The organism is Streptomyces sp. R11, from assembly GCF_041051905.1.
Lineage (GTDB): Bacteria > Actinomycetota > Actinomycetes > Streptomycetales > Streptomycetaceae > Streptomyces.
Map to the genome: position 1 here is coordinate 7337588 of NZ_CP163432.1, position 226403 is coordinate 7563990.

General features: G+C 70.8%; 206 protein-coding genes, 10 pseudogenes and 2 riboswitches (2 of these 218 running past the window's edge). Of the genes and pseudogenes, 121 read left to right on the top strand and 95 right to left on the bottom strand.

Going from position 1 to position 226403, the window contains the following annotated elements; all coding sequences use genetic code 11:
* From AB5J55_RS33805 to AB5J55_RS33820, 4 genes are all read right to left on the bottom strand, one after another.
* Positions 1-137, bottom strand: partial view of a LysE family translocator gene (locus AB5J55_RS33805; protein WP_369274241.1) — the 5' end (the start) only. 514 nt of this gene lie to the left of the window's left edge; the window shows 137 of its 651 coding nt (coding positions 1-137); the start codon lies at positions 135-137; the stop codon falls past the left edge of the window.
* A 172-nt stretch (positions 138-309) separates the two neighbouring features.
* Positions 310-1095 (bottom strand): trypsin-like serine protease, encoded by a 786-nt coding sequence (locus AB5J55_RS33810; RefSeq protein WP_369274242.1) that lies wholly within the window; start codon positions 1093-1095, stop codon positions 310-312.
* A gap of 315 nt (positions 1096-1410) precedes the next feature.
* Positions 1411-4230: an AAA family ATPase gene (locus AB5J55_RS33815; protein WP_369274243.1), complete on the bottom strand. Its 2820-nt coding sequence runs from the start codon at positions 4228-4230 to the stop codon at positions 1411-1413.
* 251 nt (positions 4231-4481) lie between these two features.
* Positions 4482-5333: a response regulator transcription factor gene (locus AB5J55_RS33820; RefSeq protein WP_369274244.1), complete on the bottom strand. Its 852-nt coding sequence runs from the start codon at positions 5331-5333 to the stop codon at positions 4482-4484.
* Positions 5334-5455: 122 nt separating this feature from the next.
* On the opposite strand from AB5J55_RS33820, the gene AB5J55_RS33825 reads away from it, so the two are divergent.
* Together AB5J55_RS33825 and AB5J55_RS33830 are read left to right on the top strand one after the other, a co-directional pair.
* Positions 5456-7126, top strand: coding sequence for an AMP-binding protein (locus AB5J55_RS33825; protein ID WP_369274245.1), 1671 nt, complete (start codon positions 5456-5458; stop codon positions 7124-7126).
* Positions 7123-8721 carry an AMP-binding protein gene (locus AB5J55_RS33830; RefSeq protein ID WP_369274246.1) on the top strand — a complete coding sequence of 533 codons (1599 nt, stop codon included), beginning with the start codon at positions 7123-7125 and terminating at the stop codon, positions 8719-8721. Before AB5J55_RS33825 ends, AB5J55_RS33830 begins: the two co-directional genes overlap by 4 nt.
* Positions 8722-8743: 22 nt before the next feature.
* Here AB5J55_RS33830 and AB5J55_RS33835 read toward each other — a convergent pair whose 3' ends face one another.
* Together AB5J55_RS33835 and AB5J55_RS33840 are read right to left on the bottom strand one after the other, a co-directional pair.
* The gene (locus tag AB5J55_RS33835) at positions 8744-9259 is read right to left on the bottom strand and encodes a GNAT family N-acetyltransferase (RefSeq protein WP_369274247.1); all 516 of its coding nucleotides are present in this window, start codon (positions 9257-9259) and stop codon (positions 8744-8746) included.
* Positions 9260-9300: 41 nt separating this feature from the next.
* Positions 9301-9990, bottom strand: coding sequence for a hypothetical protein (locus AB5J55_RS33840; RefSeq protein WP_369274248.1), 690 nt, complete (start codon positions 9988-9990; stop codon positions 9301-9303).
* Between the two features lie 246 nt (positions 9991-10236).
* Here AB5J55_RS33840 and gcl point away from each other — a divergent pair, with 246 nt between their 5' ends.
* Positions 10237-12021 carry a glyoxylate carboligase gene (gene gcl, locus AB5J55_RS33845; RefSeq protein WP_369274249.1) on the top strand — a complete coding sequence of 595 codons (1785 nt, stop codon included), beginning with the start codon at positions 10237-10239 and terminating at the stop codon, positions 12019-12021.
* Between the two features lie 211 nt (positions 12022-12232).
* On the opposite strand, the gene AB5J55_RS33850 is transcribed toward gcl, so the two are convergent.
* The 4 genes from AB5J55_RS33850 to AB5J55_RS33865 all read right to left on the bottom strand — a co-directional run bounded on the left by AB5J55_RS33850 (position 12233) and on the right by AB5J55_RS33865 (position 16396).
* Positions 12233-12472, bottom strand: coding sequence for a hypothetical protein (locus AB5J55_RS33850; RefSeq protein ID WP_369274250.1), 240 nt, complete (start codon positions 12470-12472; stop codon positions 12233-12235).
* A 400-nt stretch (positions 12473-12872) separates the two neighbouring features.
* A complete protein-coding gene (locus AB5J55_RS33855; protein WP_369274251.1) occupies positions 12873-14330 on the bottom strand; it encodes a catalase in 1458 nt (485 codons plus the stop codon).
* A gap of 196 nt (positions 14331-14526) precedes the next feature.
* Entirely contained in the window at positions 14527-15417 is an 891-nt protein-coding gene (locus AB5J55_RS33860; RefSeq protein ID WP_369274252.1) for a 2-hydroxy-3-oxopropionate reductase, read from the bottom strand.
* 139 nt (positions 15418-15556) lie between these two features.
* Positions 15557-16396: a TIM barrel protein gene (locus tag AB5J55_RS33865; RefSeq protein ID WP_369274253.1), complete on the bottom strand. Its 840-nt coding sequence runs from the start codon at positions 16394-16396 to the stop codon at positions 15557-15559.
* A gap of 137 nt (positions 16397-16533) precedes the next feature.
* Between AB5J55_RS33865 and AB5J55_RS33870 the strand changes: the two genes are divergently transcribed.
* The 7 genes from AB5J55_RS33870 (at position 16534) to AB5J55_RS33900 (ending at position 22347) form a co-directional block, all read left to right on the top strand.
* A complete protein-coding gene (locus AB5J55_RS33870) occupies positions 16534-16785 on the top strand; it encodes a hypothetical protein (RefSeq protein ID WP_328421642.1) in 252 nt (83 codons plus the stop codon).
* A complete protein-coding gene (locus AB5J55_RS33875) occupies positions 16782-17150 on the top strand; it encodes a helix-turn-helix domain-containing protein (RefSeq protein ID WP_328421640.1) in 369 nt (122 codons plus the stop codon). The genes AB5J55_RS33870 and AB5J55_RS33875 overlap by 4 nt, the downstream gene beginning before the upstream one ends.
* Before the next feature lie 152 nt (positions 17151-17302).
* On the top strand, positions 17303-17812 hold the full coding sequence (gene uraD, locus AB5J55_RS33880; protein ID WP_369274254.1) for a 2-oxo-4-hydroxy-4-carboxy-5-ureidoimidazoline decarboxylase: 510 nt from the start codon (positions 17303-17305) through the stop codon (positions 17810-17812).
* A gap of 32 nt (positions 17813-17844) precedes the next feature.
* A complete protein-coding gene (uraH, locus tag AB5J55_RS33885; protein WP_328878320.1) occupies positions 17845-18237 on the top strand; it encodes a hydroxyisourate hydrolase in 393 nt (130 codons plus the stop codon).
* A gap of 5 nt (positions 18238-18242) precedes the next feature.
* Entirely contained in the window at positions 18243-19166 is a 924-nt protein-coding gene (pucL, locus tag AB5J55_RS33890) for a factor-independent urate hydroxylase (RefSeq protein WP_369274255.1), read from the top strand.
* Positions 19167-19297: 131 nt separating this feature from the next.
* Positions 19298-20674, top strand: a complete 1377-nt coding sequence (locus tag AB5J55_RS33895; protein WP_328878318.1) for an 8-oxoguanine deaminase — start codon at positions 19298-19300, stop codon at positions 20672-20674.
* Positions 20675-20952: 278 nt separating this feature from the next.
* Complete coding sequence (locus tag AB5J55_RS33900; protein ID WP_369274256.1) at positions 20953-22347, top strand: nucleobase:cation symporter-2 family protein; 1395 nt, start codon at positions 20953-20955, stop codon at positions 22345-22347.
* Here the strand turns inward: AB5J55_RS33900 and AB5J55_RS33905 are convergent.
* From AB5J55_RS33905 to AB5J55_RS33915, 3 genes are all read right to left on the bottom strand, one after another.
* Positions 22313-22915, bottom strand: a complete 603-nt coding sequence (locus tag AB5J55_RS33905; protein WP_369274257.1) for a 3'-5' exoribonuclease — start codon at positions 22913-22915, stop codon at positions 22313-22315. The genes AB5J55_RS33900 and AB5J55_RS33905 overlap by 35 nt on opposite strands.
* A 367-nt stretch (positions 22916-23282) precedes the next feature.
* Positions 23283-23732, bottom strand: coding sequence for a spore-associated protein (locus AB5J55_RS33910; protein WP_369274258.1), 450 nt, complete (start codon positions 23730-23732; stop codon positions 23283-23285).
* Between the two features lie 73 nt (positions 23733-23805).
* Positions 23806-25233: an MFS transporter gene (locus tag AB5J55_RS33915; protein ID WP_369274259.1), complete on the bottom strand. Its 1428-nt coding sequence runs from the start codon at positions 25231-25233 to the stop codon at positions 23806-23808.
* A 93-nt stretch (positions 25234-25326) separates the two neighbouring features.
* On the opposite strand from AB5J55_RS33915, the gene AB5J55_RS33920 reads away from it, so the two are divergent.
* Positions 25327-25722, top strand: a complete 396-nt coding sequence (locus tag AB5J55_RS33920) for a winged helix-turn-helix transcriptional regulator (protein ID WP_369274260.1) — start codon at positions 25327-25329, stop codon at positions 25720-25722.
* 19 nt (positions 25723-25741) lie between these two features.
* On the opposite strand, the gene AB5J55_RS33925 is transcribed toward AB5J55_RS33920, so the two are convergent.
* From AB5J55_RS33925 to AB5J55_RS33945, 5 genes are all read right to left on the bottom strand, one after another.
* Positions 25742-26164, bottom strand: coding sequence for an acyl-CoA thioesterase (locus tag AB5J55_RS33925; RefSeq protein WP_369274261.1), 423 nt, complete (start codon positions 26162-26164; stop codon positions 25742-25744).
* 51 nt (positions 26165-26215) lie between these two features.
* Positions 26216-26854 carry a hypothetical protein gene (locus tag AB5J55_RS33930; RefSeq protein ID WP_369274262.1) on the bottom strand — a complete coding sequence of 213 codons (639 nt, stop codon included), beginning with the start codon at positions 26852-26854 and terminating at the stop codon, positions 26216-26218.
* A gap of 95 nt (positions 26855-26949) precedes the next feature.
* Positions 26950-27549: a histidine phosphatase family protein gene (locus tag AB5J55_RS33935; RefSeq protein WP_369274263.1), complete on the bottom strand. Its 600-nt coding sequence runs from the start codon at positions 27547-27549 to the stop codon at positions 26950-26952.
* On the bottom strand, positions 27546-28085 hold the full coding sequence (locus AB5J55_RS33940; protein WP_369274264.1) for an HAD domain-containing protein: 540 nt from the start codon (positions 28083-28085) through the stop codon (positions 27546-27548). Before AB5J55_RS33940 ends, AB5J55_RS33935 begins: the two co-directional genes overlap by 4 nt.
* Positions 28086-28110: 25 nt before the next feature.
* Positions 28111-29322 carry a pyridoxal phosphate-dependent aminotransferase gene (locus AB5J55_RS33945; protein ID WP_369274265.1) on the bottom strand — a complete coding sequence of 404 codons (1212 nt, stop codon included), beginning with the start codon at positions 29320-29322 and terminating at the stop codon, positions 28111-28113.
* 87 nt (positions 29323-29409) lie between these two features.
* On the opposite strand from AB5J55_RS33945, the gene AB5J55_RS33950 reads away from it, so the two are divergent.
* Positions 29410-30036: a winged helix-turn-helix transcriptional regulator gene (locus AB5J55_RS33950; RefSeq protein ID WP_369274266.1), complete on the top strand. Its 627-nt coding sequence runs from the start codon at positions 29410-29412 to the stop codon at positions 30034-30036.
* Positions 30037-30098: 62 nt separating this feature from the next.
* Here the strand turns inward: AB5J55_RS33950 and AB5J55_RS33955 are convergent, their stop codons facing one another.
* Genes AB5J55_RS33955 through AB5J55_RS33965 form a run of 3 tightly spaced genes read right to left on the bottom strand, consistent with a single transcriptional unit; the run spans position 30099 to position 33725 of the window.
* Positions 30099-30902, bottom strand: a complete 804-nt coding sequence (locus AB5J55_RS33955; protein ID WP_369274267.1) for a hypothetical protein — start codon at positions 30900-30902, stop codon at positions 30099-30101.
* A complete protein-coding gene (locus AB5J55_RS33960; protein ID WP_369274268.1) occupies positions 30902-32167 on the bottom strand; it encodes a VWA domain-containing protein in 1266 nt (421 codons plus the stop codon). The genes AB5J55_RS33955 and AB5J55_RS33960 overlap by 1 nt, the downstream gene beginning before the upstream one ends.
* Positions 32168-32210: 43 nt before the next feature.
* A complete protein-coding gene (locus AB5J55_RS33965) occupies positions 32211-33725 on the bottom strand; it encodes an IucA/IucC family protein (RefSeq protein WP_369274269.1) in 1515 nt (504 codons plus the stop codon).
* A gap of 149 nt (positions 33726-33874) precedes the next feature.
* Here AB5J55_RS33965 and AB5J55_RS33970 point away from each other — a divergent pair, with 149 nt between their 5' ends.
* From AB5J55_RS33970 to AB5J55_RS33980, 3 genes are read left to right on the top strand one after another with little or no spacing between them, the layout of a single operon-like run.
* Positions 33875-35332 (top strand): IucA/IucC family siderophore biosynthesis protein, encoded by a 1458-nt coding sequence (locus AB5J55_RS33970; protein ID WP_369274270.1) that lies wholly within the window; start codon positions 33875-33877, stop codon positions 35330-35332.
* A 22-nt stretch (positions 35333-35354) separates the two neighbouring features.
* Positions 35355-36269, top strand: coding sequence for a HipA family kinase (locus tag AB5J55_RS33975; protein WP_369274271.1), 915 nt, complete (start codon positions 35355-35357; stop codon positions 36267-36269).
* Positions 36266-36544, top strand: coding sequence for a SelT/SelW/SelH family protein (locus AB5J55_RS33980; protein WP_369274272.1), 279 nt, complete (start codon positions 36266-36268; stop codon positions 36542-36544). Before AB5J55_RS33975 ends, AB5J55_RS33980 begins: the two co-directional genes overlap by 4 nt.
* 4 nt (positions 36545-36548) lie before the next feature.
* Here AB5J55_RS33980 and aceB read toward each other — a convergent pair whose 3' ends face one another.
* Together aceB and AB5J55_RS33990 are read right to left on the bottom strand one after the other, a co-directional pair.
* Positions 36549-38171, bottom strand: coding sequence for a malate synthase A (gene aceB, locus AB5J55_RS33985; protein WP_369274273.1), 1623 nt, complete (start codon positions 38169-38171; stop codon positions 36549-36551).
* 209 nt (positions 38172-38380) lie between these two features.
* Positions 38381-38983 carry an NTP transferase domain-containing protein gene (locus tag AB5J55_RS33990; protein WP_369274274.1) on the bottom strand — a complete coding sequence of 201 codons (603 nt, stop codon included), beginning with the start codon at positions 38981-38983 and terminating at the stop codon, positions 38381-38383.
* A 211-nt stretch (positions 38984-39194) separates the two neighbouring features.
* Between AB5J55_RS33990 and AB5J55_RS33995 the strand changes: the two genes are divergently transcribed.
* Positions 39195-39482: a DUF5955 family protein gene (locus AB5J55_RS33995; protein ID WP_328421593.1), complete on the top strand. Its 288-nt coding sequence runs from the start codon at positions 39195-39197 to the stop codon at positions 39480-39482.
* Between the two features lie 14 nt (positions 39483-39496).
* Here AB5J55_RS33995 and AB5J55_RS34000 read toward each other — a convergent pair whose 3' ends face one another.
* Positions 39497-40297 (bottom strand): IclR family transcriptional regulator, encoded by an 801-nt coding sequence (locus AB5J55_RS34000; RefSeq protein WP_369274275.1) that lies wholly within the window; start codon positions 40295-40297, stop codon positions 39497-39499.
* Positions 40298-40544: 247 nt separating this feature from the next.
* Between AB5J55_RS34000 and allB the strand changes: the two genes are divergently transcribed.
* Both allB and alc read left to right on the top strand, forming a co-directional pair.
* Positions 40545-41885, top strand: a complete 1341-nt coding sequence (gene allB / locus AB5J55_RS34005) for an allantoinase AllB (RefSeq protein WP_369274276.1) — start codon at positions 40545-40547, stop codon at positions 41883-41885.
* Between the two features lie 38 nt (positions 41886-41923).
* On the top strand, positions 41924-43039 hold the full coding sequence (gene alc / locus AB5J55_RS34010; RefSeq protein ID WP_369276368.1) for an allantoicase: 1116 nt from the start codon (positions 41924-41926) through the stop codon (positions 43037-43039).
* Between the two features lie 143 nt (positions 43040-43182).
* Here alc and AB5J55_RS34015 read toward each other — a convergent pair whose 3' ends face one another.
* Positions 43183-43950 carry a 3-oxoacyl-ACP reductase family protein gene (locus AB5J55_RS34015; protein ID WP_369274277.1) on the bottom strand — a complete coding sequence of 256 codons (768 nt, stop codon included), beginning with the start codon at positions 43948-43950 and terminating at the stop codon, positions 43183-43185.
* Positions 43951-44124: 174 nt separating this feature from the next.
* Between AB5J55_RS34015 and AB5J55_RS34020 the strand changes: the two genes are divergently transcribed.
* Together AB5J55_RS34020 and AB5J55_RS34025 are read left to right on the top strand one after the other, a co-directional pair.
* A complete protein-coding gene (locus AB5J55_RS34020; RefSeq protein ID WP_369274278.1) occupies positions 44125-44751 on the top strand; it encodes a dihydrofolate reductase family protein in 627 nt (208 codons plus the stop codon).
* Positions 44752-44906: 155 nt separating this feature from the next.
* On the top strand, positions 44907-45293 hold the full coding sequence (locus AB5J55_RS34025; protein ID WP_369274279.1) for a ribonuclease domain-containing protein: 387 nt from the start codon (positions 44907-44909) through the stop codon (positions 45291-45293).
* 61 nt (positions 45294-45354) lie between these two features.
* Here AB5J55_RS34025 and AB5J55_RS34030 read toward each other — a convergent pair whose 3' ends face one another.
* A complete protein-coding gene (locus tag AB5J55_RS34030) occupies positions 45355-45555 on the bottom strand; it encodes a hypothetical protein (protein ID WP_369274280.1) in 201 nt (66 codons plus the stop codon).
* Between the two features lie 178 nt (positions 45556-45733).
* Here AB5J55_RS34030 and AB5J55_RS34035 point away from each other — a divergent pair, with 178 nt between their 5' ends.
* The 3 genes from AB5J55_RS34035 (at position 45734) to AB5J55_RS34045 (ending at position 49065) form a co-directional block, all read left to right on the top strand.
* Positions 45734-46978, top strand: a complete 1245-nt coding sequence (locus AB5J55_RS34035) for a sensor histidine kinase (protein WP_369274281.1) — start codon at positions 45734-45736, stop codon at positions 46976-46978.
* Between the two features lie 184 nt (positions 46979-47162).
* Positions 47163-47843, top strand: a complete 681-nt coding sequence (locus tag AB5J55_RS34040) for a response regulator (protein ID WP_369274282.1) — start codon at positions 47163-47165, stop codon at positions 47841-47843.
* A gap of 43 nt (positions 47844-47886) precedes the next feature.
* Positions 47887-49065, top strand: coding sequence for a cytochrome P450 (locus AB5J55_RS34045; protein WP_369274283.1), 1179 nt, complete (start codon positions 47887-47889; stop codon positions 49063-49065).
* A 38-nt stretch (positions 49066-49103) separates the two neighbouring features.
* Here AB5J55_RS34045 and AB5J55_RS34050 read toward each other — a convergent pair whose 3' ends face one another.
* Positions 49104-50126 (bottom strand): Gfo/Idh/MocA family oxidoreductase, encoded by a 1023-nt coding sequence (locus tag AB5J55_RS34050; RefSeq protein ID WP_369274284.1) that lies wholly within the window; start codon positions 50124-50126, stop codon positions 49104-49106.
* A gap of 129 nt (positions 50127-50255) precedes the next feature.
* On the opposite strand from AB5J55_RS34050, the gene AB5J55_RS34055 reads away from it, so the two are divergent.
* The 6 genes and pseudogenes from AB5J55_RS34055 to AB5J55_RS34080 all read left to right on the top strand — a co-directional run.
* A complete protein-coding gene (locus tag AB5J55_RS34055; protein ID WP_362381993.1) occupies positions 50256-50993 on the top strand; it encodes a GntR family transcriptional regulator in 738 nt (245 codons plus the stop codon).
* 140 nt (positions 50994-51133) lie between these two features.
* Positions 51134-52282 carry an ROK family glucokinase gene (locus AB5J55_RS34060; RefSeq protein WP_369274285.1) on the top strand — a complete coding sequence of 383 codons (1149 nt, stop codon included), beginning with the start codon at positions 51134-51136 and terminating at the stop codon, positions 52280-52282.
* Positions 52279-52857: a sugar kinase gene (locus AB5J55_RS34065; protein ID WP_369274286.1), complete on the top strand. Its 579-nt coding sequence runs from the start codon at positions 52279-52281 to the stop codon at positions 52855-52857. Before AB5J55_RS34060 ends, AB5J55_RS34065 begins: the two co-directional genes overlap by 4 nt.
* 134 nt (positions 52858-52991) lie before the next feature.
* A complete protein-coding gene (locus AB5J55_RS34070; protein ID WP_369274287.1) occupies positions 52992-55832 on the top strand; it encodes an SNF2-related protein in 2841 nt (946 codons plus the stop codon).
* Positions 55829-57976 (top strand): SWIM zinc finger family protein, encoded by a 2148-nt coding sequence (locus AB5J55_RS34075; RefSeq protein WP_369274288.1) that lies wholly within the window; start codon positions 55829-55831, stop codon positions 57974-57976. The genes AB5J55_RS34070 and AB5J55_RS34075 overlap by 4 nt, the downstream gene beginning before the upstream one ends.
* A 39-nt stretch (positions 57977-58015) precedes the next feature.
* Positions 58016-58171, top strand: a pseudogene (locus AB5J55_RS34080) (DUF418 domain-containing protein); the annotation flags it as partial.
* A 439-nt stretch (positions 58172-58610) separates the two neighbouring features.
* Here AB5J55_RS34080 and AB5J55_RS34085 read toward each other — a convergent pair.
* Both AB5J55_RS34085 and AB5J55_RS34090 read right to left on the bottom strand, forming a co-directional pair.
* Positions 58611-58876: pseudogene (locus tag AB5J55_RS34085) on the bottom strand (spermidine synthase); the annotation flags it as partial.
* 184 nt (positions 58877-59060) lie between these two features.
* Positions 59061-60746, bottom strand: a complete 1686-nt coding sequence (locus AB5J55_RS34090; RefSeq protein ID WP_369274289.1) for a ribonuclease J — start codon at positions 60744-60746, stop codon at positions 59061-59063.
* Between the two features lie 29 nt (positions 60747-60775).
* Between AB5J55_RS34090 and AB5J55_RS34095 the strand changes: the two genes are divergently transcribed.
* Positions 60776-60943 (top strand): hypothetical protein, encoded by a 168-nt coding sequence (locus AB5J55_RS34095; RefSeq protein ID WP_369274290.1) that lies wholly within the window; start codon positions 60776-60778, stop codon positions 60941-60943.
* A 253-nt stretch (positions 60944-61196) separates the two neighbouring features.
* A pseudogene (locus AB5J55_RS34100) lies at positions 61197-61514 on the top strand (transposase); the annotation flags it as partial.
* A 472-nt stretch (positions 61515-61986) separates the two neighbouring features.
* Here the strand turns inward: AB5J55_RS34100 and AB5J55_RS34105 are convergent.
* Positions 61987-62433 carry an ATP-binding protein gene (locus AB5J55_RS34105; RefSeq protein WP_369274291.1) on the bottom strand — a complete coding sequence of 149 codons (447 nt, stop codon included), beginning with the start codon at positions 62431-62433 and terminating at the stop codon, positions 61987-61989.
* 342 nt (positions 62434-62775) lie between these two features.
* On the opposite strand from AB5J55_RS34105, the pseudogene AB5J55_RS34110 reads away from it, so the two are divergent.
* The 6 genes and pseudogenes from AB5J55_RS34110 to AB5J55_RS34135 form a co-directional block, all read left to right on the top strand.
* A pseudogene (locus tag AB5J55_RS34110) lies at positions 62776-62978 on the top strand (ATP-binding protein); the annotation flags it as partial.
* Between the two features lie 110 nt (positions 62979-63088).
* Positions 63089-63190, top strand: a pseudogene (locus tag AB5J55_RS34115) (IS5/IS1182 family transposase); the annotation flags it as partial.
* 444 nt (positions 63191-63634) lie between these two features.
* The gene (locus AB5J55_RS34120; RefSeq protein ID WP_003973099.1) at positions 63635-63838 is read left to right on the top strand and encodes a cold-shock protein; all 204 of its coding nucleotides are present in this window, start codon (positions 63635-63637) and stop codon (positions 63836-63838) included.
* Positions 63839-64181: 343 nt separating this feature from the next.
* On the top strand, positions 64182-65675 hold the full coding sequence (locus tag AB5J55_RS34125; protein ID WP_369274292.1) for a DEAD/DEAH box helicase: 1494 nt from the start codon (positions 64182-64184) through the stop codon (positions 65673-65675).
* A gap of 46 nt (positions 65676-65721) precedes the next feature.
* On the top strand, positions 65722-66126 hold the full coding sequence (locus AB5J55_RS34130) for a CBS domain-containing protein (protein ID WP_369274293.1): 405 nt from the start codon (positions 65722-65724) through the stop codon (positions 66124-66126).
* Positions 66127-66179: 53 nt separating this feature from the next.
* Positions 66180-66488 (top strand): SCO5918 family protein, encoded by a 309-nt coding sequence (locus AB5J55_RS34135; protein ID WP_369274294.1) that lies wholly within the window; start codon positions 66180-66182, stop codon positions 66486-66488.
* Positions 66489-66589: 101 nt separating this feature from the next.
* On the opposite strand, the pseudogene AB5J55_RS34140 reads toward AB5J55_RS34135, so the two are convergent.
* From AB5J55_RS34140 to AB5J55_RS34150, 3 genes and pseudogenes are all read right to left on the bottom strand, one after another.
* Positions 66590-66946 (bottom strand): annotated as a pseudogene (locus tag AB5J55_RS34140) (hypothetical protein).
* A gap of 46 nt (positions 66947-66992) precedes the next feature.
* A pseudogene (locus tag AB5J55_RS34145) lies at positions 66993-67226 on the bottom strand (ATP-binding protein); the annotation flags it as partial.
* 415 nt (positions 67227-67641) lie between these two features.
* A complete protein-coding gene (locus AB5J55_RS34150) occupies positions 67642-68871 on the bottom strand; it encodes a flavin-containing monooxygenase (RefSeq protein WP_369274295.1) in 1230 nt (409 codons plus the stop codon).
* A 319-nt stretch (positions 68872-69190) separates the two neighbouring features.
* Between AB5J55_RS34150 and AB5J55_RS34155 the strand changes: the two genes are divergently transcribed.
* From AB5J55_RS34155 to AB5J55_RS34175, 5 genes and pseudogenes are all read left to right on the top strand, one after another.
* A complete protein-coding gene (locus AB5J55_RS34155; RefSeq protein WP_369274296.1) occupies positions 69191-69826 on the top strand; it encodes an ABC transporter ATP-binding protein in 636 nt (211 codons plus the stop codon).
* Entirely contained in the window at positions 69823-70614 is a 792-nt protein-coding gene (locus tag AB5J55_RS34160) for a hypothetical protein (RefSeq protein ID WP_369274297.1), read from the top strand. Before AB5J55_RS34155 ends, AB5J55_RS34160 begins: the two co-directional genes overlap by 4 nt.
* A gap of 117 nt (positions 70615-70731) precedes the next feature.
* Positions 70732-70965: pseudogene (locus tag AB5J55_RS34165) on the top strand (ISL3 family transposase); the annotation flags it as partial.
* Between the two features lie 11 nt (positions 70966-70976).
* Entirely contained in the window at positions 70977-71294 is a 318-nt protein-coding gene (locus AB5J55_RS34170; RefSeq protein WP_369276496.1) for a hypothetical protein, read from the top strand.
* Between the two features lie 577 nt (positions 71295-71871).
* Positions 71872-73095, top strand: coding sequence for a hypothetical protein (locus tag AB5J55_RS34175; protein WP_369274298.1), 1224 nt, complete (start codon positions 71872-71874; stop codon positions 73093-73095).
* A 139-nt stretch (positions 73096-73234) separates the two neighbouring features.
* On the opposite strand, the gene AB5J55_RS34180 is transcribed toward AB5J55_RS34175, so the two are convergent.
* The 6 genes from AB5J55_RS34180 to AB5J55_RS34205 all read right to left on the bottom strand — a co-directional run bounded on the left by AB5J55_RS34180 (position 73235) and on the right by AB5J55_RS34205 (position 80365).
* Complete coding sequence (locus AB5J55_RS34180) at positions 73235-74293, bottom strand: carbohydrate kinase (RefSeq protein WP_369274299.1); 1059 nt, start codon at positions 74291-74293, stop codon at positions 73235-73237.
* Between the two features lie 159 nt (positions 74294-74452).
* Positions 74453-75877, bottom strand: coding sequence for a glycoside hydrolase family 32 protein (locus AB5J55_RS34185; RefSeq protein WP_369274300.1), 1425 nt, complete (start codon positions 75875-75877; stop codon positions 74453-74455).
* A 116-nt stretch (positions 75878-75993) separates the two neighbouring features.
* A complete protein-coding gene (locus AB5J55_RS34190) occupies positions 75994-76866 on the bottom strand; it encodes a carbohydrate ABC transporter permease (RefSeq protein ID WP_184567858.1) in 873 nt (290 codons plus the stop codon).
* Between the two features lies 1 nt (position 76867).
* On the bottom strand, positions 76868-77794 hold the full coding sequence (locus tag AB5J55_RS34195; protein WP_369274301.1) for a carbohydrate ABC transporter permease: 927 nt from the start codon (positions 77792-77794) through the stop codon (positions 76868-76870).
* A gap of 87 nt (positions 77795-77881) precedes the next feature.
* On the bottom strand, positions 77882-79183 hold the full coding sequence (locus AB5J55_RS34200; RefSeq protein ID WP_369274302.1) for a sugar ABC transporter substrate-binding protein: 1302 nt from the start codon (positions 79181-79183) through the stop codon (positions 77882-77884).
* Between the two features lie 147 nt (positions 79184-79330).
* On the bottom strand, positions 79331-80365 hold the full coding sequence (locus tag AB5J55_RS34205) for a LacI family DNA-binding transcriptional regulator (RefSeq protein WP_369274303.1): 1035 nt from the start codon (positions 80363-80365) through the stop codon (positions 79331-79333).
* A gap of 265 nt (positions 80366-80630) precedes the next feature.
* Between AB5J55_RS34205 and AB5J55_RS34210 the strand changes: the two genes are divergently transcribed.
* Together AB5J55_RS34210 and AB5J55_RS34215 are read left to right on the top strand one after the other, a co-directional pair.
* Positions 80631-83564 carry a GH32 C-terminal domain-containing protein gene (locus AB5J55_RS34210; RefSeq protein WP_369274304.1) on the top strand — a complete coding sequence of 978 codons (2934 nt, stop codon included), beginning with the start codon at positions 80631-80633 and terminating at the stop codon, positions 83562-83564.
* Between the two features lie 198 nt (positions 83565-83762).
* Entirely contained in the window at positions 83763-86567 is a 2805-nt protein-coding gene (locus AB5J55_RS34215; RefSeq protein WP_369274305.1) for a GH32 C-terminal domain-containing protein, read from the top strand.
* Between the two features lie 138 nt (positions 86568-86705).
* On the opposite strand, the gene AB5J55_RS34220 is transcribed toward AB5J55_RS34215, so the two are convergent.
* The gene (locus tag AB5J55_RS34220; RefSeq protein WP_369274306.1) at positions 86706-86918 is read right to left on the bottom strand and encodes a GH32 C-terminal domain-containing protein; all 213 of its coding nucleotides are present in this window, start codon (positions 86916-86918) and stop codon (positions 86706-86708) included.
* Positions 86919-87202: 284 nt separating this feature from the next.
* Here AB5J55_RS34220 and pcaC point away from each other — a divergent pair, with 284 nt between their 5' ends.
* The 3 genes from pcaC to AB5J55_RS34235 all read left to right on the top strand — a co-directional run bounded on the left by pcaC (position 87203) and on the right by AB5J55_RS34235 (position 90038).
* Positions 87203-88501 carry a 4-carboxymuconolactone decarboxylase gene (pcaC, locus tag AB5J55_RS34225; RefSeq protein ID WP_369274307.1) on the top strand — a complete coding sequence of 433 codons (1299 nt, stop codon included), beginning with the start codon at positions 87203-87205 and terminating at the stop codon, positions 88499-88501.
* Positions 88502-88566: 65 nt separating this feature from the next.
* The gene (locus AB5J55_RS34230) at positions 88567-89202 is read left to right on the top strand and encodes an MBL fold metallo-hydrolase (RefSeq protein ID WP_369274308.1); all 636 of its coding nucleotides are present in this window, start codon (positions 88567-88569) and stop codon (positions 89200-89202) included.
* A gap of 56 nt (positions 89203-89258) precedes the next feature.
* Positions 89259-90038, top strand: coding sequence for an exodeoxyribonuclease III (locus AB5J55_RS34235; RefSeq protein WP_369274309.1), 780 nt, complete (start codon positions 89259-89261; stop codon positions 90036-90038).
* 106 nt (positions 90039-90144) lie between these two features.
* Here AB5J55_RS34235 and AB5J55_RS34240 read toward each other — a convergent pair whose 3' ends face one another.
* Entirely contained in the window at positions 90145-91911 is a 1767-nt protein-coding gene (locus AB5J55_RS34240; RefSeq protein ID WP_369274310.1) for an SGNH/GDSL hydrolase family protein, read from the bottom strand.
* 256 nt (positions 91912-92167) lie between these two features.
* Here AB5J55_RS34240 and AB5J55_RS34245 point away from each other — a divergent pair, with 256 nt between their 5' ends.
* Together AB5J55_RS34245 and AB5J55_RS34250 are read left to right on the top strand one after the other, a co-directional pair.
* Positions 92168-92575 carry a DUF6278 family protein gene (locus tag AB5J55_RS34245; protein WP_369274311.1) on the top strand — a complete coding sequence of 136 codons (408 nt, stop codon included), beginning with the start codon at positions 92168-92170 and terminating at the stop codon, positions 92573-92575.
* 137 nt (positions 92576-92712) lie between these two features.
* A complete protein-coding gene (locus AB5J55_RS34250; protein ID WP_369274312.1) occupies positions 92713-93456 on the top strand; it encodes an amino acid ABC transporter ATP-binding protein in 744 nt (247 codons plus the stop codon).
* Positions 93457-93686: 230 nt separating this feature from the next.
* On the opposite strand, the gene AB5J55_RS34255 is transcribed toward AB5J55_RS34250, so the two are convergent.
* Both AB5J55_RS34255 and AB5J55_RS34260 read right to left on the bottom strand, forming a co-directional pair.
* Complete coding sequence (locus tag AB5J55_RS34255) at positions 93687-95255, bottom strand: CocE/NonD family hydrolase (RefSeq protein WP_369274313.1); 1569 nt, start codon at positions 95253-95255, stop codon at positions 93687-93689.
* 116 nt (positions 95256-95371) lie between these two features.
* Positions 95372-96130 (bottom strand): hypothetical protein, encoded by a 759-nt coding sequence (locus AB5J55_RS34260; RefSeq protein WP_369274314.1) that lies wholly within the window; start codon positions 96128-96130, stop codon positions 95372-95374.
* 117 nt (positions 96131-96247) lie between these two features.
* Between AB5J55_RS34260 and ggt the strand changes: the two genes are divergently transcribed.
* Entirely contained in the window at positions 96248-98041 is a 1794-nt protein-coding gene (gene ggt / locus AB5J55_RS34265; protein ID WP_369274315.1) for a gamma-glutamyltransferase, read from the top strand.
* A 15-nt stretch (positions 98042-98056) separates the two neighbouring features.
* Here ggt and AB5J55_RS34270 read toward each other — a convergent pair whose 3' ends face one another.
* Together AB5J55_RS34270 and map are read right to left on the bottom strand one after the other, a co-directional pair.
* Positions 98057-100618, bottom strand: coding sequence for an ATP-dependent Clp protease ATP-binding subunit (locus AB5J55_RS34270; RefSeq protein WP_369274316.1), 2562 nt, complete (start codon positions 100616-100618; stop codon positions 98057-98059).
* A gap of 178 nt (positions 100619-100796) precedes the next feature.
* On the bottom strand, positions 100797-101564 hold the full coding sequence (gene map, locus AB5J55_RS34275; RefSeq protein ID WP_369274317.1) for a type I methionyl aminopeptidase: 768 nt from the start codon (positions 101562-101564) through the stop codon (positions 100797-100799).
* 32 nt (positions 101565-101596) lie between these two features.
* Here map and AB5J55_RS34280 point away from each other — a divergent pair, with 32 nt between their 5' ends.
* The 9 genes from AB5J55_RS34280 (at position 101597) to AB5J55_RS34320 (ending at position 113034) form a co-directional block, all read left to right on the top strand.
* A complete protein-coding gene (locus AB5J55_RS34280; protein WP_369274318.1) occupies positions 101597-101857 on the top strand; it encodes a helix-turn-helix domain-containing protein in 261 nt (86 codons plus the stop codon).
* A gap of 156 nt (positions 101858-102013) precedes the next feature.
* Positions 102014-103789: a hypothetical protein gene (locus tag AB5J55_RS34285; protein WP_369274319.1), complete on the top strand. Its 1776-nt coding sequence runs from the start codon at positions 102014-102016 to the stop codon at positions 103787-103789.
* Between the two features lie 203 nt (positions 103790-103992).
* Positions 103993-104835, top strand: coding sequence for a nitrilase-related carbon-nitrogen hydrolase (locus AB5J55_RS34290; protein ID WP_369274320.1), 843 nt, complete (start codon positions 103993-103995; stop codon positions 104833-104835).
* Positions 104832-106139 carry an aspartate aminotransferase family protein gene (locus AB5J55_RS34295; RefSeq protein ID WP_369274321.1) on the top strand — a complete coding sequence of 436 codons (1308 nt, stop codon included), beginning with the start codon at positions 104832-104834 and terminating at the stop codon, positions 106137-106139. The genes AB5J55_RS34290 and AB5J55_RS34295 overlap by 4 nt, the downstream gene beginning before the upstream one ends.
* A gap of 25 nt (positions 106140-106164) precedes the next feature.
* Positions 106165-107757 (top strand): PucR family transcriptional regulator, encoded by a 1593-nt coding sequence (locus AB5J55_RS34300; RefSeq protein WP_369274322.1) that lies wholly within the window; start codon positions 106165-106167, stop codon positions 107755-107757.
* A 155-nt stretch (positions 107758-107912) separates the two neighbouring features.
* Positions 107913-108755: a nitrilase-related carbon-nitrogen hydrolase gene (locus AB5J55_RS34305; protein ID WP_328421519.1), complete on the top strand. Its 843-nt coding sequence runs from the start codon at positions 107913-107915 to the stop codon at positions 108753-108755.
* 40 nt (positions 108756-108795) lie between these two features.
* Positions 108796-110199, top strand: a complete 1404-nt coding sequence (gene hydA, locus AB5J55_RS34310; protein ID WP_369274323.1) for a dihydropyrimidinase — start codon at positions 108796-108798, stop codon at positions 110197-110199.
* A gap of 11 nt (positions 110200-110210) precedes the next feature.
* Positions 110211-111233: a TIGR03842 family LLM class F420-dependent oxidoreductase gene (locus AB5J55_RS34315; protein WP_369274324.1), complete on the top strand. Its 1023-nt coding sequence runs from the start codon at positions 110211-110213 to the stop codon at positions 111231-111233.
* A 223-nt stretch (positions 111234-111456) separates the two neighbouring features.
* The gene (locus tag AB5J55_RS34320; protein ID WP_369274325.1) at positions 111457-113034 is read left to right on the top strand and encodes an NCS1 family nucleobase:cation symporter-1; all 1578 of its coding nucleotides are present in this window, start codon (positions 111457-111459) and stop codon (positions 113032-113034) included.
* 28 nt (positions 113035-113062) lie between these two features.
* Here the strand turns inward: AB5J55_RS34320 and AB5J55_RS34325 are convergent, their stop codons facing one another.
* Both AB5J55_RS34325 and AB5J55_RS34330 read right to left on the bottom strand, forming a co-directional pair.
* Positions 113063-113725 (bottom strand): hypothetical protein, encoded by a 663-nt coding sequence (locus AB5J55_RS34325; protein ID WP_369274326.1) that lies wholly within the window; start codon positions 113723-113725, stop codon positions 113063-113065.
* Between the two features lie 140 nt (positions 113726-113865).
* Positions 113866-114894, bottom strand: coding sequence for a carboxymuconolactone decarboxylase family protein (locus tag AB5J55_RS34330; RefSeq protein ID WP_369274327.1), 1029 nt, complete (start codon positions 114892-114894; stop codon positions 113866-113868).
* Between the two features lie 167 nt (positions 114895-115061).
* Here AB5J55_RS34330 and AB5J55_RS34335 point away from each other — a divergent pair, with 167 nt between their 5' ends.
* Positions 115062-116165 (top strand): sensor histidine kinase, encoded by a 1104-nt coding sequence (locus tag AB5J55_RS34335; RefSeq protein ID WP_369274328.1) that lies wholly within the window; start codon positions 115062-115064, stop codon positions 116163-116165.
* Entirely contained in the window at positions 116162-116851 is a 690-nt protein-coding gene (locus tag AB5J55_RS34340; RefSeq protein WP_369274329.1) for a response regulator, read from the top strand. Before AB5J55_RS34335 ends, AB5J55_RS34340 begins: the two co-directional genes overlap by 4 nt.
* On the opposite strand, the gene meaB is transcribed toward AB5J55_RS34340, so the two are convergent.
* Genes meaB through AB5J55_RS34355 form a run of 3 tightly spaced genes read right to left on the bottom strand, consistent with a single transcriptional unit; the run spans position 116800 to position 121828 of the window.
* A complete protein-coding gene (gene meaB, locus AB5J55_RS34345) occupies positions 116800-117855 on the bottom strand; it encodes a methylmalonyl Co-A mutase-associated GTPase MeaB (RefSeq protein WP_369274330.1) in 1056 nt (351 codons plus the stop codon). The genes AB5J55_RS34340 and meaB overlap by 52 nt on opposite strands.
* Positions 117852-120026, bottom strand: coding sequence for a methylmalonyl-CoA mutase (gene scpA, locus AB5J55_RS34350; protein WP_369274331.1), 2175 nt, complete (start codon positions 120024-120026; stop codon positions 117852-117854). Before scpA ends, meaB begins: the two co-directional genes overlap by 4 nt.
* A complete protein-coding gene (locus tag AB5J55_RS34355) occupies positions 120026-121828 on the bottom strand; it encodes a methylmalonyl-CoA mutase family protein (protein WP_369274332.1) in 1803 nt (600 codons plus the stop codon). The genes scpA and AB5J55_RS34355 overlap by 1 nt, the downstream gene beginning before the upstream one ends.
* 141 nt (positions 121829-121969) lie before the next feature.
* Positions 121970-122151: riboswitch (cobalamin riboswitch) on the top strand.
* 59 nt (positions 122152-122210) lie between these two features.
* Between AB5J55_RS34355 and AB5J55_RS34360 the strand changes: the two are divergent.
* The 13 genes and pseudogenes from AB5J55_RS34360 to AB5J55_RS34420 form a co-directional block, all read left to right on the top strand.
* A pseudogene (locus tag AB5J55_RS34360) lies at positions 122211-122615 on the top strand (ABC transporter substrate-binding protein); the annotation flags it as partial.
* A gap of 127 nt (positions 122616-122742) precedes the next feature.
* Entirely contained in the window at positions 122743-123102 is a 360-nt protein-coding gene (locus AB5J55_RS34365; RefSeq protein WP_369274333.1) for a (2Fe-2S) ferredoxin domain-containing protein, read from the top strand.
* Between the two features lie 136 nt (positions 123103-123238).
* On the top strand, positions 123239-125065 hold the full coding sequence (locus tag AB5J55_RS34370) for a gamma-glutamyltransferase family protein (protein WP_369274334.1): 1827 nt from the start codon (positions 123239-123241) through the stop codon (positions 125063-125065).
* Positions 125066-125200: 135 nt separating this feature from the next.
* On the top strand, positions 125201-126046 hold the full coding sequence (locus AB5J55_RS34375; protein WP_369274335.1) for an inositol monophosphatase: 846 nt from the start codon (positions 125201-125203) through the stop codon (positions 126044-126046).
* Positions 126047-126187: 141 nt separating this feature from the next.
* Positions 126188-127600 (top strand): phytoene desaturase family protein, encoded by a 1413-nt coding sequence (locus tag AB5J55_RS34380; protein ID WP_369276369.1) that lies wholly within the window; start codon positions 126188-126190, stop codon positions 127598-127600.
* 137 nt (positions 127601-127737) lie between these two features.
* Positions 127738-128802 carry an SCO3242 family prenyltransferase gene (locus AB5J55_RS34385; RefSeq protein ID WP_369274336.1) on the top strand — a complete coding sequence of 355 codons (1065 nt, stop codon included), beginning with the start codon at positions 127738-127740 and terminating at the stop codon, positions 128800-128802.
* A 32-nt stretch (positions 128803-128834) separates the two neighbouring features.
* Complete coding sequence (locus AB5J55_RS34390; protein WP_369274337.1) at positions 128835-129707, top strand: sugar phosphate isomerase/epimerase family protein; 873 nt, start codon at positions 128835-128837, stop codon at positions 129705-129707.
* Positions 129708-129767: 60 nt separating this feature from the next.
* Positions 129768-130442, top strand: a complete 675-nt coding sequence (locus AB5J55_RS34395) for an EboA domain-containing protein (protein WP_369274338.1) — start codon at positions 129768-129770, stop codon at positions 130440-130442.
* Between the two features lie 2 nt (positions 130443-130444).
* Complete coding sequence (locus tag AB5J55_RS34400) at positions 130445-131299, top strand: TatD family hydrolase (RefSeq protein WP_369274339.1); 855 nt, start codon at positions 130445-130447, stop codon at positions 131297-131299.
* A gap of 7 nt (positions 131300-131306) precedes the next feature.
* Positions 131307-132464, top strand: a complete 1158-nt coding sequence (eboE, locus tag AB5J55_RS34405; RefSeq protein WP_369274340.1) for a metabolite traffic protein EboE — start codon at positions 131307-131309, stop codon at positions 132462-132464.
* Positions 132461-133861, top strand: a complete 1401-nt coding sequence (locus AB5J55_RS34410; protein WP_369274341.1) for an alkaline phosphatase family protein — start codon at positions 132461-132463, stop codon at positions 133859-133861. The genes eboE and AB5J55_RS34410 overlap by 4 nt, the downstream gene beginning before the upstream one ends.
* Positions 133858-135045 (top strand): cytochrome P450, encoded by a 1188-nt coding sequence (locus tag AB5J55_RS34415; RefSeq protein WP_369274342.1) that lies wholly within the window; start codon positions 133858-133860, stop codon positions 135043-135045. The genes AB5J55_RS34410 and AB5J55_RS34415 overlap by 4 nt, the downstream gene beginning before the upstream one ends.
* Positions 135046-135082: 37 nt before the next feature.
* Entirely contained in the window at positions 135083-135592 is a 510-nt protein-coding gene (locus AB5J55_RS34420) for an O-acetyl-ADP-ribose deacetylase (protein WP_369274343.1), read from the top strand.
* Positions 135593-135605: 13 nt separating this feature from the next.
* Here the strand turns inward: AB5J55_RS34420 and AB5J55_RS34425 are convergent, their stop codons facing one another.
* Complete coding sequence (locus tag AB5J55_RS34425) at positions 135606-136937, bottom strand: Gfo/Idh/MocA family protein (RefSeq protein ID WP_369274344.1); 1332 nt, start codon at positions 136935-136937, stop codon at positions 135606-135608.
* Positions 136938-137057: 120 nt separating this feature from the next.
* On the opposite strand from AB5J55_RS34425, the gene AB5J55_RS34430 reads away from it, so the two are divergent.
* Together AB5J55_RS34430 and AB5J55_RS34435 are read left to right on the top strand one after the other, a co-directional pair.
* A complete protein-coding gene (locus AB5J55_RS34430) occupies positions 137058-138587 on the top strand; it encodes an FAD-dependent monooxygenase (RefSeq protein ID WP_369274345.1) in 1530 nt (509 codons plus the stop codon).
* Positions 138588-138666: 79 nt separating this feature from the next.
* A complete protein-coding gene (locus AB5J55_RS34435; protein WP_369274346.1) occupies positions 138667-139131 on the top strand; it encodes a hypothetical protein in 465 nt (154 codons plus the stop codon).
* Positions 139132-139173: 42 nt separating this feature from the next.
* Here AB5J55_RS34435 and AB5J55_RS34440 read toward each other — a convergent pair whose 3' ends face one another.
* Positions 139174-139536: a metalloregulator ArsR/SmtB family transcription factor gene (locus AB5J55_RS34440; RefSeq protein ID WP_126396275.1), complete on the bottom strand. Its 363-nt coding sequence runs from the start codon at positions 139534-139536 to the stop codon at positions 139174-139176.
* A 159-nt stretch (positions 139537-139695) separates the two neighbouring features.
* Between AB5J55_RS34440 and AB5J55_RS34445 the strand changes: the two genes are divergently transcribed.
* Entirely contained in the window at positions 139696-141207 is a 1512-nt protein-coding gene (locus tag AB5J55_RS34445; protein ID WP_369274347.1) for an AlkA N-terminal domain-containing protein, read from the top strand.
* A 20-nt stretch (positions 141208-141227) separates the two neighbouring features.
* Positions 141228-141719 carry a methylated-DNA--[protein]-cysteine S-methyltransferase gene (locus tag AB5J55_RS34450; protein WP_369274348.1) on the top strand — a complete coding sequence of 164 codons (492 nt, stop codon included), beginning with the start codon at positions 141228-141230 and terminating at the stop codon, positions 141717-141719.
* A 183-nt stretch (positions 141720-141902) separates the two neighbouring features.
* On the opposite strand, the gene AB5J55_RS34455 is transcribed toward AB5J55_RS34450, so the two are convergent.
* The 4 genes from AB5J55_RS34455 to AB5J55_RS34470 form a co-directional block, all read right to left on the bottom strand.
* Positions 141903-142286 carry a VOC family protein gene (locus AB5J55_RS34455; protein ID WP_369274349.1) on the bottom strand — a complete coding sequence of 128 codons (384 nt, stop codon included), beginning with the start codon at positions 142284-142286 and terminating at the stop codon, positions 141903-141905.
* Positions 142287-142300: 14 nt separating this feature from the next.
* Positions 142301-143026, bottom strand: coding sequence for an NAD-dependent deacetylase (locus AB5J55_RS34460; RefSeq protein ID WP_369274350.1), 726 nt, complete (start codon positions 143024-143026; stop codon positions 142301-142303).
* A 97-nt stretch (positions 143027-143123) separates the two neighbouring features.
* Positions 143124-143618 (bottom strand): NUDIX domain-containing protein, encoded by a 495-nt coding sequence (locus AB5J55_RS34465; RefSeq protein WP_369274351.1) that lies wholly within the window; start codon positions 143616-143618, stop codon positions 143124-143126.
* A 52-nt stretch (positions 143619-143670) separates the two neighbouring features.
* Positions 143671-144744: an ADP-ribosylglycohydrolase family protein gene (locus AB5J55_RS34470; protein WP_369274352.1), complete on the bottom strand. Its 1074-nt coding sequence runs from the start codon at positions 144742-144744 to the stop codon at positions 143671-143673.
* A 180-nt stretch (positions 144745-144924) separates the two neighbouring features.
* Here AB5J55_RS34470 and AB5J55_RS34475 point away from each other — a divergent pair, with 180 nt between their 5' ends.
* A complete protein-coding gene (locus tag AB5J55_RS34475) occupies positions 144925-146055 on the top strand; it encodes a glycerate kinase (RefSeq protein WP_369274353.1) in 1131 nt (376 codons plus the stop codon).
* A 194-nt stretch (positions 146056-146249) separates the two neighbouring features.
* Here the strand turns inward: AB5J55_RS34475 and pssA are convergent, their stop codons facing one another.
* The 11 genes from pssA to AB5J55_RS34530 form a co-directional block, all read right to left on the bottom strand.
* Positions 146250-147101 (bottom strand): CDP-diacylglycerol--serine O-phosphatidyltransferase, encoded by an 852-nt coding sequence (gene pssA / locus AB5J55_RS34480; protein WP_369274354.1) that lies wholly within the window; start codon positions 147099-147101, stop codon positions 146250-146252.
* Positions 147088-147744 carry a phosphatidylserine decarboxylase gene (locus tag AB5J55_RS34485; protein ID WP_048579466.1) on the bottom strand — a complete coding sequence of 219 codons (657 nt, stop codon included), beginning with the start codon at positions 147742-147744 and terminating at the stop codon, positions 147088-147090. The genes pssA and AB5J55_RS34485 overlap by 14 nt, the downstream gene beginning before the upstream one ends.
* Before the next feature lie 170 nt (positions 147745-147914).
* Entirely contained in the window at positions 147915-149120 is a 1206-nt protein-coding gene (locus AB5J55_RS34490; protein WP_147995852.1) for an acyl-CoA dehydrogenase family protein, read from the bottom strand.
* 2 nt (positions 149121-149122) lie between these two features.
* Positions 149123-149635, bottom strand: coding sequence for a MaoC family dehydratase (locus tag AB5J55_RS34495; RefSeq protein ID WP_031136470.1), 513 nt, complete (start codon positions 149633-149635; stop codon positions 149123-149125).
* 5 nt (positions 149636-149640) lie between these two features.
* Positions 149641-150600, bottom strand: a complete 960-nt coding sequence (locus tag AB5J55_RS34500; protein WP_062716550.1) for a CoA ester lyase — start codon at positions 150598-150600, stop codon at positions 149641-149643.
* Positions 150597-152645, bottom strand: coding sequence for a protein meaA (locus AB5J55_RS34505; RefSeq protein WP_369274355.1), 2049 nt, complete (start codon positions 152643-152645; stop codon positions 150597-150599). Before AB5J55_RS34505 ends, AB5J55_RS34500 begins: the two co-directional genes overlap by 4 nt.
* A 17-nt stretch (positions 152646-152662) precedes the next feature.
* On the bottom strand, positions 152663-154000 hold the full coding sequence (gene ccrA / locus AB5J55_RS34510) for a crotonyl-CoA carboxylase/reductase (RefSeq protein ID WP_369276370.1): 1338 nt from the start codon (positions 153998-154000) through the stop codon (positions 152663-152665).
* Between the two features lie 363 nt (positions 154001-154363).
* The gene (locus tag AB5J55_RS34515) at positions 154364-154603 is read right to left on the bottom strand and encodes a hypothetical protein (protein WP_369274356.1); all 240 of its coding nucleotides are present in this window, start codon (positions 154601-154603) and stop codon (positions 154364-154366) included.
* 802 nt (positions 154604-155405) lie between these two features.
* Positions 155406-155624, bottom strand: coding sequence for a hypothetical protein (locus AB5J55_RS34520; protein ID WP_369274357.1), 219 nt, complete (start codon positions 155622-155624; stop codon positions 155406-155408).
* 119 nt (positions 155625-155743) lie between these two features.
* Positions 155744-156556 carry a TetR family transcriptional regulator gene (locus tag AB5J55_RS34525; RefSeq protein ID WP_369274358.1) on the bottom strand — a complete coding sequence of 271 codons (813 nt, stop codon included), beginning with the start codon at positions 156554-156556 and terminating at the stop codon, positions 155744-155746.
* Positions 156557-156740: 184 nt separating this feature from the next.
* Positions 156741-158546 carry a 3-hydroxyacyl-CoA dehydrogenase family protein gene (locus tag AB5J55_RS34530; protein ID WP_369274359.1) on the bottom strand — a complete coding sequence of 602 codons (1806 nt, stop codon included), beginning with the start codon at positions 158544-158546 and terminating at the stop codon, positions 156741-156743.
* Between the two features lie 402 nt (positions 158547-158948).
* Here AB5J55_RS34530 and AB5J55_RS34535 point away from each other — a divergent pair, with 402 nt between their 5' ends.
* Positions 158949-159524, top strand: a complete 576-nt coding sequence (locus AB5J55_RS34535) for an adenylosuccinate lyase (protein ID WP_369274360.1) — start codon at positions 158949-158951, stop codon at positions 159522-159524.
* Between the two features lie 63 nt (positions 159525-159587).
* Here AB5J55_RS34535 and AB5J55_RS34540 read toward each other — a convergent pair whose 3' ends face one another.
* The 4 genes from AB5J55_RS34540 to AB5J55_RS34555 all read right to left on the bottom strand — a co-directional run bounded on the left by AB5J55_RS34540 (position 159588) and on the right by AB5J55_RS34555 (position 163414).
* Positions 159588-160121: an N-acetyltransferase family protein gene (locus AB5J55_RS34540; RefSeq protein WP_369274361.1), complete on the bottom strand. Its 534-nt coding sequence runs from the start codon at positions 160119-160121 to the stop codon at positions 159588-159590.
* 39 nt (positions 160122-160160) lie between these two features.
* Positions 160161-160559, bottom strand: a complete 399-nt coding sequence (locus tag AB5J55_RS34545) for a RidA family protein (protein WP_369274362.1) — start codon at positions 160557-160559, stop codon at positions 160161-160163.
* A gap of 88 nt (positions 160560-160647) precedes the next feature.
* Positions 160648-162225: an alpha/beta hydrolase gene (locus AB5J55_RS34550; protein ID WP_369274363.1), complete on the bottom strand. Its 1578-nt coding sequence runs from the start codon at positions 162223-162225 to the stop codon at positions 160648-160650.
* Positions 162226-162370: 145 nt separating this feature from the next.
* Positions 162371-163414, bottom strand: a complete 1044-nt coding sequence (locus AB5J55_RS34555; RefSeq protein ID WP_369274364.1) for an Rv2578c family radical SAM protein — start codon at positions 163412-163414, stop codon at positions 162371-162373.
* Positions 163415-163606: 192 nt separating this feature from the next.
* On the opposite strand from AB5J55_RS34555, the gene AB5J55_RS34560 reads away from it, so the two are divergent.
* The 4 genes from AB5J55_RS34560 to AB5J55_RS34575 all read left to right on the top strand — a co-directional run bounded on the left by AB5J55_RS34560 (position 163607) and on the right by AB5J55_RS34575 (position 170148).
* Entirely contained in the window at positions 163607-164050 is a 444-nt protein-coding gene (locus tag AB5J55_RS34560; protein ID WP_369274365.1) for an SRPBCC family protein, read from the top strand.
* A 146-nt stretch (positions 164051-164196) separates the two neighbouring features.
* Positions 164197-166581: an MFS transporter gene (locus AB5J55_RS34565; protein ID WP_369274366.1), complete on the top strand. Its 2385-nt coding sequence runs from the start codon at positions 164197-164199 to the stop codon at positions 166579-166581.
* Between the two features lie 186 nt (positions 166582-166767).
* On the top strand, positions 166768-169245 hold the full coding sequence (locus tag AB5J55_RS34570; RefSeq protein ID WP_369274367.1) for a SpoIIE family protein phosphatase: 2478 nt from the start codon (positions 166768-166770) through the stop codon (positions 169243-169245).
* 177 nt (positions 169246-169422) lie between these two features.
* A complete protein-coding gene (locus AB5J55_RS34575; RefSeq protein ID WP_369274368.1) occupies positions 169423-170148 on the top strand; it encodes a class I SAM-dependent methyltransferase in 726 nt (241 codons plus the stop codon).
* Positions 170149-170195: 47 nt separating this feature from the next.
* Here the strand turns inward: AB5J55_RS34575 and AB5J55_RS34580 are convergent, their stop codons facing one another.
* Positions 170196-170744 carry a hypothetical protein gene (locus AB5J55_RS34580; protein WP_369274369.1) on the bottom strand — a complete coding sequence of 183 codons (549 nt, stop codon included), beginning with the start codon at positions 170742-170744 and terminating at the stop codon, positions 170196-170198.
* A gap of 413 nt (positions 170745-171157) precedes the next feature.
* Here AB5J55_RS34580 and AB5J55_RS34585 point away from each other — a divergent pair, with 413 nt between their 5' ends.
* Positions 171158-172951: an FAD-binding dehydrogenase gene (locus AB5J55_RS34585; protein WP_369274370.1), complete on the top strand. Its 1794-nt coding sequence runs from the start codon at positions 171158-171160 to the stop codon at positions 172949-172951.
* A 10-nt stretch (positions 172952-172961) separates the two neighbouring features.
* Here the strand turns inward: AB5J55_RS34585 and AB5J55_RS34590 are convergent, their stop codons facing one another.
* The 6 genes from AB5J55_RS34590 to AB5J55_RS34615 form a co-directional block, all read right to left on the bottom strand.
* Complete coding sequence (locus AB5J55_RS34590; RefSeq protein ID WP_369274371.1) at positions 172962-173378, bottom strand: universal stress protein; 417 nt, start codon at positions 173376-173378, stop codon at positions 172962-172964.
* 2 nt (positions 173379-173380) lie between these two features.
* On the bottom strand, positions 173381-174883 hold the full coding sequence (locus AB5J55_RS34595; protein WP_369274372.1) for an APC family permease: 1503 nt from the start codon (positions 174881-174883) through the stop codon (positions 173381-173383).
* 102 nt (positions 174884-174985) lie between these two features.
* On the bottom strand, positions 174986-175828 hold the full coding sequence (locus AB5J55_RS34600) for an ATP-binding cassette domain-containing protein (protein WP_369274373.1): 843 nt from the start codon (positions 175826-175828) through the stop codon (positions 174986-174988).
* Positions 175825-176574, bottom strand: a complete 750-nt coding sequence (cbiQ, locus tag AB5J55_RS34605; RefSeq protein ID WP_369274374.1) for a cobalt ECF transporter T component CbiQ — start codon at positions 176572-176574, stop codon at positions 175825-175827. The genes AB5J55_RS34600 and cbiQ overlap by 4 nt, the downstream gene beginning before the upstream one ends.
* A 6-nt stretch (positions 176575-176580) precedes the next feature.
* Positions 176581-176961 carry an energy-coupling factor ABC transporter substrate-binding protein gene (locus AB5J55_RS34610; RefSeq protein WP_369274375.1) on the bottom strand — a complete coding sequence of 127 codons (381 nt, stop codon included), beginning with the start codon at positions 176959-176961 and terminating at the stop codon, positions 176581-176583.
* Between the two features lie 11 nt (positions 176962-176972).
* Positions 176973-177680 carry an energy-coupling factor ABC transporter permease gene (locus AB5J55_RS34615; RefSeq protein WP_369274376.1) on the bottom strand — a complete coding sequence of 236 codons (708 nt, stop codon included), beginning with the start codon at positions 177678-177680 and terminating at the stop codon, positions 176973-176975.
* 29 nt (positions 177681-177709) lie between these two features.
* Positions 177710-177896: riboswitch (cobalamin riboswitch) on the bottom strand.
* Between the two features lie 185 nt (positions 177897-178081).
* On the opposite strand from AB5J55_RS34615, the gene AB5J55_RS34620 reads away from it, so the two are divergent.
* The 7 genes from AB5J55_RS34620 to AB5J55_RS34650 are packed head-to-tail and all read left to right on the top strand — an operon-like array spanning position 178082 to position 187764.
* Positions 178082-180604 (top strand): Pls/PosA family non-ribosomal peptide synthetase, encoded by a 2523-nt coding sequence (locus AB5J55_RS34620; protein ID WP_369274377.1) that lies wholly within the window; start codon positions 178082-178084, stop codon positions 180602-180604.
* Positions 180601-183192 carry an amino acid adenylation domain-containing protein gene (locus tag AB5J55_RS34625; protein ID WP_369274378.1) on the top strand — a complete coding sequence of 864 codons (2592 nt, stop codon included), beginning with the start codon at positions 180601-180603 and terminating at the stop codon, positions 183190-183192. Before AB5J55_RS34620 ends, AB5J55_RS34625 begins: the two co-directional genes overlap by 4 nt.
* 23 nt (positions 183193-183215) lie before the next feature.
* Positions 183216-184220 (top strand): TauD/TfdA family dioxygenase, encoded by a 1005-nt coding sequence (locus tag AB5J55_RS34630; RefSeq protein ID WP_369274379.1) that lies wholly within the window; start codon positions 183216-183218, stop codon positions 184218-184220.
* A complete protein-coding gene (gene sbnB, locus AB5J55_RS34635; RefSeq protein ID WP_369274380.1) occupies positions 184217-185287 on the top strand; it encodes a 2,3-diaminopropionate biosynthesis protein SbnB in 1071 nt (356 codons plus the stop codon). Before AB5J55_RS34630 ends, sbnB begins: the two co-directional genes overlap by 4 nt.
* Before the next feature lie 43 nt (positions 185288-185330).
* Complete coding sequence (sbnA, locus tag AB5J55_RS34640) at positions 185331-186368, top strand: 2,3-diaminopropionate biosynthesis protein SbnA (RefSeq protein ID WP_369274381.1); 1038 nt, start codon at positions 185331-185333, stop codon at positions 186366-186368.
* A gap of 59 nt (positions 186369-186427) precedes the next feature.
* On the top strand, positions 186428-187012 hold the full coding sequence (sigK, locus tag AB5J55_RS34645; RefSeq protein ID WP_369274382.1) for an ECF RNA polymerase sigma factor SigK: 585 nt from the start codon (positions 186428-186430) through the stop codon (positions 187010-187012).
* Positions 187012-187764, top strand: coding sequence for an anti-sigma factor (locus AB5J55_RS34650; RefSeq protein WP_369274383.1), 753 nt, complete (start codon positions 187012-187014; stop codon positions 187762-187764). The genes sigK and AB5J55_RS34650 overlap by 1 nt, the downstream gene beginning before the upstream one ends.
* A gap of 102 nt (positions 187765-187866) precedes the next feature.
* On the opposite strand, the gene AB5J55_RS34655 is transcribed toward AB5J55_RS34650, so the two are convergent.
* The 4 genes from AB5J55_RS34655 to AB5J55_RS34670 form a co-directional block, all read right to left on the bottom strand.
* Complete coding sequence (locus AB5J55_RS34655; RefSeq protein ID WP_369276371.1) at positions 187867-188484, bottom strand: malonic semialdehyde reductase; 618 nt, start codon at positions 188482-188484, stop codon at positions 187867-187869.
* Between the two features lie 152 nt (positions 188485-188636).
* Positions 188637-190271 (bottom strand): bifunctional 3-(3-hydroxy-phenyl)propionate/3-hydroxycinnamic acid hydroxylase, encoded by a 1635-nt coding sequence (locus AB5J55_RS34660; RefSeq protein ID WP_369274384.1) that lies wholly within the window; start codon positions 190269-190271, stop codon positions 188637-188639.
* The gene (locus tag AB5J55_RS34665; RefSeq protein WP_369274385.1) at positions 190268-191206 is read right to left on the bottom strand and encodes a fumarylacetoacetate hydrolase family protein; all 939 of its coding nucleotides are present in this window, start codon (positions 191204-191206) and stop codon (positions 190268-190270) included. Before AB5J55_RS34665 ends, AB5J55_RS34660 begins: the two co-directional genes overlap by 4 nt.
* Positions 191203-192348, bottom strand: a complete 1146-nt coding sequence (locus AB5J55_RS34670; protein WP_369274386.1) for a VOC family protein — start codon at positions 192346-192348, stop codon at positions 191203-191205. The genes AB5J55_RS34665 and AB5J55_RS34670 overlap by 4 nt, the downstream gene beginning before the upstream one ends.
* A 137-nt stretch (positions 192349-192485) precedes the next feature.
* Between AB5J55_RS34670 and AB5J55_RS34675 the strand changes: the two genes are divergently transcribed.
* From AB5J55_RS34675 to AB5J55_RS34715, 9 genes are all read left to right on the top strand, one after another.
* On the top strand, positions 192486-193121 hold the full coding sequence (locus tag AB5J55_RS34675; protein ID WP_369274387.1) for a TetR/AcrR family transcriptional regulator: 636 nt from the start codon (positions 192486-192488) through the stop codon (positions 193119-193121).
* Between the two features lie 152 nt (positions 193122-193273).
* A complete protein-coding gene (locus tag AB5J55_RS34680) occupies positions 193274-193675 on the top strand; it encodes a hypothetical protein (RefSeq protein ID WP_369274388.1) in 402 nt (133 codons plus the stop codon).
* Between the two features lie 158 nt (positions 193676-193833).
* On the top strand, positions 193834-194667 hold the full coding sequence (locus AB5J55_RS34685; protein WP_369274389.1) for a M55 family metallopeptidase: 834 nt from the start codon (positions 193834-193836) through the stop codon (positions 194665-194667).
* Entirely contained in the window at positions 194660-195964 is a 1305-nt protein-coding gene (locus tag AB5J55_RS34690) for a M20/M25/M40 family metallo-hydrolase (protein ID WP_369274390.1), read from the top strand. Before AB5J55_RS34685 ends, AB5J55_RS34690 begins: the two co-directional genes overlap by 8 nt.
* Before the next feature lie 5 nt (positions 195965-195969).
* The gene (locus tag AB5J55_RS34695; RefSeq protein ID WP_369274391.1) at positions 195970-197934 is read left to right on the top strand and encodes an LpqB family beta-propeller domain-containing protein; all 1965 of its coding nucleotides are present in this window, start codon (positions 195970-195972) and stop codon (positions 197932-197934) included.
* Positions 197931-198854, top strand: a complete 924-nt coding sequence (locus AB5J55_RS34700; protein WP_369274392.1) for an LD-carboxypeptidase — start codon at positions 197931-197933, stop codon at positions 198852-198854. The genes AB5J55_RS34695 and AB5J55_RS34700 overlap by 4 nt, the downstream gene beginning before the upstream one ends.
* 142 nt (positions 198855-198996) lie before the next feature.
* A complete protein-coding gene (locus AB5J55_RS34705; RefSeq protein WP_369274393.1) occupies positions 198997-200772 on the top strand; it encodes a CocE/NonD family hydrolase in 1776 nt (591 codons plus the stop codon).
* A 57-nt stretch (positions 200773-200829) separates the two neighbouring features.
* Positions 200830-201084, top strand: coding sequence for a DUF1049 domain-containing protein (locus AB5J55_RS34710; protein WP_369274394.1), 255 nt, complete (start codon positions 200830-200832; stop codon positions 201082-201084).
* A gap of 19 nt (positions 201085-201103) precedes the next feature.
* Positions 201104-201652: a GNAT family N-acetyltransferase gene (locus tag AB5J55_RS34715; RefSeq protein WP_369274395.1), complete on the top strand. Its 549-nt coding sequence runs from the start codon at positions 201104-201106 to the stop codon at positions 201650-201652.
* Here AB5J55_RS34715 and AB5J55_RS34720 read toward each other — a convergent pair.
* Entirely contained in the window at positions 201630-201977 is a 348-nt protein-coding gene (locus AB5J55_RS34720) for a DUF6204 family protein (RefSeq protein WP_369274396.1), read from the bottom strand. The two genes, AB5J55_RS34715 and AB5J55_RS34720, sit on opposite strands and share 23 nt — an antisense overlap.
* 67 nt (positions 201978-202044) lie before the next feature.
* On the opposite strand from AB5J55_RS34720, the gene AB5J55_RS34725 reads away from it, so the two are divergent.
* Positions 202045-202944 (top strand): arginase family protein, encoded by a 900-nt coding sequence (locus AB5J55_RS34725; protein ID WP_369274397.1) that lies wholly within the window; start codon positions 202045-202047, stop codon positions 202942-202944.
* On the opposite strand, the gene AB5J55_RS34730 is transcribed toward AB5J55_RS34725, so the two are convergent.
* Positions 202935-203282, bottom strand: a complete 348-nt coding sequence (locus tag AB5J55_RS34730) for a VOC family protein (protein WP_369274398.1) — start codon at positions 203280-203282, stop codon at positions 202935-202937. The genes AB5J55_RS34725 and AB5J55_RS34730 overlap by 10 nt on opposite strands.
* A gap of 112 nt (positions 203283-203394) precedes the next feature.
* Here AB5J55_RS34730 and AB5J55_RS34735 point away from each other — a divergent pair, with 112 nt between their 5' ends.
* Positions 203395-203913: a phage holin family protein gene (locus AB5J55_RS34735; RefSeq protein WP_369274399.1), complete on the top strand. Its 519-nt coding sequence runs from the start codon at positions 203395-203397 to the stop codon at positions 203911-203913.
* Between the two features lie 11 nt (positions 203914-203924).
* Positions 203925-204176 (top strand): annotated as a pseudogene (locus tag AB5J55_RS34740) (hypothetical protein); the annotation flags it as partial.
* 155 nt (positions 204177-204331) lie between these two features.
* On the opposite strand, the gene AB5J55_RS34745 reads toward AB5J55_RS34740, so the two are convergent.
* Together AB5J55_RS34745 and AB5J55_RS34750 are read right to left on the bottom strand one after the other, a co-directional pair.
* A complete protein-coding gene (locus AB5J55_RS34745) occupies positions 204332-205423 on the bottom strand; it encodes an enolase C-terminal domain-like protein (RefSeq protein ID WP_369274400.1) in 1092 nt (363 codons plus the stop codon).
* Positions 205424-205439: 16 nt separating this feature from the next.
* Positions 205440-206396, bottom strand: a complete 957-nt coding sequence (locus AB5J55_RS34750; RefSeq protein ID WP_369274401.1) for an LLM class F420-dependent oxidoreductase — start codon at positions 206394-206396, stop codon at positions 205440-205442.
* 233 nt (positions 206397-206629) lie between these two features.
* Here AB5J55_RS34750 and AB5J55_RS34755 point away from each other — a divergent pair, with 233 nt between their 5' ends.
* Genes AB5J55_RS34755 through AB5J55_RS34815 form a run of 13 tightly spaced genes read left to right on the top strand, consistent with a single transcriptional unit; the run spans position 206630 to position 216328 of the window.
* Positions 206630-208297 (top strand): FAD-dependent oxidoreductase, encoded by a 1668-nt coding sequence (locus tag AB5J55_RS34755; RefSeq protein WP_369274402.1) that lies wholly within the window; start codon positions 206630-206632, stop codon positions 208295-208297.
* Positions 208294-210141, top strand: coding sequence for a transketolase (locus AB5J55_RS34760; protein ID WP_369274403.1), 1848 nt, complete (start codon positions 208294-208296; stop codon positions 210139-210141). Before AB5J55_RS34755 ends, AB5J55_RS34760 begins: the two co-directional genes overlap by 4 nt.
* Positions 210138-211067, top strand: a complete 930-nt coding sequence (gene ligD, locus AB5J55_RS34765; protein WP_369274404.1) for a non-homologous end-joining DNA ligase — start codon at positions 210138-210140, stop codon at positions 211065-211067. The genes AB5J55_RS34760 and ligD overlap by 4 nt, the downstream gene beginning before the upstream one ends.
* Before the next feature lie 60 nt (positions 211068-211127).
* Positions 211128-211469: a gas vesicle protein gene (locus AB5J55_RS34770; protein ID WP_369274405.1), complete on the top strand. Its 342-nt coding sequence runs from the start codon at positions 211128-211130 to the stop codon at positions 211467-211469.
* 58 nt (positions 211470-211527) lie between these two features.
* Positions 211528-211962, top strand: a complete 435-nt coding sequence (locus AB5J55_RS34775; protein WP_369274406.1) for a gas vesicle structural protein GvpA — start codon at positions 211528-211530, stop codon at positions 211960-211962.
* A complete protein-coding gene (locus AB5J55_RS34780) occupies positions 211959-212729 on the top strand; it encodes a GvpL/GvpF family gas vesicle protein (protein ID WP_369274407.1) in 771 nt (256 codons plus the stop codon). Before AB5J55_RS34775 ends, AB5J55_RS34780 begins: the two co-directional genes overlap by 4 nt.
* Positions 212730-212733: 4 nt before the next feature.
* Positions 212734-212982, top strand: coding sequence for a gas vesicle protein GvpG (locus AB5J55_RS34785; RefSeq protein WP_369274408.1), 249 nt, complete (start codon positions 212734-212736; stop codon positions 212980-212982).
* A gap of 12 nt (positions 212983-212994) precedes the next feature.
* Positions 212995-213636: a DNA primase gene (locus AB5J55_RS34790; RefSeq protein ID WP_369274409.1), complete on the top strand. Its 642-nt coding sequence runs from the start codon at positions 212995-212997 to the stop codon at positions 213634-213636.
* Positions 213633-214748, top strand: a complete 1116-nt coding sequence (locus AB5J55_RS34795; protein WP_369274410.1) for an SRPBCC family protein — start codon at positions 213633-213635, stop codon at positions 214746-214748. Before AB5J55_RS34790 ends, AB5J55_RS34795 begins: the two co-directional genes overlap by 4 nt.
* Positions 214745-215071: a gas vesicle protein gene (locus tag AB5J55_RS34800; RefSeq protein ID WP_369274411.1), complete on the top strand. Its 327-nt coding sequence runs from the start codon at positions 214745-214747 to the stop codon at positions 215069-215071. Before AB5J55_RS34795 ends, AB5J55_RS34800 begins: the two co-directional genes overlap by 4 nt.
* Positions 215068-215862 (top strand): GvpL/GvpF family gas vesicle protein, encoded by a 795-nt coding sequence (locus tag AB5J55_RS34805; RefSeq protein WP_369274412.1) that lies wholly within the window; start codon positions 215068-215070, stop codon positions 215860-215862. The genes AB5J55_RS34800 and AB5J55_RS34805 overlap by 4 nt, the downstream gene beginning before the upstream one ends.
* On the top strand, positions 215859-216047 hold the full coding sequence (locus tag AB5J55_RS34810; RefSeq protein WP_031475810.1) for a gas vesicle protein: 189 nt from the start codon (positions 215859-215861) through the stop codon (positions 216045-216047). The genes AB5J55_RS34805 and AB5J55_RS34810 overlap by 4 nt, the downstream gene beginning before the upstream one ends.
* Entirely contained in the window at positions 216044-216328 is a 285-nt protein-coding gene (locus tag AB5J55_RS34815) for a gas vesicle protein K (RefSeq protein ID WP_328421329.1), read from the top strand. Before AB5J55_RS34810 ends, AB5J55_RS34815 begins: the two co-directional genes overlap by 4 nt.
* A 44-nt stretch (positions 216329-216372) precedes the next feature.
* On the opposite strand, the gene AB5J55_RS34820 is transcribed toward AB5J55_RS34815, so the two are convergent.
* The 3 genes from AB5J55_RS34820 to AB5J55_RS34830 all read right to left on the bottom strand — a co-directional run bounded on the left by AB5J55_RS34820 (position 216373) and on the right by AB5J55_RS34830 (position 219049).
* Positions 216373-216543 carry a hypothetical protein gene (locus AB5J55_RS34820; RefSeq protein ID WP_062716500.1) on the bottom strand — a complete coding sequence of 57 codons (171 nt, stop codon included), beginning with the start codon at positions 216541-216543 and terminating at the stop codon, positions 216373-216375.
* Between the two features lie 41 nt (positions 216544-216584).
* The gene (locus AB5J55_RS34825) at positions 216585-217418 is read right to left on the bottom strand and encodes a methyltransferase domain-containing protein (protein WP_369274413.1); all 834 of its coding nucleotides are present in this window, start codon (positions 217416-217418) and stop codon (positions 216585-216587) included.
* 137 nt (positions 217419-217555) lie between these two features.
* Positions 217556-219049 carry a bifunctional phosphatase PAP2/diacylglycerol kinase family protein gene (locus AB5J55_RS34830; protein WP_369274414.1) on the bottom strand — a complete coding sequence of 498 codons (1494 nt, stop codon included), beginning with the start codon at positions 219047-219049 and terminating at the stop codon, positions 217556-217558.
* A 72-nt stretch (positions 219050-219121) separates the two neighbouring features.
* On the opposite strand from AB5J55_RS34830, the gene AB5J55_RS34835 reads away from it, so the two are divergent.
* Both AB5J55_RS34835 and AB5J55_RS34840 read left to right on the top strand, forming a co-directional pair.
* Positions 219122-219781 (top strand): histidine phosphatase family protein, encoded by a 660-nt coding sequence (locus AB5J55_RS34835; protein ID WP_369274415.1) that lies wholly within the window; start codon positions 219122-219124, stop codon positions 219779-219781.
* A 78-nt stretch (positions 219782-219859) separates the two neighbouring features.
* The gene (locus AB5J55_RS34840) at positions 219860-221479 is read left to right on the top strand and encodes an ABC-F family ATP-binding cassette domain-containing protein (protein ID WP_369274416.1); all 1620 of its coding nucleotides are present in this window, start codon (positions 219860-219862) and stop codon (positions 221477-221479) included.
* Positions 221480-221491: 12 nt separating this feature from the next.
* Here the strand turns inward: AB5J55_RS34840 and AB5J55_RS34845 are convergent, their stop codons facing one another.
* Positions 221492-222598, bottom strand: a complete 1107-nt coding sequence (locus AB5J55_RS34845) for a Vms1/Ankzf1 family peptidyl-tRNA hydrolase (protein ID WP_369274417.1) — start codon at positions 222596-222598, stop codon at positions 221492-221494.
* Positions 222599-222657: 59 nt separating this feature from the next.
* Here AB5J55_RS34845 and AB5J55_RS34850 point away from each other — a divergent pair, with 59 nt between their 5' ends.
* Positions 222658-222915: a DUF6158 family protein gene (locus AB5J55_RS34850; protein ID WP_369274418.1), complete on the top strand. Its 258-nt coding sequence runs from the start codon at positions 222658-222660 to the stop codon at positions 222913-222915.
* Positions 222916-222947: 32 nt separating this feature from the next.
* On the opposite strand, the gene AB5J55_RS34855 is transcribed toward AB5J55_RS34850, so the two are convergent.
* The 4 genes from AB5J55_RS34855 to AB5J55_RS34870 form a co-directional block, all read right to left on the bottom strand.
* Positions 222948-223502, bottom strand: coding sequence for a type 1 glutamine amidotransferase domain-containing protein (locus AB5J55_RS34855; RefSeq protein WP_369274419.1), 555 nt, complete (start codon positions 223500-223502; stop codon positions 222948-222950).
* Between the two features lie 88 nt (positions 223503-223590).
* A complete protein-coding gene (locus AB5J55_RS34860; RefSeq protein WP_369274420.1) occupies positions 223591-223905 on the bottom strand; it encodes a hypothetical protein in 315 nt (104 codons plus the stop codon).
* Positions 223906-224063: 158 nt separating this feature from the next.
* A complete protein-coding gene (locus AB5J55_RS34865; protein WP_369274421.1) occupies positions 224064-224483 on the bottom strand; it encodes a CBS domain-containing protein in 420 nt (139 codons plus the stop codon).
* A gap of 86 nt (positions 224484-224569) precedes the next feature.
* Positions 224570-224971 (bottom strand): DUF2795 domain-containing protein, encoded by a 402-nt coding sequence (locus AB5J55_RS34870; protein WP_369274422.1) that lies wholly within the window; start codon positions 224969-224971, stop codon positions 224570-224572.
* A 133-nt stretch (positions 224972-225104) separates the two neighbouring features.
* On the opposite strand from AB5J55_RS34870, the gene AB5J55_RS34875 reads away from it, so the two are divergent.
* The gene (locus AB5J55_RS34875) at positions 225105-225236 is read left to right on the top strand and encodes a hypothetical protein (RefSeq protein ID WP_369274423.1); all 132 of its coding nucleotides are present in this window, start codon (positions 225105-225107) and stop codon (positions 225234-225236) included.
* Positions 225237-225301: 65 nt separating this feature from the next.
* Here the strand turns inward: AB5J55_RS34875 and AB5J55_RS34880 are convergent, their stop codons facing one another.
* On the bottom strand, positions 225302-226403 hold the 3' portion of the coding sequence (locus tag AB5J55_RS34880) for a thiamine pyrophosphate-requiring protein (protein ID WP_369274424.1). Its footprint extends 701 nt past the window's final position; 1102 of the gene's 1803 nt are visible here — the last part of the coding sequence; the start codon falls outside the window, past its right edge; its stop codon occupies positions 225302-225304.

Sequence of the window (226403 nt, forward strand, 5' to 3'; positions counted from 1 at the left end):
CCCAGCGCGGTCGCCACGGCGGTGCGGCGGCCGTGCGCCAGTGCGCGGCCGATGACGAACAGGACACTCGGCCCCGGAATCACGATCACCAGCAACGACATCGCCGCGAAGGCCAGCACACGATCTGTGGACACCATGCCCATCACCCCCATCCGTAGCCCATTCAAACAGGCACCACTGACAACGGCACAGGACCGTGGACATGAATGTGGAGGTGGATGCAGATGTGGATGCGGACATGGATAGGGGGCGTTGCGGGCCGCTCGTGGAGGCCCGCAACGCCCCCTGGTCTTTCACCTGAGGTGGTGCTCAGGAGACCTGTTCGGTGACCTCGTCCGAGAACGTGGTCAGCCGGGTGTAGATGCCCGGGTACCCGGCTTGGGCACAGCCCTCGCCCCAGGAAGTGATGCCTGCCAGGACGCCCCCGATGAGCAGGGGACCGCCGCTGTCGCCCTGGCAGGTGTCGACGCCGCCGGAGGTGTATCCGGCGCAGACCATGTCGGACGAGATGAAGTCCGAACCGTAGGAGCTCGCGCAGCTGGAGTTGGACACGATCGGCACGGTCGCCGTGCGCAGCTGGTTGGAGGAGCTGCCGCCCGAGGAGGTGGTGCCCCAGCCGAGGATGCGGGCGGTGGCGCCGGTCGCGTACACGCCGGTGTCCGAGGAGTCGACGTACGAGGCCGGCGTGTACGGCATCGACGTGGACAGGGTCAGCACGGCCACGTCGTTGCCCTCGGTGACGTCCGAGTAGTCCGGGTGGATCCATATGTCGCTGACTCGGCTGACGGTGCCGTTCGTGCCGTTGAGGTAGGTGCGGCCGCCCACGACCCGGACGCTGCTGTTGCTCTCGCCGACCATGCAGTGGGCCGCGGTGACCACCTTGGTCGCGGAGACCAGCGTGCCGCCGCAGAACTGGTTCTGCGAGGCGTCCGTGATCTGCATGATGAAGGGATACGAGGTCGTCGTGGTCGTCGTACCGCCCACGATGCGGGAGGACGCCGCCTCAGCGGTGGGGGCGCTGAGCAGTGCGGCCGCGGCGGCGGCAGCGGCCGCCGCGACGGCGGCGGTCTTTCTGGCACGGGTGAGCCCGAACATGAGACTCCTCATTGGGGGGTTGCCGGTGGGGGGTCGCGCGGGTGTGGGGGGTGTGCACGGGGGTCGCGGGACCGATCCCCGTGTGCCCGAGCGAGCGGCACGAACTCAAGGTAGGTCCCGCAAGTTTCCCTTCCCAATGAGGGAACCCCCTAAGGGAGTTGGGCAGGGAAAACCCTCGGTCCGCATCGATAAACCCACGCGGACCGACAAAGACGGGTGAACTCACCTCGTACGGCGCTCAGATCCCACGTCGCGACGGCGCTCACTTCCCACGTCGCGACAGCGGCGAGATCTCACGTCGTACGGCGCCCGACCTCAGGTCTTGCGGCGCCCCGCCGCCAGTCTGACGATGTCGACCCGCGATCGGATCCCGAGCTTGCGATAAACGCGGGTAAGCGTCGCTTCGACCGTTTTGACGCTGATGAAGAGGCGCGCGGCGATCTCCCGGTTGGTCGCGCCCTCCATGACGAGCGCGGCGACCTGACGCTCCATCGAGGCGAGCCCGTCCAGGCCGTCGAGCCCGTCCGGGGCGGAGGCTGGGGTGGAGGGTGCCACCGCGGGCCGCGCGGCTGCCGCCACCTCGACCTGCCGCAGCCAGGGCAGTGCCCGGCAGCGGCGGAACAACCGGGCCGCCTCGTCGTACGACGTCGGGCCCGCGGTGTCGGAGCGCAGTTGCGCCAGGGCGAAGGCGGCGCGGGCCTCCTCGAGGCTGTAGCCCAGCTTGCCGAGCCGGTCCTGGGCCGACGTCAGTTGGGCGGTGGCGGCGTCGTGTTCGCCCCGTACCGCGCGGATCAGCGCCTCGGCCCGGTCCAGTACGGCCAGTACGCCCTCGCGGTCCAGCCGCAGCGCGATCTCGCGCGTGCCGTCGATGACCTCCTGTGCCTCCGCGATCTCACCGCTGCGCACCAGGGCCTCGGCCAGGTCTCCGTGCCAGCGGCCGCGCGCCGGGTCGGTGATGCCGAGGCCCTGCTCCACCTCCCGCACCCGGCGCAGCGAACGCGCCGCCGCAGCCACGTCCCCGGCCACCAACTGGGCGTGCCCGAGGGCGGCCAGGGCGCGCGACACGTACATCTGGTCGCCGTCCTCCTCGGCGTGCGCCACCGCTTCCCGCGCCAGTTCCAGCGCCCGGTCCACCTCCCCGCCCGCGGCCTCCGCGAGCGAGGTCAGCACGGCGGAGGCCACCTCGCCGATCCCGGTGTCCCGGGCCATCCGCAGGCTCTCGCGGGCCAGGTCGAGGGCGCGTCCGCAGTGCCCGGAGTGCAGTTCGGTCTCGGCCACCCCGCGCAGGAAGTGCACCTCGCTCTCGACCGACCCGCGCCGCCGCACCTCCCGCAGCAGAGCGGTGACCGTGGCGCGCGCCTCGGCCAGCTGGTCGCTCATGATCAGCCAGCGGAACCGGGAGTAGCCGGCGCCGTTGTGATGGCACGCCACCCTCGGGTCCTGGGGCTCCTCGAGCGCCCGCCTGATGGTCGCGGGGGCGTCCGGGTGGCCCATGAGGGTCTCGATCTGGGCCTGGAAGGCGAGCGCCATCAGCTCGGTGTACCGGTCGCCGGCCCGCGCCGCCAGCTCCGCCGAGTACGCAGCCTCGCCGCGGGCCTCGTCGAAGTCGCCCTCCACGAGCAGCGCGCGCCAGGTGAGCTGGTAGTGGACCAGGGCGAGCAGCCGCGGATCGTCGCCGGCGTCGGCCAGGGCCTGCGGGAAGATCGCGTCGACCTCCGTCATGGCGTGGCCCGCCGTGTCGATCACGATGATCCACGCTCGCACCCGGTCCTCGGGCACGGTCGCGCGGCTGAGCACCTCACGTGCGATGTCCCGGGCGAGGTCCAGTTCCCCGGCAGTGATCGCGTCCTCGGCGGCGGCCAGGCGCATCACTTCCGGGCTCGGGGTGCCGTCCGCCGGGGTGTGCCGGGCGGCGAGCAGCCCCAACTGCGCGGCCACCGACGGCGCTCCGCGGTCCCGGGCCAGAGCGGCGGCCTCGGCGAGCCGGGCGGCGACCTCCGGGTCGGTGCCATGGGTCGCCAGGGCCAGGTGCCGGGCGCGCTCGATGGGGTCGGACGCGGCCGTGGACAGCGCCGCGTGCGCGGCCCGGCGGTCCTGCGCGGGCGCCTCCGCGTACAGCGCGGCCGAGATCATCGGGTGCGCGAACCGTACGGCGGGACCCTCGGGTTCGGTCGCCAGCAGCCCGAGTTCGGCGGCCTGGGCGGTCTCGGCCTCGGCGTTGCCACGGCCGGCCGCATGCAGCAGGGCCAGCGTGGGGCGGGCGCCCGCGCTCGCCACGAGCAGGGTGCGGCGGGCTTCCTCCGACAGCATCTCCAGGCGGTTCAGCACCAGGGCGCGCAGCGAGGTGGGCACCGGCAGGGGCTCGCCGGGGCGGGGCGGCGTGGGGTTCTCGGCCAGGGCGCGGCCCAGTTCGAGGGCGAACAGGGCGTTGCCGCCGCTGGTGCGGTGGATGTCGCGCACCGTGGAGCGGGGCAGGCCGGTGTAACCGCGGTGGTCCAGCAGGGCGGACAGCTGGGCTCGGGAGAGCGGGCCCAGCCGGACGGCGAGGGTGTCCGGCGGAGACGCGCGTAGATGGCGGTCGTACTCCTCGCCCTCGGTCCGCACCGCGCACAGCATCCGCACCGGGGTGTCGCCGAGGCGCCGGGCGGCGAAACCGAGGAGTTCGGCACTGGCCGGGTCCAGCCACTGGAGGTCGTCGGCGACCACGAGGACGGGCCCGGTGTCGGCGAGGGCGCGCAGGGCGGACAGCACGGCCAGGCGCAGAGCGAGGCCGTCGCGCTGGAGGGTGGACTCGCCGCGGCCGGTGAGGGCCGACTCCAGGGCGGTGCGCTGCGCGGCGGGCAGCCGCTCGGACACCTCGTCCAGGACCAGGCCGAGGAGGTCGGCCAGGGCGAGGAAGGGAAGATGGGATTCCGACTCCGTGGGCGAGCAGCGCAACACGGTGCGTGCCGCGCCGCCGTATTCCCCGGCCAAAGCCCGCAGGACCGTCGACTTCCCAATTCCGGCAGGTCCGTGAAGCAGCACGCTGCCGCCCCGCCCGAGCTGCTCACGCGCCGCCGTGAACAGCTCCTCCCTGCCGATGACCTGGTCGGGGCGGCAGCCGGCAGGCTCCTTGAAGTCCCGTCGCACGGTCACCGCTCCCCTCCGTGTGTCGTGTTCGGGCCAATATTAGGCAACAGGTCTTTGAATTTCGGACCGACGACATGGTGAGGCAAATAACAGCGACGGGCATAGGGAAATTCAAAGCGCGGATGAATGAATGGAGGGTCGTCGGGGTGGACCGGCCAACGACGGGCACCCGCGCGGCACCCGCGCCCCAGGACAGGCCATCCGCGGGCCCGTGACAGGCAGCCTGCAGGCTCATCGCAGGCAGGCAGTCCGCAGGCTTACGGCAGCAACCCCGCCCGGCGTGCCGCGACCACCGCCTCCCCGCGCGTGTGGGTGCCCAGCTTCCGCATGGCCGACCGCAGATAGCTCCTGACCGTCTCCACCCGCAGCCCCAGCCGCTCGCCGGTGACCGCGTTCGTCGAGCCGGCGGCCACGCACGCCAGCACGTCCAGTTCGCGCGGGGCCAGCCGCACGCCGCTCGGCGCACGCGCCGGGTCCTCCGCCAGCAGGCCGCAGGCGTCCAGCAGTTCCGCGCGCAGGGCGGGGTCGCCGATGCGCGGGGCCAAGGCGCGCAGCGCCGTGTGGGCATCGCGGACCCGCTCCCAGTCGGCGCCCCGGTCGACCGGCGGCGTCTCCACCGGCGCCGTCTCCACCCGCGCCGCTTCCAGCAGCCCCCGCACCTCGTCCCGCACCACCAGCGCCTGCTCGACGTCCCGTGCCGCCTCCACGGCCGCCGTCAGCGTGCGGTCGCCCAGGGGCTGGGCCGTGCGCAGGGCGCCGTACAGGACACCGCGCACCCGGCGTCGTACGACGACCGGGACCGCCAGCACCGAACGCAGTCCCTCAACGGCGACGGCCGCGTCGTACTCGTGGGTGATCTGCCGCGAGGCGGAGTAGTCCGTGACCGCGCACGGACGGGCCAGGGCCACCGCCTTGCCGCCCAGGCCGTTGCCGGCGGTCACCGCGAGTCTGCTCAGGGACTCGGTGGCCGTGCCGTTCAGTTCGCTGATGCGCACGCGCGGACGCCCGGGCTCCACCAGGCCGCCGAAGGCGACCGGCAGCCCGGTCGAGCGGCGCAGGCGCAGCAGGGCGCCCCTTATCTCCACCGATGCGGCCGCGTCCACTGCCACCTGCTCGCCCTTTCCTGCGACTTTCCCGAGCGCACACCCCCGTTCGGGGGTAGTGAGACCCACGTCACGGATTACACGATGGCAGAGAGCCGCCCGGCAAGGTCCGGTAACCAGGAGGACAGATGACGACGGGGACGGAGCTGTTCCGCAGTGCGCGGGACTTCCTGCTCGAGCACCGCGAGGACTACACGACCGCCTACGAGGGCTTCACCTGGCCCCGGCCCGAGCGGTTCAACTGGGCGCTCGACTGGTTCGACGTCATCGCGGACGGAAACGACCGCACCGCGCTGCACATCGTCGAGGAGGACGGCAGCGAGGTCCGCCTGTCCTTCGCCGAGATGGCTGAGCGCTCCGACCGCGTCGCGGGCTGGCTGCGGGCGCGCGGCGTCCGTGCCGAGGACCGCGTCCTCGTGATGCTCGGCAACCAGGCCGAGCTGTGGGAGACCGCCCTCGCCGCCATGAAGCTGCGCGCAGTCGTCATCCCGGCCACCCCACTGCTGGGCCCCGCCGACCTGCGCGACCGGGTGGAGCGCGGACGCGTCCGGCATGTGCTCGTGCGGGCCGAGGACACCGCCAAGTTCGACGAGGTGCCCGGCCGCTACACGCGTATCAGTGTCGGCGGCGCGCGCGAGGGCTGGCAGACGTACGAGGACGCGTACGCCGCCCCGGCCGACTTCACCCCCGACGGGCCGACGGCGGCCGACGATCCGCTGATGCTCTACTTCACCTCCGGCACCACCGCCCGCCCCAAGCTGGTCGAGCACACCCACACCTCGTATCCGATCGGGCACCTGGCCACCATGTACTGGATCGGCCTCAAGCCCGGCGACGTGCACCTGAACATCTCCTCACCCGGCTGGGCCAAGCACGCCTGGTCCAACCTCTTCGCGCCGTGGAACGCGGAGGCGACCGTCTTCATCCACAACTACGCGCGCTTCGACCCGGCCCGTCTGATGGCCGAGATGGACCGCGCCGGCGTCACCACCTTCTGCGCCCCGCCGACCGTCTGGCGCATGCTCATCCAGGCCGACCTGAGCGTCCTGCGCACCCGCCCGCGCGAGGTCGTCGCCGCCGGTGAGCCACTCAACCCCGAGGTCATCGAGCGGGTCCGCGAGGCGTGGGGCGTGACCATCCGGGACGGGTTCGGGCAGACCGAGACCGCGGTCCAGGTCTCCAACAGCCCCGGCCAGCCCCTGAAGACAGGCTCCATGGGCCGCCCCAGCCCCGGCTTCCGCGTGGAACTCCTCGACCCGGTCTCCGGCGCGCCCGGCGCCGACGAGGGCGAGATCGCGCTCGACCTGTCCGCCCGCCCCGTCGGCGTGATGACCGGCTACCACGGCGACGCGGACCGCACCTCGGAGGCGATGGCCGGCGGCTACTACCGCACCGGCGACATCGGCTCCCGTGACGCCGACGGCTACATCACCTACGTCGGCCGCGCGGACGACGTCTTCAAGGCCTCGGACTACAAGATCAGTCCCTTCGAGCTGGAGAGCGCCCTGCTGGAGCACGAGGCGGTGGCCGAGGCGGCCGTCGTGCCCGCGCCGGACGAGCTGCGGCTCGCCGTGCCGAAGGCGTACGTCGTCCTCGCGGAGGGCTGGGAGCCCGGCCCCGACACGGCCAAGGTGCTCTTCGAGCACTCACGGGAGGCACTGGCGCCGTACAAGCGCATCCGCCGCCTGGAGTTCGCGCCCCTGCCCAAGACCGTCTCCGGCAAGATCCGCCGCATCGAGCTGCGCGAGGCCACCGCGGCCGGGTCCGACGCCGAGTACCGCGAGGAGGACTTCCGGTGAGCTCAGAGCTGTCCTACACCCACGGGACGAGCGACACCGTCCTGCTGGGCGACACGATCGCGGCCAACTTGGACCGGGCGGTCGCCGCGTGGCCGGACCGGGAGGCGCTGGTCGACGTGCCGTCCGGGCGGCGCTGGACTTACGCCCGGTTCGCCGCCGACGTCGACGAGTTGGCGTACGCGCTGCTCGCGAGCGGTGTCGCCAAGGGCGACCGGGTGGGCATCTGGGCGATCAACTGTCCCGAATGGGTCCTGGTCCAGTACGCCACGGCCCGCATCGGCGCGATCATGGTGAACATCAACCCCGCCTACCGCACCCACGAGGTCGAGTACGTCCTCAACCAGGCGGGAATCTCGCTCCTCTTCGCCTCCCTGAGCCACAGGACGAGCGACTACCGGGCGATGGTCGAGCAGGTGCGCGGGAAGTGCCCGCAGCTGCGGGAGACCGTCTACATCGGGGACCCGAGCTGGGAGGCTCTGATCGCGCGGGGTACGCCGGCCCCGTTCGAGGAACTGTCCTGCGACGACCCGATCAACATCCAGTACACGTCGGGCACGACAGGATTCCCCAAGGGGGCCACCCTCTCCCACCACAACATCCTCAACAACGGCTATTTCGTTGGGGAGCTGATCGCCTACACCGAGCAGGACCGGATCTGCATCCCGGTGCCCTTCTACCACTGCTTCGGCATGGTCATGGGCAACCTGGCGGCCACGTCGCACGGCGCCTGCATGGTGATCCCGGCCGCGTCCTTCGACCCGAAGGCCACGCTGGAGGCCGTCCAGCAGGAGCGCTGCACGTCCCTGTACGGCGTCCCGACCATGTTCATCGCGGAGCTGAACCTCCCCGACTTCGCGTCGTACGACCTCTCCTCCCTGCGCACCGGCATCATGGCGGGCTCGCCCTGCCCGGTGGAGGTGATGAAGCGGGTCGTCGCCGAGATGCACATGGAGGAGGTCTCCATCTGCTACGGCATGACCGAGACGTCCCCGGTCTCCCTCCAGACGCGGCGGGACGACGACCTGGAACACCGCACGGCCACGGTCGGCCGTGGCCTGCCGCACGTCGAGGTGAAGATCGTCGACCCGGCGACCGGTGTGACCCAGCCGCGCGGTACGTCGGGCGAGCTGTGCACCCGCGGTTACAGCGTGATGCTCGGCTACTGGAACGAGCCCGAGAAGACCGCCGAGACGGTCGACGCGGGCCGCTGGATGCACACCGGCGACCTCGCGACGATGCGCGAGAACGGCTACGTCGAGATCGTCGGCCGCATCAAGGACATGATCATCCGGGGCGGCGAGAACATCTACCCGCGCGAGATCGAGGAGTTCCTCTACGCCCACCCCAAGATCGCCGACGTCCAGGTCGTCGGAGTGCCCCACGAACGGTACGGCGAGGAGGTACTGGCCTGCGTCATCCCGCGCGACACGGCCGATCCGCTGACGCTGGAGGAGCTGCGGGCCTTCTGCGACGGGCAGTTGGCGCACTACAAGATCCCCAGCCGGTTGCGGATCCTCGAGTCGTTCCCGATGACGGTGTCCGGGAAGGTGCGGAAGGTGGAGTTGCGGGAGACCTACGCGGACAGCAGCGGCTGATCGCGTCGAACAGGCGGTCGTTCTACCGGCCGTCCAGGGCGCGCCGCATGCTGACGCGGGGCCAGCGGTCGAGGCCGAGCTCCGCCTCGTGGGCGCGGATCTTCCGTAGCCCCGGGGTGAGCTCGGCCTCGTCCAGTGCCTTGAAGCCCAGGCGGGCGTAGTACGGCGCGTTCCACGGGACCTCGGTGAACGTGGTCAGGGTGAGGGCGGTGAGGTCCTGCTCGTGTGCGCGGTCGGCGGCGTGTGCGAGGAGGGTGCGGCCCACGCCGCGGCGGGCGACGACCGGGTGGACCGAGACCTGCTCGATGTGCAGGGCGCCGTCGACGGGCTCGCAGATCAGATAGCCGACCGGGTGGTCACCCGCCTCGCAGGCAACCCAGGCACGGCCCGCCCTGCGGTAGTGCTCCAGGACATCCAGGGTGGGCGGCTCGTCGTCGGCGATCGCCGCCATGTCGAGGTCGCGGAAGGCGGCTCCTGCCGCGCGCTCGATGTCCTGCAGGACGGGGAGGTCGTCGGACGTCGCCGGGCGGATGTGCATGGGCCGAGTCTCCGTCGTCGGCGGCGTCGGGCGCGAGCGGATTACCGGGCGCCCGTCGCGTCCAGCTCGTCGGCGAGGCGGTTGACCGGCTGGGGCGTGCCCGTGAGGTCCAGGACGAACAGGGGGACGCCCAGGGAGTCGGCGCGAACGCGGGCGACGGGGGCGTACCCGGCGAGGGAGAAGTAGACGCAGGCCGCGGACTCGGACATGGCGGTCAGCCACAGGCACTCCACGTCACGCAGCGAGGCCGGACTGACCGTCGGGTCGACCTGCGCGAGCAGCCCGTGAGCGGCGATGCCGACCCCCGACGTGGGCCGCTGGTCGGCACGGCGGATGTCCCGGTAGCCGAGCCACCGCAGATAGACGGCGGCCGCGGTGACCGCGTCACGGGCGGTGCGGATCGTGACGGGCTGAAAGGCACGGCGTGCCGCGGGCGGCGTCTCCCGCCGCGCCGCCCCCGTGTCGACCCCCGCCTGCGCCACCGGCACCCGCACCATCGTCCCGCAGGGGCACCCCACCTCCGGACGCGGCCAATGGCTCTCCCGGCCGCACGCACCGCAGCGCACACCGATCCATTCGTCGTCCCAGGCCCGATGGGTGACGGCCGTCGAGGTCCCGTGCGGATCGAGCTCCGGCGCGACGGGCGCGCCGCACGCGCACGGATAGGCGGGTGCCTCGTAGAGATGCTCGCGCCGGCAGGCCGGGCAGCGCACCGACACGCTCTCGGACATGGCCCACTCCAGGACGACCTCGCATCGGGACAGCGCTCCCATCGTCCTCCACGTGGTGCCCGGTTGTCCGCCCGTTGACGGTCTTCGCCTCTTGACGCTCCTCAGCTACCCGCTTACATTGCTTCCAGATAGTAGAAAATAGTTTCCGCGATGTGGAAAACGCAGGCGGAATCGACATCGTCACGGAATTGCTCACCGCGGGGCGCGACGGGAGTGCGAATCCGACAGCCGAAGCAGGAGTACTCAATGGCTCGTATGACCGCTGCCCGAGCGGCAGTCGAGATCCTCAAGCGCGAGGGCGTCAGCAACGCGTTCGGCGTGCCGGGCGCGGCGATCAACCCCTTCTATGCGGCGCTCAAGGCCTCCGGCGGGATCAACCACACCCTTGCCCGCCATGTGGAGGGCGCCTCGCACATGGCGGAGGGCTACACCCGTACGCACGCCGGCAACATCGGCGTCTGCATCGGCACGTCCGGCCCCGCCGGCACCGACATGATCACCGGCCTGTACTCCGCGATCGGCGACTCCATCCCGATCCTGTGCATCACGGGCCAGGCGCCGACCGCCGTGATCCACAAAGAGGACTTCCAGGCCGTCGACATCGCCTCGATCGCCAAGCCGGTCACGAAAATGGCGGTGACCGTCCTGGAGGCCGCCCAGGTTCCCGGCGTCTTCCAGCAGGCCTTCCACCTGATGCGCTCCGGCCGTCCCGGCCCGGTCCTGATCGACCTGCCGATCGACGTCCAGCTGACGGAGATCGAGTTCGACCCGGAGACCTACGAGCCCCTCCCGGTCTACAAGCCGGCCGCGACCCGCGCCCAGATCGAGAAGGCGATCGGGCTGCTGAACGCAGCCGAGCGGCCGCTGATCGTCGCGGGCGGCGGGGTCATCAACGCCGATGCCGCCGAACTCTTCGTCGAGTTCGCCGAGCTGACGGGTACGCCGGTCGTTCCGACCCTGATGGGCTGGGGCCTGCTGCCCGACGACCACGAGCTGAACGCCGGCATGGTGGGCCTGCAGACCTCGCACCGCTACGGCAACGCGACCTTCCTGGAGTCCGACTTCATCCTCGGCATCGGCAACCGCTGGGCCAACCGCCACACCGGCAAACTGGACGTCTACACGGCCGGGCGCAAGTTCGTCCACGTCGACGTCGAGCCCACCCAGATCGGCAAGATCTTCGCGCCGGACTACGGCATCGCGTCGGACGCGAAGGCCGCGCTGGAGCTGTTCGTCGAGGTGGCCAAGGAGCTGAAGGCCGCCGGCAAGCTGCCGGACCGCTCCGACTGGGCCGCGTCGGCGCAGGAGAAGAAGGCGACCCTCCAGCGCCGTACGCACTTCGACAACATCCCGATCAAGCCGCAGCGCGTCTACGAGGAGATGAACAAGGCCTTCGGGCCTGAGACCCGGTACGTCTCCACCATCGGCCTCTCGCAGATCGCGGGCGCCCAGATGCTGCACGTCTTCAAGCCGCGGCACTGGATCAACTGCGGTCAGGCGGGCCCGCTGGGCTGGACGATCCCGGCGGCGCTGGGCGTGGCGAAGGCCGACCCCGAGGCGCAGGTCGTCGCCCTGTCCGGCGACTACGACTTCCAGTTCATGATCGAGGAGCTGGCGGTCGGGGCGCAGCACAAGATCCCGTACGTCCATGTCCTGGTGAACAACTCCTACCTGGGCCTGATCCGTCAGGCGCAGCGGGCGTTCGAGATCGACTTCCAGGTCAACCTGGAGTTCGAGAACATCAACTCGCCCGAACTGGGCGTCTACGGCGTCGACCACGTCAAGGTCGCCGAGGGCCTCGGCTGCAAGGCGATCCGCGTGACCGACCCGAGCGAACTGGGCGCCGCCCTCGAGCAGGCCAAGAAGCTCGCGCAGGAGTACCAGGTCCCGGTGGTCGTCGAGGCGATCCTGGAACGCGTCACCAACATCTCCATGTCGACCACGAACGACATCAGCAACGTCGTCGAGTTCGAGGAGATCGCGACGGAGCCGGGTCACTCGCCGACGTCGATCAGGACGCTGAAGGTCTGACGCACCGGAAGTCGCCGAAGGGCGGTCCATCCAAGGGATGGGCCGCCCCTTTCGCGTTCCCCCGCAGAAGGCCCGCCGCCCCCGTGCCGGCGGGCCCTCGTGTGAGGAGAATGTGCCCGCGGCAGGGGGCGGTTGAAGCCTCCCGGCGTCTGTTCAGAGGTTGATCTGAGGGTTCCGTAGCCGACGTACGTCCGATGGCGTACGTGGCGGCCTACTCCTCGTGGTGCTCCGACAGTCCCGGCCAGTCGTCGGGGCCGCCGCCCTGCCACTCGATGAAGTCGCTCTGCGAGATGTCCGTGACGTACAGGTCGGCGAGCCGCAGGATCTCGCTGACGTCGTCGACGTGTGTGGCGATGCCCAGGGTCGCGTCGCCCTCGGTGACCCGCCTGGAGCCGTCCAGCGCAGGCGCGTGCACGACGACGTGCGGATGCTCGGTCGGATGTGCTGCCATGCCTTCAGGCTCCTCCGAAAGCGCCGGATCCGCATGCCGGAGGACACCGAAGAGCGCCTGGTACGGGACCGTCCGTACCAGGCGCTCTTCAGCCGGTGAGATATCCGGTTGTGGCCGTCCGACGGTGCGAGGCTGGGCGCGACAGGACGTTCGCGCCGCCGGACGGGGTCTGGAGGGGGTTCGGGACCGCGGCGGTTGCGACGGAACCGGGTGCTCCTTCCCTCAGGTCGAAGAAGGAGACCGGGACCTTTACCACCGCACTGGCTCGCACGCCGCCGCGGTCCTCGTGTTGCCCGCGCCCGAGCCGAGCGACCACCCCTCATCCGGGTCGCTCGGCGCCGATGCGGGCGATGCGTCCGTCTCATGACCTCCCGTCAGGAGACGGACGCAGCCTTGGGGTTCAGTCCTCGCGCAGGGCGCGGACCGCCTCCTCCACGCGCTTGCCGTACTCCGGGTCGGCGGCGTGGAAGTGGGCCAGGTTCTTCTCGATCACGTCGTCGCGGGAGACCTGGGACAGGCCACCGGCGATGTTCGCGATCAGGCGGGACTTCTCCTCGGCGGACATCAGGCGGTAGAGCTCGCCGGCCTGGAAGAAGTGGTCGTCCTTGGTGTGCAGAGGCGCCTCGTGGGTGCCCGTGTGGCCGGTCAGCGCGAGCGGGGCCGACAGCGGGCGGCCGGTCTCTACCGGGCCGTCGTAGGAGTTCGGCTCGTAGTTCTTCGCCCCGCGGCCCTGGGAGTTGGTCGCCATGAGGCCGTCGCGGCCGTAGTTCTGCGCGGTCGTCGCCTTCGGGGCGTTCACGGCCAGCAGGGTGTGGTTGACGCCCAGGCGGTAGCGGTGGGCGTCCGCGTAGGCGAACAGGCGGCCCTGGAGCATCTTGTCGGGGGAGGGGCCGATGCCCGGGACGAAGTTGTTCGGGGAGAACGCGGCCTGCTCGACCTCGGCGAAGACGTTGTCCGGGTTGCGGTCGAGGACCAGCCGGCCCACGCGCTGCAGCGGGTAGTCCTTGTGCGGCCACACCTTGGTGAGGTCGAACGGGTTGAAGCGGTAGTCGGCCGCCTCGGCCGCCGGCATGAGCTGGACGTAGAGGGTCCACGACGGGTGCACGCCCCGCTCGATCGCCTGCAGCAGGTCCGTCTGGTGCGAGTTGGCGTCCTTGCCCGCGAGCTCGGCGCCCTGCTCGGAGGACAGGCAGCGGATGCCCTGGTTCGTCTTGAAGTGGTACTTGACGAAGAAGGCCTCGCCCTCGGCGTTCGTCCACTGGTAGGTGTGCGAGCCGTAGCCGTTCATGTGGCGGTACGACGCCGGGATGCCGCGGTCGCCCATCAGCCAGGTCACCTGGTGCGTGGCCTCGGGGGCGTGCGCCCAGAAGTCCCAGACGTTGTCCGGCTCCTGGCGGCCGGTGAACGGATCGCGCTTCTGCGAGTGGATGAAGTCGGGGAACTTGATCGGGTCCTTGATGAAGAACACCGGGGTGTTGTTCCCGACGAGGTCGTAATTGCCCTCGGCCGTGTAGAACTTGACCGCGAAACCGCGCGGGTCGCGCACAGCGTCCGCCCCGCCGAGGCTGTCGGCCACGGTCGAGAAGCGCACGAACACCTCAGTCCGCTTGCCCACCGCGCTCAGGAAGTCGGCGTGGGTGAAGCCGGTGACGTCGTCGGTGACCTCGAAGTGGCCGTACGCGCCGGAGCCGCGGGCGTGCACCACGCGCTCCGGAATGCGCTCGCGGTTGAAGCGCGCCAGCTTCTCCAGCAGGTGCTGGTCCTGGAGCAGGAGCGGGCCGCCGACGCCGGCGGAGGCTGAGTTCTGGTTGTCGGCGACCGGGGCGCCGGACTCGGTGGTGAGCACGCGCTTCGACATCGTGGACCTTCCGTGCGGGTGTCAGCGGAAAACTGTTTCCGCTTTGTGGAGCCTAGAAGTGGGGCGAACGGGCGTCAACAGTTTGTTGAACAGAATCAACGGTTTGTTGAAGGTGATTCCGGACCGCGGCGACGCCTGGGCGCGACAGGACAGGTGTCAGCGGCGCCGCGGCCCGGAAGTGTGGGGCGGGCCCGGATCAGACCTGGGCGCCGGACAGGCGCTCCACGGCCCGCAGCAGGGCCGAGTGGTCCAGCCCGCCGTCGCCCTGTGCACGCAGGGACGCGACCAGCTGCGCGACCACGGCACCGACCGGAAGGGCGGCGCCGACGTTGCGCGCGGCGTCCGTCACGATGCCCATGTCCTTGTGGTGCAGATCGATACGGAAGCCGGGCTTGAAGTCCCGGTTCAGGAAGTTGTCCTTCTTCCGCGTCAGCACGGTCGAGCCCGCGAGGCCGCCGTTGAGGACGTCCAGCGCCGCCTGCAGGTCCACGCCGGACTTCTCCAGGAAGACCACCGCCTCGGCGCACGCCTGGATGTTCACGGCGACGATCAGCTGGTTGGCGGCCTTCACGGTCTGGCCCGAGCCGTGCGGACCGCACAGCACGATGGTCTTGCCGAGGGCGTCGAAGATCGGCTTCGCCTGGGCGAAGTCGGCCTGCTCGCCACCGACCATGATCGACAGCACGGCCTCGATGGCGCCGGCCTCACCGCCGGACACGGGGGCGTCCAGAACGCGGATGCCCTTGTCCTTGGCCGCCTTCGCCAGGTCGACCGAGGTCTGCGGGGTGATCGAGGACATGTCGATCAGCAGCGCGCCGGACCTCGCGTTCTCCAGGATGCCGTCGGGGCCGTAGGAGATGGCCTCGACCTGCGGGGAGGCCGGGACCATCGTGATGACGACGTCGGCGTCCTTCACGGCCTCGGCGATCGAACCGGCGGCGCTGCCGCCCGCCGCGGTGAGCCGGTCCAGCTTGTCCTGCTCCAGGGTGAAGCCGGTGACGTCGTAGCCCGCCTTGATCAGGTTCTCGGACATGGGGGAGCCCATGATGCCGAGGCCGATCCAGGCGATCTTGGGGAGGTTGCTCATGATTGGGGGTACCTCTCTGAACTGCTGTTGTGCGTCTGCGAATTGGCGCCGGTCAGCAACGATCAGCCCGTCCGGCGTTTGAGGGCGAGGCCCGTTCAGGGCCGAAGCGGGGGTCTGGGGGCGGCAGCCCTCAGGGCGTTCAGTGGGCCGCGCGCTGTTCTGCAGGCAGCCACTCGAAGGCCTCCGCGCTGGGCCTGTCGCCCGGCTTGTACTCCAAGCCGATCCAGCCCTCGTAACCCGCCTTCGTCAGCTGGTCCAGGAGCTCCTCCAGCGGCAGCGTCCCCGTGCCCGGCGCGCCGCGGCCCGGGTTGTCGGCGATCTGCACATGGCCGGTCTTCGAGGCGTACTGCTCGATCACCGACGGCAGGTCCTCGCCGTTCATGGACAGGTGGTAGAGGTCCATGAGGAACTTGGCGTTGCCGAGACCGGTCGCCTCGTTGACCCGGTCGACGACGCCGACCCCGGCCGGTGCGGTCACCAGCGGGTACAGCGGCGACTCCGGCTTGTTGAGGGTCTCGATGAGCAGGATCGCGCCGATCCGGTCGGCTGCCCGCGCCGCGAGGACCAGGTTCTCCAGCGCGAGCGCGTCCTGCTCGGCAGGGTCCACGCCCTCGACGCGGTTGCCGTACAGGGCGTTGAGCGCCCGGCAGCCGAGGGAGGCGGCGAGGTCCGCCGCCACGTCGATGTTCGCGCGGAACCTCTCCGACTCCTCGCCCGGGACCGACAGGGCGCCACGGTCGGGGCCGGGCAGCTGACCGGCGTAGAAGTTCAGTCCGGTGAGCTGGACGCCCGCGTCCTCGATCGCCTTCTTCAGGGCGTCGAGCTCGGACCGCTCGGGGGTGGGGGAGTCGACCCAGGGCCACCACAGCTCGACCGCGGTGAAGCCGGCCGCGGCGGCGGCCGCGGGGCGCTCCAGGAGCGGGAGTTCCGTGAAGAGGATCGACAGGTTGACGTTGAAGCGCTGCTCTGCGAATCCCATGTCGCCGGCGCTCCCTTCCGTTTGTCGAGATTCCGTATTACGGAAGATGTTTTCTGCTTACTGGAAGATTGCCGTCGTGTGTCGAAGCTTGTCAAGAGGGGTCGGCGGAAAGCGTCACCGCGCGTTAGGTTGACCGCGTGCGATTGAGAGTGGAGTTCACGACCGAGCCCTTCGACCTCGACGAGGCGCCCGCGCATGCGCTGGCGGCCCGCGAGGTCATCGAGGCGGCCGAGCTCGACGAGGTGGACGTCGGCCCGTTCGGGAACACGGCGGAGGGCGGTGCCGACACCGTTCTCACCGCCGTGGACGCCCTGCTGCGCAAGAGCCTGGAGGCCGGCGCCACCCGGATCTCGCTCCAGGTCAATGTGGTCGGGGAGGGCGACGCGTGACCGGCACCGGCGACGAGCCCTTCATCGCGGCCGTGAAGCCGCTGGTCGACGCCATGGGCGGCGAGATTCTCCCGCCGGACGAGGCGGGCCCCGAGGATGTCGTGCTCTCCTGGGAGGGTGCCGACGTCGTCGCCGTGCGCCTGCCCCAGCTGGCCGACTCGCTGGATCACATCCTGGTCGCCATGGAGCGCAGGAAGGGCAAGCCGCTGGCCGACCTGGACCGCAAGGCCAAGCAGGAGGTCGTACGGATACTCGAGGCGCGCGGCGCCTTCTCCGTGCGGCATGGTGTGGAGACCGTGGCGAGCGCGCTCGGAGTGAGTCGCTTCACCGTCTACAACTACCTGAACCGGGAGAAGAACCCCTGAGCGGCCCGAACCGGGAGAAGTGCCCCTGAGGCGGCCCGCACGGTTTCGTTACCGCGAATTTTCAACAAAGTGTTGACGTCTCGTCGTCGTAGGGCGTTAGCTAACGGCACGCCCGTTCAGTACGAAGGCCCTTCGCGGCCACGGAGGCTCCCGTGACGTCGAATTCCACGCCCCCGGGCCTGGCCCGGTTCAACGCCCTGGAGGAGCACGCGGCCCACGCCGCTCTCCACGAGGCGTGCGCCTCCACGGCCTGGGCGAACCGGCTCCTGGTCGCCCGCCCCTATGCCACCGCCGACGATCTCTACGCCGCCAGTGACGCCGCCATGGCCGAGCTGAGTGCGCAGGACCTGGCCGAGGCGATGGCCGGGCACCCGCCCATCGGCCGCCCCAAGCCGGGCGACCCGACCTCGTCCCGGGAGCAGCGCGGCATGGCCGGCGCCTCCGAGGAACTCAAGGCGGAGATGCTGGAACTGAACCTCGCCTACCAGGAGAAGTTCGGCCACGTCTTCCTGATCTGCGCCACCGGCCGGACCGGCGAGCAGATGCGCGACGCGGTCAAGGAACGGATCGGCAACTCGCCGGAGCAGGAGCGGGAGATCGTCCGCACCGAGCTGGGCAAGATCAACCGCATCCGGCTCGCCCGGCTCGTCGACGAAGACTGATCTTCGAGGAAGACCGAAGAGGACGCCTGACCATGAGCACCAGCACCACCGCCTCCGTGTCCACCCACATTCTGGACACCAGCATCGGCCGCCCCGCCGAGGCCGTCGCCGTCCAGCTCGCGGCCCGCACCGGCCGCGGCGCGGACTGGCAGACGCTCGGCGGCTCCGCGACCGACGCGGACGGGCGGTGCAAGGACCTGCCGGCGCTGCCGGAGGGCACCACACACGTACGGCTCGACTTCGCGGTGGAGCCGTATTTCGAGAAGAAGCAAGCCGATGCGCAGCAGGACGCCCCCGCGAATCGGGACAGCGGTGCCGTGTTCTTCCCCGAGGTGGCGATCACCTTCGCCGTGAACCCCGGGGAGCATTACCACGTGCCGCTGCTGCTCAACCCGTTCGGCTACTCCGTTTACCGAGGGAGCTAGCAGACATGCCCACGATCCTGGGACAGAACCAGTACGGCAAGGCCGAGAACCGAGTCGTAAAGATCACGCGGGACGGCGCCACCCATCACATCAAGGACCTGAACGTCTCCGTCGCGCTCTCCGGCGACATGGACGAGGTCCACTACTCCGGCTCCAACGCCAACGTCCTGCCGACCGACACCACCAAGAACACGGTGTACGCGTTCGCCAAGGAGTACGGCATCGAGTCGGCCGAGCAGTTCGGCATCCACCTCGCCCGCCACTTCGTCACCTCGCAGGAGCCGATCCAGCAGGCCCGGATCCGTATCGAGGAGTACGCGTGGGAGCGGATCGAGGCCTCCGACGCCAACTCGCAGTTCATCGGCTCCGACGAGGTCAAGCACTCCTTCGTCCGCAAGGGCCAGGAGACGCGGGTCACGCAGATCACCTACGACGGTGAGAAGTGGGAGGTCGTCTCCGGCCTCAAGGACCTCGTCGTGATGAACTCGACCAACTCCGAGTTCTGGGGCTACGTCAAGGACAAGTACACGACGCTCAAGGAGGCCTACGACCGCATCCTGGCCACCCAGGTCTCCGGTCGCTGGCGGTTCAACTGGACCGACGACGAGCAGCGGATGCCCAACTGGGAGAAGTCCTACGAGCAGACCAAGAAGCACATGCTCCAGGCCTTCGCCGAGACCTACTCGCTCTCGCTGCAGCAGACCCTGTACCAAATGGGTTCGCGGATCATCAACAACCGCAGCGAGATCGACGAGGTCCGTTTCTCCCTCCCGAACAAGCACCACTTCCTGGTTGACCTGGAGCCGTTCGGGCTGAAGAACGACAACGAGGTGTACTTCGCCGCCGACCGCCCCTACGGCCTGATCGAGGCCACCATCCTGCGGGACGGCTGCGAGCCGAAGATCCCGGTGGACCTCACCAACCTGTAAGCCAGCAACTCCATTTCGGCACCCGCGGCCGGAGGAGCGAGCCTGTGAGGCTCCCCGGCCGCGGTACTCAAATCCCCCAGGGTCCTGCCGTGCCCTCCGCTTCAGCACACCTCGTCGAAAAGGGACGAATCATGGCAGCAGCCCAGCGCATCGTCATCGAGAACTGTTCGATCGCGACGGTGGACGCGAACGACACCGAGTACGCCACGGGCCACCTCGTCATCGCGGACAACCGCATCGAGTCGCTCGGCGCGGGCAAGGCCCCCGAGGGCCTGGAGAACGTCGTACGCCGCATCGACGCCACCGGGCACCTGGTCACTCCCGGCCTGGTCAACACCCACCACCACTTCTACCAGTGGATCACGCGGGGCCTGGCCACGGACCACAACCTCTTCAACTGGCTCGTCGCCCTCTACCCGACATGGGCGCGCATCGACGAGCAGATGGTGCGCTCCGCCGCGCAGGGCTCGCTGGCGATGATGGCCCGCGGTGGCGTGACCACCGCCATGGACCACCACTACGTCTACCCGCAGGGCTCCGGCGACCTCTCCGGCGCGATCATCGGCGCCGCCCGCGACATGGGTGTCCGATTCACCCTCGCCCGCGGCTCCATGGACCGCAGCGAGAAGGACGGCGGGCTGCCGCCGGACTTCGCCGTAGAGACCCTCGAAGGCGCGCTGGCCGCGACCGAGGAGACCGTCAAGCAGCACCACGACTCCTCCTTCGACGCGATGACCCAGGTCGCCGTCGCCCCCTGCTCCCCGTTCTCCATCTCCACCGAGCTGCTCAAGCAGGGCGGCGAGCTGGCCCGCCGCCTCGGCGTGCGCATGCACACCCACGGCTCGGAGACCGTGGAGGAGGAGAAGTTCTGCCACGAGCTGTTCGGCATGGGCCCGACCGACTACTTCGAGTCCACCGGCTGGCTCGGCGAGGACGTGTGGATGGCGCACTGCGTTCACATGAACGACTCCGACATCGCCGCCTTCGCCCGGACGAAGACCGGTGTCGCCCACTGCCCGTCCTCCAACGCCCGCCTCGCCGCCGGTATCGCCCGCGTCCCCGACATGCTGGCGGCCGGTGTCCCGGTCGGCCTCGGCGTCGACGGCACCGCCTCCAACGAGTCCGGCGAGCTGCACACCGAACTGCGCAACGCCCTGCTCATCAACCGTCTCGGCGCTCACCGCGAGGCCGCCCTGAACGCCCGGCAGGCCCTGCGGCTCGGCACCTACGGCGGTGCCCAGGTCCTCGGCCGCGCCGCCGAGATCGGCTCGCTGGAGCCGGGCAAGCTGGCCGACCTCGTGCTGTGGAAGCTGGACACGCTCGCCCACGCCTCCATCGCCGACCCGGTGACCGCGCTGGTCTTCGGCGCGGCGGCCCCGGTGACGGCGTCGTTCGTGAACGGCCGCCAGATCGTGGAGGACGGACGCCTGAGCACGGCCGACGAGGACGCGATCGCCCGCTCGACCCGCGAAGAGGCACAGCGCCTGGCGAGGATCGCCGCGCAGTAACTCCATATCGCCGCGCAACCAACTCCGTATCACCGCGGAGTGTTCCGTATCGCCGATACGGCACCTGAACACCGGCCGGGAGGGACGGCTCCCGGCCGGCAGCCGTGGACCCGAGCGGGGTCCATGGCGGCCGTCTCCGGGGCGCGCGCCCATGCGTGCGCCCCGGAACGGTCACCGTTTCCCCCGGAACGGGCCCGTCCCCGGTCCCGCACGACCGCGCACCACCTCCCTGAAACCCACGTCAGAGCCGCCGTGTAACCGACCGGAGGAGAGCCGCAGTGTCCGCCAAGTCCGTTCATCCAGTCGACGAGAAACTCCCCGCCCTGAAAATGGCGACCACCGGCCTGCAGCATGTGGCCGCCATGTACGCCGGAGTGGTCGCCCCACCACTGATCGTCGGCGCGGCCATAGGCCTCTCCGCGACCGATCTGACCTTCCTCACCGGCGCCTGCCTGTTCACCGCGGGCCTCGCCACCTTCCTCCAGACCCTCGGGATATGGAAGATCGGCGCCCGGCTGCCGTTCGTCAACGGCGTCACCTTCGCCGGCGTCGCCCCCATGACCGCGATCGTCGCCTCCACCGAGGACAAGTCCGACGCCCTGCCGATCATCTTCGGCGCGGTGATCGTGGCCGGCCTCCTCGGCTTCCTCGCCGCCCCCTTCTTCAGCAAGGCGGTGCGCTTCTTCCCGCCGGTCGTCACGGGGACGGTCATCACCCTGATCGGCATCTCCCTGCTCCCCGTCGCCTTCGGCTGGGCACAGGGCCCCAACCCGGCCGCCGGCGACTACGGTTCGGCGACGAACCTGGGCCTGGCGGGCGGGACCCTGCTGATCGTCCTGCTGCTGCGCCGCTTCACCACGGGTTTCGTCAAGCAGATCGCGGTCCTGCTCGGCCTGGTGGCGGGCACGCTGATCGCGATCCCGTTCGGCGTCACCGACTTCGGCCCCGTCGCGGACGCGGCCGTCATCGGCTTCCCGACCCCGTTCCACTTCGGTGCCCCGCAGTTCCAGCTCGCCGCGATCATCTCGCTGTGCGTGGTGATGGTGGTGTCGATGACCGAATCGACCGCCGACATGCTGGCGTTGGGTGAGATCGTCGACCGCCCGGCCGACGAGAAGACCATCGCGGCGGGCCTGCGCGCCGACACCCTCGGCTCGGCGATCAGCCCGCTCTTCAACGGCTTCATGTGCAGCGCCTTCGCCCAGAACATCGGCCTGGTCGCGATGACGAGGATCCGCAGCCGGTACGTCGTCGCCGCGGGCGGCGGCTTCCTGGTCCTGATGGGCCTGTGCCCGATGGCCGCGTCGCTCATCGCGGTCGTACCGCGCCCGGTGCTCGGCGGCGCGGGCGTGGTCCTGTTCGGCTCGGTGGCGGCCAGCGGCATCCAGACCCTGGTCCGGGCCGGCCTGGACCGGGACAACAACGTCCTGATCGTCGCCGTCTCACTGGCCGTCGGCATCGTCCCGATCACGGCGCCGGAGTTCTACCACGCCTTCCCGGAGACGGCGCGGATCGTCCTCGACTCCGGCATCTCGACGGGCTGTGTGGCGGCGGTGGCGCTCAACCTCGTCTTCAACCACCTCGGCAGGGGCCGCGACGCGCAGGACGTCACCCACCCCATGGAGGCAGGGGAGGAGATCACCGGGGCGACCCGGGCCCCGGCCACGCCATGAGGTTGGCGAACAACTCGGCCTGCTCGACGGCGTCGTCCAGCGCATGGTGCGTGTGACGGCGCCGCGACAGCAGTTCGCGCGGCATGGTGCCCTTGGCCACCGCCCGCAGCGGCAGCCCGGCCTTGGTCGCGTACAGCGTCTTCATGTCCAGGCAGCCCGAGTGCCCGAAGGGGCTCGCTCCGGTGAAGCGGATCAAGTACCAGTACAGGAACGTCCAGTCGTACGACGCCGGGTAGCCGCACATCACCGGCTGGGCGTCGCCGCTGACCTCACGCACCCAGCGCGTGAACTGCGCGAGCGCGAGGCCGGGGTCGAGACCCTCCTTGCGCAGGCGCTCCCGATCGAGCCCGCTCACGGCCAGCGCCTCGGGCACGAACTCCTCGCTGACCGGCCGTAGTTCACGGTAGAAGGTGTCCCTCTCCGGGTCGGCAGCCGTGAATCCGTCGGCGTCCTGCACCCCGGCGACGGCGGCGCCGAGGCTCAGCATGGAGTACGGACCCGGGATGGGACCGTCGGCTTCGATGTCGACGGAGATGTAGAGGCTGGGTTTGATGCGTCGTGCGGCCATGGAGTGGGAGCTTCCCAGGTGGCCGTGGCCTTCCGCATCCGAATTCCGCTTAGGCTTCTGCCTCGGTCAACTCATGATTGACCGGGGGTTCGGGGGTTGAGGGGATGAGGGGGAAGCGGGCCGATGAGCAACGCGACTGAGGTGTTCCAGCCACTCCAGGCGGACGATCCGGCCGTCGTGGCCGGATACCGCCTCTCGCGCTGCTCGTGATCCAGACCAAGTCGACGGCGCTGCCGGAACTCGCCTCGCTGAGCCTGGACATGACGGTCTGGAAGGACGCGGCCTAGCCCCCCGGCGATGACATGCGCTCGCCCCGGCAGAACTCCGGGAGCCCTGCCGGGGCGAGTGGTGTCCCTGTGGGGCCGGATCAGCGGGTGAAGGTCACCCGGTTCTCCTTCAGGGAACCGCAGTTGGAGCCGGTCACCTGCACGTAAACGTTCTTGATGTGCCCGCCCCAGTCGACGCAGTGGCCCTTGCCGGTGACGTACGTCGGTCCGGCGTACGACGTGAAGCTTCCGTTGTCCTCGTGGAACTCCTCGGTGTCGGGGACGTAGATCCACGCGGACATGTCCTGGGCGGTGCCCGGGTTCTTGCGGATGGTCACGACGCAGTTCTCGCCGTTGGAGGCGTTGTACGTCAGGTAGACGGTGCCCAGCGAGCCGACGGGTGCCGAGTTCACGGTCTTGTAGGCGCTGCCGCAGACCTTCTGCGGGGTGGTGTTGGGTGCCGCGGAGGCGGGCGCGGCCAGGGCGGCCGTGCTCCCCACCGCCAGGGCCGCCACCGCGGCGCCGGACAGGACGGAACGGGTGAATCGCATATTTCCCCCTGGTAACCATTGGAGTGGGTTGCTCCTGCATGATGTGACCCGCGGGGTATACGAATGGTTGTGCTCAGTTCTGCCGCGATCGCAGCACCGCCGCCGCGAGCACCAGCGCGCCCACCGCGATCAACGTCCCTACCTGGAAGGCCAGTTGATAGCCTGCTGCGGTGGCGGCCACCAGTTCCGTACCGCGCTCGCGCAGGCCCTCGGTGCGGCTCGCGGCCAGGACCGAGAGCACCGCCAGGCCCAGCGAACCGCCCACCACCTGCGTGGTGTTGAAGAGTCCGGACGCCAGCCCCGCGTCCTCCTCGCGGGCCCCCGACATCGCGAGCCCGGTCAGCGCCGGCATCGCCGCGGCGAAGCCGGTGGCGAGCAGAAGCAGCGGCGGGAGTACGTCGGTGAGGTACGAGCCGTCGACCGGCGCGCGGCTCAGCAGTGCCATGCCCGCGACGATGAGGACCAGCCCCGCCAGCAGGACCCGGTACGCCCCGTACCGGCCGACGGTCCGCGCCGACAGGCCCAGCATCAGCACGCCGATGGCGATCGGCGCCGGCAGGAACGCCGTGCCGGTGAGCAACTCGCCATAGCCCAGGACGCGTTGGAGGTACAGCGCGCCGATGAACTGGAAGCCGTACATCGTCGCGATCATCAGGATCTGCACGGCGTTCGCGCCGCTCAGCAGCCGGGAGCCGAACAGGCGCAGCCGCAGCAGCGGACGCGCCGCCCGTGCCTGGCGGAGCGTGAACGCCACGAACAGGGCGAGGGCCAGGGCGGCCAGCAGCAGGGTGGCGGTGAGGTCGCGGTCGCCGGCGCCGACGACGACGTACACCGTGAGCATCAGCGCGCCGGTGATCAGCGCCGCGCCCGGGTAGTCGGCGCCCTTGCCGAGCCCGGCACCGCGGTCCGGCTCCAGCACCCGGAGTGCCGCGAGCCACGCCACGATCCCGATCGGCAGATTGATCAGGAAGATCCAGTGCCAGTTCAGGGCCTCGGTCAGCGCCCCGCCGAGGAATGTGCCGAGCGCCCCGCCCGCCGCGCCGACCGCGCTGAACACCGCGATGGCGCGGGCCTGTTCGCGCGGCTCGGGGAACAGCGCCACCAGCATGCCGAGCACCACGGCAGAGGTCATCGCCCCGCCCACGCCCTGCAGGGCGCGCGCCGCGATCAGCACGCCCTGCCCGGTCGCCACCCCGCACAGCACGGAGGCCGCGGTGAACACGGCGAGCCCCGTGGTGAACATCCGCTTGCGGCCGACCAGGTCGCCGAGCCGGCCCACCAGCAGCAGCAACCCGCCGAAGGGGATCAGATAGGCGTTGACGACCCAGGCGAGGCCCGGCCCCGAGAAGCCGAGGTCGCTCTGGATGGCGGGCATGGCGACCGTGACGATGTTGCCGTCCAGGATCGTCATCAGCGTCCCCGCGCACAGGACGACGAGGGACGCCCAGCGGGAGTACGTTCGGTGTGGTGTGCGCGTCGGGGACTCGACGATGGCCGTCATGGCGGTCCTGCCTCCGGATTCTCCAATGGTGCACGACTTGTAACGGGGTACATCGTGAGTGACCATGGGAGAGCGGCATAAGGAGGCAGTTCGATGTCCCAGAGGAACACCGGTGTAACCGTCCAGGCAGTGAACGCGCACGCGTGCCCGGTCCGCGAAGTTCTTGACAGGGTCTCCGGGAAGTGGAGCGTCCAGATCCTCGTCGCCGCCGCGCACGGGCCCATTCGCTTCACCGAGTTGGAGCGCAGCATCGAGGGCATCAGCCGCCGGATGCTGACCCTCACCCTGCGCAATCTGGAGCGCGACGGCCTCGTCACCCGCACCGTCCATCCGACGGTGCCGCCGAAGGTGGAATACGAACTGACGCCGGTGGCGCGGGAGTTGCACGAGACTTTGCAGCGCCTGACCGACTGGGCCGAGCGGAACAGGGTCTACATCGCCGAGTCGCGTGCCGCCTATGACGAGGAGCACGCGCCGGAGCTGGTGTGACCGGAGCCCGAAGGCGTGACTAGAGCCCGAACAGGCTCGGGTCCGACGCCAGCTCCTTGAAGACCTCGTCGGGACGCGCGACCAGCCTGCGCTCCTGGAGGTTCAGGATTCCGCCCACCGCCGTGATCTCGGCCGCGACCGTGCCGTCGGTCTTGCGGATGGTCTGCTCGATGGTGAACGTCTTGCCGCCGCCCCAGGTGAAGGCGCACGTCACCTCGACCTCGTCGCCCGCGAGCAGCTCGTTCTTGTAGCGGATGGTCGTCTCCAGGGCCACCGGCCCCACGCCCTTGGAGGTGAGGCCGGTCTGGCTGATCCCGGCCGAATGCAGCAGCGCCCAGCGGGCGTGTTCCGCATAGTTCAGGTACACCGCCTGGTTGAGGTGTCCCTGCACATCCGTCTCGTACCCTCGGACGGTCACCGGAACGGAAAACGGCTCGGTCACGACTTCCCTTTCGCCTGCGGTTCTGATCGTTCCGATCCTGGCATGTGCCCTCTACATCCGTCTTGGGGATGCCAGTAGATATCGCGCTCTTGTGCGAGGCTCGGTGTACTCGCCGACCTGCCAACCCGCCTTCTCCAGTGTGGCCGCGCACTCCCGCAGACGCGCGGCGTCCGGCTCGCGCACGGCGATCGCCTCGGGCTGCGGGGTGGCCCGCACCCGGTACCCCTCCTCGGAGTCCTGCTCGGCCGGACGGTGCCCGGCGGCCTCCAGGGCGAGCGCGGCGGCCTGCACCAGATGCGTACGCTCCCACGCGCACGGCCGGTCCGTCGCCCCGTCCGGATTGGTCATCCGGCGCAGCTCCAGCAGGCCCTGCCAGGCGCCCCGCACCTCACGCAGCCGCGCCGACCCCGTCCTCAGGGCGTCCTCCTCGCCGCCGATCCGCGCCGCGAACACACCGCCGGCCGCGGCAGCCGCGGGCTCCGCGGGAGCCGCCGGCTCGGAGGGCTCGGCCTCCCGTATGCGATGCCCCGCCGGCGTCAGAAAGTGATCGTGCGGCGGCCGCGGGTGCCGGAAGGCGAGCCCCCGCTTCACCAGCGCCGCGAGCTGGGCCTCCGTGCCCCTCAGCCGCCCGGTGACGGGGTCGGCGGCATCGATGACACGCCGCTGGGCGGCGGTCGGCGGTCGAGTCACGGCGTGCTCCTTCCCGGGCGCTGGGGCGCCGGCCCGATCGCCGGGCACGGCGTCGGCCCCACCCCCAGGCAGGACCGGCCCATCCGCTGGGAAGGTTACGACCCGGGTCTGACATTCCACCCGGCGATCACGGGCCGACCGTGCTCCGTACCCAGCCGGCACAGCGTCCCCGTCGCCAGCTGGAACAGTGCCCCGTCTGCAGCCGGCAGTCCGAGCCGCCGCGCCGTGAGCACCCGCAGGAAGTGACCGTGCGCCACGAGCACCACGCACCCCTCGGTGTTGGCGAAGGCGGCGTCCACCTTGGCCAGCATCCGGTCGGCACGCTCCCCGACCTGCTCCGGACTCTCCCCGGGATGGTCGGGCGGCCCCGGCGCGACCCCGTCCGAGAACAGGAACCACCCCGGCCGCTCACGCTGGATCTCGACGGTCGTGATGCCTTCGTAGCCGCCGTAGTCCCACTCCCGCAGATCGGCGTCGACCCGCACGTCGTGCAGCCCGATCAGCTCGGCGGTCTCCCGCGCCCGTTGCGAAGGGCTGACAAACGCCGCCCCGATCCGGTGCGAGCGGATCATCGGCACCAGCCGCCGCGCCTCCTCCCGCCCGTGCTCGGTGAGCGGTACGTCCGTCCAGCCCGTGTGCCGCCCGGACCGCGACCAAGCGGTCTCGCCGTGCCGGACGAGAAAGAGATCACTCATGTCTCCAGGCTAAGAGCCCAGCGCTCCAACTCCGCGAAGTCCCGCTCGCGCAGCCCCTTGCGCGCGTCGACCGGCACGAGCAGCGCGGCCGCGTCATGGTGGGCCGCGACATGCCGTACGTCCAGGTCGGTGATCATGTCGTCGACCCAGACGAAGGGCCGCCCCGCCGCCCACGCGACCACGTGCCGGGTCTTCCAGTACAGCCCGTCCGGATCCGTCCCGAACAGCTCGGGCCACTCGACGACCGGCAGATCACCCGGCAGTCCGATCACCGGCCCGATCATCTCGTTGGCCTGGTGCTGCCAGGTGGTGGCCCACGCCAGCTCGTACGGCAGCGCCAGCAGCCGCTCGCCGTGCCCCGGATGCAGGCGCACCTTCAAGCCCCGGCGCAGCCGCCGGGACCCCGGCCGCTGCCGGGCGGACCAGTTGGCGGGGTGCAGCCGGCACGTCACGTAGCCGCGATGGCGGAGGTACGGGGCGCGGAACGGGTTGAGAGGGCCGTCCACGTCGAGGAGCAGCAGAGGGCGGGTACTCATGCCCGGGTTCTACCCACCCCGGAGCTCAGGTCTGCCGATACCCGCTCAGGAACCGCCCGATCCGCCCGATCGCCGCCTCCAGGTCGTCCGCGTACGGCAGGGTCAGGATCCGGAAGTGATCGGGGGTCGGCCAGTTGAAGCCGGTGCCCTGCACGACCTGGATCTTCTCCCGCAGCAGCAGGTCCAGGACGAACTTCTCGTCGTCGTGGATCTTGTAGACCTCGGGGTCGAGGCGCGGGAACGCGTACAGCGAGCCCTTCGGCTTCACACACGACACACCGGGGATCTCGTTGAGCTTCTCCCAGGCCACGTTGCGCTGTTCGTACAGCCGCCCGCCCGGCACGGTCAGCTCGCGAATGGACTGGCGGCCCCCGAGCGCGGCCTGGATGGCGTACTGGGCGGGTGCGTTGGCGCACAGCCGCATGGAGGCCAGCATCGTCAGGCCCTCCAGATAGTCCTTCGCGTGCTGCCTCGGGCCGGTGACGACGAGCCAGCCGGAGCGGAATCCCGCCACCCGGTACGTCTTCGACAGGCCGCAGAAGGTGAGGACCACCAGGTCGGGGGCGAGGGCCGCGACCGAGTGGTGCACGGCGTCGTCGTAGAGGATCTGGTCGTAGATCTCGTCGGCGAAGACCATCAGGCCGTGGCGCCGGGCGAGGTCGAGGATGCCCTCCAGGATCTCCTTGGGGTACACCGCGCCGGTCGGGTTGTTCGGGTTGATGATGACCACGGCGCGGGTGCGGTCCGTGATCTTCGACGCCATGTCGTCCAGGTCCGGGTACCAGTCGGCCTGCTCGTCGCACAGGTAGTGGACCGCCTTGCCGCCGGCGAGGGTGGTCACCGCCGTCCAGAGGGGGAAGTCCGGGGCGGGGATGAGGATCTCGTCGCCGTCCTCGACCAGTGCCTGTACGGCCATGGAGACCAGCTCCGACACGCCGTTGCCGAGGAAGACGTCGTCGACGCCGACCTCCAGACCGAGCGTCTGGTAGCGCTGGGCCACGGCCCGGCGGGCGGAGAGGATGCCGCGCGAGTCGGTGTAGCCGTGCGCCTGGGGGAGCATCCGGATCATGTCCTGGAGGATCTCCTCCGGCGCCTCGAAGCCGAAGAGCGCGGGGTTGCCGGTGTTCAGGCGCAGCACGCTGTGGCCCGCCTCCTCCAGCGCGTTCGCGTGCTCGATCACCGGACCGCGGATCTCGTAACAGACCTCGCTCAGCTTGCTCGACTGCCGGAACTCCATGCGCGCTCGCCCCTCCGGTTTCGTGTGTTGCTTGGTTTTACCAAGTTCGAGCTTGGAAAGTCCAACAACATGTCTAGACTGCGTCGCATGTCACCTCGCCGAAGCTACGACCAGTACTGTTCCGCCGCCCGCGCGCTCGACGTCGTCGGCGACCGCTGGACCCTGCTGATCGTCCGGGAGCTGCTGGCCGGCCCGCGGCGCTACACCGACCTGCACGCCGATCTGCCGGGCGTCAGCACGGACGTACTCGCCTCACGGCTGAAGGACATGGAACGGGACGGCATCAGCACACGGCGCAAGCTGCCCCCGCCGGGAGCGGCGTACGTGTACGAACTCACCTCACGGGGGCGTGAGTTGCTGCCTGTCCTCCAGGCGCTGGGGGAGTGGGGGCGGCCCGAGCTCGGCGAGCGACGGCCCACCGACGCCGTGCGCGCGCACTGGTTCGCGCTGCCTCTGCTGCGCTCGCTGGAGGGCGAAGGGCTCGTCGAAGTCCGGCTGGAGGAGGGGGACTTCCACCTGTACGTCGGCGCCGAGGACGGGCCGGTCTACGGGGACGGACCCGCTCCGGGTGAACCGGATGCGCGGCTGGTGCTGGACTCCGGGGCGTGCGAGGCGGTCGCGCGGGGGGAGTTGAGCGTGGCTGACGCCGTTCGGGGCGGCCGTATCGAGGTGAGCGGGGACGGGACCCTGGCCAAGGCGCTGCTCGACGTCTGACCAGCGCAAGGCCCGCCGTACGCATGTGTACGGCGGGCCTTGCCGGTCGGCGTGACGAGCCGTCAGGCGCCCCGCGGCACCCGCGACGGCCGTCCCGGCCCGCGCGTCAGCGCGTACCCGGCGACACCCGCGAGCGCGGCCAGCGCGCCGCCGATCGCCGTCCACACCCAGCGGTCGGACCACCAGCCGGAGGCCCAGCCGTCCTCGGGCTCGATGCTGGACAGCACGGCCGAGGCCGACGAACTCTCCTCGTCCTCCCGCGACTTCACGGCCACGCCCGGCACGAGCGGCTGCGCCAGCGATCCGTCCACCGCAGCCGAACCGCCGACGTCCTTGGAGTCGACCCGGACCTCGGCGCCGACCGGCAGACCGAGGTCGGAGGTGGGCACGTCCACGACCGTCAGACGGATGTAGTACGTGCCCGGCAGCGGGTCATTGGCCCAGGGCTCCGACCAGCCGCGGACGGTGCGCAGGACGCAGGTCAGCTCGAGCGTGCCCGCGTTCGCCGCCGCGGTGCGCGTCTGTGCTCCGTACTGGCAGGCCTGACGGCGGCGCAGACCGTCGTACACGTCGATCTGCCAGGTCTCGGCGGCGTGTGTGTCGGGCAGCTTCACCGTGGCCTCGACGGTGGGGCGCAGGCCGGCGTCCGCGGGGAATGACCAGTACAGGTAGTCGCCCGTGGAGGCGCTCGCGCTGGCAGTCCGGCCCTGCTCGATCTCGGTCGCCGTCCGGAAGGAGGTGCCCGCCCGGGTCGGCGCGCCACCGTCCTCCGAAGCGCCGGGGGAGGGAGAGGTGTCGGCCACCGCAGGGGCGACCGCCAGCCCGAGCATGAGCAGCGTGCCGCTCAACACACGTGTGATCCGCATCAGTTGGTCCTCCAGACCGCGACGCGCCAGCGCGACAGCCAGCCCCAGACGAGACCGGCGAGGAAGCCGGTGAGGATCAGCGCGCCGAGCAGCCACCAGCCGCGCCCGAGGCCGAAGGAGGCCACGTCGCTCGACTGCGACGGCCCGTCCACGACGTCGATGGTCAGCTCCAGCGGCAGTCCGGGCGTGGTCTGCACGCCGGAGCCGGCCGAGAAGGAGTGGGTGGGCTGGAGGCATACGGTCTCAGCGGTCGCGGTGTCCTCGTCCTCGGCCTCGGCCTTCGGAAGGCGCAGCCCGGTCGACATGACATCCGTACGGCCGTTGCCCGCCGCCTCGCCGCGTACGATCTCCCGCCCGCGCTCGGTCACCGCCCGCAGCAGCACTCCGTACGAGGGGTTCACCGCCCGGTCGGCCGACACGCTCACCGAGGCGCGCAGCTCCTGGCCGGGCTCGACGTCCACCCGGTACCAGCGCTGCTGCCCGAACTCCGCGCGGTCGGTGTACAGGCCGGACTTCAGCGTCGGCGCCTTGGCGCACCGGTCCGCGCCCGTCGTCGCGACCGGCGTCACCACCGGATCGGCCGCCCGGTCCACCAACTGGTTGACCTTGTCGGTGAGTTCCTCGGTGTGCTCGACCGAGGTGAACGTCCCGCCGGTCGCCTCCGCGATACAGCTGAGCTGCTGCCGCATCTTGGTGTTCGGGACCAGGCCGAGCGTGTCGATGGTCAGGCCGATGCCCTTGGCGGCGATCTCCCGGGCCACCTCGCACGGGTCGAGCGGGGCGCAGGTGTCCTCGCCGTCGCTGATCAGCACGATCCGCTTGGAGCCCTCGCCGCCGTCGAGGTCGTCGGCCGCCTTGAGCAGCGCGGGACCGATGGGTGTCCAGCCGGTCGGCGTGAGGGTCGCCACCGCCGTCTTGGCCTCGGTGCGGTCCAGCGGGCCGACCGGGTAGAGCTGCGCGGTGTCCTTGCAGCCCGTCCTGCGGTCGTCGCCCGGGTAGTTGGCGCCGAGCGTGCGGATGCCGAGCTGGACCTCTTCGGGCGTCGCGTCCAGCACCTCGTTGAAAGCCTGCTTCGCGGCGGCCATCCGGGACTGGCCGTCGATGTCCCTGGCCCGCATCGAGCCGCTCACGTCGAGGACGAGGTCGACCTTGGGCGCCAACGCGCTGGTCTCATCGGCAACCGCCCCGGCCGGGAACGCCGTCCCGGCCGCGAGCGCGGCGAGCAGGGCGCAAACCCCGGTCGCCAGCCGTGTTCTTGTGATCATCGGCGGATCTTATTGATCAGAGGTGTCCCGCTTCAAAACGAGGTCAGAACACCTCGGTGACCAGCGGATTGGGCAACTCCGCCCACTGGTCCCCGGGCGTCCCGGGCGACAGCCGCATCAGCGTCAACGCCTTCGTCGGCAGCGGCTCCTGGCGCAGCGCGGCGAGGTCCCCGGTGGCCGGCAGATCGCGTACGACCGCCTCCAGCGCCCCGCGCAACGCCGCCCCCGAGCCCGCCGTGCCCGCCAGCGCCCCGGCCACCAGCGAGCCGAACAGCTTGCGGCGCAGGGTTGGCACGTCGTCCGTGACGATCCGGCCGGTCAGCTCGGGCAGCGGGATGCCGTGCCGGGCCAGCCGGGCCGGGCTGACGCGGATGTCGGCGAGGTCGCGGTAGACCAGCCGCACCGGGGCGCCGCTCGCGGACAGCACCACCAGCAGGTTCTGGCCGTGCGCCTCCAGCGCGACCCCCAGCTCCAGCAGCCGCAGCCCCACGGTGAGGGCGAGACGCGTGAACTCGGCCAGCCACGTGGGCGATCGGGGCAGCTCGGTGCCGGCCAGCGCGGCCACCGGTACGACCCGCTCGCCGGATCCCGCGTACTCCTGCGGCGACTCCCGCAACACCGCCGCCAGATCGGGGGAGTTGGCCGTGACGGCCCCCAGCGTGCGGGTGACGTGGAGCAGCCCGTCCATGCGTGCCGCCGGCTGCGCCGCGAAGTCCGACAGCGTGGCCGACATGCCGATGGAGTACACCGAGATGTCCCGCACCGAGGACGTCAGGCGTGCGCTGAGCGCGGTCTTCACGTGCGGTCCGCCGGGGAGGGCGAGGGTGCGCAGGGACATCAGCGGGTGCGCGGCGATCCCGTCGCCGTAGGGGTCGTAGGGGCGCTTGAGCACATGCTCGGCCTGCCACGGATGCACCGGGATCAGCAGCCGCTCCCCGTCCCGCATCCCCTCCGGCCACCGACCCGTCGCCAGGCACTCCGACGCCCGCACCGGCACCAGCCCCAGCGTCACCACCGGCCGGTGCTCGGGCCCGTACGCCAGCTGCTCCGCGACCGAGAAGCCGGGCCGGGAACGGCAGTTGGGATGGAACGGATGCCCGTCTACCACCCGCTGCTCCCACTCCCAGTCGGACACCGGCCAATCCTTCGGGTGACCGTCCTGCCCGGCCCGCGCCAGCGCCAACGAGGCAACGCTGTGGCCGAGTTCGGCGGCGAAGGACGTGCCGTGCGGTACGGAGAGGTCGGTCAGCAGCCGGGCCGGATCGTCGTACGACCTCTCGCCGAGCCGTACGGCGGTGACGTAGGCGGCGGTGCCGTACGGGTCCGCACGCGGGCCGTGCAGCCGCCGCCCGTCCGAAAGGCACAGGGTGAGGCCCTCCTGTCCCGCCTCGCGGCGGGCGACCCAGGGCAGGGGCTCGTGCGCGAGGGCGCGCCACAGCCGGGTCAGCACGGCCGCCCGGGCCCCGGGGAGCTCGGCGGCGTACCGCGACGCGAGTTCGGGGCGTACGTCGGCCAGATCGGCGCCGACCTCGGCCTCGGCGCTGGGGAGACGGTGCACGGGCGGGCTCCTCGGGTACGAGTAGGACGTCGGACCAGGCGCCGACGACAGACATACTGATCGTCTTCCCACCGGAACGGACCGTGGAGACAGACCAGAACGGGCCGTGGATTGCGTCCTGAACGGACCGTAGAGAACGAGTGGAGCGCGTGCACCTCAACCCCCTGTCCGCCGCCGACGCCCACGCGGTCGCGCCCTTGCTGAACTGCTTCCTCCGGGAGGTGGCCGAGCCCGTACCCGGGCCGGGCGAGCGGCGCGTGTACCGGCTGCACGGCACGGGCCGCCTGCTGCGGGTGCTCGGTGAACGGCGGCCCGCCGAGCCCGAGGTGCGTGCGGACGGGACCTGGCAGCGCATCGGGCACACCGAGCTCGTCAAGCTCGTCGCCGACGAGCTGCGCCGCCACACCGGCCTGTCCAACCACGAACTGCCCGCCGAGATCATCGACAGCCGGGACACGGTGGCCGCGCTGCTCACCGCACGCGCGCGTGCGACGCCGCCGGCGGATCCCTACCTCCGCTCCGAGCAGTGCCTCCTCACCGGCCACCCCTACCACCCCGCCCCCAAAGCGCGTGGCGGCGGACCGGCCGCGGCCTGGCTGCCGTACGCCCCCGAGGCGCACGCCCGCTTCCCGCTGACGCTGCTCGGCCTGCGCGAGGACACCGTCGTCGAGGAGGGCGACACCTCCGCCCTGGACGCCTTCGGCGAGGCACCGCCCGGATACCTGCTGCTGCCCGCGCACCCGTGGCAGCTGGACCTGGTCGGCCCGGAACTCGCGGACGCCTTCGCCGACGGCCGGCTGATCCGGCTCGGCACGACCGGCTTCGAGGCGTGGCCGACGGCCGCGATCCGCACGCTGTACGTCCCCGGCTGCGACCTCTTCCTCAAGTTCAGCCTGGACGTCCGCATCACCAATGACATCCGTCGGCTGTGGCGCCACGACCTGCTGAAACTCCGCAGGACCGATGCGGCGGCGTCCCGCGCGTTCGCGACGAGCCCCGCGGCCTGGCTCTCCGACCGCGGCTACCGCACCGCCGACTTCGCCTACGAGGAACTGGCGGTCCTCGTGCGCGACGGCTTCCAGGGCCACCTGCTGCCCGGTGCCACTCCGATTCTCGCCGCCGGCCTGGTGGAGGGCTTCGAAGGCGGCACGCTCGGCGACACGGCCTGGTGGGAGGCGTACCTGCGTGCGGTCGTACCGCCCGCCCTCGCGGCCTTCGCCGACCACGGCGTCGTACTGGAGGCCCACCTGCAGAACACGCTCGTCGCCGTCGACCGCGACGGCATCCCGGTGCAGGCCCTCTTCCGGGACGCCGAGGGCGTGAAGGTGCTGCCGGACGTGTCCCGTGAGGCCGGCTGGGAGCGGCTCGTGTACACACTCGTCGTGAACCACCTGTGCGAGGTCGCTGCGGCCCTCGCCGAGCGCCACCCGGGCTTCGACCCCTGGCCCGCCGTACACCGCGAACTGGCCCGCCACGACCTTCCCGAGATCGCCGACCTGCTCACCGCACCCACGCTCCCCGGCAAGACCAACCTGCTGCTGCGCTGGACGGGCGCGGACGGCGCCGACGCCCGCTATCTGCCCCTCCCGAACCCGCTGGCCGGGTGAGCGCTGACTTACCCTGGCGGGTGTGCTGCGCGACGTGACTGCTGTTCGATACGTGACCCCGCTGCGGTCCGGCGGCTCCGTGCCCGGAGTCGTCGAGGCCGACGACCTGGGCACGTACGTCGTGAAGTTCACCGGTTCCGCGCAGGGGCGCAAGGCGCTGGTCGCCGAGGTGATCGTCGGCGAGCTGGCCCGTGCCCTGGGGCTGCGCTTCCCCGAGCTGGTCCTGGTCCACTTCGACCCCGCCGTCGCGGACAGCGAGCCGCACCAGGAGGTGCGGGAGCTGCACGCCGCCAGCGCGGGGGTCAACCTCGGCATGGACTTTCTGCCGGGCGCCCGGGACTTCACCCCGGAGGTCGCGAAGACCTTCCCCGTCGACCCGCTGGAGGCGGGCCGGATCGTCTGGCTGGACGCCCTGACCACGAACGTCGACCGCACGGTGCACAGCTCGAACCTGATGATCTGGCCCACCTTCGGCACGGTCCCGCCGCGCCTGTGGCTGATCGACCACGGAGCGGCGCTCGTCTTCCACCACCGCTGGGACGGCTCGGACCCGGCGAAGTCCTACGACTTCCGCCATCACGCCCTCGGCCACTACGCCCCCGACGTGCGTGCCGCGGACGCGGAGCTGGCGCCCAGGGTGAGCGAGGAACTGCTGCGCGGGATCGTGGCCGAGGTGCCGGACGCCTGGCTGGCGGACGAGCCCGGCTTCGAGACGCCCGACGCGCTCCGCGAGGCCTACGTCGGCCACCTCCACGCACGCGTGCGGGCATCCTCGGCCTGGCTCCCCACCGACTTCCCCACCCGGGAGGAACTCGCCGCCGAGCAGGCCCTGCGGGCGGCGAAGTCACAGGAAGGCCGGCCGAAGTGGCTGAAGCAGGTGCCCGACCTGCACGGCAAGCCGGCCGCGGAACAGGATTGGTCGGTGCACCTCGGATGAGTGGCCGTGTCGAGATCGAGTACTGCACCCAGTGCAGGTGGCTGCCCCGGGCGGCCTGGCTGGCGCAGGAACTGCTCACCACCTTCGAGGCGGAGCTGGACGAACTGGCGCTGAAGCCGGGCAAGGGCGGGATCTTCGTCGTCCGCGTCGACGGCGAAGTGGTCTGGGACCGCCGCGAGCAGGGCTTCCCCGAGCCGACGGCGGTCAAGCAGGCCGTACGCGACCGAGTGGCCCCGGGAAAATCCCTGGGCCACTCGGACAAACCGGCTTCCTGAGGGCTCAGCCCTTCAGCTGCTCGTACGCCGGCAGCGTCAGGAAGTCGGCGTAGTTCTCGTCGAGGGAGACCTCCAGGAGCAGGTCGTGGGCCTGCTGCCAGTGGCCGGCCGCGAAGGCCTCCTCGCCGATCTCCGCGCGGATGTTCGCCAGTTCCTCGGCGGCGACCTTGCGGGCCAGCTCGGGGGTGGCGTGCTCGCCGTTCTCGAACTCGACGCCCGCGTTGATCCACTGCCAGATCTGGGAGCGGGAGATCTCCGCGGTGGCCGCGTCCTCCATGAGGTTGAAGATGGCGACCGCGCCGAGGCCGCGCAGCCACGCCTCGATGTAGCGGATGCCGACCTGGACGGCGTTGACCAGCCCCGGGTACGTCGGCTTGGCGTCCAGGGAGTCGATGGCGATCAGGTCGCCCGCCTGGACGGAGACGTCCTCGCGCAGCCGGTCCTTCTGGTTGGGCTTGTCGCCGAGGACCTTGTCGAAGGACTCCATGGCGATCGGGACCAGGTCGGGGTGGGCGACCCAGGAGCCGTCGAAGCCGTCGCCGGCCTCGCGGTCCTTGTCGGCGCGGACCTTCTCGAAGGCCACCTTGTTGACCTCGGCGTCCCGGCGGGACGGGATGAAGGCCGCCATGCCGCCGATCGCGTGCGCACCGCGCTTGTGGCAGGTGCGGACGAGGAGTTCGGTGTACGCGCGCATGAACGGGGCCGTCATCGTGACCGCGTTGCGGTCCGGCAGGACGAACTTGGCACCGCCGTCACGGAAGTTCTTGACGATGGAGAACAGATAGTCCCAGCGCCCGGCGTTCAACCCGGAGGCGTGGTCGCGGAGTTCGTAGAGGATCTCCTCCATCTCGTACGCCGCCGTGATCGTCTCGATCAGGACGGTCGCGCGGACGGTGCCCTGCGGGATGCCGACGTAGTCCTGCGCGAAGACGAAGACCTCGTTCCAGAGGCGGGCCTCCAGGTGCGACTCCGTCTTCGGGAGGTAGAAGTACGGGCCCTTGCCGAGGTCGAGCAGGCGCTGGGCGTTGTGGAAGAAGTACAGGCCGAAGTCGACGAGGGCGCCGGGGACCGGCTCGCCGTCGATCTGGAGGTGACGCTCGTTCAGGTGCCAGCCGCGCGGGCGCATGACGACGGTCGCGAGCTCGTCGTTCGCGCGCAAGGCGTACGACTTGCCGGACTTCGGGTCGGTGAAGTCGATGTTCCGGGTGTACGCGTCGATCAGGTTGACCTGGCCGAGGACGACGTTCTCCCAGGTCGGTGCGGAGGCGTCCTCGAAGTCGGCCAGCCAGACCCGGGCACCCGAGTTGAGGGCGTTGATGGTCATCTTGCGGTCGGTGGGGCCGGTGATCTCGACTCGGCGGTCCTGCAGCGCGGGCGGGCACGGGCCCACCCTCCAGGAGTCGTCCGCGCGGATGGCGGCGGTCTCCGGGAGGAAGTCGAGTGTGGAGGTGCGGGCGATCTCGGCGCGGCGCTCCGCACGGCGGGCGAGGAGTTCGTCACGCCGGGGCGTGAACCGGCGGTGCAGCTCGGCCACGAAGGCGAGGGCCGCTTCCGTGAGGACCTCCTCCTGCCGGGGCAGGGGCTCGGCGTCGACGATGGCCAGCGGGGACGGCGCTGGTGCGGACATGAGCTGTCACTTCCTTCAGCGAACTACGGAGACGAGCGGTCGAGCTTTGGCACCGGGTGCCAGTCTTCCCGGATACGGCTGGGCGCGCCCGTGGAGCAGTCGGGCGCTTCTGAACAGTGGATACTAGTTTCCTCATGGTGGAAGTTCAATGGTTTGTTGATGTCGAGATTCTCTGAGTCGAGGCAAGGTGGCTCTGGGTGCCACCGCCTTCACTCAAGGTGGGTGAGATCGTCCTCCGTGTCGATGTCGTACGGCCGGGCCACGTCCGCGCACTCGACGAGCCCGATCGCGGCCTCGTGCGCCTTCAGATAGGCGCGTGCCCCTCGATCACCGGTCGCAGTCGCCGCGATGCCCGCCCAGTGGGCGGCGCCGAAGAGCACGGGATGCCCGCGTACGCCGCCGTAGGCGGCCGAGACGAGCGATGCCTCGTCCTCGTAGGCGGCGAGCACGCGCGCGACCGCCTCCGGGCCGATGCCGGGCTGGTCGACGAGCGACACCAGTGCCGCCCGCGCGCCCGTGCCCGCGAGCGAGTCGAGCCCGGCGCGCAGGGAGGAGCCCATCCCGTCGGCCCAGTCCGGGTTCTCCACCAGGACGCAGTCACCGAGTTCCGCCTGCTCCCGTACGGTGGCGGCCTGGGCGCCCAGCACCACGTGCACGCGGGCACAGCCGGCCGCGCGCAGTACCCCGACCGCGTACTCGACGAGCGGTCGGCCACGGTGTCGCAGCAGGGCCTTGGGGTGTCCGCCGAGCCGTCGTCCGCCCCCGGCGGCGAGCAGTAGACCCGCGACCAGGGGGGCTTCTTTCTCAGTCATGCGTCCTGCATACCCGACGTCCGCCGGCGCGGCCGGTGCCGTTGGGCTGAATTTCGGTCCGCACGGTGGCGCGCCCGGCAGCGGTGGCGTTTACTGACCCGCGTCCCCGGCGCCCGACCACCGTCCGGGGCGCTCGACGGGGGATGCGTGACTACTGGCGCACAACGGCGTGCGAGGGGGAGCTTTGTTGCGGAGCTTGGGGCAGAGGTCGGTGACGGGCAGCGACGAGGACCTGAGGGTGGCGGGACTGCGGACGGCCGTGTCCCGTCTGCGCCGCGAACTCGCCGCGCATCCCGGCGAGTTCCCCGACCGGGGAATCGCCGAGGACGAACTTGCCGCGCTGGCCGCGATGACGATCGAGGGTGCCCCCGAAATCCCGCGCCTGCGCCGGTCGTTGCTGCTGATCGCGGGCGCGATCGGCTCGGTGAGCGCCTTGTCCCGGGGGCTGTCGGCCGTACGGGACGCGGTGGAGTTGTTCGGGGACCCGCCGCGTCGTTGAGTCCCCGGACCTGATCAGGCCGTCGGCGCCGAGCTGGCCAGGGCCTCCGACAGCTCGACGGCCACCTGCTGGAGCATCGGCACGATCTTGTCCGTCGCCGCCTCGGTCACCCGTCCTGCCGGGCCGGAGATCGAGATGGCCGCCGCGGTGGGGGAGTCGGGGACGGGGACGGCGAGGCAGCGGACGCCGACCTCCTGCTCGTTGTCGTCGATCGCGTAGCCGTTGCGCCGCACCTCCTCCAGGGCCGCGAGGAAGCCGTCCGGCGTGGTGATCGTCTTCTCCGTGGCGGCCGGCATGCCGGTGCGGGACAGCAGTGCCCGCACCTCCTCCGGCGGGAAGGAGGCGAGCAGCGCCTTGCCGACACCCGTGGAGTGCGGCAGCACGCGCCGGCCGACCTCGGTGAACATGCGCATCGAGTGCTTGGACGGCACCTGGGCGACGTACACGATCTCATCGCCGTCGAGCAGCGCCATGTTCGCCGTCTCGCCGGTCTCCTCGACCAGCCGGGCGAGGTACGGGCGGGCCCAGGTGCCCAGCAGCCGGGACGCGGACTCGCCGAGGCGGATCAGGCGCGGGCCGAGGGCGTAGCGGCGGTTGGGCTGCTGGCGTACGTACCCGCACGCCACGAGCGTCCGCATGAGGCGGTGGATGGTGGGCAGCGGCAGCCCGCTGCTCGCGGACAGCTCGCTCAGGCCGACCTCGCCGCCCGCGTCCGCCATCCGTTCCAGCAGGTCGAAGGCGCGCTCGAGGGACTGGACGCCACCATTGGAGCTTGACCTGGCGGAGTCGGTGGTGCTGGCGCTGGACGTCGGCACGGCGTTCCTTTCGGGACCGGTGGGAGCTCAGAAGCCTACCCGTCGGTCGGTTGACTCCCTGCTTGTACGTAGCTACGTTCTGCTTCCCGGAATTGTAATTCCGCTTTGTGGAAACGTCCAGAGAGTGGCGGGCGGGTGCACTGTGGAGAAGTGTGCCCTTGACGGCGCGGGAACGGGAGCGGAGACTCCTTCAACAGAAAGTTGAATTCCGTTACGCGGAAGTAAACGGCGGCAGAGAGGGGTCCGGGTGTCCGACGCTGAACTGGTGCTGCGCTCGACGCGCGTCATCACCCCGGAGGGGACACGGGCCGCCTCGGTTCTGGTCTCCGCCGGCAAGATCACGGCCGTACTCGGGTACGACGCCGAAGTCCCGTCCGGCGCCCGCCTGGAGGACCTCGGCGACGACGTCCTGCTGCCCGGCCTGGTTGACACGCACGTGCACGTCAACGACCCGGGCCGCACCGAGTGGGAGGGCTTCTGGACCGCCACGCGTGCCGCGGCGGCCGGCGGTATCACCACCCTCGTCGACATGCCGCTCAACTCCATCCCGCCGACCACGACGGTCGACAACCTCCGCGTCAAGCAGCGGGTCGCCGCCGACAAGGCGCATGTCGACGTCGGCTTCTGGGGCGGCGCCCTGCCTGACAACGTCAAGGATCTGCGACCGCTGCACGAGGCCGGCGTCTTCGGATTCAAGGCCTTCCTGTCGCCGTCCGGCGTGGACGAGTTCCCGCACCTCGAGCGGGACCCGCTGGCCCGTTCCATGGCCGAGATCGCCGCGTTCGACGGCCTGCTCATCGTGCACGCCGAGGACCCGCACCTGCTCGCCTCCGCCCCGCAGCAGCCGGGACCGAAGTACACCGACTTCCTGGCCTCCCGCCCCCGGGACGCCGAGGACACGGCCATCGCCCAGCTCATCCGCGAGGCGAAGGCCCTGCGCGCACGCGTGCACGTGCTGCACCTGTCGTCCAGCGACGCCCTGCCGCTGATCGCCGAGGCGAAGGCGGACGGCGTCCGGGTCACCGTCGAGACCTGCCCGCACTACCTGACCCTCACCGCCGAGGAAGTCCCGGACGGCGCCAGCGAGTTCAAGTGCTGCCCGCCGATCCGCGAGTCCGCCAACCAGGACCTGCTGTGGCAGGCGCTGGCCGACGGCACGATCGACTGCATCGTCACCGACCACTCCCCGTCCACGGCCGACCTGAAGACCGACGACTTCGCGACGGCCTGGGGCGGCATCTCCGGACTCCAGCTGAGCCTGGCGGCCGTATGGACCGAGGCCCGTAAGCGCGGGCACGGCCTGGAGGACGTGGTCCGCTGGATGTCCGCGCGGACGGCGGAGCTCGTCGGACTCGACGACCGCAAGGGCGCCATCGAGGCGGGCCGTGACGCCGACTTCGCCGTCCTCGCGCCCGACGAGACGTTCACCGTCGACCCGGCCGCCCTCCAGCACCGCAACCGCGTGACGGCGTACGCGGGCAAGACCCTGTACGGCGTCGTGAAGTCCACCTGGCTGCGCGGCGAACGCATCGTCGCGGACGGCGAGTTCACCGACCCGAAGGGGCGACTGCTCACCCGGACCAACTGAATCCCACCCATCGAATGCGAAAGGCAGACCTGATCACCGTGACGGCGATACCCAGCTTCACCGGCGACGCGAACCCCTACGGCGGCGGCGACCCCTACGCCGACCACCGCACCGCCGACTTCCCGTTCACCCAGTACGCCAACCTCGCCGACCGCGGGCTGGGCGCCGGTGTCATCGCCGCCAACGACGAGTTCTTCGCCCAGCGCGAGAACCTCCTGCTGCCCGAGCGGGCCGAGTTCGACCCCGAGCACTTCGGGCACAAGGGCAAGATCATGGACGGCTGGGAGACCCGGCGGCGGCGCGGTGCCTCCGCCGAGCACCCGTGGCCGACGGCCGAGGACCACGACTGGGCGCTGGTCCGCCTCGGCGCGCCCGGCGTGATCCGCGGGATCGTCGTCGACACGGCCCACTTCCGCGGCAACTATCCGCAGGCGGTGTCCATCGAGGCCACGTCGGTGCCGGGTTCGCCGTCGCCGCAGGAGCTGCTGGCGGACGACGTGAAGTGGACGACGCTGGTGCCGCGCACGCCGGTGGGCGGGCATGCGGAGAATGGTTTCGCCATCGACGTCGAGCAGCGCTTCACCCACCTGCGCGTCAACCAGCACCCCGACGGCGGCATCGCGCGCCTGCGCGTGTACGGCGAGGTGGCGCCGGATCCGCAGTGGCTGGAGGTGCTCGGCACCTTCGACGTCGTCGCCCTGGAGAACGGCGGCCAGGTCGAGGACGCCTCCAACCTCTTCTACTCGCCCGCCACGAACACCATCCAGCCGGGCCGCTCCCGCAAGATGGACGACGGCTGGGAGACGCGCCGACGCCGCGACCAGGGCAACGACTGGATCCGCTACCGCCTCGTCGCCCAGTCCCAGATCCGGGCGATCGAGATCGACACGGCCTACCTGAAGGGCAACAGCGCCGGCTGGGCCGCCGTCTCGGTGAAGGACGGCGAGGACGGTGAGTGGACGGAGATCCTGCCGCGCACCCGCCTCCAGCCCGACACGAACCACCGCTTCGTCCTGCCGAACCCCGCCGTGGGCACGCACGCGCGCGTGGACATCTTCCCGGACGGCGGCATCTCCCGCCTGCGGCTGCACGGCTCGCTGACGGAGCAGGGAACGGCAGGCCTGGCGGCGCGGCACCAGGAGCTGGGCGGCTGACGCCGGTGGCGCACCGGAACTCCAACACCGGTGCGCCAAGGCCGAAACGGGGTCGTGGGTCCGGCCCCAGGGGAGACCGGACCCACCGCAGGCGCTAGGTGTGCTGACCGGTCGCCTGTCACCAACGTTCCCGAACAGCACAGCTAGGCCGCGTGGCCGCCGTCCACCGCGAACTCCGCACCCGTCACGTAGGCCGCCCCGGCCAGGTACGCGACCATCGACGCCACCTCGTCGGCCGTGCCGAAGCGGCCCAGTGCGGTCAGTGCCGACTGGTCGGCCGCGTAGGGGCCGTCGGCCGGGTTCATGTCGGTGTCGATGGGGCCGGGGTGGATGACGTTCGCCGTGATGCCGCGCTGACCCAGCTCACGTGCCAGGGCCTTCGTCAGGCCGATCAGGGCCGACTTGCTGGTCGCGTAGAGAGTTCCGCCGGGGCCCGGCACCCGCTGGACCATGCAGGAGCCGATCGTGATGATCCGGCCCCCGGCACTCATCCGGGCGGCCGCCGCCTGGGAGGTCAGGAAGACGCCCCGGACGTTCACCGCGAGGACCCGGTCCACGTCCGCGAGCGACAGGCCCGCCAGCGGTCCCAGGACGCCGACGCCGGCGTTGTTCACCAGCACGTCCAGGCCGCCGAGCTCCTCGACGGTGCGCTCCACGGCGCCGGACGCCTCGTCCGCGTCCGCCGAGTCCGCCCGCAGGGCCACGGCCCGCCGCCCCAACTCCTCGACGGCCCGTACGACCTCCTCGGCGGCCTCCTTGCCGTTCACGTAGGTCACGGCGACGTCCGCGCCGTCCCGGGCGAGCCGCAGCGCCGTGGCGGCGCCGATGCCTCGGCCGGCGCCGGTGACCAGGGCGACCTTGCCGTGCAGGGGTCCGTAAGTGGTTGTCAGGGGTGCGTGCGTTGTAGTCATGGGTCCATCCCAGCGCCGCCGGGGCCGAAGTGCTGGCGGCGAACGGACACCGAGGTGCCGGGGAAGGCTCGGCGGAACACGGCCCGGCGATGAGTTGCGGGTGTCGGCGGGGTCTGAGGTGATGACAGCAGATCTCGCCCCGGAAAACCGGAAACCGGAAAAGAGGCACTCCTCATGGGCAAGCTCGTTTCCACCCTCTTCGTCACGCTCGACAACGTCTACCAGGCGCCGGGTGGCCCGGAGGAGGACACCCGCGGCGGCTTCGAGCACGGCGGCTGGAGCTTTCCGTACGCCGACGACGACTTCGGCGAGTTCATGAACGGGGTCTTCACCCGCCCGGCCGCCTTCCTCCTCGGACGCCGTACGTACGACATCTTCGCCGCGTTCTGGCCGAAGGTGACCGACCCGGCCGACCCGGTCTCGTCCAAGCTGAACGCCCTGCCGAAGTACGTCCCGTCCGCCACGCTGACCGACCCCGGGTGGGCCGGCACCACCGTGCTGAGCGGCGACCTCGCCAAGGAGGTCACCGCCCTCAAGGAGCGCGTCGACGGCGAGCTCCAGGTCCACGGCAGCGGCGCCCTCGTCAGGTCGCTGCTGGCCCTCGGCCTCGTCGACACCCTCCACCTGCTGACCTTCCCGGTCGTGCTCGGCACGGGCCACCGCCTGTTCACGGAGGGCGCCGTGCCCACCGCGTTCAAGCACAGCGGCGGCAGCGTCACGAGCACCGGTGTCGCCATCAACTCGTACGACCTGGCAGGTCGCCCCGAGTACGGCACCTTCGGACTCCCCGAGGACGCCTGATCAGCCGCCTCCCGGCGTGCTCGCTCGACCTCTTCATGGAGATCGGGTGAGGACGCCGGGGCGCACGTTAACTTCCCGAAAACTCATCGGACTTGCCGGGAAAATCTCCGCCTTGACATTGACATGCCACTGTCTACGCGCGTCATCATGAAGCCATGAGATTCCCCCCACGAATCACTCGCATCGGCGCCGCAGCCGCCGTCCTGTCCGCCCTTCTCGTCGGCGGCACCGTCACTGCCACGCCGGCGGCCGCGGCGGTCGGCAGCATCTGCTACAACGACCTGCCGTCGCAGGCGCACGACACGCTCGACCTGATCGAGCAGGGTGGCCCCTTCCCGTACGAGCAGGACGGCACCGTCTTCCAGAACCGGGAAGGCATCCTGCCGAGCCAGTCGACGGGCTACTACCACGAGTACACGGTCATCACGCCCGGGTCCTCCAACCGCGGAGCTCGCCGGATCGTCACCGGTGAGGAGAACCGGGAGGACTACTACACGGCCGACCACTACGAGTCGTTCGACCTGATCAACTACGGCTGCTGACCCCCCACGGTCACAGCCGGCACTGAGGAACGGTGCTGCCGGCCGGAGGTCCGGTCCGCGTTCATCCGGACTTCCGGCTCTCGGCGGCCGCGAACAGCGCGACCGCCAGCACGAGCAGGGCGACGCTCGCGTAGATCTCGAAGCCGTCGAGGAAGTCGAGCCCCTGGACGAGACCCCAGTCCCAGTCGGTGAACTCGTTCAGCAGGCCCATGACGCCCTGCGCCAGGGCGATGACTCCCAGGAACTCCAGCAACTGCTTCATGCCATGACTCTCGCCCCGCGGACCCCCCACGCCAATCGGCCGCGGGGCGAGCCATGGCCGACGGAAGTCCTCGTTCCGGGTGGACTGGCGCAACCAAGGTCGTCGATGCCGCGACTTTGGTCGTCGCTCCCGCCCACAAGGGCGCCCCGGGACCCGGCACTGCGTAGATTTGTCGACCGTGAGTGGTGACAAGCAGGTGCCCGCACCCCAGGCATTCGCGGGGCGGCGCTGGCTGCTGCCCTCGGCCCTGATCAAGGAGTTCGACCCCGACCCCGAGCGCCCCGGGCGGCCCCGGCGCACCGCGCGGGACTGGTTGGTCGACTTCTCCTGCTTCCTGCTTGCCGTGATCATCGGTCTGCTGGCCGCGGACACGATGAAGGACGAGGACCTGCCCGCCGGATACGCCGTCTTCGACCAGTTGGTCGGCGCGCTCTCCTGCGCCGCGGTGTGGCTGCGCCGCCGCTGGCCGGTCGGGCTCGCCGCAGTGATGGCCCCGGTCGCCCTCGTCTCCAGCACCGCGGGCGGCGCGAGCATGGTCGCCCTGTTCACCCTCGCCGTGCACCGGCCCTTCCGGTACGTGGCCTGGGTCGCCGGGACATACGTGGTACTGAACCCGGTGTACTTCCTGTTCCGCCCCGAGCCCGACCTGTCGTACCCCTGGTCGGTCGCTCTGGCGTCGTTGCTGACCGGCGCGGTGGTCGGCTGGGGCATGCTCGCACGGTCCAAGCGCCAGCTCCTGCTGAGCCTGCGCGACCGGGCCCGGCGCGCCGAGAACGAGGCGCGGCTGCGGGCCGAACAGGCGCAGCGGCTCGCGCGTGAGGCCATCGCCCGGGAGATGCACGACGTCCTCGCGCACCGGCTGACGCTGCTCAGCGTGCACGCGGGCGCGCTGGAGTTCCGGCCCGACGCACCCCGCGAGGAGATCGCGCGGGCGGCGGGCGTCATCCGGGAGAGCGCCCACGAGGCCCTCCAGGACCTGCGGGAGATCATCGGCGTGCTGCGGGCCGCCGAGCCCGACGACTCCGGACGGCCGCAGCCGACCCTCGCGGCGCTGGAGGCGCTGGCCACCGAGTCCCGCGAGGCCGGCATGAAGGTCACCCTCGACCAGCGCGTCACCGACCCCGCCGCCGTCCCCGCCTCCGTCGGCCGCACCGCCTACCGCATCGCCCAGGAGGGCCTGACCAACGCCCGCAAACACGCTCCCGGCACGGAGGTCACGGTGACGGTGACCGGTGCGCCGGGCGAGGGCCTTTCCGTATCGGTGCGCAACCCGGCACCCGAGGGCGAGGTGCCGCACGTACCCGGCTCCGGACAGGGCCTGATCGGACTGACGGAACGGGCCACGCTGACGGGTGGCCGACTCGAGCACGGGCCCACCGCGGACGGCGGGTTCGAGGTGCGGGCCCGGCTGCCGTGGGGGTGAGGGCCGTCGGTACCGGAGCGGGGTGCCCAACGGCCGCCCCGGTTTGCCCCGTTGTGAACGGAGCAGCCAGGGGCGCACGCGTGCCAGAGGTGCCCCGCGCGTCACGCAGGTGTGCCGTGTTCCTGGCGGGAACTGCACGCCCTCCGGCCCATCCACGCCGTACAACCGTGATTACGTAAGGCACATGACTGCGATCAGACTCCTCCTCGTCGACGACGACCCGTTGGTCAGGGCCGGGCTGTCCTTCATGCTGGGCGGCGCCGACGACATCGAGATCGTCGGTGAGGCGGCCGACGGCTCCGAGGTCGAGGCACTGGTCGACCGCTCCCGGCCGGACGTGGTCCTGATGGACATCCGGATGCCGTCGGTCGACGGGCTCACCGCCACGGAGCGGCTGCGCAGCAGGAAGGACGCGCCGCAGGTCGTGCTGCTGACCACGTTCCACGCGGACGATCAGGTGCTGCGCGCCCTGCGTGCGGGCGCCGCCGGCTTCGTGCTCAAGGACACGCCGCCCGCCGAGATCGTCGACGCGGTGCGCCGGGTCGCGGCCGGCGATCCGGTCCTGTCGCCCACCGTCACACGCCAGTTGATGGCCCACGCGGCCGGCACCGCCGCCGACACCCGCCGCTCACGCGCGCGTGAGCGGCTCACCGCCCTGAACGACCGCGAGCGCGAGGTCGCCGTCGCGGTGGGCCGGGGGCTGTCCAACGCCGACATCGCCGCGGAGCTCTTCATGAGCGTCGCCACCGTCAAGACCCATGTCTCCCGCGTCCTGGCCAAGCTGGACCTCAACAACCGTGTGCAGATCGCCCTGTTGGCCTACGACGCGGGACTTCTGGAGGAAGTCGAGGACGACGGGCACTAGAGCGGGCCCCCACGCGTTGGCGAAGTGTGGGAGGGGGAGCGGCATGGTGGGAGTGATCGATCTGGGGGAGTTCGGACCGGGGTTTCGCGAGAACCCGCATCCGGTGTACGCCCGCCTGCGTGAGCGGGGCCCGGTCCACCGGGTCCGGCTGCCCGACTGGCAGTCCGAGGTGTGGCTCGTGGTCGGACACAAGGAGGCGCGTGCGGCGCTCGCCGACGAGCGGCTGTCCAAGGACGGCGCCAAGATCGGCATGAAGTCGCTCGACGAGGAGAAGATCGGGAAGAACCTGCTGGACGCCGATCCGCCCCAGCACACCAGGCTGCGCAGCCTCATCTCGCGCGCGTTCACCATGCGCCGCGTGGAGGAGCTGCGGCCGAGGATCCAGCAGATCACCGACGGCCTGCTCGACGCCATGCTGCCCTTGGGCCGCGCCGACCTCGTGGAGTCCCTCGCCTACCCTTTGCCGCTGACCGTGATCTGCGAACTGCTCGGCGTGCCCGAGATGGACCGCGTTGCCTTCCGCGAGATGTCGACGGAGTCGGTCGCGCCCACCAGCCCCGGCAAGGAGGTCGAGGCCTTCGTCCGCCTCGGCGAGTATTTCACCGACCTGATCGAGGACAAGAGGTGCGCCGGCCCCAGCGGTGACCTGCTGAGCGACCTGATCCGCACCACGGCCGAGGACGGCGACCGGCTCTCCCCGGACGAACTGCGGGGGATGGCCTTCATCCTGCTGATCGCCGGCCACGAGACGACGGTCAACCTCATCACCAGCGGCGTGCACGCGCTGCTCACCCACCCCGGTCAACTCGCCGCCCTGCGCGCCGACATGACCCTCCTCGACGGTGCGGTGGAGGAGATGCTGCGCCACGAGGGCCCGGTGGAGACGGCGACGTTCCGGTATGCCACCGAGCCGCTGGAGATCGCCGGCATCCACATCGAGAAGGGCGAGCCGGTGATGGTCGGCCTGACCGCGGCCAACCGGGACGCGGGCCGCTATGCCACTCCCGACACCTTCGACATCCGCCGCGACGCCCGCGGCCACGTCGCCTTCGGCCACGGCATCCACTACTGCCTGGGCGCCCCCCTGGCCCGCCTGGAGGCCCGCACGGCGATCCGGTCCCTGCTGGAGCGCGCTCCCGGCCTGGCACTCGACGGCCCGCCTGGGGAGTGGCTGCCGGGGATGCTGATGCGGGGGATGCGCAGTCTGCCGGTGCGCTGGTAGGTGGGGCGGTCGGCGAGGGGCTTGCGAACCCGGGCCCGTCACATGGCCGTCGCCGGGGCCCCGCCCGCAATCTCCCCGAGCGCGACCGGTCTTCGCTCCCGTCTCGACAGCTCGCACGCCTCGGCGATCCGCAGCGCCTGCAAGGCCTCCCGCCCGTCGCAGGGGTTGGCCCGCTCCCCGCGCACCACCTCCACGAACGCGTTCAGCTCCGCCTCGTACGCGGGTCCGAACCGCTCCAGGAACCCCGACCACGGCTTGTCCGCGGCGGGCGGCCCGGTCGGCTCGGTGGACGCGATCGGCGTACGGTCGTCCAGGCCCACCACGATTTGGTCCAGCTCCCCGGCCAGCTCCATGCGCACGTCGTACCCGGCGCCGTTCAGCCGCGTCGCCGTGGCGGTGGCGAGCGTGCCGTCGTCGAGCGTGAGCACCACCGCGGCCGTGTCGACGTCGCCGGCCTCACGGAACATCACCGGCCCGGCGTCCGAGCCGGCCGCGTACACGTCGGCGATCTCGCGCCCGGTCACCCAGCGCAGTACGTCGAAGTCGTGGATCAGCGTGTCCCGGTACAGCCCACCGGACAGCGGCAGCCATGCGACCGGCGGCGGCGCCTGGTCGCTGGTCAGCGCCCGTACGGTGTGCAGTCGCCCGAGCCGCCCGGACCGTACCGCTTCGCGTGCGCCCGCGTACCCCGCGTCGAAGCGGCGCTGGAAGCCCATGTGTAGAACCGTCCCGGCCGTCTCCACCTCCTCGATCGCGGTCAAGGTGCCAGGCAGATCGAGCGCGATGGGCTTCTCGCAGAAGACCGGAAGGCCCGCCCGCGCTGCCCGACCGATCAGTTCGGCGTGGGCCGAGGTCGCGGTGGTGATCACGACCGCGTCCACGCCCCACCTGAAGATCTCGTCCACGCCCGGCGCCGCCGTCTCGCCGAGCCGGCGCGCCAGCTCCTGCGCCCGCGCGCCGTCCGCGTCCGTGAGGATCAGGGAGCCGACGTCGCGGTGACGACTGAGTGTGTTGGCGTGAATGGTGCCGATGCGGCCCGTACCGATGACCCCGATGCGCATGGAAACAAAGTGGGGGTTCGGTGCGTAGGCTGTCAATGCGTATGTCCGGACAATCGAACTACACGACTTCCCGTCAACAACGCGTAGAGCTACGCTCGGCCCGTGCCGAAACCAGAAGTGGACCCGACCGTGGAACTCGAGCTCAGTGTGGACCGGAGCAGTCCGGTGCCTTTGTACTTCCAGCTGTCCCAGCAGCTCGAGGCCGCGATCGAGCACGGAGCGCTCACGCCCGGCAGCCTGCTGGGCAACGAGATCGAACTCGCCGCACGCCTCGGCCTGTCCCGGCCGACCGTCCGCCAGGCCATCCAGTCGCTGGTCGACAAGGGTCTGCTGGTACGCCGCCGGGGCGTCGGCACACAGGTCGTGCACAGTCAGGTCAAGCGCCCGCTGGAGCTCAGCAGCCTCTATGACGACCTGGAGTCGGCCGGCCAGCGCCCGGCGACCAAGGTGATCGTCAACACCGTCGTCCCGGCGTCCGCCGAGGTCGCGGCCGCGCTCGGGGTGGCCGAGGACAGCGACGTGCACCGGATCGAGCGGCTGCGGCTGGCGCACGGTGAGCCGATGGCCTACCTGTGCAACTTCCTGCCGCCCGCCCTGATCGACCTGGACACCGCGCAGCTGGAGTCCACCGGCCTGTACCGGCTGATGAGGGCCGCCGGCATCACCCTGCACAGCGCCCGCCAGACCATCGGCGCGCGCGCCGCCACCGGTGCCGAAGCCGAACGGCTCGCCGAGGAGGAGGGCGCCCCGCTGCTCACCATGCAGCGCGTGACCTTCGACGACACCGGCCGAGCGGTCGAGTACGGCACCCACACCTACCGCCCGAGCCGGTACTCCTTCGAGTTCCAGCTGCTCGTCCGGCCGTGAGCGCCGCGGTCGTACGGTCCTGAACGAGGGGCGCGGCGAGACCGAGCTGGTCGCAATGTCCGGACAATTTACTGTGACCCGCGCCCCCCTTTGTCGCCCCGTTCGGCACCCAGCGTGAGCGTGCGGCAGAATCGGGCCTGATGAGCACCTACCGCGACTTCACCGCCCCCATCGGCTCCCGCCGGGCCCCCGTGCTCCGCACGGTCGGCCCGCGGGAGCGCCGTTCGCACCTGACCGCACCCCGCGTGCCCACTGTCGGGATCGACATCGGCGGCACCAAGGTGATGGCGGGCGTCGTGGACGCCGACGGGAACATCCTGGAGAAGCTCCGCGCGGAGACCCCGGACAAGTCCAAGAGCCCCAAGGTCGTCGAGGACACCATCGTCGAACTGGTCCTGGACCTGTCCGACCGGCACGACGTGCACGCCGTCGGCATCGGCGCGGCCGGCTGGGTCGACGCCGACCGCAACCGCGTCCTGTTCGCACCCCACCTGTCCTGGCGCAACGAGCCCCTCAGGGACCGCCTAGCCGGGCGGCTCGCGGTGCCCGTGCTGGTCGACAACGACGCCAACTCCGCCGCCTGGGCCGAGTGGCGCTTCGGCGCCGGCCGAGGCGAGGACCACCTCGTCATGATCACGCTGGGCACCGGCATCGGCGGCGCGATCCTGGAGGACGGTCAGGTCAAGCGCGGCAAGTACGGCGTCGCCGGCGAGTTCGGCCATATGCAGGTCGTGCCCGGCGGCCACCGCTGCCCGTGCGGCAACCGCGGCTGCTGGGAGCAGTACAGCTCCGGCAACGCGCTGGTCAGGGAGGCGCGCGAGCTGGCCGCCGCCGACTCGCCGGTGGCGTACGGGATCATCGAGCACGTCAAGGGCAACATCGGCGACATCACCGGCCCGATGATCACCGAGCTGGCCCGCGACGGCGACGCCATGTGCATCGAGCTGCTGCAGGACATCGGGCAGTGGCTCGGCGTCGGCATCGCCAACCTCGCGGCCGCCCTGGACCCCTCCTGCTTCGTGATCGGCGGCGGTGTGTCGGCCGCGGACGACCTGCTGATCGGCCCCGCGCGGGACGCCTTCAAGCGCCACCTCACCGGCCGCGGCTACCGCCCCGAGGCCCGGATCACCCGCGCCCAGCTCGGCCCCGAGGCCGGCATGGTCGGCGCCGCCGACCTGGCCCGCCTGGTCGCCCGCCGCTTCCGGCGCGCCAACCGGCGCCGGGTCGAGCGGTACGAGCGTTACGCGCGGTTCGCCGAGGCCCGCCGAGCGTCGCAGGGGTCGGCGTGACCATGTCCGTACCCCGCCAGGCCGACTCCCCGGACGAGCAGCAGCCGACCGAGGACCGCCGCCACAAGATCCGGCGCAGGGCACTCACCCTGCTCATCATCGTGCTGCTCATCGGCGTGCCGGCCGGCTACCTCGTGATCTCCGCCAACCAGAGCCGCGACAGCGGCAAGGACAAGGAGAAGAAGTACTCGGCGACCGGCCTGACCGAGGGATGGCCGTCGAAGGTCCAGCGCCGGCTCTACCAGATCCCGGTCCCGGACCCGTCGGGCAAGGTCGCCTACTACGAGACGAACAACTGGCGGACCAGCCGCCTCTACGTCCAGTTCCAGACGCCCGACTGGAACCTGGACTGGTTCCTGAAGACCGTGGGCGTCAGCCGGGGTGACCTCAAGCCGGACGCCATCACCATCAGCGCCCGCGACCAGAAGGTCACCGGGTGGGACTTCAAGCGTCCCGGCCCCTGGTACGGCCTCGTCCACAAGCAGAAGAACCCGGCACCGACCCAGGACGTCGTCGTGAACATGTCCGACCCGGACAATCCGTTCGTGTACGTCGTCTCCCGTACCACCCCCTGATGATCCCGTCGACGACTCCGTGAAGTCGCGGCCCGGACCGGTCGCCCGGACCGGTCTCCGGGGCCGATTGTCAGACCCCGCCCGTAGAGTCGGAGACGGTTGATCCGACTCATGGGCGGGAGGTGACAGGACGTATGAGCGACAGGCTTGCGCACGGCGGCGACACCGCGGTGGCCGAGAGGCCGGGCGGCGCCGTCCCCCTCCGCCTCGCGGCCGTCTTCCTGCCCGCCTCCCTGCCGCGCGAGGGGCGGATCGCCTTCTGGGATCCGGACGGCGGCCCGCTGCCCGCTGAGGACACCGAGCTCACCGTCGTACGACGCCATGGCAGCGGAATCCGCCGCAGGACCACCCCCGCCCTGTCCTTGCCGCTGGACGAGGCGCTGCCGCTGCTCGTGCGGGCCCGGCGCGACCCGGCCGCCCATCCCGCCACGGCCTGCTGGGGCGCGGCCGCGCTGCACGCGCTGCGGCTCACCGCGCGCGGCCGGCTGCTGCCGGGCCTGACGCCCACCGGCCACGACGCCTGGCGGGCCGGCCCTCTCGACCCGGACGACATCGCCCACCTGCGAGCGGTCGCCGCCGCCCTGCCCTCCGAAGGCCATGCGGTCCCGCTGCCCGGCCCGGGTCCGCTGCGGCTGCCCGAGCCCGAGGCGCTGCTGCGCTCCTTCCTGGACGCCGTCGCGGACACCCTGCCCCGCACCCCCGCCGCGCCGCACGCCTCGGGCAAGCCCTTCGCCGCGCGCGAGGCCCAGCGCCTGCCCGCCGCACACGACTGGGCGGCCGAGGTCGCCGCCGGCATGGACGCGGGCGTGCGGGTCTCGCTGCGGCTGGACCTCTCGGCGTACGACCTCTTCGACGACCGGGACGGCGGCGTGCGCAGCGCGGGTGCGGCGATCGTCCAGGTGCACAGCCTCGCCGACCCCACCCTGGTGGCCGACGCGGCCGCCCTGTGGTCGGGGGAGGCGGACGCTGCCTTCGGGCCACGAGCGCGTGTGGACGCGGCGCTGGCGGTGCGGCGGGCGGCCCGGGTGTGGGCCCCGCTCGACCGGCTGTCCGAGCAGGACGTGCCCGACGTGCTGGCCCTGTCCGACGAGGAGTTGGGCGACCTGCTCGGCGTGGCGACGACCCGCCTCGCGGCGGCCGGAGTGGCGGTGCACTGGCCCCGGGACCTGGCCCAGGACCTGAGCGCCGCCGCGGTCGTACGACCCGCGCCGGGCTCGGCGACCGACGGCACCGGCTTCTTCGAGAGTGAGGAACTCCTCCAGTTCCGCTGGCAGTTGGCGATCGGCGGCGACCCGCTCAGCGAGGCCGAGATGGACGCGCTCGCCGAGGCGCACCGCCCGGTCGTCCGGCTGCGGGACAGCTGGGTGCTGGTCGACCCGGCCCTCGTCCGCAAGGCCCGCAAGCGCGAACTGGGCCTGCTCGACCCGGTCGACGCGCTGTCCGTCGCCCTCACCGGCAGCGCGGAGGTCGACGGCGAGACGGTCGAGGCGGTACCGGTCGGCGCCCTGGCCGCCCTGCGCGACCGACTGACGTCGGGGGTGCGCCCGGCCGAACCGCCGCCGGGACTGCGGGCGACGCTAAGGGACTACCAACTCCGGGGCCTGGCATGGTTGGACCTCATGACGTCCCTCGGGCTCGGCGGCTGCCTGGCCGACGACATGGGACTGGGCAAGACGATCACGGTCATCGCCCTGCACCTGAAACGCGCCCGGACGACCCCGACCCTCGTCGTCTGCCCGGCCTCACTGCTCGGCAACTGGCAACGGGAGATCACCCGTTTCGCGCCCGGCGTCCCCGTGCGCCGCTTCCACGGCCCGGACCGCACCCTGGAGGACATGGACGGCGGCTTCGTCCTCACGACGTACGGCACGATGCGGTCGGCGGCGCCGACGCTGGCCCAGCACACCTGGGGAATGGTCGTCGCCGACGAGGCGCAGCATGTGAAGAACCCCTACTCGGCCACGGCGAAGGCCCTGCGCACCATCCCGACACCCGCGCGCGTGGCGTTGACCGGCACGCCGGTCGAGAACAACCTCTCCGAGCTCTGGGCCCTGCTCGACTGGACGACCCCCGGCCTGCTCGGTCCTCTGAAGTCCTTCCGCGCCCGGCACGCCCGCGCGGTGGAGAACGGCGAGGACGAGGAGGCGGTGGACCGGCTGGCCCGCCTGGTCCGGCCCTTCCTGCTGCGCCGCAAGAAGTCCGACCCCGGGATCGTCCCGGAGCTGCCGCCCAAGACGGAGACCGACCATCCGGTCCCGCTCACCCGTGAACAGGCGGCGCTGTACGAGGCGGTGGTGCGTGAGTCGATGTACGTCATCGAGACGGCGGAGGGCATGGCGCGCAAGGGCCTGGTCCTGAAGCTGCTGACGTCCCTGAAGCAGATCTGCGACCACCCGGCCCTGTACCTCAAGGAGGCCGAGGCGGCGGGGTCGGACCGCTTGGCCGCCCGCTCCGGCAAGCTGACGTTGCTGGACGAACTGCTGGACACCCTGCTGGCGGAGGACGGCTCGGCGTTGGTGTTCACGCAGTACGTGGGGATGGCCCGCCTGATCGCCTCCCACCTCGCGGCCCGGGCCGTCCCGGTGGACCTGCTCCACGGCGGCACACCGGTCCCGGAACGCGAACGCATGGTGGACCGCTTCCAGAGCGGCGAGACGCCGGTCCTGGTCCTCTCCCTGAAGGCGGCGGGCACCGGCTTGAACCTGACCCGTGCGGGCCATGTCGTCCATTTCGACCGCTGGTGGAACCCGGCCGTCGAGGAACAGGCCACCGACCGCGCCTACCGCATCGGCCAGACCCAGCCCGTCCAGGTCCACCGCCTCATCACCGAGGGCACGGTCGAGGACCGCATCGCCGAGATGCTCGAATCCAAGCGCGCCCTGGCCGACGCGATCCTCGGCACCGGCGAATCGGCCCTCACGGAACTGACGGCCCGCGAGCTGTCCGACCTCGTGTCCTTGCGGAGGGAGTCATGACGGGGGTGGGGAGCGGGGGCGACGAGACGGTCCGACAGGACGAGTTGAGCCGTCGGGCGAAGCCGAGTCGAGCGGATGAGCCGCCTCGCGACGAGGAGGCCGTGCCCCGCCCGGCCGACCTTGCACGCCGAGCGTTGCGGGCCGCGCGGGAACGGCGGGAGGGGGCGTCAGGGGGGAACACGAGCCAGGCGGGGGCCTCTTCCGACGGCCCGGACGCGTCGGACGCCTCCGTGGACGCACCTGATGCGTCGGACGGTGACGGGCCCGAGGCGCGATCTGCCGCGCCCGTCGCCGCCGGTGAGGACGGGGACCGCTCGCGCACCGCCTCGGAGTCCGCCTCGCGCGTGCTCGGCATCGAGACCGGGCCAGGAGGGTCGCGTCCCGCGGATGCCGCCCGGAAAGCGCTGCGCGCCGCGCTGGGGGAGCGGCGGCGGGCCCAGTCGGAGGAAGCCGACCGGGCAGCCCAGGGCGCGCATCGATCGCGACGAACCGCACCCACCGGCGCCGAGGGCCGACGGAGCCCGGTCGGCGGGACCGAGAATCAGCGTGCCCGTGAGGTACGGCGCTGGCTCGCGGGTGCCTTCCAGATGCCGCCCTCGGACTCACCCGACGAGGACGACTCGGGCGCCGGTGCGATGCCGGATCCGGCTGCACAGCGACGGGACAGGCATGCGAACCCCGTCTCGGCCTCCCCTACGACCCCGTCAAGCCCCGATCACACGGAGGGGAACTCACCCGAACCGCCCGTGGCCCGCTCCGGCAGCGATCCCTCACCGGCCGATCCCGCCGATACCGACACCGAGCCCGGCACCGACACCGGCATCGCACCCGGCGCCGCCACCCCGGTCACCCCCGCCACCCCTCAAGTCCCCCGCTCCATGGCCGCCCCCGGCCGGGACGGTGAACTCCGGCGAACCTTCCCCGCCTTCGCGCCCCGCCCGGCCGAGGACGCCCGCTTTGCCGAGACATGGTGGGGCAACGCCTGGGTGACCGCCCTGGAAGAAGGCGCGCTCGATACCAAGCGGCTGGCCCGCGGACGCGGTTACGCGCAGGAGGGCCACGTCGATGCCATCACCGTCACGCCGGGGCTCGTGCTGGCGTATGTGCGAGGCAGCCGTCCGCGGCCGTACCGCGTGCAGGTGAGGCTGCGGACGCTGGAGGACGCCGACTGGGCACGGTTCCTGGACGCCGTGGCCGAACGGCCGGGGCACATCGCGGCGTTGCTGGACAAGGAGATGCCCCAGTCCCTCGCCGACTGCGGGGTGCCGCTGTTGCCGGGGCCCGGTGACCTCGACCCCCGTTGCAGCTGCCCCGACCGCGGCCACCCCTGCAAACACGCCGCCGCCCTGTGCTACCAGACCGCACGCCTGCTGGACGCCGACCCCTTCGTACTGCTCCTGCTGCGCGGCCGAGGAGAACGCGCCCTGCTGGATGCCCTGTCCCGCCGCAACGCCGCCCGCGCGGCCCGCGCCGCACAGGAAGAGGAACCGGCCCCACCGGCGGGCGTACGGGCCACCGATGCCCTGACCCCGGACCGCCAACTTCCTCCGCTGCCCGCGCCGTTGCCCGTGCCCCCGCACCCCGAGCAACCGCCCGTGTATCCGGCGGCCCCCGGCGGCCCGGACCCGTTCGCGCTGGACCAGCTGGCGACCGACGCGGCCGCCCGGGCGCACGCCCTCCTCAGCACCGGCCGCGATCCGGTGGCCGAACTGACGCTGTGGCAGGACGCGGTCCGGCTCGCCGCCGCACGTCCCGGTTCCGGCCTCACCGCCGGTACCCGCGCCCTGTACTCCTCCCTGTCCGCCGCCGTCGACCGCACCCCGGCCGAGCTGGCCCGCGCGGTCGCGGCCTGGCGGCAGGGCGGCCTCGAAGGGCTCGCCGTGCTCGAAGAACCCTGGGATCCGCCGGCCGGCCGTTTCGACCGTGCCCGCCCGCTCCTGCTCGCCGCCGACCTCCCCGCCTTCCGCCCGTGGCGTAATCACCTCACCCATCCCCGCGGCCATGTCCAGCTCCGCCTCGGCCGGGACGGCCTGTGGTACCCGTACGAATCGGAGCCGGGCCACGACGACTGGTGGCCCCGTGGCACCCCCGACCTCGACCCGGTCGGCGCCCTGACGGGTCTCGGCGCCTCGCCGGGAGGCTGACCCGTCTTGTACCGGCATCGCGTGAAGGCCGTGTGAGTGCCCAGCGGGACCAGCACCCAGCAGTCCTGGGTACCGCTGCTCATGTTCGTCCTCGGGGCGATCGTGTTCGCCGCGATCTGGTCCCGCTTCTTCCGCCGCGGACCCCTGGAGTACCTGCTCAACGCCGCCACCAAGCCGGCCAAGCACATCCGATGAGGCCCGGCCGGGGTGGCTCGCCTCCACGCCCCACTCCGGCCTGGACCGCTCACGGATCCGGCAAGCGGCTCAGCCCTTGCGGCGGTGGGTGCGGAACGCCCCGCCGCACCTGCGTCCCCGGCGGTCGGCATGGATGCCGTCACGTCCCTCAGATGCATCGGACCGTACCCGTCACCAGCGCTGTGCCCGCCGGCATGCGCGTCCCACACCGACTCCTGGTAGGCCACCGCCGGCAAAACCCGCTCCGGGACATCGAATTGCGCCGCCGCAGCCGAGATCCTCTTGCCGCACCACCCCGCCGGGGGACTTCCCCACGGGTCTGTCCCGCCGCCGGAACGGCTGCAGTCCCGGCCACCGCCAGCAACGCCACTGCCATCACAAGCGGCCGGCGCTGCGAGGCATCCCGTCGGCGCACTCTCTCGTAGTACGTCGGCGCAGTCTCGATGACTTCGGCGAGCGTTTCGATCCCCGTCAGCGAGCGCACTCGGTGGTCGTCCAGCACAGCCTCGGCGGTGTCCCGAGTCCGAGTCCGCCGACGGCGACATCCAGTTCGGTGCAGGGCAGTTTCGCCAGTCCGAGTTCCGCAAGCGCGATCTCGCCGGTGGTGCAGAGACTGGACATCAAGAACTCGTCGCCGAGCTTCACCTCGTACACATCGGTGTCCGATGCAGGGTCGCGTCGGCGCCGCAGGCTGATGTCGCCCATCGCTGTCGGGCGTCAGTCGATCTCCTCGAAACGCGCGCTCATCCGAGTTCCTTTCTGACGCACCGTCGGTGCCCGAAGTCGGTGCCTGGAACGCCGCTCTGCGCAGGTGTGGACGCAGGCGCGAAAGCGCCCCTGCCCTGCCGGCAGGGCAGGGCAGGGCAGGAGAGGGGAAGGGGGCCTCCGGTCAGGCGTCGATGATGACGGGGATGATGAGAGGCCTGCGGCGGTGGGTACGGAAGGCCCAGTTCGCCACGGCGCGGGCGATGAGCTGTTCCAGCTGGTGTGCGTCGCCGACGCCTTCCTGGGCTGCGGCCGCCAGAGTCTTCTCGATGACGGGGATGACCGGTTCGAAGGTGGCGTCGTCGTGGACGAACCCGCGGGCCAGGAAGTCGGGGGTCTCGGCAAGGGCGCCCGTGTCGGCATCGACGATCGCCACCACGGTGACCACGCCTTCCTCCGCGAGGGTGACGCGGTCCTTCAGGGACGCCTCGGTGGCGCCGCCGACCTCCATGCCGTCCACGTAGACGTTGCCCGCGGGCACCTTGCCGGTGATCGACGCACGCCCCTCCACGAGGTCGACGACGACGCCGTCCTCGGCGATGACCACCCGCTCGGGATCGACCCCCGTACGGATGGCCAGGTCGGCGTTGGCCCGCAGGTGGCGCCACTCGCCGTGCACGGGCATGACATTGCGAGGCTTGACGATGTTGTAGCAGTACACCAGTTCACCGGCGCTGGCGTGCCCGGAGACGTGTACCTTGGCGTTGCCCTTGTGGACGACATGGGCGCCCCACCGGGTCAGCCCGTTGATCACCCGGTAGATGGCGTTCTCGTTGCCGGGGATCAGGGAGCTGGCGAGCAGGACGGTGTCGCCTTTGCCGATGCGGATCACATGGTCGCGGTTGGCCATCCGGGACAGAGCCGCCATCGGCTCGCCCTGGGATCCGGTGCACACCAGGGTGATCTTGTGGTCGGGGAGCTTCTCCAGTTCCTTGGTACTGACGACCAGGCCGCTGGGAACCTTCAGGTAACCGAGGTCGCGGGCGATGCCCATGTTGCGGACCATGGAGCGGCCCACGAAGGCGACCTTGCGGCCGTGCTGGTGCGCGGCGTCCAGGACCTGCTGGATGCGGTGCACATGGCTGGCGAAACTGGAGACGATCACCCGTCGGGGGGCGGTACGCATCACCTGCTCGATCGCCGGGTTCAGCTCGCGCTCGGAGGTGGTGAAACCAGGGACCTCGGCGTTGGTGGAGTCGGTGAGGAAGAGGTCGACGCCTTCCTCGCCGAGGCGGGCGAAGGCGCGCAGGTCGGTGATGCGGTCGTCCAGCGGGAACTGGTCCATCTTGAAGTCACCCGTGTGCAGCACCAGCCCGGCCCCGGTGCGGATCGCGACGGCGAGACTGTCCGGGATGGAGTGGTTGACCGCGACGAACTCGCAGTCGAAGGGTCCGAAGCTGCGCCGGTCGCCCTCACGTACCCGCACCGTGCGCGGCCGGATGCCGTGTTCTTTGAGCTTGGCTTCCAGGAATGCCAGCGTCAGCTTCGAGCCCACGACAGGGATGTCGGAGCGCTCTCGCAGCAGATACGGCACGCCACCGATGTGGTCCTCGTGGCCGTGGGTGATCACCACGGCCACGATGTCGTCCAGGCGATCACGGATCGAGGTGAAGTCCGGCAGGATCACGTCCACGCCGGGCTGGGTCTCCTCGGGGAACAGCACGCCGCAGTCGACGATGAGCAGCTTGCCGGCATGCTCGAACACGGTCATATTGCGGCCGATCTCACCCAGTCCGCCCAGGGCGACGACCCTCAGCCCTCCTTCAGACAGGGGAGGGGCGGCTTTCAGTTCGGGATGCGGATGACTCATATTCTGACGTTACCGGAGAGTCCGCCGAGGTGATCCACTGGCTGCCCGACCAGCCGGTTCAACACGGCGCGGCTGCGGCGGTCAGCGGGTGGAGCGGGACTGCGCCCGGCGTCGGCAGCGACGACGAACTCGCCGTGCTGGATGCCGTCATCGCCGTCACCAAAGACCTGTCCGGTCAAGCTGACGCCGGCCGTTGACCCGAGGCCCCGCCGACTGGGGGCTCATCCGTGGCACCTGACGGCAGCCCTGGTGTTGCCGCGCCGGCGGCGGTCGGTCCGGTCGGGCCGGCTCAAAGCCGTCCTCATCACTGCCGACCCCACAGGCCACTCGCATCACCCTGTGTCTGCCGGCCCACCGAATCGGGCAGCTCACCGAGCAGATCCAGCACTTGGAAGGCCGCCTGGACCGGCTCGTGGAACGCCACGCCCACAGCCGCTGACCGTGGTGGGCATCGGTCCGGACCCGGCCGTCACTTTGCTGATCACGATGGGGGACGACCCGGAACGCCTGGGCAGTGCGTAGCCCTTCGCCGCGCTGTGCGGGGTCAGCCCTGTCGAGCGTTCCTCGGGCAGTCGGCAGTACCGTCGCCTCAATCGTGGCGGCGACCGGCAGGCCAACGCCGCCCTGCACCGGATCGTGCAGACTCGCCTGCGCTTCGACCCGCGCACCCAGGACTGCTGCGAACGACGCATCAAGGAGGGCGAGACCCGACGCGAAAACGTCCGATGCCTCAAACGCTACGCTGCCCGGGAGGTCTTCCAGCTGATCAGGGTCATACAGTCATGCCCCGTCATAGGGGCAGTGACACGTGAGGACCCCCGTCGGCTTGCTCCGGCGGGGGTCTTGCGTAGACGAGGACCGCGTCCGCACGCCGATGGCAGCCGAGGCACGGGCATGCGCGCAGAGTGATCGTGCAGACCGCGGTAGTAGGACTGCTGGTCCAGCTCGGACACACCGTCACCGACACGCCTGATGGCGGTGGCGTGGTGGTACTTGCCGAAGCGGCCCTGCCACGACGCGACACGGGCAGCCAGGCACCGGCCCGCCCGACGTACTGGGCGTCGGCGGTGTGCGTGTGCGGGCGAAGTCGGCGTCGTTCGCGACGCTGTTCAGCCGGCGCCGCCACCCCGCACGCCGGCACCGGGCCCACCCCGGTCGCTCCCGCCTAATTCGCGCCTGCACGCCTCGCTTCACGGCAGATCGTCAGGGAGGGCGGTGAGGCCGACGGGAGCGCAGGCTGTTACTGGGGGCGGCGTCCGGTGATGTCCCCGCCGGGGTCGTCGGGTAGGGCTATGCGGGCGGTGATGCGTTTGCCGACCGGTTCCCGCTGGGCCTCGAAGCCCTGGGCGACGGCCATGACGATCTCCAGGCCGTGCTGTCCGACTCTGTCCGCATCGGCGGCCCGCGCCACTGGCAGGACGGGATCGCTGTCCCACACGACCACTTCCACGACGGCGCCAATGACGCGCAGTTCCATCAGAACGGGGCCAGGGGCGTACTTGCGGGCGTTGGTGACGAGCTCGCTGACCACCAGTTGGGTCAGGTCCATCGCGCGAGCGGACACCGGCAGGCCGTGCTCCGCCTGGACACGGGTGAGGAAGTCCACCGCCCGGTGGCGTGCCTCAGCGATCACGTGCCCGTCACCGTCCAGCGCGACGGTGTCCTGTATCTGAGGGGCGTCCGGCATCACGCTGCCCTCACCCTCGGGGACTGATTCAGCCGGGTCCACCCTCGTTCCCCCTTCACACGTCCTGCGCGTACCCGGCACTCTGCCTCACATGTCCCGTGGGAACCGCATAACGGGCCGCACACGTGTCCGCCGTAGCATCCCTGCAGGAGCCCTTGGACGACGACCTGGCACTTATGGTGACCCAGTGCGCCAACCTCCCGAAGATGCCACTACCACCTGGGAGCTGGCCGGCGACCCCAGCATCGTCGCAGGGATACGCCGTCAAGTCGCCGACCAGCCGACCTCCTGGGGCTAAGACATCTGGTGTCCACCACAGAGCTGATCGTCAGCGAGCTGGGCCTGCGGCTGATTCGGGATCAACGTCTGATCTGCGAGGTCTCCGATCCCAGCCAGACGCAGCCGCATCTGCGACGGGCCCGGTGGACGGATGAAGGCGGCCGCGGTCTGTTCCTGGTGGCGACATGACCCATCGCTGGGGCAGCCGGTGCACCGTTGCGGGCAGAACCATCTGGACCGAACAACTGCTGGAGGAAGTGCCCTGACCTATCGGCCCGGTTGTCTCATGTGATGCGGGCGCTTCAGCCGACGGTCATCGGCACACGTCGCACCGGCAGCATGCCTGGCACTCTGTCGGAGTAGTCGCTCGAAGACGTCCCGTGGGCATGCGCCGGAGTACGAACGGCTCATCCAGCACTCCGAGAGCCTGATCACCCGGGCCGCCATCACCCTCATGACCAGGCGCCTCACCCGCACTGAAGGGGTGGGCTCGCTCATCCGGGACCGGGAACGGCAGCCGCTGCCGCGTGGTCATCCCGCAGTCTCGCAACTGCGTTTCCTGGGCGGCAGCGGCTTTTCCCCCGCCGTCGCGCAGCGTGCCGGTGGGCAACTCTTCCTGAGACGTTAAACTCCGGGCGAATCAATATCTGTTCCCGGGGGATCAGATTTTGGGGGGCCGTGCAGCGGGAGTTTTTGCCGCGAAGAGCAGAGTGGAATTCTCCAACCACACGGACCGCTCCGGCGTGCTACTGTCTTATCTCAGTTGCAGTTGTGGTTCCCAAAACTTCAAGTGCCCCCGCCAGGCTTCTGCCGGATGGGAGCGCTTTTGTATTTCCGGTCATTTCCGGGCGGGGTAATCATCGCGGCGACACGGCGCCCGCGTGGTGCGGACGCCGATGCACTGCCCCAAAGGAGATATGACATGGCTGCTGGTACCGTGAAGTGGTTCAACGCGGAAAAGGGCTTCGGCTTCATCGAGCAGGACGGTGGCGGCGCCGACGTGTTCGCCCACTACTCGAACATTGCCGCGCAGGGCTTCCGTGAGCTGCTCGAGGGCCAGAAGGTGAACTTCGACATCGCGCAGGGCCAGAAGGGCCCGACGGCCGAGAACATCGTTCCGGCCTGACGATCACGCGCAATCCGTAGCTGGGGCCCGCATCCTTCGGGGTGCGGGCCCCAGCTGCATGCGTATCCCGCAGCTGCTTTCACCCTGGTCGCCCCGGAGGAATCCGCAGTACCACCACAAGCGGTTCCTGCCCAAGGACGCAGACGCATCTTGAAGCGCTGCACCGCAGCCGGCGCCCGGATCGCAAGGTCCCCATCGCGTCACCCATTTCAGCACCTGTGCCCACGGATGTTTTCGCCGGCCAGATCTGCTTTCTTTTGCCACCGGTCCATACTTGTAATTCTCCGTGCCATTCATCGCAGCGGGAATTCCTTGATATGTGCCACATCGAGGAAGGTTCCGCATGAACCGCACGTACACGAACGACCGCCCCGTCCGCACCCGTGACGGCCGTGCCGACGCCGGAAGGGGCGGCAGCGGCTACGGCTCGCAGGCACCGCGCCGTACCGGCGGGCCCGTCCGCTCCGGCGGTTACGGCCGTCGGCCCGCCGCAGTGCAAGGTGAGTTCGCGCTGCCCAGGACGATCACCCCCGTGCTGCCCGCCGCCGACGGCTTCGCCGATCTCGACATGCCCGAGCAGCTGCTGGCCGAACTCGGCAGGCAGGGTGTGACCGCACCGTTCCCGATCCAGGGCGCGACGCTGCCGAACTCCCTGGCGGGCCGTGACGTCCTGGGCCGCGGCCGCACCGGTTCCGGCAAGACCCTCGCCTTCGGCCTCGCCCTGCTCGCCCGCACCGCCGGACAGCGTGCCGAGCCCCGCCAGCCGCTGGGGCTGATCCTCGTACCCACGCGTGAGCTGGCACAGCAGGTGACCGACGCGCTGACCCCGTACGCCCGCTCCGTGCGGCTGCGGCTGGCCACGGTGGTGGGCGGCATGTCGATCGGGAAGCAGGCCAGCGCGCTGCGCGGCGGAGCCGAGGTCGTCGTCGCGACGCCGGGGCGGCTCAAGGACCTCATCGACCGCGGCGAATGCCGGCTGAACCACGTCGGCATCACCGTGCTGGACGAGGCCGACCAGATGGCCGACATGGGCTTCATGCCCCAGGTCACCGCGCTGCTCGACCAGGTGCGTCCGGAGGGGCAGCGGATGCTGTTCTCCGCCACCTTGGACCGTAACGTCGACCTGCTGGTGCGCCGCTATCTGACCGACCCCGTCGTGCATTCGGTCGACCCGTCGGCCGGTGCGGTCACGACGATGGAGCACCACGTCCTGCACGTCCACGGCGCCGACAAGCACGCCGCGACGACCGAGATCGCCGCCCGCGACGGCCGCGTGATCATGTTCCTGGACACCAAGCACGCCGTCGACCGGCTGACCCAGGACCTGCTCAACAGCGGGGTGCGGGCCGCGGCGCTGCACGGCGGCAAGTCGCAGCCGCAGCGCACCCGCACGCTGGCGCAGTTCAAGACGGGGCACGTCACCGTGCTGGTGGCGACCAACGTCGCGGCGCGCGGCATCCACGTCGACAACCTCGACCTGGTCGTCAACGTCGATCCGCCGACCGACCACAAGGACTACCTCCACCGCGGTGGCCGTACCGCCCGCGCCGGCGAGTCCGGCAGCGTCGTCACCCTGGTCACGCCGAACCAGCGCCGCGGCATGGTCCGTCTGATGTCGGACGCCGGCATCCGGCCGCAGACCACCCAGATCCGCTCGGGCGACGAGGCCCTGAGCCGGATCACCGGCGCCCAGGCCCCGTCCGGCATCCCGGTCGTCATCACCGCACCGGTGGTCGAACGCCCCAAGCGCAGCGCCTCCTCCCGGGGCCGACGCCGCCCCTCCTCGGCGACCCGGCGCGCCCCCGTACGCCAGTCCGCCCTCGACGCGGTGGCCTAGAACATTCGTGATCAGGAAGTTGACCCATCTCTGCAGGAGGCACCTTTTGACGCTGGTTCAGATGCAACCCCGCTCGGCGGACGCCAACCCCGTGCACAGGACGGCGGTGGAGGTCATGGACGCGGCCGGACCGCAGGTCTGCGACGACATGAGCGTCGAGGTGGCGCTGGCCGTCATGGCCGCCGCCCGCACGGGCCGGCTGGTCGTCTGCGACCAGGACGGCCAGTGCACCGGCCTGGTCACCTGGACCGAACTCGCCGCCGTCCGTGACAGCTCCGACTACACGGACCGTGTCCGCCTGCGCGACATCCTCGGCGACCACGGTTCGTTCGCCTCACCAGTGACCACGATCGCCGAAGCCGAGCACGCGATGCGCACCCGTCGGCTCGGTGTCCTGCCGGTGGTCGACGAGCAAGGCAGCGCCCTGGGCATACTCGCCCTCTCCCGCTGAAAAAACACCTCGCCCCTGGTCGGACCGTTCTCTCCTTCTCTCTGTGAGGCCACATGCGCTGCGTCATCGCCCGCTTCCCCTTCGAGCTCACCAAGGGCGGCGTGCTGGAATCGATGAAGGGCGTCAAGCCCGAACCGGTCACCGGCGAATCGGTGATCATCGGCCGCCGCCACTACCCCGCCAAGCAGGTCGGCCAGGTCATTACCCGCCAGGATCGCCGTGACTTCAGCGCCGCCGAAGTCCTGCGGGCCATGGCTCAGCTCGGCTTCACCTGCCGCGCCGTTCCCAAGGCAGCGCCCCTGGGCATTCTCAGCCCGATGCAGCACGCCTCCGCGATGCTCGGCACCCCCGTCACGGTCTGACCGGGTAAACAGACACGAGCCGACACCTGACCAGCAGTGTGGGCCCGACCGGTACGCCGGTCGGGCCCACACTGCGTGCAGCCGGTTCCCGTCGGCGTCGCTCAGTGGTCGCAATAGCTGAAGTCGCCCACGGTCCAGGCGCTGACGTCCTCGATCACAACCCGGTACCTCCACCCGTCTCAGGACCCCCGGGGTGCCCTGCGGGGATCTGGGCGACCTGGACGTGCAGACGCGTGGGCGGCCCGTCCTTCTTCGCGGGGGAGTCGAAGACGGCGGCGAACTCGTCCAAGTGGGCGGAATCCGTCAGCACATCCGACACCCTCTGCCTTCACGTGGCTGCGAGAGCCAATCGACCGGTGATGACAGCGCCATTGGTGACCACGGTCAGGGACTCCGATTGCTCGGTCGGACTCCACCGGGGCGCCAACGTCAGCGAGCAACTCGTCAGGTTGCGACATGAGGCGGACCATGCTCGCCGGCCATCCGGCTGCTTGAGCGGTGACGCTACCGCGCAAGGAAGGCGCTCACGGTCTTGCCGCCGGAGGCCCGGCGGGTGACCGCCGTGGCGTGCGCGAGGCGGGTGACCATGGGCCGGCCGAAGCCCCCGGTGCCGCCGTTCAGGTCAGGGGTGCGCATGCGCGGCACATGCCGGCTGGGATCGTGAACGGCGACCTCGACGGTGTCGGAGTGCGCAGTCAGATCCAGTGTGCAGCGGCCCCCGCCGTGGCGCAGGGCATTGGCCGTGAGCCCGTGTCTCAGCAGCCCGCGGTCTGCTCGTGTCAGGGGCTGGCGGCGATCGCGGCCGAGAGGGGCACACAGCTGCTGACATTGCAGCCCCGAAGGATGCCCGTTACTGCAGGACGGGCAGCAGGTGGTCTGGGGCGCCACCGCCCTGCCGTGAGAGGAATGGCTCCCACCACGAATGCGAGGACGGGTACCAGCTGCCCCTGCCTCTGCCCCAGCGACGTCCCCCGCCTCACCCCGCCGCCACGCTGACTCGGCAGGAGCCGGGCGGCCCCGACCGACGTGGCCACCTCATCCATGCCCGCTCAATGCGCTCCGCCGAAGCGTCCACGTCTGCCTCCAACCGCCACCGCGGCATCCACTCGCCCTGCGGGGTACGCCGCTGAAGGGCCAAGCTTCCGAGGCTCCGTCAGCTCGAAGCGTGCCCTCTCTGGTGTGTGTCGGCTGTGCGGTCGCCAACGCGGGGGGAGGGGAGGGGGACCCGCACCGTCTCGCGTCGTAACGCGTGGGCGATGGCACGCGCCTCGATGCCTGCCTGACGAAGGACACCCGTGAGTGGATTGGTGTATCCGGCGAAGTAGAGGCGCGCGGCTTCGGGATGGGTCTGTGCCCCTGCGGCGAGGGGTTGCCCGTCCTCGTCGAGCACGCCCAGGGGCCCGACCAGGTCGTGCAGGTTGGGCCGGTACCCGGTGGCGGCGATGACCGTGTCGGGTCGCAGTCGGGCGCCGTCGGCCAGTAATACGTCGGGGCCGTCGAACGCCTGGACGGCCGCGACCGGCTCGACCCGCCCGGACCGGACGGCGTCCACGAAACCGTGGTCGAGAACGGGGTTGACCCCTTCACGGGCATTGCGGGTGTACAGGCCTGTGCGGGGCCGGGGCAGTCCCCGTGAGGTCAGGTCGGGCACCGCGAGACGTTGCGTGAGCAGGGAGGTGCGGTCGCGCCACGCGAGCGGGAGGACCTCCGTCAGCCGGCCGACTGCATGCCATCGTGCGCTGGAGCGGGGCAGGATGTTGGGTGGGGTACGGACTGCGATCCATACCCGTTCGGCTCCGGCCCCGGCCAGGACGCTCGCGATCTCGGTACCGCTGTTACCGGCGCCGACAACCAGGACGTGCTGCCCGCGGTAGGGGACCGCAGAGCGGTAATGAGCCGAGTGCAGCAGCGTGCCAGTGAAGGTCGAACGCCCAGGCCAGTGGGGGAGGTTCGGGATATGGCAGCGGCCGGTGGCCACCACGACCGCACCCGTGGGCACCGGGCCGTCGGGGGTGTGGACCAGCCACTGTGCTCCCGAACCGGGCTCGGCCCGTTCAATGCGCCGCACCGGGGTGCGCACCCGGACGTCGAGCTGGTGATGGGCGACGTAACGATCCAGGTATCGCACATACTCGTCCCGGCTCACCCACGGGCCGGCCTGGCGTGGCACCGACAGGCCGGGGAGGCTCGAGGTGCCGGGGGTGGTATGCAGTCGCAGGTGGTCATAGCGCTGCGCCCAGCTCGCTCCCACTCGGTGCGACCGTTCCAGGATCACGGTCGGCTCGCCGGAGCGGTTCAGTAGCGCGGCGGCCGCCAGACCGTAGGGTCCGGCTCCGATCACGATCGTGGGAGCGCTGAAGTCTCGCTGTGGTGTCGGGGACATCGCCTCCTACAACGGCAGACCGCGGCTCACGTCACGCCCAACGGGAAGGCACAACGCCTGTGGGTGGCGATGCCGACATGCCACCAGAACAGGGCTGGCTGCCGTTACACCGACGGTGCGGACTCGTTGAGACCGGGTATCAGCGCGCCACCCCGCGCAGGCGATCAGTCCGCCCAAGGCCGGGCCGTCCGGGCCAGGCGCAGTTGATCGGCGAGGAGTCGGACGAGCCGGTGGGCATGAGCCCGTGCGGCCCCGGCCACTGCGGCGGGCTTGTCCTCCGGCGGCTCGCTGTGCCTATCCGATCTTTCGAGGGGCTCATGTGCAGGCAGTAACGGCGCACCACCGGCCACGACTGCGGATCAGGGGAGTCCGCAAGGCATACGGCGGCAAGCAGGTCCTGCACGACGTCGACCTTGATGTGCCCGCCGGGACGCTGGTGGGAGTCGTCGGCGAGAACGGGGCGGGAAAGAGCACTCTGTTGCAGATCGCCGTGGGACACCTCGCACCCGACCGCGGAACAGTGACACGAACCGGGGCCGTGGGGTACTGCCCGCAACGAGCGGTCCTGAACGATGCGTTCACCGTCGGACAGCATCTGCGGTTGTTCCAGATGGCCTACCAGCTGCCGACGCTGGCGCGCGCCGACGAGCTGATGGAACTGCTGGCGCTGACCGGGTGCCGTCGGCAGCAGGTCGGCGAACTCAGCGGCGGAACGCGACAGAAGCTGAACCTGCTGATCGCTCTCATGCACGATCCGCAGTTGCTGGTCCTGGACGAGCCCTACCAGGGCTTCGACTGGGACACCCATCAGCGGTTCTGGACCCTGGCCTCCGACCTGCGTGATCAGGGCCGGTCGATCATCGTGGTCTCTCACCTGCTGCACGACCTGCACCACTTCGACGCGATCGCTCACCTGCGCCAGGGGCGCCTGCACTTCGAGGAGACCGACCGTTGAGGCTGTCCTGGACGGCATTCACCGAACTGCTGCGCTGCACTCTGCTGGGTCACCTGCGCAACCGGCTGGCCCTGGTTCTGGCGGTCGCGTTCATCCCGGTCTGGATCGCCGTGGCACGCCTGTGCACATCCGATCAAGTGGTGCGCATCCGGCTGGACGCCATCAGCGCCCCCGTCTCCGCCTCGGCCAGCCAGGTGGGCCAGGTGGCCAGCGCGCTGGGCGCCGTCACCATGGTTGCCGGCTTCATCACCTTCACGGAGACCTTTCAGTCCCGGCAGATGGACCGCCGTCTGCTGCTGGCCGGCTACCCCCGGCTTCCGATGCTGCTGGCCAAACTCGCTGCCGTCGCCCTCACCGCCGCCCTGCTGGCCCTCTACACCACGATCCTGCTGTGGGTCTCCCTGCCCGTACGCCACGCGGGCCCCCTGGGACTGGCCCTTGCCGGCGCCGGCCTCGCCTACGGCGGCATCGGCCTTCTGCTCGGCTCTCTGGTCCGCGGCGAGCTGGAGGGCTTCTTCCTCATCATCATGCTCAGCCTGGTCGACACCGGCCTGCAGAACCCCGTCTTCAACACACTCATGGATGTGGCAGGCGTATCCGCGCTTCCTCTGTACGGCGTGAACCAGCTGGCGCTGAGCTCAGCCCTCACCCCAGACATCCCCTGGTCCCACGGCCTGCTCTCCCTCACCTGGTCCGCAGCGACCGGCGCCCTGGCGCTGCTCGTCCTCCACAACCACAGCCCTTCCCGCTCCCCGTGGTCCCGCAGGACGAGAGCCCAGGCAGGGTGATCACGGTGAGGATGGCCTTCCTCCGGGGCCCTGGTTGCTGACACAGAGGCTGTCCAAATCAACGGCCCTGTCTCACATTCGGTGGTGACGGAGAGTTATGAGCTCGTTGACACTGGCGTGAAGGATGTCAACGAGCTTGTGCAGACGGCGTTTTCGGGTCTTTTCCCGCTGGTTGTGGAGGATGTGGCTGACGAGGGCGAGCGGATTGTGGTGCGGGATCGGACTCCGTAGGGCACCGCGGTCTGTCGGGTGTGCGGCGCGTCGTCGGGGCGGATGCAGGGATCTCACCTGCGGACGGTGGCCGACGTGCCGGTGGTGGTCCGTGTGCGGGTGCGGCGCTTGGTGTGCCCCGTTGGACGTTCGTGGACGAGCGCTACATCACCGCTGATGCGCATCAGTTCCTTCCGTCGCGTGCCGGCAAAATCGAGCTGGTCATCCTGCAGGCGAAGAACTCGTCGGGTTACCAGGAATCGGTGATCGAGAAGCTGCACTTCCATCTGCCTGCTCTGCTGGACATGGGCCGGGACGAGGACGACCTGGTCGCGCACACCAATGCCAAGCTGCTGGAGCGTACGCGTCGCTTCCTGCACATCCTTGAGGAATTGGCGTCCTCCTTCCCGCAGGTGCGCATCAAGGTCATTTACGCGAACAAGTCGGCAGCGACACCGCACCCAACGTAAAGGCCAAGGGCGACAGACTCAGGCGGGAGCTCGCGAAGATCACATCCGATGTTGGCAGGTGGACGGGGGCGCGGCCAGCGACGCGGGCCAGTCCCGTCATCGATCCCGCTCCCGTACTGGGCGACTGGCTGGGATCGATCTGCCTCCATGCCCGCGAGGCGAGCGGGGTTGATCGCGCTGACCCGGTTTCCCCTGGCTCCCTGGACGGGCAAGTGCAGCGGACGGTGTCAGCTGACGGCATGCTCCTGGCCCTTCAAGTTCGATGGAGACTACGGCTGTATACATGGTGGGACTGTTCTGCCCATGCACAGCCGGGCCCGTGACCAGGCCCAACTCGCCGCCGGATCTCGCAGGTTCTTCCACCGCCACCAGCGCCAGCCGCACATCGTCCGCAGCTGCTTCTGCGGCCCCCACGTCCGCTGCATCCTCGAACAGAACCGATTGAGCTTCGGAATCAATAGGATGCCCGTGGCACCCGTTGGCGGTATCGAGTTCGGCCAGTCTCGTTGGATCGGGATGCCGGGGGCGGGGCGCAGGCGGGGAGCATGTAACCCTTCGGACGGGCGCTGGAGCATCCGTGTTTGATGTGGACACGATCGAATTGGCCGCCGGTAGGCACGAACCTGGATCAGGTCAGGCTTCCTTCTTGGAAGCCGTCTCCTACTTCGCGGGGGAGGCATGGTCGGATCACCCTGAATGTGTGTCCCCGCTGATCGCCATCTTCGGCCGGGCATGGAATGACGCCTTGCCGGACGTGGACCGGACACAGCTGCTGCGGCCCTATATCCGCCGGGTCGTTGGCACGCGATGCGCCGTTGACCTTGGCCAAATCGGTATCCTCGCCGCCTACGCGGGTGATGGGGAGATGAAAGATGTTCCCTGTATGCCTGCCGACTGCGCTCGCGCCTGGATGTGCGCCGACTGGTTGATCCGGACCTACACGCCAGCGTGGCTGCGGCTGGCGGGCAGGGACACGGCGACGCTGGAGGGACTGCCAGAACTCGTCTGCGGCATGCGCGGTTACCATCATCATTTCCCTACCCCTCCAACCGCTGTCATCGCGAATGCGATCATGCCTCAACAGCTGCCCGAGCGCAGAATGCTCTGGCAGGACTTCTACGCATGCGTTTCGCGCGCCGAGGCCCTGGCTGGGGGGCCTGCCGTGCGCGATGCCTTCAGAGCCGTCCCCTGGCTCGCCCCGGATGCCCCGGACAGCCAGATCGATCACATAGTCCAGATCGCGATGGGGAACGCTGGGGCCGCCATGGAGGCGGTAGTTCATGCAGCCGCTCGGGATGCCGGATGGAACGACATCCTGGAAGCCGAGCACCGCGCCACCCGGGACATGGCAGTAGAGGCCGCAAGGCGCGCCCGTCGGGAGATCTTGCAGGCCGCGCCCTCTGAAGTGCAGCGGGCCGCCCGCGATGCAAAGCGGGCCGCTCCGCGTTGGGAGCGCGACATGCTAAAGGCCGACGAACGCAGGACCCGCCGGAGTGCCGAGGAAACCGTCCGGCGCACCGTCGGCCCGGCCGTCAGGCCCTACGTCTGGATCCGCGCCAAGGCCGCCGGCTGGGCTGCCGTCCGGGACTCCAGGACAGCTATGAACCAGTACGCGCCGCCTGCCATCCGCGAGGCCGCCCGGGCAGCGGCGCAACGCGCCTACCACGACGTCGAACACACCGCCCACTGGCAACCGGCCCTGGCCGCGGCCCAAGCCGGTGCTCAACGAGCCCTCGCCCCAACCATCGCCGAACTCCAGAACTCCGCATGTGACCTGCTCGACCGCCTGACCACAGCCTGAAGCAACCTGCAAAAGCAGCCATGCGCTCGGGCTCGCAATGCGCTGGGCGAGTGGAAAACCTGCCGTTTTCTCGGATCAATATGTACCGCCACGCGATGGTCGCTGACGGCTCGACCATGTTGGTCACCACCCGCGGCGGCTACGGCACTGCTCTTGCGTGTGCGGTCCGGTCATGGTCAGGGCACGAGGGTGGAAGTGGACGGAACGCTGACTTGGTGAAGCGGCGTTCCCCGGAGAGGAACGGGGTCGCCAGGTGTTCTGCCCTGGGCGGGTTCGCGCCGGGGACGGAGCAGGTCAGGGCGGCGACGTGGGCGGCGAACGAGCAGGCGTCGGCGACGTCTTCGAGGCTCAGCCGGTCGAGTCGTCCGCCGAGGTGGCCGAGGGCGGCGAGGCGGTGCAGCAGGCCGGCGGTGAAGGAGTCTCCGGCACCGACGGTGTCGACGATGTCAATGGCCGGGGTCGGGACGGTGACGCGGTGGCCGTCGAGGGAGGCGAGTGCGCCGCGTCCGCCGAGGGTGATGACGACGAGTCGTGCGCCGGCGCGGTGCCAGGTGTCGCAAGCCTCTTCAAGGCCGGCACCGGGGAGGAGCAGGGCGAGGTCGTCCTCGCTGAGGCGGAGGATGTCGGCGAGGGCGCACCAATGAGGAAGCCGCTCCCGGTAGGCCGAGGGCGGTACGAGCAGGGGGCGGACGTTGGGGTCGATGGATACGGTGACGTGCTCGCGGGCGCTGGCGAGGTGGTCCTCGATGTGGCCGGCACCGGGCTGACGTACCAGGGCCAGGGATCCGGTGTGTAGGCAGACCGCGTCGTCCTGCTGGGTGGCGGCGAGTTCGGCGGCGGTCCATTGCCAGTCGGCGGCGCTGTCGGCGTAGAAGGTGTAGGTGGCCTGGCCGGTCTCGTCGAGGTCGGCGACGGCGAGAGTGCTGGGCTCGGGGGCGCTCACGCTACCGGTCAGGTCGACGCCGGAGGCGCTGAGGCGGTCTCGGAAGAGGGCGCCGAAGACGTCGTTGGAGAACCGTCCGAGGAAGCGGGTGGGGGTGCCGAGCCGGGCGAGGGCCACGGCGGTGTTGGCCGGGCCACCACCGGGCAGGGCGCGCAGTGCGAGTTCGCCGAGGCCGGACCGGCCAGGGTCGGCGAAGGTGTCGGCGACGCACTCGCCAAGGACGGTGACACTGCAGGGGGAGCCGTGTCGGGGCATGGTGACTCTCTGCCTTTCTGAGGGAGGGCGTGGGGCTGCCGCTCCCGTGCCTGGGTCCGGCTGGTACGCCGAGGTCAACGGGTAGGTCGACGACGGTGCCGTCCTCACCCGCTTCGAGGTGAGGACGGCGTTTTGAGGACACGTAGGACAGGCGGCGCGTTACGCGTCCTGCCCTTGGCTCGCCAGCAGCGGTTCCTGACGGATTCCGCCCGGGGTCAGGTTCCATGCCTCGACGGTGAAGTCGCTGCGGCCCGTGCCTGTCGTGTGGGCCTGCAGTCGCCATGGTTCCTCGGCCAGCGGATAGAACCTGAGGGTGAGGACCCGGCCGTCGCCGAGATAGACCTCGGCGATCGAACGGTCCACGATCACGCGCAGCTCCACGGGGGTGCCGGCCGTCGCGGCTGGGCACGGGACGGCATACGAGCCTCCCCGCGCCCTCGCGTCCAGTGACGCTTGGCTGCGGTCCACGGTGAGCTGGCCGGTGGTGGGATCGAGGCTGATGTCGAGGTACTCGGTGTCGTCCGCGGCGGTGACCAGGCGCAGGCCGCTCGTGCCGGTGATGTCCGGGGTCAGGACGGCAGTGAGGTCGAAGGTGCGGCTGACCTGGCCGAGTTCGGCCGCCCCGGACTGTGTGACGTGCCCGGTGCGGTGCAGTACGCGTTCGCCACGCAGCGCGAGCAGTTCGCGGGCGGGGCGTTGGACGACCGTTCCGTCGGCGGCGAGGGTTACCTCGCGGGGCAGGGTGAGGGTGCCTGCCCAGCCTGCTTCATGCGCCCAGGCGTCGTCGCGGGCTTCCCACGCCCAGCCCCACAGCAGCCAGCGGTCCTCCCCGGGGGCCCTCAGCAGCGCGGGGGCGTAGAAGTCAGGGCCGTGATCCAGCGGCACCGGGGCCGCGGTCGCCGTGAAGCGTCCGTCCTGCTCGCGGCCGGTGTGGACGGTCGTGTGGCTGGGGCCGCCCTGCGGGGTCCAGTCGCTGATGATCAGGACGCCGCTGTCGCCGAAGGTCGCGTATTGGGGGCACTCCCATCCGACCGGGCCGGAGCCGGCCGCGGCGTCGCTGGCGTGGAAGGGGCCGCGGTACTCCCAGTGCTCCAGGTCGTCGGACTCGTACAGCTGCGCCGCGGCGCGGCCGTCAGCGAGGGCCGAGCCGACCAGCATCCGCCAGCGGCCGTCCTGCTGCCAGACGTAGGGATCCCGGTACATGGTGGTGTCGGCGGGCGGCTCGGGGATGAGCAGCTCCGGGCGTTTGGTCCAGGTGATTCCGCCGTCGTACGACTCGGCGGTGGTCACCGGCTGCCACCAGCGGTCGGCGCGGTGGGCCGAGTAGAAGGCCACCATGCGGTCGTCGTCGGAGACCGCGTTTCCGGAGAAGCAGCCGTCGGCGTCGTAGCCGCCGGGAGTGGGGGCGAGGGCCACCGGGAGGGGTTCCCAGTTGATCAGGTCGGGGCTGCGGTAGTGGCCCCAGTGCACGTTCGAATGCCGCGGAGCGTACGGGTTGTACTGGAAGAAGACGTGGTAGTGGCCGTCGTGAAAGACCAGTCCGTTGGGGTCGTTGATCCAGTTGCGCGGGGGGCGCAGATGCACGGCCGGAAGGTGGGGGTCAGCAGGCGGCGTGGACACACGGGGCCTTTCTTGGAGTGCCTGAAGCACACGGGGAAGAAGAGGGGTGGAGAAACGCGGTGCGTTGCGCGGGCGCGGGTTCAGCCCTTTACGCCCGTCGACGCGATGCTGTTCACGAACGACCGCTGGAATGCCACGAACAGGGCGAGGATCGGCACGGTGATCATGGAGGAATAGGCCATGATCTGGCCCCAGCCCACGTTGAGTTGGAAGAAGTAGGAGATGCCCACCATGACCGGGCGCAGGTTCTCGCTCTGCACGACCATGAGCGGCCACAGGTAGGAGTTCCAGGCGGGCAGGAAGGTGAGGATGGCGACGGTGGCGATGGCCGGGCCCGACAGGGGCATGACGATGCGGCGGTAGATAGTGAACCAGCCGGCGCCGTCCACGATGGCCGCCTCGTCGATCTCCTTGGGGATGCTCTGGAAGTACTGGTGGAAGAAGAAGATCGAGAAGGCGTTGGCGACGAACGGCACGATCTGGACCTGGTAGGTGTCCATCCAGCCGGTGGTCCACTCCAGGTGGAAGCCGTTGACGCGGAGCAGCGGCAGTTGGTTGACCCACCACACCAGCGGCAGGGCGAAGGTCTCGAACGGCACGATGAGGGTGGCGATGATGCCAGTGAGGACGAGCTTGCGGCCGGGCCAGCGCATCCGGGACAGGGCGAAGGCGGCCATGCTGTTGACGATGATGCCGAGCACGACGGTGATCGAGGAGATCAGTACGGAGTTCAGCAGGAATTGTGCTGCCGGGACTCGCTCGAACACGGCCGTGTAGTTGTCCAGCGACAGGGCTCCGACCGGCAGGAAGGCGCGCAGGGAGCCCAGGTCGCTGAAGATCTGGTCGTCCGGTTTGAACGACGAGATCAGCATGAAGACGAGTGGGAGCGCGAAGACCAGGGCCAGGACGACACGGCCGACGTGACCGCCGAGGTGCTTGAGGACGGAGGTCATGTCAGTCCTTCTCCCGGGTCAGGAATCGCTGGACGAGGGACACGCTCAGCACGAGCACGAAGAAGATCAGCGAGATGGCCGCGGCGTACGCGGTCTGCTGCTGGTCGTAGCCGGTGTGCACGGCCTGGTAGACGACGGTGGTGGTGGAGTCGAGCGGGCCGCCTTGCGTCATCACCCTGATCTGGGTGAAGAGGCTGAACGCCGCGATGGTGATGGTGACCAGCACGAAGGTGCGGGTGGCGCGCAGTCCGGGCCAGGTGACGTGGCGGAAGCGGTGCCAGCGGGTGGCCCCGTCCAGGTCGGCGGCCTCGTACAGCTCGGCGGGGATGGTCTGGAGACCGGCCAGCCAGATGATCATGTGGAAGCCGACGCCCTGCCACACCGACATCAGGATGATGGCGGGCATGGCGGTGTCCGGGTTGCCCAGCCAGTCCGGGCCGTCGACATGTCCGAGGGTGAGTGCCGAGATGACGTGGTTGACCAGGCCGTCCTGCCGGTAGAGGAAGGTCCACAGAAGGGAGACGACGACCATCGAGGTGACGACCGGCAGGAAGTAGACGGTGCGGAAGAAGTTGACGCCGCGCACCTTCGCGTTGACCAGCAGTGCCAGCAGCAGGGCGAGCCCGGCCTGGAGCGGGACGACGACGGCGGCGAAGTAGGCCGTGTTGCGCAAGGACTTGTAGAAGACCGGGTCTTCGAAGAGCTGGGTGAAGTTGCGAAGGCCCACGAAGCGGGCCGGGGTGGGCGAGATGAGCCTCGCGTCGGTGAACGCCAGGGCGAAGGCGAGGGCGACCGGTACGACGAGGAAGACGATCAGCAGCACGACGGCCGGGGCGGCCATGCCGACGGCGGTGAGGCCCTCCCGGCGGCGTGCGTTGGTCGTTCGGGTTCGCCGGACCGGACGCAGCCGCTCAAGGGCTGCGATCATGGTGGTCACGGTAGCTCCAGGGGGGAGCCGGTCCGGTTCGGGCGTGCGAGGAGGCGCGGTCGGGGCCCGAACCGGACCGGAGCAGGGTCAGCCGGCGTTGTAGTTGTTCGTCTTCAGGTTGTTGTCGATGTCCTTCGCGGCCTGGCCCAGAGCATTCTTGGGATCGGCGCCGGACAGGATGTCCTGGGCCGCCTTCTCGAACTCGGTGGAGATGTAGGGGTAGGCCGGGGTCACCGGGCGTACCTCCGCGTACTTGCGCGCGAACTGGACGAGCTCGTTGAACTTCCCGCCCTGCTGGTAACCGTCGATCTGCTTCGCGGCCGCCTCGGTGCCCGGGAGAGTGCCGGTGGCCTTGGCGTAGTCGACGAAGTACTTGGTCTGGCGGGAGAACTTCAGCCACGCCTGCGCGCCGTCCTTGTTCGAGCAGCTGGAGCTCATCGCCCACTGCCAGGAGGCGCCGCCGATCTTGGGACCGTTGCCGAAGTCGACCGGTGGGATGATCGCCAGGTCGTCGCCGAGCTTGTCGGCGTTCTTGGTCGCGTTCCAGCTGCCGTCCCACTGGATAGCGCTCTTACCGGCCAGGAAGTCCTTGTTGGGGTCGGCGCCAGACTTCTTCGACATGTAGCCCTTGGACACCAGCGAGCGGAACCAGGTCGCCCACTCCACGGACTTCTTGCCGTCGAGGGTGCCCGAGGCGGTCTTGTAACCGTCGCGGTTGACCAGGTCACCGCCGAAGCTCTGCAGCTGCGGGGAGTACGCGTACGACCACCACTCACCGGTGCCGCCGGTGCCCATCTCCAGCGGGTACTTGAACTTCCCGCTCTTCTTCAGCTTGGCGAGCGCCGCGTCGAACTCGGTCTTCGTCCACGGCTTGTCCATGGTGGGGATGCGGATGTCGTACTTGTTCAGCACCGACTTGCGGGCGAAGAAGGCCAGGGACACGTCGTAGAAGCCGAAGCCGTAGACCTTGTCCTGGTAGCGCCCGACGGTGCTGGGCAGCTGGTCGGACAGCGGGACCTCGCTGCCGTCGACGTCGATCGGGGCCAGGTAGCCGCCCCACGCCCAGTTCGCCACGTTGGGGCCGTCCACGTCGAGCAGGCAGGGCAGCTTGCGGGCCGAGGCGGCGGCGACGACGGAGTTGTTGTAGTCGCTCTGCGGGAACGCCTGGAGCTTGACCTTGTACTTGCTCTGGGATCCGTTGAAGTCCTTGATGATCTTCTTGACGACGTCGAGCTCGGCCGAGTTGCCGGCGTTGTGCGTCCACAGGGTCAGTGTGTCGCCGTCGGCTCCGGACGTGCTGCCGCCGCTGCCGGTCGCGCATCCGGCGACCAGCGCGGTCGCCGCTGCCGCGGCTACACTCGCTACTGCGAGGCGCCTGGTTCTGAACACCACGAGGGTTCCTCCATCTCACTGAGACGGGTCTTGCCGGACCCGCCTTGGCGACCGGTTGCGACGGTCGCTGTTCTTGGTGGTCGTCCCGCCGCCCGGAGGGTCAGAGCTCCTGGCGGCGGGACAACCGTCTTCGGGTGCCCGGTGTCAGCCCGCGGCGGGGGCGCCGATGGAGGCACGTTCCCGCAGCGGCATGGGCACACGGTGGACGACTGCTTCGAGCGGCCCTCTGCGGAGAATCAGCTCCACGGCGAGTCGACCCAGTTGGTAGTGCGGCAGCTTCAGCGTGGTGAGCGCCGGGCGCAGTACGGACGCGATGTCCTGGTCGTCGAAGGAGACCACCGACACGTCGCCGGGCACGGACAGTCCCGCCTCGCCGAGCGCCTGGTAGGCGCCGAGGGAGACCCGATCGGCCAGGCACACCAGCGCCCGGGGACGGTGGCCCGCCGCGAGCAGCGCGGCCACCTCCCGGTAGCCGTCCCGCGTGTCCCAGTCGCACTCGATGACGCCGTCCAGGCGCGCGCCGCCCTCCCGCAGAACCTCCTCCAGACCGCGCATGCGCTCGTTGCCCGCGATGATCCCCTCGGGCGTGGCAGGGACGGCCTGGTGCCCGCCGATCGCCCAGATGCCCTCGGTGTGACCGGCCACGAGCAGGGCGCGGGCCGCGTCCCGGCCGGCCTCCAGCTCGTCCGGGACGACGGACGGCGCGTCGAAGCCGGGGGCGAGGCAGTTCAGCAGGACCACGCGGCGACCGAACAGCTCCTTGGGCGGAGTGACGTACCGGGTGAACATGGAGGCGTAGATCACCGCGTCGACCTGGCGGTCCAGCAGCGCGTGGACCAGCGACGACTCGGCGTCGCGGTCGCCGCCGGCCTCCGTGATGAACAGCAGGTTGTCCCGTTCCCGGGCGGCCTCCATGGCGCCGCGGATCACCTCGCCCGCGAAGGGCGTCGTGGTGATCCGGTCCGAAACGAACCCGATGGTCTGCGTCGACTTCGTGCGCAGGCTGCGAGCAGTGACGTTGGGGCGGTAGCCGAGCTCCTTCGCGGCGTCCAGCACCTTCTGGCGGGAGGCATCGGAGATACGCATGTCGGTGCGACCGGACAGGGCGAACGACGCGGTCGTCGGCGAGACGCCCGCATGGCGGGCGACATCGGCCATGGTCACACGACGTTCAGACACGCTGCTCAGCTCCGTTGTTAAATCGGATTAGCAAGTTGCGAAGAGATTGATGCGCCTGTGGCCGGATGTCAACACCACAGACATCTCGAATGAGAAACCGGGGAGGTATACAGCGATGTGTCCGTCTCTCTTGCGTCCCCCAGGTAAAACGGTATGCATTAGCTCTTGCGTTAGCAGGGGCGGGGCGCGAACGATGCCGAGCCATCTCGCTTAAACCGATTTGGCAGAGCGTCAGACCTGCCGCGCACCACCCAGGAGCCCGCCCATGAGGAGAAGAACAGCCCTCACCGTCGTGTCCGCCGCCATCGGCGGGGCCGTCGTACCGCTCTCGTTCGCTTCCGCTTCCGCCGCTGCGGAGGGCCGGCGCGGCCCCCAAAGTCCCACCGCCCGTTGGGACTTCGACGAGCGCGGCGGCACGGTCGCCCGGGAGGCGGTCTCGGGCTCCGCCGACCCCATCGACTACGTCTTCGAAGACGCCCGCTACAAGCCGGACACCGACCCCGTCCGGCGGCGCGGAGTGCGTGGCCGGGCGCTGTACTTCGACGGCTACTCCACCGTCGTCACCGCCAAGGGCCCCGGAAAGCTGGATCCCGCCCACGGCCTGACCATCGACGCGTGGATCGCCCCCTACGCCTACGAGCACGGCATCGACGGCAAGCCCCAGGCCCTGGTCAACCAGCACAACCCGGACGCCAGGACCGGCTTCCTGCTCGGCCTGCGCCGCTTCGGCCAGATCGTCTTCCAGCTCGGTTTCGGCACCGATCTGATCGAGGTCAAGGGAGCCCAGGACCAGCCGGCCACCAAGGGCCGATGGACCCACGTCGCCGCCAGCTACGACCCGGACGCACACCAGCTGCGCCTCTACCGCGACGGCCGCCTCATCGGCACCGTCACCACTCCCGTCAAGGCCCCCCAACTGGTCCCCGACGAGCCGCTGCTGATCGGCCGGCACAACCGGCCCACCCTGCTCAACGGCGAGTTCCACGCCAACATGTACATGGGCCTGCTGGACAGCCTCGTCATCCGCCCCGGCACCCTGGACGACACCACCGCCCAGCGGGAGCACGCCGAGAGGGTCGCCGCGCTGCCGGGCAACCGCGTGCCCCGCCCGGACCTGACGTTGAACCGGTCCCGCTTCGACGGCGACCGACACCGCCCCCAGTTCCACATGCTGCCGCCCTGGCACTGGATGAACGAGCCACACGCGCCTGTGTACTTCAAGGGCAAGTACCACATCTTCTACCAGCACGATCCGCTCGGCCCATTCTGGGGCCAGATCCACTGGGGACACGCCGTCAGCACCGACATGGTGCACTGGCGGGACATGCCCATAGCCCTCGCCCCGGCGGGGGACTCGGTCGGGCCGGACGGGATCTGGTCGGGCTCGGCGTACGTCGACGGCGACCGGGGGCCGGTGCTCTTCTTCACCGGCGGCGACGACCGGCTGCCCTACCGTCAGCGCACCGGGATGGCCGTGTCCTCGTACAAGACCGACCGCGACACGGACCTGCGCACCTGGACCATGAAGTCCGAGCCGGTCACCGGGGCCCCGGCCGGCCTCCCCGCCGGCCCCGGCACCGCGTGGGCGGAGAACTTCCGCGACCCGTTCGTCTGGGAGGAGGACGGCGTCTGGTACCAGCTGGTCGGCAGCGGCATCGTCGACTACAACGGCACCCAGGTCACCAAGAAGCACGGCGGAACCGCGCTCGTCTACACCGCGCGCAGGCCCGAGGGGCCCTGGACGTACCGGGGCCCGCTGCACTGGAACGACCTCGCGAAGGTCCCCGAGCCCGGAGAGGTCTGGGAGCTGCCGGTGCTCCTCCCGCTCCCCGGACCGAAGGGCAAGCGCACCGGCAAGCACATCCTGCTGGTCAGCCCCTGGTGGGAGGCGTTCAACCCGAACGCCGTCAAGCACACCTACTACTGGATCGGCACCTTCGACAAGCGCGCGTGCCGCTTCGTCCCCGACCACGACAAGCCCCGCGAGTTCGACTTCGGCGAGCACTTCACCGGCCCGTCCGGCTTCGTCACCCCCGACGGCCGCTCGGTGCTCTTCAGCATCACCCAGGACCGCCGCAGCGAACAGCAGCACGCCCAGTCCGGCTGGGCCCACAACGCCGGCATGCCGGTCAGCGTCTCGCTGCGCCAGGACGGAACCCTCGGAGTCGAGCCGATCGAAGAGGCGGCCGGACTGCGGGGCCGACGACTGGTCAAGATCCGTCAGGCTTCGGTGAAGGAGGCCGACCGCCAACTCGCCGGCGTCTCCGGCGACATGCTGGACATCGAGGCCGTCATCGAGCCCCGCGGCGCCACAACCGTCACCCTGGCCGTCCGGGCGAGCGCCGACGGCAGTGAGCGGACTCTGCTCTCCTACGACACGAGCAAGCACCGCTTCTCCATCGACCGCGGCCGCTCCAGTCTCGACCCGGACGTCCGCAAGGGCGTCCACTGTGGCACGGTCGAACTCGTGGCCGGACAGCTGAAGTTGAGGGTCCTGCTCGACCGTTCGATGCTGGAGGCGTACGTCAACGGCACCAACAGCCTCACCAGCCGCGTCTACCCGACCCGCAAGGACGCCACCGGCCTGCGGCTGACCAGTGAGGGCAGCTCCGCCCGGGTCGTCTCCCTGGACGTCTGGCGCATGAACGGCGCCTACGACACGTCCGTCGCGCCCGCCGCCTACGATCCGCCGCGCCCGACGAACGTCGACGCCCTCCCCAACCACGACTTCGCCACCGGCGACCTCACCGGATGGACCGTCGTCTCGGGCACCACCTTCGGCGACGCCAACGTGACCACCCGCACCGACTGGGGCTGGGGCGGACCCTTCTACCAGGCCGAAACGGCGGACGACCCGGCCGGCCACCACCTGTGGGGCTACAACCCGAACGCGGGCGGCGACGACGCCACGGGCGTGCTCCGCTCCGCCACCGTCGTCCTCGGCGGAGACGGCGTGGTCGACCTGCTCGTGTCCGGCGGCAACGACCTCGACCGGCTCTACGCCGCCGTCGTCCGCGCAGACGACGGCAAGGTGCTGGCCAAGGAAACCGGGCGTGGTGGCGAGCAGTACCGCCGTGTCGTCTTCGACCTGTCCGAGCACATCGGCGAACGGATCTACGTCGAGGTCGTCGACAAGGCGACCGGCGGCTGGGGCCACATCAACGTCGACGACGTCAACGTACCCGTCCAGCGCTCCTGACCACCTGCTCACCCACGTTCCACGCTGCCGGGGCCCTGGCGTGGGCCCGCGACCAGGAGAACGCACTGATCAGCCTGCTCAACACACCTCAACACATCACCGGAGGTATGCATGCGCACGCGTTCATCAGCGACATCCAGGACAGGGCCCCCGGGCAGTCTGCTACGCACACTGCTCGTCCTCGTGGCATGTCTTGGCATGACAACACCCTTCATGTCGGGACAGGCCCGCGCGAGCGAGAGCACCCTGTCCAACCCCGGCTTCGAGACGGGCGACCTGAGCGGCTGGAGCAGCACAGGAACCGCCTTCAACGGATCCGTCACCAACCAGCCGGGCTGGGGATGGGGCTGCTGCTTCAACCAGCAGGGCACCTACCACCTATGGGGATTCGCGGGCGGCGGAGATGCCCCCACAGGCACCGTCACCTCCGAGCCGTTCACCCTGACCGGCACCGGAATGGTCAGCGTCCTGGTTTCCGGCGGCCGCAACGACGACCAGCTGTACGTGGCTCTGACGACCCTGGACGGCACCGTCCTGCACAAGGCCACCGGCACCGACGACGAGGCGTACCGCCGCGTCGCCTGGGACGCGCGAGAGCACCTGGGCGAGCAGTTACGCATCACGGCGGTCGACCGGGCCACCGGTGGCTGGGGACACATCAACCTGGACGACGTGAGAGTCGGTCTGGACGAGGCTCCGGACCCGGGCCTTGAGGGGCTCGCCGCCTACTGGGACTTCGCCGAGGGCCAGGGCACCGCGACCACGGAGCGGATCAGCCAGAGCGCGGACCCCATCAGCTACGTCTTCAACAACGCGGTCTACAAGCCGAACAGTGACCCACTGTGGCGTACCAAGCGGCAGGAGGACGGCGTTCTCTCCGGCGCCCTTCTCTTCGACGGCTACTCCACCTGGGTCACCCGCGCCGCATCGCAGACGCAGCTTCCCGCGGACGGCATGACCGTCGAAGCCTGGGTCGCGCCGCGCGCCTTCGAATGGGGCGACGAAGGCAAGCCCTCGGCCATCGTCAACCAGCAGGACAAGGCAGCACGCCGAGGATTCTCGCTCGGCGTCGGCCGGCATGGAGTGTGGCAGTTCGGCATTGGCACCGGTGACGCCTGGTACGAGACGGCGGTTCCCCAGGCGGCGGCTCTGGCCGCAGGCAAGTGGGCGCACATCGCGGCGGTCTTCGCTCCGAGCGAGGGCACCATCAGCCTGTACCTGAACGGCGAGCAGGTCGCCCGGACAGCCATCCCCACCACGGCCCGCCTGGCCAAGGCCGACGTTCCCCTGCTCATCGGCCGCCACAACCAGCCCGCCATCATCAACGGCACCTTTGCCGTGAACATGTTCAACGGCCAGATCGACGAGGTGAAGGTCCACACGGACGCGCTCACCGCCGAATCCGTGCGCGCCGGCCACAAGCACGACATGCAGACATTCGCCGGGGGCAGCATCCCCGAGGCCCGTATGGCCATGGACCGCTCACGCTACGACGGCGACCGCTACCGCCCCGGCTACCACTTCTCGGCCCCCAACCACTGGATGAACGAACCCCACGCCCCCATCCAGGTCAACGGCAAGTACCACCTCTTCTACCAGCACAACTCCCACGGCCCCTACTGGCACAACATCGGCTGGGGGCACGCGGTCAGCGAGGATCTGGTGCACTGGCGCGACCTGCCCGTCGCCCTCGCCCCCACCGCGGGAAGTGTGGCACCCGACGGTGTCTGGTCCGGCGACGCGACCCTCGACGAGAACGGTGTCCCGGCCCTGCTGTTCACGGCCGGCAACGATTCCCAGCGCCCCAACCAGGCAACCGGACTCGCACGCCCCGTCGACCCCGGCGACCCGGACCTGGTCGAGTGGAAGATGCACCCGACCCTGGTGACCAGCCAGACCGCCGATCTGGACGTCGGCGCCGGACGGAAGGTCCGCTTCGGGGACTTCCGCGACCAGGACGTGTGGAAGGAGGGCGACACCTGGTTCCAGTTGGTCGGCTCGGGAGTCCAGACCACCTCAGGCCAAAGCGTCGGCGGGACGGCGCTCCTCTACACCTCCAAGAACCTCACCGACTGGACCTACTCGGGGCCTCTGATGGTCGGTGACGTGACGGCCCACCCCAGGACCGGCCAGGTCTGGGAGCTCCCCACCTTCCTCCCCATCGGCAAGGACGACCAGGGACGCCAGCGACGGGCGCTGCTCGTCAACCCGTCCTTCCCCGACGGCCCCGCCGACTACAGCAGCAAGTACACCTACTACTGGGTCGGCACCTGGGACGCCCAGGCCCGCCGATGGACACCCGACACCACCGAGCCCAAGCTGCTCGACTACGGCGATCACTTCACCGGGCCCAGCGGAACGGTCGACGACAAGGGACGCTCCCTCGTCTTCAGCATCGCGCAGGACCGGCGCACGGAGCGCGCCCACTACGACGCCGGCTGGGCCCACAACGCCGGACTCCCCGTCCAACTGTCCATGCGACCGGACGGAGACCTGGGAGTCAGCCCGGTCGAGGAGGTCTCCCGGCTCCATGTGGGCGAACCACTCCTCAACATCAACGAACCGATCTCCGTCGCCGACGCCAACGCGCGCCTGGCAGACATCAAGGGGGACATGCTCCACATCAAGCTGACCCTGGAACGGGGCAGCGCCGACACCTTCGGATTCGACGTGCTGCGCAGCCCCGGGGACGAAGAGCGGACCCGTCTGTTCTACGACGCCCCAGCCGGACAGCTGGGCGTCGACCGAACACGATCCGGAAACAACTCCAGCGTCGACGCCAACCTGGGCATCCAGAAAGGTCCGCTGACGCTCTCCAAGGGAGAGTTGTCACTGGATGTGTTCCTGGACCGCTCGATGATCGAGGCATACGCGAACGCGCACAAGTCCATCACCACCCGCGCCTACCCCTTCCGGCAGGACTCTCTCGGCCTGCGGCTCTTCGGCGACGGCAGTGTCGTCAAGTCCATGACCATCTGGAAGATGGGCAACCTGACAGACTGACTCAGCGCAGTCCCCGCCCGCCAGCACCATCGACCCGGCCGGCACGCCAGTCGTGCCGACCAGGTCGATGAGTTTCTGACTATCCGATATCTCCCGCCGCTCGGGTCGCCGTGTCGCCAACAAGCGGTTCCGGCGGTGTCAGATCCCATGCCCCGACCGTGTACGCGGCGGAGGCCACCCCGGTGGCGCGCCCATCTGGACGCGCCAGGGGCCGTCGCCGACGGGGTAGACGCGCAGGGTGAGGGTGCGGGCGGAGGTGGTGAAGATCTCCGCGACCGAGTGGTCGAGCAGAATCCGCAGGGTCGCGTTGGGCCCCTCAAGTGGAAGGCGTCGACCGGTTGACGGCCACACTCATGCATCTGCGGCATGGCCTCCCGCACTCTGTCCTCCGGCTGCTGTCCGGGCTCGGGTGTCTGTCAATGCCGGTCGCGAGCGGACGAGGAAACAGGCCATCCTATCGTCTTGCGGCAGCAGCAGGTCACCGGTCCGGACGAAGTCTTCCGAAAATGATCGGGCGATGCTTTTGTGCCGGTACTGGTGGGAAGGTTGCGCAGCGCCGTCCCGGGCGGGGGTCTGACTCATGAGATCAAACCCCCGTTATAGGGGCGTCCGTGATACGTGAGAGGGTCTGAGACGTGAGTGAGACACCGTCGAACACCCTGCAATACCGCTTTGACGGGCCAGAAGAGGCTCCCGTCCTGATCTTGGGTCCCTCCCTGGGCACCACCTGGCACATGTGGGACCGGCAGGTCCCCGAGCTGACCCAGCAATGGCGGGTGTTCCGGTTCGACCTGCCGGGACACGGTGGCGCGCCCGCGTACCCGGCGGGCTCCGTGGCCGAGCTCACCGACCGGCTGCTCGCCACGCTCGACGGCCTCGGTGTGCAGCGCTTCGGTTACGCGGGCTGCGCGCTCGGCGGCGCACTCGGCATCGAGCTGGCCCTGCGCCACCCGGAGCGCATCGCCTCGCTCGCGCTCATCGCCGCCTCCCCCCGGTTCGGCACGGCGGACGAGTTCCGCCAGCGGGGCGTGATCGTGCGCACGAACGGCCTCGACCCCATCGCCCGCACCTCACCCGACCGCTGGTTCACCTCCGGTTTCGCGGCCGCGCAGCCCGCCATCACCGAGTGGGCCGTGCAGATGGTGCGCACCACCGATCCCGGCTGCTACATCGCCGCCTGCGAGGCGCTCGCCTCCTTCGACGTACGGACGCAGCTCGGCGGCGTCGCCGTGCCCACGCTCGTCCTCGTCGGCTCGGACGACCAGGTCACCGGCCCCGCCGAGGCCCGCACCCTGGTCGCCGGCATACCGGACGCCCGGCTGGCCGTCGTTCCCGGCGCCTCCCACCTCGTGCCGGTCGAGCAGCCCGCCGCCGTGACCGACCTGCTGGTCCGGCACTTCTCCACCGCCTGGCAGCCCGCCTACGACTCCTCGACCGGCCAGATGGCCATCGTCGCCGCCCCCGTCAAGCCGGTCCTGGCCGCCCCGCCCGCGCAACCCGCGCCCGTCGCCGAGATAGCCCCAGCCGTCGTGGTACCGCAGACGACGGGACGGCCGGACCCGTACGACGCGGGGATCAAGGTCCGTCGTGAGGTGCTCGGTGACGCGCATGTCGACCGGGCACTGGCTCAGGCGGACGAGTTCTCGGGGGACTTCCAGGAGTTCATCACGCGGTATGCCTGGGGTGAGATCTGGGACAGACCCGGCCTCGACCGGCGCTCCCGCAGCTGTGTCACCCTCACCGCCCTGGTCGCGGGCGGCCACATGGACGAACTCGCCTTCCACACCCGCGCCGCCCTGCGCAACGGCCTCACGCCGGACGAGATCAAGGAAGTGCTGCTGCAGGCGGCCGTCTACTGCGGCGTGCCGGCGGCGAACACCGCCTTCAAGGTCGCCCAGCAGGTCATAAGGGAAGAGACCACTCCGCAGGAGTGAGGACCCGCACCGGTCGGCCACCGCAGGAGCGGGCATCCGCAACCGGCGCGCGTCAGGATGGAGCCATGAAGCTCACGAAGAAGTCGCACGCCTGCGTCCGCCTCGAGAAGAACGGGCAGGCGCTGGTTCTCGATCCCGGCGGATTCAGCGAGGAGGACGCCGCGCTCGGCGCGGATGCGATCCTCGTCACGCACGAGCACCCCGACCACTTCGACGAGGGGCGGCTGCGGGCGGCCATGGAGGCCAACCCGGCCGCCGAGATCTGGACGCTCGGCTCCGTCGCGGAGCAGATCGCGGCGGCGTTCCCGGGCCGGGTGCACACCGTCGGCCACGGCGACACCTTCACCGCTGCCGGCTTCGACGTCCAGGTCCACGGCGAACTGCACGCCGTCATCCACCCGGACATCCCGCGCATCACCAACGTCGGCTACCTCGTCGACGGCGGCAAGGTCTTCCACCCCGGCGACGCCCTCACCGTTCCCGACCGCCCGGTGGAGACGCTGATGCTGCCGGTCATGGCTCCCTGGAACAAGATCGCGGAGGTCATTGACTACGTCCGCGAGGTCAAGCCGCAGCGCGCCTACGACATCCATGACGCCCTGCTCACCGACCTGGCCCGGCCGATCTACGACCGCCAGATCGGCGGCCTCGGCGGCTCGGAGCATCTGCGTCTGACGCCGGGGGACTCCGCGGAGCTGTGACCGGCCCCACCCCGGGCGGGACCGGGTTGTCAGTCCCGCCCGGTAGGTTGTGAGACATGCGCATCGCGACCTGGAACGTGAACTCGATCACCGCCCGCCTGCCGAGGCTCCTGGCCTGGCTGGAGAGCAGCGGCACCGATGTGCTGTGCCTCCAGGAGGCCAAGGTCGCCGAGGAGCAGTTCCCGTTCGACCCGCTGCGCGACCTCGGCTACGAGGCGGCGGTCAACGCGACCGGCCGGTGGAACGGCGTGGCGGTGCTCTCCCGCGTCGGCCTCAAGGACGTCGTCAAGGGCCTGCCCGGCGACCCCGGCTTCGACGATGTCGTCGAGCCCCGCGCCATCTCCGCGACCTGCGGCCCGATCCGCGTCTGGTCGGTGTACGTGCCGAACGGCCGTGAGGTGGACCACCCCCACTACGCCTACAAGCTCCAGTGGTTCGAGGCCCTCAAGGCGGCCGTCGCCGGCGACGCCGGCGGCAGCCGCCCGTTCGCGGTGATGGGCGACTACAACGTGGCGCCGACGGACGACGACGTCTACGACGTGGCCGCCTTCGAGGGCCTCACCCACGTCACCCCGGCCGAGCGCGCCGCCCTCGCCTCCCTGCGCGAGTCCGGCCTGTCCGACGTGGTCCCGCGCCCCCTCAAGTACGACCACCCGTACACGTACTGGGACTACCGCCAGCTCTGCTTCCCCAAGAACCGGGGCATGCGCATCGACCTGGTGTACGGCAACGAGCCGTTCGCCAAGGCGGTCACCGACTCGTACGTGGACCGCGAGGAGCGCAAGGGCAAGGGCGCCTCGGACCACGCGCCGGTTGTGGTGGATCTCGACGTGTAGGGCGAGGTCCTCCAGCCTGTCCGGCGTTGCGGACGAGGCCGTTCAGGCCGATACAAGGGTTCGGGGGGGCAGAGCCCCCGGACGGCCACCATGACGCCGCACAGCGTCACCGCACCAGCGCCCGCAGATCCACCGACCGAGCCAGCGCAGCGAGCCCCGCGTCCCCGGGATGCAGATAGTCCCCGCTGTCGTACGCGGGCAGCAGCCGGGACGGCCGCGCAGGGTCCCGTGCCACCGCGTCGAAGTCGAGCACGCCGTCGAACGCGGCGCCGGAGCGGATCCACTGGTTCACCTCGACCCGTTCGGCGTCGACGGCGGCCGTGCACCGCACCTCTCCTTCGCACGGCAGGATCGTCGCCGCCAGCATCCGCAGCCCCCGCGCATGCCCCCGGTCCGCGATCGCGCGCAGTCCGGCGATGACCTGCTCCGCGGTCGTGCCCCAGCGCACGTCGTTGATGCCCTCGAACACGACCGCCGTACGCGCCGACGTCTGGGCCAGGACATCCCGGTCGAACCGGTACAAGGCGCTGACTCCGGCCGTGTCCGTGGACACCCCGTCACCGGGATACCGGTCGGAGACCACACGGTTGCCGGAGATTCCCTGGTTGAGCACCCCGTAGCGCGGGACCGCATTCTGGTTCAACAGCCGTGTGGCCAGCACATTGGGCCACCGCCGGTTGGCGTCCGTCGTGGACTTCTCGCCGTCGGTGATCGAGTCTCCCAGCAGCACCACGGACCCCGGCCCGCCGCCCACGTCGACACCGGTCAGCAGCGGCCAACTGGTCAGGACGGTGGGGTACGCCGATGCGGAGACGTCCGCCGTGTGGTCGCCCGGTGCGCTCACGTACGACCGCTGCTGCGCCAGCCGGTGCACCGGCGCGGCCGGCACGGTCCCGGGCAGATGGAAGCTCACCAGCAGATTGCTGTCCGCCGGCACCCGGAACCCGAGCGGATCGCTGTACGCCTGCGCCCCGGCCGGGATCTCGACGCCCGCCGCACCCCGGAACAGCACCCTGACCGGCGTGCCCTTCGCCGCCGCGCCGGCCGCCTGCACCGCCACCGTGGCCCTGCCGATCCGCACCGGCGCCGCCGCGAAGGTGTTGTCGAACCGCAGCCGCACCCGCGGCCCGCCCGCCGAGGTGTGCACCACCAGGCGCAGCGTCCGGTCGGTCCACGGGCCCACGGTCGGATAGCCGCCCGTCGCGGCCGCCCAACTCCCCGTCCAGCCGGTGGCCGGGGCCCGTACCGCCAGCGCGAACACATGCAGCCCGGTCGCCCGAGGCAGCCGTACGGACGCGACATCGCGCCCCGCCAGGATCGGCACGGTGATCACGTACAGCCGCGCCCGCTCGGCCAGTTGGCCGTTCGGCGTGTTGATGTGGGACAGGGCTACCGCCTTGGTGGCGAGCGGGCCGGTGCGCCAGTCGGGGGCGGTCAGGTTGTAGGTCGACCGGGCGCCGCCGGCGTACGACACCGTCCCCGCGCCGCCAACATCGAAGCCGTCCGTGCCCGCCACGAGGAACGCGAGGGCGTCGCCCCGCCCCTGCACCTTCACGTCCTGTCCGGCGGCCAGGACGTTGTCGGCCTCGCCCGGCTGCCGCTTCGGCCAGGTCAGCCGGGCCCCCTGCACGGTCAGCGCCCGGCCGGGTGTCCAGCCGGCGGCTGCGAGGGCCTGTGCGGACAGCGAGCCGCCCGCGCCGTCGAAGTCCGCCTCCGCGGGCCGGGCGTCGTCGCTGACGGCCGTGTTGTCGAAGAGCCGCTCCAGCGGGAGCGGCCCGGCTCTGCGCTCGGGGGCGGCCTGTGCGGAGACCCCCGGCACCAGGACCGCGAAGACAGCGAGGACGACCGCGGAACTCCACACACGTCGGCGCAACTCCGACTCCTCCCGTTCACGACCGCTCAGGACTGCGTATGACTGCGCATGACAGGTTCAAGCGAGACGTTCAGGCGCGACACTCGGACGACAGGCTCGGTTGAGACGTTCGGACGAGACGCAAGACGCACCGAGAAGTTAGAGAGGCGCCCGTGACCCGTCAACGCGCCATGCCCGAACTCGGCGTGAACTCGACCGGAATCGGCGGCCAGCGCGCCTGTGGTGCGCACGGCAGGACGAATGACACGCTGGGCGTATGAAGATCCCTTTTCTGGGCAACCGGCGCGCGAAGCGCGGAGCCCCCGACCCCGAGGGCATCGCCGAACTCCTTGCCGAATGTGAACTCCTGCGCTCCCACGCGTCCCGGGCGGGGGTCGAACTCGACGACACCACGGCCTCGTTGGAGGCGGTCGACCAGTTGGTGCCACGCTGGCGGGAGGACGAGGAGATCCTGCCCTGGCTGGGCAACGACGCCGGGCTGTATCTCGGCACCGTCATCGTGCGCACGGTGCCCGGAGCCGCCTGGAAGATCCGGCCGGACGGTCAGCCGGTCGTGAGACTCGCGTCCGGCCGTGAGTTCGATGTCGTAGCCTCGGGACAGGAGTGGGCCGCGAGCGGTGTGCCCGAGCTGTCGCAGCTGTACGCGGAAGTTGCGGAAGCGTAAGGCTCTGGCCTGCAGTTCGACATAAGTTCGGCGTAAATACGGCTTATGCCCGAAAAGTGCGTGTCGTGTATTAAGTCCACTCTTGCCCGGATAGTTTGCGGAAACCGCTACACAGCTGAGAGTGACTGGGGCTGGGCATGGCTGGCGATCCACTGATCGAGCTGCGTGACGTCAACAAGTACTTCGGGGACCTGCATGTCCTGCAGGACATCAGCCTCACCGTCGGCAAGGGGGAGGTGGTGGTGGTCATCGGCCCCTCGGGGTCGGGGAAGTCGACGCTGTGCCGGGCCATCAACCGACTGGAGACCGTTCAGTCAGGCACGATCAAACTCGACGGGCAGCCGCTGCCCGCCGAGGGGAAGGCGCTCGCCCGGCTGCGGGCCGAAGTCGGCATGGTCTTCCAGTCCTTCAACCTCTTCGCCCACAAGACGGTCCTGCAGAACGTCTCGCTGGGCCAGGTCAAGGTCCGCGGGCGCAAGAAGGACGAGGCCGACAAGCGTTCCCATGAGCTCCTGGAGCGCGTCGGCGTGGCCGACCAGGCGGACAAGTACCCCGCGCAGCTCTCCGGCGGCCAGCAGCAGCGCGTGGCCATCGCCCGGGCCCTCGCGATGGGCCCCAAGGTGATGCTGTTCGACGAGCCGACCTCCGCGCTCGACCCCGAGATGATCAACGAGGTCCTCGAGGTCATGCGCCAACTCGCCCGTGACGGCATGACGATGATCGTCGTCACCCATGAGATGGGCTTCGCCCGCTCAGCCGCCAACCGCGTCGTGTTCATGGCCGACGGCCGCATCGTCGAGGACCGCAGCCCCGAGGAGTTCTTCACCAACCCCAGCAGCGAGCGCGCCCGGGACTTCCTGTCGAAGATCCTCCATCACTGAGCGGGGAGAACGTACGACCCATGCCGAGACGAACGGCGTTTGTGGACACCGCAATCCCCTCCGCGTCCGACCTCGACTACGATGTTCCGTCCGTCCCCGAAGTCGTGGTGGTGACCTCGACCGCGACCAGGGACGCTGCTGCCGGGTGGGGTTCCCCCCACGGCCCCTAGCAACAGGGGCAGCAGGGGGCAGCAGTTACAGAGCCATACCCGCCCGGCGCCGGCCGGAGATCACTGCTCGCGCAGTGGAATCGACACGTACGACGGGTCGTTCGCCGGTGAGGAGAAGGTCAGCCGTGCGCCGGACGGGTTGTGCTCGATGTAGAGCGGGTCGACCGTGTCGACGACCAAGGCCAGCCGGTGCCCTGCCGGGACGTCGTAGGCCGTGGAGTAGAGCTCCAGGTCGACGCCGAACGGCTTTCCGGGCGTACGTCCGTGGAAGGTGTACGGCGCGTTGCTGACCAGCTTGCCGAGGCCGAGCGGGCCCACGTCGTACAGATAGGCGACGAGGGTGCCGCTCTCCTTGGTCGGGGTGACCGTGGTGTGCAACTTCGCCGTACCGCGAACGCGTTGGGCCGTGGCGTACTTCTCGGACTGCCACACACCCGCCCAGAGCCGGGGGAGCAGCGGGATCGAGGCCATCGGCGGCAGCTGGGCCACCTGGTCGAGGATGCTCGACAGGAAGACGACTCCGCCGTCCGCGCCCGAGTTGACGTTGGTGCGGATCGTGGTGGTGCCGCCAAGGGCGATCTTCTTGTTCGTCGCGCCGACCGACTTCCAGTCCGGGTAGCCCTCGTAGCCCCCCGCGGAACGGGACTTGAGCTGGACCGGCAGCTCGCGGTTGATGCCGTTGTTCTCGCCCTTGAGGTAGTGGTCGAACCAGCGCTCGGTGTCCGTCCACACGTCGTTGGGCAGGCCGAACAGGCCCGTCAGCTCGGCGGTCGCGTGGTCGCCCGGGCGGAACTCCAGGCGTTTGGGGCCGGTCAGCTTCTCGTAGAAGTCCGCGTACTGGTTGGGCGGGAAGACCGTGTCGCCCCAGGCGTTGGCCATCATGACCGCGGCACCGCTCTGGTTGAGCTGATCCACGTATGTTCCGGCCGAACGTTTCTTCCCCCAGTTGATGATGTCCTGTTCCCTGGACAGGTCGGAGGCGTAGAAGTCGTCGAAGATCTGCCGGAGTTCGGCGCTCTGGCGGCCGGTGACCAGGCTCGCGCCGTCCAGCAGTGCGGCGGCCTGGACGTGCTGGGTGCGGCCGGCGTAGATCGAGCCGATGAGGTCGGCCCAGCCGCTGAGAGCGGCGACCGCCCTGACCCGTTTGTCGTGCGCGGCGGCCAACAGGCTGATGCCGGCGCCGTACGAGACCCCCGCCATGCCGATGTGCTTCGCGTCGGACGGGGTGTTGGCGAGTGCCCAGTCGATCACCTTGGACGCGTCGGCTATGTCGGGCGGGCCCGCCACTTCTATCTCGCCGCCCGACTGCCAGAAGCCGCGCACGTTGTAAGTGACCACGATGTAGCCCGAGTTCGCGAGTTTCTGGGCCTGTGCGAAGTACTCGACCTGGGGCAGGCCCCAGCTGGTGGGCATGACGAGCAGCGGGTAGCGGCGCGTGCCGTCGGCGCCGGCCGGCGTGACGACGTTCGCCTTGAGGGTGGTGCCGCCGTCGCCGGTGATGTCGACGAAGCGGATGCTGTGCGGGGCGGCTTGGGCGGCTGGGGCGAGCCCGAGGGCGCTACCGGCGATGAGAGTCGCGGAGACGGCGCCCACGGCGGTCGTACGCAGGGCCTTGCGATGGTGTCCCACGGGTCACTCCTCACTCGTGTCAGTGCAAAGTGACCCGACGGTAACCGCGGCCTCTTACCGCAAGTAACCCGTCGGTAAGTTACGTGCCAGTAACGATTACCGGAATGTGTTGGACCTCAGGAGGATCGATGGCTATTTCGCGCGGGGGCGGGTGTCGGCAACGGTGCCTGCGCGGCCCGTGTGACATCCGCGACCAGCTCCACGACATCAGGGCCGTACGCCTGCGAGTTGACCACCTTCAGCAGCAGGACGAAGGAGCCGGTGCCGTGCTTGCGGGTCAGCCGCTCATGGTTGCGGGCGAGGTAGCGGGTGGCGGCCTGGTTGGTGATCGCGGTCTGCCCGCAGAAGAGGAAGACGGGACGGGGGCCCTGGCTCTCGCCGACGGTCAGCCGGGCGAGGAGCGCGTACTCCTCCTTGCCGACCTCCACCCGGTAGCGCTCGGAGCCGATCTGAAGGGCGCCCCGATCCGGGCCGGGTTCCGCGTCGACGTTCACCCGTACCCCGGGCAGCAGGGAGGCCAGGTGGGCCGTCATGCGCCGGTTCGACGCCGGGCCGCCGACGCAGAACTCGGTGCGCTCCCCGAAGCCCTGGCGTGCCGCGTCGTGCGGGATGATCTGGGCGTGGGCGTTGCAGTCCTTGATCAGCGCCGCGAGTTCGAGCAGCGCGAAGACGTCGTAACGCATCACCGTGAGCTCGGGCCCGCCGGCCCCGCGGTTCACCACCAGCAGGGACTCGGCATTGTCGGGCAGCCCGAAAAACGCCTGCTTGCGGCGGAGCTTCCGCTTCCACAGGTACGTACGGGCAAGCCAGCCGAGGGCGGCACTGATGGCCGCCGCGACCACGCCCAGAACGATGTTGCGCACGTCGTCATTCATGGGCGCGCATGGTAGCGGGCCAACGCAAACCGTTGTTCGACACACGGGGTCACGCGCTCCTGACGGGGGCATGGCGATCGATTAGGCTGCGCCAACAGCCCCTGCCTGGAGGTGCGGATGCGTCGCCCTGTCCCGCGGAAACTGTCGGTCCTGGCGGTCTCGGCCGCCGTGGTGTCGGTGGGAGCCGCGGCGCCCCCCGCCGCGCAGAGCAGCCCTGAGAAGGTCCCCGTGGCGGTCGGTTACGGCGGCGCCGTGTCGAGCGTCGACCCGGACGCCTCCGCGGCAGGCATCGAGGTCCTGCGCAAGGGCGGCAACGCCGTCGACGCCGCCGTGGCCACGGCCGCCGCACTCGGCGTCACCGAGCCCTACTCCGCCGGCGTCGGCGGGGGCGGCTACTTCGTCTACTACGACGCCAAGTCCCGTACGGTGCGGACCATCGACGGCCGTGAGACCGCGCCGCTGAGCGCGGACTCCGACCTGTTCGTGGAGAACGGCAAGGCGATCCCCTTCGCCGAGGCCGTCACCAGCGGCCTGAGCGTCGGCACCCCGGGCACGCCCGCCACCTGGCAGAAGGCGCTCGACAAGTGGGGGAGCAAACGGCTCGCCACCGTGCTGAAGCCCGCCGAGCGGCTGGCCCGGGACGGCTTCACCGTCGACGACACCTTCCGCTCGCAGACCGCCGCGAACGAGACCCGGTTCCGGTACTTCCCGGACACCGCCGAGCTGTTCCTGCCGAACGGCGCCCTCCCGGTCGTCGGCTCCACCTTCAAGAACCCCGATCTCGCCCGCACCTACGCGGAGTTGGCGAAGAAGGGCGTCGGCGCGCTTTACCGGGGCGACATCGCCGAGGACATCGTCGACACGGTCAACCACCCGCCCGTGGACCCGGGCTCCGGCTGGCAGGCCCGCCCCGGCGACCTCACCGCCAAGGACCTGGCCACCTACCGCACCAAGTCGCAGGCGCCCACCGGGACCTCGTACCGCGGACTCGGCGTCTACTCCATGGCGCCCTCCTCCTCCGGCGGCACGACGGTCGGCGAGGCGTTGAACATCCTGGAGAACACGGACCTGTCGAAGGCCAGTAAGGCCCAGTACCTGCACCGCTACATCGAGGCCAGCCGGATCGCCTTCGCCGATCGCGGGCGCTGGGTCGGCGACCCGGCCTTCGAGGACGTACCGACGAAGGACCTGCTGTCGCAGCGGTACGCCGACTCGCGGGAGTGCCTGATCAAGGACGACGCGGTGCTGACCAGCCCGGTCGCGCCGGGCGACCCGCGCAACCCGGCGGCCTGCGGCGCCGGTGGCACGGCGGCCCCGACCACGTACGAGGGCGACAGCACCACCCACCTCACGGTGGCCGACAAGTGGGGCAACGTCGTCTCCTACACGCTCACCATCGAGCAGACCGGCGGCAGCGGCATCACGGTCCCGGGCCGTGGCTTCATCCTCAACAACGAGCTCACGGACTTCTCCTTCACGCCCGCCAACCCGGCCGTGCACGACCCGAACCTGCCGGGTCCGGGCAAGCGTCCGCGCTCCTCGATGTCCCCGACCATCGTCCTGGACCGGCACGACAAGCCCGTCGTGGCGCTCGGTTCGCCCGGTGGCGCGACCATCATCACGACCGTGCTGCAGACCCTGACCGGCTTCGTCGACCGCGGACTGCCGCTGGTCGACGCGATCGCCGCGCCCCGCGCCAGCCAGCGCAACGCGGCCCAGACCGAGCTGGAACCCGGCCTCGACAGCGAGTCGAAGGCCCGGCTGGAGGCCATCGGGCACTCCTTCAAGCCCAACCCCGAGATCGGCGCCGCCACGGCCGTGCAGCGGCTGCCGGACGGGAAGTGGCTGGCCGCCGCCGAGACGGTACGGCGGGGCGGCGGCTCGGCGATGGTGGTCCGGCCTGCGTCGTAGCGCCCGCGAGGGGCGTCACAACTCGGGGGCGGGCGGCAGCTCTTCCGCACGGAAGGTGAGCTGTCCGTCCGCCACGTCCACCGTCACCCGGCCGCCCTCGCCGATCCGGCCGTCCAGGAGCAGCCGGGACAACTGGTTGTCGACCTCCCGCTGGATCGTGCGGCGCAGCGGGCGGGCGCCGTACTCGGGCTGGTAGCCGCGCTCGGAGAGCCAGTCGACGGCCGCGCCGGTGAAGTCGACCGAGACGCCCTGGGCGTGCAGCAGGCGACGGGTCTTGTCGAGCAGAAGGTTGGTGATCCGCTCCAACTGCTCCGGGGTCAGCCGGCGGAAGACGACGACCTCGTCGATGCGGTTGAGGAACTCGGGCCGGAAGTGCTCGCGCAGCGGCCGCAGGACCCGCTCGCTGCGCGCCTCCTCGTCGGCCTCCTCGTCACCCGCGCCGAACCCGATCCCGGCGCCGCCGCGGCCGATCGCCTCCGAACCCAGGTTGCTGGTCATCACGATGACCGTGTTGGTGAAGTCGACCGTGCGGCCCTGGGAGTCGGTCAGCCGGCCGTCGTCCAGGACCTGCAGCAGGATGTTGAAGACGTCCGGGTGGGCCTTCTCGACCTCGTCGAGCAGGAGCAGCGAGTACGGGTGCCGGCGCACCACCTCGGTGAGCTGCCCGGCCTCCTCGTGGCCGACGTATCCGGGCGGGGCGCCGACCAGGCGGCTGACGGTGTGCCGTTCCTGGTACTCGCTCATGTCCAGGCGGACCATCCGCTCCTCGCTGCCGAACAGCGCCTCGGCGAGGGCGCGGGCCAGCTCGGTCTTGCCGACACCGGTCGGGCCGAGGAAGAGGAAGCTGCCGATCGGCCGGTCGGGGCTGGCGAGTCCGGCCCGGGAGCGCAGCACCGCGTCGGAGACCACGCGCACCGCGTCGTTCTGGCCGATGACCCGCTCGTGCAGGTGCTCCTCCAGGCCGAGCAGCCGGTCCTTCTCCTCCTCGGTGAGGCTGCTCACCGGGATGCCGGTCTGCCGGGACACGACCTCCGCGATGGCCTCGGCGGTGACCTCCAGATGCTGCCCCTCGTCGGCCTCCTCGTTGTCGGAGGCCTCCGCCATCCGCTGCTTCAACTCGACGATACGGTCCCGCAGTTGCGTGGCCTGCTCGTACTGTTCGTCGGCGACCGCCTGGTCCTTGTCCCGGTAGAGCTGCTCGACCTCGCGCTCCATGGTCCGTACGTCCGTGCCCTTGGTCCGCGCCCGCAGCCGGACCCGGGCGCCCGCCTGGTCGATCAGGTCGATCGCCTTGTCCGGCAGGCGGCGGTCGGTGAGATAGCGGTCGGACAGCTCCACGGCGGCGACGAGGGCCTCGTCGCTGTAGCGGACCTGGTGGTGGGCCTCGTAGCGGTCGCGCAGGCCGCGCAGGATCTCGATCGCGTCGGCGGTGGTCGGCTCGGGGACGAGGATCGGCTGGAAGCGGCGGGAGAGGGCCGCGTCCTTCTCGATCCTGCGGTACTCCTCCAGCGTGGTCGCGCCCACGACGTGCAACTCGCCGCGGGCCAGCGCCGGCTTGAGGATGTTCCCGGCGTCCATGGAGCCGCCCTCGCCGCCGCCTCCGGCGCCGACAACGGTGTGCAACTCGTCGATGAAGACGATCAGTTGGTCGGAGTGCGAGCGGATCTCGCCCACGATGTTGTTGAGCCGTTCCTCGAAGTCGCCCCGGTAGCGGGTGCCGGCGACCACGCCCGTCAGGTCCAGCGCGACCACCCGGCGGCCGCCGAGGATGTCGGGCACGTCGCCGTCCGCGATCCGCTGCGCCAGGCCCTCCACGATCGCGGTCTTGCCGACGCCCGCGTCGCCGATCAGCACCGGGTTGTTCTTGCCGCGCCGCGAGAGCACCTCGACGGTCTGCTCGATCTCCTCGTCGCGGCCGATCACCGGGTCGATACGGCCCCGGCGGGCGAGGTCGGTGAGGTCGCGGCCGTACTTGTCGAGGGTGGGGGTACCGGAGTCGACGCGCGGTCGCTGGTCGACGCGGGGCCGGTTCTGGGGGCTGTCCGAGGCCTCGGGCGGCATGCCGGGGCCGGAGGGGGCGAAGCGGGCCGCGTTCAGGATGTGGCCGGCGGCGGAGTCGGGGTTCGCGGCGAGGGCGCTGAGCACATGCTCCGGGCCGATGTAGCCGGTGCCCCGCGCCCGGGCCAGGTCGTGCGCGTCGAGCAGGGCACGCTTGGCGGCCGGGGTGAGGGACAGCGACGTCGGCGGCGGGACCTCGCCCGGCGGGTGCTGGACCGGGCCCGACCGCTCGTCGATCTCCGTCGCCAGCGAGTCGGGGTCCGCGCCGGCCCGGGTGAGCAGGCTCCGGGTCGGCTCGGCGGACAGCGCGGCGCGCAGCAGGTGCTGGGTGTCCAGGTCGCGGCTGCCGTGCTCGGCGGCGTACTGGGCGGCGCCCTGCACCAGCTCCCGGGCCGGCTGGCTGAGCAGACGGCCGATGTCGATCTGCCGGGGGCCGGGGCGCGGGCCGCCGAAGAAGCGGGCGAGGAATTCCCCGAAGGGGTCGTAGTCTTCCGGACCACCATTGAAGCCGCTGGTCATGGCGTTCCCATCCGGCGCCCCTGCGCGGGCAGGGTCGCCCTCGCTCATCGACGTGCCGGAGTCGGGTAACCCGGGCGCAAGCCGGTTACACCTGACCGCGTTCGTAGAACACCTTCGCACGAACGGTGGCCGGGGGCACCTTCAGGGAAACGGCCCCCAAAGGTCCCGGGGCGCCGCCTCAGCGTGCCGTCAGGATCCGTGGTCCCGTCTCGGTGATCGCCACCGTGTGCTCCGCGTGGGCCGCGCGAGAGCCGTCGTTCGTGCACAGGGTCCAGCCGTCCGGCGCCGCGTGGTAGCCGTCCTGGCCGCCGGCGATGAGCATCGGCTCGATGGCGAGGACCAGGCCGTGCCGCAGCGGCATGCCCCGGCCGGGACGGCCCTCGTTCGGTACCGAAGGGTCCTCGTGCATCTTGCGGCCGATACCGTGCCCGCCGAAGCCGTCCGGGACGCCGTATCCGGCCGCCCGGCACACCGAGCCGATCGCGTGGGCGATGTCGCCGATGCGGTTGCCGACGACGGCCGCTTCGATGCCCGCCGCCAAGGCCCGTTCCGCGGTCTCGATCAGGCGTACGTCGGCAGGGCGCGCTCGGCCGACCGTGAAGCTGATCGCCGAGTCGCCGGCCCAGCCGCCCAGTTCGGCGCCGCAGTCGATGGAGACCAGGTCGCCGTCGCGCAGGCGGTAGCCGGTCGGGATGCCGTGCACGATCGCGTCGTTCACCGAGGCGCAGATGACCGCGGGGAAGGGGACGGGGGCGAACGAGGGGCGGTAGCCGAGGAAGGGCGACGTCGCCCCCGCGTCGCGCAGCACCTCGCGCGCCACCTCGTCCAGCTCCAGCAGGGAAACCCCCACGTCGGCGGCCTTGCGTACGGCGGTGAGGGCCTGGCCCACCACCTGCCCCGCCTCGTACATCGCATCGATCGACTGGTTCGTCTTCAGCTCCACCATGCCAATTACTATACCGGTATTAGAATGGTGGCATGGTGCGCACCCCTCTCACCCCCGAAGAGCGTGAACGCGGCGAGCGGCTCGGCCGACTGCTGCGCGAGGCTCGTGGCGGCCGCAGCATGACGGATGTCGCGGCGAGCGCCGGTATCTCCGCGGAGACGCTCCGCAAGATCGAGACCGGGCGGGCGCCGACGCCGGCCTTCTTCACGGTGGCTGCGGTGGCCCATGCCCTCGGCCTGTCGATGGACGAACTGATCGGACGCTGCTCACCAGTCACCGAAGTGGCCGCCTGAACTCGCTGCCGGCCTTGCCCCCGAGAGGGGCGCACGTCACGCTCCGGCAGCCGCGGCGTACTCTGCGTTCAGCCGGAAAAGCCCCCGTAGCACGTTCGTAACATCACTGGTGTTGCCTAACGGACCGGAGTGCTCCGGTCTGGCGGGAGTTGGGCGATGTCAGTGGATCAACTCCCGGCTCGGGTGCGGGAGTTCGTGAACTACCTGGACGGCCTTCTGGCGCGCCTGGATCAGGGCGGCGGCTGGTGCGGGGTGTTCTGGCAGCGCGACCCGGAGGGCATGCAGGCCTGCCTCGACGGACGTGAAGTGCCGCCCTGGGACGTCGTGGAGTCCCTCCTGCACGACCTCGCCGGCCAGTACGGCCCCGGCGGCGCCGGCCCCGAGACGGAACGCGCCCGCGCACTGCACGCCGACGCCCTCGCCACGTACGACGCCCGGCCCGGCGGCCGTGACGCCCTCGGGGACCGCCTCGACGTCATGCTCCGCGAACAGCGCTACGCCGCCGAACGGCAGGCGGAACTGAGCCGGTTGCTCACATCGGCCACCGACCGCCAGGACGCCGACACCATCCGCCTGGACCTCGCCTGGGCCCGCGACGACCACGAACGTGCCACCGCCCGATGCGCCGAACTCCGATCGCGGATGGCCGGTTTGGATCACCGGGCGGCCGGCGCACGGGGGCAGGCGATACGGCGGGAGCGGGCGGGGGCGGAGGGGCTCTTCCGGGCCGGCGGTTCTGAGGGTGGGGGGCCTGGAGGCGGCCGGTTCGGGGATGAGGGGTCCCGGGGCGGCGGGTTCGAGGGGGACGGGTTCGGTGACACCCGCGTCGGGCGCGCGCGGTTCGGAGACGATGGGTTCAGGGGCGCCGGGGCCGGAGGCGACCGACCCGAGGGCGACGGCCGCGAGCGGGGCCGGTCCGGACGTGCCGGGTTCAGCGGGGGTGGACCCGGAAGCGGCCCATTCGGACGCGAGGGCGGCGAGGGCGACCCCCGCGGCAGCGGGCCTGGACGCGATCGGTATGCGGGTGACGGCACCGGCGGCGAGCACTTCGGGGACCAGGGGCCCGCGGCCGTCGACCGTACGCGGCCGAGTGAGGCCTGTGCGACCGAGCCGACGGCCGGCGCGGCGCGCCCGGTGGAGGAACAGGGGAACGCCTCCGTCCGCGAAACCGGTCGCCCCGACGAGGGACCGGCGCCGCGCAAACGCCGCCGAGGCAGCGCCCGCTTCGCCGGGATGGTGGAGGAGGAGGCCGCCCCAGTAGCCCTACCGCCGACCGACCTGCCCAGCCTCCCCGCGCAGCCCGTCACCACCCGCCGCACCCCGCGCGGAGCCCGCTTCGCCGGTGCCGGCGAGGAAGTGCCCGCGGCCCCGGACCCGCAGTCGCAGGCCGAGCCGACCGACACCGACGAGTTGCGGGAGGTCTTCGGGGCCGTGGCGACGCTGGTGCGGCTGCGCGGTGCGGGGCGTAGCGGTGAGGCGCATGCGCTGCTCGTCGAGGCCGCGTACTGGCCCGCCCACCGCATCCCGCTGCTGGCCGCCGAGATGCAGCGGGCCGGGCTCGGAGCCGACTGGGCGACCCTGCTGTGGGAGGCCGCCTCGCTGCCCGCCGAGCGGCTCGTGGCCGCGGCCGACGCGCTGACCGCGGCGGGCCGTGCCGACGACGGGGAGCAGATCCTGCGCCAGGGCGTGGTGCGGCCCGCGAGCGAGATCGGGCAGGCCGTGGTGGGGCTGGCCGACGCGGGGCGGCACCGTGAGATCCGCGCCCTGCTGGACGCCTACGTCCGCGTCCGCACCCCGGAGGAGGCCGCCCGCAGCGCCGCCCCCGCCCCGAAGACGCTCGTACCGCTGCTGCTGGCAGCCGCCCAGGGCGTCTCGGACGAGTGCCAGTGGGACCTCGTCCACGCCCTGCGGGTGGCCGGCTTCACGGGATGACACCCCGGCACCGACGCCGGCGCCACTCCCGTCACATCCACCCCACCGGCCCCATCCATCACCCACAGGAGTGTGAAACGTGATCGACTCAGCGGGTTAACGACGATGGTCTTGGCAAGGCTGTTCCAGGGGCTTACTTTCAAGCCTCTACGGCCCCCCTCTACGGGCGTAGAGGCTCTGACGTCCCGTCGAAGGAGCAGCTCATGGCCAACGTCGTACGCGCCGCTCTGGTCCAGGCCACCTGGACAGGCGACACCGAGTCCATGGTGGCGAAACACGAGGAGCACGCCCGCGAGGCGGCCCGGCAGGGCGCCAGGATCATCGGCTTCCAGGAAGTCTTCAACGCTCCCTACTTCTGCCAGGTCCAGGATCCGGAGCACTACTCCTGGGCCGAGCCGGTCCCCGACGGGCCGACCGTGCGGCGTATGCAGGAGCTTGCCCGCGAGACGGGCATGGTGGTCGTCGTCCCCGTCTTCGAGGTCGAGCAGTCCGGCTTCTACTACAACACCGCCGCGGTGATCGACGCCGACGGCACCTTCCTCGGCAAGTACCGCAAGCACCACATCCCGCAGGTCAAGGGCTTCTGGGAGAAGTACTACTTCAAGCCCGGCAACATCGGCTGGCCCGTCTTCGACACGGCGGTGGGCAAGGTCGGTGTCTACATCTGCTACGACCGCCACTTCCCGGAGGGCTGGCGGCAACTCGGGCTCAACGGAGCCCAGTTGGTCTACAACCCGTCGGCCACCCACCGCGGGCTCTCCTCGTACCTCTGGCGCCTCGAACAGCCCGCCGCGGCCGTCGCCAACGAGTACTTCGTCGCTGCGATCAACCGGGTCGGTGTCGAGGAGTACGGCGACAACGACTTCTACGGGACGTCGTACTTCGTGGACCCACGCGGCCAGTTCGTCGGGGAGACCGCGAGCGACAAGGAAGAGGAACTGATCGTCCGCGACCTCGACTTCGACCTCATCGACGAGGTGCGGCAGCAGTGGGCCTTCTACCGCGATCGCCGCCCCGACGCCTACGAAGGGCTGGTGCAGCCGTGACCAAGGACCTGCTGGGGCGCCACCGCGCCGTCATGCCGGACTGGCTCGCCCTGTACTACGAGGAGCCGCTGGAGATCACCCACGGCGAGGGCCGCCACGTGTGGGACGCCGCCGGCAACCGGTACCTCGACTTCTTCGGCGGCATCCTGACGACGATGACCGCGCACGCGCTGCCCGAGGTGACGAAGGCGGTCAGTGAACAGGCCGGGCGGATCATCCACTCCTCCACCCTGTACCTCAACCGGCCGATGGTCGAACTCGCCGAGCGTATCGCCCAGTTGAGCGGCATCCCGGACGCCCGTGTCTTCTTCACCACCTCCGGCACCGAGGCCAACGACACCGCCCTGCTGCTCGCCACGACCTACCGGCGCAGCAACACCGTCCTCGCGATGCGCAACAGCTACCACGGCCGCTCCTTCAGCGCCGTCGGCATCACCGGCAACCGCGGCTGGTCCCCGACCTCGCTGTCGCCGCTGCAGACGCTCTACGTCCACGGTGGGGTGCGCACGCGTGGTCCGTACGCCTCCCTCAGCGACGAGGACTTCGTCGCGGCCTGCGTCGACGACCTGAAGGACATCCTCGGGCACACCCGCCCGCCCGCGGCACTGATCGCCGAGCCCATCCAGGGCGTCGGCGGTTTCACATCCGGGCCCGACGGCCTGTACGCCGCCTTCCGCGAGGTGCTCGCCGAGCGCGGAATCCTGTGGATCGCCGACGAGGTGCAGACCGGCTGGGGCCGCACCGGCGACCACTTCTGGGGCTGGCAGGCGCACGGCCGGTCCGGTCCGCCGGACATGCTGACCTTCGCCAAGGGCATCGGCAACGGCATGTCCATCGGCGGAGTCGTCGCCCGCGGCGAGATCATGAACTGCCTGGACTCCAACAGCATTTCGACCTTCGGCGGCACCCAGATCACCATGGCGGCCGGCCTCGCCAACCTGTCGTACCTGCTGGAACACGACCTCCAGGGGAATGCCCGGCGGGTCGGCGGACTGCTCCTCGAACGGTTGAGGGCCGTCGCGGCGCAGGTCCCGCACGTACGGGAGGTGCGCGGCCGGGGCCTGATGCTGGGCATCGAACTCACCCGGCCCGGCACCGACGAGGCCGACCCGGTCGCCGCGTCGGCGGTGCTGGAAGCCGCCCGTGAGGGCGGCCTCCTCATCGGCAAGGGCGGCGGACACAACACCACGTCCCTGCGTGTCGCCCCACCCCTGTCCCTCACCGTCGCGGAGGCCGAGGAAGGCGCCGCGATCCTCGAGCACGCGCTGAGGAGCATCCAGCAGGAGCCGGCTGAACATCTGTGAGTACCTGAAGCAAGGGAACGCCGCCATGACCATCACCTCGGAGCTTTGGGAGCCCTTGGAGCCTTCGGAACCCCTGGAACCCGCCCTGTCGGTCCGGCAGGTCCTCACCCTGGAGCGGGTGCTCGCCGGGGAGCCCGAGGTGGTGGCCGGCGCCGGTCAGCTGGACCGGCCGGTGCGCTGGGTACATGTCGCCGAGGCGCCGGACGTCGGGGTGATGCTCAGTGGCGGCGAGATGGTCCTCACCACCGGGGTGCTGCTCGCCGGGGACGAGGACAAGCAGGCCGAGTACATCCGCTCCCTGCACCGGGCCGAGGCGGCGGCCGTCGTACTGGGCCTCGGCCGGGCCTTCCCCGCACCGCCGGACGTGATGCGCAGGGCCGCCGAGCGGTGCGGGCTGCCCATGGTCGTCCTGCACCGGCCGTTCCCCTTCGCCGAGCTCACCGAGGAGGTCCAGTCGCGGCTCGTGCGGCGGAAGTTCGCCGCGGTCAGCCTCTCGGAGGCCGTACGGACCGCGCTCACCGGACTCATCACGGCGGGCGCCCCGCTGCAACGGCTGCTCGACGAGGTCGCCTCGCACAGCGCCTGCCCCGTCGTCGTCACCAACCTCGCGCACCGCGTCCTCGCCACGGCGGGGGAGCGGTCGGCCGTGGACGACGTGTTGCGCGACTGGGAACGCATCGCCCGCCAGGCCGGCGGCAACGAGGGTGACGGCTGGATCCGCGCCGAGTTGGGCGGGCGCGGGGAGCGGTGGGGCCAGATCATGCTGTGCGGCCATCGCGGCGACACCACCACGGGGCGGCTGCTCGCCGAGCGCGCTGCAGAGGCCCTCGTCCTGCACCGCATGCTCGGCGGCAACTCCGCGCACAGCTGGGAGGAGCAGTCCGCGCAGAGCCTGCTCACCGACCTCGTCAGCGGGGTCGTACCGGCCCGGCAGCTGCTGCCCCGCGCGCGTGCCGCCGGGCTGCCGGTCAACCGGCGCACCTTCGTGCCGCTGGTCGTGCGCGACGGCCAGGCGGACCGACTGGAGCGCGTGCTGCGGATGCTGGGGCTGCCCGGGATCGCCGCCGAACTCGCCGACGGGGCGACCGCCGTGCTGCTCAGCCTCGCCCGGGACCAGGACGCCGCCGTACTCGCCGCCAACTTCGCCGCCCGGGTGCGCTCCGAGTCCGGGGCCGAACAGACCGTCGTGGCCGCCGCCGACGCGCGTACCGCCTGGGACGACGTGCCCGCCGGACTGCGCGAGGCCCAGCACGTCGCCGATGCCGTCGCCGACTCCTCCGCCGCCCTCGACCTCCCGGCCGTCGTACGCCTCAAGGACGTGCATCTGCGCGGTCTGATCCGGCTGTTGCGGGACGATCCGCAGGTGCAGTCGTTCGCGGAGCGGGAGTTGGACGGGCTGCTGTGTGTGGCCGACGACGACATGCTGGCCGTGCTGCGGACGTATCTCGCGACCGGCCGGAACAAGTCCCGTACCGCCCAGCTCCACCATGTCTCGCGGCCCGCGCTCTATCGCCGCCTGGAGGCGATACAGACGCGGCTCGGCGTCGACCTCGACGACTTCGAGCAGGCCGCATCCGTGCACATCGCACTCCTCGCGCACGACGCGCAACAGAGCTGAAACCTGCCACGACCTGGGAAAACGGCGGTGAAACATGGGACCACGACAGGGTGACACCGTGGCACGCCGCATGCCCCCATACGTGACACCGTGCAACTCAAACCGGCGTCTGGGACTTCCTAGCCTTCTCGCACACCGAGCGACCGGAGGTCCCGATGAGCCGAGTGATCCGTGCCGCCCTCTTCCAGACCGCGTGGACGGGCGACAAGGAATCGATGATCCAGGTACACGAGCAGGCGGCCCGCGACGCGGCCGCGCAAGGCGCTCAAGTGCTGTGCTTCCAGGAGCTGTTCTACGGGCCGTACTTCTGCCAGGTGCAGGACAAGGCGTTCTACGAGTACGCCGAGCAGATCCCCGAGGGCCCGACCGTCCGCCGCTTCCAGGCGCTGGCCAAGGAGCTCGGCATCGTCCTCGTGCTGCCGATGTACGAGGAGGAGCAGCCCGGGGTCCTCTACAACACCGCCGCCGTGATCGACGCGGACGGCTCCTACCTCGGCAAGTACCGCAAGACCCACATCCCCCAAGTGCAGGGATTCTGGGAGAAGTTCTACTTCCGCCCGGGGAACAGCGGCTGGCCGATCTTCGAGACGGCCGTCGGGAAGATCGGCGTGTACATCTGCTACGACCGTCACTTCCCGGAGGGCTGGCGAGCGCTCGGCCTGGGCGGTGCCGAGATCGTGTTCAACCCCTCGGCCACCTCCCGCGGGCTCTCCCGCTACCTGTGGCAGCTGGAACAGCCGGCGGCGGCCGTCGCCAACGAGTACTTCGTGGGCGCGATCAACCGGGTCGGCGTGGAGGATCTCGGCGACAACGACTTCTACGGCACCACGTACTTCGTGGACCCGGAGGCCCAGTTCGTCGGGGAGGTGGCGAGCGACAAGGAGACCGAACTCGTCGTACGCGACCTCGACCTGGCCAAGCTCCGCGAGGTCCGCGACCGCTGGCAGTTCTACCGCGACCGGGCCCCGGGCGCCTACACGCCGCTGACAGCACCCTGATCGCACCGACCGCACCGTCCACCCTGCGAGGAGAGGGACCATGACCAGCCGTACCGTCATCCGCGGCGGTCTCGTCATCACCGCGTCCGACGAGATGCACGCCGACGTCCTGATCGAGGACGGCCGTATCGCCGCCCTCGCCGCGAGCGGCACCCCGGCCGCCGAGGCCTGGACGGCCGAGCGGACCATCGACGCCACCGGGAAGTACGTCATCCCGGGCGGGGTCGACGTCCACACCCATATGGAGCTGCCGTTCGGCGGCACCTTCGCCTCCGACACCTTCGAGACCGGCACCCGGGCCGCCGCCTGGGGCGGTACCACCACCATCGTCGACTTCGCCGTGCAGAGCCAGGGTCACTCGCTGCGCGAGGGCCTCGACACCTGGCACGCCAAGGCGGAGGGCAACTGCGCGATCGACTACGGCTTCCACATGATCGTCTCCGATGTGAACCAGGAGACGCTGAAGGAGATGGACCTGCTGGTGGAGGAGGGGGTGACCTCCTTCAAGCAGTTCATGGCCTACCCGGGTGTCTTCTACTCCGACGACGGCCAGATCCTGCGCGCCATGCAGCGCTCCGCCGAGAACGGCGGACTGATCATGATGCACGCCGAGAACGGCATCGCGATCGACGTGCTGGTCGAACAGGCGCTGGCCAGGGGCGAGACCGATCCCCGCTACCACGGCGAGGTCCGCAAGGCGCTCCTCGAAGCCGAGGCCACCCATCGGGCCATCAGGCTCGCCCAGGTCGCCGGTGCTCCCCTGTACGTCGTGCACGTCTCGGCCACGGAGGCAGTGGCCGAGCTGACGCGGGCGCGCGACGAGGGGCTGAACGTCTTCGGGGAGACCTGCCCGCAATACCTGTTCCTGTCCACCGACAACCTCGCCGAGCCCGACTTCGAGGGCTCGAAGTACGTGTGCTCGACGCCCCTTCGGCCCAAGGAGCACCAGGCCCAGCTGTGGAAGGGCCTCAGGACGAACGACCTCCAGGTCGTCTCCACCGACCACTGCCCCTTTTGCTTCGTCGGCCAGAAGGAGCTGGGCCGGGGCGACTTCTCGAAGATCCCCAACGGCCTGCCGGGCGTCGAGAACCGGATGGACCTGCTCCACCAGGCCGTCGTCGACGGTCACATCTCGCGCCGCCGCTGGATCGAGATCGCCTGCGCGACCCCGGCCCGGATGTTCGGCATGTACCCGAAGAAGGGCACCATCGCGCCGGGTGCGGACGCCGACGTCGTGATCTACGACCCGCAGGCCGAGCAGGTCATGTCCGCCGTCACCCACCACATGAACGTCGACTACTCGGCGTACGAGGGCAAGCAGACCACCGGCCGGGTGGAGACGGTCCTCTCGCGCGGCGAACTCGTCATCACCGAGCGGGAGTACACCGGGCGCGCCGGGCACGGCGTCTACACCCCCCGCTCCACCTGTCAGTACCTCAACTAGGAGCGGAGCACATGGACTTCGGACTCGTCCTGCAGACCGACCCGCCGGCCTCGCGAGTCGTCAGCCTGATGAAACGCGCCGAGCGCAGCGGCTTCAGCTACGGCTGGACCTTCGACTCGGCCGTGCTGTGGCAGGAGCCGTTCGTCATCTACAGCCAGATCCTCGCCAACACCCAGAAGCTGACGGTCGGCCCGATGGTGACCAACCCGGGCACCCGCACCTGGGAGGTCACCGCCTCCACGTTCGCCACCCTCAACGACATGTTCGGCAACCGAACGGTCTGCGGCATCGGCCGCGGCGACTCGGCCATGCGTGTCGCCGGCCGCAAGCCCAACACCCTGGCGCGCATCAGCGAGGCCATGAAGGTCATCCGCGCGCTCGGCAGCGGCCAGGAGGCCGACCTCGGCGGCGGCACGGTCGTCAGGTTCCCGTGGATCAAGCCGGGCGCCCAACTCCCCGTCTGGATGGCGGCGTACGGCCCGAAGGCCCTGAAGATGACCGGCGAGGAGGCCGACGGGTTCATCCTGCAGCTCTCCGACCTCTATCTGACCGAGTACATGGTCAAGGCGGTGAAGCAGGCCGCGGTCGAGGCCGGCCGTGACCCGTCCGAGGTGAAGATCTGCGTGGCCGCCCCGGCGTACGTCACCGAGGACGACTCTCCCGAGAAGCTCGCCCACGCCCGCGAGCAGTGCCGCTGGTTCGGCGGGATGGTCGGCAACCACGTGGCCGACCTGGTGTCCAAGTACGGTGAGCACTCCGCCGCCGTGCCCGACGAACTCACCGAGTACATCAAGGCCCGCGAGGGGTACGACTACTCCCACCACGGGCGCGCCGACAACCCCGACACGGCGTTCGTGCCGGACGAGATCGTCGACCGGTTCTGTGTCATCGGCCCGGTCGAGAAGCACATCGAGAAGCTGAACGCACTGCGTGAGCTGGGCGTCGACCAGTTCGCCGTCTATGACATGCACGACGCGCAGGAAGCCGTGATCGACGCGTACGGTGCGTCGGTCATTCCCGCGCTCAACTCCTAGTCCTCAACTCCTAAGTCCTCAACTCCTGGCCCTCAACCCCTGGTCCTGAACTCCCGGTGCTCAACTTGTGCTGCGCATCAGCGAGTTCGCGGCACCACTGCTTCACCCGACCCCCCACCCTTGTCTCCCTCCCCGCGGCCCAGGCCTCCCCGCCGCCCCGGGGAGGGGCCCAAGGCCCGCCCGCACGGCCTTTCCCGTCCCGTTCTGATCGATTGGCCTGCCCATGACCGAAACAGTCCCCACGGGGTCACCGATATCGCAGTCCGCCGACGCCGGCGGACGGATCGAGCTCGCCCCCGAGGCATTCCCCGCCAACAGCCCCTTCGCCAACGAGGACCTGCGTCCCGTCCCGGTCGCCGAGCGCAAGTGGACGACGTACAACTTCGCGGCCCTGTGGATCTCCATGGCCCACTGCATCCCCAGCTGGACGCTCGCCTCCGGCCTGGTCGCCCTCGGCATGGACTGGAAGCAGGCCGTCTTCACCATCGCCCTGGCCAACGTCATCGTGCTGCTGCCGATGCTGGCCACCGGGCACGCCGGGCCCAAGTACGGCATCCCGTTCCCGGTGCTGGCGCGGGCCTCCTTCGGGCTGCGGGGCGCCAACATCCCGGCGCTGATCCGGGCGGCCGTGGCCTGCGGCTGGTTCGGCATCCAGACCTGGATCGGCGGCAGCGGCATCTTCGCGCTGGGCTCCAAGCTCACCGGCGGCGGATGGGAGAACGCCGGGAAGATCGCGGGCAATCCATGGCCCCTGTGGCTGTGCTTCCTCCTCTTCTGGGCGCTGCAGATCGCGATCATCTACCGCGGCATGGACTTCCTGCGGCACTTCGAGAACTGGGCGGCTCCCTTCGTGATCGTCGGCGCGCTCGTGCTGCTGGTCTGGATCGCGGTCAAGGCGGACGGGTTCGGCGCGCTGCTCGACCAGCCGTCGAAGCTGGGCTGGGGCCCCGACTTCTGGCCGGTCTTCTTCCCGTCCCTGATGGGGATGATCGGTTTCTGGGCCACCTTGTCGCTCAACATCCCTGACTTCACCCGCTTCGGCGCGAGTCAGAAGGCGCAGACCTGGGGGCAGACGCTGGGCCTGCCCACCACCATGACACTGTTCGCTATCCTCGCCGTGCTCGTCACCTCAGGCTCCGAAGTCGTCTACGGCGAGGCGATCTGGGACCCGGTCACCCTCGCCGCCAAGACCGACAACGCCTTCGGCCTGCTCTTCGCGCTGATCGTCGTCCTCGTCGCCACCGTCTCCGTGAACATCGCGGCGAACGTCGTCTCCCCGGCGTACGACCTGGCGAACCTGGCGCCCAAGCTCATCAACTTCCGCACCGGCGCGCTGATCACCGGTGTAGTCGGCATCCTGATCTTCCCGTGGAAGCTGATCTCCACGCCGGAGTTCTACATCTTCACCTGGCTCGGCGTGGTCGGCGGCCTGCTCGGCACGGTCGCGGGCATCCTGATCGCCGACTACTGGATCGTCCGCCGTACGGTCCTGCACCTCGCGGACCTGTACACGCCCGGCGGGCGCTACTGGTACTCGTCCGGCTGGAACTGGCGCGCGATCCTGGCGTTCCTGGTCGGCGGCGTCCTGGCGGTCGGCGGGTCGTACTCGGGCGTGGGCGCCGACGGTTCGAAGACCGGCCCGTTCCCGGCCGACGGACTGATCCCCTTCCTCAAGCCGCTGGCCGACTACGGCTGGGCGGTGGGCCTGGGCGCCTCGCTGGTGCTGTACGTGGTGCTGATGGCCGGCCACAAGGAAGGTGCCGCCCAGGACGGCGTTCACAAGGGCGGCGTCGAAGTCTGATCCGCCGGACCGGACGTCCGGAGGACGGTCAGCCCTTCTGACCGTCCTCCAAGGCGGCCACCGCCTCCTTGGCCGCCTTGATCGCGCCCTGGTTGATCTCGGCCGTGGCCGGTGCCTTGTTCGACTCGAAGTCGCTGCCGCTGTAGGTGACGGAGACGAGCGCGTTGGCCGCGCGGACCAGCACCACGCCCTCGCGGGTCTGCTGCTCGTCCTCGGTGGTGAGGTTCACGACGGAGTACCCCGCGTCGCCGACACCGGGGACCTCGCCGCCGCCGCTCTTGTCCGCGACGCGTTCCTTGTAGGACTTCTCCGCCGCCTCGTCGGACTCCGTGACCTCGTAGGACACGTCCAGCCACCGGTAGTCGAAACCCTGGAGCGCGTTCCACGAGCAGGTGCGGCGTACCTTCGCGTCGGTCGACGGGATCTCCTTGCCGGCCGTCTTGGCGCCCGGGACGAGCTCCTTGACCGACTTCGAGCTCAGGCTGTCGCAGGGTGCGGGCGCGGCGGCGTACGTCTTCGAGACGGCGGCCGTCGCGGGGGCCGAGGGCGACTCGTCCCCGCTCTTCTGCGTCGCCGTGTCTTCGGCGGCCGGTGTCGCGGGTCCGGACGACAGTGCCCAGCCCGCCGCGGCGAGCACGACGACGGGCGACAGGCGCGCGGTGAGGGCGAGCGGCAAGGGAAGAGAACGCACGGCGCACATTTCGTGGGGGACGGTGCGGAGGGAGTCCGCACTGCGGACGGGACGCCAGTGTCACATGACTCCCTGTGAGGCGGAAGGGCCAACTCGCTCCGTGCCGACGTGGTTACCGCCGGGTCGCCGGCCGGCCGCAATTACGGGGTGCCCTGGACCACTTGCTTGGCTTCCAGGCCGATTTGGGTGGAAAGTGAGCTTTCGATGCGATCCACGGCCGTGAAGGCGCCGTACGCGACAAGGTGCACCAGGCAGTGGTCGGTGTGCTCCGGCCGCCGCCACGCCTTCACGTCCTCCTCCGTGATGCGGTACGGCGCGAGAGCGGCAAGCAGCGCCAGCCGTGCCCCCGGACGCTCCCTGCGGTCCGGGAACCCGTCCAGGGTGAGCGGCGGATGGGAGCCGTCCCAGTCCTGCAGGGTCGCCTCCACGAGGTCGTGGTCGTCGGAGTCGAGGAGGCCGGCGCCCGACATGGCCGCCCGGAGCAGCGCCGCGTACGCGAGGCCGACGGGCGTGCCGGCCGCCCACGCGGGGGCCTCGCCGGGGTCGATCGGGTCGAGCAGGGGCAGGGACACGCCGGGCCGGGCGGGGCGGCGTACGGACCGGGCGAGCGTGCGGCCGGCGAGGCTGCGTACCGCCCGGAACCGCTGGGCGCCGGCCGGGAGCAGGTTCTCGGTCAGCAGGGCCGACGCGATGCGGTTGATGAAGTGGAAGGTGAGCGCGGTGCCGAGGTAGGCCGGTGCGTGCTCGCGCGGGAAGGGGTACGGCGTGAGGTCGGCGCCGGGCACACGCGTGTGCCGCCCCCAGGCCAGCACGCGTGCGTGCTCCTCGTTCTCGGGTTGCTCCCCGCGGGCCAGCCGCTCGGCGAGCGCGTGGTCTCCGGTGGCGTGCAGGAGCACGGTGTGCGCGTCCACGCAGAACGGGCACTTGTTGGCGAGTGACACCCCGAGGGCCGCCAGTTCCTTGCCGGTCCGGCTGCCGGCCCCCGCGATCAGCGACTCGCGCAGCAACGCCCAGGCGGGGGCGAGAAGTTCGGGCGCGGAGGACAGGACCACGAAGGTGACGGGCTCGGCGATGCCGAAGTCGAGGGCGATCTGCGCGTACACCTCGGCGACGGTGCCGGTGGCCGACTTGGGCGGGAGGGGCTCGGTGTAACGGAAGGGTGTGGGCATGGGCAGTAGCCTGCGCCGCCGGGGCGGGCCGGGTCGTCGTACCGGCGGTGGCAGTCGGCGCTGCGACGGCGGGCCGGGCCGGTGCCAAGCACTACTGCGTGGGGAGTAGTCGCAGAGCCGTCCACAGGGGTGACGTGGCCGTCGGCGGCGCCGTCTAGTGTGCGGGCATGAGCGGGCACCGGATCACACGCGAGCGGCTCGTCGACACGGCCGCCGGGGTCGTGGTCGGCGTGATCGTGCTGTTCGCCGCCGTGGCGGACGACCGTGCCCGGCTCCTCGACTGCGCGCTGATCGCGGTCGGTTCGCTGGCCCTGGCCGCGCACCGCATCGCCCCGCGCGGGGTTCTCGCCGTCACCACCGGCGCTCTGCTCGCCGAAGTGCTCCATGCCGGGCCCGCCGCAACTCTGGCCATCCCTGTCGTGGGCGCGGTGCACACGGCGTCGCGGACCGGACACCGGGGCACGGCAGCCGCGACCGCCGCGCTGTTCCTCGGCGGCTATGTGGCGGCAGGTTCGGCGAGCTCGTACATCGCTCAGGAGGCGCTGCTGCTGGCCGGCTGGTTCCTGTGCGCGGTGGTGACGGGCCTCGCCGACCGCAACTGGCAGGCATATCTGCGCCAGACGGAGCAACGCGCCCTGGAGGCCGAACGCACCAGGGAAGAGGCGGCGTTGCGCAGAGCGGGGGAGGAACGCCTGCGGATCGCACGGGAGTTGCACGACTCCCTCACGCACAGCATCTCGATCGTCAAGCTCCAGGCGGGCGTCGCCGTGCACCTCGCCCGCAAGCGCCGCGAGGAGGTGCCGCCCGCGCTGCTCGCCATCCAGGAGGCGAGCGGCGAGGCCATGCGCGAGCTGCGCGCCACACTGGAGGTACTGCGCACCGACGAGTCGACCGGCACACCGGCGCTGCTCGTTCAGCGGGCGCGGGCGGCGGGACTCGCCGTCGACCTGACGGTGACCGGGGAGGAGCGGCCGCTGCCGGCGACGGTCGACCGGGCCATGTACCGCATCGTCCAGGAGGCACTGACGAACGCGGCCCGGCACGCGGGACCGGCGAAGGTGAGCGTGCAACTTGCCTACGACAAGGGAGACTTGACGATAAGCATTGAGGACGACGGCGCCGCCGACCCGTCCCGTCCGCCCACCCCCGGCATCGGCCTGACCGGCATGCGCGAACGCGTCACGGCCCTCGGCGGCACTCTGGACGCCGCCCCGCGCGAGGGCGGCGGGTTCGCGGTGCGGGCACGGCTGCCCGTGGGGGAGGCGGGATGACGGACGGCGTGATCAGGGTCGTGCTCGTCGACGACCAGGCGCTGATGCGGGCCGGTTTCCGGGCCCTGCTGGACGCCGAGGACGGCATCGAGGTGGTCGGCGAGGCGGCGGACGGTGAGCAGGGGCTGGCGCTGATCCGCGCGCAGGTGCCCGACATCGCGCTGATCGACGTACAGATGCCCGTGATGACGGGGATCGAGGCGACCCGCCACATCGCCGCCGACCCGGCCCTGTCGGACGTCCGAGTGGTGATCCTCACCAACTACGGCCACGACGAGTACGTCTTCGAGGCGCTGCGGGCCGGTGCGAGCGGGTTCCTGCTGAAGGACACCGAACCGGCCGACCTGCTCCAGGCGATCGAGGTGGTGGCGGGCGGGGAGGCGTTGCTGTCGCCGTCGGTGACCCGCACCCTGATCGGTGAGTTCGTCTCGCGTCCTCCCGACCGGGCCACGGCACCCGGCCTGGAGTGCCTGACCCGCCGCGAGCGTGAGGTGACGGCGCTGGCGGCACGCGGGCTCACCAACGAGGAGATCGCCGCGCACATGGTGATCAGCCCATTCACGGCGAAGACCCACATCAGCAGGGCGATGACGAAGCTCGGGGCGCGGGACCGGGCCCAACTCGTCGTGTTCGCCTACGAGTCGGGACTGGTGGCGCCGCGGGGCTCGGACGCGTCGGCGTGCTGAGCGTCCGTGCCTGACGGGCGGTCCGAGGACGCGGCCCCGAACGCCGCGAGGATCCCCTCGGCGGCCAGCGTCGCCGTCAACTCGCCGTTCCTGACCTGCTGTTCCAGCGTCGGCGCGAGCGCCCGTACCGCCGGGTCGGCGTGCAGGCGGCCGAGGAGTTCGTCGCGGACCATGGTCCATGTCCAGTCGACCTGCTGGTCACGGCGCTTGGCGGCGAGACGGCCGGTCGAGTCGAGCAGGGTCCGGTGCTGTTCGAGGCGGTCCCACACGCCGTCCAGGCCGATCGACTCGCGTCCGCTGCAGTGCAGCACGGGCGGCGTCCACGCGGCGTCCTTGCCGTGCATCAGCCTGAGCGCGCCCGCCAGTTCGCGCGCGGCCGCCCGGGCGTCGCGCTCATGTGGGCCGTCCGCCTTGTTGACGGCAAGCACGTCGGCCAGTTCCAGGACGCCCTTCTTGATGCCCTGCAACTGGTCGCCCGTGCGGGCCAGCGTGAGCAGCAGGAAGGAGTCGACCATGTTCGCCACCGCGGTCTCGGACTGGCCGACACCCACCGTCTCCACCAGCACCACGTCGTAGCCCGCGGCCTCCATGACCACGATCGACTCGCGGGTGGCCTTGGCGACCCCGCCCAGCGTGCCCGCGGTGGGGGAGGGGCGGATGAAGGCGGCCGGGTCGACCGACAGACGCTCCATCCGCGTCTTGTCGCCCAGGATCGACCCGCCCGTACGACTGGAGGACGGGTCGACGGCCAGCACCGCGACCCGGTGACCGAGCGCGGTGAGCATCGTGCCGAACGCGTCGATGAACGTCGACTTCCCGACCCCCGGCACCCCGCTGACCCCGATCCGCCGAGCCCGCCCGCTGTGCGGCAGCAGCTCGGTCAGCAACTGCTGGGCCAGCACCCGGTGTTGCGGCCGGGTGGACTCGACGAGGGTGATGGCGCGCGCGACGATGGCCCGCTTCCCGTCGAGGACACCCTTCACATACGCGTCGAGATCGATCACAGTTCGTGCCCGAGGTCGGCCCCCAGCCGCCTTACGAGGTCGTATGCGGCGTCCGGGATCACCGTCCCGGGCGGGAAGACGGCCGCCGCGCCCATCTCCAGGAGCGTGGGCACGTCCTGCGGCGGGATCACACCGCCGACCACGATCATGATGTCCTCGCGGCCCTCCTCGGCCAGCGCCTCCTTGAGCGCCGGTACGAGGGTGAGGTGACCGGCGGCCAGGGACGAGACCCCGACGATGTGCACGTCCGCCTCGACGGCCTGGCGGGCCACCTCGGCCGGGGTCTGGAACAGCGGGCCGACGTCCACGTCGAAGCCGAGGTCGGCGAAGGCGGTGGCGATCACCTTCTGGCCGCGGTCGTGGCCGTCCTGGCCCATCTTGGCGACCAGGATGCGCGGGCGGCGGCCCTCGGCCTCCTCGAAGTCGGACACGAGGGTGCGGGTGCGGTCCACGGACGGCGACTCTCCGGCTTCGTTGCGGTACACGCCGGTGATGGTACGGATCTGGCTCGCGTGCCGCCCGTACACCTTCTCCAGCGCGTCCGAGATCTCCCCGACGGTGGCCTTCGCGCGGGCCGCGTTCACCGCGAGCTCCAGCAGGTTGCCCTCGCCGCCGGCGGCCCGGGTGAGCGCGTCCAGCGCGTCCTGGCAGACCTGCTCGTCCCGCTCCGCCCGCAGCCGCCGCAGCTTCTCGATCTGCTGGGCGCGCACGGAGGAGTTGTCGACCTTGAGCACGTCGATCTGCTCGTCGCTGTCGACGCGGTACTTGTTGACGCCGATGACCGGCTGCCGCCCCGAGTCGATACGGGCCTGCGTACGGGCCGCCGCCTCCTCGATACGCAGCTTGGGGATGCCGGCGTCGATCGCCTTGGCCATGCCGCCCGCCTGCTCGACCTCCTGGATGTGCTGCCAGGCGCGGCGGGCGAGGTCGTACGTCAGCTTCTCCACATAGGCGCTGCCGCCCCACGGGTCGATGACCCGGGTCGTGCCCGACTCCTGCTGGATCATCAGCTGGGTGTTGCGCGCGATGCGGGCCGAGAAGTCGGTGGGCAGCGCGAGCGCCTCGTCAAGGGCGTTGGTGTGCAGCGACTGGGTGTGGCCCTGCGTCGCGGCCATCGCCTCGACACACGTGCGCGTGACGTTGTTGAACACGTCCTGCGCGGTCAGCGACCAGCCCGAGGTCTGCGAATGGGTGCGCAGGGACAGCGACTTGGAGTTCTTCGGGTCGAACTGCTTCACCAGCTTCGCCCACAGCAGCCGCGCCGCCCGCAGCTTGGCGACCTCCATGAAGAAGTTCATGCCGATCGCCCAGAAGAACGACAGCCGGGGCGCGAACGCGTCCACGTCCAGGCCGGCCTCACGGCCCGCGCGGATGTACTCCACCCCGTCCGCGAGCGTGTACGCCAGCTCCAGGTCGGCCGTCGCACCCGCCTCCTGGATGTGGTAGCCGGAGATGGAGATGGAGTTGTAGCGCGGCATCCGCTGCGAGGTGAAGGCGAAGATGTCGGAGATGATCCGCATCGACGGCTTCGGCGGATAGATGTAGGTGTTGCGGACCATGAACTCCTTGAGGATGTCGTTCTGAATGGTCCCGGCCAGCTTCTCGGGCGGTACGCCCTGTTCTTCCGCCGCCACGATGTACAGCGCCAGCACCGGCAGCACGGCGCCGTTCATCGTCATCGACACGGTCATCTTGTCCAGCGGGATGCCGTCGAAGAGCTGCCGCATGTCGTAGATCGAGTCGATCGCCACGCCCGCCATGCCGACGTCACCCGTCACGCGCGGGTGGTCGCTGTCGTAGCCGCGGTGGGTCGGCAGGTCGAAGGCGACCGACAGGCCCTTCTGGCCGGCGGCCAGGTTGCGGCGGTAGAACGCGTTGGACTCCTCGGCGGTGGAGAAGCCCGCGTACTGGCGGATGGTCCAGGGCTGGTTGACGTACATCGTCGGGTACGGGCCGCGCAGATACGGCGCCATGCCCGGGTAGGTGCCCAGGAAGTCCAGGCCCTCCAGGTCACGGCCGGTGTAGAGCGGCTTGACCGCGATTCCCTCCGGGGTCTCCCACAGGGACTCGTCCCCGCCCGTGGCCTGCTTGACGGCCGTGCGCCACTCGTCGGCGCCGCCGCCGGCGGCCGGGGTCCCCAGCTCGATCCCGGAGAAGTCGGGGATTCCCATCAGGACACTCCCATGCGGTCGAGGGTGGCGGACAGCACGACGACGGCGTCACAGCCCGCGAAGACGTAACTGTCGACATCGGTGTACTGCCCGGGGCGGCCCGCGAGGAACACGTGCGTGGCGCCCGCCGACCTGAACTCGGCGGCCACGGTCGCGGCCTGCTCCTCGTAGAGGGCGTCACTGGAGCACAGGCACACCTCCGTGGCACCGCTCTCCTCGAAGGTGCCCTCGGTGACCGGCTCGATGCCGCCCGCCTGGAAGAGGTTCGAGGCGAAGGTGAGGCGCGCGGTGTGGGCGGCGGCCGGGCCGAGCGCGGCCAGGAAGATCCGGGGCCGGGAGCCGGTGGCGGCCAGGTGGGCGTCGGAGCGGACCCGCAGGGCCTCGTACGCCTCGTCGCGGCGGACCCGGGGGAGGCCCCCGGACCGGGGCTCGGGCGCGGGCGCACGCTCCACGGGCGGCTCGGTGAGGTTCGGGAACTCGCTGACGCCGGTGATCGGTTCGCGTCGCTTGGCGAGCTTGCCGGTGCGGGCCTGCCACGTCTCGGCCAGGTCCTGGCCCAGCTGCCCGGAGCGCAACGCGGCCGCCTGGCCGCCGGCCTGCTCGATCCGCTGGAAGAACTCCCAGCCCGCCCGGGCCAGTTCGTCGGTGAGGGTCTCCACGTACCAGGAGCCGCCCGCCGGGTCGATCACCCGGGCGAGGTGCGACTCCTCGATGAGGATGGTCGAGGTGTTGCGGGCGATGCGCCGGGCGAAGGCGTCCGGCAGGCCGAGCGCGTGGTCGAAGGGCAGCACGGTCACGGCGTCGGCGCCGCCGACCCCGGCGGCCAGCGTGGCGACCGTCGTGCGCAGCATGTTCACCCAGGGGTCCCGGCGCGTCATCATCACCGGCGAGGTGACGGCATGCTGCACCTGAGCGCTGGGCGCCCCGCAGACCTCGGTCACTCGCGCCCACAGCCGGCGCGCGGCGCGCAGCTTGGCGATCGTCAGGAACTGGTCGGCGGTGGCCGCGTAGCGGAACTCCAGCTGCGCACACGCCTGTTCGGCGGTCAGCCCCGCCTCGGTGAGGTCGCGCAGGTACGCGACACCGGTCGCCAGCGAGGAGCCCAGCTCCTGGGCGGCCGAGCCGCCTGCCTCGTGGTACGGCAGCGCGTCCACGGTCAGCGCCCGCAGCCCCGGGTACTCCTCGGCGCACAGCCGCGCCAGCGAGGCGACCGGCGCGAACTCCGAGTTCGTGCCCGTACGGGCCTCGTGGCCGAGCGGGTCGGCGCCGAGGTTGCCGCGCGCCGCCTCCTTGGCGACGCCCCGCTCCTCGTACTGCCGCAGCAGCTCCCGCGCGGCGGGCTCCACGTCGGCGCCGGCGTCGAGGACGACAGGGGCCAGGTCGAGGTAGACGCCCTCCAGGGCGCGGCCGAGCGACGACACCGGGATGCCGCCCTCGCCGAGGACCAGCCAGAGCGAGGTGACGCCGTTCTCCAGGTCCGCGAGCACCAGGCCGTCCGTGAGCGCCGTGTGCCGCTGCCGCAGATCCCAGCCGCCCGCCGTGTTGCCCTCGGCGCGACCGCCGCGGATGAACGGGGCGAATCCGGGCAGACCGGAATCGGGCGCGGCATCGTGCGAGGTGTACAGGGGGCGGGTGCGCAGCCCGTCCTCCAACGCAGTGGACAGGGCGTCTTCCGCAGCCGGGCCCGAGACGTCCTTGCCCGACTTGCGCAGCACGCCTTCCACCAGGCGTTGCCATTGCTCATGGGTTGCGTCAGGGAACTCGGCGGCCAGCGAGAGCCCGTCGTCAGGCAGGACCGTCATGCTCGGATGCTAGGTCAGATCATCAAAGGAGCAGCAGGGGGCACGGCTGTGACCTTGCCCTCTTCCAGATTGTGACCTGGGTCTCCGCGTCCCGTTGGGCCTAGGGGCGACCGCTCGAACGACCCGGCCGCAAGCGGGGCTTGATAGCCTCTGAGGGCCAGTCGAGCCACACCCGAGGCCAGGGAATCCGGTGCGAATCCGGAACTGACGCGCAGCGGTGAGGGGGACCGGCGGGGCACAGACGCACGCCACTGGGAGACCGGGAAGGCGCCCCGTCGGGACGAACCCGAGTCCGAAGACCTGCTGGCACCTCCACGCCCGCGCGCGGAGGACGTCCGTAGGCCGGGCTCCGCGTACGAGCCCCGACAACCGAGGCACGCCTGTGTACCGTCTTGCCCTCCGTCCCGCTGCCCTGCTGCTCGCGCCCGCCCTCCTGCTCACCGCGTGCGGCGGCTCGGGAAGCGGCAGCGCCGAGGACACCGGGAAGTCCGCCGCCGCGGGCTACCCCCTCACCCTCGACAACTGCGGCCACAAGGTCACCCTGAAGTCGCCCCCGAAGCGGGCCGTGTCCCTCAACCAGGGCACCACGGAGATCCTGCTCTCCCTCGGCCTCGCCGACCGGGTGGCCGGCACGGCGACCTTGACCGACCCGGTGATGAAGGGCCTGGAGAAGGCGAACGCCTCCGTGCCGCGGCTCGCGGACAACGCGCCCTCCTTCGAGAAGGTCCTGGACGCCGAACCCGACTTCGTCACCGCCTCCTTCGTCTCCACCCTCGGCGAGGGCGGCCCGTCCGAGGTCCTCACACCGGCGCTCATCGAGCAGGTCTACGGCGTCCGCACCGAGGTCACCGACGACCCCGGCCACCCGGTGATCCGCTTCCTGCGGCCGGCCGGCCCCGTGGGGCGGTGCTGACGTGCGCACACCCCCGGAACAACCGATACCCAGCCGGATCGTGGTGTGCAGGGACTGCTGCTGCGGGACCCCGAAGGTGCCCGGAGTCGATCACGCCCAGCAGAGCGCGCGACTCGCCGAGAACGCGCCCGTGCGCATCTCCGACTGCCTCGGCGTGTGCGAACACGCCAATGTGATCGTCGTCCAGCCCTCCGCCGCAGGCCGCGCCGCGGGCGGCCGTCCCGTCTGGCTCGGCCTCGTCAACGACCCCGAAGCCACCGAGGACATCATCACCTGGGTCAGGGCCGGCGGCCCCGGCGTCGCTCCCTGTCCCGACGTGCTCGACCTCTACACCTTCACTCCGCCCAGGCGCGCACGATGAATCGGACGACCACACACGGGCCACTCACCATTCACCACCGACACCGAACCGGCCCCGGCCGGAAGGTTGAACCCCGAACGGGTAGTCCCTGAAGATCGGATGGACCGATCCGCGCGACAGCGAGGTGTCAGACCCGATGTTCACCACCCGCCCCACGCTCCAAGGCACCTTCGGCATGGCGTCCTCCACCCACTGGCTCGCCTCCCAGTCGGCGATGGCCGTGCTGGAGGGCGGGGGCAACGCCTATGACGCCGCTGTGGCGGGCGCGTTCGTGCTGCATGTCGTCGAGCCGCATCTCAACGGCCCGGCCGGTGAGGTGCCGATCCTGATCGCCCCGGCGGGCGGCGAGGTCCGGGTGGTGTGCGGGCAGGGCGTGGCGCCCGCCGGTGCGACCGTCGCGCACTACCGGGGGCTCGGGCTGGACCTCGTACCCGGCACCGGGCCGCTCGCCGCCGCCGTGCCCGGCGCGTTCGACGCCTGGATGCTTCTGCTGCGGGACCACGGCACCAGGACGCTCGCCGACGTGCTCAGGTACGCCATCGGCTACGCCGAACACGGGCACGCGCCCGTGGAGCGGGTCGGCGAGACCGTCGAGACCGTGCGGGAACTGTTCGAGACGGAGTGGACGTCGTCGGCCGACGTGTACCTGCGCAACGGGAAGGCGCCCCGGCCAGGGGAGCTGTTCCGCAATCCCGCCCTCGCCGCCACCTGGAAGCGGCTGCTCGACGAGGTCGAGGGGGCCGGGGACCGGGTCGCGCAGATCGAGGCGGCGCGGGAGGTGTGGCGCAGCGGTTTCATCGCCGAGGCCCTCGTACGGCAGGCCCGGCGCCCCACCATGGACACCAGCGGCGAGCGGCACTCCGGCACGCTCACGGCCGCCGACCTCGCCGGCTGGTCCGCGACCTACGAGGCGCCGGCGACGTACGACTGGAACGGCTGGACCGTGTGCAAGGCCGGCCCCTGGAGCCAGGGCCCGGTCCTTCTCCAGCAACTCGCGCTGCTCCCTCCCGAGCTGCCCCGGTACGGGTCCGCCGAATACGTCCATCTGCTGATCGAGGGCTGCAAGCTGGCCATGGCCGACCGGGAGGCCTGGTACGGCGACGCGGCCGACGTACCGCTCGCCGAGCTGCTGTCCGACCGGTACAACGCGGGCCGGCGGAAGCTGGTCGGCGAGAAGGCCTGCCACGAGCTGCGGCCCGGCAGTCCGGGCGGCCTCGCCCCGAGACTGTGCGCGCACGCGCGCGTGGCGGCCGCCGCGGGGCCCGGCCTCGACGCGCTGGGGGGCGGGGAACCGACCGTCGCCAAGCGACCGACCTCCCCGGTGCCGGGCGAGCCCGAGGTCTCGGCCGACGGAGGCACCCGCGGCGACACCTGCCACATCGACGTCGTCGACCGCTGGGGCAACATGATCGCGGCGACGCCCAGCGGCGGCTGGCTCCAGTCCAACCCCGTCGTGCCCGAACTGGGCTTCCCGCTCGGCACCCGGCTGCAGATGACCTGGCTGGAGGAGGGACTGCCGAACTCACTGACCCCGGGCCGGCGGCCCCGCACCACCCTCACGCCCTCCATCGCCCTGCGTGGCGGCGTGCCCGTCATGGCCTTCGGCACACCCGGCGGGGACCAGCAGGACCAGTGGCAGCTGCACTTCCTCCTCGCGGTCGCCCTGCGCGCCCCGGTCCGCGGCGGCCTCGACCTCCAGGGCGCGATCGACGCCCCGAACTGGCACAACGACAGCTTCCCGGGCTCCTTCCACCCGCGCGGGATGCGACCGGGGAGCGTCACGGTCGAGTCCCGGATGGACGCCGAGGTGGTCGAGGAGCTACGGCGGCGTGGTCACGAGGTGACCGTCGGTGAGGACTGGTCTGAGGGCCGGCTGTGCGCCGTGGCGAGGGATCCGGAGACCGGCGTGCTGTCGGCGGCGGCGAATCCACGGGGGATGCAGGGGTACGCGGTCGGCCGCTGAGGACGGGCCCACGTCGGCGACCGCCCGAGAACAGGCCTCTGACCTGCCGATACCGGCACCGCGAGTTCACGTCGATGCCACCCTGTGTCCATCCGGCGGGCGGGGGTTGTCAGTGGGACGTGCTCTTATGGAGGGGTGATCGAAAACAACGAAACCATCGACGAGTTTCTCGCACAGCACGCGACAGACGTGGAAGAAGCGGTCCGCAAGGCGGCCGCGACCGAGATCATGCCCCGCTTCCGGCAGCTCGCCGCACACGAGGTCGACCAGAAGAACGGACCGCACGACCTGGTGACCGACGCCGACCGGCTCGCCGAGCAGTACCTCACCGAGACACTCGGCGCGCTCCTGCCCGGCTCGGTCGTGGTCGGCGAGGAGGCGGTGCACGCGAACCCGGCGTCGTACGACGCGATTCGCGGCGACGCCCCGGTCTGGATCGTCGACCCCGTCGACGGCACCCGTCAGTTCGTGCACGGGGACGACGGCTTCTGCACCCTGGTCGCGCTCGCCCGGCACGGAGTTCTGCTCGCCTCCTGGACCTACGCCCCGGCCCGCGACCAACTGGCCACGGCGGTAAAGGGCAAGGGCGCCTTCCTCGACGGCGAGCGACTGCACGCCGGCACGCCGGATCCCGGCCGCGAGCTGCGGGTGGCCACGTCCCACCCGGACTACACGTCCGACGAGCAGAAGCAGGCGTTGCTGGGCCTGTGGACCGAGGGTGTGCGGCCCCGCGCCTGCGGTTCGGCGGGGCTGGAGTATCTCGCCGTCGCCCGGGGCGAGTTGGACGCGACCGCGTTCAGCTGGGAGGCCGCCTGGGACCACGCGGCGGGCATCCTCCTGGTCGAGGAGGCGGGCGGCGCCCACCTGACCCGCACGGGCGAACCGTTCCGCATCACGGGCGGCAACGCACTGCCGTTCACCGCGGCCCGGGACGCGGCTACGGCGCGCCGGGTCGTCGGACTGCTCTCGGCGGAAAACTGATCGTCCAAGGGCTCGGTCCCGCCGCACGCCAATTCAGTTCCGCGCCCCTGGGTGGGGCACCGCACCCTGCTCTGTCAGTGCTCCGGCATATCCTGATCCTCCAAGGCCATCGGCTGACGAAGGAGTCCGAAGGTGCCGTCGATGCTCGATGCGGTCGTGGTGGGTGCGGGGCCGAACGGACTGACCGCTGCCGTGGAGCTGGCCCGTCGCGGCTTCTCCGTGGCCGTGTTCGAGGCACGTGACACGGTCGGCGGAGGAGCCCGCACCGAGGAGCTGACCCTCCCCGGCTTCCGGCACGACCCGTGCTCCGCCGCACACCCCCTCGGTATCAACTCGCCCGTGTTCCGGACCATGCCGCTCGACCGCTACGGCCTCGAGTGGCTGCACGCCGAGCTGCCCATGGCCCACCCCTTCGCCGACGGCAGCGCCGCCGTGCTGGCGCGGTCGGTCGCCGAGACCGCCGCCTCCTTCGGGCCGCGCGACGCGGGCACGTACCGCAGGCTGGTGGATCCGTTCCTGAGCAAGTGGGACACCCTGGCCCGCGACTTCATGTCCCTGCCCCTCACCGCGCTCCCCAGGGACCCGGTCACGCTCGCCCGGTTCGGTCTGGTCGGGCTGCCGCCGTCGACGTGGCTGATGCGGCGCTTCCGCGACGAGCGGGCCAGGACCCTGTTCGCCGGCCTCGTCGCGCACGTCATGGCGCCACTGGGCGGCTTCGCCACCGGCGCCATCGGCCTGGTCTTCGCCCTCGCCGCGCACGCCCGCGGCTGGCCCGTGGCCCGCGGCGGCTCCCAGTCCATCTCCGACGCCCTCACCGCCTATCTCAAGGACCTCGGCGGCACCGTCCACACCGACTACGAGGTCAAGCGGCTCGACGATCTGCCGCCCGCGAGGGCGTACGTCTTCGACACCTCGCCCACCGCGCTGGCCCGCATCGCCGGCTTCGGCCGCTACTACGAGGGCTTCCGCTACGGCCCCGGCGTCTTCAAGATCGACTACGCGCTGGACGGCCCGGTGCCGTGGACCTCGTCGGACGCCCGCCGCGCGAGCACCGTGCAGATCGGCGCGAACAGCGCGGAGATCGCCACCGCGCTGCGCGCCGCGTCCCGGGAGGGCCGGGCACCCGGCAAGCCGTTCATGATCACGGTGCAGCCCGGTGTCGTCGACCCCACCCGGGCCCCCGCGGGCAAGCAGGTCTTCTGGGCGTACGGGCACGTGCCGAACGGCTGGACCGGAGACCTCACGGACGCCCTCGAACGTCAACTGGAGCGCTTCGCCCCGGGGTTCCGCGACCGCGTCCTCGCCCGGGCGACGGCCGGCCCGGCCGAACTCGTCGCCCGAAACGCCAACTACATCGGCGGCGACATCGGCTCCGGCGCGGCCTCCGGACTCCAACTCCTGCTCCGGCCCAAGCTGTCGCTCTTCCCCTACCGCACCCCGCACCCCGCGGTCTTCATCTGCTCGTCGGCGACCCCGCCCGGTCCCGGCGTGCACGGCATGTCCGGGCACAACGCGGCCAAGGCGGTGTGGCGGCGGCTGCGGCAGGAGCCCTGAGACCGAGCCTGCTCAAACGACCCACCTTTACCCGTAGTTGGGGCCGTGCGGTAAGAGAAATCCGTGTTCTCTTTGTCACTTCTCTTACCGGGGGGTAGGTACCTGAATGGCCAACAGCCCCCGAGTAGGGTGCGGCCATGAAAGATCGGAAAGCGGTTGTCCGCTTCGGATCCCGGTCTGCCGTGCGCCTCACCGACCTCGCGCAGCTTGTCAGGGCACCGGCCGCGCTGAGTGTCCCCGGTGACGTGATCGCGGGAGCGACCGCCGCCGGACGTCCACTGGGCGCCCGTACGTTCGGCGTGATCGGTTCGTCCGTCTGCCTCTACTGGGCCGGCATGGCCCTCAACGACTATGCCGACGCCACGGTCGACTCCGTCGAGAGGCCCGAACGACCGGTGCCGTCGGGCCGGATTCCCCGGCGTACCGCCCTCGCCGTGGCCGGCGGGCTCACCGCGGCGGGGCTCGCTCTTGCGGCCGCCGCGGGGGGTCGTCGCAGTGTGGGTGCCGCGCTGCCGCTGGCCGGGTTGGTCTGGGCGTATGACCTGAAGCTCAAGTCCACGTCGGCGGGGGGCTTCGCCATGGCGGGGGCTCGGGTCCTGGACGTGCTGGCGGGAGCGGTTGTGCCCGGTCCGGGTGCGGAGTCGGTCGGCGTCGCGCTTCGTCGTGCCGCCGTCCCTGCCGGGCTGGTCGGCGTCCATACCGGCACGTTGATGGCGCTCAGTCGGCACGAGATCGGCGGGGCGCCGGGGTGGGTTCCGGTCGGGACACTTGCCGTGTCGGCGGCGACGGCGGTCCTCACGGCTGTTCCGGTCGCCCGAGACGACGCCGTAAGTGCCGCGAAGGGTCGTCGTTCGTCTGCGGGTGCGTGGGGGCTGGTCGCGCCCCGCGGCGGAGCCCCACTTCGACACAGCCCCGCGCCCCCGAGGGGCGTCGTGCGTGCCGCCCGCTCCAAGAAGCTCCGTACTGCTGTCACCGCCGCCGGGTCCCTCGCCTACCTCGGCAGCTACGGCACCGCCCAGGCTCGCGCCGTGCAAAAGCCCTCGGCCGAGAACGTACGGCGGGCCGTCGGAGCCGGGATCATCGGGCTGATGCCCCTTCAGGCGGCGCTGACCGCGCGCGGCGGGGCACCGGCCGTCGCCGCGGCGCTCGGCGTCGTGCACCCCCTCGCGCGACGGCTCGCCCGGCGCATATCCCCCACCTGAGACCCACCACCCTCCGTGTGAGGAACCGGCACATGAGACGTCCCCCCACCGATCTCGGCACCGATCTCAAGTTCGGCTACGGCACCAACGGCTTCACCCACCACCGGCTGACCGACGTCCTCGTCGTCCTCGCCGACCTCGGCTACCACGGCGTCGCCCTCACCCTCGACCACGGCCACCTCGACCCGTACGCCGACGATCTGCCCCGGCGTGTCACCGCCCTCGCGCGGCAGCTGGCGCGGCACGGCCTGGACGTGACGGTGGAGACCGGAGCGCCGTACTTCCTCGACCCCTGGGGCAAGCACCTGCCCACGCTGATGTCCGACGGCTCCGAACTCCGGATCGACCTGCTGCGCCGCGCCCTGCGCATCGCCGCGGACCTGGGCTCGCCCACCGTCCATCTGTGCAGCGGCCCGGCACCCGACGGGTTGCCGGAGCGGGACGCGTGGAAGCGGCTCGCGGGGGGTGTCGAGACCGTGCTGGAGTCGGCGGAGAAGCACGGGGTGGCGCTGGCCTTCGAGCCGGAGCCGTACATGTTCGTCGACACCGTCGAACGCTGTCTGCACCTCGCCCGACTGGTCGGCGGGCACGAGCTGTTCGGCATCACCCTGGACGTCGGCCACGCACACTGCGTGGAGGAACGTTCCGTGCTCGACTGCGTGCACCAGGCGGCACCGCTCCTGCGCAACGTGCAGATCGAGGACATGCGGCGCGGCATCCACCAGCACCTCGAATTCGGCGCCGGGGAGATCGACTTCCCGCCCGTACTGGACGCCCTGCGCGATCTGAACCACCGCGGTCTTGTCTCCGTGGAGATCCAGGGCGGCTCGCTCGACGCGCCCGAGGTCGCCCGCCGCTCCATCGAGTTCCTGCGCGCGGCCGAACGGGCCGGCACGCGCGCATAGCCCCCACCCTCCGTCTTCCATTTGGCTCGACTCGTCCCACCCTCCCGGAAGTTGTCCCCCATGGTTGTCACAGCCGACTCCTCCGCGGCCCCGCCGGACCACCCCCACCCCGCCCTGACCGCCGTACTGGACCCCACGGCCCGCACCTGGCTGGACGACGGCGCCGCCCAGGTCGCCATCGAACCCGCCGCCGTACGACGCCTCTTCCCCGCCGCCCGAAGGCGCTGCGGACACGCTCGCCTCACCGAGTACTGGAGCGTCGACGAGGCCGCCCGGGCCGTTCTGCTCACCGCACTGCCCCTGCGGGGCCAGGCCCTCGCGGACGAGGTCACCCGCCTCCACCGGCACGGTGACCCGGCGGAGCAGCGCGCCGTCCTGCGCACCCTGCCGCTGCTCGACCTGGGAGACCTCGCGCTGCCCCTCGTACGGGAAGCCCTGCGCGGCAACGACACCACCTTGATCGAGGCCGCCGTCGGCCCGTACACCGCAGCGCACCTTCCGGACGCCGAGTACCGCCAGGCCGTACTGAAGTGCGTCTTCTGCGAGATCCCGCTCGACCGCGTCACCGGCCTCGGCGCACGCGCGGACCGTGAACTGGCCCGCATGCTCGCCGACTTCGCCCATGAGCGGATCGTCGCGGGGCGGGGCGTCCCCCCGGACATCGTGCCCGTCGTCCGTGCCTTCCCGGACGTCATCGGCGCAGAACTCAACCAGGCACTCAAGGAAGAGGGCTGACCGTGCGCATCTTCGATCCCCATATCCACATGACGTCCCGGACGACCGACGACTACGAGGCGATGTACGCCGCCGGCGTGCGCGCGGTCGTCGAGCCCGCCTTCTGGCTGGGGCAGCCCCGCACCTCGCCCGAGAGCTTCTACGACTACTTCGACGGGCTGCTGGGCTGGGAGCCGCACCGCGCCGCCCAGTTCGGCATCCAGCACTTCTGCACCATCGCGCTCAACCCGAAGGAGGCGAACGACCCGCGCTGCCTCCCGGTCCTCGACGAACTGGACCGTTACCTCGCCAAGGACCGGGTCGTCGCCGTCGGCGAGATCGGCTACGACTCGATGACCCCTGAGGAGGACGAGGCGCTCGCCCGGCAGCTCCAGCTCGCCATCGAGCACGAGCTGCCCGCCCTGGTGCACACCCCGCACCGCGACAAGGCCGCCGGAACCCGGCGCACCCTGGACGTCGTACGGGAGTCGGGCATCGCCCCCGAACTCGTCGTCCTCGACCACCTCAACGAACTCACCGTCGGCATGGTCCTCGACAGCGGCTGCTGGGCCGGGTTCTCGATCTACCCGAAGACCAAGATGAGCGAGGACCGGATGGTCGAGATCCTCAAGGAGCACGGGACGCGCCGGATGCTGGTCAACTCGGCTGCCGACTGGGGGCGTTCGGACCCGCTGAAGACGCGGAAAACCGCCGACGCCATGCTCGCCGCCGGGTTCGGCGACGACGCCGTCGACGAGGTGCTGTGGCGCAACCCGGTCGCCTTCTACGGCCGGAGCGGGCGGCTGGAGCTGGAGGAGCCCAAGCCGGACGAGACGGCCACCTTCCAGGGAAACTCCATACGCCGCGGGGGAGCGTGAGCATCGCATGCGCTTCCTGCATCCGGACGGTACGACCGTCCACCTCGGCTACTGCAGCAACGTCCACCAGGCGGAGGACCTCCAGGGCGTGATCGCCCAGCTCGCGCAGTACGCCGAGCCGGTGCGTGAGCGCCTCGGCGCCGACCGGCTCGGGATCGGGCTGTGGCTGGCACGCCCCGTGGTGGCCGAACTCGCCCACGACGAAGCGGCGTTGGAGCGGCTGAGGGCGGAGCTGCGGGCGCGCGGCCTGGAGACCGTCACCCTCAACGCCTTTCCGTACGCCGGTTTCCACCGCGAGGTCGTCAAGAAGGACGTCTACCTGCCCGACTGGGCCGACGAGGCCCGACTGAAGTACACCCTGGACTGCGCCCGCGTCCTCGCCGCCCTCCTCCCGGACGACGTCGGCCACGGCAGCGTCTCCACACTGCCGCTGGCGTGGCGCACCCCCTGGACGCCGCCCTGCGCCGACGAGGCACGGCACGCCCTGGACCGGCTGACCACCGGGCTCGCCGCGCTGGAAGCATGGACGGGCCGCCGTATCCGCGTCGGCTTCGAACCGGAACCCGGGTGCGTCGTCGAGACCACCACCCAGGCGGTACGGGAACTGGGCGGGCTGGACCCCGACCGGCTCGGCATCTGCCTCGACGCCTGCCATCTCGCCGTGCAGTTCGAGGAGCCGGCCGAGGCGCTGCGGCGGCTCACCGAGGCCGGGTTGCCCGTGGTCAAGCTCCAGGCGTCCTGCGCGGTGGAGGCCGAGCACCCGGCCGACCCGGCCGCGCGCGCGGCCCTGCACCGGCTCGCCGAACCGCGGTTCCTGCACCAGACCCGCACGCCGGCCGACGGCGGCGTCCTGGCCGTCGACGACCTCCCGGACGCCCTCGACGGCGGCCTTCCCGACGGCGGCGGCCCCTGGCGCGTCCACTTCCACGCCCCGCTGCACACCGAGCCCGAACCCCCGCTGCGCACCACCGCCGACCAGCTCGACCAGGTCCTCGCCGGGCTGCTGGGCGGGGCCGCGGCCGGCTGCGACCACATCGAGGTCGAGACCTACACGTGGTCCGTCCTGCCCGAACCGCCCACCGACCTGCCGGGCGGCATCGCCGCCGAACTCGCCTGGGCCCGGGACCGGTTGACCGGCCTCGGCCTCAAGGAGGACCCCTCATGACCGCACCGTCGAACCGCGTGGTCGTACTCGACATCGTCGGCCTGACCCCGAATCTCCTCAAGCACATGCCTGCGGTGGCCGCCCTCGGTGAGCGCGGCTTCCGGTCCCGCCTCGACACCGTGCTCCCCGCCGTGACCTGCACCGTCCAGTCCACGCTGCTCACCGGCGAACCCCCCGCCACGCACGGCGCCGTGGCCAACGGCTGGTACTTCCGCGACCTCGGCGAAGTCATGCTGTGGCGCCAGCACAACGCGCTCGTCGGCGGCGAGAAGATCTGGGAGACGGCCCGTAGGTCGAACCCCGACTACAAGGTCGCCAACATCTGCTGGTGGTACGCGATGGGTGCCGACGTCGACTGGACGGTCACCCCGCGCCCCGTCTACTACTCCGACGGCCGCAAGGAACCCGACTGCTACACCTGGCCGCCGTCCCTGCACGACGAACTCACCGACCGGCTCGGCCCGTTCCCCCTGTTCACCTACTGGGGCCCGAACGCGGGCATGCCCTCCACCCAGTGGATCCTGGCCGCCGCCCGCCAGGTCTTCGACGAACACCGCCCCGACCTCACTCTCGTCTACATCCCGCAGCTGGACTACGAGCCCCAGCGCTCCGGCCCCGACTCACCCGCCACCATTGCCGCGGCCCGTCAACTCGACGATGCCCTGCGCCCGTTGATCGACCGCTTCCTGAGCGAGGGCGCCACCGTCGTCGCGCTCAGCGAGTACGGCATCACGCCCGTCTCCCGCCCTGTCGACATCAACCGCGCCCTGCGCCGGGCAGGCCTGCTGGAGGTGTACATCCAGGACGGCATGGAGTACCTCGACCCCTGGACCTCGCGTGCCTTCGCGGTCGCCGACCACCAGGTCGCCCACGTCTACGTCCGCGACCCGGCCGACATCGACGCGGTCGCCAAGCTGGTCGCTGAACTCGACGGCGTGGAGCAGGTGTTGGACGCCGGGGGCAAGGCAGCCCACGGCCTGGACCACGAGCGCTCGGGTGAGCTCGTCGCACTCGCCGACCCCGACGCCTGGTTCACGTACTACTACTGGCTGGACGACGAACGCGCCCCCGACTTCGCCCGCCAGGTCGAGATCCACCGCAAGCCCGGCTACGACCCGGCCGAGCTGCTCTACGACGAGACCGTTCCGGCGGTGAAGCTGCGCGCCGTCGGGCAGGTCGCCCGCAAGAAGCTCGGCTTCCGGTACCGCCTGAAGACCGTCCCGCTGGACCCGTCCGGCGTCCGCGGCAGCCACGGCCGCCTGCCTGCCGACCCCGATCACGGCCCCGTACTGCTGTGTTCGGAGCCGGACGGGGCGAGGGAGGCGTACGCGGCGACGGAGGTCAAGTCGCTGCTGCTGGGCCTCGCGGGACTGCCCACGGAAGGAACGCAGAAGTGACGATCCACCCGCCCCTTCCCACCACCCGCCCCCTGCTCGACCCGGCCCCCGAATACGCCAAGTGGCAGTCCGAGGAGCCGCTCCGCCGAGTGACGATCTGGGGCGACAACAGCCCTTGGCTGATCACCCGGTACGAGGACGCCCGTGCGGTCCTGGCCGACGAGCGTTTCAGCGCGGACGCCAACCACCCCGACTTCCCGCACACCCGCCCCGGCGCCCCGCCGCAGGCCCCCGGCCTCTTCCACCAGATGGACCCGCCGGACCACACCCGGCTGCGCCGCATGCTGATCCCCGACTTCACCTTCCGGCGCATCGAGCAGCTGGACGGCGCCATCCAGCGGATCTGCGACGACCTCCTTGACGCGATGACCCACGGCGACGCGACGGAGGCCGACCTGGTCGCCGCGTACGCCCTGCCCCTGCCCACCCTCGCCATCTGCGAACTGCTCGGCGTCCCCTACGAGGACCACGGCTTCTTCCGGGAGAAGTCCAACGCCCTCACCAGCGTCGCAGGCGACCCGGCCGAGGCGATGGCCGCCCGCATGGCGCTCCACGGCTATCTGCGCGCCCTCATCGAGCGGCGCACCCACGACCCGGCCGACGACCTGATCTCCCGTCTGGCCACGGAACGCGTCGCGACCGGCGAGGCCACACTCGACGAGGCGACGGGCATGGCCTCCCTGCTCCTCCTGGCCGGCCACGAGACGACGGCGAACATGTTCCCGCTGGCCGTGATCGCTCTGCTGCACAACCCCGCCGGGCTGGACGCACTGCGCGCCGACGACTCCCTGTGGCCGGGCGCGGTGGAGGAACTCCTGCGCCATCTGACCGTCATCCACTCCGGGATACGGCGGGTCGCCACGCAGGACGTCGACCTGTCCGGCGTCCGCGTCCGCGCCGGAGAGGGGGTGGTGGTGGCGTTGCAGTCCGCCAACCGCGACCCGTCCGTGTATGCCGACCCAGACGCCCTCGACGTCCACCGGGACGCGAGCGGCCACGTCGCCTTCGGGCACGGCCTGCACCAGTGCCTCGGCCAGTCGCTGGCCCGCGCCGAACTCCGCCTCGGCCTGTCCACCCTGTTCCGCAGGCTCCCGAACCTGCGCCTGACCTTCCCGCCGGAGTCGCTCGCCCTGTCGACGAGCACGGTCCACGGGGTGCGCTCGCTGCCGGTCGCCTGGTCATGACCGGCGGGCGGTGACCATGGCTGCTATAGAGGCAGTCATGACCACCATCAGGTTCGTGCAAGGCGACATCACCCGTGAGTCCGTCGACGCGATCGTCAACGCCGCGAACTCCTCCCTCCTCGGCGGGGGAGGAGTCGACGGCGCGATCCACCGCCGCGGCGGCCCGGCGATCCTCGACGAGTGCCGCAAGCTGCGTGCCTCCCGGTACGGCAAGGGTCTGCCGACCGGGCAGGCGGTCGCCACGACGGCGGGGGAACTGGATGCCCGGTGGGTGATCCATACGGTGGGCCCGGTCTGGGCGGCCACCGAAGACCGCTCCGAGCTGCTGGCCTCTTGCTACCGGGAGTCGCTGCGGGTCGCCGACGAGCTCGGCGCCCGTACTGTCGCCTTCCCCGCCATCTCCACCGGCATCTACGGCTGGCCGATGGACGACGGCGCCCGGATCGCGGTGGCGACCGTGCGGGCCGCGCAGACCGCGGTCGAGGAGGTCAGGTTCGTCCTCTTCGACGAGGCGGCCTACGAGGAGTTCGCCCGGCAGGCCGGCTGAGCGCGGTCCGCCGTCAGAGGTCCAGCAGATCGCGCGTCCGCACCGGCAGGCCCGTCTCGAAGGAACGGTTCGCGGCCAGGCCGGTGACCAGTGAGCGGGCGCCGTCGGCCGCGTCCGCGGCGCGGTTCAGGGGGTCCGGGGCCCGGGTGCCGAAGAGGTCCTCCAGCATGCGTACGTCACCGCCGCCGTGCCCGCCCTCGCCGGTCGCCACCTTGATCTCGCGCGGCTTCTCCCAGAAGCGGCGCAGCAGCAACTCGGTGCGCCCGGCGGTGTCCTCCACCTCGGCGCCGTGTAGGACGGGGTCGGAGGCGTTCGTGCGCGGCCGGGGGCGGGTCCACGTCGACTCCTCCACCAGCAGCTCCAGGCGCCCCTCGCTGCCGTTGAAGGCGATCCGGTAGCCCTCCCAGGGGGAGTACGCGGTCAGGTGGTAGGTCAGGGTGGCGCCGGTGGCGTAGCGGACCAGGACCGCCATGTCGTCCTCGATGCTCACGCCGGGCGCGAACACGTTCCGGTCGCGGTGGTAGCCGTCCTCGGCCTCCGCGTCCAGGTACAGGGCACTGAGCACGGGCGAGTCGCCCAGGTGTACGGCGAACGGGTCGGTCTCGGCGGCGGCGGAGCCGTGGGCGCGGTCGTAGGCGCGGGCGAGACCGCGGCGCCGGCCGGCCTCGTCGCCGTAGAAGAACAGGTCGCCCTGCGCGTAGACGGTCTCGGGCCGGGCGGCCAGCCACCAGTTGACCAGGTCGAAGTGGTGCGTGGACTTGTGCACCAGCAGGCCGCCGGAGTTGGCCTTGTCGCGGTGCCAGCGGCGGAAGTAGTCGGCGCCGTGCCGCAGATCGAGCAGCCACTCGAAGTGCACCGAGCCGACCTCGCCGATCTCCCCGGATGCGACGATCTCCCGCACGGCCGAATGCACCGGGTTGTAGCGGTAGTTGAAGGCGACCCGGACCTCACGGCCGGTGCGTTGCCGTGCGTCCAGGATGCGGCGCGCCTTGTCGGCGTCCGTGGTCATGGGCTTCTCGGTGACCACATCGCAGCCCGCTTCAAGAGCCCGCACGATGTAGTCGTCGTGCGTGTGGTCCACCGTGCACACCACGACCAGGTCGATCCGCTCGCGCCGCAGCATCTCGTCGAAGTCCTCGGCGCCGTACGACGGTACGGGTGCCCGGCGCGGGTCCGCGTCCGCGAGCCAGGCGTTGTGGACGGCCATGCGCCGGGAGTTGACATCGCAGAATCCGGCCAGTTCGAACCGGTCCGCGCAGGGACCGGCCAGGGCCTCGGTGAACAGCCGGGCACGGGCACCCAGGCCGACCACGGCAGCGCGGCGGTGTGCGGTGTCGGGGGGCATGCAGGTCTCCCTTCCAAGAGGTTCGATATTTCGAACATCGGTCGTGAATTCGGCCGGAAGATAGGGGTGAGCGCTGATCCCGTCAATGAAACCGACGAGCGGCATGTCTACCGTGGACCCATGACGGCATCGCTGGACGTGCTGGTGGTGGGCGCCGGACCCACCGGGCTCGCGCTCGCCGCGCAACTGCGTTCCTACGGAACGAAGTTCCGCATCGTCGACCGCTCCCTCGACCGGGTGCGCGAGTCCAGGGCGCTCGGCATCCAGCCCCGCACCCTGGAGGCGCTGGCGGGGTTCGGGGTGACCGACCGGCTGGTGGCCCGGGGCAATCCCGCGGTGCGGCTGAGCCTGCACCTGGCCCGGCGCACGGTGTCGGTGCCGCTCTTCGACATCGGGGTGACCGACACGCCGTACCCCTTCCTGCTGTTCCTCTCGCAGGCCGAGACGGAGAGCGTGCTCGTTGAGCACCTGGCGGCGGGGGAGGTGTCCATCGAGCGCGGCACCGAGCTGGTTCGGCTGGAGCGGCATGGCTCCCACGTCGCCTGCCGGCTGCGCGGCCGGGACGGGACGGAGGAAGTCGTGACGGCGCGATACGTCGTGGGCTGCGACGGTGCCCACAGCACGGTGCGCGCACAGGCGGGCATCGGGTTCGAGGGCCACGCCTATCCGCAGACGTACCTGCTCGCCGACCTGGAGGTGGACGGGCTGGAGCCGGGATCCGTGCACTCGTACATGACCGGGGGCGGGATGGTGTTCTTCTTCCCCCTGGTCACACCGGCCTCCTGGCGGATGCTCGCCGTGCGCCCGGCCGACGCGGCGGACGGCGAGGTGACGGTGCCGCTGCTGCAGCGGATCGCCGAGCGGTACGGCGCGGACGGGCTGGTCCTGCGGGATCCCGTCTGGATGACCGACTTCCGGCTCCACAACCGCGGCGCCACCCACTACCGTTCCGGACCCTTCTTCCTGGCGGGCGACGCCGCCCACATCCACAGTCCGGCCGGGGCGCAGGGCATGAACACCGGCATTCAGGACGCCCTCAACCTGGGCTGGAAGCTCGCCCTCGGGTGCCGGGGCGCCGCACCGCAGGAGCTGCTGGAGACCTACGCGAGCGAGCGTGCGCCGGTCGGCCGCGAGGTGCGGCGGTTCACCGACCGCGCGTTCGCCATCGGCACCAGCCCGCACCCCGTCCTGAGGTTCGCCCGCGAGCAACTCGCCCCGCGCCTGGCCCCGTTGGCGGTGCGCGCGACGATGCCCCGCCGCCGGATCTTCCGCACCGTCTCCGAACTCGGCATCCACTACCGCCGAAGCCCCGCCTCGACGACAGGTGCCCGAGCGCCCCGCCGCGGCCCACAGGCCGGGGACCGCCTGCCCGACCGGCCGCACGGTCTCCAGGCCCGGATCGCCGCCCCCGGCTGGCATCTGCTCCTGACCGGGCCCCCGCACCTGTGGGCCGACCAGCGGCTCGCACCGCTCCTGGACGGCCGGGCCGACCTGGTCACCGTGCACCGCCTCGGCGACCGGAGCCCCTGGCCGGGCGTCGCCCAGGCACTCGTACGCCCTGACGGCCACCTCGGCTACGTCGCGCGCGGTGCCGAGCTGGCGGGGCTGCACGCCTACGCCGCCCGCTGGCTGCCGATCGCCACCGCGTGACACCAGAGGTGAACGGCTCGCGGCGTGAATCCGTACCACTCTTCGCGCCGTCACACCGAGGAAGCACCGGGGAAGAATCGTGCAGTCACACCGAGGAAGCATCGGCCGTATCGCGACGGTCGGCAGTCTGGCCCTCCTGCTCCTGACCACCGCGTGCGGCGGAGGTGAGAACGACGGAGCCGCAGCCAAGAGCACTCCGGCGAAGGTCTCCGCCACCGTCGCCGGAGTCGTGGCACCGGCGAAGGTCGAGGTGATCGCCGACCTGACGGGCTGCAAGGTCAAGATCCGGACCGAGGCGGACGAACTGCGCGAGGGCGTGTGCCGCACGAAGAAGGGTGACTACCTCATCACCACGTTCCCGCAGGAGAAGTTCAAGCTCACCTGGCTGGACGCGGCCGCTGTCTACGGCGGCAAGTACCTCGTGGGCACCCGCTGGGTGGTCAGCGCGAAGCCGGAGGTGCTGGACCGGCTCCGGCCCCAACTGGGCGGAAAGATCCAGCAGTTGCGGGGTGTGGGCCCGACGCCCGCCCCGAGCGCGTCGTAGCGTCGCCGTCGGTGGAGGCTGCCCCCGGACGGCCGGCGCGGCTCACTCCGCGGTGTCGCTGATGCCCAGGCGCAGATGCTCCACGTGGTAGACGGCCTGGTCGAGCAGCTCGGCGACATGGTGGTCGTGCAGCGCGTAGACGACCGAACGACCGCGCCGCTCGCCCACCACCAGGCCCAGGTTGCGCAGCAGCCGCAGCTGGTGCGAGCAGGCGGACTGCTCCATGCCCACCTCCGCCGCCAGCTCGGTGGCGGGCAGCGGTCCCTCGCGCAGTCGCGCCAGGATCAGCAGGCGGGAGGGGGTGGAGAGGGCCTGGAGCGTGGTGGCCACCTTGGCGACGTTGGCCGCGTCCAGGCGTACGCGCTCGGCGGCGTCCTGCGCGGCGGTGACGGCTCCATGACCCATGCCGGGTATCTTACTCATCGTACATGAACACATGAATGCTTCTTCATGCGTACCGGGATTCGGCTCGCGGCTCGGGTGATCCGGCGGCTCCCAGCCCAGCCGAGGACGATGTCGGATTCTCGCCAGCCCCCCTCGCCCCGCGTGGACGATGCTGGACCCATGCAGAAGGGGATGCACACCGACACCGAGCGCTGCGTGCGCGCCGTCCAGTCCAAGGACGCCCGCTTCGACGGCTGGTTCTTCACCGCGGTCGTCACGACCGGGATCTACTGCCGGCCCAGTTGCCCGGTGGTCCCGCCCAAGCCGGAGAACATGCGGTTCCACCCGAGCGCCGCCGCCTGCCAGCAGGCCGGGTTCAGGGCCTGCAAGCGCTGCCGACCGGACACCAGCCCCGGCTCACCGGAATGGAACCAGCGCGCCGACCTCGTGGCCCGCGCGATGCGGTTGATCGCCGACGGAGTCGTGGACCGCGAGGGCGTCCCCGGCCTGGCCGCCCGGCTCGGCTACAGCACCCGGCAGATCGAACGCCAGCTCCTCGCCGAACTGGGCGCCGGCCCGCTCGCCCTGGCCCGGGCCCAGCGCGCCCAGGCGGCCCGCCTCCTCATCGAGACGACGCCCCTGCCCATGGCGGACATCGCCTTCGCGGCCGGGTTCGCGTCCATCCGCACCTTCAACGACACCGTGCGCGAGGTCTACGCCCTCGCCCCGACCGACCTGCGCACCCGCGCGACACCGCGCGGCAACCCGGCGACTTCGGGGATCCAGGGAATCCCGGCGAACCCCGCCGGCGCCCTGACCCTGCGCCTGCCGTTCCGCACCCCCCTCAACCCCGACAACCTCTTCGGCCACCTCGCGGCGACCGCCGTCCCCGGCGTCGAGGAGTGGCGGGACGGCGCGTACCGGCGCACGCTCCGGCTGCCGTACGGACACGGCATCGTGTCCCTGACCCCGCAGCCCGACCACATCGCCTGTCGCCTCACCCTGAGCGACCTGCGCGATCTGACCGTCGCGATCAGCCGGTGCCGGCGGATGCTGGACCTGGACGCCGATCCGGTCGCGATCGACGACCAGTTGCGCACGGATCCGCTGCTGGCGCCCCTGGTCGACAAGGCCCCCGGCCGACGGGTGCCGCGCACGGTCGACGAGGCGGAGTTCGCCGTACGGGCCGTGCTCGGCCAACAGGTCTCCACGGCGGCCGCCCGCACCCACGCGGCCCGCCTGGTCACCGCCCACGGCGAGCAGGTCGACGACTCCGAGGGCGGCCTCACCCACCTCTTCCCGGCACCCGAGGCACTGGCCGCGGTGGACCCGGCGTCACTGGCGATGCCCCGCTCCCGCCGTACGACGTTCACCACCCTGGTCCGCCAACTCGCCGACGGCGACGTCCGCCTGGGCCCGGACAGTGACTGGCCGCAGACCCGGGCCCGGCTCCTGGACCTCCCCGGCTTCGGCCCCTGGACGGTCGACGTCATCGCGATGCGCGCCCTCGGCGACCCCGACGCCTTCCTCCCCACCGACCTCGGCATCCGCCGCGCCGCCCGGGAGTTGGGCCTGCCGTCCACTCCTGCGGCCCTCACGGCCCGGGCGGCCGCGTGGCGCCCCTGGCGGGCGTACGCCGTCCAGTACCTGTGGGCGACGGACAGCCACCCGATCAACTTCCTCCCCGTGTAAGCACGTCAAAGGAACGCGTGATGAAGCAGCACACCCTCGTCGACAGTCCGTACGGCCCCCTCACGCTCGTCGCCGAGCAGGGCGTCCTGTGCGGCCTCTACATGACCGACCAACGCCACCGGCCGGCCGAGGAGACCTTCGGCACCCGCGACGAGTCCCTCTTCCGGGAGGCCGAGGACCAGCTGAGGGCCTATTTCGCGGGTGAGTTGAAGGAGTTCACCCTGGAACTGCGCCTGAACGGCACCCCGTTCCAGCGCAGCGTCTGGGAGCAACTACGGAAGATCCCGTACGGCGAGACCCGCTCCTACGGCGAACTCGCCGACACCCTCGGCAACTCCGGCGCCTCCCGCGCGGTCGGCCTCGCCAACGGCAAGAACCCGATCGGCATCATCGTCCCCTGCCACCGCGTCGTCGGCGCGAACGGCGGCCTCACGGGCTACGGCGGCGGCCTGGCCCGCAAGCAGCGCCTGCTGGACTTCGAGAACGGAAGGGCGGGAACGGTGCTGTTCTAGCGCCTGTCCGGCAAAATCCCGCCCGCCCGGGGAGGCTTGGCGCGCCCACTCGCGTTGCCCGCCCGCCCATGTGGCTCCGCCGCCACTCCTGGCTTCGCTGCAGGGCGGGGCACGCCCGTCCCCGCCGAGCGGGGTCCGCGGGGCATGCTCTCCTGGCGGACGAGAGGAATGGGCGGACCGACCCTAGACCGCCCGCGCCTCACCGGCCCGCTCCGCGGCCCCGCGTTCCACGCAGAACTCGTTGCCCTCCGGGTCGGCGAGGACCGCCCAGCCCTTGCCGTCCGGGGTGCGGCGGTCGTCGACCAGGGTGGCGCCGAGGGCCAGGAGCCGCTCGACCTCCTCGTCACGGGTGCGGTCCTGCGGCTGAAGGTCCACATGGATCCGGTTCTTGAGGGTCTTGCGCTCCGGGACGGTGACGAACAGCAGGCCCGCGCCCTCGATCAGCACCTCAGCGTTCCCGGGCTCGTCGTCCTCGTGCACGGGCAGGCCGAGCACCTGGGACCAGAAGCCGGCGAGGGCGTAGGCGTCGGCGGAGTCGATCGTCACATGGCGGATCCGAGAAGTCATGATCGCATTCTGAGCTACTCGCCCAGCCCGCGCAGCAGCTTCGGCAGCGCGGTGCCGATCGGCTCGCGGATCACCTCGTCGGCGCGGTCGTCGTACGGCGTCGGCTCGGCGTTGACGATGACGAGCCGGGCGCCGTGGTCGGCGGCGACGCCCGCGAGGCCGGCGGCGGGCTGGACCTGGAGGGTGGTGCCGACGGCGATGAACACCTGGCACGCCTTGGTGATCGCGACCGCCTCACCGAGGACCACCGGGTCGAGCCGCTCGCCGAACATGACGGTCGCCGACTTGAGGACGCCGCCGCACTCCAGGCACGGCGGATCGTCCTCCCCCGCCTCGACCCGCGCGATCGCGTCCTCCATCGGCCCGCGGGCATGGCACTTCGTGCAGACCACACTCCGCGCGCTGCCGTGCAGTTCGAGCACCTTGCGCGCGGGCATCCCGGCGAGCTGGTGCAGCCCGTCCACGTTCTGCGTGATCACCCGTACCGGGACCCCGGACCGCTCCAGCTCGGCCACCGCCCGGTGCGCGGCGTTGGGCTCGGCCTTCAGCGTCCGGTTCTTGCGCCGCATCTGCCACGAGCGCCGCCGGATCTCCGGGTCGCCCATGTAGTACTCGTACGTCACGAGCTTCTCGGCCTCGGGATCGCGCCGCCACAGCCCGTTCGGCCCGCGGTAGTCGGGGATGCCGGAGTCGGTCGAGATACCGGCGCCGCTGAGGAGGGCGACGAGGGGCTTGGTCATGCTGCCGAGGGTAGGACGGGCGTCGTACGGGCCGCGAATGGATATTCGAGGTGGCCGAGCCACCGCCGGCCGGCCGATCCGGTGGCCCCGTCGCCGGTCAGGCCACCCGGTGACCGTTCTCCAGCTCCGCTGTTCCCCCACCGTCCGCGAGCACGTCCAGTGCGGCCAGGACGCGGCGGCCCAGGGCGCCCGGCAGATGAGCGGTGATCTCCTCGCGCGGGACCAGCCGCCAGGACAGCAGCTCCTCCTCCTGCAAGCGGATCGCCTTGAAGTCGTCCTCGCCGAGGACCCCACCGTCGTACAGGTACGCCACCAGCGGCGGCCGCCCCGTGCCGTGCACCCAGTCCACCGCGAGCAGCCTGCCCAGGTCACGGTCCAGGCCGATCTCCTCGGCCGTCTCACGGCGCGCGCCCTGACGGGGCGTCTCGCCGTCGTCGGATTCGATGGTGCCGCCCGGAAGCGCCCAGCCCTCACGGTAGTTGGGCTCCACGAGCAGCACCCGGCCCTCGGCGTCCCGGAACAGGGCGGCGGCACCGGCGAGGACACGGGGGAGACTTGCGATGTACGCGGCGAAGTCAGGCGTGGTGGTCATTGGGGAAGCGTAACCAGCCCGGGCAACCGGCCCCGCCCGTCGCCCGGACAAGCTAGACCTCCGCCTCCGCCAGCCGCACCGTCCGTTCCGCCAGCTCGCTGATCCGCATCCCGTCGAACCCGAACACTGCACTGCGGACCGTGTCCTGAAGCGGCCCCGTCCACTGGTCGGGGATCGCCTCCGCCCCGGTCAGCACACCCGCCACCGAGCCGGCCGTCGCCCCGTTGGAGTCGGTGTCCAGTCCGCCGCGCACGGTGAGGGTGATGCTGCGGGTGAAGTCGCCGTCGCCGTACAGCAGCCCGGCGGTGAGCACGGCCGCGTTCGGAATGGTGTGGATCCAGCCGAGCCCGGCGGTCTCCTCAGCGACCGTGGTCAGCGTGTCCTCCCAGGTCATCCGGGTGTCGTGGAGCGAGACGACGCGGCGTACGGTGCGGGCGAGACGGCTGCTCGCCGGGATGACGGCGAGCGCCTGGTCGACCGCGTGTCGAACCGTGGACGCCGTGAACGCCGCCGCGACCAGCGCCGCCGCCCACATCGCGCCGTACACCCCGTTGCCGGTGTGCGACAGCACCGCGTCCCGGCGGGCGAGGGCGGCGGCGCGGCGCGGGTCGCCGGGGCAGGTCCAGCCGTAGATGTCGGCGCGGATGAGAGCGCCGATCCACTCCTGGTAGGGGTTGTCGTACGTGGCGGTGAGCGGCGGTTTCAGACCGTTCGCGAGGTTGCGGTACGCGGCCCGCTCCGCCGTGAAGGTCTGCAGGTACGGCAGCCGCAGCAGCCACAGGTCGCCGACCTGCTCGGTGCTGAAGCCGAAGCCGTGGGTCTCCAGCAGGTCGAGGCCGAGGATGGCGTAGTCGACGTCGTCGTCGCGGCAGCTGCCGTGGATACGGCCGCGCACGCACTGTCGCCACTCGGGGCGCAGCTCGAAGCCGTCGTCCTCGCTGACCGGCTCGGGGAGATAGTCGGTGAGGGGCAGGGCCCCGGCCTGCCGCAGATAGCGGTCGATACGGTCCCGCGTCCACAGGTCGCCCTGCTCGACCGGCTTGCCGAGCATGTTGCCCGCGATCCGGCCGAGCCAGCCTCCGAGAACGCGGTCGGCGAGCTCCGGCTCAGTGCCCACAGGGGTCATAGGACCGGTTTACCCAATTCCGGGGGCGTCCGCTCCGGGTTCGGGCAGTACGCACAGCGGGTTCGCAGGGCGTTCTCAGGCTCCGGGCAGGGCATGACGTCATGGGCCTCCTCCGGTTAAGGTCGCAGCGGCGCGACTGGCCTTGACGTGCGCGAGGCCCGGAGAGCAAGGGGAAAACAGGTGACACAGCGCGTGCTCATCGCCGCGGACAAGTTCAAGGGGTCGCTGACGGCCGTGCAGGTCGCCGAGCGTGTGACGGCCGGTCTGCGCCGGGTCGTGCCGGGCGTCCAGGTCGAGGCCATGCCCGTGGCCGACGGCGGCGACGGGACCGTGGACGCGGCGGTCGCGGCCGGTTTCGAGCGCCGGGAGGTACGGGTCGCCGGGCCCCTCGGGGACGAGGTGACGGCGGCGTTCGCGCTGCGCGGCGACACTGCGGTCGTGGAGATGGCCGAGGCGAGCGGCCTGCAACGGCTGCCCGCCGGCGTCTTCGCGCCGCTCACGGCGTCCACCTACGGCTCGGGTGAGCTGTTGCGGGCCGCGCTGGACGCGGGCGCCCGCACGATCGTGTTCGGCGTCGGCGGCAGCGCCACCACCGACGGCGGCGCCGGGATGCTGAGCGCGCTGGGCGCGCGGTTCCTGGACGCGGACGGGGAGCCGGTGCCGCCGGGCGGCGGAGGCCTGGGCGACCTGGCCGTTGCCGATCTCTCCGGCCTCGACCCGAGGCTCGCCTCGGTCGAACTGGTGCTCGCCAGCGACGTCGACAATCCGCTGACCGGCCCGAAGGGCGCACCGGCGGTGTACGGCCCGCAGAAGGGCGCCTCGCCGGACGACGTGGCGACACTGGACGCGGCGCTCGCGCACTTCGCGAAGGTGCTGGAGGAGTCGGTCGGCGCCGAGGCCGCCGAGCACGCCGCCGCACCGGGCGCCGGCGCGGCCGGCGGCATCGGCTACGGCGCCCTCCTCCTCGGCGCCCGCTTCCGCCCCGGCATCGAGGTCATGCTCGACGTCCTGGGCTTCGCGCCCGCGCTGGAGCGGGCGGACCTGGTCATCACCGGCGAGGGCTCCCTGGACGAGCAGACCCTGCACGGCAAGGCCCCGGCGGGCGTCGCCGCCGCCGCCCGCGCGGCCGGCAAGGAGGTCGTCGCGGTGTGCGGCCGCCTCGCGCTCGCGCCGGAGGCGCTGGGGCGTGCGGGGATCCGCCGGGTGTACCCCCTGACGGAGGTCGAGCCGGACGTGGCGAAGTGCATCGCGGATGCGGGGCCGATTCTGGAGCAGGTGGCGGAGCGGATCGCCGGGGACTTCCTGAGCTGAGGTCGGGTTGCTTCGCTCGTCTCGACGCCGGTCCAGGCAATCCAGCCTGTCCGGCGTTTGAGGACGAGGCCCGTTCAGGGCCGAAGCGGGGGTCTGGGGGCGGCAGCCTCCAGGGACCTCGGCTCCCCCCCCCGGGTGCGGACAAAGCGAAGGGCCCCGAACCAACCCGGTCCGGGGCCCCACTCAGCGGAGCGTTACGGCTGTGCCGCCCGTGCCTCACGCCGGTTGTCGCGGAAGTTGTTCACCCGGCGGGCCGTGGCGAACAGGGGGATGACCGCGCCCGTGACCAGCTGCAGCGCGCAGCCCGTCTGGAGCAGGAGCTGGCCGCTCGGAGCGTCGAAGGCCCAGGCGGCGAGCAGACCCATACTGACCACGATCCAGCCCAGCATCGCCACGGCCAGGCGGCCGCGCGGCTTGGGGTACTCGACCCGGCTCACCATCAGCCAGGCCGTGCCCAGGATCGCCAGCAGGGTCGCCACGAACGGCAGCTCCAGCAGGACGATCGAGACCACCGTCAGCGCGCCGAACGGCGACGGCATGCCCTGGAACATGCCGTTCGGAGGCGTCACACAGGAGAAGCGCGCGAGTCTCAGCACCACCGCGAGCAGCACGACGATCGCGCCGACCGCCGCCACCCGCTGGTGCGCGTCGTCGGCGACCATGCCGTAGACCAGGACGAAGTACGCCGGGGCCAGACCGAAGCTGATCAGGTCGGAGAGGTTGTCCAGCTCCGCGCCCATCGGGGAGGAGCGGAGCTTCCTCGCGACCAGGCCGTCGAACAGGTCGAAGACCGCCGCGCAGAGCATCAGGATGACCGCCGTGGCCGCGCTGTGGCGGGCCATGCCGGTTTCCTGGCTGCCGGTGAGGTGCGGGATCAGGATGCCGGTGGTGGTGAAGTACACCGCCATGAAGCCGCACGTGGCGTTGCCGAGGGTGAGGGTGTCCGCTATCGACAGGCGGAGAGAAAGAGGCATCTCCTCCTCTTCGTCGACCTCGTCGGCCTCGGGCACCCAGCCCGGCTGTGTCTCAGGATCAATCACGGTCAATGCGAGTCACCCCAGCCACGGTCTTCTGCCCGACCTCGACCGCGACCTCCACGCCCTCGGGCAGGTAGATGTCGACACGCGAGCCGAAGCGGATCAGACCGATACGGTCGCCCTGCTCGACCTTCGTGCCCTGCGGGATGTAGGGGACGATGCGACGGGCCACCGCGCCGGCGATCTGGATCATTTCGATGTCGCCGAGTTCGGTGTCGAAATGCCAGACTACGCGCTCGTTGTTCTCGCTCTCCTTGTTGAACGCCGGAACGAACCCGCCAGGGATGTGCTCCACGGACGTGACCGTGCCGGAGAGGGGCGCACGGTTGACGTGGACGTTGAGCGGGCTCATGAAGATCGCGACGCGGGTGCGGCCGTCCTTCCACGGCATGATGCTCTGCACCACACCGTCGGCGGGAGAGATGACCCGGCCCTGCGCGATCTCGCGCTCGGGGTCGCGGAAGAACCACAGCATGCCCGCCGCGAGCGCGGTGGCGGGCACGGCCACGGCCTTGGCGACGCCGGAGCGGCGTGCGCGGGCCAGGCTGAGGGCTGCGGTGGCGACGGTCGGGAGAAGCCACGGCGATGCTCCGCGCGCGAGGCGTACGCCGGCCCGGCTGTCGCGAGGTGCAGAGGTTTGGCTGTGGGGCATGGATGACCTTCGTAGCGGATGATGCCGCGCTTCGACGGGGGACGGCGGCTTTCCGGGGATCGTACCGGTCGCGGGCCACAACTGGGCAAGCCAGGAAGCCGAGTCGGCGGCTGAAGAGTGTTGACGGGGTGTGATCTTCTTCTCGAAGAAAACACCCCGAACCCGTACATCTATCCCTGGAACCGATACTCTTCGAGCAGCCTGCGACCGATGATCATTTTCTGGATCTCGGCGGTACCTTCACCGATAAGCAGCATCGGAGCCTCTCGGTAGAGGCGCTCGATCTCGTACTCCTTGGAGAAGCCGTAGCCGCCGTGGATCCGGAAGGCGTCTTCGACGACCTCCTTGCAGTACTCGGAGGCGAGGTACTTCGCCATCCCAGCCTCGAGGTCGTTTCGCTCCCCGGAGTCCTTTTTGCGTGCCGCGTTCACCATCATGGCATGCGCCGCCTCGACCTTGGTAGCCATCTCGGCCAGCTTGAACTGGATGGCCTGGTGCTGGGCGATCGGCTTGCCGAAGGTATGACGCTGCTGGGCGTACCGGACACCGAGTTCGAAAGCACGCTGAGCGACGCCACAGCCACGCGCCGCCACGTTGACGCGGCCGACCTCGACGCCGTCCATCATTTGGTAAAAACCTCGGCCGGTGACGCCGCCGAGCACCCGATTGGCCGGAATGCGCAGGCCGTCCATGATGAGCTCGGTCGTGTCGACGCCCTTGTAGCCCATCTTGTCGATCTTGCCGGGGATGGTGAGGCCGGGGCGGACCTCTCCGAAGCCGGGCTCCTTCTCGACGAGGAAGGTCGTCATCGACTTGTGGGGCGCGGTGCCCTCGGGGTGTCCTTCGTCACTTCGGACCAGAACGGCGACCAGAGAGGACGTTCCGCCGTTCGTCAGCCACATCTTCTGGCCGTTGAGGACGTACTCCTCGCCGTCCTTCACCGCCTTCGACGTGATGGCCGACACGTCGGAGCCCAGGCCCGGCTCCGACATCGAGAAGGCGCCGCGGATGTCGCCGGCCGCCATGCGCGGCAGGAAGTGGTCCTTCTGCTCCTGCGTGCCGTGCTGCTTGAGCATGTACGCCACGATGAAGTGGGTGTTGATGATGCCGGACACCGACATCCAGCCGCGGGCGATCTCCTCCACGCACAGCGCGTACGTCAGGAGCGACTCGCCCAGACCGCCGTACTCCTCGGGAATCATCAGGCCGAACAGGCCCAACTCCTTCAGACCGTCGACGATCTGCTGGGGGTACTCGTCGCGGTGCTCCAGCTCGGTGGCGACCGGGATGATCTCCTTGTCCACGAAGTCGCGGACGGTGGAGAGGATCTCCTGCTGGATGTCGGTCAGACCGGCGGTCTGGGCGAGTCGCGCCATGGTTACTTCTCCTGCTCCTTGAGCTCGGGGCGGCCCGGCTGCTCGCCGCCGCGCTCCTTGATGTACGTCTCGGTCGGCACCATCACCTTGCGGCGGAACACGCAGACCAGCGTGCCGTCCTGCTTGTAGCCCTTGGTCTCGACGTAGACGATCCCGCGGTCGTTCTTCGACTTCGACGGCCACTTGTCGAGCACCGTCGTCTGGCCGTAGACCGTGTCGCCGTGGAAGGTCGGCGCCACGTGCTTGAGCGACTCGATCTCCAGGTTGGCGATCGCCTTGCCGGAGATGTCCGGCACGCTCATGCCGAGCAGCAGGGAGTAGATGTAGTTCCCGACGACGACGTTCTTGCCGAAATCCGTCGTCTTCTCCGCATAGTTCGTGTCCATGTGGAGCGGGTGGTGGTTCATGGTGAGGAGACAGAACAGATGGTCGTCGTACTCCGTGACCGTCTTGCCCGGCCAGTGCTTGTACGTCGCCCCGACCTCGAACTCCTCGTAGGTGCGTCCGAACTGCATCGCGCTCAGGCCTCCGGGATCTCGAACTTGCTGGTGCGCTGCATGCCCGCCGCGCGGCCCTTGCCGGAGATGACCAGCGCCATCTTGCGGCTGGCCTCGTCGATCATCTCGTCGCCGAGCATCGCCGAGCCCTTCTTGCCGCCCGCCTCGGACGTGTAGTAGTCGTACGCGTCCAGGATCAGCTCGGCGTGGTCGTAGTCCTCCTGCGAGGGCGAGAAGATCTCGTTGGACGCCTCGACCTGGCCCGGGTGCAGCACCCACTTGCCGTCGAAGCCGAGCGCGGCGGCGCGCTGGGCGACCTCGCGGTACCCGTCGATGTTGCGGATCTGGAGGTAGGGGCCGTCGATCGCCTGGAGGTTGTTGGCGCGGGCGGCCATCAGGATCTTCATCAGGATGTAGTGGTAGGCGTCCGCCGGGTAGCCGGGCGGCTGCTCGCCCACGACCAGCGACTTCATGTTGATGGACGCCATGAAGTCGGCCGGGCCGAAGATGATGGTCTCGACGCGCTGGGAGGCCGTCGCGATCTCGTTGACGTTGTTCAGGCCCTGGGCGTTCTCGATCTGCGCCTCGATGCCGATCTTGCCGACCTCGAAGCCCATCGTCTTCTCGATCTGCGTCAGCAGGAGGTCGAGGGCGACGACCTGCTGGGCGGTCTGCACCTTCGGCAGCATGATGCAGTCGAGGTTCTGGCCGGCCCCCTCGACGACGGTCACGACATCGCGGTACGTCCACTCGGTCGTCCAGTCGTTGACGCGCACGACCCTCGTCTTGCCCGTCCAGTCGCCCTCGTTGAGGAACTTGACGATGGTGTGCCGCGCCTCGGGCTTGGCGAGCGGGGCGCACGCGTCCTCCAGGTCGAGGAAGACCTGGTCCGCCGGCAGGCCCTGCGCCTTCTCCAGGAAGCGGGGGTTGCTTCCCGGGACCGCGAGACACGAGCGGCGGGGACGCAGACGGTTGACGGTCATGCGGGGACCTCCAGGGGGTCGAGCTTGTTCGCTTTCCGGATCTCGTCGACGATGCGGCCGATGATCCCGGTGATGTCGAAGTCCTTCGGGGTGAAGACGGCGGCCACACCCGCGGCCCTCAGCTGCTCGGCGTCGCCATTGGGGATGATCCCACCGGCGATGACAGGTATCTCTGTGGCACCGGCCACACGAAGGCGATCCAGCACGTCCGGCACGAGCTGCGCGTGCGAGCCGGACAGGATGGACAGGCCGACCGCGTGCACGTCCTCCGCGAGGGCCGCGTCCACGATCTGCTCGGGCGTCAGGCGGATGCCCTGGTAGACCACCTCGAAGCCGGCGTCACGCGCCCGTACGGCGATCTGCTCGGCGCCGTTGGAGTGCCCGTCCAGGCCGGGCTTGCCGACCAGGAACCGCAGCTTGCCAACGCCCAGGTCCTTCGCCGTCAGGTCGACCCTGCGGCGGACGTCGGCCATGGCCGAGCCCTCCTCCGCGGGGACGGCGACCGGCGCCGACGACACGCCCGTCGGCGCCCGGAACTCCCCGAACACCTCGCGCAGCGCCCCGGCCCACTCGCCGGTCGTGACACCGGCGCGGGCGCACTCCAGGGTGGCCTCCATGAGGTTGTCGGTGCCCTTGGCGGCCTCCTTCAGCCGGTCCAGCGCCTTGCAGGGACGCGGGTGGTTGAAGGGCGGCTGGTAGCGGGTGTCGCGCCAGTGCTCGAGGGAGCCGATGACACGGGCCTCGACGGCCGGGTCGACCGTCTGGATGGCCGTGTCGAGGTCGGCCGTCAGCGGGTTCGGCTCGGTCGTCTCGAAGATGTTGACGCCGATGATCTTCTCCTGCCCGGACTCGATCCGGGCCCGGCGCTCGGCGTGCGAGGAGACCAGCTGCGACTTGAGGTAGCCGGACTCGACGGCGGCCATCGCGCCGCCCATCTCCTGAATCCGCTCGATCTCCGCGAGGGACTCCTCGACGAGCTTGCTCACCTTCGCCTCGATGACGTGCGAGCCGTCGAAGATGTCCTCGTACTCCAGCAGATCGCTCTCGTGCGCCAGCACCTGCTGGATACGCAGCGACCACTGCTGGTCCCAGGGCCGGGGCAGACCCAGCGCCTCGTTCCAGGCGGGCAGCTGCACGGCACGCGCGCGTGCGTCCTTCGAGAGGGTCACGGCCAGCATCTCGAGGACGATCCGCTGGACGTTGTTCTCCGGCTGCGCCTCGGTCAGACCGAGGGAGTTGACCTGGACGCCGTACCGGAAGCGGCGCTGCTTGGGGTTCTCGATGCCGTAACGCTCGCGCGTGACCTGATCCCAGATCCGCCCGAACGCCCGCATCTTGCACATCTCCTCGATGAAGCGGACGCCCGCGTTCACGAAGAAGGAGATACGGGCCACGACGTCCCCGAACTTCTCGGCGGGGACCTGCCCTGAGTCGCGTACTGCATCGAGAACCGCGATCGCGGTGGACATCGCGTACGCGATCTCCTGGACCGGTGTGGCGCCCGCCTCCTGCAGGTGGTAGCTGCAGATGTTGATCGGGTTCCACTTCGGGATGTGGGAGACCGTGTACGTGATCATGTCCGTCGTCAGCCGGAGTGAGGGCCCCGGCGGGAAGACATGGGTCCCCCGCGAGAGGTACTCCTTGACGATGTCGTTCTGGGTCGTGCCCTGGAGCTTGGTGATGTCCGCGCCCTGCTCCTCGGCGACGACCTGGTAGAGCGCCAGCAGCCACATGGCGGTGGCGTTGATCGTCATCGAGGTGTTCATCTGCTCCAGGGGGATGTCCTGGAACAGCCGGCGCATGTCACCGAGATGGGCCACCGGTACGCCGACCCGGCCGACCTCGCCGCGGGCGAGGATGTGGTCGGAGTCGTAGCCGGTCTGCGTCGGCAGGTCGAACGCGACCGACAGACCGGTCTGGCCCTTGGCGAGGTTGCGCCGGTACAACTCGTTGGACGCCTCGGCCGTGGAGTGACCGGCGTACGTGCGCATGAGCCACGGCCGGTCCTTCTCCCGCTTGCCTTCGGCGGGCTGACGCTCAGTCATCTATGACCTCGGGTGTCTCAGATGTTGCGGAAGCGGTTGATGGCGTCGATGTGCTGGGCGCGCATCTCCTCGTCGCGCACGCCGAGACCTTCCTCGGGGGCGAGGCACAGGACGCCGACCTTGCCCTGGTGGAGGTTGCGGTGCACGTCGTAGGCCGCCTGGCCGGTGTCCTCCAGCGAGTACACCTTCGACAGCGTCGGGTGGATCTTGCCCTTCGCGATGAGCCGGTTGGCCTCCCAGGCCTCGCGGTAGTTGGCGAAGTGCGAGCCGATGATCCGCTTCAGCGACATCCACAGGTAGCGGTTGTCGTACTCGTGCATGTAGCCCGAGGTCGAGGCACAGGTCGTGATGGTGCCGCCCTTGCGGGTGACGAAGACCGAGGCGCCGAAGGTCTCGCGGCCCGGGTGCTCGAAGACGATGTCGATGTCCTCGCCGCCGGTCAGCTCGCGGATGCGCTTGCCGAAGCGCTTCCACTCCTTCGGGTCCTGGGTCTGCTCGTCCTTCCAGAACTTGTAGCCCTCGGCGTTGCGGTCGATGATCGCCTCGGCGCCCATCGAGCGGCAGATGTCCGCCTTCTGGTCGCTGGAGACGACACAGATCGGGTTGGCGCCACCGGCCAGTGCGAACTGCGTGGCGTACGACCCGAGTCCGCCGCTCGCGCCCCAGATCAGGACGTTGTCGCCCTGCTTCATGCCGGCGCCGTTGCGGGAGACCAGCTGGCGGTACGCGGTGGAGTTGACCAGGCCCGGAGCGGCTGCCTCCTCCCAGCTGAGGTGACCCGGCTTGGGCATCAGCTGGTTGGACTTGACGAGGGCGATCTCCGCGAGGCCGCCGAAGTTCGTCTCGAAGCCCCAGATCCGCTGCTCGGGGTCGAGCATCGTGTCGTTGTGGCCGTCGCTGGACTCCATCTCGACGGACAGACAGTGCGCGACGACCTCGTCACCGGGCTTCCAGGCGTTGACGCCCGGGCCGGTGCGCAGGACGACGCCCGCGAGGTCGGAGCCGATGATGTGGTACGGCAGGTCGTGGCGCTTGGCCAGGTCGTTGGTGCGGCCGTAGCGCTCCAGGAACCCGAAGGTCGACAGCGGCTCGAAGATCGACGTCCACACCGAGTTGTAGTTGACCGAGGAGGCCATGACGGCCACCAGGGCCTCACCCGGGCCGAGCTCGGGCAGCGGGACGTCGTCGAGGTGGATCGACTTGCGCGGGTCCTTGTCGCGGGTCTCCAGGCCCGCGAACATCTCCGTCTCGTCCTTGTGCACGGTGATCGCGCGGTACGACTCGGGGAGCGGCATGGCGGCGAAGTCGGCGGGCGTGGAGTCCGGCGACTGGATCGCGTCGAGGATGTCCTTCACGGTCACGGTGTTGCCTCCGGCGATACGCACCCTGAGGGAGGGGTGCTGAGGGTTACGTCGGTGCTGCTGAGGGATTTGGTGGTTGCCGTCGGTTCGGCTGTTGTGCTGTTCGGCAGCGCTTTGTGGCGCGGGAGGTTGCCTGTGACGCAGGCGCCCGGGCGCGCAGGCCCCGGGAGGAGCTTGCGGGGACAGCCGACGTACGAAAGGTCTCTGCACGCCGGCCGCCCGGACACTTTCAACGTATGGCACGGCGTGTCACGTGGCAAGGCACTGGGTGCCAGAACTTGCTCTCAGATGAAATCTTTACGTAACAAATGAGCGATGATCGATCAAAGCTACCGACGAGTAGGTGTTAATCGGGCGCTATCGGTCACCAGTCGTCGTCAGTCGGTGGAGCAGGGTGTCGCGGTGGACGACGAGGCGCTCGGCGGTCCGGACGAACGGGTAGCCGCACTCCGCCCAGGTGATCAGCGTCTCCCGCCGTACGACCGAGGCGGCGAGCTGTGGCACCCGCAGGTCGGTCACCGTGAACACGCGGCCCACCGGCTCCAGTCGTGAACCGGCACGCAGTGCCGGCGCGGCGTCCCGGTACGAGTCGTGCATGCCGGCGACGCCCCGGCCCCGCTCCTCGCCCGTCGCACCAGGGTGCGGCGCACGGGCTGGCGGGCTTCCGTCGGCTCGGCGCGGCGGTCGCGCTGGAGTGGGTGCCGCGGGGTGCGGCGCCGGCCGAGACGGAGCCCGCCCTCGGGCCCGCCGCCCCGGCCGGGTTCCTGGTGGAGCGTCAACTGGGGTTGGACAGCGGCCAGTTCGTGGCGGCGGCGCGATGGAGCCGAACTGGTCGAGGCGCGCGGGTGACGACGGTGCGGGAGGACACGGATCGCGTCGAGGTCCGTACGGTCGCGGGGCCCTGCCAAGCGCGTGCCGTCGTGATCGCCGCGGGCGTCCGGTCCCGGGAGGTGTGCGCCTCGCTCGGCGTACGCATCGAGATGGCCGCCGGGACGATGGGGTTCGACCGGGACCCGGACCTCTTCCGACAGGGCCGCGTTCAGGCGCTGGTGGCGGCTGCCCGGCCGGGCGCCGAATGGGAGCGGCGGGAGCAGGAGTGGATGGGGCCGCGCCCCCGATGCCCCCGACGGCCTGCCCCTCATCGGCCCGGTACCGGGCCGCCCCGCGGATCCTGCTCGACACCGGCCACGACATGCCGGCCCCGGCGACGGGACGGCTGGTGGCGGGGCTGCTCACGGGGGAAGCGGACCCGGGACCCGGCGGCGAGGTGCGCCCCCGGGCCGGTCGGTCCGGCTGCGCCCGGGATAGGGCCTGGTCCGGCGGGTCATGCCTCTGTCGCGAGGCCTGGCACGAGGCTGTCGCTCGGGACCGGCCCGATCCGCCGGACAGGCGCTGGTCGCTAGGCGCCCAGGCCGAGCAGGGCCACCTGCAGGGGCAGCGCCGGCTCCTCGGGGAGGGCGGGCGGTTCCTCGCCGCGGCCCGTGTGCGTGGGCGGGACGGCGCGCAGGCCCTTGATGCCGTCGGCGGCCCACTTCGCGTCCGTCGCGGGCAGGGACAGGGTCATGCGCCGCCCGTCGGCCAGCGTGGCCTGAAGCTTGGTCGGGTCGTTCGTCTGCATGGCAACCCTCTTCCGTCAAGCGCACCATCAAGATCGTGCTTCGACATGGAGGACGGACGGGTCGGGGAAATGGTTCCCGTGGAGGCCTCACCAGGAGGTCCCCGAAGCCCGATGACGCTCTACGCCCGCTCCTTCAGCGCCTGCTCGATGGTGCGCATCACCTCGTCGAGCGGCGCGTCGGTCCGCGCCACGGTCACGAGCACCTCGCCCTGACCGGCCACGGAGGCCGGCATCGTACGCGGCGCGGTTTCCCGGCCCGCCCCGATCCCTGTCCCGAACGTCCGCCGCACGATCGCGAAGGCGTGGTCGAGCTGTGCCTCCACGTCGCCCTGTCCGCCGGCCCGCAGCCAGCGCCGCAGGACGTGGTTGTGCGCGGTGACCACGGCCGACGCGGCGACCTCCGCCAGCAGCGGGTCGTCATTGGCGTCGTCGTCGTGCGCGTGCTCGTCGAAGTGCCCGAGAAGATAGCGGGTGAACAGGCGCTCATAGCGGGCCACCGACGCGATCTCCGCCTCACGCAGGGTGGGCACCTCGCGCGTGAGCTTGTAGCGGGCCACCGAGATCTCCGGCCGGGCCGCGTACATCTTCATGACTTCCTTGATGCCACGGCACACGGTGTCGAGCGGGTGCTCGTGCGCGGGTGCCGCGTTGAGCACCGCCTCCGCGCGGATCAGCGTGTCGTCGTGGTCGGGGAAGATCGCCTCTTCCTTGGAGCGGAAGTGGCGGAAGAACGTGCGGCGGGCGACCCCGGCCTGCGCCGCGATCTCGTCGACAGTGGTTGCCTCGTACCCCTTGGTCGCGAACAGCTCCATGGCCGCGGCAGCCAGTTCGCGGCGCATCTTGAGCCGCTGGGCGGCCGCGCGACTGCCGGCGGCACTTTCCGGCGCGTCGGGCGTGGCTGGTGTACGTGAGGACTTGGCGGGCTGGGGCATGACCCGAACGTACTGCATGTGCGCAGCTTGATGCGCATGTACGGGGTTTCCCCCGCCCTCGGCGGGCGGGGGAGAGCCGAGTTCGGCGGGCGGGGCCGAGCCGCGCCGGGTGGCCGGGGGAGAGCTGCCGGGGTCCAGCAGCCCGCCCCACTCCTGACCGCCTCCGAACCAGTCCCCGGGCCGCTCAGCGCCGGGCATATTCGCGGAAGCCACGACCCGTCTTGCGGCCGAGGCAGCCCGCGGCCACCAGGTGCTCCAGCAGCGGCGCCGGAGCCAGGCCCGGGTCGCGGAACTCGCGGTGCAGGACCTTCTCGATCGCGAGGGACACATCGAGCCCGACGACGTCCAGCAGTTCGAACGGCCCCATCGGGTAGCCGCCGCCCAGCTTCATCGCCGCGTCGATGTCGTCGAGCGTCGCGTAGTGCTCCTGCACCATCTTGATCGCGTTGTTCAGGTACGGGAACAGCAGCGCGTTGACGATGAATCCGGCCCGGTCGCCGCAGTCCACGGCGTGCTTCCTGATCCGGCCGCAGACCTCGCGGACCGTCGCGTGGACGTCGTCGCCCGTCAGGACCGTGCGGACGACCTCGACCAGCTTCATGGCCGGCGCCGGGTTGAAGAAGTGCATGCCGATCACGTCCTGCGGACGCGAAGTGGCGCGGGCACAGGCGACGACGGGCAGCGAGGAGGTGGTGGTGGCCAGCACCGCGCCGGGCTTGCAGACCTTGTCCAGCGTCGCGAACAGCTGCCGCTTGATCTCCAGGTCCTCGGCGACGGCCTCGACCGCCAGATCGACGTCGGCGAACGCGTCGTACGAGCCCGCCGCGGTGATCCGGTCCAGGGTCTGCGCGGCGGCCTCGGCGGTCATCCGGCCCTTGTCGACAGAGCGAGAAAGGGACTTGCCGATACGGGCCTTCGCGGTCTGCGCCTTCTCCTCGCTGCGGGCGGCGAGCACGACGTCGTAGCCGGCCTTGGCGAAGACCTCCGCGATCCCGGACGCCATGGTGCCGGAGCCCGCGACACCGACCGAGCGGACCTCGCGGCCCGGCGTGAGGGCGGCGCCGTCCAGCGGCGTCAGCGCGTCCCGCACGACGGTGGCGCTGCCCGGCGCCTCGTACGTGTAGAAGCCGCGGCCCGACTTACGGCCCGTCAGGCCCGCCTCGCTGAGCTGCTTGAGGATCGGCGCGGGGGCGTGCAGCCGGTCGCGGGACTCGGTGTACATCGCGTCCAGGACCGTGCGCGCCGTGTCGATGCCGATCAGGTCCAGCAGCGCCAGCGGGCCCATCGGCAGTCCGCAGCCCAGCCGCATCGCGGCGTCGATGTCCTCGCGGGAGGCGTACTTCGCCTCGTACATCGCGGCCGCCTGGTTGAGGTAGCCGAACAGCAGCCCGTCGGCGACGAATCCGGGCCGGTCGCCCACCGCGACGGGCTCCTTGCCGAGGTCCAGGGCGAGGTTGGTGACCGCGGAGACGGCGGTCGGCGCGGTCAGCACCGAGGAGACGACCTCGACCAGCCGCATCGCGGGCGCCGGGTTGAAGAAGTGCAGACCGAGAACCCGCTCCGGGCGGGCCGAGTCGGCGGCCAGCCGCGTGACGGAGAGGGCGTTGGTGCCGGTCGCCAGGATCGTCTCGGGGCGCACGATCCCGTCCAGCTCGCGGAAGATCTGCTGCTTGATCTCGTACGACTCCGGAGCCACCTCGATGACCAGGTCCGCGTCGGCCGCGGCGCGCAGGTCGGTGGAGGTGCGGACGCGAGCGAGGGCGTCCGCGCGCTGGTCCTCGGTCAGTTTGCCGCGCTCCACGGCGCGGGCGGTCGAGGACTCCAGGGCGGCGACGGCCGTGGCGGTCGCGGCCTCGCTGATGTCGATGCCGATGACGTCGCGACCGGCCTTGGCGAGGACCTCGGCGATGCCGGTGCCCATGGTGCCGAGGCCGACGACGGCAACGGTCTTCAGCGGGGACAGAGGGGTGTCGGACAGGGGAGTGGCCATCGCGGGACTCCAGGAATGAGGGTGACGACTGGGAGCGCGCCCGGGTGCGCCGGAGCCCGGCCCAATCGAGGCCGAACTGTGAGCGCACCGGGTGCGGAGAGGAGTGAGTGCGGGTGTTGCCGGGCTACTGGCGCACACGCCCGGTGCCGTCGCCGAGGGGCGTGCACACGCCCCGGGGAACGGAGGATCCGACCGGCCCTGTCCCGGAGCCGAGTCGTACTGAGGTACGTGATGTACCGAACCGACCAGCACTCGCGGCGGCTGCGTCACCAGGCCGCTGCAAGCAAATGTGCGAGTGGGTGACTCGCTCGTATGAGCTTAACCGGTGGGTAACGAGCACGCCAGCCCCCGTCTTTGTGATGTAGGTCCCGAGAAGCGGGCCGCTTGCATACGCTCGCCTTCATGGACGAAGAGTTGCGATCACTCACGGAGCGCTTACGGCAGGAGTCCGGTGCGTCGGCCGCGTACGACCGTCTCGTGACGACCGGGGACCTGGGCGAACTGGCCGACGTGCTCACCGCGCCGGGGCAGCCCCTGTGGGCCAGGGAGTTGGCCGCGTTCCGGCTGGGCCTCGCCGGGGACCGGCGGGCCTTCGAGGCCCTCGTCCTGCTTCTCAACCACCGCGACCCGCAGCGCTGCGCCTCCGCCGCCCACGCCCTCGCCCGCCTCGGCGACCCGCGCACCGCCCGCGCGGCCGCCGCCCTCGCCACCAACGAACTGCGCGTCGCCTACGCCCTGCACCCGGTCCGGCTCCTGGTCGAACTGCGCGCCCCCGAGGCGGTGCCCGCCCTGATCACCACCCTGGAGCGACGCCTGCGCCCGCACGACCCGTACCGCCGCGTGGCCCTCGCCTGCGTGGACGGCCTCGGAACCCTCGGCGACACCCGGGCCAGACGTATCCTGAACGAGGCCCTGGCCCACCCGACCCTCGCGGCGGCGGCGGTACGGGCCCTGGCACGCATCCCGCACCAGCGGTGAGGCCCCGGCCGGCAGACGGCAACGCGCAAGAACGGACGGCGACGCGCAAGTGCGACGCCTCTGTCAGCCGGCCCTCAGCGCCCGCACGTACCGCACCTCGGGCACCCCGACGCCGTCCACCTCGAAGGGCTCCTCGGCCCCGTCCGCCCGGAAGCCGCCCCGTTCGTAGAAGCGCCGGGCGCGGACGTTGTCCTTGAGGACCCACAGGAGCATGCGGGCATGTCCGGCGGCCGTACACAGGCGTACCGACTCCTGGAGCAGGGACTTCCCGATGCCGGTGCCGTACTGCCCGGGGTCCACGTAGATGGCGTACAACTCGGCGTCGTCGGTGCGCACTTCGCCGTCACGGTACGGGCCGTGGCAGGCCCAGCCCACGATCCGACCGCCCTGCTCGGCGACCAGGTCGACCACGCTGTTGTCGGCCTGCGCGAAGTAGGCGCGGCGGCGTCCGGCGTCCTGGGTCACATCCAGGGTGTCCAGGTACGACTGCGGGATCAGGCCCTGGTAGGCGGTCTGCCAGCCGCCGACGCGGATCTCGGCGACGCGGTCGCAGTCGGCCAGGGTCATGGGGCGGATCCGTATGCCGTCGTCATCCATGACGGCACCGTAGTCACCCGTCACCCGGTTTGCCCCCGATTACGCCGGCAGCACCGCGAACGCCTCGACCTCCATCAGGAACTCCGGGCGCACCAGCCCGGCCACCTGGACCGCCGACGCGGCCGGCAGCCGGTCGTCGGGTATGTGCTCGGCGCGGGCCGTGCGGAGCGCGGGCATGTGGGCCATGTCCGTGACGAAGTAGGTGAGCTTGACGACGTCGTCGAAGGTCGCGCCGACCGCGGTGAGGCAGCGCTTCAGGTTCTCGAAGACCTGGCGTGCCTGCGCCGCGGGGTCGCCCTCCCCGACCAGCTTGCCGTCCTCGTCGAGGGCGAGCTGGCCGGAGACGGCGACGAAGCGGCCGGTGCCGAGCACGACGTGTGTGTACTGGGCGGCGGGGGCGACCCCGTCGGGGGCGGGAATCCTGGTCAGCTCACTCATGCGTCCATGGTGGACCATGGGTCTGACAACGCCCCCGACGGACCGTCAGGCGATCGGTGCCCGGCGACGGCGATCGGCGATCGAGCGCTCAGTGGCGGAACCCGACCAGCCGATGCAGCTCGGCGCCGCGCGCCGCCGCCGACGCCACCTTGGAGCTCAGCGGCTTCGGGTCGGGCCGCGCCTCGCACACCGCGTCGACCTCACCCGCGCCGCGCGGCACCGTGCCGTGGGCGAGGTAGGCGGCGAGGTGCTTGTCCAGGCAGGAGTTCCCGCCCAGCGTGACGGCGTGGTTGCCGCCGCCCCGCTCGACCACCAGGCTGGAGCGGGCCAGCTGCCGGTGCACCGTGACGGCGCCCTGGTACGGGGTGGCCGCGTCGTCGGTCGACTGGAACAGCAGCACCGGTGGCACCTTGCTGTTGGCGATGCTCACCGCAGGGAGCGGGTCCTTCGGCCAGAACGCGCACGGCGCGTTGTACCAGGCGTTGTTCCAGGTCATGAACGGCGCCTTCGCGTGCACGGACCAGTTGTCCGTCCGCCACTGCTGCCAGTCGCGGGACCAGGCGGCGTCCCGGCACTGCACGGAGGCATAGATGCTGTAGCTGTTCTCGTCGGACGCGTCGGCGGCGCCGAACTTCTCGTACGCCTCGACCAACGGGTCGGCGTTCTTGTCGTTCACATACGCGGCGAACGCCTCGGCGAGGTAGGGCCAGTACCCGTTGTAGTAACCGCCGGGCAGGAAGGTGTCCTCCAGCTCGGAGGCGCCCACCTTCTCGCCGGCCGGCGTCCTGGCCAGGGCCGCCCGCATCCGGTACCACGCCGCCTCGACCCTCGACGGATCGGTGCCGAGCCCGTACGTCCGGTCGTACTTGGCGACCCACGCCAGGAACGCGCGGTGCCGGTCGTTGAAGGCGACATCCTGCGCGAGGTTGGCCTCGTACCAGACGCCGGTCGGGTCGACGACCGAGTCGAGGGCCGCGCGCCGCACCCGCTGCGGGAAGAGCTTGGCGTAGACCGCGCCGAGGTAGGTGCCGTACGAGTAACCGAAGTAGTTGATCTGCCGCGCCCCGAGTGCCGCGCGGATGCGGTCCATGTCGCGCACGGCGCTGACGGTGTTGAGGTGCGGAAGCACGTCCGCGTACTTCTTGCCGCAGGCCCGCGCGAAGGACTTGGCGCGCAGCAGGTTGGCCCGCTCGATCCACGGTGTGCTCGGCAGGGAGTTCGGACGCACCGGGGCGAAGTGGCCGGGCTTGCAGTTGACGGCGGGCTTGCTCCTGCCGACGCCGCGCGGGTCGAAGCCGATGACGTCGTACTGTGCCGCCACCGCCTTGGGCAGTCCGGAGGCGACGAATCCGGCGAGCGTGAGACCGCTGCCGCCGGGGCCGCCGGGGTTGACCAGCAGCGGGCCCTGATACTTCTTCGCGGTGTGCGGGACGCGGGACAGCGCGAGGGTGATCTGCCGTCCGTGCGGTTCGGTGTGGTCGAGCGGCACGTCGAGGGACGCGCACTGCAGCGTCGGGTATTTCGTGTTGCCGCACTTCTTCCAGGTCAGGGGTGCGGTCTGGAAGGTGTCCGCGGTGTCGGTGGCGCTCGCTCCGGCGGGGACGGCCGTCACGGTTGAGGCCATGACGACGGCGGCGCCGCACAGCACGGCTGCGCGTTTTCCCATGGGGTCCTCCCAGGACGGAGGGTGCGGGACCGCGAAGGCCACGATCCCGGCCGCATTCATCCCGGAATGGGCGCTGGAAGAACTGCATCGGGCAAGACTTGACCCCATTGGGCCGAGAAATGCGCCCCAATGCCCGCCAAGGCTCTCAGAGCAGTGAGAGCTGAGTCGGTTCGGACGCCGTGTGCTCGGCTGGGGCCGGCTCCGGCTCGCGCATCCGCCGGGGCATCCCGGCGCGCGTGGGGCCTATCCCGTACTCCTGCGCCAGGTCGTGCACCTGACGGGTGACCCGGCGCTGGTACCACTTCGGCGCGTAGGCGCCGTCCGCGTACAGCCGCTCGTACCGGCGCACCAGATGCGGATGCTCCCGGCCGAGCCAGGCCATGAACCACTCGCGTGCCCCGGGACGCAGATGCAGTACCAGGGGCGTGACCGAGGTGGCCCCGGAGGCGGCGATCGCCCGCACGGTGGCCCGCAGTTGGGCGGGACTGTCGCTCAGGAACGGGATCACCGGCGCCATCAGCACACCGCACCCGAGTCCGTGCTCGGTCAGCGTCCGGACGACGTCCAGGCGGCGTTCGGGGGCGGGTGTGCCCGGCTCCACGGTGCGCCACAGCTCGGGGTCGGTGAAGCCGACCGAGACGGAGACGCCGACGTCCGTCACATGGGCGGACTGCTTCAGCAGCTCCAGGTCGCGCAGGATCAGCGTGCCCTTGGTCAGGATCGAGTACGGGTTGGCATGGTCGCGCAGGGCGGCGAGGATCCCCGGCATCAGGCGGTAGCGGCCCTCCGCGCGCTGGTAGCAGTCGACGTTCGTGCCCATCGCTATGTGGTCGCCCTGCCAGCGGCGCGAGCCGAGCTGGCGGCGCAGCAGCTCGGGCGCGTTCACCTTGACCACGATCTGGGAGTCGAAGCCGAGGCCCGTGTCCAGGTCCAGATAGCTGTGGGTCTTGCGGGCGAAGCAGTACACACACGCGTGCGAGCAGCCCCTATAGGGGTTGACCGTCCACTCGAAGGGCATGCGCGAGGCGCCCGGCACCCGGTTGAGGATCGAGCGGGCCCGGATCTCGTGGAACGTGATCCCGGCGAACTCGGGCGTGTCGAAGGTGCGGGTGACCACCGCGTCCGCGCCGAACAGCGCGGAGTCGGCACGGCTGTGGTCGGACTCCAGGGTGAGGTTCTCCCAGCGCATGAGGCCTCCTCGGTAGCACTGCCCCCAGAATAGAACACATGTTCCCTTGATCGTGCGACCTATCCCCGAGCTTCGTTTTCGATCACTGTGCGATCGGTTCGGAGAGCCGATCGGGACCCCGATTTGGGCGGTCCGGCAGCGGGGTGGTTGGCTTGCTCCAATCCCCGAGAATTCAGGTCCTGGAGGAAGTCAATGGCGCAGGTCGAGGCCACTACGGAGCGGGTCGTCGCGGCGGACGCGGAGAAGGTGTTCGACGCCCTCGCCGACTACAGCGGCACGCGGCAGAAGCTGCTGCCCGGGCACTTCAGCGAGTACGAGGTGCGCGAGGGCGGCGACGGCGAGGGCACCCTCGTCCACTGGAAGCTCCAGGCCACCAGCAAGCGTGTGCGCGACTGCCTCCTGGAGGTCAGCGAGCCCACCGACGGCGAGCTGGTCGAGAAGGACCGCAACTCCTCCATGGTCACCACCTGGCGGGTCACCCCGGCCGGTGAGGGCAAGTGCCTCGTCGTCGTCACCACCACCTGGCAGGGCGCCGGCGGCATCGGCGGCTTCTTCGAGAAGACCTTCGCGCCCAAGGGCCTCGGCCGGATCTACGACGAGCTGCTCGCCAAGCTCGCCACCGAGGTCGAGAAGTAAGTCCCAGGTGTCCGGGGGCCCTTGGCTCCCTCACCGGATCGAGTGGATCTCCGCCGTGTCCGGGACTGTGCCGTAACTCGCCGTGCTTGCTCGTAGTTGTCGCCTAATGCGGGAAATGTGAGCAGGTACGGCGAGGGGAGCGGTACGTGGGCGGCACGACTCTGGTGCAGGACGAAACCGTCACCGCACCACCTCCACAGGCTCCGCCCCAAGGCGCCGAGGCCCAACTGAGCCCGCGCCGGGTGCGGTTGGTCTTCTTCGCACTGATGCTCGCGCTGCTGCTGGCCGCGCTGGAGCAGATGATCGTCGCCACCGCGCTGCCGAAGATCGTCGGCGAGCTGCACGGCCTGGACAAGATGTCCTGGGCGATCACCGCCTACCTGCTCACCGCCACCGTCGGACTGCCGATCTACGGCAAGCTCGGCGACCTCCTCGGCCGCAAGGGCGTCTTCCAGTTCGCGATCGTCGTCTTCGTCGTCGGCTCCGCGCTCGCCGGGCGGGCCGAGACCATGGACCAGCTCATCGCCTACCGCGCGGTGCAGGGCGTCGGCGCGGGCGGCCTCATGATCGGCGTCCAGGCGATCATCGCGGACATCGTGCCTGCCAGGGAGCGCGGGCGCTTCATGGGCCTGATCGGCGCCGCGTTCGGCCTCGCCTCGGTCGCCGGCCCCCTGCTCGGCGGCTACTTCACGGACCACGTCTCCTGGCGCTGGTGCTTCTACATCAACGTCCCCTTCGGCCTCGTCACCCTGGCCGTCGTGGCCGTCGTACTGAAGCTGCCGAAGCCGAAGGCCAAGGCCCGGCTGGACGTCCTCGGCTCCCTCCTGCTCGCCGCCGCCTCCACCTGCCTGGTCCTGCTGACCAGTTGGGGCGGAATCGAGTACGCCTGGGACTCCCGCGTCATCCTCGGCCTCGCCGGGGGAGCGGCCGTCGCCACGGTTCTCTTCGTCGTCGCCGAGCACTTCGCCGCCGAACCCCTCATCCCGCTGCGGCTGTTCAGGGACTCCGTCTTCAACGTGACCGGCCTGGTCGGCCTGGTGATCGGCGTCGCCCTGTTCGGCGCGGCCAGCTATCTGCCGACCTACCTGCAGATGGTCGACGGGGCCACGGCCACCGAGTCGGGCCTGCTGATGCTGCCGATGATGGGCGGCATCGTCGGTGCCTCGATCGTGTGCGGACAACTCATCAGCCTCACCGGCCGCTACAAGATCTACACCGTGCTCGGCGGCGCGCTCTCGGCACTCGGGATGTGGCTGCTGTCCCGCCTCGAAGTCGACACGCCCCGACTGCACTACAGCCTCTGGATGGCCGTCCTCGGCGCCGGCATCGGCATGGTGATGCCGGTCCTGGTCCTCGCCGTGCAGAACTCCGTGCGCCCCGCCGACCTCGGCACCGCCACCAGCGCCAACAACTACTTCCGCCAGATCGGTGGCAGCGTCGGCGCCGCCATCTTCGGCACCCTCTTCGCCGACCGGCTCGCCGACGCCCTGGCCGAACGGCTCCCCACGCGCGTGGGCGCCGAGCTGCCCGACCCCGAGTCCATCACCCCGCAGCTTGTCCACACCCTGCCCCCGGCGTTGCGCGACGACTACATCCAGGCCTACGCCGACGCCATGCCGAGGATCTTCCTCTACCTCGTGCCGGTGCTCGTGCTGGGCCTGCTCATCGCCTTCTTCCTCAAGGAGAAACCGCTGGTGTCCCACAACGCCCAGGCCTCGGAGACGGAATCGGCGCCGGTGAACGCCCCGATCCCGCCCGCCCGTTCGCAGTACGCCACCGGAGTTCCCGTCTGCGGCCTGGTGCTGCATCCCGACGGGACCGTCGTACCGCGCGCGGCACTCACGCTCATCGACATCGGCGGGCAGCAGGTCGGGCGCGGTGCGAGCGGCGACGACGGGCGGTACGCGCTGGCGACGCCGGGTCCGGGGTCATACGTCATGATCGCCGCGGCGGGCGGCCACCAGCCGCAGGCCGTCACCGTGACCGTCGGCGAGCGCCCCGTCGACCTGGACATCGTCCTGGGCGGCGCCGGACGCCTCGCCGGGAGGGTGCTCACCCCGGACGGCACGCCCGTGGACGCCACGGTCACGCTCACCAACGTGCAGGGCGAGGTCGTGGCCACCACCCGCAGCGGACGCGAGGGGGGCTATGTCATCACCGAACTCGTCGCCGGCGAGTACACCCTCGCAGCGAGCGCGTCGGCCTTCCGCCCGGCTGCCGTCCCCGTCACCGTCAAAGCGGCCCGCGAGACGCGCCAGGACATCGAACTCGCCGGCGGCGCCCTGCTGCGGGGCACCGTGCGGGCAGGCGGGGGGCGGCCCGTCGAGGACGCGCGTGTGACACTGCTCGACGCCGCCGGCAACGTCATGGACACGCTCACCACGGGCCCCGACGGGACCTTCCGGTTCGTCGACCTGTCCACCGGCGAGTACACCGTCATCGCCACGGGTTACCCGCCGGTCGCCACCGTGCTCCAGGTCGCCGGCGGAGGCCGTACGGAACGCGATCTTCAGCTGGGGCACGAGGACTGAGCCGGCGCACCGGCACATGGATTGTCCTGCGGGGACGCGGCGAGAGTGGGTCTTTCGGCCCCTGCGCGGGACGTCTTGATCTCGTCATATCAATTCCCGTATTGCCGCACATCACTTCGGCCCGGAGCCGTACGGTGGTGTGGGCGCGCAGATCTTGCGGAGCCGTGGGGAGAGAGGGCCTGGGCCATGGACCGTGGCACCGAGAGGGACGGCGCGGTGACGGAACACGCCGCGTCCGGACGGATCCCACTGGCCGTGGTCGTGGTCGACCGCGAGGGCCTCGTCTCGCACTGGAGCTCCGGCGCACGCCGTCTGTTCGGCGCCGCGAAGGAGGAGGCGGTCGGACGCGCGGCCGTCGATCTGCTGCCCGTCTCCGGCGCGCTGCCCGAGGACGACGACGCCTCGCTGTACGGCGCCTACTCGGCCTACGACGGTCTCGGCCACGATCTTGAGACCTCACTCGACGGGCGCCTGTACTACCCGGCCGCGGGCCGCGCCCGCCTCACCGTGCCCGAGCGAAGCGAGATGGGAATCCCCCCGCGCGAAGGGTGGGGGAGTGATCGAGTCGACGTCCTGTGGTGGGCCTACCCGCTGGTGGGACCCGGCCCGGAGCGACTGCTCGTGCTGGGCGCCGACTTGGGCCGGCTCCAGCAGGAGGCCCAGGAAGAGGACACCGGCTACGAGCGCGTCGCACCCGGATTCGCCCTGCACACCGACTTCCCCGGCGCCGACGAACTCGCCCGCAGGCTCCCCGAGATCCTGCCCAGCATGAGCGTCGAGGAGAGCGCCCGCATCGTCGGCCAGATCCTCGAACTCGGCTATCCGGTCCTGGAGTTCAGCCAGAACGACCGGGTTCCCGTCACCCCCGACTGGGGCGTGCCGCGGCGTGTCGAGCGCAGGGCGCGCCGCGAGCGGGCCGCCCGGGCCGCTGCTCAGGGCCTGCCGTTACCGCAGGAGTACACCGACGAGGCAGAGGACCTCGAGTACGTCGCCGTACGCGAACGCCTGGAGTTCCTCAACGAGGTCAGCGGCCGCATCGGCACCTCCCTCGACCTGTCACGGACCATCGTCGAGGTAAGCAAGGCCGTGGTGCCCCGCTTCACCGACGTAGCAGGCACCTATCTGCGCGAACAGGTCGTCGCCGGTGAGGGATTCCCCGAAGGCGTACCGGACACCACCACCATGTGGCACCGGGTCGCCCTCGAGCACACCGACGAACCCGGCCGCTGGGACGACGTCGTGCCGGTCGGCGAGGCCATGCCCTTCCCGGCGCACACACCGTTCTTCCAGTGCATGACCACCGGCGACCCCGTGCTCGTGCCACGCATCAGCGAGCAGCTGGGGCACGCCATCGCCTCGCAGTTCGAGAAGCGGGACATCCGGCCGCTCATCGCGGGCCGCTCCATGCTGGTCGTGCCGCTCAAGGCCCGCGACGTGGTGCTCGGCTTCATGATCCTGCTGCGCCACCCCGAGCGCGTCGAGTTCAACGACATGGACCGGGTCACCGGCGCCGAACTCGCCGCCCGGGCGGGCCTCGTGCTCGACAACGCGCGCATGTACACGTACCAGGAGAGCGTCGCCGAGACCCTCCAGGACAGCATGCTGCCGCACATCCCGCCGCGCATGGCGGGCTGCGACATCGCCACCCGCTATCTGCCGGGCACCCTCCTCGGCCGGGTCGGCGGCGACTGGTTCGACTCCGTCAAACTGCCCGGCGCCCGCACCGCCCTGGTCGTCGGTGACGTCATGGGGCACGGCCTCAACTCGGCCGCCATGATGGGCCAGTTGCGTACGGCCGTGCAGACCATGGCCGCCCTCGACCTGCCGCCCGCGCAGCTGCTGCGCAACCTCGACGACCTCGCCCAGCGCCTCGGCGACACCTACCTCGCGACCTGTCTGTACGCCGTCTACGACCCGATCGCCGGCGAGCTCCACATCGCCAACGCCGGCCACATCCCGCCCGTCCTGGTCAGCGCCGACAACGGGCACAGCGAGCTGCTCGACCTGCCCACGGGCGCGCCGATCGGCGTCGGCGGAGTGCCCTTCGAGGCGGTACGCGTGCGGGTGCGGCCCGGCGACCGGATCGTGATGTGCACCGACGGACTGGTCGAGGTGCGCGGTGAAGACATCGGTGTCGGGCTCGCGACGCTGTGCGAGTCCGCCGCCCATCCGGCCGCGTCCATGGACGACGCCTGCGACACGATCATCCGCGCGCTCAACACCCGCGGCGGCCGCAAGGACGATGTGGCCCTGCTGATGGCCCGCCTCAACGGCATCGAGCCGGAGGACGTCGCCGAATGGCGGCTCGCCCTCGACCCGGCGGCGGTCGGCCGGGCCCGAGCCGTCGTCCGTGAACAGCTGTACGACTGGGGCCTGTCGCGCCGCCTCGCCGACAGTGCTGAGCTGCTGGTCAGCGAGCTTGTCACCAACGCCGTACGGCACTCCCACAGCCGCCCCGTGGAGCTGCGCCTCGTGCGCGGTGAGACGCTGCTGTGCGAGGTGGACGACGACGACCACGACCTGCCGACCCTGCTCAACGCCGGTCCGGACGACGAGACCGGACGCGGGCTGCGTGTGGTGAGCGTGCTCGCCCGCGAGTGGGGCACCAGCCGTACGAGCGCCGGAAAGGCCGTCTGGTTCGAACTCACACTCCCGCGACGCTGACCCTCGCGCCCCCACGGGCGTACGGCTCGCGCCCCGAACGGCGTACGACGGCGCACGAGTCTCGAATGCGGCGTGAAGGAATGCGCCACGCGCTTGTAGGCGTCACCTGGCCGCGATAGACCGTACTCGCCCGTCACTTGACGACGGGTCGGCGTCGCACCCTGGGGAGTTGGGCAGATGAGCGTGACGAGTCGGTACCGTGAGGCCTGGGAGGGCTTCTGGCGTGAAGCGAGCGATGAACAGGGCGCGGTGTTCTGGGACGCCGAGCCTGCCCTGGCCGCCGGCCGCCACCTGGCCCTCTTCGAGCCGCACCTGACCGATCCGAGCCTGCCGTTGGTGGACCTGGGCTGCGGCAACGGCACTCAGACGCGTTTCCTCGCCGAACGCTTCCCGCGCGTCGTCGGCGTCGAGCTGTCCGCCGCCGCTCTGGACCACGCCCGCCTGGCCGACCCCGCCGGGCAGGCGACGTACCGGCTGTTCGACGCGGTGGAGAAGGCCGAGGCCGAGACGCTGCACGCGGAACTCGGCGACGCCAACATCTATATGCGGGGCGTGCTGCATCAGGCCGAGCCCGACGACCGGCAGCTGATGGTGAACGGGATCGCCACGCTGGTCGGCGAGCGCGGCCGGGCCTTCCTCGTCGAACTCTCCGAGTCAGCGAAGCCGGTCCTCATGGGCCTCGCGCAGAGTCCGTCCGGGCCGCCCCCCAAGCTCGCGCCGATCTTCCGGCATGGCATCGCCCCCGGCGAGGTCGCCGACGCCTCGGTGCCCGAGTATCTGCGCGCGGCCGGGCTCAATGTCCTCGCGAGCGGCGAACTTCCGCTGGTCACCACGGAGTACGGACCCGAAGGCGCACGGATCGAGCTGCCGTCGAAGTGGGTGGTGGCGGGCCGTACGGTGTGACGGGCTGTGGTGGCGGGCGAGGCACGGTGACCCCGCCCGCCGCATCGTCAGCCGGCCTTGCGGCCCTTGCGGTACGCCGCCCGGCCGGCGGCGAGCAGCGCGGCCGCGAGCGCGGCGACGGAGAGCACTGTCCCGCCGGTGGAGGCCAGGCTGCCGCCCGCGGCCGACGTGCCGGTGCCGCCGGAGCCGCCGCCCGTGGTGGACGCCGTACCCGTGCTGCCGCCGGCGCTGCCGCCCGTCGTGCTCGTGCCGGAGCCGCCGTTCCCGCCCGTGCCGCCGGTGTCGTCGTCGGTGTCCACCGGGTCCTGCCCGACGAAGCCGACCGGGACCCCGAGGTCCTGGGAGCGGTCGCCGGAGAGGGTGTGGTCGTTGCGGGTGGCCAGCACACAGGTGGTCTTGAGGCAGTCGGTGTACTCGTCCTTGGCGTCGACGGTCAGCTCTACCTCGAGGGTGCCGCCCGCGCCGTACGGGATCGCCAGGTCCTCGCCGTACTCCGGCGGGTCGGAGGAGATCCATGCGGAAAGTGCGAGCCGCCGGTCATGTCGAGGCCGCCGATGCAGGGCGTGGGAGGTTCGCCGTCGCCGTTGTCGACGCACAGGCCGTGGCCACGAGCGCGGCGGCGCCCAGGAGCGCCGCCGTGGCGACCCGGGCGGAGGGAACGGGTCTCATGGTCGGCTGTGGGCCTTTCTCGGTGAGGGGGTCGCGGCGGCGATGAGGAACCCATGGGTTAGGTAGGCAAACCTAAGTGTGGGTTCGGCTTGTTTGTCAACGGGGGGCGGGCGCTCCAACTGCCGTATTGGACAGGGGATTTGGCCGAGTGTCAGTGGTCGCCCGCGTGCTGAACTCCACGACGGCGCTACGGACTTGGAGCCGTGAAAACATGAGAAAAGTTCACGCTTGCAGCATCTGGTGACCCCCGCACCCCCTGGGCTACCGTCGGTAACGCCCGCTTTCGCAGCGGCCTCTCGTGTGTCTCCCGCCCCTTGCGCATCTCCCCGGAAGGCAGCCCATGGAGAACTCGTCAACCCCTGCCGCGATCACGCGCCGTCGTGCCCTGACCGTCGCCGGCGGGGTGCTCGCCGGTGCCGCCCTCGCGCAGGCCACGTTCCCGGCCTTCGCGGCCCCGACCGGCTCGTCGGACGCGGACGCCATCGTGGTCGGCCACGGCCTCGCCGGACTGGTCGCCACGGCCGAACTGGCAGCGGCGGGACGCAAGGTGCTGCTCCTGGACCAGGAACCGGAGGCCAGTCTCGGCGGGCAGGCGTTCTGGTCCTTCGGCGGACTGTTCCTCGTCGACTCCGCCGAGCAGCGGCTGATGGGCATCAAGGACTCGCACGAGCTGGCCTGGCAGGACTGGCTGGGCACGGCCGGCTTCGACCGCGGGATCCTGGACCCGTCGGGCCAGGACCACTGGGCCTACAAGTGGGCCGAGGCGTATGTGGACTTCGCCTCCGAGGAGAAGCGGTCCTGGCTGGCCGGGCTCGGCATGCAGTGGTTCCCGATCGTCGGCTGGGCCGAGCGCGGCGGCGGCCTCGCGGACGGGCACGGCAACTCGGTCCCGCGCTTCCATGTCACGTGGGGCACCGGACCGGCCGTGGTCGAGCCGTTCGAGAAGAAGGTCCGGGCGGCCGTGGAGAGGGGCCTTGTGACCTTCAAGTTCCGCCACAGAGTGGACGAGTTGATCGTCACGGGCGGTGCCGTCACCGGCGTACGCGGCGCCGTCCTGGAGCCGAGCAGCGCCGGGCGCGGCAAGCCCAGCTCCCGTACCGTCGTCGGCGACTTCGAGCTGAACGCCCCCGTCGTGATCGTCACCTCCGGCGGCATCGGCGCCAACCACGACCTGGTGCGCAAGAACTGGCCCGCCCGGCTCGGCACCCCGCCCAAGTCCATGATCACCGGCGTGCCCGCGCACGTGGACGGCCGGATGCTGACGATCACCGAGAAGGCGGGCGGACGGATCGTCAACCCCGACCGGATGTGGCACTACACCGAGGGCCTGAAGAACTACGACCCGATCTGGCCCGGCCACGGCATCCGCATCCTGCCCGGCCCGTCCTCCATGTGGTTCGACGCCAAGGGCAAGCGCTTCTCCAGTCCCGACATCCCGGGTTACGACACCCTGCACACCCTCAAGTCGATCGGTGACAGCGGCTACGACTACTCCTGGTTCGTCACGACCCAGAAGATCATCGCGAAGGAGTTCGCACTCTCCGGCTCCGAGCAGAACCCGGACCTCACGGAGAAGAACATCTGGATGCTGATGTCCCGCATCTGGCAGACGCCGGAGCCGATCGAGCGGTTCAAGGAGAAGGGCGAGGACTTCGTCGTCGCCGAGACCCTGCCCGAACTCGTCACGGGCATGAACAAGCTGACCGGCGACAACCTCATCGAACTCGCGGACCTCAAGCGGCAGATCGAGGCCCGCGACCGCGAGATCGACAACCCCTACACCAAGGACGTCCAGGTCATGGGCATCCGCAACGCGCTCGCCTACCCGGGTGACACGCTCAGCCGGACCGCCTCCGCCCACAAGATCCTGGACACGAGCGCCGGCCCCCTCATCGCCGTGCGCCTCAACATCCTCACCCGCAAGACCCTCGGCGGCCTCCAGACCGACCTCTCCGGCCGCGTCCTGGACGCCTCAGGCACCCCGATCTCGGGTCTGTACGCGGCCGGAGAGGTCGCCGGCTTCGGCGGCGGCGGGGTCCACGGCTACCGCTCCCTGGAGGGCACCTTCCTCGGCGGCTGCCTGTTCTCGGGCCGCGTGGCAGGCAAGGCCGCGGCAGCGGCCACGGCGACCTGAACCCAGCGGGTCACGGCTCGGTGGGCACACACAGGACCGGCGTACGGGACAGATGCAGCAGCTTGTGGGGTGTGGAGCCCAGCAGGGCCCCGCGCAACGGGCTCTCACCCCAGCTGCCGACCACGATGAACCTCGCCGCATGGCGGGTCGCGGCCTCGATCAGCGCCTCCGCCGGCTTCTGGTCGATGACCTCCACCGTGGTCCGCACACCGGCCTCGTCGGCCACCCTGACGGCGTGCGAGAGCGCGGTGCGTCCGGCCTCCTGGACGGCATCGCGGTGCGCGGTGTACTCCTCACCGAGGGCGCCGGGCGCCGCGGCGCCGTAGACCAGCACGAGCGGCTCGCCGAACGCGGCCGACACCTCGATGGCGACGTGCAGCGCGCGGACCGCGCCCGGGGACTCGTCGTATCCGAGAACGACCGACATCTTCAGTGCTCCTTGTCGCCGTGCACGAGATCGGGGTCGGCCACCTCGGGGCGTTCCGCCCAGAAGGCGGGGGCCATCAGACGCCAGACGACCATGAGGAGCACACCCGCGAGGGTGATGCCGATACCGATGACCAGCGGGGGGCCGAGCCCGAACCAGGAGACGCCGCTGTAGGAGTTCTCGGGATCGGCCATGTCGCCGATCGACTCGACGAGCAGCCACACCAGCAGTCCGGCACCGATCAGCGGGCCGAGGCCGATGAGCAGGAAGTTGTGCAGGCTCTCGGTGAGATGGCGGCGGTAGTAGACGGTGCAGGCGATGCCCGTGAGCGCGTAGTAGAACGCGATCAGCAGGGACAGCGCGGTCAGCGAGTCGAACAGGGCGTTCTCGCTGATCTGACGGACGACCAGATACCAGGCGATGGCGATGCCGGCCACCCACCACGTGCTCACGTCGGGAGTGCGGAAGCGCGGGCTGATGTGCCCGTAGTGGGACGGCAGTGCGTGCCGGCGGGCCATGGACAGCGCCGTGCGCGAGGCCGGGATGATCGTCGTCTGCGTCGAGGCCAGCCCGGAGGTGGAGACCGCCAGCAGCACCACCCAGTCCCAGCCGCCCATCGCCTCGTCGGCGAGGATGGCGAAGATGAACTCCTCCTCCGCGGCGTTCTCGGACAGGAACGCCGGCCCGGCGTAGGCAACGACCGCGTAGGCCACCGCCACATACGTGACCAGCAGGATGACCGTCGACCACACGGCCGCCTTGCCCGGAGCGGTGGCGGAGTTCTCGACCTCCTCGGTGAGATTGACCGCCGACTCCCAGCCCCAGTAGATGAACACGCCCAGCAGCAGGCCGGCCGTCAGCCCGGCGCCGCCCGCCCCGAAGGGGTCCAGCCAGCTGAACGCCGGGTCGACGGCGTCGAGGGTGCCGGTGTCGGCGTAGACCTTGTAGAGCGCCACCACGGCGAACGCGATCAGGCAGGCGACCTGCGCGAGGATGAGGACGTTCTGCACCCGCGCCGACACCTCGGTGCCGATGACGCACACGGCCGTCATCACGACGATGAGGAGCACGGTGAGCAGCTGGCGCACGAACTCGTTCTCGGCCCAGCTGTCGAGACCGAAGGCCAGCAGGGCGAAGGTCACCGCCACGTCCGCCAGCGAGCCGATCACCAGGACACCGGTCATCGTGATGGCCCAGCCGCCGAGCCAGCCGGCCCACGGCCCCATCGCCCGGGTGACCCACGAGAAGGTCGTCCCGCAGTCCTGGTCGACCTTGTTGAGGTAGTAGAACGCCGAGGCGATCAGCAGCATGGGGACGAACGAGGCGAGCATGACGCCGGGGGCGTAGACACCCACCAGCGCCACGACCGGGCCGATGGCCGCGGCCAGTGAGTACGCGGGCGAGGTGGCGTTGAGCCCGATGACGAGGGCGTCGACGAATCCGATCGCATTGGGCTTCAAGCCCGCGGACTGCGGCGGGCCCGCGTCCGCGATGTCGTTGGCCATGCTCCCTCACTCCCGTTGTCGTGAACCCATACAACAGGGAGCTGCGAAACATTCAAGACATTGATGCTCTTGGCGGGCATTTATGTCGTGCCGGGACGGCCGCTACTCCGGTGCCGGGACGAGCGCCGCCAGGTCGTCCGGGGTGCGCGGGCCTGCCGATGTGTCGCTCAACAAGCCCTGCGACCGAAGGAGTTGGGCCGCCGCGACACCCCACGGCAGCCGCAGGCCGGACTGCTGGAGGAGGTCGGTGCGGGCCAGCATCACCGGTGCCGGCCCGATGCGTGCGCCGGACGGGGTGAGGAGCGCCGCGTCGTCGGCCCAGCGCAGGGCCAGGTCGACGTCGTGGGTGGCCATGACCACCGTGGTGCCGCTCGCGCGCAGCCCGTCGAGGGTGGCGAGCAGGCGTTCCTGGCCGTCCGGATCGAGCCCGGCGGTCGGCTCGTCCAGGATCAGCACGCGGGGCCGCATCGCCACCGCCCCGGCGATGGCCGTGCGCTTGCGCTGCCCGTACGACAGCAGATGCGTGGGCCGGTCGGCCAGCGCGCCGATGTCCAGTGCGGCGAGCGCCTCGTCGACCCGCACGCGTACCTCGGGGTCGGGCAGGCCGAGGTTCAGCGGGCCGAAGGAGACGTCCTGGGCGACGGAGGCGGCGAAGAGCTGGTCGTCCGGGTCCTGCACCACCAGCTGGACGGTCGTGCGCAGCCGGGTCAGCCCCTTGCGGTCGTACGTGACCGGCGTGCCCTGCACCGTCAACCGGCCGTCGTGCGGCCTGAGTCCGCCGCTGAGCAGCCGCATCAGCGTGGTCTTGCCGCTGCCGTTGCGGCCCAGCAGCGCCAGCGCGCGCCCCTCGCGCACGTCGAAGTCGAGGCCGCTGAGCACGACGGGGCCGTCCTCGTAGGCGTAGGACGCGCCCCGCAGGGCGACCAGGGCGGTGGGCTCGCTCATGGCAGGGCCTTCTCCAGTACGAGGGTGAGGGCGGCCAGCGCTGCGAGCAGTGCGCAACTCGTGGCCGTGAAGCGGGCGGACACGCGGGCCTCGGGCACCAGGACACGCAGGGTGCCGTCGTAGCCGCGCCCGGCGAGCCCGGCCTGCAGCCGGGTGGCCCGGTCGAAGGCCCGCACGAAGGCGGTGGCGCCGAGGCCGGCCAGGGAACGCCACTCCGCGGCCCTGCTCGTGTGCCCCAGCCGGGCGGCCTGGGCGTCCCGGATGCGGCGCACCGAGTCCAGGAGCAGGAAGCTCATGCGGTACGTCACCAGGGCGACGTCCACGACGGGTGCGGGCACCCCCGCCTTCACCAGGCGGGGCAGCAGGTCGGACATGGGGGTGGTGAAGGCGAACAGCAGGACCCCGAGCGAGGCCGCCGAGGTGCGCAGCAGCAGTTCCCCGGCCCGCAGCGGGCCGTCGTCCGCGAGGGACACGAAGCCCTCCGGCCCGCCCACCTGGACGAGCAGGGTGACCGCGCCGGTCACGCAGAAGCCCAGTGGCACGCGATAGGCACGCCACAGCCGGCGGCCCGGCACGCCCGCCGGTCCCAGCAGCACCACGAGGGACGTCAGGAGCACCAGGGCCGCGCCCGGCCAGGGCGGCAGCGAGATCGCGAGCAGGGTGAGGCCGAGTCCGAGGACGGCCTTGTCCACGGGGTGACGGCGGCGCCAGCGACTGCTGTGCGCCGCCGCGTCGATCGGCAGCACGAGGGATCAGGCCCTTTCGGCCGTGGGCTCCTCGGCGGTCGCGGTGCCGCCGGCCACGCTCTCGGCGTCCCGTGCCCGCTCCAGCGCCCGCTGCTCGCCCTGCCGCCGGCCCCGGTGCACGCCGAAGTAGTAGGCGAGGACACCGGCACCGAGTGCCGCCTGGAGGGAGAACAGCGCCGATTCGATCTCACCGGACGGCGGCTCGTACAGCGGCGAGAACCACGGCTTGTAGTCCGGCTCGATCTCGGTGATCGCCGATTCCGCCTCACCGTCGGCGCCCGTGAACGGCTCCTCCTTGTGGTCGCCGAGGCCCAGGGCCAGCGGCAGGACCGCGAGCGCGGCCACGACGAGCAGCAGCAGGACGTTGATCTTCGTGTTCTTGCTCATCGGACGCTTGCTCATCGGGCCACCGCCTCGGTCTCGGTCTCCGTCCGGGACTGCTTCTTGGTGAGGAGCACGCCCAGCCGGGTCAGCTCGCCCTTGCTGGACTGCACCAGCAGCCGCATCACGAGCACCGTGAGCAGCCCCTCGCTCACCGCGAGGGGGATCTGGGTGACGGCGAAGATGGAGCCGAACTTGCCGAGCGCGCCCAGGAATCCGCTGCTCGGGTCGGGGAAGGCGAGCGCCAGCTGGACGCTGGTGACGCAGTAGGTGGACAGGTCGGCGACGAACGCCCCGAAGAACACCGCCACCATCAGCGGCACGTCGTAGCGGCGCAGCAGTTTGTAGACCGCGTATCCGGCCCAGGGGCCGACGATCGCCATCGAGAAGACGTTGGCGCCGAGCGTGGTCAGGCCGCCGTGCGCGAGCAGCAGCGCCTGGAAGAGCAGCGTGATGGTGCCCAGGACCGCCATGATCGGTGGCCGGAAGAGAATGGCGCCCAGCCCGGTCCCGGTGGGATGCGAGCAGCTCCCGGTCACCGAGGGCAGCTTCAGCGCGGACAGGACGAACGTGAAGGCTCCGGAGGCGCCGAGGAGCAGCGTGCTCTCGGGGTGCTCCCTGACCTCACGGGTGAGCGAACGGACTCCGTGGACGACGAACGGAGCGGACGCGACGCCCCAGGCGACCGCGTGCGCCGGCGGGAGGAAACCCTCGGCTATGTGCATGGCTCAGCAGACCCTCTCCAGCACCTCGTGGATGGTTGACGCGCCTTGGCCGGTCTCCTGGCTGACGGGTACCACCGCCCGTGCTCCGCCTTCCCGGGTCCCGAAGGACCCAGTGGCTGCCCGTGAGGGCCGGAGCCGGACTTCCCGATTCACAGTGGCGAGGGCCGCACCGGCATCACACCGGATTTCCCGTTCACCAAGGCGTGGTGACAGTAGTGCCCGCACAGGGTGGCTGACAAGCGCGCCTCGGGGGCGTGAAAGGGGCGTTCGCGCGCCGTACGGCCGGGGTGGGCTGGTCGCAACACCGCAACTGCGTGTACACCCTGGGTAACCGAATGCGGATCGCACGAGAAGTATGTGAATGTGGTGATCCGTCTGCGTATCGGTGCCGAATCAAGTGCATGGAGGAATCCACGGCCTTGCTGGACGGGTGCGGTGAACCGGCCGCCATCGAAAGAACCCTCGCCGCGGTGCTGGCCGAGGTCGTGCGCACCGAGCAGGTGCCGGTCGACGGGCACTTCTTCGACGACCTGGGCGCCGACTCGCTGGTGATGGCGCACTTCTGCGCACGCGTCAGAAAGCGCGCGGACCTGCCGTCGGTGTCGATGAGGGACGTCTATCGGCACCCGACGATCAGGAGCCTGGCGACGGCGCTGGCGGATGCCGAGCCGACGCCCCGGGTGGCACCGGCGGCTGTGGCCCCGGCAGCAGAGTCGCCCGCCCCGGCTCCGGCGGCGGCGCGATCCGCGGCGGGCAAGCGGCAGTACGTCCTGTGCGGCGCCCTGCAGTTCCTGGCCTTCCTGGCGTACGCCTACCTCCTCGCCTTCGGCACCGCCCTGGGCTACGGGTGGATCTCCGCCGGGTCCGGCCTACTCGATGTGTACCTGCGCTCGGTCCTGTTCGGGGGCGTGGCCTTCCTGGTTCTGTGTGTCCTCCCCGTCCTCGTGAAGTGGACCCTCGTGGGCCGGTGGAAGCCTCAGCACATCCCCGTCTGGAGCGTCAGGTACGTCCGCTTCTGGATCGTCAAGACGCTGGTGCGGGCGGATCCGATGGTGCTGTTCAGCGGCTCCCCGCTCTACCTGCTCTACCTCAGGACGCTGGGTGCGAAGGTCGGGCGGGGAGCCGTGGTCCTCTCCCGGAACGTGCCCGTGTGCACCGATCTGCTCACCATCGGTGACGGTGCGGTCGTCCGCAAGGATTCGTTCTTCTCCTGCTACCGGGCGCACGCCGGACTGATCCAGACGGGTCCCGTCACTCTCGGCAGGAACGTGCTGGTCAGCGAGAACACCGTCCTTGACATCGACACATCACTCGGCGACGGGGCTCAGCTCGGACACGCCTCCTCGCTGCACCGTGGGCAGGCGGTGCCCGACGGCGAGCACTGGCACGGGTCCCCGGCGCAGCGGACCGAGGTGGACTACCAGGTGGTCGGGCAGGTCCCCTGCGGCGCGGTGCGCAGGGCGACCCACAGCGTGCTGCAGCTGCTGCTCGCGCTGGTCGTGTACATACCGCTGGCGGTCGGCGGTGTGGCCGCGCTGCTCGTCGAGGTCCCGCAGCTCAGCACGGCTCTGGAGCCGGGACCCGCGGTCTTCGCCGACGGGACGTTCTTCCTCGAGGCCCTGGCGATGTCCTTCGTGCTCGTCTTCGGCGCCGTGCCCGCCGGCCTCCTCGTGCTGACCGCCCTGCCCCGACTGCTCAGCCTGACCATCACGCCGGGCAGGACCTACCGTCTGTACAGCTTCCACTTCGAGGTGCACCGGACGATCACGCTCCTGACCAACTGGAGGTTCCTGAAGCGGCTGTTCGGTGACAGCTCCGCCATCGTCCACTACCTGCGGGGCCTCGGGTACGACCTCTCCCGCGTCCAGCAGACCGGGTCGAACTTCGGCACCGAGATGAAGCACGAGACGCCGTATCTGAGCTCCGTCGGGCGCGGGACGATGGTCGCCGACGGCCTGTCGATCATGAACGCCGACTACTCGAGCACCGCGTTCCGGGTGTCCCGGGTGTCGATCGGGCCGCGCAACTTCCTCGGGAACAGGATCGCGTACCCCGCGCAGGGCAGGACCGGCGACAACTGCCTGCTCGCGACGAAGGTGATGGTGCCGGTCGACGGGGAGGTCCGCGAGGGGGTCGGGCTGCTGGGCTCGCCCAGCTTCGAGATTCCGCGTTCGGTCCTGCGCGACAGCACGTTCGACCGGCTCAAGGGCGATGAGGAGCTGCGGCACGGCCTTGCCGCCAAGAACAGGCACAACGTCGCCACCATGGCGTTGTATCTGCTGTCGCGTTGGATCTTTGCCTTCGCACTCATCCTGCTCGTCACGGCAGCCGCGGAGATGTACGGGCCGCTGGGCGTGACGGGGATCATGCTGGCCGACGTCCTTGTCGTGCCTTTCACCATCGCGTACTTCGTGCTGGTCGAACGCGTCGTCACGGCGGTTTGTCCCCTGAAGCCCCTGTTCTGCTCGATCTACACCCAGGACTTCTGGCAGCACGAGCGCTACTGGAAGGTGCCGTCGGAGACGTACGTGAGGATGCTCAACGGCACCCCGTTCAAGAACGTCGTCTGGCGGTTGCTCGGGGTGCGGCTCGGCCGCATGGTCTTCGACGACGGCTGCCATCTGACGGAACGGGCCATGGCTGCCATCGGGGACGGCTGCACGCTCAACCTGGGCAGCGTGGTCCAGTGCCACTCGCAGGAGGACGGCGCCTTCAAGTCCGATCGGAGCACGATCGGCTCCGGATGCACCCTCGGGGTCGGCGCTTTCGTCCACTACGGCGTGACGGTGGGCGACGGTGCGGTGCTGGCCCCGGACTCCTTCCTGATGAAGGGCGAGATGGTCCCGCAGGAGGCCTGGTGGGGCGGGAATCCGGCACGGCCGATCCGCTCGTACAGCCAGGACGAGGTGAGGTCGGCCCCATGACATCCATGGCATCGACGACAGCGACCGCGGAGGCCGGCCGGGCGTTCTGGCGGGGCGTGCTCGCCGCCGGCGGGGTCACCACGGTCCCACGGTGGACCCTCGACCCGGTGACCGGTGTCGCCGAGCACGAGGCGACGCTTCCCGAGGATCCGGCGGACGCGCTGAGCCGCCTGGCGGACGATCTGGCGGTACCCCTTCGCTCGGTGCTGCTGGCCGCGCACGCCAAGGTGCTCGCAGCTCTGTCCGGCGAACGCGAGGTCACGACCGGTTACGTCGCCGTACCGGCCGGGCGGCCGCTGCCCTGCCGGCTGACCGTCGAGCCCGGCTCGTGGCGGACGCTGGTGCTCCACGCCCACCGGGCCGAGTCCGAACTGCTGCTGCACAAGGACTTCCCCGTCGACGGGCTCCGGCGTGAATCGGGTCTGCCCGGACCGTCCAGCGAGGCCGAGTTCGATCCGATCCGTGACGGCGGAGAACTCGCCGAGAACACCGTGCTGCGGCTGGAGGCACCGCGACCCGGCGAGCGGCCCACCCTGCGGCTGCGGTACCGGACGGACGCGGTCGACGCGGACTGCGCCGCGAGGATCGTCGGCTACCACCTCACCGCTCTCACCCTGATCGCCGCCGATCCGGACGCCGCGCACGACCGGCAGAGCCTGCTCTCCGCCGAGGAGCGCCGCTTCCAGCTCGAAGGACTCGCCGGACCCCGCCGCGAGCTGCCCGATCACCGCTTCCACGAGCTGTTCGAGCAACGCGTCAGGGCGCACCCGGACGCCATAGCGGCCGTACACGGCGACCAGAAGTGGACCTACCGGGAACTCAACGCGCGGGCCAACCGGCTGGCGCGGGCCCTGCTGGCCCGGGGACTGGGCCGCGAAGGCGTCGTCGCGGTGGTGACCGAGCGGAACCTGGACTGGGCGGCCGCCGTCCTGGCGGTCCTCAAGGGCGGCGGGGTGTACCTGCCCGTCGAGCCGCACTTCCCGGCCGACCGCATCACGACCATGCTCACTCGTGCCGGGTGCCGGCTCGTGCTGACCGAGCCGGGCAGCACCGCAATGCTCGACGGGGCCCTCGACGCGCTGCCCGCGGTCCGGGCGCTGTCCGTCGACGCGGCCTACGCGGAGGGTCACGCGGACTCCGACCTCGGCGTCGGCGTCGCACCGGACCAACTCGCCTACATCTACTTCACGTCCGGCTCCACCGGCGAGCCCAAGGGAGCCATGTGCGAGCACGCGGGCATGCTCAACCACCTCTACGCCAAGATCGACGACCTGGGGATCGGCGAGGGGCAGGTGGTCGCCCAGACCGCGCCCCAGTGCTTCGACATCTCGCTGTGGCAACTGGCTTCCGCGCTGCTGGTCGGCGGACGGACCCTGCTCGTCGAACAGGACGCGATCCTGGACGTCCCACGGTTCGTCGACACGATCGCCCGCGGCGGGGTCGGCGTCCTCCAGGTCGTGCCGTCGTACCTCGACGCGGTCGTGGCCTACCTCGAGCGGCACCCGCGCGCGCTGCCGGACCTGCGATGCGTGTCGGTCACCGGCGAGGCGCTGAAATGGGAGCTCGTTCAGCGCTGGTTCGCGGCCGAGCCCGGGATCAGGCTGGTGAACGCGTACGGGCTGACCGAGACGTCGGACGACACCAACCACGAGGTGATGGACCGGGCGCCGGACAACGGACGGGTCTCGCTCGGTTCGCCCATCAGCAACGTGCACGTCCATGTCGTGGACGAGCACCTGTCACCGGTGCCGCTCGGCGCCCCCGGTGCGATCGTCTTCTCCGGGGTCTGCGTCGGCCGCGGCTACGTCAACGACCCCGCGCGCACCCGGCAGGCCTTCATCCCGGATCGGCACCACGCGGGCCGACGGCTCTACCGGGGCGGCGACTACGGCCGCTGGGTGCCCGGGGGCAAGCTGGAGTTCCTCGGCCGCCAGGACACCCAGGTCAAGATCCGCGGCTTCCGGATCGAGATCGGCGAGGTGGAGAGCGCCATGCTGCGGGCCCCCGGGGTCCGCGACGGTGCGGTGGTGGCCGTCGAGGGGGCCGGCCAGGGCGGGCGCCTGGTGGCCTTCTACTCCGGTGACAGCCCGCTCGAGGACGCCGCCCTCAGGGACCGGCTGGCCCGGTCGCTGCCCGAGTACATGGTCCCCTCCGAGTTCCACTGGCGGGAGAACCTGCCCGTGACCGCCAACGGCAAGGTCGACAGGAAAGCGCTGACCGCGCTCGCCGCGCAGGTCAGCGCCGTGACACCGCACATCGGATCTGCCGGCACCGGGCCCGACGCGGGCGAGGAGGGCCGCGACACCCCCCGCACGCCGACCGAACGGCGGCTGGCCGCCCTGTGGGCTCAGGTGCTCGACATACCGGAGCACACGATCCGCCGGCACGACCACTTCTTCGACCGTGGCGGCACCTCCCTCGCGGCGGTGCGGCTCGCGATCGCCCTGGACCGTGCGGTGGACATCAAGGACCTCACGCGCCACCCGGTCCTGGCCGACCTGGCCCGCCTCGTCAACGGCCGATCCCGAGCCGCAGCGCCATCGGCCCCCGCGGCCGGCGCCGGCCCCGCACCACCGGCTTCCTCCTGAACCACGACCGAAAGGAGACCGAGATGCCGACCTCGCCCCCTGTGCCGATGCTCGACGTCGACCTCCAGCCCGGCAAACCCCCGATCCTGCGTGCCGACTCCACCGGCGACGCGGCGAGTTGGGCCGCCGAGCACCGGGACGCGGTGCGCGCCGTCGTCGCCGAGCACGGTTCGGTCCTGGTCCGTGGCCTCGGCCTTGGCGACCAGGCCGGGACCGCCACCGTCTTCCGACGGCTGGCCGCCGGTCTGATGAGCGAGAAGGAGGCCTTCGCATCCCGGCGGACGTACGCCGACGGCGTGTACTCCTCGTCGAAGTGGCCGCCGCACCAGCCGATGTGCATGCACCACGAACTCAGTTACACCCTGGAGTTCCCCGGCCTGATGCTGTTCGCCTGCCTCACCGCCCCCGACGTCGGCGGGGCCACCGCGCTGGCCGACGCACCCACCGTGCTGGGCGCGCTGCCCACCGATCTCGTCGAGCGGTTCCTGAGGGAGGGCTGGCTGCTCACCCGCAACTACAACGAGGAGATCGGGGCGTCCCTGACCGATGCCTTCGGCAGTGAGGACCGCGGTGCGGTCGAGAACTACTGCCGCGCCGCAGCGATCGAGTTCGAATGGCAACCCGACGGCGGACTGCGGACCTGGCAGCGCCGCAGCGCCGTGGTGCGGCACCCGGTCACCGGCCGGCGCTGCTGGTTCAACCAGATCGCGTTCCTCAACGAGTGGACCCTGGCCCCCGAGATACGCGAGTACCTGGTCGACATCTACGGCGCCGAGGGGCTGCCGTTCAACACCCGCTACGGGGACGGCGCTCCGATCGGCGAGGACACCGTGCAGCTGCTGAACGAGGTCTATCAGTCCCACACCGTGCGCGAGCCGTGGCAGGCCGGCGACCTGATGATCGTCGACAACGTCCGCACCGCCCACAGCAGGGAGCCGTACGAGGGGCCGCGCGAGGTGCTCGTCGCGATGGCGGACGCGGTGCGCCTGGCCGACTGCTCGCCGACCGTGGAGGTGATCACCCAATGACCACCACCCGTTCCGGCACCTGGGAGTCAGCACAGTCCGGGCCGGTCGCCGTGCCGCCGTTCGCGATCGTGTCGGGCGGCCAGGTCCAGCAAGCGCTTCAAGGGCGCGAGAAGCAGCTCGTGGAGGTGGTCGAGGAAACCTACCGGCTGCACGACGCCGGTGATTCGGTGAACCCGCCGTCCCACTTCCTGCGCTTCCCCGACCGCCCGTCGTCCCGGATCATCGCCCTGCCCGCCTCCCTCGGCGGGGAGGCAGGGGTGGACGGCCTGAAGTGGATCTCCAGCTTTCCGCAGAACGTCGCAGCCGGCATCCCGAGGGCCTCGGCGGTGCTCATCCTCAACGACTGCCACACCGGCTACCCGTTCGCCTGCATGGAAGCGTCGATCATCAGCGCCACGAGGACGGCCGCGTCGGCGGCACTGGCGGCGGACCGACTCAGCCGCGGCCGAGGGCGCCCGACGCGCGTCGGTTTCATCGGGACGGGCCTGATCGCCCGCTACATCCACACCTTCCTGGCCGGTACCGGCTGGTCCTTCGACACCATCGGCGTGCACGACGTGTCCCCCGACAGCGCCGCCGGGTTCCGCTGCTACCTGGAGCAGTCCGGCGCCGCCGGCTGGATCGTCCTGCACGACAGCGCCGAGCAGCTGATACGCCGGAGCGACCTGGTCGTGTTCGCCACGGTCGCCGCCCGGCCGCACGTCCACGATCCGTCGTGGTTCGCACACCGTCCGCTCGTGCTGCACGTGTCGCTGCGCGACCTGGCCCCGGCGGTCGTGCTCGCCTCGGACAACATCGTCGACGACGTCGAGCACTGTCTGAGGGCGGACACATCCGTTCACCTGGCCGAACAGCTCACGGGCACCCGCGACTTCGTGACGGGGACGCTGGCGGACGTGATGGCCGGACGCGTTTCGCCGTCGGCGGACCGGACGGTGGTGTTCTCGCCCTTCGGCCTCGGAGTGCTCGATCTGGCCGTCGGCAAGTACGTCTACGACGAGGTGGCCGACTCCGGCGACCTGCACGTCGTCGACGGCTTCTTCCATGAGCTGAGCCGGTACGGATGACCACCGTCCGGGCCCGGTTGTTCTTCAATCCGCGGAGGCCATCGTGTCAGTCATATCCGCCCCCTACACCTTCAACGAGGAGGATCTTTACGTCGACCTCCAGCCGATACTGGGGCACAGGCTCTTCCTGAAGTGCGAAGGCTTCAACTTCGCCGGCTCGATCAAGCTGAAGCCCGCGACCGAAATGGTGGAGGCTGCCGAACAGGCGGGGGTCCTTACCCCGCGGTCGGTCCTGCTGGAGTCCTCGTCGGGCAACATGGGCGTGGCACTCAGCATGATCGCCGCGAGCAAGGGCTACCGGTTCCTGTGCGTGACGGACTCCCGCTGCAACCTGTCGACCAGGCTGGTGATGGAGGCGCTGGGCGCCCAGGTGCACGTGGTCACCGAGCCGAGCGCCGACGGCGGCTTCCTCCAGGCGCGGCTCGACTACGTTCGCGCGCTGTCCGCCCTCGACGACCGGTACGTGTGGCTCAGCCAGTACACCAACCCGGGCAACTGGAAAGCGCACTACCGCAGGACGGCACCGGCGATCGCACGCTCGTTCCCGGGACTGGACGTCCTGTTCGTCGGGGCCGGCACCACCGGGACACTGATGGGCTGCGCCCGCTTCTTCCGGCACTGGCACCGGCCGGTCCGCATCGTGGCCGTGGATAGCGCCGGCTCGGTGACCTTCGGCGGGACCCCGGGCCGCCGCATGCTTCCCGGCCTGGGCATGAGCGTGAGCCCGCCACTGCTCGACGAGTCCTACGTCGACGAGGCGGTGCACGTCGAGGAGGCGGACACCATCCGCGCCTGCCACCGTCTGGCCAGACGCGGATTCCTCTTCGGGGGCTCCACGGGCACCGTCGTCAGCGGTGCGACGCGCTGGCTGGCCGCGCACGAGCCGGCCGGTATGACCGCGGTGGCGATCGCCCCGGACCTGGGTGAGCGCTACCTGGAGACCGTCTACCAGACGAACTGGGTGCAGGCCCTCTACGGCGATGACGTGCTCCGCCCCGGTGGCCACGTCGCCGCCGGTTCGCGGGTCGCCCGCCCCGCTCCACTGCGGGATGCGGACGACGGCCGGGACTCGGACACTTAAAGAGAGGGTGGGTGAACCGAACATGATGGATCGGGGCATTTACACAGGTGGGAGAGGGTGTGGCCAAGCGGGAGGCGTCCGGGGCCCGGCGCATCGGTACATCCGAGACCGATCGCCTGTTGGTTTCCGTCGCTGCGGGCAGCCAGGACGCCTTCTCCCGGTTGTACGACGCGGCCGCCGGACCGATCTACGGAATCGCGTGCCGGGTCATGAAGGACCCCGCGCACGCCGAGGAGGTCACCCAGGAGGTCATGCTCGAGGTCTGGCAGAGCGCCCCCCGCTACCGGCCCGAGAGCGGGCACGCCATGACCTGGATGCTGACAATCGCTCACCACCGTGCCGTGGACAGCGTCCGTACGCTGCAAAGGTCGGCCGAGCGCGAGCGCGCCGTCTCCCAGCACGAGTCGACGCCGGCCTTCGACGACGTCGTGGACGCGGTGGAGGCGCTCGGGGAATGCGAAGAGGTCCGCTCGTGCCTGAAGGAGCTCAGCACCGAGCTGCGGCAGCCGGTGGTGCTCGCTTACTACGAGGGCCTGACCCACACCGAGATCGCTTCGAGGCTGTCCCTGCCGCTCGGCACCGTCAAGAGCCGTCTGCGCAGGGCTCTGACCCGTCTGCGGCACTGCCTGGGAGCTCCGCCGTGATGACAGCCGACTCGCACGATGCACACGACCTCGCGGGTGCCTATGCGGTGAACGCCCTCACCCGGGAGGAATGGGAGGCCTTCCGCCGCCATCTCGCCGACTGCCCCGACTGCGCCCACGAGACGCTCCGCCAGCAGGAGGCCGCGGGCTGGCTCGCGCTCGCGGCAGCCCGCACCCCGCCGCCGCGTCTGAAAGAACGTGTCCTTGCCGAGGTGGCCCGGACCCCCCAGTTCCCGCCGACGCTCCCCGGCCGGGCGAACGGGCGCCGCATCCGACGATCCACGCCCCCTCTGCTGCATCTCGCGCTGGCCGCCAGTCTGGCCGCGGCCGCCGCGCTCGGCGGTCTGGCGGCCTGGCAGCACCAGGAGGCGCGGGAGGCACGCCAGGAGGCCCGGAGCCAGGCCGCCGACCTCGGCCGGCTCTTCGCGGCTCCCGACACCACCTTCGTCAAAAAGGACCTGGCCTACGGCGGATCCGGCACCGTGGCGGTTTCACGGGACCTGAACGAGGCCGTCTACTTCTGCCAGGACCTGGCGCCGCTGCCCGCCGACAAGACCTACCAGATGTGGTACGTCGACCCCGGGGACGCAGTGCGCTCCGCCGGGCTCCTCGCCGCCAAAGCCGGTCTGCAGTCCGCGTCGCTTCCCCCGCCCGGTGCCGCCGCCGCACTCGCCGTCACCGTCGAGCCGAGCGCAGGTTCCTCCCACCCCACCGGCGATCCGATCGCCACCTGGCCGTTGCCCACTTCCTGATCGGGTGGGCCGGCGTCATGCTGTCTCGCAGGAAGTTCCCTCGCCGACCGCTGCCGGGCTGCCCGGACTCCGGGTCCGCGCGACCAGGTGGCCGCGGTGCCGTCAGGCCCAGGCGACGGCGTCCTCGACGGGCACGCGAGGCAGCCGCGGGAACCACGGGTCGGGGCCGGGGTGACCGATGTTGACCACCAGATGCGAACGCCAGCTGGTACCGGCGAAGAACTCCTTGTCCACGCCGGCCTCGTCGAAGCCCGCCATGGGACCGGCCGCGAGCCCTGCCGCGCGCACTGCGAGAAGGAAGACCCCGGTCTGCAGTGCCGAGTTGTAGGCAGCGATGCTCTCGCGCTTCTCGGTCTGGCCGGCGAACGCCGCTCGCAGCATGTCACCGCGGGCGGGGAAGACTGTCGGCATCTGCTCGTGGAAGTCGGCGTCGTAGGCCAGGACCGCCACGGCCGGCGCGCTGAGCGTCTTGGCCTTGTTGCCCTCGTCGAGGTGCTGGACCAAGCGCTCCTTGCCCTCGCGGGTGCGCACGAAGAGCACGCGCAGAGGCTGGCCGTTGGCGGCGCTCGGGGACCAGCGGGCGAGTTCCCAGATCTTGACGAGTTCGTCGTCGGCAACGGCTGTTGCGGCGAAGGTGTTCGCGGTGCGGGCCTGTGTGAACAGCAGCTTTCGCCCGGCGTCGTCAAGGATGTCGAGGGCCTGCGGTTCGCGATCGGTTATGGTCACGTTTCTCTCATGTTTCGGTCTGCGGATGGGGGCAGCATGGTCGTTGCCCCGATATCACCGGGTCGGTCAGGTTTTGCGGCGCGCCCAGCTGGGCGCGGAAGTCGACGCCCTCATAGTCGGTGGGGCCCTCGACGCCTTCAGGGCCCTCATCGTCCGGAACTCCTCGGCAGGGGTGTGGGCCGGCCCTCGGCGGGGCGTCGGGCCGTGTGCAGCAGCGGCGCCCAGGCGGCGATGTCGGTGAAGTCGCCGGTGCCGGTGGGGACCGTGTCCAACACGGCGTGATCGGGACGCAGCAGGACGGCATCCGCCCGGCCCCGTGCCAGCCAGGCGGCAATGGTCCCGTCGTCGCCCAGGCCGTCCACGCGGATCGTGTGCGCGCCGAGCGCCGTGGCCACGGCCGCCATCTGCGGGGTCGGGGGCACGGTGGTCAGGACGGCGAAGGAATCCCCGAGGACGTCGTCCAGGCGCACTCGCCTGCCGTCGACGACCACCCAAGGCTGCGGACACAAGGTGCCGGCAAGCCCGCGGCCGAGCAGCCGGGGGCGGCGCCGTATCAGTGGACCGGCAGCCAGGGCGGGGCTCAGATCGCGGCCCACGGCCGCTGTCACACCGGGGATGCGGCAGGCCGCGCCCACGACGGCCCGGCGGAGCGCCGCGGCGCGATCCTGTCCGCCGGTCATGGCCCAGCCGACGGCAACCGCGACGCGGATCAGGTGGCGGGCGTGCGGCTTGCGTTCGCGCTCGTAGGTGTCCAGCAGTGCTTCTTGGGCGCCCTGTTGGAGAACGCGGGCCAGTTTCCAGGTGAGGTTGTGGGCGTCGCGCAGGCCCGCGCACAGACCCTGTCCGATGAAGGGCGGGGTGAGGTGAGCCGCGTCGCCCAGCAGGAAGACACGGCCCCGGCGCCACCGGTCGGCCAGGAGGGCCCGGAAGGTGTACTGCGCCTGCCGAACCACCTCGAAGTCCTCGCCCGACGAGCCATCCGACGGCAGGTCGACCCAGGGGGCGACCAGCTCGCGCAGGCGCCCCAGCCCCTCCGCGCCGTCCAGGGGCTCGTGGCCGTCCAGCCGGAACTCCCAGCGGTAGCGGTCCTCGCCGACCCGCATGAAGGTGGCCGGCCGGGTCGGGCAGCAGATCTGCTCCACGCCTTCCCAGGCACGCACCTGGCGACTGGTGCGCACGTCGATGACTCTCCAGCTCTCCTCGAAGTGCAGGTCCTCCCATACGGCGCCGATGGCGTCGCGGGTGAGGCTGCCCGAGCCGTCGCAGCCGAGGACGGCATCGGCCCACACCTGCTCCACCGCGTCACTGCCGTCGCGGCGGAAGGCGACCCGGACCGGACCCGTCGAACCGTTTGGTCCGTCGGTGTCCTGGGTGACGGACACGACCTCAACGCCGCCCCGCAGCTCGCACTCCGGGCGGCGCGCCAGAGCCTCGCGGAGCAGTCGTTCCAGCACGGGTTGGTCGAACATGCTGGTCTGCGGATAGCCGTGGTGTCCGCGCGGGGAGCGCGGGAACTCGGCGATCACGCGGTGCCGGGCATCGAGCAGTCGCAGCCCGCGCGCCGGGCGCGAGAAGGCGGCGAAATCCTCGTGGACGCCGACACTCTGCAGGATGCGACGGACCTCGTCGTCCACGACGACGGCACGCGGCAGGGGGTAGACGTCCCGGTGACGTTCCAGGACGAGGCTTCGCACCCCGTGTCGGGCGAGCAGCAAGGCGGCCATGACGCCCACGGGTCCCGCACCGACGATCACTACGGGGACCCGGGGTGTGGTGCTCACGGCGCTCCCGTTACAGCGGTCCACTGCTCGCCGAGGTTGATCCGCCCGTCCGGCGTGGCGATCGTGGCGGTGATGAGGTCACCGTCACGCAGGTAATGGGGGTTCTTGGCCTGGCTGTTGAAGAACGCCTTCCACTTCAGCGCGGGCGGCAGCAGCGCACCGATCTTCGCCACCGGCTCGGGCGGGGCCTTGAGGGCCGTGCCGCCGGGGGTGCCGGTCAGCAGCAGGTCGCCCGGGTCCAGGGTCTGGAAGCGGGCGAGCAGGGTGAGCGCCTGCGCGGGCCGTACGATCATGTCGGCGAGCGTGCGGTCCTGGCGCGGTTCGCCATTGACCGACAGGCGCAGCCGCAGGTTGAGCAGGTGAGTGAAGTCCTCGGGCTCCAGCAGGGCCAGGTAGGGCCCCGTCGGTGTGAAGGTCGGGTAGGACTTGCTCTCGTAGAACTGGGTCTTGGTCAGCTGGACGTCGCGGGCGCTGACGTCGTTGGTCAGGACGAGTCCGGCGACGTAGCGAGGCAGGTCCCGCTCCTCCACGACGGTGCCCACGGGCAGGGGTGCGCCCATGACGAGGCCGAGTTCGACTTCGTAGTCGAGGAACTTCACGTGCGCGGGGCGGACGACCGGGTCGTGAGGGCCGCTGACCGAGCCTGACGCCTTACGGAAGAAGGTCGGCGGGATCTCGCCGGTGAAACCCGAATCGCGGGCGTGGCTGCGGTAGTTCACCATCTGGGCGACCACCCGGCAGGGAGTGGTGACCGGAGGCAGGGCCGCCAGGTCGGCGACGGGTGTGCCGCTCTCGGCGGACGCGGCGGCCTCGCGGACCGCGTCGCGGTCGGCGAGCAGCTCGGCGGTGGTGACCGCCTTGGTCTCGATGCGAACGGCGCGCTCGTCCCGGACGACCCACCAGCCGTCGGTGGTGCGCAGAACGTTGGTGCTCATGAGCTCATCGCTTTCATCAGGCCCAGCAGGCGTGCGGGGTCGAGTTCGTTGTCGCCGCGCAGGGCCGTCATGACCTCGCGGAGCTTGGCGGGGGACGGGTTCGTGCCCAGGAAGTCACGCGTGACCGGCGGGCCCCACTGGGCCAGGCCGCTCCCCGACATCGGCGCCCAGCCGGGCTCGACATCGCAGGAGAACAGGTCGCCGTCGGCGAAGTGCTCCAGCATGAAGCGGTCGGGGTCGCGCCAGTAGTCGAAGAGCTGGCTGCCCTGGATGTGCCGGCCGATCCCCCAGCTGCGCTCGTAGCCGCGCTCGGCGAGGTACTCGCCACCGGCGGCGATCGAGTCCAGGTCGGTGACCTGATAGGCGGAGTGGACATAGCCCGTCCCCGGCCCCAGGTGCATGGCCAGCGTGTGATGATCCACGGCCAGGCTGCCCTGGTCGCAGCGGATGAACGCCATGGTCGGCCCGCGCTCGCGCTGCCCGTCCAGGAACAGGAAGTCGCTGACGATCATGCCGAGGGTGTCCAGGTACCAGTCCAGCGTGCGGGTGAACACCCGCGTCTCCAGCACCACATGGCCCAGCCGCTGGATACGGGACGGCTCACGGGGCGGTCGCTGGGTGACGTTCGCACGACGGTGATCCGTGCCGAAGTTGAGGAGCAGGGGCTGCTGCTCGGGCAACGCGGGCAGTTGTTCGGCGCAGTGGACGACCCGCACCGGGAAGCCCGAGGGATCGAGCAGGGCGACGGACTGTCCGCCGCCGGGTACGCCGATGTCCCGGACAGCACTGCCGGTGGCGTGGGCCAGCCGGTCCAGGTCGCTGCGTTCGGCCGCACGGAACGCGGGCCCGATGAAGCGGGACGCATGCCCGCGCCGGATCACCATGCAGGGTGAGCCCGCGAAGGTGCCGCGCAGCCACAGCTCGCTCTCGGTGCGGGCTGCGGTCGCGAAGCCGAAGTCACGTGCGAACACCTCGGCCCGGTCCAGATCCGGCTTCTCGAACTCCAGCCAGGCCAGGTCCGCCACCTTGATCACGGGGTTCCGGGCACGCCCCGGGTGCTCGCCGCGCAGGGCGCCCTGCTCGCTGTGAAGGTCCTGGTGGGGCGTCTGAGGGTCCGCCCTGTCGACGGGGGTGTGGGACATGGTGTCCTCCAAGCAACACTGCCGTAATGAAGAAAGCTTCAACTCTGGACTCATGTGTCGTCAATAGGGTGAGACCCAAAAACTGAAGATTTCGTCAGAGATGGAGGGTTCTTCGAGACGGTTGTTACACTCCCCGTATGCCGACGTCAGCGCCGCCCGGGAACCGCTTCGAGCGGCGCCGCGCCGAGACCCGTCAGGCGCTCGTCCGCGCGGCCCGGCAGGTCCTCGCGGAGACCGGGGACACCAGCGCGAGCATCCAGGTGATCGCCGAGCGCGCGGACGTGGGTCTGGGCTCCTTCTACAACCACTTCGAGTCGAAGACGGAGCTGTTCGACGTCGCGGTGACGGAGGCGCTGGAGGAGCTCGGGCAGTTCATCGACGAGCGCGTACGAGGGGTCGAGGACCCGGCCGAGGTCGTCGCGGCGAGCTTCCGGCTGACCGCCCGGATGGCCGGCTCCCACCCGGAACTGCAGCAGATCCTGCGCGATCGCGGTCTGGCCCACATCCACTCCGAGCGGGGTCTCGCCCCGCGAGCCCTGCGCGACCTGCAGCGCGGCATTGCCTCGGGCCGCTTCACCTGCGCCAACGCGACCATCGCCCTGTCCGCCGTGGGCGGCACCCTGGTGTCCCTCGTCGCGCTGCGGCTGGCCCGCCCCGATCTCGACGGCGACGAGGCCGCCTCGGAGCTGGCCGAGATGGTCCTGCGCATGCTCGGCGTCCCGCCGGCCGACGCCCACGAGGTCACCCGGCGCCCCCTGCCCGGACGCAGTTGACCCGAGCATGGGATTCGCCCCGCCGCAGACCCGTCAGATGCCGGGCTGTGCAGCGATCGTGGAAAGCACATCCACGGCCACGTCACGCGCACGCTTCTCCGGCACCCCGGCAGCGATCAGAGTTGCGATGACGTGTCTGCGACCCCGACCTGGTGGCCGAGGTCTGCGACGAGGCGCGGTTCTTCAAGCAGATCGACAAGACGCCGCTGGTCCATGTCCGGGACTACACGGGAGCGGGTCTGTGCACGGCCCACCAGCACGAGGAGGAGTGGGGCATGGCACACCGCATCCTCCTGCCGGCGTTCAGTCAGCGCGCGATGAAGGCCTACTACGGGCAGATGCTGGAGGGCGCCCGGAATCCGGTGGGCAATTTCCCGGAGTCCGTCAGCGAACTGGTGCGGCTGACGGCGGCCGGCCGCCTCGACCTGGCCCCCTCCGTCAGTGACCGCATTCCGCTCGCCGACGCCGCCGATGCCGTCAACCGGCTGGAGAACAAGATCGGAGACCCGATCCGCCTCACCCTCGTCCCCCGACAGCTGCTGAGAAACCCATAAGCCGCCTCGGGCAGGGGTGAGTGGGCGCCGGTGGTCCCCAACACCGGCGCTCACGGCTGTCTGTGGGCAGAAACCCCTGGTGCCGAGGTCCGAAAGTAGGCTCAACCTCCTCTCCGGCTCGTAGGAAGTTCCCTCGCCGACGCGTAACGTGAAGCAGCATGAGACTCCTCATCAGCGCCGACATGGAGGGCGCCACCGGCGTGACCTGGCCGGCCGACGTGCTGCCGGGGACGCCTCAGTGGGAGCGGTGCCGGGGGATGTTCACCTCGGACGTCAACGCCGCCGTGCTGGGCTTTTTCGACGGGGGCGCCGACGCCGTCGTCATCAACGAGGCCCACTGGACCATGCGCAACCTGCTGCTCGAACGGCTCGACGAGCGCGCGGAGATGCTCACCGGGCGGCACAAGACGCTGTCCATGGTGGAGGGCGTGCAGCACGGCGACGTGGACGGCATCGCCTTCGTCGGTTACCACGCGGGCGCCGGCATGGAGGGCGTCCTCGCGCACACCTACCTCGCCAACTCCATCACCGGCGTGTGGCTGAACGACGTACGGGCGAGCGAGGGGCTGCTGAACGCGCATGTCGTCGCCGAGTACGGCGTGCCCGTCGTGCTCGTCACCGGCGACGACGTGGCCTGCGAGGATGCGCTCGGGTACGCGCCGGAGGCACTGAAGGTCGCCGTCAAGGACCACGTCTCGCGGTACGCGGCCGTGTGCCGTACGCCCACCAGGACCGCGGGCGACATCCGCGCCGCGGCCAAGGAGGCGGTCGGACTGGCGGTCCGTCAGGAGCCGGTGAGCAATGGTCCGTTCACCATCGCGGTCGAGTTCGACGCCGAGCATCTCGCGATGGCCGCCACCGTCGTCCCCGGTGTCGAACGGATCGGTGAGCGCAAAGTGGCGTACACCAGCGAACGCATGTACGAGGCAATCCGTACCTTCAAGGCGGTCACCACGATCGTCTCGGCCGCGGTGGAGGAGCAGTATGGCTGACGGGCAGGCACTGGACGAGGTCGTGTCGTTCACTTCCGACCTCATCCGCATCGACACGACCAATCGCGGCGGCGGCGACTGCCAGGAGCGCCCCGCCGCCGAGTACGCCGCCGCGCAGCTGGCCGAGGCGGGCCTGGCACCCACCCTGCTGGAGCGCACCAGGGGCCGTACGAACGTCGTCGCCCGCTTCGAGGGCACCGACCCGTCGGCGGACGCGCTGCTCGTCCACGGTCATCTGGACGTGGTGCCCGCGCAGGCCGACGAGTGGAGCGTGCACCCCTTCTCCGGGGAGATCCGCGACGGGGTCGTGTGGGGCCGGGGCGCGGTCGACATGAAGAACATGGACGCGATGATCCTGGCCGTGGTCCGGGGCTGGGCCCGCGCGGGCGTTCGCCCGCGGCGGGACATCGTGATCGCGTTCACCGCCGACGAGGAGGCGAGCGCCCAGGACGGCTCCGGATTTCTCGCGGACCGGCATGCGGAGCTGTTCGAGGGCTGCACCGAGGGCATCGGCGAGTCCGGCGCGTTCACCTTCCACGACGGCGGCGGCCGGCAGATCTACCCGCTCGCGGCGGGGGAGCGCGGCACCGGCTGGATCAAGCTGACGGCACGCGGGCGGGCCGCACACGGCTCCCGGCCCAACCGGGAGAACGCGGTCAGCCGCCTCGCCGCCGCCGTCACCCGGATCGGCGCCCACGAGTGGCCGCTGCGGCTGACCCCGACCGTGCGCGCCGCCCTCACCGAACTCGCCGCGCTGTACGGCCTCGACGCCGACCTGGATGACGTGGACCGCCTGCTGGAGAAGCTCGGCCCGGCGGCCAAGCTCGTGGAGGCGACCGTCCGCAACAGCGCCAACCCGACCATGCTGGCGGCGGGTTACAAGATCAACGTGATTCCGGGGGAGGCCGTGGCCTACGTCGACGGGCGGTATCTGCCCGGCTTCGAGGACGAGTTCTGCGCGACCATCGACGAGCTCATCGGTCCCGACGTGGAGTGGGAGTTCCACCATCAGGAGGTGGCCCTCCAGTCACCCGTGGACTCGCCGACGTACGCCAGAATGCGCGCCGCCGTCGAGGAGTTCGCGCCCGAGGGCCGCACGGTCCCGTACTGCATGCCCGGCGGCACCGACGCCAAGCAGTTCTCACGGCTCGGCATCACCGGCTACGGCTTCTCACCGCTGAGGCTGCCGGACGGGTACGACTACGGGGCCATGTTCCACGGCGTCGACGAGCGCGTGCCGGTCGAGGCGCTGCACTTCGGTGTCCGTGTCCTCGACCGCTTCCTGCGGTCGGCCTAGGCGAGATGGGGGAGACAGTGCAGACGCTGGCGTACGGTTCCTGGCCCTCGCCCATCGACGCGGCCCTCGCCGCCACCCACGACGGGCACCCCGAGTACGTGGGCTTCGTCGGCGACGAGGCGTGGTGGACCGAGCCGCGGCCGACCGAGGGCGGGCGGCGCACACTGGTGCGGCGCCGGGCCGACGGCACGGAGGAGTCCGTGCTGCCCGCACCGTGGAACGTGCGCAGCCGGGTCGTCGAGTACGGCGGACAGCCCTGGGCCGGAGAGGTGGCCGACGGCCGGCCGCTCGTCGTCTTCGTCGACTTCGCCGACCAGCGGCTCTACCGGTACGAGGAGGGCGCCGAGCCGCGTGCGATCACCCCCGTGTCCTCGGTGGGCGGTGGACTGCGCTGGGCGGAGCCGCAGCTGCGGCTCGACCTCGGTGAAGTGTGGTGCGTGCTGGAGGAGTTCACCGGCGAGGGGCCCACCGACGTGCGGCGCGTCCTGGCCGCCGTCCCGCTGGACGGCTCGGCGGCCGACAGCCGGGAAGCCGTACGCGAACTCACCGACGACCGGCACCGTTTCATCACCGGAGCGCGGATCTCGCCCGACGGGCGGCGCGCGGCGTGGCTCGCCTGGGACCATCCGCGGATGCCGTGGGACGGCACGGAGCTGCTGGTCGCCGACATCGGCGCCGACGGCACGCTCGCCGCCCCGCGGACCGTCGCCGGGGGCCCGGACGAGGCGATCGCCCAGGCCGACTGGTCGGCCGACGGCCGGCTGCTGTACGCGAGCGACCGCAGCGGCTGGTGGAACCTCTACCGCGACGGCGAACCGCTCTGCCCGCGCGAGGAGGAGTTCGGCGGACCGCTGTGGAAGCCGGGCTTGCGCTGGTTCGCCCCGCTGGCGAGCGGACCCGTCGCCGTCGTGCACGGGCGCGGCTCGACCGCCCTCGGAGTACTGGACCCCGAGACCGGCGAGGTCGTCGACGCGGCCGGCCCCTGGACCGAGTTCGCGCCCACCCTCGCGGTGTACGGCGAGCGGGTCGTCGCCGTCGGAGCCAGCCCCCGCAGCGCCTACGAGGTGGTCGAGCTCGACACCTGCACGGGCCGGGCCCGGGTCATCGGCGCCGAGCACGACGACGCCGTCGACCCCGCCTACTACCCCGAGCCGCAGATCCGCACCATCACCGGCCCGGCCGGAGACGAGATCCACGCGCACATCTACCCGCCGCACAACCCCGGCTGCGTGGCTCCCGGCGACACACCGCCGCCCTACGTCGTCTGGGCGCACGGCGGCCCCACCGGCCGCGCCCCCCTCGTCCTCGACCTGGCGATCGCCTACTTCACCTCGCGCGGCATCGGGGTCGCCGAGGTCAACTACGGCGGCTCCACCGGGTACGGCAGGGCGTACCGCAACCGGCTGCGCGAGCAGTGGGGCGTGGTCGACGTCGAGGACTGCGCGGCCGTCGCGCTCGCCCTCGCCGACGAGGGCACCGCCGACCGCGCCCGGCTCGCCATCCGCGGCGGCAGTGCGGGTGGCTGGACCACGGCCGCGTCCCTCACCACCACCGACATCTACGCCTGCGGCACGATCCTCTACCCCATCCTCGACCTGGCGAGCTGGGGCGACGGGGAGACCCACGACCTGGAGTCGCAGTACCTGGAATCCCTGATCGGACCGCTCGCCGAGGTGCCGGCACGGTACGCGGAACGCTCACCCGCGGCGCACGCCGACCGCCTCACCGTGCCCTTCCTGCTGCTCCAGGGCCTCGACGACGTGATCTGCCCGCCGACCCAGTGCGAGCGGTTCCTCGCCCGCATGGAGGGGCGCCGGGTGCCCCACGCCTACATCGCCTTCGAGGGGGAGGGCCACGGATTCCGGCGGGCGGAGACGATGATCCGCGTCCTGGAGTCCGAACTCTCCCTGTACGCCCAGGTGTTCGGGCTCAACCCGCCCGGTGTCCCCAGACTGGAACTCGCCAAGTGAACCCACTCATTCGCCCCTCCAGGCTCGCCCCAGGCGCCCGCGTGGCTGTCGTCGCTCCCAGCGGACCCGTGCCCGAGGAGCGGCTGCAGGCCGGCCTCGACGTGCTGCGCGGCTGGGACCTCGACCCGGTGGTGGCACCCCATGTGCTCGACCGGCACGGGGAGCTGGCGTACCTGGCCGGCACGGACGCCGACCGGGCCGCCGATCTGCAGACCGCCTGGTGCGATCCGGCCGTCGACGCCGTGCTGTGCGCCCGGGGCGGCTACGGGGCGCAGCGCCTGGTCGACCTCCTCGACTGGGAGGCGATGCGGGCGGCCGGACCCAAGGTGCTCGTCGGCTTCAGCGACGTCACCGCGCTGCACGAGGCGTTCGCCAACAGGTTGGGCCTGGTCACCCTGCACGGTCCGATGGCTGCGGGCGTCGACTTCATCAAGAACTCGCGGGCGCAGGACCACCTGAGGGCCACCCTGTTCGAGCCGGAATCCGTGCGTACGATCGCCTCCACCGGCTCCGCACTGATCCCCGGCCGGGCGCGGGGAGTCACGCTCGGCGGCTGTCTCTGCCTGCTCGCCGCCGAGATCGGGACCCCGTACGCCCGGACCTCCGCCCGCGGCGGTCTGCTGTGCCTGGAGGACGTGGGCGAGGAGACGTACCGGCTCGACCGCTACCTCACCCAACTCCTGCGCGCCGGCCTGTTCGACGGCGTGCGCGGCGTGCTGCTCGGGTCGTGGCAGGAGTGCGAGCCCTACGAGCGGGTGCGTGCGCTGCTCCTGGACCGGCTGGGTGGCCTCGGTGTGCCCGTTGTGGAGGAGTTCGGGTTCGGGCACGGTGAAGGGGCGCTGACGATGCCCCTCGGCGTGAGCGCCGAACTCGATGCCGGTGCAGGCACATTGACGCTCGACGAGCCCGCTCTGCGCTGAGCGCAGTTCACTGAATCTCCGTCAAGAAACCCCCGTCACAGCGATTGACCTCGCTTGACACGTGTCACACCATGACAACTGGCCAGTACTTACTGGTCGGTAAGCCGGGCTGTCCTCAGCGTGCCTCAGTGTGGAGGTCTCCGTGTCCCGTCGCGTGCCCAGATTCCGAGCCCCACTCGCCCTCGTCCTCGGCGCCACGCTCACCGCACCCCTCGCGCTCACCGCTCCGGCCGCCGCGAGCGGCCAGTTCACCGTCACCGCCCTGAAGTTCACCGTCCAGGCGGGCGGCCGCACCTGCACCGTCGACGCCGACCTGTACCGGCCCGCGGGCGTGGACCGCGCCCACCCCGCGCCCGCCGTCCTCGCCACCAACGGCTTCGGCGGCAGCAAGTCCGACGGCTCGACCGACGCCATAGGAAAGGCCTTCGCCCGGCGCGGGTACGTCTCCCTCATCTACTCCGGCCTCGGCTTCGGCAGGTCCGGCTGCCTGATCTCCCTCGACGACCCCACCATCGACGGTGTCGCCGCGTCGCGGCTGATCGACTTCCTGGGCGGCGGGCGCGCCGCCGACGACGGCACGAAGGCGGATTTCGTCACCCTCGACGCCCCCGGCGACCCGCGCGTCGGCATGGCCGGCGGCTCCTACGGCGGGGCCGTCCAGCTGGCCGCGGCGGCCGTCGACCAGCGCCTCGACGCGCTGGTGCCGATGATCACCTGGAACGACCTCGCGTACTCCCTCGACCCGAACAACGCCGTCGGCGCCGGCAGCGTGCCCGGCGTCTTCAAATGGCAGTGGGCCAACGGCTTCTACGTCATGGGCGAGGGGCAGCCGCTGCTGGAAGCCAACCTCGACCCCTCCCGCATCAACTCCCTGGCCTGCCTGCACTTCGTCACCAAGGCCTGCAATACGATCCGCACCCTCAACTCCGGCCGTTACCCGGCCGAGCAGACCGCCGAGCTGCTGGCCTACGCCCGCAGCGTCTCCCCGGTGTCGTACCTGAACCGCGTCAAGGCGCCCACCCTCCTCGTCCAGGGCCAGGCCGACAGCCTCTTCAACCTCAACGAGGCGACGGCGACGTACGACACCCTCAAGGGCCAGGGGACACCGACGAAGATGATCTGGCAGTCCTGGGGACACAGCGGCGGCCTCACCGATCCGGCGGCCGGTGAACTCAACCTCGGCCAGGGCAACCTGGAGACCAGCTACGTCGGCCGGCGCATCCTCGCCTGGTTCGACCGCTACCTGGGGAAGAAGAACGTCGACACCGGGCCGGCCTTCGCCTACTACCGCGACTGGATCACCGACCCCGACCACACCTACGCCACCGCCGACCGCGTCCCCGCGTTCAGTCGGACGCTCTACCTCTCCGGCGACGGCAAACTCGTCGACAACCGGCACAAGGTGGCGCGCGGCAGCCGCACCTACAGCAACTGGCTGACCCCCACCAGCCACTCGGAGAGCTCACTGGCCGCACTCCTCGGCATCCCGGACCCGGCGCCGTACGACACTCCGGGCACCTACCTCGGCTGGACCAGCGAGCCGCTCGCGCGCACCACCGACGTCGTGGGCGCGCCCCGGGCCACGCTCAAGGTCGTCTCCCCGAAGGCCGAGCGGACGCAGTCCTCGGCGGACGCCGCCGACAAGCTCGTGCTGTTCGCCAAGCTGTACGACGTGGCGCCCGACGGCACCCGGACGCTGGTGCACCGGCTGGTGGCACCGGTGCGGGTCCCCGACGTGACGAAGAGCTTCACGGTGACCCTGCCGGGGATCGTGCACCGGTACGAGAAGGGGCACCGGCTGCGGTTCGTGATCGCGGCGAGTGACGGTGCCTACTTCGGGAACCGGGGGATCAAGCCGGTGACCGTGGTCAGCGCGCCCCAGGACACCGGGGTGCTGCAGCTGCCGGTGCTCGGCTGAGCGCATGTGAAGGTCGCTCACCGTGCGTGATCGTGGATTCCGGAGCATCCTGGACGTATGACCGCGAAGACGTCGGAGAGCGGCAGGAAGGTCGACGGGCAACGGGGCGGCGTGCGCGGGGCGATGAATCCTGCCCGGGTCGCCGTGCTGGTGCTCGTCGTCCTCGCCATGATCTTCATCTTCGAGAACACCCGCGCGACCGAGATCCGGCTGCTGATCCCCCTGGTGACGATGCCGCTGTGGCTGGCGCTGCTCGGCATGGGCGTCATCGGCGCACTGTTCGGGGCGTACTTCATGCGACGGCGCCGCTAGCGGGTCGTACGCTGGCGGAATGCCGCACCCCGCGTCCCGCTACCTTGCCGAAGGCCCCTGCGTGGGCATACGCCACTTCACCTACGAGGACGGTGGCGAGTTCACCGAGCGCGCCCGGCAGAGCAAGGAACTGCACCAGCCGTGGCTCTTCCCGCCGGACAGTGTCGCCGCGTACGCCGCTTACGCCGGGCGGCTGATCGAGGACCCGACCAAGGCGGGGTTCCTGGTCTGCGCGAAGGACGACAGCGGGGGCATCGCGGGGTTCATCAACATCAACAACATCGTCGAGGGCGCCTTCCAGAGCGGCGCCCTCGGCTACGGCGCCTTCGCGCACGCGGCCGGGCGCGGCCTCATGCGGGAGGGCCTCGACCTCGTGGTCGGCCACGCCTTCGGCCCGATGCGCCTGCACCGGCTGGAGATCAACGTCCAGCCGGCCAACACCGCCTCCATCGCCCTCGCCCGCGCCTGCGGCTTCCGCCTGGAGGGCTTCTCGCCGGGCATGCTCTTCATCGACGGGGCCTGGCGGGACCATCAACGATGGGCGATCACCGCCGAGATGCGGGCTTGAAGTTGATCTTCATCGTGTCGAGGTCCGTGACGGTCGACTTCAGATCGCGGAAGCCGTGGCCCAGCTCGCGCAGCGCCCTCTCGGCCCGGTCCTCGGCGATCGCGCCGGCCATCTCCTCGCCGTCCGCCGCGTCGCAGACCACCACGTAGCGCATCGAGAAGTGCTTGAGCGGCGACGGCTCGTAGGAGAGCGACCCCTCCTCGCTGAACCGCATGCTGGTCAGACCGTGCTCCGCGGCCTCGGCGAGCAGCCGCGCGCGGGCCGTGTCGGTGAGGGCGTCCCAAGTGCCCCGGACGATCACCCGGTACGTGTGCTGCTCGCTCATGCTCCCGCTACCTGCTCCCGCGTCGATGGCATTGAGGCTCGACTCTACGTCGGCGAGGATGAACCGCATGCGGAATATCGTCGTGCTCGACGCCCCCTCCAACCTGGGCCTGCGCCCGCCCGCCCCCGGCACCGTGCCCGGCTGCTACAAGCTCGCCGGGGCGTTGCGTGAGCAGCGGATCGTGCAGCGCCTGCGGGGACTGGAGGGCGGGGTGGTCGTGCCGCCGAGGTACGACAGGGGTGACTGGCAGGAGGGGGACGGCGTGTTCAACGCCGCCGCCATCGCCGGGTACACCCGCAGGCTCGCCGACCGGATCGAGCACCATGTGCGCGCCGGGGACTATCCGGTCGTCCTGGGCGGCGACTGTTCCATCAATCTGGGTGCCGCCCTCGCGCTGCGCCGTATCGGCCGCTACGGGCTGGCCGTCGTGGACGCCTCGCCTGACTTCCGGCACCCGGGCAACTCCGAGCGGGTCGGCGCGGCGGGCGGCGAGGAGGTCGCGCTGGCCACCGGGCGAGGGCAGGAGGACCTGACGAATCTGGAGGGGCTCAGGCCCTATCTGCGCGACGAGGACGTGCGGTACTTCGGCATCCGCGACTGCTTCGAGGAGGAGCGCGCCGAGCTCGCCGACCTGAAGATTCCCGTGGTGACCGTCGGCGACCTGCGTGAATGGGGCGCGGAGGAGCTCGGGTTGGTCACCCGCCAGGCCTTCGAGATCCCACAGCTGGACGGCTTCTGGGTGCACCTGGACGCCGATGCCCTCGACCCGTCGGTCATGCCCGCCGTCGACAGCCCGGACCCGGAAGGCCTCATGCCCGACGAACTCGTCGCCCTGCTGAGGCCGTTGCTCGCCTCCGCGCACTGCGTCGGCCTCAACGTCACCATTTACGACCCGGATCTGGACCCGGAGGGCACGGCCGGCGCGCTCCTCGCCGACATCGTCGTGTCGGCCTTCGATCAGGACTGACGGTCCGCGTATTCGTAGATCGTCCCGTCCGGATGCAGCGCCAGCAGATTGCGTCCCACCGGCGTCGGCACCGGGCCCGCGATGATGTGCGCGCCCAGCTCGCTCAGCACCTGGTGTGCCTCGTCGACGTCCTTGACGGCGATCGTCGCCGCGACCTTGCGCAGCACCTCCAGCTCGGCCTCCGGACCGCTCATCAGCAAGAAGCAGCCGATCGCGGCCACTTGGACGCCGCCGCGCTCGAAGCGGAGGGCGGGGGCGCCCGCGAGCCGTTCGTAGAACGGGACCGCGGTCTCCAGGTCGTCGACGCAGACACGCAGCGTGGTTCCCAGGATGTCCATACGGACGAGCCTAGTTGGGGGCGGCCGGGGAGTGTGATCGTTTCACGCGATCCCCTCACGCGGCTCGTGACGAAGGGCGTTATGCGTACTCCTGTACGGGTACTCGGCGCCCATGGACCGCTTGGATCATCTTGAGCACCTGGACAAGCAACTGGTCGACGAGCTGGCACAGGTGGCGCGTGAGACCGTCCGCGACGAACTGCGCGAGCAGACCCGCAGGCAGCGCCGCCGGGCCACGCTGTACGCCGCGTCCGGCGCCGTCGCCCTGTACGCGGGCGCGGCCCTCGCGCTCGCGTTGGGACTGGGCCTCGCCGCCGGGCTGCCGGACTGGGCCGCCGCACTGATCACCGCGGTGATTCTCGGCGCGGCGGCGTATGCGCTGCGCGGCGCGGCACGTCCGTCGGCGTCCCGGCCGGCGTCGCACGAGGCGGGACTGACGGCCACTCACGGTCACACCGCCGACGGCACCGCGCCGGCTGACACGCCGAGCGGGCTCGGCCTGCCGTATCCGCCCATGCCGCCCGCGCCGCCCGGGTCCGCGCTGCCCGGCGCGGGGACGCCGGACGCGCGCGGCGCACGCAAGCCGCACCCTGACGACATCGACCCCGGTCAGCCGCACCACCGGGCGTGACGCCCGTACGCATGCCGTGGGAGAGGGCCCTGCCGAAGCGCGGCAGGGCCCTCGTCGTGACCGGGGCCGGCGGCGTCGGCCGGGCCGCGGCCCTCGCCTTCGCCGCGCGGGGCGACCGGGCCGCGCTGCACCACATGCTGCCGCGCGACCGGGGCACGATCGGGCAGCTCGTCTCGGCGCTCGCCCAGGTACGTACGACGATGGTGCAGCTGCCTGCTCTCAACACCCCGCAGTTCGACTGGGTGGTGAACCGGCTCGGTGGGCTGTTCGACGGTGGCGACCCTCATGGTCAACGCGGTCGCTCCCGGGCTGCGGGTGCCCGCCCTCACGGCCGGTGCCGGTGTGCCGGTAGGCGCACGGCAGCTGATCCGCATGTCCCGTCGCCAGGCCGCGGCCCGGTCGGTGGCGCAGGCCTTGCCTAGCCGACCCGGTACTCCTGCACCTCCTCCGCCCGCAACGTCAGCCCATGGCCGATGCCCTGGGTCGGCGTCACCGCGCCGCCCGTCGGGTCCAGGGCGCCGGTGAAGAGCATGTCCTCCAGGCGGACGTGGTCGTGGAACCACTCGATGTGGCGGAGGTTGGGGACGGCGGCCCCCGCGGCGGCGTGGGCGTGCGGGGCGCCGTGGGCCGAGACGTCCAGGCCGTGGGCCTGGGCCAGGGCGGCGGCGCGCAGGAACTCCGTGACGCCGCCGCAGCGGGTGGCGTCGATCTGGAGGCAGTCGACCGCGCCCGCGGTGATCATGCGGGCGAAGTACGGGAGGTCGTAGCCGTATCCGCCGGCCGTGACATCGCACGGCAGACAGTCGCGTACCAGACGCAGGCCCGTCAGGTCGTCCGAGGTCACCGGCTCCTCGAACCAGCCGACGCCGTGCTCGGCGAGGGCGTGGCCGACGCGGACCGCCTGTTTGCGGGTGTAGGCGCCCTTGGCGTCCACGTACAACTCCGCCTCGGTGCCGATCACTTGACGCGCGGCCTCGACCCGGGACACGTCGCGCAGCACCGCGCGGCCCCGGTCCTCACCGATCCTGATCTTCACGCGCGGTATGTGCTGGCCGTGCACCCAGCCGTTCAACTGCGCGGCCAGATGCTTGTCGTGGTACGTCGTGAAGCCGCCGCTGCCGTAGACGGGGACGCGTTCGCGGCACGTGCCGAGGAGGCGGGCCAGGGGCAGTTCGAGGAAGCGGGCCTTGAGGTCCCACAGGGCGATGTCCAGCGCCGAGATCGCGCACGCGGCGACGCCGGGGCGGCCGGCGTCGCGGATCGCGCGGGACATCGCGTCGTGCGCGGCCGGGATGTCCAGGGCGTTGCGTCCCTCGACGACGGGGGCGAGGTGGTCGCGCAGGAAGTCGCCGATCGCCGCCGGGCCGTAGGTCCAGCCGGTGCCGGTCGCGTCGCCCGCCGCCACCTCGGCGATCACCACGGTGGTGGAGTTCCAGGCCAGCGTGCCGTCCGCCTCGGGGGCGTCGGTGGGGACCGTGTAGACGGAGACGACGGGGAGGTGGAGTTTCATGGGGTCGGGCCACCTCTCAGCGCTGGAGCTGCGGCAACACCTTCGTACGGTAGAAGTCGAAGAAGCCGCGTTGGTCGGGGCCGATCTGGTTGACGTAGATCCGGTCGAAGCCCGCTTCGGCGAAGGCGTTCAGTGCGGACACGTGCTCGTCGGTGTCGTCCCCGCACACCGTGTTCTCGCGCACCATCTGCTCGGTGATCAGCGGCTCCAGCTGCTCGAAGTGGCTCGGGGAGGGCAGGATCTGGCCCATCTCGCCGGGCAGCAGCTGGTTGGACCACAGCCGGCGTACGGTGCGTACGGCCTCGTCGCGGTCGGTGCCGTAGCAGACCTTCGTGCCGCCCATGACCGGCTTGGCGTTCCCGCCTCCTTTGCGGAACTGCGTCACCAGCTCCTCGTCCGGCATCATCGTGATGAAGCCGTCGCCGACCCGCGCCGCGAGGGATGTCGCCGCCGGGCCGAAGCCGGAGATGTCGATCTGGACGGGCTCGTCGGGGACCGTGTAGAGGCGGGCGTTCTCCACCCGGTAGTGGTTCCCGTAGTGGCTGATCTCCTCGCCGGTGAAAAGCCGGCGCATGATCAGGACGGCCTCCTCCAGCATGTCCATGCGCACGCTCGCGGGCGGCCACACATGGCCGAGGATGTGCTCGTTCAGGGCCTCGCCGGTACCGACGCCGAGGCGGAATCGGCCGTTCGTCATCACCGCGCAGGTCGCCGCCGCCTGGGCCACCACCGCCGGGTGGATCCGCACGGTCGGGCAGGTGACTGCCGTCTCGATGGGCAGCGACACCGCCTCCGAGAGCGCGCCGATCACCGACCACACGAAGGGGCTCTGACCCTGGGCGTCGTTCCACGGGTGGTAGTGGTCCGAGATCCACAGCGACTGGAATCCGGCCTGCTCGGCCATCCGCGCCTGCTCGACGAGATCGGCGGGGCGGAACTCCTCCGTCGCCAGGAAGTAGCCGTACTCGGGCATGGGGGGCACCTCCGGGGCAGCCGCGTCGGCGGCGGGGACGGGTCGCCGTCCCGGGTACCCGGAGGTCCGGCCGGAAACCGGGCCGGCCGCCTCGGCGTGGCCCTGACGTGCCGCCTCGACGTGCCGCCTCCGGGCGCCGGAAACCGACGCCGTCCCCCCGGGCGGACGTTTGGCGGCCCTGACCAGGGGGACGCGGAAGGCTCCCAGGTACGCCACAGGCCCGGAGGCCAACCGTGAGTCGACCCCGCATTGTGATCGTCGGCGCCGGATTCGCCGGGTACCGGGCAGCACGCACCCTGTCCCGGATCACCCGGCGGCAAGCCGACATCACCCTGCTGAACCCGACCGACTACTTCCTGTATCTGCCCCTGCTGCCCCAGGTCGCCGCCGGCATCCTGGAACCACGCCGGGTGACCGTCTCGCTCTCCGGCACCCTGCGCCATGTGCGGCTGGTGCTGGGTGAGGCCGACACCATCGACCTGGACGGGCACACCGTCCACTACACCGGCCCCGAGGGCGACGTGGGAACGCTGCCCTTCGACCGGCTGATCCTCGCCGCGGGCAGCGTGAACAAGCTGCTGCCCATCCCCGGCGTCGCCGAGCACGCGCACGGCTTCCGCGGCCTTCCCGAGGCGTTGTATCTGCGCGACCACGTGACCCGGCAGGTGGAGCTGGCGGCCACCGCGGACGACCCCAAGAGCTGCGCCGCGCGATGCACCTTCGTGGTGGTGGGCGCCGGATACACCGGCACGGAGGTCGCCGCGCAGGGCCAGCTGTTCACCGACTCCCAGGTGCGCAAGCACCCCCTGCGCGCGGGCATGCGGCCACGCTGGCTGCTGCTCGACATCGCCGATCGCGTGCTGCCCGAGCTGGACGGCAGGTTGTCGCGGACCGCCGACCGGGTGCTGCGGCAGCGGGGCGTGGACGTGCGGATGGGCACCTCGGTGAAGGAGGCCACGCACAACGGGGTGGTGCTGAGCGACGGCTCGTTCGTCGACACCCGCACGCTCGTGTGGTGCGTCGGCGTACGGCCCGACCCGCTCGCCGAGTCCCTCGAACTGCCCATGGAGAAGGGCCGCCTGCTCGTCGACCCGCACCTCCAGGTGCCGGGCCGGCCCGAGCTGTTCGCCGCCGGCGACGGGGCCGCCGTGCCCGACCTGGAGAAGCCCGGCGAGTACACGCCGATGACCGCCCAGCACGCCTGGCGGCAGGGCAAGACCGTCGCCCAGAACGTCGCGGCGTCCCTCGGCATGGGGGAGCGGCGCGCCTACCGCCACCGGGACATGGGCTTCGTCGTCGACCTGGGCGGCGTCAAGGCGGCCGCCAACCCGCTCGGTGTCCCCCTGTCCGGCGTGGCGGCGGGCGCGGTCACCCGCGGCTACCACCTCGCGGCCATGCCCGGCAACCGCGTCCGCGTCGCCGCCGACTGGCTCCTGGAGGCCGTACTGCCGCGCCAGGCCGTGCAGTTGGGCCTGGTGCGGTCGTGGTCCGTACCGCTGGACACGGCGTCGCCGGAGCTGGCCCGGGTGCCGGGCCGGTCGGAGACAGCGGCGCAGGACAAGAAGTCGGAGACGGGGGCGCAGGACAAGAAGGGGGAGAAGCGCGGCGAGCCTGCGGTGAGCCGGCCGGGCGGCGATCCCGCCGAGAACCGGTCCGACGGTCCCGGGGGAGCCGAGCCGCCCGACCCCGTCCAGGACCCCGACGCCGCCAAGCACCCCGAACCCCCCGGCCCCGTGAAGCGGCCCAACTTCCGAGCGGATGGCCGCGAGCCGGGTTCCGGCACCGGCGCCGACCCGGGCGGCGAACCTCCCCCCGGGACACCGGCCGTCCACAAACCGCACCCGGACGCGCCCATCGCCCCCGAACCCCGCTCCCAGCACCCTCCGAAAGGAGACTCATGAACACCGCTGAACTCGTCGAACTGGCCCAGCAGCTGCGGGTGGACAGCGTGCGTGCCTCCGACGCCGCGGGATCGGGGCATCCGACCTCGTCGATGTCCGCCGCGGATCTGATGGCCGTACTCCTCGCGGAGCACCTCCGCTACGACATCGACCGGCCCGCCCACCCCGGCAACGACCGCTTCGTCCTCTCCAAGGGGCACGCCTCGCCGCTTCTGTACGCCGCCTACAAGGCTGCCGGCGCCATCGAGGACGGCGAACTGGTCACCTTCCGCAAGCTCGGCAGCCGGCTCGAAGGGCATCCGACGCCGCGGCGGCTGCCGTGGGTGGAGACCGCGACCGGGTCGCTCGGGCAGGGACTGCCGGTCGGCGTCGGCATCGCGCTGGCCGGGCAGCGGCTGGACCGGACCGGGTACCGGGTGTGGGTGCTGTGCGGGGACAGCGAGCTCGCCGAGGGGTCCGTGTGGGAGGCCGCCGAGCACGCGGCGTACGAGCGTCTGGACAACCTCACCGCGATCGTCGACGTGAACCGGCTCGGCCAGCGCGGCCCGACCCGGCACGGTCATGACCTCGACGCATACGCCCGCCGCTTCCAGGCCTTCGGCTGGCACACCATCGAGATCGACGGGCACGACGTGGACGCCATCGACCGCGCGTACGGGGAAGCCGAGTCCACCGTCGGGCAGCCCACCGTGATCCTCGCCCGCACCCTCAAGGGCAAGGGCGTCGAGGCCGTCGAGGACCGCGAGGGACTGCACGGAAAGCCGCTGCCGGATGCCGACGAGGCCATCGCCGAACTCGGAGGACCGCGCGACCTGCGCATCCACGTCCACGAGCCGTCCGCGACCCGCATGCTGCACTCCGTACCCGGCGGCCGCCTCGACCTGCCCCGCTGGGACAAGGGGGAGGAGGTCGCCACCCGCAACGCCTACGGCGAGGCGCTCGCCGCGCTCGGCACCGGTCGCGGCGACATCGTCGCCCTCGACGGCGAGGTGAGCGACTCCACCCGCGCCGAGTTCTTCGCCAAGGAACACCCCGACCGGTTCTTCGAGTGCTACATCGCCGAGCAGCAGCTGGTCGCCGCGGCGGTGGGGCTCGCGACCCGCGGCTGGGTGCCGTACGCCTCCACCTTCGCCGCCTTCCTGACCCGCGCCTACGACTTCGTGCGCATGGCGTCCGTCAGCGGCGCCGGCATCAACCTCGTCGGGTCGCACGCGGGCGTCGCGATCGGGCAGGACGGGCCGAGCCAGATGGGCCTGGAGGACCTGGCGATGATGCGGGCCGTGCACGGCTCGACCGTGCTGTACCCGTGCGACGCCAACCAGACCGCCCGGCTCGTCGCAGCCATGGCCGGCCTGGAGGGCGTCCGCTATCTGCGCACCTCGCGCGGCGCCGGTCCGGTCATCTACGGTCCGGACGAGGAGTTCCCGGTCGGCGGCAGCAAGGTGCTGCGCTCCAGTGACCGCGACCGGCTGACCGTCGTCGCGGCCGGCGTCACCGTGCACGAGGCGCTCGTAGCCGCCGACGTCCTGGACCGCGAGGGCATCCAGGTCAGGGTCGTCGACCTCTACTCCGTCAAGCCCGTCGACCGGGACACCCTGCGCCGGGCCGCCGAGGAGACCGGCTGCCTGCTCACCGTGGAGGACCACCACGAGGAGGGCGGCATCGGCGACGCCGTCCTCGACGCCTTCCTCGACGGACGCCCGGTGCCGCGCCTGGTGCGCCTCGCGGTCCGCATGATGCCGGGCTCGGCCTCGCCGGACGAGCAGCTGCACGCCGCGGGCATCGACGCCGCGTCCATCGCCGCCGCGGGCAAGCTGCTGGTGGAGGAGGCGGTTGTACGGTGACCGGCGACGACGGTACGACGAAGGTGCGGGCGGGCCGCCGTACCGTCGAGGTCAAACGCGTCGACAAGGTGCTCTTTCCCGGCGACGGGACCGCGAAGGAGTACACCAAGGGCGACCTCGTGGACTACTACCGGTCCGTCGCCGCGTTCATGCTGCCGCACCTGCGCGGCCGCCCGCTGATGCTGGAGCGGCACCCCGACGGCGTCGACGGCCCGCAGTTCATGCAGAAGAACACCCCGGAGCACTACCCGGACTGGATCACCCGCGTCGAGGTCGCCAAGGAGGACGGCACCGTCCGCCACACGGTCTGCGACGACATCGCGACCCTCGTCTTCCTCGCCGACCAGGCCTGTCTCACCCTGCACCGCTGGCTGTCGCGCACCGACGACATCGACCGGCCCGACCGCATGGTCTTCGACCTCGACCCGGCCGGGGACGACTTCGGGCAGGTGCGGGAGGCGGCCGGACTGCTGGGCGAACTGCTCGACGAGCTGAAGCTGCCGTCGGCGCTGATGACCACCGGCTCGCGCGGCCTGCATGTCGTCGTGCCGCTGAAGGGAGAGGAGGACTTCGACCAGGTGCGCGAGTTCGCCCGGGACGTCGCCGACATCCTCGCCGACGCCCACCCGGACCGGCTCACCACCGCCGCCCGCAAGAAGGACCGCGGCAACCGTCTCTACCTCGACATACAGCGCAACGCCTACGCCCAGACAGCGGTCGCGCCCTACACCGTGCGCCCCCGTCCCGGCGCACCCGTGGCCACCCCGCTGACCTGGTCCCACCTGGACGACCCGGACCTCGACGCCCGCCGCTGGACCATCGCGGACGCCGTGGAACAGGCCCGCACCAACCCATGGGAGGGGGTGATGAGCCGGCCCCGTGCCCTGGGACCCGCGCGGCGCAGGCTCGACGCACTCCGTGGCTGACACAAGGAGACTGATGGGTTTGGCCAACGCCTTTCGGGCCACTCGCGGTTGGAGGCGCCCATGACTGATTCACAGAACTCACCCAAATCATCCAGACGACGACAGGAACGACAGGGCGGGGCGGACGACAAGCCGTCGCCGATGGAGGTGCTGCGCCAGGCACGAGCCCAGCTCGCCGAACTCACCGGCAAGGACGCCGAGACGGTGTCCTCGTTCGAACAGACCGAGGACGGCTGGGCACTGGAGATCGAGGTCCTGGAGCTCTCCCGCGTCCCCGACACGATGAGCCTGATGGCGAGCTACCAGGTGGAACTCGATCACCAGGGACAGCTCACCGGCTATCGCCGTGTCCGCCGCTACGAACGCGGACGGTCCGACGGACGCAGGTCCGGCGGCCGCTAGGCCACTCACGCCCGCACATCATTCCCAGTCAAATTCCCAGACAAGGAGGAACGGCGGCATGACCGTTGTCCCGGCACAGCAGTCCGGAGGCGGAGGCGGCAGCAGCGGCCTCTACGACGTCCTTGAGCTCATCCTCGACAGGGGGCTCGTCATTGACGCATTCATACGGGTCTCCCTCGTCGGCATCGAGATCCTCAAGATCGACGTCCGGGTCGTCGTCGCCAGCGTCGACACCTATCTCCGCTTCGCCGAGGCGTGCAACCGGCTCGACCTGGAGGCCGGCCCGCGCAAGAGCCCGGGTCTGCCCGACCTCGTCGGAGAGATCACCGAGTCCGGCGCACGCGGCAAGTCCAAGGGGGCGCTGTCCGGCGCGGCCGAGACCATCTCGGACGCCTTCAAGCAGGCGCGGGACGAACGCGACGAAGGGGAGCGCGAGCCCAGGCCGCGCGCCCGCAAGTCCACCGCGTCCCGCAGGAAGGAGGAGCAGGAGTGAGCACGTACGTGTACGCCATCACCGCGAGCTCCCACCCCGCACTGCCGAGTGCCGTGGGCGGCGTCGGCGATCCGCCCCGCCAGCTGCGCATGCTCAAGCAGGGCGATCTGGCCGCCCTCGTCAGCGACGCCCCGGAAGGGCTGCGCCCCAAGCGCAAGGAGCTGCTGGCCCACTCGAACGTGCTCGCCGAGGCGAGCGCGGTCGGCTGCGTGCTGCCCCTGCGGTTCGGCAGCGTCGCCCCCGACGACGACACGGTCACCGGCGTCCTCGCCGAACGCGCCGAGCACTACAAGGAGCGGCTCGCGGCCCTCGACGGCAAGGTCGAGTACAACATCAAGGCCAGCCACGCCGAAGAGGCAGTACTGCACCGGGTGCTCTCCGAGAACCCGGAGATCCGATCCATGACAGAGGCCAACCGTCAGGCGGGAGGCGGCACCTACGAGGAGCGGCTGCGGCTCGGCGAGATGGTGGTCGCCGCGATCAAGGCCCAGGAGGCCGAGGACGCGACCGACGTGCAGCACACCCTTGAACCGGCCGCGGACGCGGTCAGCGTGGGCCCCGAATCCTCCGGCTGGCTCGCCAATGTGTCGTTCCTGGTGGACCGCGGCGAGGTCGAGACGTTCCTGACGGCCGTGGAGCAGCTCCGCAAGGGCCATCCGCACCTCGACCTGCGTCTCAACGGCCCGCTGCCGCCGTACAGCTTCGTCGAGCCCGGCCCCGCCGAGCCCGCGGGGACCACGATCGGCGCGGAGAACGCGGAGGAGTGAGGCCGTGGGACTGGTCGGAGAGGTACTGCTGCTGCCGTTCGCCCCGGTGCGCGGCAGCGCATGGGTAATCGGACAGGTCTTGAACGAGGCGGAGCGCCTCTACTACGACCCGGCGACGGTGCGCGCCGAACTCGCGGCGCTGGAGGAGCAGTTGACCTCGGGCGAGATCGACGAGGAGGAGTTCGACCGCCGGGAGGACGAACTCCTCGACCGGCTGGAGATCGGGCTCGCACGCCCGGCACCGGAAAAGTGATGGGACGGCAGGATGAACCGATTGGCACTCGGCCTCGCGGTAGGGGCCGGGTACGTCCTCGGACGTACGAAGAAGATGAAACTGGCATTCGCCATCGGCACCATGGTGGCCGGTAAGCGGATGCAGCTGAGCCCGCGGGCGCTCGCGGATCTGGTGTCCCAGCAACTGCAGAACAACCCGCAGTTCAAGGAGATCGGGGACCAGCTGCGCGAGGACCTGCGTGGTGTCGGACAGGCCGCTTCGGGCGCCCTCGTCGAGCGGCAGCTCGACGCTCTCGCCGACCGGCTGCACGGGCGTACCGCACAGGTGCGTGACCAGCTGGAGGGTGTGGTCCCCGAGACGCCGGATCTGGGCCTGGAGGACGAGGAGTCCGAGGAGCCGGAGTCCGAGGAGCCCGAGGCCGAGGACGAGGAGCCCGAGGAGGCGCCGCGTCGGAAGGCCGCCAAGAAGGCTCCGGCGGAGAAGGCCCCCGCGAAGAAGACCGCGGCCAAGAAGGCGCCTGCCAAGAAGAGCGCGACCAAGAAGGCCCCCGCGAAGAAGACCGCGGCCAAGAAGACGACAGGGAAGAAGACGGCCGCCAAGAAGACGACCGCCGCAAGCGGGGCCGCCCGTAGCGCGCGGGCCCGGGTGCCGAAGGGTGGTGGCGAGCGATGACCGAAACGCTCGGATCTGCGAGTTCGACGGCCCGTGGGGCGAAGGAATCGCTCAGCGGCGTGGCCCGGAGCGAGGCCGCCGACCGGCTCAAGGCCGAACTGCGGGACTACGTGGCCGCACAGGCCACGCGGCTGCTGACCGGTGCCGGCCGCAAGCTCGGCGAGAGCACGGGGAAGCTGAACGACATAGCCGACGGCAAGAGCCCGGGCTTCGCCAAGCTCGCCCTGGACGGCGGCCGCAAGCTCGCCGAGGGCAAGGGCCCCCTGCGCTCCGCCCTGGAGCTGGGCGCCTCCCGGGCCAAGGACAGCGTGACCGGGGCGCTGAAGAACCTCGTCGGCGGCAAGGGCAAAGGCAAGGGGGCGGGCAAGAAGCCCACCGTCATCCTCGAGTACGTCGATGTGGGCGTCCCACTGCGCACCGCGTACGACCAGTGGACCCAGTACCAGGACTTCAGCACCTTCACGAAGGGCGTGAAGAACGCGAGCCGCGCCGACGACACGAAATCCGACTGGCAGCTGAAGGTCTTCTGGTCCAACCGCAGCTGGAAGGCGCACACCACCGAGCAGGTTCCCGACGACCGCATCGCGTGGACGTCGGAGGGCGCCAAGGGCACCACGAAGGGTGTCGTCTCCTTCCACCGGCTCGCCGAGAACCTCACCCGGGTCCTGCTGGTGATCGAGTACTACCCCAGTGGCCTGTTCGAGAAGACCGGCAACATCTGGCGCGCCCAGGGCCGCCGTGCTCGCCTCGACCTCAAGAACTACGTCCGCTTCATCACCCTCAAGGGAGAGGCGGCAGACGGCTGGCGCGGGGAGATCCGCGACGGCGAGGTCGTCCGCAGCCATGAGGACGCGGTCGCGGAGGAGGACGAGGAGGCGTACGAAGGAGAAGAGGAGGAGGACGAGGAGACGCCTCGCGCCGAGGAGGAGGACGAGGACGCGGAGAGCGGCGAGTACGCGGACGAGGACGCGGAGGAACCGGAGGGCGAGTACGAGTCCGACGGCGAGGACGAGGCCGAATACGAGGACGAGGAGGAGCCCGAGGCTGAGTACGAGGAAGAGCCCGAGGCTGAGTACGAGGACGCGCACGCCGGTGGCGGGAGCCGCCGATGACGACTCCCGGGCGGATGCCCCAGCCCTACGGCCACGACAGCGGCGCCAACCTCGCCGACATCCTTGAGCGCGTGCTTGACAAGGGCGTGGTCATCGCCGGCGACATCCGGATCAACCTGCTCGACATCGAACTCCTCACCATCAAGCTGAGGCTCATCGTCGCCTCGGTGGACAAGGCGAAGGAGATGGGCATCGACTGGTGGGAGGACGACCCGGCACTGTCCACGCGGGCCCGCCGCGACGAACTCACCCGGGAGAACGCCGAGTTGCGCGAGCGCCTGGCCCAGCTGGAGCCGGCCCGGGCACAGGAGGAGGCCTCATGACCGCACTGCGCTACGTGTACGCCGTCTGCCGCCCCTTTCGCTCGGCCCTCCAGGCCCAGCTGACGGGGGTGGCCGGGGCGCCACCGAAGCAGCTGACCCACCACGGGCTGATCGCCGTCGTCAGTACGGTGCCCGAGGCGGACTTCGCCGAGGAGCCGCTGCGGGCCCATCTGGAGGACATGGACTGGCTCACGGCGACGGCCCGCGCCCACCAGACGGTCATCGACGCGCTCACCGCCGTCACCACCCCGCTGCCGCTGCGGCTCGCCACGGTCTTCCGGGACGACAGCGGCGTACGGACGATGATGGAGGCCCGCGAGGAGGACTTCCACCGCATCCTCGACCGGCTCGAGGGGCGGGTCGAGTGGGGCGTGAAGGTGTACGCCGAAACGGAGGCCGCGCAGCCCGCCGAGCCCGCGGAGACCGGCCGGCCGGAGCCCGCGGGCACGTCGGGCCGCGACTATCTGCGCCGGCGTCGCATGCAGACGCGGGCCCGCGAGGACGTGTGGCAAAAGGCCACCGCATTGGCCGGCCGGCTGCACGAAAAACTCTCCGCGTTCGCCGAGGATTCCCGGCTGCACGCCCCCCAGAGCGCCACCCTTTCCGGGGCGTCCGGGCAGAATATGCTCAACGCCGCCTATCTGGTGCCGCGCGCGGTTTCCGAGGAATTCGTGGAACTGGTGGACCGGGAGAAGGACGACGCCCCCGGAATCCGCGTCGAACTCACCGGGCCCTGGGCGGCCTATTCCTTCACCGAGGAGTTCGCGGAGGAAGGGGAGGAGCGGCAGTGACCGTCGTGGAACGCCGTGAGATCGCCCTCGTGGACCTGCTCGACCGGCTGCTCGCCGGGGGCGTCGTCGTCACGGGGGACATCACGCTGCGCATCGCGGACGTCGACCTCGTCCGTATCGACCTGAACGCACTGATCAGCTCCGTCAACGAGCAGGTTCCGTCGCCCTGGGGGGAGTTGACGTGACATCACAGCGCAACCGTCTGGACCTCGAACCCGACACCGTGGAACGCGACCTCGTGAAACTCGTCCTGACGGTCGTGGAGTTGCTGCGTCAGCTCATGGAGCGCCAAGCGGTGCGCCGCTTCGACACGGGCGAGCTGAGCGAGGAGCAGGAGGAGCGCATCGGGCTCACGCTGATGCTGCTCGACGATCGCATGACCGAGCTGCGCGAGCGCTACGGACTGCGGCCCGAGGACCTCAATCTGGACCTCGGGCCGCTGGGACCGCTGCTTCCCCGGGAGTGAATTCAGTTCAGCGAATTCAGTTCACTCCCGGCATATCCTTTTTCTCACCACCGATACCAGCGGCCCCTGCCTCCTGCTGCGGTCGTACCGCGCATCACGAATCCCAGGAGCCACAGAACGAGGACCACGATCGCGATCCACCACAGTGCCTTCAGTGCAAATCCGGCGCCGAAGAGAATCAGAGCCAGTAGCAGTACGAGCAGAATAGGAACCATAGTTTGACCTCCTGCTCGCCGAGTTACCAGAAAGGCGCGATTCAGGCGTCCTTTCGGCACAGAATTTCCCCGTGCAGCACGCTGAACCAGCCGTCGTCGTGGCACCCCCACTCCTGCCAGGCCTCCGATACGGCCCGCAACTGCTCCGCACTCGCGTGCCCGCCCTCGGTGGCCCGCTCGGCATACGCAGAGGCCAGCGTGCGATCCGCCCACAGCCCGCTCCACCAGGCCCGCTCGTCCGGCGTCGCGAAGGTCCAGGTGCTCGACGTGGCCGTGATGTCCGTGAGCCCCGCCCGTAGCGCCCAGGACCGCAGCCGGCGTCCGGCGTCCGGCTCGCCGCCGTTGGCGCGGGCGACCCGGCGGTACAGGTCCAGCCAGGCGTCCATCCCTCGGGAGGCCGGATACCAGGCCATGGCCGCGTAGTCCGAGTCCCGGACCGCGATGAAGCCGCCCGGCCTGGTCACCCGCTTCATCTCGCGCAGCGCCCCGACCGGATCGCCGACGTGCTGGAGCACCTGGTGGGCGTGGACCACGCAGAACGTGTCGTCCGGGAAGTCCAGGGCGTGCACGTCGGCGACCGTGAAGCCGACGTTCGCCAGACCGCGTCCGGTGGCCGTGGCCCGGGCCTGCTCCAGGATCTCCGGTGCCCGGTCGACGCCGGTGACGTGCCCGTCGGGGACCAGGGCCGCCAGGTCGGCGGTGATCGTGCCCGGGCCGCAGCCGACGTCCAGGACCGACATGTGCGGCTTCAGCGAACCGAGCAGGTAGGCCGCCGAGTTGGCGGCGGTGCGCCAGGTGTGCGAACGCAGCACCGACTCGTGGTGCCCGTGCGTGTAGACGGCGGTCTCCTGCGGCTTCGCATGTGGCTTCGACATGCCGGTTCCCCTCGTCTCGTCGTAACGGCTCAGGGGGCGTACGGCCCCGGGGCGGTACCCGACACCGTACGCGCGCATGTCGAATGCTGAGACCTACGTTTTACTATCTGGACAAGCCCGAAGGCTCTCGTGGCTGATCATGCGCCGCGCAGCGGCCGGTAGACCGTCAGCGCCTCCGGCAGTTTCTCCAGCGTCACCTCGCCGCCCACCTCGGTGACTTCGCCGTCGTACGCGAGCAGCGCGCCCGGTGTGACGCCGGACAGGTGCAGTCGGCCGACCTGGACCGCGGCGTGGGCGGGGGAGCGGGTCAGCGGGCCCGCAACGGCGGCCGCGAGCAGGCGCAGTGCGGGCCGGCGGCCGCCGTGCACGACCCGTACGTCGAGCACGCCGTCCGCGAGATTCAGGCGCCGGGCGGGGGCCAGGCCCATCCGGTGGTACGTGCCGTTGCCGGCGAACAGCATCCACAACGGGTGGGCGCGGCCGGCGACTTCGGTGTGCAGCGGGTGGCGGTCGCTGCGCAGGACGCGCAGCGCCGCGAGCACTCCGGCCGGCCAGGTGCCGACCCGGTGCTCGAAGCGTTCCCTCTCGCGCACCAGCTCCGGATACACGCCGAGGCTGCACGTGTTGAGGAACAGACCCTGCTGTCCGTCGCAGGTGAACCGGCCCACGTCCACGCGCACGGCCTCGCCGCGCTGGATGGCCCGGCTCAGATCGCGTTCGTCCTCCACGCCCAGGTCGAGGGCGAAGTGGTTCAACGTGCCGCCGGGCAGCACCGCGAGGGGCAGCCCGTGCGACAGCGCGACCTCCGCGGCCGCGTTCACCGTGCCGTCGCCGCCGCACACACCGAGCACCCGGGCCCGCTCCGCCGCCTTGCGCAACTCGGCCGGGGTGTCGTCCGGTTCGCACTCGACGAGCTCGGCGCGCGGCAGCATGTCCAGCAGCGCGTGCACCCGGTCGGAGCTGCCCGACCCCTTGTTCGCCACCATGACCAGGCCGTCTCCCTCGGTCAGCGATGGGACGTCCGTACGGGGCCGGGCCGGTGGGACCGCCCGGTCACGCGTCGGCACCAGGCCCCGTACCGCGAACGCGGCACCCGCGCCCAGGGCCGCGCCCGCCAGCACGTCGCTCGGGAAGTGGACGCCGGTGTACACCCGCGACAGCGCGACCGACCAGGCGATCGGGGCCACCGCCAGGCCCCACGCGGGCGACTCCAGGGCGACACCCGTGGCGAACGCGGCCGCCGACGCGGCGTGACCGGACGGGAACGACGTGGTGATCGGCTGCCGCTTCAGCTGCCGGACCGCCGGTACGGCGTCCAGGACGGGGCGGGGGCGGCGCACCGACCGCTTGCCGAGGGTGTTGATGGTCAGCGAGGCCAGGCTCAACGAGGCGAGGCCCCGGGCCGCGGCCCGGCGGCCCCGGGGTGTCCGGCTCGCGGCCATGGCGGCCGCCGCCGCGAACCACAGCACTCCGTGGTTCGCGCTCCGGCTCAGCCGCGGCAGGACCCGCTCGGCATACGGCCAGTTCCGTTCGGCGGCGAACTCGAACAGCCGGGAGTCGAGCGCGAGGAGCCGATTGCGCAGGGCATGGCGGCCAGGCTTGGGCAGGGTGAGGTCGACGTCTGGGCTCATACAGGGGTGGGTACCCTGAAGTGGCCGATTGCTGTCCGGCCGGTGGTGACCGACACACGGAGGAACCCGTACATGCGCCTGCTCCTCGTCCGCCACGGTCAGACCACCGCCAACCTGGACTATCTGCTGGACACGGCCGTCCCGGGCGCCGGCCTGACCGCGCTCGGCGAGCAGCAGGCCGCCGCACTGCCCGCGGCGCTGGCCGACGAGGACATCGACGCGATCTACGCCTCCACCCTGATCCGCACCCAGCGCACCGCCGCCCCGCTGGCCGCCGCTCGCGACCTGGAGGTGCTCGTCCGGGACGGGATCCGTGAGGTGTTCGCGGGCGATCTGGAGATGCTGCGCGGCGACACGGAGGCCGGGCACAGCTACATGAAGACCGTGTTCGCCTGGGCGGCCGGCGACACCGAACTGCGTATGCCGGGCGGCGAGAGCGGCGCGGAGGTGCTGGCGCGCTACGACTCCGTCGTCGCCGAGGCCGCCGACAGCGGGGCCGGGGCCGTCGCGATGGTCAGCCACGGCGCCGTGATCCGGATGTGGACGGCGGCCCGGGCCGCCAACGTCGACGTCCCCTTCGCCGCGGCGCACCCGCTCGACAACACCGGGGTGGTGGTCCTGGAAGGGACGCCCGAAAGCGGCTGGAAGGCGCTCTCGTGGGCGGGAGCGGTCGTCACTCCCGCCGGCGACAGCGGACCGGCCGGACAGGCCGTCGACGAGGATGCGCCGTAGGGCCGGGAGTCCTAAACCGCCCGGCCTTCGGAATATGCGTTTGCCCGGGCTCCGCTGCAGCCCCCACAATTCGACCCCATGGGACATCTGGAAGCCGCGCACCTCGAGTACTACCTCCCCGACGGGAGGGCGTTGCTCGGCGACGTGTCCTTCCGGGTGGGAGAAGGGGCCGTCGTGGCGCTGGTCGGCCCCAACGGTGCCGGGAAGACGACCCTGCTGCGGCTCATCTCGGGAGAGCTGAAGCCGCACGGCGGCACCGTCACCGTCAGTGGCGGGCTCGGCGTGATGCGGCAGTTCGTGGGGTCCGTACGGGACGAGACGACCGTACGCGACCTGCTGGTGTCGGTCGCGCCGCCCCGGATCCGCGAGGCAGCGAAGGCGGTCGACGTCGCCGAGCACGGGATCATGACCGTCGACGACGAGGCCGCCCAGCTGAAATACGCGCAGGCCCTCGCAGACTGGGCGGAGGCACGCGGCTACGAGGCCGAGACGCTGTGGGACATGTGCACCACGGCCGCGCTCGGCGTGCCGTACGAGAAGGCGCAGTGGCGGCAGGTGAGCACGCTGTCCGGCGGTGAGCAGAAGCGGCTCGTGCTGGAGGCGCTCCTGCGGGGCACCGACGAGGTGCTGCTGCTCGACGAGCCCGACAACTACCTCGACGTGCCCGGCAAGCGCTGGCTGGAGGAGCGGCTGAAGGAGACCCGTAAGACGGTCCTCTTCGTCTCCCACGACCGTGAACTCCTGGCCCGCGCCGCAGAGAAGATCGTCTCTGTCGAGCCCTCACCGGCGGGCGCGGACGCCTGGGTGCACGGTGGCGGCTTCGCCACCTATCACGAGGCCCGGCGCGCCCGCTTCGCCCGTTTCGAGGAGTTGCGCAAACGCTGGGACGAGAAGCATGCCCAGCTGAAGAAGCTGGTGCTGGCACTGCGTCAAGCCGCCGAGAACAGCCCCGACATGGCCTCCCGCTACCGCGCCGCCCAGACCCGGCTGCGCAAGTTCGAGGAGGCGGGGCCGCCGCCGGAACCGCCGCGCGAGCAGGACATCAGGATGCGGCTGAAGGGCGGGCGTACCGGGGTGCGGGCCGTCACCTGCGAGGCGCTTGAGCTCACGGGTCTGATGAAGCCGTTCTCCCTGGAGGTCTTCTACGGCGAACGTGTCGCCGTCCTCGGCTCCAACGGGTCCGGCAAGTCGCACTTCCTGCGGCTGCTGGCCGGGGAGGGCGTGGCGCACACGGGGGAGTGGAAGCTCGGGGCGCGTGTCGTGCCGGGGCACTTCGCGCAGACGCACGCGCACCCCGAGCTGATGGGGCGGACCCTGCTCGACATTCTGTGGAAGGAGCACGCCCAGGATCGAGGGGCCGCGATGTCCCGCCTGCGGCGCTACGAGCTGACCCAGCAGGCCGAGCAGACCTTCGACCGGCTCTCCGGGGGGCAGCAGGCCCGCTTCCAGATCCTTCTGCTGGAGCTGGAGGGTGTTACCGCGCTGCTCCTCGACGAGCCGACGGACAACCTCGACCTGGAGTCCGCCGAGGCTCTGCAGGAAGGGCTGGAGGCCTTCGAGGGGACGGTGCTGGCCGTCACGCACGACCGGTGGTTCGCTCGGTCGTTCGATCGATATCTGGTGTTCGGCAGTGACGGGCGTGTCCGTGAGACTCCGGAGCCGGTGTGGGACGAGCGGAGGGTGGAGCGGGCGCGGTAGCGCACTGACCGCTCACGTCCAGCGCAGCAGTGCCCCCAAGCCGCCCGCCGGGTCCTTCTCCGGTCCGGTCGGGGAGACCGACAACGCGCCGGCGCCCGTCGCGACCGCGCACCGGAGCAGGGCGTCGTCGGCCCGGGCCGACCAGGAGTTCTGTTCGCCGAGGATCTTCAGGTCGGTGCGGCGTACCGCCAGCTGGTCCGGGTCCTCGCCGACCCAGACCTCCCGGTGGGCGTCGGGGCTGTCCGGGCGGATCAGGAGTTCGTCGATGCGGTGCTCGCGCGCGGCCTCCATCAGGGCGGGTACGCCCTCCACGGCTCCGGCGCGGCCCTCCGGCCCGGGCTCGCGCGCCGCCAGGAACCGTTCCAGCTCCCGGGCCGCCCGCTGCCGTACGTGATCCGCGCGGGCCTGTTCGACGTCCTCGTCGAGCAGTCGGCTGCCGGTGCCGTGCGGGGCCTCGACCACGAGGTCGTGCAGCCGCTGCGGCAGGCGTTCGTGCACGGTCCGCCGCTCGCGGTCGTCGCCCACGAGGATCAGCAGGTCGGCGCGGGTCTCTTCCTGGCAGACGGTGAGCGCGTCGGCGATCTCGGCCGCGTTGTGCTCCCAGGTGTTCTCCACCTTGAGCTGGAAGTGCCGTTCGGACCAGTCGACCGTGCTCGTGCGGTGCACCGGATGCTGCCGCCCGGTGACCGCGCCGACGTCCTGCCGGCCCAGCGCGGTGCGCAGCTCGAAGGCGGCGCCCCTGCGGTCGACGTACGCCACCACGCACACCGGGTCCTCGCCCGCCAGCTCCAGCAGGGGAGAGGTGTGGGCCAGCGGCGCCCATTGGGCGCTGTCGCGCTGCGGGGCACGGGCCAGGGGCGGATCCAGGGCCACCTCACCCGCCCGGGCGAAGATCGCGCGGCCGTGCGGCTCCGATGAGTGCTCCAGTCCTTCCAGTGCGTCCCGTACGGCCCGGCAGGTCGCGTCCTCGGTGCCCTGCCCGGCCAGCTCGCGGGTCAGGGCCCTGGCCGTCAGGTGCCGCTCATGCGGGGTGTCCTCCGTATGCCGGGACGTGCCCACGTACACGGAGGCCCAGGGCCCGGGGTGTTCGTACAGTGGATGCAGGAAGGCGAGATCCATGGCTGTCTCCCGTATTCCGCTCGGGTGCTGTGTGCTCAGCGGGCGGGTACCCGGACCGCATGATTGAACACGACGAGCGGGGTACCACCATGACCGGAGTCGACCCCGGCCGGCTGGACGACCAGCAGCTCATGAAGGAGCTGGAGACGATCCACCGGACGCGCCACGACACGCTGCTGTACGGCTCGAACGACGCGCTGCGGGCCCACAACGATCGCATGGCGCAGCTGGAGGGCGAATACCTGCGCCGCAACCCACGCCGCACCGTGGCCTCGGGACGCACCCGCGAGGGTGCCCGCGACCGCGGCGCGGGGTGAGCACGGGCACCCCCGGACGAGGTGGGCCCGCGTCAGACGGCCTCCCTCTTTGACTCCCTGGCGAACACCTCCAGGAACGTCTCGCAGAACGCCTTCAGATCGTCCGGCTTGCGGCTGGTGACCAGCTTGTTGTTGCCGTGGTCGCAGATCCGCACCTGCTCGTCGACCCAGGTGCCGCCCGCGTTGCGGATGTCCGTCCGCAGGCTCGGCCAGGAGGTCAGCACCCGGCCGCGTACGACGTCCGCCTCCACCAGCGTCCACGCGGCATGGCAGATCGCGGCGACCGGCCGGCCCTGCTCGAAGAAGTCCCGCACGAACGCGACGGCCTTGCTGTTCGTGCGCAGATAGTCCGGGTTGGCTACCCCGCCCGGCAGGACCAGCCCGCCGAAGGAGTCGGCCGACGTCTCGCCCACGACCTCCTGCACGGGGAACTTGTCGGCCTTGTCGAGATGGTGGAAGGCCTGGATCGTGCCCGGCTTCGTCGACACGAGCACCGGTTCATGACCCGCCTGCACCGCCGCCTGCCACGGATCGGTGAGCTCGACCTGCTCGACGCCCTCGGGGGCGGTCAGAAATGCGATACGCATGATGCTCAACTCTCTTTCGCGGCCCTGAAGTGGGCCTCGTCGCTCGTGAAGCGCTTCTTGTCCCGTCGGCGGGCACGCACGCAGCGCATCAGCTCCTCGCCGTACGGCAGCAGCACGCAGGTGCCGATGGCGACGCCGATGCCTGCCCGGTAGGCACGCGGCAGCTGGTCGCCGGCGCGGCACGAGACGCCGCGCGTGGGTGATTGCCGCAGCCGCCGCGCAGCAGGGACTTGACCTGGTCGGCGTGCAGGCACATGATCGCGGCCGGCCAGCCGAACGGCAGCGACTCCAGAAAGCTGTGGATGTGCTGCTCGACCGGCTTGACCTCGCGGGCGCTGTCGACGGCCGTACGCACGTCCCGCAGCGCGGTCGCCTCGTGCGCCCCGGTCGCGCCCGACTGCACGCTCAGCAGCAGTCCGCCGGTGCATCCACCAGTCGGTGAGGCCCGGCGCGAACCGGCTGGGCAGCAGCCCGTACATCAGCTGGCGGACGGTGGCGCCGCTGACGTCGACGGTGGCGCGGTACGCGCTGATCCCGCCGGGCCGGTCTTGGCTCATACGCTCACTCGCCCGGAGCGGCGCGGCTGATGTCCGCCAGCGCGGAGCCGGGATCCTCGGTCTCCGCGAGGTCCCCGAGGCTGAGGACGCCGACCGGCAGCCCGTTCTCGACGACCGGCAGCCGCCGTACGGCGTGCTCGCGCATCAACGCGACCGCGACGGACAACCGTTCGCCCGGGTCGATCACCACCGGGTTGCGCGTGCACACCGAGCGGACGCTCACCGTCAGCGGATCGGCGCCGTCCGCGACCGCCCGCACCGTGATGTCACGGTCGGTGAGGACGCCCACGACGTCCTGGCCGTCGGCCACCACGACATCACCGATGTCCTGTGCCCGCATCAGCTGTGCCGCCTCGACGAGCGAGGCGTCCGGGCGGACGGCGACCACGCCCGGGGTCATGACGTCCTTCACGAATTCAGCCATCACTGGCCCTCCTGCGTTCCCGGCCGGTGACGGGTGCCGCGGCCGTGGCGGTGTGACCCCGCCCGCAGCACCCACCGACCGGGCCGCTATGCGTTCCTCCGGCGCGTGGACCGCCCGCCCCCGGTCAGGGCCTCGGCCAGCTCCTGGACGTTGGCGTAGCGCGTCGAGCGCGGCAGGCGCTCCATCGGCTCGACCAGGGCGTCGGGGGCGTATCCGCGGCGCAGCACGCCCATCAGCTCCCGTGGGGTCGCCGGGAACGAGCTGCGGCCCAGGAACCGGGCCAGCTCCAGCCGGACCACCGCCAGGGAGGCCGTGGACGTCCCCGGCGCCACCGGGCCGCCCGCGACCTCCAGGTCGTCGTCGGCGGTCGGTTCCGGATCGTGCCACTCCTCCGTCCGGGTGGGATGCCCGGATCGCAGCAGCCCTTGCAGTTCGTGCTTCATCTCGTCGTCACGATGGACGCTCAGCCGAGCGCTGCCTCGCTGCATGACTCCCTCCAGATCTTCGCGTCCGCACCGCGTACCCGCGCATCGGACGCCGACACAGGGTTTGCCGACGGCAGGGAGGGTGACCCGGATCTCATCCCCCCACACATGTACGGTTCTGGGGAAGGACCAGGTCATGGCACTGCTCGCTGTGCTACTCCCGCTTCTCATGCTCGGCGCTGTCCTGGCACTGGGCCGCTACGAGGAAGTGCTGCTGCCGAGGGAACCGGACGAGGACCGCCCAGAAGGGGCGGCGCTCGGCCACTGAGGCGCCGCCCCTGCGGTGTGCTGCTTCTCCGGTGTGCCCCTGCCGCTTCGCGGCTCCGGTCCTGCTCAGTCGCTCTTCTTGTCCCGCCCAGGCAGAAACTCCTGCATCTTCGCCTTGAACCCCTGGCGGATCATCGACCCGCGATCCGCGTCCCCCTTCAGGATCGACGCGGCCGTCGCCTCCATCTGGTCCCAGGTGGCGTGCGGCGGGATCGGCGGTACGGCCGGGTCGGTGAGGAACTCGATCACCGCGGGGCCGTCCGCCTCCAGCCCCGCGCGCCAGGCGGCCGCCACGTCCTCCGGCTTCTCCACCCGGATGCCGGTCAGGCCGAGGGAGCGGGCGAAGGCGGCGTACTGGACGTCGGGGAGCTCCTGGGACGGCAGGAAGGACGGGGCGCCCCCCATGGCGCGCATCTCCCAGGTGACCTGGTTGAGGTCGTGGTTGTTGAAGATGCCCACGACCAGGCGCGGGTCCTCCCACAGGTGCTTGTACTTCGCCGCGGTGATCAGCTCCGCCAGGCCGTTCATCTGCATCGCCCCGTCCCCGACCAGCGCGATCGCCGGACGGTCCGGGTGGGCGAACTTGGCCCCGATCGCGTACGGCACACCGCAGCCCATCGTCGCGAGCGTCCCGGACAGCGACCCGCGCATGCCGGGCCGCATCGTCAGGTGGCGGGCGTACCAGTTCGCCGCCGAACCCGAGTCGGAGGAGACGATCGCGTTGTCGGGGAGCAGCGGGTCCAGGGCGCGGGTGACGTACTCCGGGTTGATGGGGTCGGCCGACAGCTTCGCCCGCCGGTCCATGATCTCGTGCCAGCGCGCCACGTTGTCGCACACCGTGTCGTACCACTCGCGGCCGCGCTCCTCGGAGCGGATCAGCGGGATCAGCCGCTCCAGCGTGGCCTTTGCGTCGCCGACGAGATTGACCTCGTACGGATAGCGCATCCCGATCATGTGCGGATCGATGTCGATCTGCACCCCCCGCGCCTCGCCGAAGTCGGGCAGGAACTGCGAGTAGGGGAAGGAGGACCCGATCGTCAGCAGGGTGTCGCAGTCCCGCATGAGCTCGTACGACGGTCGGGTGCCCAGCAGGCCGATCGCGCCGGTGACGTACGGCAGTTCGTCGCTCAGGGCGTCCTTGCCGAGCAGCGCCTTGGCCACGCCGGCG

What these genes read in the sequence shown, in the direction of transcription:
- AB5J55_RS33810 (WP_369274242.1), bottom strand. Translation starts at nt 1,095, where the DNA reads ATGTTCGGGCTCACCCGTGCCAGAAAGACCGCCGCCGTCGCGGCGGCC.
- AB5J55_RS33825 (WP_369274245.1), top strand. Translation starts at nt 5,456, where the DNA reads ATGACGACGGGGACGGAGCTGTTCCGCAGTGCGCGGGACTTCCTGCTC.
- AB5J55_RS33835 (WP_369274247.1), bottom strand. Translation starts at nt 9,259, where the DNA reads ATGCACATCCGCCCGGCGACGTCCGACGACCTCCCCGTCCTGCAGGAC.
- AB5J55_RS33840 (WP_369274248.1), bottom strand. Translation starts at nt 9,990, where the DNA reads ATGTCCGAGAGCGTGTCGGTGCGCTGCCCGGCCTGCCGGCGCGAGCAT.
- gcl (WP_369274249.1), top strand. Translation starts at nt 10,237, where the DNA reads ATGGCTCGTATGACCGCTGCCCGAGCGGCAGTCGAGATCCTCAAGCGC.
- AB5J55_RS33850 (WP_369274250.1), bottom strand. Translation starts at nt 12,472, where the DNA reads ATGGCAGCACATCCGACCGAGCATCCGCACGTCGTCGTGCACGCGCCT.
- AB5J55_RS33855 (WP_369274251.1), bottom strand. Translation starts at nt 14,330, where the DNA reads ATGTCGAAGCGCGTGCTCACCACCGAGTCCGGCGCCCCGGTCGCCGAC.
- AB5J55_RS33860 (WP_369274252.1), bottom strand. Translation starts at nt 15,417, where the DNA reads ATGAGCAACCTCCCCAAGATCGCCTGGATCGGCCTCGGCATCATGGGC.
- AB5J55_RS33865 (WP_369274253.1), bottom strand. Translation starts at nt 16,396, where the DNA reads ATGGGATTCGCAGAGCAGCGCTTCAACGTCAACCTGTCGATCCTCTTC.
- uraH (WP_328878320.1), top strand. Translation starts at nt 17,845, where the DNA reads ATGAGCACCAGCACCACCGCCTCCGTGTCCACCCACATTCTGGACACC.
- pucL (WP_369274255.1), top strand. Translation starts at nt 18,243, where the DNA reads ATGCCCACGATCCTGGGACAGAACCAGTACGGCAAGGCCGAGAACCGA.
- AB5J55_RS33895 (WP_328878318.1), top strand. Translation starts at nt 19,298, where the DNA reads ATGGCAGCAGCCCAGCGCATCGTCATCGAGAACTGTTCGATCGCGACG.
- AB5J55_RS33905 (WP_369274257.1), bottom strand. Translation starts at nt 22,915, where the DNA reads ATGGCCGCACGACGCATCAAACCCAGCCTCTACATCTCCGTCGACATC.
- AB5J55_RS33910 (WP_369274258.1), bottom strand. Translation starts at nt 23,732, where the DNA reads ATGCGATTCACCCGTTCCGTCCTGTCCGGCGCCGCGGTGGCGGCCCTG.
- AB5J55_RS33915 (WP_369274259.1), bottom strand. Translation starts at nt 25,233, where the DNA reads ATGACGGCCATCGTCGAGTCCCCGACGCGCACACCACACCGAACGTAC.
- AB5J55_RS33920 (WP_369274260.1), top strand. Translation starts at nt 25,327, where the DNA reads ATGTCCCAGAGGAACACCGGTGTAACCGTCCAGGCAGTGAACGCGCAC.
- AB5J55_RS33935 (WP_369274263.1), bottom strand. Translation starts at nt 27,549, where the DNA reads ATGAGTGATCTCTTTCTCGTCCGGCACGGCGAGACCGCTTGGTCGCGG.
- AB5J55_RS33940 (WP_369274264.1), bottom strand. Translation starts at nt 28,085, where the DNA reads ATGAGTACCCGCCCTCTGCTGCTCCTCGACGTGGACGGCCCTCTCAAC.
- AB5J55_RS33945 (WP_369274265.1), bottom strand. Translation starts at nt 29,322, where the DNA reads ATGGAGTTCCGGCAGTCGAGCAAGCTGAGCGAGGTCTGTTACGAGATC.
- AB5J55_RS33950 (WP_369274266.1), top strand. Translation starts at nt 29,410, where the DNA reads ATGTCACCTCGCCGAAGCTACGACCAGTACTGTTCCGCCGCCCGCGCG.
- AB5J55_RS33955 (WP_369274267.1), bottom strand. Translation starts at nt 30,902, where the DNA reads ATGCGGATCACACGTGTGTTGAGCGGCACGCTGCTCATGCTCGGGCTG.
- AB5J55_RS33960 (WP_369274268.1), bottom strand. Translation starts at nt 32,167, where the DNA reads ATGATCACAAGAACACGGCTGGCGACCGGGGTTTGCGCCCTGCTCGCC.
- AB5J55_RS33980 (WP_369274272.1), top strand. Translation starts at nt 36,266, where the DNA reads ATGAGTGGCCGTGTCGAGATCGAGTACTGCACCCAGTGCAGGTGGCTG.
- aceB (WP_369274273.1), bottom strand. Translation starts at nt 38,171, where the DNA reads ATGTCCGCACCAGCGCCGTCCCCGCTGGCCATCGTCGACGCCGAGCCC.
- AB5J55_RS33990 (WP_369274274.1), bottom strand. Translation starts at nt 38,983, where the DNA reads ATGACTGAGAAAGAAGCCCCCCTGGTCGCGGGTCTACTGCTCGCCGCC.
- AB5J55_RS34015 (WP_369274277.1), bottom strand. Translation starts at nt 43,950, where the DNA reads ATGACTACAACGCACGCACCCCTGACAACCACTTACGGACCCCTGCAC.
- AB5J55_RS34020 (WP_369274278.1), top strand. Translation starts at nt 44,125, where the DNA reads ATGGGCAAGCTCGTTTCCACCCTCTTCGTCACGCTCGACAACGTCTAC.
- AB5J55_RS34025 (WP_369274279.1), top strand. Translation starts at nt 44,907, where the DNA reads ATGAGATTCCCCCCACGAATCACTCGCATCGGCGCCGCAGCCGCCGTC.
- AB5J55_RS34030 (WP_369274280.1), bottom strand. Translation starts at nt 45,555, where the DNA reads ATGAAGCAGTTGCTGGAGTTCCTGGGAGTCATCGCCCTGGCGCAGGGC.
- AB5J55_RS34040 (WP_369274282.1), top strand. Translation starts at nt 47,163, where the DNA reads ATGACTGCGATCAGACTCCTCCTCGTCGACGACGACCCGTTGGTCAGG.
- AB5J55_RS34045 (WP_369274283.1), top strand. Translation starts at nt 47,887, where the DNA reads ATGGTGGGAGTGATCGATCTGGGGGAGTTCGGACCGGGGTTTCGCGAG.
- AB5J55_RS34050 (WP_369274284.1), bottom strand. Translation starts at nt 50,126, where the DNA reads ATGCGCATCGGGGTCATCGGTACGGGCCGCATCGGCACCATTCACGCC.
- AB5J55_RS34060 (WP_369274285.1), top strand. Translation starts at nt 51,134, where the DNA reads ATGAGCACCTACCGCGACTTCACCGCCCCCATCGGCTCCCGCCGGGCC.
- AB5J55_RS34070 (WP_369274287.1), top strand. Translation starts at nt 52,992, where the DNA reads ATGAGCGACAGGCTTGCGCACGGCGGCGACACCGCGGTGGCCGAGAGG.
- AB5J55_RS34075 (WP_369274288.1), top strand. Translation starts at nt 55,829, where the DNA reads ATGACGGGGGTGGGGAGCGGGGGCGACGAGACGGTCCGACAGGACGAG.
- AB5J55_RS34090 (WP_369274289.1), bottom strand. Translation starts at nt 60,746, where the DNA reads ATGAGTCATCCGCATCCCGAACTGAAAGCCGCCCCTCCCCTGTCTGAA.
- AB5J55_RS34105 (WP_369274291.1), bottom strand. Translation starts at nt 62,433, where the DNA reads ATGCCGGACGCCCCTCAGATACAGGACACCGTCGCGCTGGACGGTGAC.
- AB5J55_RS34120 (WP_003973099.1), top strand. Translation starts at nt 63,635, where the DNA reads ATGGCTGCTGGTACCGTGAAGTGGTTCAACGCGGAAAAGGGCTTCGGC.
- AB5J55_RS34125 (WP_369274292.1), top strand. Translation starts at nt 64,182, where the DNA reads ATGAACCGCACGTACACGAACGACCGCCCCGTCCGCACCCGTGACGGC.
- AB5J55_RS34135 (WP_369274294.1), top strand. Translation starts at nt 66,180, where the DNA reads ATGCGCTGCGTCATCGCCCGCTTCCCCTTCGAGCTCACCAAGGGCGGC.
- AB5J55_RS34150 (WP_369274295.1), bottom strand. Translation starts at nt 68,871, where the DNA reads ATGTCCCCGACACCACAGCGAGACTTCAGCGCTCCCACGATCGTGATC.
- AB5J55_RS34180 (WP_369274299.1), bottom strand. Translation starts at nt 74,293, where the DNA reads ATGCCCCGACACGGCTCCCCCTGCAGTGTCACCGTCCTTGGCGAGTGC.
- AB5J55_RS34190 (WP_184567858.1), bottom strand. Translation starts at nt 76,866, where the DNA reads ATGACCTCCGTCCTCAAGCACCTCGGCGGTCACGTCGGCCGTGTCGTC.
- AB5J55_RS34195 (WP_369274301.1), bottom strand. Translation starts at nt 77,794, where the DNA reads ATGATCGCAGCCCTTGAGCGGCTGCGTCCGGTCCGGCGAACCCGAACG.
- AB5J55_RS34210 (WP_369274304.1), top strand. Translation starts at nt 80,631, where the DNA reads ATGAGGAGAAGAACAGCCCTCACCGTCGTGTCCGCCGCCATCGGCGGG.
- AB5J55_RS34215 (WP_369274305.1), top strand. Translation starts at nt 83,763, where the DNA reads ATGACAACACCCTTCATGTCGGGACAGGCCCGCGCGAGCGAGAGCACC.
- AB5J55_RS34230 (WP_369274308.1), top strand. Translation starts at nt 88,567, where the DNA reads ATGAAGCTCACGAAGAAGTCGCACGCCTGCGTCCGCCTCGAGAAGAAC.
- AB5J55_RS34235 (WP_369274309.1), top strand. Translation starts at nt 89,259, where the DNA reads ATGCGCATCGCGACCTGGAACGTGAACTCGATCACCGCCCGCCTGCCG.
- AB5J55_RS34245 (WP_369274311.1), top strand. Translation starts at nt 92,168, where the DNA reads ATGAAGATCCCTTTTCTGGGCAACCGGCGCGCGAAGCGCGGAGCCCCC.
- AB5J55_RS34250 (WP_369274312.1), top strand. Translation starts at nt 92,713, where the DNA reads ATGGCTGGCGATCCACTGATCGAGCTGCGTGACGTCAACAAGTACTTC.
- AB5J55_RS34260 (WP_369274314.1), bottom strand. Translation starts at nt 96,130, where the DNA reads ATGAATGACGACGTGCGCAACATCGTTCTGGGCGTGGTCGCGGCGGCC.
- ggt (WP_369274315.1), top strand. Translation starts at nt 96,248, where the DNA reads ATGCGTCGCCCTGTCCCGCGGAAACTGTCGGTCCTGGCGGTCTCGGCC.
- AB5J55_RS34270 (WP_369274316.1), bottom strand. Translation starts at nt 100,618, where the DNA reads ATGACCAGCGGCTTCAATGGTGGTCCGGAAGACTACGACCCCTTCGGG.
- map (WP_369274317.1), bottom strand. Translation starts at nt 101,564, where the DNA reads ATGGTGGAGCTGAAGACGAACCAGTCGATCGATGCGATGTACGAGGCG.
- AB5J55_RS34280 (WP_369274318.1), top strand. Translation starts at nt 101,597, where the DNA reads ATGGTGCGCACCCCTCTCACCCCCGAAGAGCGTGAACGCGGCGAGCGG.
- AB5J55_RS34285 (WP_369274319.1), top strand. Translation starts at nt 102,014, where the DNA reads ATGTCAGTGGATCAACTCCCGGCTCGGGTGCGGGAGTTCGTGAACTAC.
- AB5J55_RS34290 (WP_369274320.1), top strand. Translation starts at nt 103,993, where the DNA reads ATGGCCAACGTCGTACGCGCCGCTCTGGTCCAGGCCACCTGGACAGGC.
- AB5J55_RS34300 (WP_369274322.1), top strand. Translation starts at nt 106,165, where the DNA reads ATGACCATCACCTCGGAGCTTTGGGAGCCCTTGGAGCCTTCGGAACCC.
- AB5J55_RS34305 (WP_328421519.1), top strand. Translation starts at nt 107,913, where the DNA reads ATGAGCCGAGTGATCCGTGCCGCCCTCTTCCAGACCGCGTGGACGGGC.
- hydA (WP_369274323.1), top strand. Translation starts at nt 108,796, where the DNA reads ATGACCAGCCGTACCGTCATCCGCGGCGGTCTCGTCATCACCGCGTCC.
- AB5J55_RS34315 (WP_369274324.1), top strand. Translation starts at nt 110,211, where the DNA reads ATGGACTTCGGACTCGTCCTGCAGACCGACCCGCCGGCCTCGCGAGTC.
- AB5J55_RS34320 (WP_369274325.1), top strand. Translation starts at nt 111,457, where the DNA reads ATGACCGAAACAGTCCCCACGGGGTCACCGATATCGCAGTCCGCCGAC.
- AB5J55_RS34330 (WP_369274327.1), bottom strand. Translation starts at nt 114,894, where the DNA reads ATGCCCACACCCTTCCGTTACACCGAGCCCCTCCCGCCCAAGTCGGCC.
- AB5J55_RS34335 (WP_369274328.1), top strand. Translation starts at nt 115,062, where the DNA reads ATGAGCGGGCACCGGATCACACGCGAGCGGCTCGTCGACACGGCCGCC.
- AB5J55_RS34340 (WP_369274329.1), top strand. Translation starts at nt 116,162, where the DNA reads ATGACGGACGGCGTGATCAGGGTCGTGCTCGTCGACGACCAGGCGCTG.
- scpA (WP_369274331.1), bottom strand. Translation starts at nt 120,026, where the DNA reads ATGGGAATCCCCGACTTCTCCGGGATCGAGCTGGGGACCCCGGCCGCC.
- AB5J55_RS34355 (WP_369274332.1), bottom strand. Translation starts at nt 121,828, where the DNA reads ATGACGGTCCTGCCTGACGACGGGCTCTCGCTGGCCGCCGAGTTCCCT.
- AB5J55_RS34370 (WP_369274334.1), top strand. Translation starts at nt 123,239, where the DNA reads ATGTTCACCACCCGCCCCACGCTCCAAGGCACCTTCGGCATGGCGTCC.
- AB5J55_RS34380 (WP_369276369.1), top strand. Translation starts at nt 126,188, where the DNA reads ATGCTCGATGCGGTCGTGGTGGGTGCGGGGCCGAACGGACTGACCGCT.
- AB5J55_RS34385 (WP_369274336.1), top strand. Translation starts at nt 127,738, where the DNA reads ATGAAAGATCGGAAAGCGGTTGTCCGCTTCGGATCCCGGTCTGCCGTG.
- AB5J55_RS34390 (WP_369274337.1), top strand. Translation starts at nt 128,835, where the DNA reads ATGAGACGTCCCCCCACCGATCTCGGCACCGATCTCAAGTTCGGCTAC.
- AB5J55_RS34395 (WP_369274338.1), top strand. Translation starts at nt 129,768, where the DNA reads ATGGTTGTCACAGCCGACTCCTCCGCGGCCCCGCCGGACCACCCCCAC.
- eboE (WP_369274340.1), top strand. Translation starts at nt 131,307, where the DNA reads ATGCGCTTCCTGCATCCGGACGGTACGACCGTCCACCTCGGCTACTGC.
- AB5J55_RS34410 (WP_369274341.1), top strand. Translation starts at nt 132,461, where the DNA reads ATGACCGCACCGTCGAACCGCGTGGTCGTACTCGACATCGTCGGCCTG.
- AB5J55_RS34420 (WP_369274343.1), top strand. Translation starts at nt 135,083, where the DNA reads ATGACCACCATCAGGTTCGTGCAAGGCGACATCACCCGTGAGTCCGTC.
- AB5J55_RS34425 (WP_369274344.1), bottom strand. Translation starts at nt 136,937, where the DNA reads ATGCCCCCCGACACCGCACACCGCCGCGCTGCCGTGGTCGGCCTGGGT.
- AB5J55_RS34430 (WP_369274345.1), top strand. Translation starts at nt 137,058, where the DNA reads ATGACGGCATCGCTGGACGTGCTGGTGGTGGGCGCCGGACCCACCGGG.
- AB5J55_RS34440 (WP_126396275.1), bottom strand. Translation starts at nt 139,536, where the DNA reads ATGGGTCATGGAGCCGTCACCGCCGCGCAGGACGCCGCCGAGCGCGTA.
- AB5J55_RS34445 (WP_369274347.1), top strand. Translation starts at nt 139,696, where the DNA reads ATGCAGAAGGGGATGCACACCGACACCGAGCGCTGCGTGCGCGCCGTC.
- AB5J55_RS34450 (WP_369274348.1), top strand. Translation starts at nt 141,228, where the DNA reads ATGAAGCAGCACACCCTCGTCGACAGTCCGTACGGCCCCCTCACGCTC.
- AB5J55_RS34455 (WP_369274349.1), bottom strand. Translation starts at nt 142,286, where the DNA reads ATGACTTCTCGGATCCGCCATGTGACGATCGACTCCGCCGACGCCTAC.
- AB5J55_RS34460 (WP_369274350.1), bottom strand. Translation starts at nt 143,026, where the DNA reads ATGACCAAGCCCCTCGTCGCCCTCCTCAGCGGCGCCGGTATCTCGACC.
- AB5J55_RS34465 (WP_369274351.1), bottom strand. Translation starts at nt 143,618, where the DNA reads ATGACCACCACGCCTGACTTCGCCGCGTACATCGCAAGTCTCCCCCGT.
- AB5J55_RS34470 (WP_369274352.1), bottom strand. Translation starts at nt 144,744, where the DNA reads ATGACCCCTGTGGGCACTGAGCCGGAGCTCGCCGACCGCGTTCTCGGA.
- AB5J55_RS34485 (WP_048579466.1), bottom strand. Translation starts at nt 147,744, where the DNA reads ATGCCCCACAGCCAAACCTCTGCACCTCGCGACAGCCGGGCCGGCGTA.
- AB5J55_RS34490 (WP_147995852.1), bottom strand. Translation starts at nt 149,120, where the DNA reads ATGGCGCGACTCGCCCAGACCGCCGGTCTGACCGACATCCAGCAGGAG.
- AB5J55_RS34495 (WP_031136470.1), bottom strand. Translation starts at nt 149,635, where the DNA reads ATGCAGTTCGGACGCACCTACGAGGAGTTCGAGGTCGGGGCGACGTAC.
- AB5J55_RS34500 (WP_062716550.1), bottom strand. Translation starts at nt 150,600, where the DNA reads ATGACCGTCAACCGTCTGCGTCCCCGCCGCTCGTGTCTCGCGGTCCCG.
- AB5J55_RS34505 (WP_369274355.1), bottom strand. Translation starts at nt 152,645, where the DNA reads ATGACTGAGCGTCAGCCCGCCGAAGGCAAGCGGGAGAAGGACCGGCCG.
- AB5J55_RS34515 (WP_369274356.1), bottom strand. Translation starts at nt 154,603, where the DNA reads ATGCACGACTCGTACCGGGACGCCGCGCCGGCACTGCGTGCCGGTTCA.
- AB5J55_RS34520 (WP_369274357.1), bottom strand. Translation starts at nt 155,624, where the DNA reads ATGCAGACGAACGACCCGACCAAGCTTCAGGCCACGCTGGCCGACGGG.
- AB5J55_RS34525 (WP_369274358.1), bottom strand. Translation starts at nt 156,556, where the DNA reads ATGCCCCAGCCCGCCAAGTCCTCACGTACACCAGCCACGCCCGACGCG.
- AB5J55_RS34530 (WP_369274359.1), bottom strand. Translation starts at nt 158,546, where the DNA reads ATGGCCACTCCCCTGTCCGACACCCCTCTGTCCCCGCTGAAGACCGTT.
- AB5J55_RS34535 (WP_369274360.1), top strand. Translation starts at nt 158,949, where the DNA reads ATGGACGAAGAGTTGCGATCACTCACGGAGCGCTTACGGCAGGAGTCC.
- AB5J55_RS34540 (WP_369274361.1), bottom strand. Translation starts at nt 160,121, where the DNA reads ATGGATGACGACGGCATACGGATCCGCCCCATGACCCTGGCCGACTGC.
- AB5J55_RS34545 (WP_369274362.1), bottom strand. Translation starts at nt 160,559, where the DNA reads ATGAGTGAGCTGACCAGGATTCCCGCCCCCGACGGGGTCGCCCCCGCC.
- AB5J55_RS34550 (WP_369274363.1), bottom strand. Translation starts at nt 162,225, where the DNA reads ATGGGAAAACGCGCAGCCGTGCTGTGCGGCGCCGCCGTCGTCATGGCC.
- AB5J55_RS34555 (WP_369274364.1), bottom strand. Translation starts at nt 163,414, where the DNA reads ATGCGCTGGGAGAACCTCACCCTGGAGTCCGACCACAGCCGTGCCGAC.
- AB5J55_RS34560 (WP_369274365.1), top strand. Translation starts at nt 163,607, where the DNA reads ATGGCGCAGGTCGAGGCCACTACGGAGCGGGTCGTCGCGGCGGACGCG.
- AB5J55_RS34570 (WP_369274367.1), top strand. Translation starts at nt 166,768, where the DNA reads ATGGACCGTGGCACCGAGAGGGACGGCGCGGTGACGGAACACGCCGCG.
- AB5J55_RS34575 (WP_369274368.1), top strand. Translation starts at nt 169,423, where the DNA reads ATGAGCGTGACGAGTCGGTACCGTGAGGCCTGGGAGGGCTTCTGGCGT.
- AB5J55_RS34585 (WP_369274370.1), top strand. Translation starts at nt 171,158, where the DNA reads ATGGAGAACTCGTCAACCCCTGCCGCGATCACGCGCCGTCGTGCCCTG.
- AB5J55_RS34590 (WP_369274371.1), bottom strand. Translation starts at nt 173,378, where the DNA reads ATGTCGGTCGTTCTCGGATACGACGAGTCCCCGGGCGCGGTCCGCGCG.
- AB5J55_RS34595 (WP_369274372.1), bottom strand. Translation starts at nt 174,883, where the DNA reads ATGGCCAACGACATCGCGGACGCGGGCCCGCCGCAGTCCGCGGGCTTG.
- AB5J55_RS34600 (WP_369274373.1), bottom strand. Translation starts at nt 175,828, where the DNA reads ATGAGCGAGCCCACCGCCCTGGTCGCCCTGCGGGGCGCGTCCTACGCC.
- AB5J55_RS34610 (WP_369274375.1), bottom strand. Translation starts at nt 176,961, where the DNA reads ATGAGCAAGAACACGAAGATCAACGTCCTGCTGCTGCTCGTCGTGGCC.
- AB5J55_RS34615 (WP_369274376.1), bottom strand. Translation starts at nt 177,680, where the DNA reads ATGCACATAGCCGAGGGTTTCCTCCCGCCGGCGCACGCGGTCGCCTGG.
- AB5J55_RS34620 (WP_369274377.1), top strand. Translation starts at nt 178,082, where the DNA reads ATGGAGGAATCCACGGCCTTGCTGGACGGGTGCGGTGAACCGGCCGCC.
- AB5J55_RS34625 (WP_369274378.1), top strand. Translation starts at nt 180,601, where the DNA reads ATGACATCCATGGCATCGACGACAGCGACCGCGGAGGCCGGCCGGGCG.
- AB5J55_RS34630 (WP_369274379.1), top strand. Translation starts at nt 183,216, where the DNA reads ATGCCGACCTCGCCCCCTGTGCCGATGCTCGACGTCGACCTCCAGCCC.
- sbnB (WP_369274380.1), top strand. Translation starts at nt 184,217, where the DNA reads ATGACCACCACCCGTTCCGGCACCTGGGAGTCAGCACAGTCCGGGCCG.
- AB5J55_RS34650 (WP_369274383.1), top strand. Translation starts at nt 187,012, where the DNA reads ATGACAGCCGACTCGCACGATGCACACGACCTCGCGGGTGCCTATGCG.
- AB5J55_RS34665 (WP_369274385.1), bottom strand. Translation starts at nt 191,206, where the DNA reads ATGAGCACCAACGTTCTGCGCACCACCGACGGCTGGTGGGTCGTCCGG.
- AB5J55_RS34670 (WP_369274386.1), bottom strand. Translation starts at nt 192,348, where the DNA reads ATGTCCCACACCCCCGTCGACAGGGCGGACCCTCAGACGCCCCACCAG.
- AB5J55_RS34675 (WP_369274387.1), top strand. Translation starts at nt 192,486, where the DNA reads ATGCCGACGTCAGCGCCGCCCGGGAACCGCTTCGAGCGGCGCCGCGCC.
- AB5J55_RS34685 (WP_369274389.1), top strand. Translation starts at nt 193,834, where the DNA reads ATGAGACTCCTCATCAGCGCCGACATGGAGGGCGCCACCGGCGTGACC.
- AB5J55_RS34690 (WP_369274390.1), top strand. Translation starts at nt 194,660, where the DNA reads ATGGCTGACGGGCAGGCACTGGACGAGGTCGTGTCGTTCACTTCCGAC.
- AB5J55_RS34695 (WP_369274391.1), top strand. Translation starts at nt 195,970, where the DNA reads ATGGGGGAGACAGTGCAGACGCTGGCGTACGGTTCCTGGCCCTCGCCC.
- AB5J55_RS34710 (WP_369274394.1), top strand. Translation starts at nt 200,830, where the DNA reads ATGACCGCGAAGACGTCGGAGAGCGGCAGGAAGGTCGACGGGCAACGG.
- AB5J55_RS34715 (WP_369274395.1), top strand. Translation starts at nt 201,104, where the DNA reads ATGCCGCACCCCGCGTCCCGCTACCTTGCCGAAGGCCCCTGCGTGGGC.
- AB5J55_RS34720 (WP_369274396.1), bottom strand. Translation starts at nt 201,977, where the DNA reads ATGAGCGAGCAGCACACGTACCGGGTGATCGTCCGGGGCACTTGGGAC.
- AB5J55_RS34725 (WP_369274397.1), top strand. Translation starts at nt 202,045, where the DNA reads ATGCGGAATATCGTCGTGCTCGACGCCCCCTCCAACCTGGGCCTGCGC.
- AB5J55_RS34730 (WP_369274398.1), bottom strand. Translation starts at nt 203,282, where the DNA reads ATGGACATCCTGGGAACCACGCTGCGTGTCTGCGTCGACGACCTGGAG.
- AB5J55_RS34735 (WP_369274399.1), top strand. Translation starts at nt 203,395, where the DNA reads ATGGACCGCTTGGATCATCTTGAGCACCTGGACAAGCAACTGGTCGAC.
- AB5J55_RS34745 (WP_369274400.1), bottom strand. Translation starts at nt 205,423, where the DNA reads ATGAAACTCCACCTCCCCGTCGTCTCCGTCTACACGGTCCCCACCGAC.
- AB5J55_RS34750 (WP_369274401.1), bottom strand. Translation starts at nt 206,396, where the DNA reads ATGCCCGAGTACGGCTACTTCCTGGCGACGGAGGAGTTCCGCCCCGCC.
- AB5J55_RS34760 (WP_369274403.1), top strand. Translation starts at nt 208,294, where the DNA reads ATGAACACCGCTGAACTCGTCGAACTGGCCCAGCAGCTGCGGGTGGAC.
- AB5J55_RS34770 (WP_369274405.1), top strand. Translation starts at nt 211,128, where the DNA reads ATGACTGATTCACAGAACTCACCCAAATCATCCAGACGACGACAGGAA.
- AB5J55_RS34775 (WP_369274406.1), top strand. Translation starts at nt 211,528, where the DNA reads ATGACCGTTGTCCCGGCACAGCAGTCCGGAGGCGGAGGCGGCAGCAGC.
- AB5J55_RS34790 (WP_369274409.1), top strand. Translation starts at nt 212,995, where the DNA reads ATGAACCGATTGGCACTCGGCCTCGCGGTAGGGGCCGGGTACGTCCTC.
- AB5J55_RS34795 (WP_369274410.1), top strand. Translation starts at nt 213,633, where the DNA reads ATGACCGAAACGCTCGGATCTGCGAGTTCGACGGCCCGTGGGGCGAAG.
- AB5J55_RS34800 (WP_369274411.1), top strand. Translation starts at nt 214,745, where the DNA reads ATGACGACTCCCGGGCGGATGCCCCAGCCCTACGGCCACGACAGCGGC.
- AB5J55_RS34805 (WP_369274412.1), top strand. Translation starts at nt 215,068, where the DNA reads ATGACCGCACTGCGCTACGTGTACGCCGTCTGCCGCCCCTTTCGCTCG.
- AB5J55_RS34820 (WP_062716500.1), bottom strand. Translation starts at nt 216,543, where the DNA reads ATGGTTCCTATTCTGCTCGTACTGCTACTGGCTCTGATTCTCTTCGGC.
- AB5J55_RS34825 (WP_369274413.1), bottom strand. Translation starts at nt 217,418, where the DNA reads ATGTCGAAGCCACATGCGAAGCCGCAGGAGACCGCCGTCTACACGCAC.
- AB5J55_RS34830 (WP_369274414.1), bottom strand. Translation starts at nt 219,049, where the DNA reads ATGAGCCCAGACGTCGACCTCACCCTGCCCAAGCCTGGCCGCCATGCC.
- AB5J55_RS34835 (WP_369274415.1), top strand. Translation starts at nt 219,122, where the DNA reads ATGCGCCTGCTCCTCGTCCGCCACGGTCAGACCACCGCCAACCTGGAC.
- AB5J55_RS34840 (WP_369274416.1), top strand. Translation starts at nt 219,860, where the DNA reads ATGGGACATCTGGAAGCCGCGCACCTCGAGTACTACCTCCCCGACGGG.
- AB5J55_RS34845 (WP_369274417.1), bottom strand. Translation starts at nt 222,598, where the DNA reads ATGGATCTCGCCTTCCTGCATCCACTGTACGAACACCCCGGGCCCTGG.
- AB5J55_RS34850 (WP_369274418.1), top strand. Translation starts at nt 222,658, where the DNA reads ATGATTGAACACGACGAGCGGGGTACCACCATGACCGGAGTCGACCCC.
- AB5J55_RS34855 (WP_369274419.1), bottom strand. Translation starts at nt 223,502, where the DNA reads ATGCGTATCGCATTTCTGACCGCCCCCGAGGGCGTCGAGCAGGTCGAG.
- AB5J55_RS34865 (WP_369274421.1), bottom strand. Translation starts at nt 224,483, where the DNA reads ATGGCTGAATTCGTGAAGGACGTCATGACCCCGGGCGTGGTCGCCGTC.
- AB5J55_RS34870 (WP_369274422.1), bottom strand. Translation starts at nt 224,971, where the DNA reads ATGCAGCGAGGCAGCGCTCGGCTGAGCGTCCATCGTGACGACGAGATG.
- AB5J55_RS34875 (WP_369274423.1), top strand. Translation starts at nt 225,105, where the DNA reads ATGGCACTGCTCGCTGTGCTACTCCCGCTTCTCATGCTCGGCGCTGTC.